Annotated in this window: 170 protein-coding genes, 1 tRNA gene, 3 pseudogenes and 2 CRISPR repeat arrays (1 of these 176 cut by a window edge); of the genes and pseudogenes, 73 read left to right on the forward strand and 101 right to left on the reverse strand. The window is 65.0% G+C overall.

What is annotated here, in order from left to right:
- Positions 1 to 437, reverse strand: partial view of an isochorismatase family protein gene (locus HNS03_RS04490; RefSeq protein ID WP_367193437.1) — the 5' portion only. 295 nt of this gene lie to the left of the window's left edge; only the first 437 of its 732 coding nucleotides appear in the window; it begins with the start codon at positions 435 to 437; the stop codon falls past the left edge of the window.
- A gap of 227 nt (positions 438 to 664) precedes the next feature.
- Positions 665 to 2800, reverse strand: a complete 2136-nt coding sequence (locus HNS03_RS04495) for a glycoside hydrolase family 3 N-terminal domain-containing protein (protein ID WP_367193439.1) — start codon at positions 2798 to 2800, stop codon at positions 665 to 667.
- 104 nt (positions 2801 to 2904) lie between these two features.
- On the opposite strand from HNS03_RS04495, the gene HNS03_RS04500 reads away from it, so the two are divergent.
- From HNS03_RS04500 to HNS03_RS04510, 3 genes are read left to right on the forward strand one after another with little or no spacing between them, the layout of a single operon-like run.
- Entirely contained in the window at positions 2905 to 4710 is a 1806-nt protein-coding gene (locus HNS03_RS04500) for an ABC transporter ATP-binding protein/permease (RefSeq protein WP_367193441.1), read from the forward strand.
- A complete protein-coding gene (locus HNS03_RS04505) occupies positions 4707 to 6005 on the forward strand; it encodes a glucoamylase family protein (protein ID WP_367193442.1) in 1299 nt (432 codons plus the stop codon). The genes HNS03_RS04500 and HNS03_RS04505 overlap by 4 nt, the downstream gene beginning before the upstream one ends.
- Positions 5993 to 7405, forward strand: a complete 1413-nt coding sequence (locus HNS03_RS04510) for a glycoside hydrolase family 15 protein (RefSeq protein ID WP_367193443.1) — start codon at positions 5993 to 5995, stop codon at positions 7403 to 7405. Before HNS03_RS04505 ends, HNS03_RS04510 begins: the two co-directional genes overlap by 13 nt.
- Positions 7406 to 7676: 271 nt before the next feature.
- Here HNS03_RS04510 and HNS03_RS04515 read toward each other — a convergent pair whose 3' ends face one another.
- From HNS03_RS04515 to katG, 13 genes are all read right to left on the reverse strand, one after another.
- Positions 7677 to 14342, reverse strand: a complete 6666-nt coding sequence (locus HNS03_RS04515) for a hypothetical protein (protein WP_367193444.1) — start codon at positions 14340 to 14342, stop codon at positions 7677 to 7679.
- 558 nt (positions 14343 to 14900) lie between these two features.
- Positions 14901 to 15230, reverse strand: coding sequence for a hypothetical protein (locus tag HNS03_RS04520; RefSeq protein ID WP_367193446.1), 330 nt, complete (start codon positions 15228 to 15230; stop codon positions 14901 to 14903).
- Between the two features lie 565 nt (positions 15231 to 15795).
- Positions 15796 to 17481, reverse strand: a complete 1686-nt coding sequence (locus HNS03_RS04525; RefSeq protein WP_367193447.1) for a DUF4214 domain-containing protein — start codon at positions 17479 to 17481, stop codon at positions 15796 to 15798.
- A 100-nt stretch (positions 17482 to 17581) separates the two neighbouring features.
- A CRISPR array of direct repeats spans positions 17582 to 18646; the repeat unit is 29 nt; unit sequence GGGTCTATCCCCGCGTGTGCGGGGGAGCC.
- 54 nt (positions 18647 to 18700) lie between these two features.
- On the reverse strand, positions 18701 to 19006 hold the full coding sequence (cas2e, locus tag HNS03_RS04530; RefSeq protein WP_367193449.1) for a type I-E CRISPR-associated endoribonuclease Cas2e: 306 nt from the start codon (positions 19004 to 19006) through the stop codon (positions 18701 to 18703).
- Between the two features lie 5 nt (positions 19007 to 19011).
- Entirely contained in the window at positions 19012 to 19908 is an 897-nt protein-coding gene (gene cas1e, locus HNS03_RS04535; protein WP_367193450.1) for a type I-E CRISPR-associated endonuclease Cas1e, read from the reverse strand.
- A 3-nt stretch (positions 19909 to 19911) separates the two neighbouring features.
- Positions 19912 to 20712 (reverse strand): type I-E CRISPR-associated protein Cas6/Cse3/CasE, encoded by an 801-nt coding sequence (locus tag HNS03_RS04540; RefSeq protein WP_367193452.1) that lies wholly within the window; start codon positions 20710 to 20712, stop codon positions 19912 to 19914.
- On the reverse strand, positions 20709 to 21449 hold the full coding sequence (gene cas5e / locus HNS03_RS04545) for a type I-E CRISPR-associated protein Cas5/CasD (RefSeq protein ID WP_367193453.1): 741 nt from the start codon (positions 21447 to 21449) through the stop codon (positions 20709 to 20711). The genes HNS03_RS04540 and cas5e overlap by 4 nt, the downstream gene beginning before the upstream one ends.
- Positions 21446 to 22579, reverse strand: coding sequence for a type I-E CRISPR-associated protein Cas7/Cse4/CasC (gene cas7e / locus HNS03_RS04550; RefSeq protein ID WP_367193455.1), 1134 nt, complete (start codon positions 22577 to 22579; stop codon positions 21446 to 21448). The genes cas5e and cas7e overlap by 4 nt, the downstream gene beginning before the upstream one ends.
- Positions 22579 to 23169: a hypothetical protein gene (locus tag HNS03_RS04555; protein ID WP_367193457.1), complete on the reverse strand. Its 591-nt coding sequence runs from the start codon at positions 23167 to 23169 to the stop codon at positions 22579 to 22581. The genes cas7e and HNS03_RS04555 overlap by 1 nt, the downstream gene beginning before the upstream one ends.
- Complete coding sequence (casA, locus tag HNS03_RS04560; RefSeq protein WP_367193458.1) at positions 23144 to 24772, reverse strand: type I-E CRISPR-associated protein Cse1/CasA; 1629 nt, start codon at positions 24770 to 24772, stop codon at positions 23144 to 23146. The genes HNS03_RS04555 and casA overlap by 26 nt, the downstream gene beginning before the upstream one ends.
- 181 nt (positions 24773 to 24953) lie before the next feature.
- Positions 24954 to 27584, reverse strand: coding sequence for a CRISPR-associated helicase Cas3' (cas3, locus tag HNS03_RS04565; protein WP_367193460.1), 2631 nt, complete (start codon positions 27582 to 27584; stop codon positions 24954 to 24956).
- 488 nt (positions 27585 to 28072) lie between these two features.
- A CRISPR array of direct repeats spans positions 28073 to 29078; the repeat unit is 27 nt; unit sequence GTCTATCCCCGCGTGTGCGGGGGAGCC.
- Between the two features lie 417 nt (positions 29079 to 29495).
- Positions 29496 to 29572, reverse strand: a tRNA-Arg gene (locus HNS03_RS04570).
- Positions 29573 to 30139: 567 nt separating this feature from the next.
- Complete coding sequence (gene katG / locus HNS03_RS04575) at positions 30140 to 32347, reverse strand: catalase/peroxidase HPI (protein WP_367193461.1); 2208 nt, start codon at positions 32345 to 32347, stop codon at positions 30140 to 30142.
- 221 nt (positions 32348 to 32568) lie between these two features.
- On the opposite strand from katG, the gene HNS03_RS04580 reads away from it, so the two are divergent.
- A complete protein-coding gene (locus tag HNS03_RS04580; protein ID WP_367193463.1) occupies positions 32569 to 33519 on the forward strand; it encodes a hydrogen peroxide-inducible genes activator in 951 nt (316 codons plus the stop codon).
- A gap of 86 nt (positions 33520 to 33605) precedes the next feature.
- Here the strand turns inward: HNS03_RS04580 and HNS03_RS04585 are convergent, their stop codons facing one another.
- Complete coding sequence (locus HNS03_RS04585; protein WP_367193465.1) at positions 33606 to 33815, reverse strand: CsbD family protein; 210 nt, start codon at positions 33813 to 33815, stop codon at positions 33606 to 33608.
- Positions 33816 to 34137: 322 nt separating this feature from the next.
- On the opposite strand from HNS03_RS04585, the gene HNS03_RS04590 reads away from it, so the two are divergent.
- A complete protein-coding gene (locus HNS03_RS04590; protein ID WP_367193467.1) occupies positions 34138 to 35250 on the forward strand; it encodes an AI-2E family transporter in 1113 nt (370 codons plus the stop codon).
- 10 nt (positions 35251 to 35260) lie between these two features.
- On the opposite strand, the gene bcsN is transcribed toward HNS03_RS04590, so the two are convergent.
- A complete protein-coding gene (gene bcsN, locus HNS03_RS04595) occupies positions 35261 to 36529 on the reverse strand; it encodes a cellulose biosynthesis protein BcsN (protein ID WP_367193468.1) in 1269 nt (422 codons plus the stop codon).
- Positions 36530 to 36930: 401 nt separating this feature from the next.
- Between bcsN and bcsA the strand changes: the two genes are divergently transcribed.
- The 5 genes from bcsA (at position 36931) to HNS03_RS04620 (ending at position 48043) form a co-directional block, all read left to right on the forward strand.
- On the forward strand, positions 36931 to 39249 hold the full coding sequence (gene bcsA / locus HNS03_RS04600; RefSeq protein WP_367193470.1) for a UDP-forming cellulose synthase catalytic subunit: 2319 nt from the start codon (positions 36931 to 36933) through the stop codon (positions 39247 to 39249).
- A gap of 10 nt (positions 39250 to 39259) precedes the next feature.
- Complete coding sequence (locus tag HNS03_RS04605) at positions 39260 to 42253, forward strand: cellulose biosynthesis cyclic di-GMP-binding regulatory protein BcsB (protein ID WP_367193472.1); 2994 nt, start codon at positions 39260 to 39262, stop codon at positions 42251 to 42253.
- Positions 42254 to 42285: 32 nt separating this feature from the next.
- On the forward strand, positions 42286 to 43377 hold the full coding sequence (locus HNS03_RS04610) for a glycosyl hydrolase family 8 (RefSeq protein ID WP_367193473.1): 1092 nt from the start codon (positions 42286 to 42288) through the stop codon (positions 43375 to 43377).
- A 315-nt stretch (positions 43378 to 43692) separates the two neighbouring features.
- Entirely contained in the window at positions 43693 to 46395 is a 2703-nt protein-coding gene (locus HNS03_RS04615; protein ID WP_367193475.1) for a hypothetical protein, read from the forward strand.
- Positions 46396 to 46825: 430 nt separating this feature from the next.
- Entirely contained in the window at positions 46826 to 48043 is a 1218-nt protein-coding gene (locus HNS03_RS04620; protein ID WP_367193476.1) for a diguanylate cyclase, read from the forward strand.
- A 38-nt stretch (positions 48044 to 48081) separates the two neighbouring features.
- On the opposite strand, the gene HNS03_RS04625 is transcribed toward HNS03_RS04620, so the two are convergent.
- From HNS03_RS04625 to HNS03_RS04640, 4 genes are all read right to left on the reverse strand, one after another.
- Complete coding sequence (locus HNS03_RS04625; protein WP_367193478.1) at positions 48082 to 48996, reverse strand: PhzF family phenazine biosynthesis protein; 915 nt, start codon at positions 48994 to 48996, stop codon at positions 48082 to 48084.
- 22 nt (positions 48997 to 49018) lie between these two features.
- Complete coding sequence (locus HNS03_RS04630) at positions 49019 to 49732, reverse strand: NUDIX hydrolase (protein ID WP_367193479.1); 714 nt, start codon at positions 49730 to 49732, stop codon at positions 49019 to 49021.
- 37 nt (positions 49733 to 49769) lie between these two features.
- Positions 49770 to 50789: a ketol-acid reductoisomerase gene (ilvC, locus tag HNS03_RS04635; RefSeq protein ID WP_367193481.1), complete on the reverse strand. Its 1020-nt coding sequence runs from the start codon at positions 50787 to 50789 to the stop codon at positions 49770 to 49772.
- Positions 50790 to 51055: 266 nt separating this feature from the next.
- Positions 51056 to 52171 (reverse strand): ATP-dependent RecD-like DNA helicase, encoded by a 1116-nt coding sequence (locus HNS03_RS04640; protein ID WP_367193483.1) that lies wholly within the window; start codon positions 52169 to 52171, stop codon positions 51056 to 51058.
- 258 nt (positions 52172 to 52429) lie between these two features.
- Here HNS03_RS04640 and folP point away from each other — a divergent pair, with 258 nt between their 5' ends.
- The 4 genes from folP (at position 52430) to HNS03_RS04660 (ending at position 54868) form a co-directional block, all read left to right on the forward strand.
- A complete protein-coding gene (gene folP, locus HNS03_RS04645; RefSeq protein ID WP_367193485.1) occupies positions 52430 to 53191 on the forward strand; it encodes a dihydropteroate synthase in 762 nt (253 codons plus the stop codon).
- Entirely contained in the window at positions 53184 to 53564 is a 381-nt protein-coding gene (gene folB, locus HNS03_RS04650) for a dihydroneopterin aldolase (protein WP_367193487.1), read from the forward strand. Before folP ends, folB begins: the two co-directional genes overlap by 8 nt.
- Positions 53561 to 54064: a 2-amino-4-hydroxy-6-hydroxymethyldihydropteridine diphosphokinase gene (folK, locus tag HNS03_RS04655; protein WP_367193488.1), complete on the forward strand. Its 504-nt coding sequence runs from the start codon at positions 53561 to 53563 to the stop codon at positions 54062 to 54064. The genes folB and folK overlap by 4 nt, the downstream gene beginning before the upstream one ends.
- Positions 54065 to 54169: 105 nt before the next feature.
- Complete coding sequence (locus HNS03_RS04660; protein WP_367193489.1) at positions 54170 to 54868, forward strand: transglycosylase domain-containing protein; 699 nt, start codon at positions 54170 to 54172, stop codon at positions 54866 to 54868.
- Positions 54869 to 55575: 707 nt separating this feature from the next.
- Here HNS03_RS04660 and ettA read toward each other — a convergent pair.
- From ettA to serB, 3 genes are all read right to left on the reverse strand, one after another.
- The gene (gene ettA, locus HNS03_RS04665) at positions 55576 to 57231 is read right to left on the reverse strand and encodes an energy-dependent translational throttle protein EttA (protein ID WP_367193491.1); all 1656 of its coding nucleotides are present in this window, start codon (positions 57229 to 57231) and stop codon (positions 55576 to 55578) included.
- A gap of 137 nt (positions 57232 to 57368) precedes the next feature.
- A complete protein-coding gene (locus HNS03_RS04670; protein WP_367193492.1) occupies positions 57369 to 59249 on the reverse strand; it encodes a KUP/HAK/KT family potassium transporter in 1881 nt (626 codons plus the stop codon).
- A gap of 162 nt (positions 59250 to 59411) precedes the next feature.
- Positions 59412 to 60305 (reverse strand): phosphoserine phosphatase SerB, encoded by an 894-nt coding sequence (gene serB, locus HNS03_RS04675; RefSeq protein WP_367193493.1) that lies wholly within the window; start codon positions 60303 to 60305, stop codon positions 59412 to 59414.
- Position 60306: 1 nt separating this feature from the next.
- Here serB and miaA point away from each other — a divergent pair, with 1 nt between their 5' ends.
- From miaA to ilvN, 3 genes are all read left to right on the forward strand, one after another.
- Positions 60307 to 61212 carry a tRNA (adenosine(37)-N6)-dimethylallyltransferase MiaA gene (gene miaA, locus HNS03_RS04680; RefSeq protein WP_367193494.1) on the forward strand — a complete coding sequence of 302 codons (906 nt, stop codon included), beginning with the start codon at positions 60307 to 60309 and terminating at the stop codon, positions 61210 to 61212.
- Between the two features lie 320 nt (positions 61213 to 61532).
- On the forward strand, positions 61533 to 63308 hold the full coding sequence (locus tag HNS03_RS04685; protein ID WP_367193496.1) for an acetolactate synthase 3 large subunit: 1776 nt from the start codon (positions 61533 to 61535) through the stop codon (positions 63306 to 63308).
- A gap of 35 nt (positions 63309 to 63343) precedes the next feature.
- Positions 63344 to 63880 carry an acetolactate synthase small subunit gene (ilvN, locus tag HNS03_RS04690; RefSeq protein ID WP_367193498.1) on the forward strand — a complete coding sequence of 179 codons (537 nt, stop codon included), beginning with the start codon at positions 63344 to 63346 and terminating at the stop codon, positions 63878 to 63880.
- Between the two features lie 122 nt (positions 63881 to 64002).
- On the opposite strand, the gene tsaA is transcribed toward ilvN, so the two are convergent.
- Positions 64003 to 64536, reverse strand: a complete 534-nt coding sequence (gene tsaA, locus HNS03_RS04695) for a tRNA (N6-threonylcarbamoyladenosine(37)-N6)-methyltransferase TrmO (RefSeq protein WP_367193499.1) — start codon at positions 64534 to 64536, stop codon at positions 64003 to 64005.
- 28 nt (positions 64537 to 64564) lie between these two features.
- Here tsaA and HNS03_RS04700 point away from each other — a divergent pair, with 28 nt between their 5' ends.
- Positions 64565 to 64711 carry a hypothetical protein gene (locus HNS03_RS04700; RefSeq protein ID WP_367193500.1) on the forward strand — a complete coding sequence of 49 codons (147 nt, stop codon included), beginning with the start codon at positions 64565 to 64567 and terminating at the stop codon, positions 64709 to 64711.
- A 179-nt stretch (positions 64712 to 64890) separates the two neighbouring features.
- On the opposite strand, the pseudogene HNS03_RS04705 reads toward HNS03_RS04700, so the two are convergent.
- Positions 64891 to 65118, reverse strand: a pseudogene (locus HNS03_RS04705) (BA14K family protein); the annotation flags it as partial.
- 350 nt (positions 65119 to 65468) lie between these two features.
- A complete protein-coding gene (locus HNS03_RS04710) occupies positions 65469 to 65681 on the reverse strand; it encodes a cold-shock protein (RefSeq protein WP_306886455.1) in 213 nt (70 codons plus the stop codon).
- 285 nt (positions 65682 to 65966) lie between these two features.
- On the opposite strand from HNS03_RS04710, the gene HNS03_RS04715 reads away from it, so the two are divergent.
- Positions 65967 to 66608, forward strand: coding sequence for an MBL fold metallo-hydrolase (locus HNS03_RS04715; protein ID WP_367193502.1), 642 nt, complete (start codon positions 65967 to 65969; stop codon positions 66606 to 66608).
- A 43-nt stretch (positions 66609 to 66651) separates the two neighbouring features.
- A complete protein-coding gene (locus HNS03_RS04720) occupies positions 66652 to 67119 on the forward strand; it encodes a GNAT family N-acetyltransferase (RefSeq protein ID WP_367193504.1) in 468 nt (155 codons plus the stop codon).
- Between the two features lie 34 nt (positions 67120 to 67153).
- Here the strand turns inward: HNS03_RS04720 and HNS03_RS04725 are convergent, their stop codons facing one another.
- From HNS03_RS04725 to HNS03_RS04760, 8 genes are all read right to left on the reverse strand, one after another.
- Positions 67154 to 67861 carry an ArsR/SmtB family transcription factor gene (locus HNS03_RS04725; RefSeq protein ID WP_367193506.1) on the reverse strand — a complete coding sequence of 236 codons (708 nt, stop codon included), beginning with the start codon at positions 67859 to 67861 and terminating at the stop codon, positions 67154 to 67156.
- Between the two features lie 208 nt (positions 67862 to 68069).
- Positions 68070 to 68969, reverse strand: coding sequence for an NAD(P)/FAD-dependent oxidoreductase (locus tag HNS03_RS04730; protein ID WP_367193507.1), 900 nt, complete (start codon positions 68967 to 68969; stop codon positions 68070 to 68072).
- Positions 68956 to 69411: an Rrf2 family transcriptional regulator gene (locus tag HNS03_RS04735; protein ID WP_367193509.1), complete on the reverse strand. Its 456-nt coding sequence runs from the start codon at positions 69409 to 69411 to the stop codon at positions 68956 to 68958. Before HNS03_RS04735 ends, HNS03_RS04730 begins: the two co-directional genes overlap by 14 nt.
- 152 nt (positions 69412 to 69563) lie before the next feature.
- Positions 69564 to 71996, reverse strand: coding sequence for a DNA topoisomerase (ATP-hydrolyzing) subunit B (gene gyrB / locus HNS03_RS04740; protein WP_367193511.1), 2433 nt, complete (start codon positions 71994 to 71996; stop codon positions 69564 to 69566).
- A gap of 154 nt (positions 71997 to 72150) precedes the next feature.
- Positions 72151 to 73470, reverse strand: coding sequence for a cation:proton antiporter (locus HNS03_RS04745; RefSeq protein WP_367193512.1), 1320 nt, complete (start codon positions 73468 to 73470; stop codon positions 72151 to 72153).
- On the reverse strand, positions 73467 to 75113 hold the full coding sequence (locus HNS03_RS04750) for an NTP transferase domain-containing protein (protein WP_367193514.1): 1647 nt from the start codon (positions 75111 to 75113) through the stop codon (positions 73467 to 73469). The genes HNS03_RS04745 and HNS03_RS04750 overlap by 4 nt, the downstream gene beginning before the upstream one ends.
- Positions 75110 to 75823, reverse strand: a complete 714-nt coding sequence (locus tag HNS03_RS04755; RefSeq protein WP_367193516.1) for an XdhC family protein — start codon at positions 75821 to 75823, stop codon at positions 75110 to 75112. The genes HNS03_RS04750 and HNS03_RS04755 overlap by 4 nt, the downstream gene beginning before the upstream one ends.
- 7 nt (positions 75824 to 75830) lie before the next feature.
- Positions 75831 to 76154: an XdhC family protein gene (locus tag HNS03_RS04760; protein ID WP_367193518.1), complete on the reverse strand. Its 324-nt coding sequence runs from the start codon at positions 76152 to 76154 to the stop codon at positions 75831 to 75833.
- A 324-nt stretch (positions 76155 to 76478) separates the two neighbouring features.
- On the opposite strand from HNS03_RS04760, the gene HNS03_RS04765 reads away from it, so the two are divergent.
- Positions 76479 to 77138 carry an exopolysaccharide biosynthesis protein gene (locus HNS03_RS04765; RefSeq protein ID WP_367193519.1) on the forward strand — a complete coding sequence of 220 codons (660 nt, stop codon included), beginning with the start codon at positions 76479 to 76481 and terminating at the stop codon, positions 77136 to 77138.
- Between the two features lie 3 nt (positions 77139 to 77141).
- Here HNS03_RS04765 and HNS03_RS04770 read toward each other — a convergent pair whose 3' ends face one another.
- The 3 genes from HNS03_RS04770 to HNS03_RS04780 all read right to left on the reverse strand — a co-directional run bounded on the left by HNS03_RS04770 (position 77142) and on the right by HNS03_RS04780 (position 80793).
- On the reverse strand, positions 77142 to 78680 hold the full coding sequence (locus HNS03_RS04770) for an ArnT family glycosyltransferase (protein WP_367193521.1): 1539 nt from the start codon (positions 78678 to 78680) through the stop codon (positions 77142 to 77144).
- Positions 78681 to 78757: 77 nt separating this feature from the next.
- Positions 78758 to 79903, reverse strand: a complete 1146-nt coding sequence (locus HNS03_RS04775) for a glycosyltransferase (RefSeq protein ID WP_367193522.1) — start codon at positions 79901 to 79903, stop codon at positions 78758 to 78760.
- A gap of 119 nt (positions 79904 to 80022) precedes the next feature.
- On the reverse strand, positions 80023 to 80793 hold the full coding sequence (locus tag HNS03_RS04780; RefSeq protein ID WP_367193523.1) for a gamma-glutamyl-gamma-aminobutyrate hydrolase family protein: 771 nt from the start codon (positions 80791 to 80793) through the stop codon (positions 80023 to 80025).
- A gap of 281 nt (positions 80794 to 81074) precedes the next feature.
- Here HNS03_RS04780 and HNS03_RS04785 point away from each other — a divergent pair, with 281 nt between their 5' ends.
- The 4 genes from HNS03_RS04785 (at position 81075) to HNS03_RS04800 (ending at position 88131) form a co-directional block, all read left to right on the forward strand.
- Positions 81075 to 82172: a TRAP transporter substrate-binding protein gene (locus HNS03_RS04785; RefSeq protein ID WP_367193524.1), complete on the forward strand. Its 1098-nt coding sequence runs from the start codon at positions 81075 to 81077 to the stop codon at positions 82170 to 82172.
- Positions 82173 to 82399: 227 nt separating this feature from the next.
- Positions 82400 to 82933, forward strand: a complete 534-nt coding sequence (locus HNS03_RS04790; protein WP_367193526.1) for a TRAP transporter small permease subunit — start codon at positions 82400 to 82402, stop codon at positions 82931 to 82933.
- An 8-nt stretch (positions 82934 to 82941) separates the two neighbouring features.
- Complete coding sequence (locus HNS03_RS04795) at positions 82942 to 84537, forward strand: TRAP transporter large permease subunit (RefSeq protein WP_367193527.1); 1596 nt, start codon at positions 82942 to 82944, stop codon at positions 84535 to 84537.
- Positions 84538 to 84657: 120 nt separating this feature from the next.
- A complete protein-coding gene (locus HNS03_RS04800) occupies positions 84658 to 88131 on the forward strand; it encodes an indolepyruvate ferredoxin oxidoreductase family protein (RefSeq protein WP_367193529.1) in 3474 nt (1157 codons plus the stop codon).
- 3 nt (positions 88132 to 88134) lie between these two features.
- On the opposite strand, the gene HNS03_RS04805 is transcribed toward HNS03_RS04800, so the two are convergent.
- The 3 genes from HNS03_RS04805 to HNS03_RS04815 form a co-directional block, all read right to left on the reverse strand.
- Entirely contained in the window at positions 88135 to 88416 is a 282-nt protein-coding gene (locus tag HNS03_RS04805) for a BrnA antitoxin family protein (protein ID WP_367193530.1), read from the reverse strand.
- 22 nt (positions 88417 to 88438) lie between these two features.
- Positions 88439 to 88717 carry a BrnT family toxin gene (locus tag HNS03_RS04810; RefSeq protein WP_367193531.1) on the reverse strand — a complete coding sequence of 93 codons (279 nt, stop codon included), beginning with the start codon at positions 88715 to 88717 and terminating at the stop codon, positions 88439 to 88441.
- Positions 88718 to 88778: 61 nt separating this feature from the next.
- Complete coding sequence (locus HNS03_RS04815; protein ID WP_367193533.1) at positions 88779 to 89693, reverse strand: LysR family transcriptional regulator; 915 nt, start codon at positions 89691 to 89693, stop codon at positions 88779 to 88781.
- Positions 89694 to 89915: 222 nt separating this feature from the next.
- Here HNS03_RS04815 and ilvD point away from each other — a divergent pair, with 222 nt between their 5' ends.
- Complete coding sequence (ilvD, locus tag HNS03_RS04820) at positions 89916 to 91589, forward strand: dihydroxy-acid dehydratase (RefSeq protein ID WP_367193535.1); 1674 nt, start codon at positions 89916 to 89918, stop codon at positions 91587 to 91589.
- A gap of 408 nt (positions 91590 to 91997) precedes the next feature.
- Here the strand turns inward: ilvD and HNS03_RS04825 are convergent, their stop codons facing one another.
- The 7 genes from HNS03_RS04825 to HNS03_RS04855 all read right to left on the reverse strand — a co-directional run bounded on the left by HNS03_RS04825 (position 91998) and on the right by HNS03_RS04855 (position 102027).
- The gene (locus tag HNS03_RS04825) at positions 91998 to 92672 is read right to left on the reverse strand and encodes a class I SAM-dependent methyltransferase (RefSeq protein WP_367193537.1); all 675 of its coding nucleotides are present in this window, start codon (positions 92670 to 92672) and stop codon (positions 91998 to 92000) included.
- Between the two features lie 326 nt (positions 92673 to 92998).
- A complete protein-coding gene (gene dmeF / locus HNS03_RS04830) occupies positions 92999 to 94009 on the reverse strand; it encodes a CDF family Co(II)/Ni(II) efflux transporter DmeF (protein ID WP_367193539.1) in 1011 nt (336 codons plus the stop codon).
- A 145-nt stretch (positions 94010 to 94154) separates the two neighbouring features.
- Complete coding sequence (locus HNS03_RS04835; RefSeq protein WP_367193541.1) at positions 94155 to 95891, reverse strand: ABC transporter ATP-binding protein; 1737 nt, start codon at positions 95889 to 95891, stop codon at positions 94155 to 94157.
- Positions 95888 to 97666, reverse strand: coding sequence for an ABC transporter ATP-binding protein (locus HNS03_RS04840; RefSeq protein ID WP_367193542.1), 1779 nt, complete (start codon positions 97664 to 97666; stop codon positions 95888 to 95890). Before HNS03_RS04840 ends, HNS03_RS04835 begins: the two co-directional genes overlap by 4 nt.
- A gap of 2 nt (positions 97667 to 97668) precedes the next feature.
- Positions 97669 to 98895 (reverse strand): MFS transporter, encoded by a 1227-nt coding sequence (locus tag HNS03_RS04845; protein ID WP_367193544.1) that lies wholly within the window; start codon positions 98893 to 98895, stop codon positions 97669 to 97671.
- 7 nt (positions 98896 to 98902) lie between these two features.
- Positions 98903 to 101014: a TonB-dependent receptor gene (locus HNS03_RS04850; RefSeq protein WP_367193545.1), complete on the reverse strand. Its 2112-nt coding sequence runs from the start codon at positions 101012 to 101014 to the stop codon at positions 98903 to 98905.
- Positions 101015 to 101133: 119 nt separating this feature from the next.
- A complete protein-coding gene (locus tag HNS03_RS04855) occupies positions 101134 to 102027 on the reverse strand; it encodes a helix-turn-helix domain-containing protein (protein WP_367193547.1) in 894 nt (297 codons plus the stop codon).
- 1044 nt (positions 102028 to 103071) lie between these two features.
- Here HNS03_RS04855 and HNS03_RS04860 point away from each other — a divergent pair.
- From HNS03_RS04860 to HNS03_RS04875, 4 genes are all read left to right on the forward strand, one after another.
- On the forward strand, positions 103072 to 104529 hold the full coding sequence (locus tag HNS03_RS04860) for a DUF1254 domain-containing protein (protein WP_367193548.1): 1458 nt from the start codon (positions 103072 to 103074) through the stop codon (positions 104527 to 104529).
- Between the two features lie 150 nt (positions 104530 to 104679).
- The gene (locus tag HNS03_RS04865) at positions 104680 to 105264 is read left to right on the forward strand and encodes a nuclear transport factor 2 family protein (RefSeq protein WP_367193549.1); all 585 of its coding nucleotides are present in this window, start codon (positions 104680 to 104682) and stop codon (positions 105262 to 105264) included.
- A 178-nt stretch (positions 105265 to 105442) separates the two neighbouring features.
- Positions 105443 to 106471: an AraC family transcriptional regulator ligand-binding domain-containing protein gene (locus HNS03_RS04870; RefSeq protein WP_367193551.1), complete on the forward strand. Its 1029-nt coding sequence runs from the start codon at positions 105443 to 105445 to the stop codon at positions 106469 to 106471.
- Between the two features lie 132 nt (positions 106472 to 106603).
- Complete coding sequence (locus HNS03_RS04875; RefSeq protein WP_367193552.1) at positions 106604 to 106927, forward strand: hypothetical protein; 324 nt, start codon at positions 106604 to 106606, stop codon at positions 106925 to 106927.
- A 398-nt stretch (positions 106928 to 107325) separates the two neighbouring features.
- On the opposite strand, the gene HNS03_RS04880 is transcribed toward HNS03_RS04875, so the two are convergent.
- From HNS03_RS04880 to HNS03_RS04920, 9 genes and pseudogenes are all read right to left on the reverse strand, one after another.
- Complete coding sequence (locus HNS03_RS04880) at positions 107326 to 107793, reverse strand: HIT family protein (protein ID WP_367193554.1); 468 nt, start codon at positions 107791 to 107793, stop codon at positions 107326 to 107328.
- A 288-nt stretch (positions 107794 to 108081) separates the two neighbouring features.
- A complete protein-coding gene (locus HNS03_RS04885) occupies positions 108082 to 108744 on the reverse strand; it encodes a DUF899 domain-containing protein (protein WP_367193556.1) in 663 nt (220 codons plus the stop codon).
- 45 nt (positions 108745 to 108789) lie between these two features.
- Positions 108790 to 109206: a GFA family protein gene (locus HNS03_RS04890; protein WP_367193558.1), complete on the reverse strand. Its 417-nt coding sequence runs from the start codon at positions 109204 to 109206 to the stop codon at positions 108790 to 108792.
- Positions 109207 to 109238: 32 nt separating this feature from the next.
- Positions 109239 to 110048: an ArsR/SmtB family transcription factor gene (locus tag HNS03_RS04895; protein WP_367193560.1), complete on the reverse strand. Its 810-nt coding sequence runs from the start codon at positions 110046 to 110048 to the stop codon at positions 109239 to 109241.
- Between the two features lie 367 nt (positions 110049 to 110415).
- Positions 110416 to 111888, reverse strand: a complete 1473-nt coding sequence (locus HNS03_RS04900) for a pyruvate kinase (RefSeq protein WP_367193561.1) — start codon at positions 111886 to 111888, stop codon at positions 110416 to 110418.
- 276 nt (positions 111889 to 112164) lie between these two features.
- A pseudogene (locus HNS03_RS04905) lies at positions 112165 to 112284 on the reverse strand (DUF1127 domain-containing protein); the annotation flags it as partial.
- Positions 112285 to 112302: 18 nt separating this feature from the next.
- Positions 112303 to 112431, reverse strand: a pseudogene (locus tag HNS03_RS04910) (RSP_7527 family protein); the annotation flags it as partial.
- Positions 112432 to 112959: 528 nt separating this feature from the next.
- Positions 112960 to 115260 carry an NADP-dependent malic enzyme gene (locus HNS03_RS04915; protein ID WP_367193563.1) on the reverse strand — a complete coding sequence of 767 codons (2301 nt, stop codon included), beginning with the start codon at positions 115258 to 115260 and terminating at the stop codon, positions 112960 to 112962.
- A 96-nt stretch (positions 115261 to 115356) separates the two neighbouring features.
- Complete coding sequence (locus HNS03_RS04920) at positions 115357 to 116022, reverse strand: hypothetical protein (RefSeq protein WP_367193565.1); 666 nt, start codon at positions 116020 to 116022, stop codon at positions 115357 to 115359.
- Between the two features lie 250 nt (positions 116023 to 116272).
- Between HNS03_RS04920 and moaB the strand changes: the two genes are divergently transcribed.
- Entirely contained in the window at positions 116273 to 116842 is a 570-nt protein-coding gene (moaB, locus tag HNS03_RS04925) for a molybdenum cofactor biosynthesis protein B (protein WP_367193566.1), read from the forward strand.
- 418 nt (positions 116843 to 117260) lie between these two features.
- On the opposite strand, the gene HNS03_RS04930 is transcribed toward moaB, so the two are convergent.
- Positions 117261 to 117848 (reverse strand): glycosyltransferase, encoded by a 588-nt coding sequence (locus HNS03_RS04930; protein ID WP_367193568.1) that lies wholly within the window; start codon positions 117846 to 117848, stop codon positions 117261 to 117263.
- A 519-nt stretch (positions 117849 to 118367) separates the two neighbouring features.
- On the opposite strand from HNS03_RS04930, the gene HNS03_RS04935 reads away from it, so the two are divergent.
- The 6 genes from HNS03_RS04935 to HNS03_RS04960 all read left to right on the forward strand — a co-directional run bounded on the left by HNS03_RS04935 (position 118368) and on the right by HNS03_RS04960 (position 124801).
- Positions 118368 to 119585, forward strand: coding sequence for a PA0069 family radical SAM protein (locus HNS03_RS04935; protein ID WP_367193569.1), 1218 nt, complete (start codon positions 118368 to 118370; stop codon positions 119583 to 119585).
- Positions 119586 to 119780: 195 nt separating this feature from the next.
- Positions 119781 to 120497, forward strand: a complete 717-nt coding sequence (locus HNS03_RS04940) for a ribonuclease HII (RefSeq protein ID WP_367193571.1) — start codon at positions 119781 to 119783, stop codon at positions 120495 to 120497.
- Positions 120498 to 120578: 81 nt separating this feature from the next.
- Entirely contained in the window at positions 120579 to 122363 is a 1785-nt protein-coding gene (locus HNS03_RS04945) for a hypothetical protein (RefSeq protein WP_367193573.1), read from the forward strand.
- A gap of 188 nt (positions 122364 to 122551) precedes the next feature.
- On the forward strand, positions 122552 to 123490 hold the full coding sequence (locus HNS03_RS04950) for a sulfite exporter TauE/SafE family protein (RefSeq protein WP_367193574.1): 939 nt from the start codon (positions 122552 to 122554) through the stop codon (positions 123488 to 123490).
- A 5-nt stretch (positions 123491 to 123495) separates the two neighbouring features.
- Positions 123496 to 124302 (forward strand): TIGR02186 family protein, encoded by an 807-nt coding sequence (locus HNS03_RS04955; RefSeq protein ID WP_367193576.1) that lies wholly within the window; start codon positions 123496 to 123498, stop codon positions 124300 to 124302.
- A gap of 25 nt (positions 124303 to 124327) precedes the next feature.
- Positions 124328 to 124801 carry a DUF3429 domain-containing protein gene (locus HNS03_RS04960; protein ID WP_367193578.1) on the forward strand — a complete coding sequence of 158 codons (474 nt, stop codon included), beginning with the start codon at positions 124328 to 124330 and terminating at the stop codon, positions 124799 to 124801.
- A 150-nt stretch (positions 124802 to 124951) separates the two neighbouring features.
- Here HNS03_RS04960 and phaZ read toward each other — a convergent pair whose 3' ends face one another.
- From phaZ to HNS03_RS04980, 4 genes are all read right to left on the reverse strand, one after another.
- Positions 124952 to 126658, reverse strand: coding sequence for a polyhydroxyalkanoate depolymerase (gene phaZ / locus HNS03_RS04965; RefSeq protein WP_367193580.1), 1707 nt, complete (start codon positions 126656 to 126658; stop codon positions 124952 to 124954).
- 219 nt (positions 126659 to 126877) lie between these two features.
- Positions 126878 to 127714: an ABC transporter permease gene (locus tag HNS03_RS04970; protein WP_367193581.1), complete on the reverse strand. Its 837-nt coding sequence runs from the start codon at positions 127712 to 127714 to the stop codon at positions 126878 to 126880.
- Positions 127715 to 127737: 23 nt separating this feature from the next.
- Positions 127738 to 128877 carry a GNAT family N-acetyltransferase gene (locus HNS03_RS04975; RefSeq protein ID WP_367193583.1) on the reverse strand — a complete coding sequence of 380 codons (1140 nt, stop codon included), beginning with the start codon at positions 128875 to 128877 and terminating at the stop codon, positions 127738 to 127740.
- A complete protein-coding gene (locus HNS03_RS04980) occupies positions 128874 to 129647 on the reverse strand; it encodes an ABC transporter ATP-binding protein (RefSeq protein ID WP_367193585.1) in 774 nt (257 codons plus the stop codon). Before HNS03_RS04980 ends, HNS03_RS04975 begins: the two co-directional genes overlap by 4 nt.
- Positions 129648 to 129981: 334 nt before the next feature.
- Between HNS03_RS04980 and HNS03_RS04985 the strand changes: the two genes are divergently transcribed.
- The 5 genes from HNS03_RS04985 to HNS03_RS05005 all read left to right on the forward strand — a co-directional run bounded on the left by HNS03_RS04985 (position 129982) and on the right by HNS03_RS05005 (position 137900).
- On the forward strand, positions 129982 to 131361 hold the full coding sequence (locus HNS03_RS04985) for an ActS/PrrB/RegB family redox-sensitive histidine kinase (protein WP_367193587.1): 1380 nt from the start codon (positions 129982 to 129984) through the stop codon (positions 131359 to 131361).
- Positions 131362 to 131436: 75 nt separating this feature from the next.
- The gene (locus HNS03_RS04990; protein WP_367193589.1) at positions 131437 to 131985 is read left to right on the forward strand and encodes an ActR/PrrA/RegA family redox response regulator transcription factor; all 549 of its coding nucleotides are present in this window, start codon (positions 131437 to 131439) and stop codon (positions 131983 to 131985) included.
- A 235-nt stretch (positions 131986 to 132220) separates the two neighbouring features.
- Positions 132221 to 135766, forward strand: a complete 3546-nt coding sequence (locus tag HNS03_RS04995; protein WP_367193591.1) for an AsmA family protein — start codon at positions 132221 to 132223, stop codon at positions 135764 to 135766.
- 230 nt (positions 135767 to 135996) lie between these two features.
- Entirely contained in the window at positions 135997 to 137208 is a 1212-nt protein-coding gene (gene chrA, locus HNS03_RS05000) for a chromate efflux transporter (RefSeq protein WP_367193592.1), read from the forward strand.
- 80 nt (positions 137209 to 137288) lie between these two features.
- Entirely contained in the window at positions 137289 to 137900 is a 612-nt protein-coding gene (locus HNS03_RS05005; RefSeq protein ID WP_367193593.1) for a LysE family translocator, read from the forward strand.
- Positions 137901 to 137905: 5 nt separating this feature from the next.
- On the opposite strand, the gene HNS03_RS05010 is transcribed toward HNS03_RS05005, so the two are convergent.
- Positions 137906 to 138499: a hypothetical protein gene (locus HNS03_RS05010; protein ID WP_367193595.1), complete on the reverse strand. Its 594-nt coding sequence runs from the start codon at positions 138497 to 138499 to the stop codon at positions 137906 to 137908.
- 59 nt (positions 138500 to 138558) lie between these two features.
- Here HNS03_RS05010 and HNS03_RS05015 point away from each other — a divergent pair, with 59 nt between their 5' ends.
- The gene (locus tag HNS03_RS05015; RefSeq protein ID WP_367193597.1) at positions 138559 to 138810 is read left to right on the forward strand and encodes a type II toxin-antitoxin system Phd/YefM family antitoxin; all 252 of its coding nucleotides are present in this window, start codon (positions 138559 to 138561) and stop codon (positions 138808 to 138810) included.
- A gap of 36 nt (positions 138811 to 138846) precedes the next feature.
- On the opposite strand, the gene HNS03_RS05020 is transcribed toward HNS03_RS05015, so the two are convergent.
- Together HNS03_RS05020 and HNS03_RS05025 are read right to left on the reverse strand one after the other, a co-directional pair.
- Positions 138847 to 139269 carry a type II toxin-antitoxin system VapC family toxin gene (locus HNS03_RS05020; RefSeq protein ID WP_367193598.1) on the reverse strand — a complete coding sequence of 141 codons (423 nt, stop codon included), beginning with the start codon at positions 139267 to 139269 and terminating at the stop codon, positions 138847 to 138849.
- Complete coding sequence (locus HNS03_RS05025; RefSeq protein ID WP_367193600.1) at positions 139266 to 139511, reverse strand: Arc family DNA-binding protein; 246 nt, start codon at positions 139509 to 139511, stop codon at positions 139266 to 139268. Before HNS03_RS05025 ends, HNS03_RS05020 begins: the two co-directional genes overlap by 4 nt.
- Positions 139512 to 139747: 236 nt before the next feature.
- Here HNS03_RS05025 and HNS03_RS05030 point away from each other — a divergent pair, with 236 nt between their 5' ends.
- Together HNS03_RS05030 and adiC are read left to right on the forward strand one after the other, a co-directional pair.
- Positions 139748 to 142054, forward strand: coding sequence for an Orn/Lys/Arg decarboxylase N-terminal domain-containing protein (locus HNS03_RS05030; RefSeq protein WP_367193601.1), 2307 nt, complete (start codon positions 139748 to 139750; stop codon positions 142052 to 142054).
- Positions 142055 to 142069: 15 nt separating this feature from the next.
- Positions 142070 to 143608, forward strand: a complete 1539-nt coding sequence (gene adiC / locus HNS03_RS05035; RefSeq protein ID WP_367193602.1) for an arginine/agmatine antiporter — start codon at positions 142070 to 142072, stop codon at positions 143606 to 143608.
- 25 nt (positions 143609 to 143633) lie between these two features.
- On the opposite strand, the gene HNS03_RS05040 is transcribed toward adiC, so the two are convergent.
- Positions 143634 to 144869 carry a lytic murein transglycosylase gene (locus HNS03_RS05040; protein WP_367193603.1) on the reverse strand — a complete coding sequence of 412 codons (1236 nt, stop codon included), beginning with the start codon at positions 144867 to 144869 and terminating at the stop codon, positions 143634 to 143636.
- Between the two features lie 299 nt (positions 144870 to 145168).
- Between HNS03_RS05040 and HNS03_RS05045 the strand changes: the two genes are divergently transcribed.
- Entirely contained in the window at positions 145169 to 146194 is a 1026-nt protein-coding gene (locus HNS03_RS05045; RefSeq protein WP_367193604.1) for an SIS domain-containing protein, read from the forward strand.
- Positions 146195 to 146206: 12 nt separating this feature from the next.
- On the opposite strand, the gene HNS03_RS05050 is transcribed toward HNS03_RS05045, so the two are convergent.
- Positions 146207 to 146434 (reverse strand): DUF1413 domain-containing protein, encoded by a 228-nt coding sequence (locus HNS03_RS05050; RefSeq protein ID WP_367193605.1) that lies wholly within the window; start codon positions 146432 to 146434, stop codon positions 146207 to 146209.
- A gap of 57 nt (positions 146435 to 146491) precedes the next feature.
- Positions 146492 to 147106 (reverse strand): MSMEG_1061 family FMN-dependent PPOX-type flavoprotein, encoded by a 615-nt coding sequence (locus tag HNS03_RS05055; RefSeq protein ID WP_367193606.1) that lies wholly within the window; start codon positions 147104 to 147106, stop codon positions 146492 to 146494.
- 210 nt (positions 147107 to 147316) lie between these two features.
- Here HNS03_RS05055 and HNS03_RS05060 point away from each other — a divergent pair, with 210 nt between their 5' ends.
- Complete coding sequence (locus HNS03_RS05060) at positions 147317 to 148093, forward strand: helix-turn-helix transcriptional regulator (RefSeq protein ID WP_367193607.1); 777 nt, start codon at positions 147317 to 147319, stop codon at positions 148091 to 148093.
- A 134-nt stretch (positions 148094 to 148227) separates the two neighbouring features.
- Here HNS03_RS05060 and HNS03_RS05065 read toward each other — a convergent pair whose 3' ends face one another.
- A complete protein-coding gene (locus tag HNS03_RS05065) occupies positions 148228 to 148695 on the reverse strand; it encodes an Hsp20 family protein (RefSeq protein ID WP_367193608.1) in 468 nt (155 codons plus the stop codon).
- 174 nt (positions 148696 to 148869) lie between these two features.
- On the opposite strand from HNS03_RS05065, the gene HNS03_RS05070 reads away from it, so the two are divergent.
- From HNS03_RS05070 to HNS03_RS05085, 4 genes are all read left to right on the forward strand, one after another.
- On the forward strand, positions 148870 to 151080 hold the full coding sequence (locus HNS03_RS05070; RefSeq protein WP_367193609.1) for an alpha/beta fold hydrolase: 2211 nt from the start codon (positions 148870 to 148872) through the stop codon (positions 151078 to 151080).
- Positions 151081 to 151088: 8 nt separating this feature from the next.
- Positions 151089 to 151784, forward strand: coding sequence for a TerB family tellurite resistance protein (locus HNS03_RS05075; RefSeq protein ID WP_367193610.1), 696 nt, complete (start codon positions 151089 to 151091; stop codon positions 151782 to 151784).
- Positions 151781 to 152560, forward strand: a complete 780-nt coding sequence (locus HNS03_RS05080) for an N-acetylmuramoyl-L-alanine amidase (protein ID WP_367193611.1) — start codon at positions 151781 to 151783, stop codon at positions 152558 to 152560. Before HNS03_RS05075 ends, HNS03_RS05080 begins: the two co-directional genes overlap by 4 nt.
- Positions 152561 to 152640: 80 nt before the next feature.
- Positions 152641 to 153453: an arylamine N-acetyltransferase gene (locus HNS03_RS05085; RefSeq protein WP_367193612.1), complete on the forward strand. Its 813-nt coding sequence runs from the start codon at positions 152641 to 152643 to the stop codon at positions 153451 to 153453.
- A gap of 162 nt (positions 153454 to 153615) precedes the next feature.
- On the opposite strand, the gene HNS03_RS05090 is transcribed toward HNS03_RS05085, so the two are convergent.
- Positions 153616 to 154071: a DUF1236 domain-containing protein gene (locus HNS03_RS05090; RefSeq protein ID WP_367193613.1), complete on the reverse strand. Its 456-nt coding sequence runs from the start codon at positions 154069 to 154071 to the stop codon at positions 153616 to 153618.
- Between the two features lie 359 nt (positions 154072 to 154430).
- On the opposite strand from HNS03_RS05090, the gene HNS03_RS05095 reads away from it, so the two are divergent.
- Complete coding sequence (locus tag HNS03_RS05095) at positions 154431 to 157670, forward strand: autotransporter domain-containing protein (protein WP_367193614.1); 3240 nt, start codon at positions 154431 to 154433, stop codon at positions 157668 to 157670.
- 168 nt (positions 157671 to 157838) lie between these two features.
- Here the strand turns inward: HNS03_RS05095 and HNS03_RS05100 are convergent, their stop codons facing one another.
- Both HNS03_RS05100 and HNS03_RS05105 read right to left on the reverse strand, forming a co-directional pair.
- Positions 157839 to 158939: an alkene reductase gene (locus tag HNS03_RS05100; protein ID WP_367193615.1), complete on the reverse strand. Its 1101-nt coding sequence runs from the start codon at positions 158937 to 158939 to the stop codon at positions 157839 to 157841.
- 103 nt (positions 158940 to 159042) lie between these two features.
- A complete protein-coding gene (locus tag HNS03_RS05105; protein WP_367193616.1) occupies positions 159043 to 159630 on the reverse strand; it encodes a TetR/AcrR family transcriptional regulator in 588 nt (195 codons plus the stop codon).
- A 237-nt stretch (positions 159631 to 159867) separates the two neighbouring features.
- On the opposite strand from HNS03_RS05105, the gene HNS03_RS05110 reads away from it, so the two are divergent.
- Together HNS03_RS05110 and HNS03_RS05115 are read left to right on the forward strand one after the other, a co-directional pair.
- A complete protein-coding gene (locus tag HNS03_RS05110) occupies positions 159868 to 160875 on the forward strand; it encodes an LLM class flavin-dependent oxidoreductase (RefSeq protein WP_367193617.1) in 1008 nt (335 codons plus the stop codon).
- Between the two features lie 267 nt (positions 160876 to 161142).
- Positions 161143 to 161643 carry an MmcB family DNA repair protein gene (locus HNS03_RS05115; RefSeq protein WP_367193618.1) on the forward strand — a complete coding sequence of 167 codons (501 nt, stop codon included), beginning with the start codon at positions 161143 to 161145 and terminating at the stop codon, positions 161641 to 161643.
- Between the two features lie 202 nt (positions 161644 to 161845).
- Here the strand turns inward: HNS03_RS05115 and HNS03_RS05120 are convergent, their stop codons facing one another.
- The 3 genes from HNS03_RS05120 to hemF form a co-directional block, all read right to left on the reverse strand.
- Complete coding sequence (locus HNS03_RS05120) at positions 161846 to 162862, reverse strand: zinc metalloprotease HtpX (protein WP_367193619.1); 1017 nt, start codon at positions 162860 to 162862, stop codon at positions 161846 to 161848.
- Between the two features lie 72 nt (positions 162863 to 162934).
- A complete protein-coding gene (locus tag HNS03_RS05125; protein ID WP_367193664.1) occupies positions 162935 to 163561 on the reverse strand; it encodes a trimeric intracellular cation channel family protein in 627 nt (208 codons plus the stop codon).
- A 329-nt stretch (positions 163562 to 163890) separates the two neighbouring features.
- Complete coding sequence (gene hemF, locus HNS03_RS05130; protein ID WP_367193620.1) at positions 163891 to 164811, reverse strand: oxygen-dependent coproporphyrinogen oxidase; 921 nt, start codon at positions 164809 to 164811, stop codon at positions 163891 to 163893.
- 191 nt (positions 164812 to 165002) lie between these two features.
- Between hemF and HNS03_RS05135 the strand changes: the two genes are divergently transcribed.
- Positions 165003 to 166601, forward strand: a complete 1599-nt coding sequence (locus HNS03_RS05135) for an RNA-directed DNA polymerase (protein WP_367193621.1) — start codon at positions 165003 to 165005, stop codon at positions 166599 to 166601.
- A gap of 4 nt (positions 166602 to 166605) precedes the next feature.
- Here HNS03_RS05135 and HNS03_RS05140 read toward each other — a convergent pair whose 3' ends face one another.
- The gene (locus tag HNS03_RS05140; protein WP_367193622.1) at positions 166606 to 166959 is read right to left on the reverse strand and encodes a VOC family protein; all 354 of its coding nucleotides are present in this window, start codon (positions 166957 to 166959) and stop codon (positions 166606 to 166608) included.
- A gap of 323 nt (positions 166960 to 167282) precedes the next feature.
- Here HNS03_RS05140 and HNS03_RS05145 point away from each other — a divergent pair, with 323 nt between their 5' ends.
- Positions 167283 to 169118: an ABC transporter ATP-binding protein gene (locus HNS03_RS05145; RefSeq protein ID WP_367193623.1), complete on the forward strand. Its 1836-nt coding sequence runs from the start codon at positions 167283 to 167285 to the stop codon at positions 169116 to 169118.
- Between the two features lie 170 nt (positions 169119 to 169288).
- Here the strand turns inward: HNS03_RS05145 and HNS03_RS05150 are convergent, their stop codons facing one another.
- Entirely contained in the window at positions 169289 to 169765 is a 477-nt protein-coding gene (locus HNS03_RS05150) for a tRNA (cytidine(34)-2'-O)-methyltransferase (RefSeq protein ID WP_367193624.1), read from the reverse strand.
- Between the two features lie 254 nt (positions 169766 to 170019).
- Here HNS03_RS05150 and petA point away from each other — a divergent pair, with 254 nt between their 5' ends.
- From petA to HNS03_RS05165, 3 genes are read left to right on the forward strand one after another with little or no spacing between them, the layout of a single operon-like run.
- Entirely contained in the window at positions 170020 to 170580 is a 561-nt protein-coding gene (gene petA / locus HNS03_RS05155; protein WP_367193625.1) for a ubiquinol-cytochrome c reductase iron-sulfur subunit, read from the forward strand.
- 22 nt (positions 170581 to 170602) lie between these two features.
- Entirely contained in the window at positions 170603 to 171880 is a 1278-nt protein-coding gene (locus HNS03_RS05160; RefSeq protein ID WP_367193626.1) for a cytochrome bc complex cytochrome b subunit, read from the forward strand.
- A 32-nt stretch (positions 171881 to 171912) separates the two neighbouring features.
- Complete coding sequence (locus HNS03_RS05165) at positions 171913 to 172752, forward strand: cytochrome c1 (protein ID WP_367193627.1); 840 nt, start codon at positions 171913 to 171915, stop codon at positions 172750 to 172752.
- 278 nt (positions 172753 to 173030) lie between these two features.
- On the opposite strand, the gene HNS03_RS05170 is transcribed toward HNS03_RS05165, so the two are convergent.
- The 12 genes from HNS03_RS05170 to hisB all read right to left on the reverse strand — a co-directional run bounded on the left by HNS03_RS05170 (position 173031) and on the right by hisB (position 181433).
- The gene (locus HNS03_RS05170; protein WP_367193628.1) at positions 173031 to 173621 is read right to left on the reverse strand and encodes a hypothetical protein; all 591 of its coding nucleotides are present in this window, start codon (positions 173619 to 173621) and stop codon (positions 173031 to 173033) included.
- Positions 173615 to 174826 (reverse strand): succinyl-diaminopimelate desuccinylase, encoded by a 1212-nt coding sequence (gene dapE / locus HNS03_RS05175; RefSeq protein ID WP_367193629.1) that lies wholly within the window; start codon positions 174824 to 174826, stop codon positions 173615 to 173617. Before dapE ends, HNS03_RS05170 begins: the two co-directional genes overlap by 7 nt.
- Positions 174827 to 174837: 11 nt before the next feature.
- The gene (locus tag HNS03_RS05180; RefSeq protein WP_367193630.1) at positions 174838 to 175224 is read right to left on the reverse strand and encodes a DUF805 domain-containing protein; all 387 of its coding nucleotides are present in this window, start codon (positions 175222 to 175224) and stop codon (positions 174838 to 174840) included.
- 60 nt (positions 175225 to 175284) lie between these two features.
- Positions 175285 to 175782 carry a DUF805 domain-containing protein gene (locus HNS03_RS05185; RefSeq protein WP_367193631.1) on the reverse strand — a complete coding sequence of 166 codons (498 nt, stop codon included), beginning with the start codon at positions 175780 to 175782 and terminating at the stop codon, positions 175285 to 175287.
- 30 nt (positions 175783 to 175812) lie between these two features.
- Positions 175813 to 176667 (reverse strand): 2,3,4,5-tetrahydropyridine-2,6-dicarboxylate N-succinyltransferase, encoded by an 855-nt coding sequence (gene dapD, locus HNS03_RS05190; RefSeq protein ID WP_367193632.1) that lies wholly within the window; start codon positions 176665 to 176667, stop codon positions 175813 to 175815.
- Positions 176668 to 176820: 153 nt separating this feature from the next.
- On the reverse strand, positions 176821 to 177558 hold the full coding sequence (locus HNS03_RS05195) for a pyrimidine 5'-nucleotidase (RefSeq protein ID WP_367193633.1): 738 nt from the start codon (positions 177556 to 177558) through the stop codon (positions 176821 to 176823).
- Between the two features lie 112 nt (positions 177559 to 177670).
- Positions 177671 to 178003, reverse strand: a complete 333-nt coding sequence (locus HNS03_RS05200) for a phosphoribosyl-ATP diphosphatase (protein WP_367193634.1) — start codon at positions 178001 to 178003, stop codon at positions 177671 to 177673.
- The gene (gene hisF / locus HNS03_RS05205; protein ID WP_367193635.1) at positions 178000 to 178773 is read right to left on the reverse strand and encodes an imidazole glycerol phosphate synthase subunit HisF; all 774 of its coding nucleotides are present in this window, start codon (positions 178771 to 178773) and stop codon (positions 178000 to 178002) included. Before hisF ends, HNS03_RS05200 begins: the two co-directional genes overlap by 4 nt.
- 40 nt (positions 178774 to 178813) lie before the next feature.
- Positions 178814 to 179575: a 1-(5-phosphoribosyl)-5-[(5-phosphoribosylamino)methylideneamino]imidazole-4-carboxamide isomerase gene (gene hisA / locus HNS03_RS05210; protein WP_367193665.1), complete on the reverse strand. Its 762-nt coding sequence runs from the start codon at positions 179573 to 179575 to the stop codon at positions 178814 to 178816.
- Positions 179572 to 180222, reverse strand: coding sequence for an imidazole glycerol phosphate synthase subunit HisH (gene hisH, locus HNS03_RS05215; protein ID WP_367193666.1), 651 nt, complete (start codon positions 180220 to 180222; stop codon positions 179572 to 179574). Before hisH ends, hisA begins: the two co-directional genes overlap by 4 nt.
- Positions 180222 to 180740, reverse strand: coding sequence for a DUF2628 domain-containing protein (locus HNS03_RS05220; RefSeq protein ID WP_367193636.1), 519 nt, complete (start codon positions 180738 to 180740; stop codon positions 180222 to 180224). Before HNS03_RS05220 ends, hisH begins: the two co-directional genes overlap by 1 nt.
- A gap of 96 nt (positions 180741 to 180836) precedes the next feature.
- On the reverse strand, positions 180837 to 181433 hold the full coding sequence (gene hisB, locus HNS03_RS05225; protein WP_367193637.1) for an imidazoleglycerol-phosphate dehydratase HisB: 597 nt from the start codon (positions 181431 to 181433) through the stop codon (positions 180837 to 180839).
- Between the two features lie 243 nt (positions 181434 to 181676).
- Here hisB and pyrF point away from each other — a divergent pair, with 243 nt between their 5' ends.
- On the forward strand, positions 181677 to 182384 hold the full coding sequence (gene pyrF / locus HNS03_RS05230; RefSeq protein WP_367193638.1) for an orotidine-5'-phosphate decarboxylase: 708 nt from the start codon (positions 181677 to 181679) through the stop codon (positions 182382 to 182384).
- A gap of 408 nt (positions 182385 to 182792) precedes the next feature.
- On the opposite strand, the gene HNS03_RS05235 is transcribed toward pyrF, so the two are convergent.
- Positions 182793 to 184694 (reverse strand): cytochrome c, encoded by a 1902-nt coding sequence (locus HNS03_RS05235; protein WP_367193639.1) that lies wholly within the window; start codon positions 184692 to 184694, stop codon positions 182793 to 182795.
- Positions 184695 to 185118: 424 nt separating this feature from the next.
- On the opposite strand from HNS03_RS05235, the gene HNS03_RS05240 reads away from it, so the two are divergent.
- Complete coding sequence (locus tag HNS03_RS05240; protein ID WP_367193640.1) at positions 185119 to 185472, forward strand: hypothetical protein; 354 nt, start codon at positions 185119 to 185121, stop codon at positions 185470 to 185472.
- Positions 185473 to 185663: 191 nt separating this feature from the next.
- On the opposite strand, the gene HNS03_RS05245 is transcribed toward HNS03_RS05240, so the two are convergent.
- Genes HNS03_RS05245 through HNS03_RS05255 form a run of 3 tightly spaced genes read right to left on the reverse strand, consistent with a single transcriptional unit; the run spans position 185664 to position 189000 of the window.
- Positions 185664 to 187199 carry an ArnT family glycosyltransferase gene (locus HNS03_RS05245; protein ID WP_367193641.1) on the reverse strand — a complete coding sequence of 512 codons (1536 nt, stop codon included), beginning with the start codon at positions 187197 to 187199 and terminating at the stop codon, positions 185664 to 185666.
- A complete protein-coding gene (locus HNS03_RS05250) occupies positions 187199 to 188512 on the reverse strand; it encodes an NCS2 family permease (RefSeq protein ID WP_367193642.1) in 1314 nt (437 codons plus the stop codon). The genes HNS03_RS05245 and HNS03_RS05250 overlap by 1 nt, the downstream gene beginning before the upstream one ends.
- A gap of 59 nt (positions 188513 to 188571) precedes the next feature.
- The gene (locus HNS03_RS05255; protein WP_367193643.1) at positions 188572 to 189000 is read right to left on the reverse strand and encodes a PaaI family thioesterase; all 429 of its coding nucleotides are present in this window, start codon (positions 188998 to 189000) and stop codon (positions 188572 to 188574) included.
- A gap of 82 nt (positions 189001 to 189082) precedes the next feature.
- Here HNS03_RS05255 and HNS03_RS05260 point away from each other — a divergent pair, with 82 nt between their 5' ends.
- The 4 genes from HNS03_RS05260 (at position 189083) to HNS03_RS05275 (ending at position 191837) form a co-directional block, all read left to right on the forward strand.
- On the forward strand, positions 189083 to 189928 hold the full coding sequence (locus HNS03_RS05260; RefSeq protein WP_367193644.1) for a 23S rRNA (adenine(2030)-N(6))-methyltransferase RlmJ: 846 nt from the start codon (positions 189083 to 189085) through the stop codon (positions 189926 to 189928).
- 82 nt (positions 189929 to 190010) lie between these two features.
- Positions 190011 to 190517 carry a hypothetical protein gene (locus tag HNS03_RS05265; protein ID WP_367193645.1) on the forward strand — a complete coding sequence of 169 codons (507 nt, stop codon included), beginning with the start codon at positions 190011 to 190013 and terminating at the stop codon, positions 190515 to 190517.
- Between the two features lie 80 nt (positions 190518 to 190597).
- Positions 190598 to 191218 (forward strand): ribonuclease T, encoded by a 621-nt coding sequence (locus HNS03_RS05270; RefSeq protein WP_367193646.1) that lies wholly within the window; start codon positions 190598 to 190600, stop codon positions 191216 to 191218.
- 64 nt (positions 191219 to 191282) lie between these two features.
- Complete coding sequence (locus HNS03_RS05275) at positions 191283 to 191837, forward strand: hypothetical protein (protein ID WP_367193647.1); 555 nt, start codon at positions 191283 to 191285, stop codon at positions 191835 to 191837.
- Between the two features lie 169 nt (positions 191838 to 192006).
- On the opposite strand, the gene HNS03_RS05280 is transcribed toward HNS03_RS05275, so the two are convergent.
- Both HNS03_RS05280 and ychF read right to left on the reverse strand, forming a co-directional pair.
- Positions 192007 to 192558, reverse strand: coding sequence for a hypothetical protein (locus HNS03_RS05280; protein ID WP_367193648.1), 552 nt, complete (start codon positions 192556 to 192558; stop codon positions 192007 to 192009).
- A gap of 17 nt (positions 192559 to 192575) precedes the next feature.
- Entirely contained in the window at positions 192576 to 193676 is a 1101-nt protein-coding gene (gene ychF / locus HNS03_RS05285; protein WP_367193649.1) for a redox-regulated ATPase YchF, read from the reverse strand.
- A gap of 270 nt (positions 193677 to 193946) precedes the next feature.
- On the opposite strand from ychF, the gene HNS03_RS05290 reads away from it, so the two are divergent.
- The gene (locus tag HNS03_RS05290) at positions 193947 to 194663 is read left to right on the forward strand and encodes a PRC-barrel domain-containing protein (RefSeq protein WP_367193650.1); all 717 of its coding nucleotides are present in this window, start codon (positions 193947 to 193949) and stop codon (positions 194661 to 194663) included.
- Between the two features lie 331 nt (positions 194664 to 194994).
- Here the strand turns inward: HNS03_RS05290 and pth are convergent, their stop codons facing one another.
- The 5 genes from pth to HNS03_RS05315 form a co-directional block, all read right to left on the reverse strand.
- A complete protein-coding gene (pth, locus tag HNS03_RS05295) occupies positions 194995 to 195699 on the reverse strand; it encodes an aminoacyl-tRNA hydrolase (RefSeq protein ID WP_367193651.1) in 705 nt (234 codons plus the stop codon).
- A gap of 123 nt (positions 195700 to 195822) precedes the next feature.
- Positions 195823 to 196458, reverse strand: coding sequence for a 50S ribosomal protein L25/general stress protein Ctc (locus HNS03_RS05300; protein WP_367193652.1), 636 nt, complete (start codon positions 196456 to 196458; stop codon positions 195823 to 195825).
- A 331-nt stretch (positions 196459 to 196789) separates the two neighbouring features.
- Positions 196790 to 198271, reverse strand: coding sequence for a nitrogen regulation protein NR(II) (locus tag HNS03_RS05305; RefSeq protein WP_367193653.1), 1482 nt, complete (start codon positions 198269 to 198271; stop codon positions 196790 to 196792).
- A gap of 127 nt (positions 198272 to 198398) precedes the next feature.
- A complete protein-coding gene (locus HNS03_RS05310; protein WP_367193654.1) occupies positions 198399 to 199835 on the reverse strand; it encodes an NAD(P)/FAD-dependent oxidoreductase in 1437 nt (478 codons plus the stop codon).
- On the reverse strand, positions 199832 to 200668 hold the full coding sequence (locus HNS03_RS05315; RefSeq protein ID WP_367193655.1) for a TVP38/TMEM64 family protein: 837 nt from the start codon (positions 200666 to 200668) through the stop codon (positions 199832 to 199834). The genes HNS03_RS05310 and HNS03_RS05315 overlap by 4 nt, the downstream gene beginning before the upstream one ends.
- A gap of 340 nt (positions 200669 to 201008) precedes the next feature.
- Between HNS03_RS05315 and rpmH the strand changes: the two genes are divergently transcribed.
- From rpmH to HNS03_RS05350, 7 genes are all read left to right on the forward strand, one after another.
- Positions 201009 to 201143 (forward strand): 50S ribosomal protein L34, encoded by a 135-nt coding sequence (gene rpmH, locus HNS03_RS05320; protein ID WP_367193656.1) that lies wholly within the window; start codon positions 201009 to 201011, stop codon positions 201141 to 201143.
- A 49-nt stretch (positions 201144 to 201192) separates the two neighbouring features.
- Entirely contained in the window at positions 201193 to 201558 is a 366-nt protein-coding gene (gene rnpA, locus HNS03_RS05325) for a ribonuclease P protein component (protein ID WP_367193657.1), read from the forward strand.
- Between the two features lie 12 nt (positions 201559 to 201570).
- Complete coding sequence (gene yidC, locus HNS03_RS05330) at positions 201571 to 203400, forward strand: membrane protein insertase YidC (RefSeq protein ID WP_367193658.1); 1830 nt, start codon at positions 201571 to 201573, stop codon at positions 203398 to 203400.
- A gap of 34 nt (positions 203401 to 203434) precedes the next feature.
- Positions 203435 to 204055, forward strand: a complete 621-nt coding sequence (yihA, locus tag HNS03_RS05335; protein WP_367193659.1) for a ribosome biogenesis GTP-binding protein YihA/YsxC — start codon at positions 203435 to 203437, stop codon at positions 204053 to 204055.
- 102 nt (positions 204056 to 204157) lie between these two features.
- Positions 204158 to 205063 (forward strand): acetylglutamate kinase, encoded by a 906-nt coding sequence (gene argB / locus HNS03_RS05340; RefSeq protein ID WP_367193660.1) that lies wholly within the window; start codon positions 204158 to 204160, stop codon positions 205061 to 205063.
- 170 nt (positions 205064 to 205233) lie between these two features.
- The gene (coaA, locus tag HNS03_RS05345) at positions 205234 to 206187 is read left to right on the forward strand and encodes a type I pantothenate kinase (protein ID WP_367193661.1); all 954 of its coding nucleotides are present in this window, start codon (positions 205234 to 205236) and stop codon (positions 206185 to 206187) included.
- Positions 206184 to 206333 (forward strand): hypothetical protein, encoded by a 150-nt coding sequence (locus HNS03_RS05350; RefSeq protein ID WP_367193662.1) that lies wholly within the window; start codon positions 206184 to 206186, stop codon positions 206331 to 206333. The genes coaA and HNS03_RS05350 overlap by 4 nt, the downstream gene beginning before the upstream one ends.
- A 270-nt stretch (positions 206334 to 206603) precedes the next feature.
- Here the strand turns inward: HNS03_RS05350 and HNS03_RS05355 are convergent.
- The coding region (locus HNS03_RS05355) for a transposase (protein ID WP_367193663.1) at positions 206604 to 207066 on the reverse strand (463 nt) is incomplete at its 5' end.

Below are 207066 nucleotides of genomic sequence, written 5' to 3' on the forward strand. Positions count from 1 at the left end.
CTCGGCTTCTGCTTGAGAACGACAATGTCCTGAGACTGGGGCGCCAGCTCGTCGACGATTTCGTTAGCACCGCGATCGCCGGCCGCGGGTGCCGAACTTTCGCTCACCCGGTTGTTCTTCCAGGCCCAACTCCCCGAATCCCAACTATCGGCACGACCAAAACCGGTCGAGTAGATCACCGGAAGGCGCTTGGCGCGAAACGCGTCGGTGAGCTTGCGCACCACCTCGATCGCCGCCCAGCTCTCTTCGCCGCAGGAGTTGCTCCACCTTTTGATCGATTGAAGGATCGGCTCCGGCCTGTCGCCCGTGAACCCGTAGCTGATGTCGACGACCAGCAAGGCGGGCCGCGCGCCGAAGCCGGCCGAAGTGCCGTAGCCGGCCGCTTCCAACACCTCTCGGTCCCGCTCCGTCAGAAACCGATCCCAAATCCGGGCCATGCCACCTCCTCCGCCGACAAGCCGCCATTAGCCCAAACGGTATTTCAATTTTAGCACTATTACCAGTTTTTAAACGAATCCCCAAAACTGAAAATGCCCTTCAATTTGAGAAGCGATGACCGCGCCAATTGGCTTGATCCGGTTCAGGCTCTGCCGTGCGGTCGACGGAAACCGGACGCGCCCTGCACATAGCCAAGGCGCGCGCTCCTCGGGGATGGCCCTCGGACCTAACGACGAAGCTGAACGGTGGTGCGCAGGAGGGTAGCGGCATCCGCGTTTCGTCCGACCGCGATCTCAAACGTGCCCGGTTCCAGGCACGGCGTGAGATCCGGCCCCAGGAAGCCGAGATCGGCAACCGGCAGGCGGAACTGCAGCACGTCCCGCTCGCCGGGGTCGAGCGCGACGCGGACGAAGTCCTTCAATTCGAGGAGCGGACGCGCGATGCTCGCGACCAAATCTCGGACGAACAGGAAGACGGTGTCCTCTCCGGCGCGATCGCCCTCGTTCACCACAGCGACCGACACCTCGATGGTGTCGACCGACCGGTACTCTTTCGGTGTGACCTGGAGCTGCTCGATCCGGAATCGGCCGTAGGACAGGCCGTGACCGAAGGGAAACTGCGGCGCTACGGGCGCATCGAGATACTTGCTGGTGTAGAAATCCACCGGGTTGGCGGGGCGGCCGGAGGGGCGCTGGGCATAGAAGATCGGGATCTGGCCCACCCCGCGCGGCCAGGTGACCGGCAGGCGGCCGCCCGGATCGACGCGGCCGACGAGCACGTCGGCGATCGCGTGCCCCGCCTCCGCACCCGGAAACCAGGCCGCCAACACGCACACGGCCCCCGCAAACAGCCACGGCGCGACCAGCGGCCGGCCGGAGAAGAGCACCACCACGACCGGCTTGCCGGTGGCGATCACGGCCTCCGCCAGTCGGCGTTGGGCCTCCGGCAGCGACGGATCGGCCCGACTTGCGGCCTCGCCGCTCATGGTCGCCGCCTCGCCAAGACAAAGCACGACAAGCTCCGCTTCGGCGGAAAGCGCAAGCGCCCGAGCGCGTGCATCCGCGTCCTCCGTCTCGATGCCGCATCCGGATGCCGTAAGAACCCGGCAGGCCGGCAACGCCGCCTCCAACCCTTCGACCACGGTGACCGGATCGTCCTCATCACCTGCCGCCGACCACGGCCCCCGCATCTCGGCCCGTGCCGCGGCCAGCGGGCCGAGAACCGCCACGCTTTTAAGATCGCCTGTCAGCGGCAGCAGATCGTCGTCATTTTTCAAAAGCACGAGCGAGCGGCACGCGGCCTCGCGCGCCAGGGCCCGCCGATCTGCGGCGACACTTGCCGCCCTCCGATCGATCCGACGGTAGGGATCCTGGAACAGCCCGAGCCGACGCTTGAGCTCCAGCACCCGGCGCACCGCCGTCTCGATCTCGGCAAGCTCGACGAGACCGCGCTCGAGGGCTGCCGGCAGTCCACGCTCGTATGCGAACCCCATCATGTCGATGTCGACGCCGGCCTTGAGCGCAAGCGCGGCGGCCTCCGCAAGGTCGCCCGCGACGCCGTGGGCCATCAGCTCGGCAATCGCGTGATAGTCGCTCACGACGATCCCGTCGAACTCCGCCTCGCCGCGCAGCCAGCCGGAAAGCAGGGGCGCATGCGCGGTCATCGGGACGCCCGCGATGTCGTTGAAGGCCGGCATGATGGCCGCGGCGCCCGCCTCGATCGCCGCTTCGAAGGGCGGCAAATAAACTTCCCGAAGCGTGCGCAGGGAGATATCGACCGAGGCATAATCGCGTCCGGCTGTCGCCGCCCCGTAGGCGCAGAAGTGTTTTGCCGTCGCCGCCACCCGCGTCGGATCGGCCAGCGAACCGCCCTGGAAGCCGCGAACCTTGGCAGCGGCGAAGCGCGACGCCACGAGCGGATCCTCGCCCGGGCCTTCCGCCATCCGGCCCCAGCGCGGATCGCGGGCGATGTCGAGCATCGGCGCGAAGGTGAGATGCAGTCCGTCTTCGGCGGCTTCCTCCGCCGCCACCCGCGCCGTTTCTTCCCAAAGCACGCGATCGAACGCCGCCGCTTCCCCGAGCGGGATCGGAAATATGGTTCGGTGGCCGTGCACCACATCGAACCCTAGAAGCAGCGGGATCTTCAGCCGGCTTTCCTTCGCCGCGATCCGCTGGATGGTCGCCGTTTCTTCCGCATGCCAGAGATTGAGCAGGCTGCCCGCGCGCCCCTCGCGCACCCGCGCCTTCGGATCCTCCACCACGCCGCCGGGACCCGTGACCGTCGCTCCCGCCGCGTCCATAGTGAGCTGGCCGAGCTTCTCCGAAAGCGTCATTGCGGAAATCAGCGCATCGATGTCAGTCACTGCCCGTCCTTTGCGATATCTCGGATCGGCCACGTTCTTTCCCTATTGGCATTTTCGACCAACGTCGTCGCAATGACCGCCCCTCGCCTGGGAGCCCGCGTACCATGACCGATGCGCCCGAAGCGCTTGCCGTGCCGCCCGCTGCTCCCCGCTGGAGTGAGTTTCGCCCGCAAGTCGTCTCGATGTTTCGCGCATTCCTCGTCTCGCCGGTGAAACGCCCGATATTATGGCTCGTTGCGGGACTGGTCGGCGTGATCCTGTTGACCGTCTACGGCCAAATCCGGCTGAACGCCTGGAACCAGCCTTTCTACGACGCCCTCTCGGACAAGAATTTCAGCCAGTTCACCCGACAGCTTGGGGTGTTCGCAATTATCGTTGGCTCGCTCCTGGTGCTGAACGTCTCGCAGCGCTGGCTCAATTTGATGCTGAAGCTGAAGCTGCGCAAAGGCCTCGTCCAGGAGCTGTTCAATCAATGGCTGATGCCCGGCCGCGCCTTCCGCATCGCCGGCGCCGGCGAGATCGGCACCAACCCGGATCAGCGCATCCATGAAGACGCCGAACACCTTACCGAGCTGACCACCGATCTCGGAGTGGGATTGTTTCAGGCAAGCGCGTTGCTGGTCAGCTTCATCGGCGTCTTGTGGATCCTTTCCGAAGACGTCGTGTTCCAGATCGGCGGCAACAGCTTCAAGATTCCCGGCTACATGGTCTGGTGCGCGCTCATCTATGCCGGCACCGCCTCCTATATCAGCTACCGCGTCGGCCGGCCGTTGTTCACGCTCAACGCCCAGCGCTACGCCCGGGAGGCGGAGTTGCGCTTCGCCCTGGTCCGCCTCAACGAGAATATCGACGACGTGACGCTCTCGCGTGGCGAAGCCGACGAAAAGCTCCGGCTGAACCGGGAGCTGTCCGACGTGCTCGCCATGATGCGCCGCATCGTGACCGCCCAGACGAACCTGACATGGGTGACGGCCGGCTATGGCTGGTTCACCCTGATCGCCCCGATCCTGGTTGCCGCACCCGGCTATTTCGGCGGCGACCTCTCGTTCGGCCAGCTCATGGTGGTCGTGGGCGCGTTCAATCAGGTCCAGCAGTCGCTGCGCTGGGCCGTCGACAACTTCTCCACCATTGCCGATTGGCGCGCGACCTTCGGCCGTGTCGCCAGCTTCCGCGAAGCGGTGATGACCATGGACCGTCTGGAGGAAGGAGAGGCCGACGCCATCAGCTATGTCGAAAATCCCGACAACCGGATGGTCATCGACGAGCTCCGGGTCACCACGCCGGCCGGCACCATCATGCTCGACCAGCCACACGTGGAGATCCATGCCGGCGACCATGTCCAGGTCATCGGCGAGTCGGGTTTCGGAGGCCATTTCCTGTTCCGGGCGATCGCGGGGTTGTGGCCGATGGGGTCCGGACGGATCGGCCTGCCCGCCGACGACGAGATCGCCTTCATGCCCCGCCGGCCCTATACGCCGCCGGCGATGCTCAGGGCGGTGCTCGCCTACCCGTCCGCACCGGACACGTTCAGCGATGCCGAACTTGCGGGCGCGTTGGAAAAGGTCGGGCTGACGCGCCTCCAAGGCTCGCTTGACCGCGACGCGCGCTGGGACAGGGAGCTTGCCCACGAGGAGCTGCAGTGCATCGCCTTCGCCCGCGTGCTTCTGCACCGGCCACGATGGATCGTGATCGACCAGGCCCTGCGCGGCCTGGAAGAGCGCGGCAGCAAGCACATCCTGGAGGCGTTGCGCAACGAGCTGCCGCAAACGGCGATCATCAATATTGGCCGCACCGATGCGGACGGCTTCTTCCAGCGCACCCTGCAACTTGTCCGCGACCCCGAAGGGCCGCGCTTTTCCGCCGCTGAGGCCGCGCTTGCCACGCAAGAGACCGAAGAGGAAGAGCCATGATGCATGCGGCCGCCCCCGATCCGACCGGTCCGGACGAGGACGCGCTGGAGTTCGTCCAGCGCGAAACGTTCCGCTTCTTCTGGGAAGGCGCTCACCCGACGAGCGGGCTGGCGCGGGACCGTTGCCTCAATTCCGCCGATCCGGCTCCCGACGACGACCTCGTCGCCATCGGAGGATCCGGGTTCGGCATCTTCGCAATCGTCGTCGCCACCGAGCGGGGATGGATCGACCGGTCCGCCGCGCTGGAACGGCTTTCGAGAATGGTGTTCGCCCTGGAGACGGCGCGCTCCCACCATGGCGTGTTTCCGCACTTCATGAACGGGCGAACCGGGGAGACCATCCCGTTCGGCCCCGAGGACGATGGCGGCGATCTCGTCGAGACCTCTTTTCTGATCCAGGGGCTTTTGACGGCGCAGCGCTATTTCGACAGGCCGGACGCGACCGAGACCGATCTTCGCACCCGCATCACGAAGCTCTGGCACGACGTGGAATGGTCGTGGCATACCCGAGGCGGCCAACCGGTGCTGACTTGGCACTGGAGCCCCAACCACGGCTTCCGCATCAATCACGAAATCCGCGGTTGGAACGAGTGCCTGATCACCTATGTTCTGGCGGCGGCCTCGCCGACCCATCCGATCGCGCCCGAGGTCTATCATCACGGGTTCGCGTCCAGCCCGACCTTCGCCAATGGCCGGACCTATTACGGCGTCGAGCTGCCACTCGGGCCTCCCCTCGGCGGACCTCTCTTTTTCGCGCACTATTCCTTTTGCGGCCTCGACCCGCGCGGGCTGAGCGACCGCTACGCCGACTATTTCGCCCAAAACATTGCCCACACGCGGATCAACCACGCCTATTGCCGCGAAAATCCCGGCGGCCACCGCGGTTACGGCGACGCGTGCTGGGGACTGACGGCAAGCGACGACCCGGACGGCTATGTCGCCCACGCACCGGACCGGGATACGGGCGCGATCTCGCCCACCGCGGCGCTTTCCAGCTTCCCCTATGCTCCCGATCTCGCGATGCGGACGCTCAGACACTTCCTCTATGAGCGGGGCAGCCAAATTTTTGGCCGATACGGCTTCGTCGATGCTTTCTCGGACGATCGCGACTGGGTCGCCGACACTTTTCTCGCCATCGACCAAGGCCCGATCATCGCGATGATCGAGAACCATCGAAGCGGGCTGCTCTGGCGTCTGTTCATGAGCGACCCGGATGTGCAGCGTGGACTTGCCCGGCTCGGGTTTGAGAGCCCACATCTTTCGGGGAAGGAGGCTGCGGCGCCGTGGACGAGCTGACGAGCTGGCTGGAACGTCAGCAAGAAGTGTCGCGCGCAGCGATAAGGGCGGCGATCTCGCGCACCGATCTCGTCCACGCCCGGCCCGGTTTCGGTTTCGAGGTCCGGCCCAAGCCGGGCTCCGTGCTCGCCTCGCCCGTTTCGGCCCACTACGACCCTGACCCGGACTATTTCTTCCATTGGTTCCGCGACGCGGCCGTCGTCATGGAGGCGCTGCGCTTCACCACCGAGCGCGGGACCGCTGCCGCCCACCGCGCCTTTCGCGACTATGTGCACTTCAACAGCGCGCTCCTGGAGATCGAGGGCGCCGAGGTCCGCCTTCCTGCCGCCGATCCCGCCCACCAGCGCTTTCTGCGCCCGGCCGCTGAACTCGCCGCGGTTCGTGGCGAGACCGTCGCAGCGGAGTCCCGGGTCAACCCGGACGGTACGCTCGACGTCACAAAATGGGGGCGTCCACAAATGGACGGTCCGGCGCTGCGCGCATTGTCGCTGCTCAGATGGTGGCCGGAAGCCGATGTCGCGTGTCACCCCGACCTGCTCCGCATCGTCGAGGCCGACCTGCGTCTCATCTGCGCGCGGCGCGATGAACCGAGCTTCGACATCTGGGAGGAAGAGGCCGGCCGACACTATTATGTCGATCTGATTCAGGCTCAGGCGCTTCGTGAGGGCGCGGCCCGGCTCGGCGCGCTGGGTGTGGGCGACACCGAGCTGTTCGCGAACGCGGCGACCACCCTCGAAACCCGGCTTGACCGCTTTCGCACGGACCATGGCACCTGGTATGCGAGCCGCCTTTCGGCTCCCGGAATCACCCCGGCCAAGCGGTTGGACATGTCCACGATCTTCGCCGTCCTCCATGCCGGTCGGACGCACGGCCCCCACAGCCCGCTCGATCCGATCGTGCAAGGCACCATGCTGCGGCTGCAAGACCACTTCGCGTCCGCCTACCAGATCAATCGCGAGGGTTCCGACGCTCGCGGACCGGCCATGGGCCGCTATCCCGGCGATCGCTATGTCAGCGGCGGGGCCTTCTATTTCTCAACGCTTGCCGCCGCCGAATTCCATTTCCGGCTCGCCGCCCGCGTCGCGGACGGAGCGCCCCTCGTCGCGGCCGCCGCCAATTTCGACTTCTTGCAGCGAAGCATCGGCAACACGGCGATATCGGTCGGCGACGATGTCGCCAACGGCAGCGGCCGAACGTCGGCGTGCGTCGTCCTCGTCCGACGCGGAGACGCCTTTCTTGAGACGGTGCGAGCGTTTACGCCGGCCTCTGGCGCGCTGTCGGAACAGTTCGACCAGACCGACGGACACCAGACCTCGGCGAAAGACCTCGCCTGGAGCCATGCCGCGCTCCTGACGGCGGCGGCTTGGCGTCGCCGGGCCTGCCAGCAGCTTCCGGACTGACTTTGGATGATTATCGCCCGTCCCCAATAGAGCGTTTCCAAGGCCAAGTGGAAACCGATCGGCCGTCCGGAAACGCGTTGAAACAAGAACTCAGGCCCGCTCCGCGCATCCGAGAAAAGCAGAACGGGTTGAGGTTATGACCCTAGAGCCTGTCAGCGTTTCACGGAAACACCGATCGGTTCTAACCCTTTGTTTTGACGCATGTCCGGATGGCCAACCGGTTTCCACTTGGCCTGGACATGCTCTAGCGATCTTTCGCGCCAACGATCGCTTAGAACTCGAAGCCGAAGCGCAGGGATCCGGTGCCGGACTGATATTCGTCGCCGAGCTTCAGGCCGAGTTCGAGCCGGGCTTGGAGACGATCGGCCCGTGTGAGTTGCACCCCGAGATCGAACTGGCCGAGCAAGTTGGGCACATCGCTCTCAATTTCGAACGTTCCCGCGCTTGCCGGTGCGCCCTTCAGGCTCGCTTCGGTGGTCCAGGTGTCATTGGTCATCGCGACCACACCGGCGCCGGCATAGGGCCGGACCACCCATTCCTGCCCGAGATCGAACCGTCCACCGACCTCCAGATAAGGCGCGAACGCGACGGTGGTCTCGTTCTGGGCACGCACATCCATGGTGACGCCCGTCGGGCCGCTCTCCCCGTAAGAGGGAACGTGGGCGTACAGCAGATCCACATCTGCGCGCGGGCGCAGATACCAGTTCGCGAACGGCACCTCGTACTGGACCCGGGCGCGGGCGCCCGCCGTCAGGACATTGCTGCTGCTCGTCACGAGTTGGCTCGGGCCGTAGATGCTCACCCGACGGTGGTTGTCGTACCAGCCATAGCCGAGGTTGCCGCCCAGGCCGAAATACCAGGCTTCCCGCACCCGCTTCACCGCCAGCGAGGCGTCGAAGCGCTGACCGTCGCTCCCGGCGCCGAGGCCGTCGGCATCCGCCGACGTGGTCGAGTAGGCCGCACTACCACCGACGAACCAGTCCGGCGCCACCTCCCCCTGACCGCCCGCCCGCAGGGTGAAGACGTCCTCCTTATAGCCTGGAGTGCCGGTGGAGGTGCCGTGGCGGGTCAGCCCGCCTTCGGCCTTGCCCCAGATGCAGGACGTTTCGCCGAGGAGCGTGTCGTCGCCCACGAACACCGGACAGGAGAACGCGCCGTCGAGACCGATCCGGGTGGCGAGCGCCTGATCGTTGGCGTGGACGGACAGCGTTTCTCCGGAGATGTCGTCGAGGGCGGCGGCGTAGTCCGTCCCCGTATAGAGGTCGGAGAGCGCGCCATAGAGCGGCGCCAAGCTGTCGGAGCCGCTGGCGTCCCAGGTCCGCTGCAGATAGGCCGCCAGCGAGGCCTCGTTGGTCGTCAGCGCGGCCCCAGATGGGGTGAAATCGGCATTCGGCGAGATCGTAAGGTTAGTCGCGCCAAACGTGGCCGACCAGTCGAACAGCAGCGAGGCGGCAACGCCCGTGAAGCCTTCGTCGATGAGAGACCCCGCCTCAAGCACGGTGTAACTGCCCGGCAGCAGGTTGGAGGACAACGTCTTGATGCCCCCGCCGACATCCGCTTCGCCGGCGACCTGAAGCAAGTCCGCAGTTTGAGGTCCGAGCGCATTGATGTCGACGGTGAGGATGCCGGCACCGGTCTGCTCGAAGTCGCCGCCGAACGCAGAGGTTGCGACGTTGCGATCGCCGCCGACGGACAGCGTGCCGGCGTTGATCACGGCGCCGACGTCGATCACGGGACCGCTGGCGAAGAAGCCGGTGTTGCTGAGTGTGTTGTTCGCGAAGCCGGTGTTGGGGCTCGAGCCTTCGTAGAGACCGATGCTGCCGATCAAGTCACCCTGGTTGGTGACCGCGACCCAGGAGGCCAGGGCCAGGATCGCCATTCCGGAAACTCCATCGGCGGTCGAGACCGAACCGCCTGCCTCGATGGTGATCTGGTTGGCCGGGGTTCCCGTGTCGACGTTGGCGGAGGTGAGGCCGCCCGAAACGAGAATGCCCGCGGCACTCGAGCCGACGCCGCCCTGGACAGTGCCGGAGACATCGATCGTGATCTGGCTCTGCTGCTCGATCGTACCGATGCTCTGCGCCAAGATGCCGACCGCGCCGCTTCCGCTCGCGGAAATCGTGCCGCCGGTCTGGGTGACGGTGATCGTCCCACCCACGCCGTACGCCGTGCTTTGGGTCGATCCGAGATCGCCGCCGAGCACCGTGAACCCGTTGACGCTGAGGCCGCCGCTGTTGCCCGCAGCACTGGTCTGAACGACCAGACCATGGGCATTGGTGCCCGAGGTGGCGATGTTGCCGGCAAGATTGACAGTGATGTCACCGCCAGAGGCATTCCAATCGTCGACCACCGGCAGGACGTTCACTCCTTCAAAGCTCAAGGACAAGGATGGGTCGCCGAAGAAGCCGCCGCCTGCCCCGATCGACTGGGCAAAAATGCCCCACGCCCCATCGCCGTAGGTTGTCACCGAAGCGCTCTCGCCGAGGGTCAGAGCGATCGCACCCCCGTTGCCGGTCTCCGATACGCTTTCGAACGACACGTCGGAGATATTGTCGTTCGAGCCGACGGCGAGCCCACCGCCCCCGCCTATCGACTGGGCGACGATACCCATCGCACGCGCGCCGCCGGTGACGATGCGACCGGCGCTTTTGTCGATCGTGACGGTATTGCCAGCCCCATAGATTCCCGAGCTGCCCTTGAACTCGATGCCGATATCGAGACTTACGGTCGCCGCTGAGAAGGATTCAGAGGTTCCAGAAAGACTGGTGTTCAGACACTGGCTGGCCTTGACGCCAAGGTTCGAATATTGCGGCGAGGAATTGGTGCACCCCGCACCGGCTACGCCGCCGCCACCGCCGATGGACTGGGCAAAAATGCCATACGCATCGTCGCCGACCGCGGTGATCTGGCCGGACTCGCTCACGGTGACCGCACCGCCGGAGTTGCCGTCGCCTCCGGCCGCCGAATAGCCGGCTCCGATACCCAGCGTGCCGGAAACACCTGGCGTCCCGTCACCGCCAACACCGCCGCCACCGCCAACCGACTGCGCCAGGATCGCATGCGCCCCGTAGCCGGCGGTGGTGATCGCCCCGGAGTTGGTGACCTGAACGGTCCCGCCAGTACTGCCGGCACCTGCGACGCCCCCGACGCTGACATTCGCACCCAACGACATGCTGAACGAGCCGCTCGTCGCGGCCGCGATATGGCTGCCGACGGCGTTAAAGTCGGAGTTGATCTTGGCCCACGTCGACGAGGTGTTCGAGGTCGCGGAGCCACCATTGCCGCCACCACCACCGATCGATTGCGCCTCGATGCCATAAGAGCGTTGCCCATAGGTGGTGATCGAGCCCGTGTTCGTGACGGTGACGTCGCCGCCCCCACCGCCCGCGCCGCCCTTACCGCCGACATCCACGGAGGCGGAATAGGAGATCGACAGTGACGGCGACTGGGTCAGCCCCTTCTGTGCGACTGATTTGACGGTGTTGATGAACTGGCCGTTGAAGCCGAACGTCGTGGCCGGGTCGGTCCCGCCGCCCGTTCCGCCTCCCCCTCCGACGGACTGGGCGAAAATGCCGATCGCATCGCCGCCGGTTGCGACCACGGTCCCGTCCTCCATGGTGTAGGAGCCGCCCGTGGTGATGGTGCCGTCATTGGTGACGGTGACGGCGCCACCATCGTTGCCACTGCCGCCATTGCCGCCAACACTGACGTCGAGCTTGATCTTTCCGGCACCGCTGCCAGCCGAACTGCTGCCGGCATTGCCGCCGCCGCCGCCGATCGACTGGGCATGGATGCCGTGGGAGGACGAGCCGGAGGTCAGGATCGTGCTTGCCGACAGGTTGCTGACGGTGACCGCGCCACCGAGGTTGCCGGTGCCCCCGCTGCCGCCCACGGAAGCCGACGCGGAAAACGAGACCCCGGTCCCATTGGTGAGGAGATTGCCCAGGCTTGCGGCGGATGTCGATGCGTTGCCGGTCCCGCCGGCGCCGCCGCCACCGCCGACCGACTGGGCCTGAATGCCGATCGCGTTGTCGCCGTAGGTTTCGATGGCTCCGTCGCAAGCGGTGCAATTCGTCGAAGCACCGTTGCTAACCGTCAGCTTGCCGCCGGACCCGCCGGTGGCGCCCGACCCGCCGAGGGCCACGGACAGGTTGATGTCCCCGATCCCGCCCTGCAGCGAATAGGCGGCGGCGGTGGAATCGCCGCCGGCACCGCCACCTCCGCCGACCGAGTGCGCCAACAGGCCCACGGCGCCGTCGCCGGCCGTCTTCACGGTGCCCGTGTTGGTGAGCGTGATTTCCCCGCCATCGCCGCCCGCGCCACCTTTCCCACCGTGCGCGAAATCGACGGTGATGGTCGGAATGTCGGTGCTCGGAAACCCTAAGGACCGGGCCGTGGCAGAGCCGCCGGCCCCGCCGCCGCCGCCGATCGATTGCGCCAGAACGCCGTGAGCGTCGGCGCCATTGGTCTCAGGGCCACCTCCGGAATAGGCATAGGCGGTGCTGCCGGCGTAGCCCGTCAGGATGGATCCGGTATTGGTTACCGTGATCGCACCGCCGTCGCCGCCGTTGCCGCCGGTTCCGCCCAGCGCCAGCGCGACGGTGATCACGCCGGCGGAGTAAGCAGACGCAGCGCCGCCGGAGCCTCCGCCGCCGCCGACGGAATGGGCCACCACACCCCAGGACTGGTCAGCGGCAGTCGTGATCAAGGTGCCGTTGCTGACGGTGATGGTACCGCCACTGCCACCACTGCCACCGCCGCCGCCAACCGCCATCGACAGCATCAAACCGAAGGACTCGGCGGAGCCGCCGTTGCCGCCGCCGCCACCGACCGATTGGGCGATCACGCCAGCGGCGGAGGTGCCCTCCGTCATAACGCCCCCGGTGTCGGCAAGCGTCACCGCGATGTCGCCGCCAGCGCCGCCGTTGCCGCCCTGGCCGCCGACAGCCGCAACCAGCCCCCACGAGTTCGCACCATTGCCACCGCCACCGCCGACGGATTGCGCCAGGATACCGATCGCCGTGTCGTCTTTGGTGGTGACCCGGCTCTCGCCGGAGGTCTTCACCGTCACCGTGCCGCCGGATCCTCCGCCAGAGCCGTCGGCATCGAGACCGCCGAGGAATGTCGCTGCGCCGGAGGTCCCACCGCCACCGCCGCCGATCGATTGGGCAACGATCCCGAAGGCCGCATAGCCGCCGCCGGATCCATCGCCGGTGGTGACGCTGCCAGAGTTTACCACCGAAACAGCGGCGCCGTTGCCGCCTCCGCTGCCTGTCGTCTGGCTGCCGAGTGAGATGGCGGCGGTGTTGCTCTCGATGTTGAGAAGACCACCACCACCCCCGACCGATTGGGCCAGGAGGCCGTGCGCGGCGAGGCCGAGCGTGGTCACGCTGCCGGTGTTGGTGATGGTCGAGCCGCTCCCATCGAAGCCGCCAAAGCCGTCGGCGACGTTGCCCAGAACGTTCGAAGCGGAGGTGTCGGCATTGGTGACGATGCTTGCGCCGCCGACACTGACCGCCGCGACACCGATCGCCATCGACCCGGAGGTCGTAACCGTTCCGTTGTTGGTGACGCTGACGGAGCCAGGTGACCCCGGAAAGGCCGAGTTGACCGCCTGGGTCTCGAACGGAGCGATATCGCCGATCGAGCCCGCGCTGATCGCCAGGACGCCGATCGACAGCCCGTTGTTCGCGTCCGTCGTGTCGATCGTCGCCCCCTCGTCGACGGTAACGGTCACCGGGCCGCCGCTTCCCTCCCAGGTGTTGTCCGCATCACCGCCGGCGCTGATCGCCATGACACCGATGCCGATGCCATCACTCACGCGCACGATGCCGCCGCTTTGGATGCCGACGGTGACCGGTCCACCGTTGCCGGCGCCGGACGCCTGCCCCCCGCCGTAGCGGTTGTCGAAATCCGAGGTGCCGCCGATCGAGAGCGCCTCGATCCCGACGGCCTGCGGCGCGCTCACGGAAATGCTGCCGCTGTTGGTCACCGAAACAGTGCCGCCATCACCGCCCGCGCTGGCCGCCCAGCCGTCCCGGTTGCTGCCGACACCGCCCTCAGAGATCGCGAAGATCCCGTGTGTCGAGATACTCCCAACGTTCGTCACCGAGATCGTGCCGGTGTTGGTGACCGTAATACTGCCGCCAGCGCCGCCGGTCCCGGCATGATCGACATTGTCGGTCTTGTCGGCATAGCCGGCACCGCCCAGCGAGAAGGCTCCGATGGCGTTGAGCGCAATGGGAATTGTGGTCGAGCCGTAGGGGACGTATGCGCCCGAGCCACCGACGGTGATCGTTCCGGAGTTGGTGATGGTGATGTCTCCGCCGGCACCTCCGTCGAAGTTGGGATCCTCCGAGTTCTTCGACTTTTCCGAAAACCCCTCCGCCCCGATCGACAGGCCGACGAGCGCGCCGCCGCCGTAGGCGATGTAGTCGGGCGCGTCATCGTATTGCCCTGCCGGAGGCGCGAAGTAGATGTCGCTGGCAATCGCGTTTTCCCAGGTGATGTCGGCGGAGCTGGTGATCGTCACGCTTCCCCCGCTGACATAGGCGGGCGGCGCCGTCGCATCGTCGCTGACGTTGAACCCCACGGCACCGGTTACGCCGAACGTGGAGAAGGCGTAGCCATAGGGCGTCCCGGCGATGGCCCCGGTCCCGGAAACCGTTATGTCCATGGTCGCGGGCGGCCACTCCGGGTTCACCCGGCCGTTGGTTACCGTGAGGTAGCCCGCGTCCGCCGATCCGGCGTCGACCGAGCAGTTGAACCCCCAACCGGGCTGGTCGTAGTTCCAGCTGTTCGGATCACAGCCTGATACTGCAACGAACGCGATCGGATCGAAGGCTTGCGGACTATCCGCTGTCGCCGACGAAACCGTCAGCCCGATCGACCAGACCGCGAGCCCTGCGCTGGCCGCAGACACCATCGATATCCGCACGCTTCCCCCTCCCCCACTTCCGCCAAAAGCCGAAAAAACACCACGTGCTCCTCGGCTCGCCCCTTCATGCGGATAAGTCTGCCGTCATGGGCAGTCATTTGTTTTGCAGCAAGTGTTTTGCAGCAAGCCAATAGGACGGATTGCCGAACTTGGAACCCGCACCCCCTGGCCACCGGCAATATCGGCCATCGGAGAAGATCCGAGATCCACCAGCCTGCACAGCAACCGGATTATTGCCTGTTAGTCTATTATTGCGAAAGATATTTGTCCGCAGGCCAACCCATGCAGCTCTGCCATTGCGCAATCGCCCTGCCGGCGGCCTTTCGCAACGGAACGGCCACCACGAGCGCACGCATCCGACGCTGACAAAGCCGGCCCCGGCAAAACCGGGCGACGCCTGGAAGGCAACGCGAGTCGGAGAAAAGCGGAACGGGTCTGGCAGTCTTGCCGCTCAAAATCCAAGCGAGCGCGCGATGTTGCCGCGCGCACTGTCCAAAGCAGCGCTCAACACTCACCCCCGAACAGAAGAATGAGCTTAGGCCAGCGCGGCACTAGGTTTCATGCCGGGCGTGGCCTCGCCAATGCTTCAGCAACGGCGGCCAACATATTCGCCGCGTCGTCATCATCTGCACCGATGGCGACTTCGGCGGCCCGCGTCGCGATTCTTATTAAGCCCGCGGCGAGCGTCGCATCCGGCCGTCCGGCCTCAAGACTGTCGCGCACGTCGCGAATGTCCAACGCCAGCGGCCGCAGCGCGCTGTCCCAGCGCCGAGCCTGCGCAAGAGCCAGATCCAGCCTGTCGAGGGCATGATCAACCGTCGCAGGCATGGCGGCGACGTAGGCGCACCAATCGTCGGGCCATGTCGAAGAATGGATAAGTGAAAGCACGGGGCCACCGATCTGTTTCGATGGCCACACCGTCGTCGTGATTTGGTTAGCAGAGACTAAACTCCGCAACGAACCGGAGGTCGTCTGCGTGGCATAGCCCGCGATCGATCGGCGATACGGCGCCGGCTATGACGAGACGGTCCACAGAAAATGCCCTCAAAGGCCTGCATGCGGAAAAGGCGCGTATTCGTGTCGCGGCGACGTCAGATGGTTTCGTCCTGCTGATCGTCTGGCCGGCCGAGCGGTTGGCCATACCGCCTGACCGGTGTTCTTGAAATCTCCAGCTTGAACGCCACGAGCTCAACGTCTCTCAGCAGCCTTTTGGGCTCGTTGAGCGAGTTCGCCGAGCTGATTAAGCCTGCACGCGAGAGCGCGATTGCTCCTATCCCTCTGAGGCCGCTCCCGCTCCACACCGAGAACCATCTGGAGGCCGGAGAAATCCGTCGGGCGCGCTCTTGCCTCCGAAACATGCCTGAACCGACGCAAACAGGGCAATTGAACGGCTACGCTTCAGCAAGCGACCAATACCATATCGTAGCCCCTTCACGTTGGCTCCTATGCACCCTCACACATACCAAATACCATCATCAATTGCTGCCGCAACATTCTCTTTATTTTCGGAACTTTCGGAAAAATACTTGAGAACCTCAGACCTACTAATACCTTCTCCAAATGCCTCGGACCAAAAATCAAAGCCAGCCTGATCCGGATCGCGATCCAAGACGTTATTGTAAAGTAGGCTTAGGAAGTCATCGTCAGATAGACTGTCTTCTGAGCCAAAATTTTGCGAGAACTCTTCAGACGACAGGAAATAACCCGCCGTTTCGTCGAGGCTAACGCGAGCATGATCCAACTGCTCCACCCAAAACCCAAGCCCGGCAGAGTCCGGCTTTCGATCAAATGCGGCTTTATAAAGGCGGTATGCCTGCCCTGCGACGCCGTCGATATCGAATGCGAGCACACCATCAGCAAACTCTATCCGCTCAACACCCGAAGCAGATACAAATGACGGATCCTCGCCAACAGACAAAATTGCATAATCATTTTCATAATCATAGGAAATAGCAGTATCCATGGCAGATATATCTATGTCTACAATATCAAAACCGCCCCGAGCGTCGATAAAATGAGCGCCTCCACCATCTATATTGAACAACTCAGGATCATTAGAACCGGTCCAGACATTCAAACCCTCAGTCAATTCCTCCTTGTAAACAGCCTTAACATCGCCCACGCCCCGATCTTCGCTTGAAATAATCCCCGCCTTAGGATAGGAAACTGCATATCCTTCAAATTCAACATCGTCACCATCATCAATCGCCGACAATATATTACTTATAGATTCATTATAAGAATCAATATTTTTATCCAATTCGGGTATTTTGTTTTCATTAAAATCCCTTATTATTTCTTCCATTTCGCTAATTTTAGAATTAATCTCAATAGAATCAAGGAAAACATTAGCCCCTTTCAAGGCACTATCCACAACATCGACGCCGAATATCGTCTTAGCTGCCTTCTTTACAAGAAGAAATTCAGTTACAGCATCCGTAAGGGAAATTAAAGATTGCATCGCGTTAATTGCATTCGGCTCATCAGCAAGATCGCTAAGCCTATCAGATGAATCCGCAAAATCAGCAACAATATCACTTAGATTAAGCATACTAGAAAGAAAATCCCCCTTCGGAAGCTTCCCAAAATTGGCCAACTTCATCGCAACATCTTCTGAAAAATCCAATATATTCATTGCACTCTGAAGATGGAGATCTTCTATTTCTTTCGAATTATTTTTTATAAATTCAAGCAATTCACTTTTCTGCTCTTGAGCAGATACAAGAGATTCTCCAATAACATTTAGGTATTTATTATAATTATAAAAATTAATCTCGATATCCTCGACCTGTCCGTCACCATTAATGTCTGCAAATACTATTTTGTTAGTTGTATCAATAATCTTATATTCGTATACGTTTTCATCAAATGGAGATCCATCTTGACGGTAGTCAGTATTCTGAACGTAGAAATACTCATCACCCTCAATAAGATCATCTGAGAATACATTTATTGTGTGTCTAGAAATTACAGCCGGATAGTTTCCAGATGGGATCCAGTCATCTAACGAACTATAATCCACTCCCGATCGCGCGGTGCCATCGGCGGTATTTACATGGACTCCATATGTATATCCTCGAGTCCCACTGTTAAATTTTGTTGAAAATGAATAAATTTGGCCTTCATACACCTCGATCATTACATGCCTCCACTACAATCGGCCGACAATATGAGAATTACACGCTTAGATATTATTTTCAACAATAAATTTTACCTTTGATTGTGGCTGGCCATTGGAAAGGTCTATGCCCGCGTGTGCGGGGGAGCCGCGCGCAAGAGTGCCGAGAAGTGCTGGAGCACGGGTCTATCCCCGCGTGTGCGGGGGAGCCAGCCCGGCTTCCGGATGTCGGATGAGCATCGGGGGTCTATCCCCGCGTGTGCGGGGGAGCCTCGTCGGCGCCCGCCGGATCGGACAAAAGCAGGGGTCTATCCCCGCGTGTGCGGGGGAGCCTCGTCGGCGCCCGCCGGATCGGACAAAAGCAGGGGTCTATCCCCGCGTGTGCGGGGGAGCCTCGTCGGCGCCCGCCGGATCGGACAAAAGCAGGGGTCTATCCCCGCGTGTGCGGGGGAGCCTCGTCGGCGCCCGCCGGATCGGACAAAAGCAGGGGTCTATCCCCGCGTGTGCGGGGGAGCCTGCTAATATTCCCGGTGTCGCGCGTTTTCTTAGGGTCTATCCCCGCGTGTGCGGGGGAGCCCGCGCCGCGCGGTGGGCCGCGCTATCCAATGGGGTCTATCCCCGCGTGTGCGGGGGAGCCTCGCTGGCCCACTACGATCACTACCGCGGGCAGGGTCTATCCCCGCGTGTGCGGGGGAGCCGCGAAGGAAGGTCACCGGATCCCGCTGGACCGGGGTCTATCCCCGCGTGTGCGGGGGAGCCCGTGGCCATGTTCGAAGACGAAGCGCTTGGGAGGGTCTATCCCCGCGTGTGCGGGGGAGCCGGTCGGTAAGGTTCAGAGACATGTAGTCGGCAGGGTCTATCCCCGCGTGTGCGGGGGAGCCCGTTAGGCCCAGCGTTTGCCGGGCCTGCTTCAGGGTCTATCCCCGCGTGTGCGGGGGAGCCATGGGGCTTACGCCGCTCACCAAGTTCCGCCAGGGTCTATCCCCGCGTGTGCGGGGGAGCCGGCTGAATCAGTGCTACAGGCGGCCGGATCTGGGGTCTATCCCCGCGTGTGCGGGGGAGCCTACGCCGACTGCATCGATCCGCACTGGGTCGCGGGTCTATCCCCGCGTGTGCGGGGGAGCCACCATGACCGTCATGCTGCGATCTCCTTTCTAGGGTCTATCCCCGCGTGTGCGGGGGAGCCTCTGGCAAGTAAGCCATTACGTTTCATACACTTTGTCAAAGAACGGGAAAAGCGTTAGCGCTCTTCCGCAGGGAGAGGCCGGCGCACCAGCAGCATGGCATCGTGGGCGACAATGTCCTTGGGCGGCTCGCCGAGGACTTCCAGCCCGAGCGCCCCGTTGGCACCGCTGTCGGCCCAGGTCATGACGATGCTGCCGCGGCCGAGGCGGGCATACCAATCCGACACCACCTCCCAGAGCCGTTTGCGAACGCCGGCGCTCATGCGGGGATGAGCATAGACGCCGGGCGACAGCTCCAGCATTGCCGAGCCCAGAAAGCCGCGATAGCGCGCCTCCACGTCGCGGGTTACGATCACCACCATCGGCATCAATCGTCCCCCTCGATCACGTCTTCCAGGTCCTTGTCGCCAACGCCGAGCAACATCTTGATGCGATCGATCATTGTCGGGATCACCGAGCGTTGGCGGAAGATCTTCGCCGCGCGCCGACGGACCAGTCGTTCGACGCCCTCTCCGCCCTTGGCCGCCTCCTTGGCAGCGCCGAAGGCGATCTCCAGCGTGACGTCGTGGCGGTAGAGGTCGGCGATATCGAGGACGAAGGACTGACCGGAGTCCTCGTGCACGAAGCCGAGCTGAGGGATCGCCCCGACGGAGGCAACGGCGACGGAGGCGGCGGCCGTCATCGCGGTCGCCGCATGGTTGATCGCCTGGTTGGGCAAGTCGCCGGCATCCGGACGGGCCCGGTCGTAGCGTCGGCCGTGCCATGGGACGGCAAAACGGTCGGCGGCGAGCTGGTAGCTGCGCTTGATGCGCGCGCCTTCCTGCCCGCGCAGAACTTCGATATCGCGGGTGCGGACGATCTCGCCGAAGCGGATGGCGTACATGGCGCGGGCCACCTCCATACGGCGCTTGGGATCCGCCCAAAGCGTGACCTGGGCGCGGGCGACGGCGGAACTGTCCGGCATCAGCGGAGGTGCCGTGTAGAAGCGGACGGCGCCTTCGCCGATTGCGGCAAGTGCGCAGCCATGGCGCGCAAGAATGCGCAGGGCGTCGTGGGTGACGCTGGAGCCCGGCCCGAGCAGGATGATCGACACGCCCTGATGCGGGATCTGGTAGTCGCCGGGGGCGAGGTCTCCGCCGCCGGCGGTGACGAAGCGCAGGCAGCCGTCCTCGACCTCGAGCCGGCCCCGGTCGAGCCAGACGAGGCCGTGCCGATCGGCGTGGGGAATGCGAGCCTTCTCAAGCCCAAGCCGACCGGTCAGCATCCTCTATCCCCTCCCCGGCGGACGCAGGAGCAGCATGCCGTAGCCATAGGCCGTATGCCGGCCGATCCCCTTTTGCAGGCGCTCTTGAAAGGCGCTCGGGTCGCCAACGATCAGGGTCCCCCGCAGAACGGCGTCGGGTCCTTCCGCAGACCGATCCTTTCGTGCCGCCTTCACACGGAGAAACTGCGCCAGTTCCGCCGTCTCGATCGCGGCCGCCGCCCCCAACCGCTCGCCGAGCCACTCCGTATAGACCGCTTCGCGCTTTCGGCCGGCGGCGGTCATGTTGCCATCCGGGTCACGCTCGTCCGGAAAGCGCCGAAGCGCCTCCACGAGAAAGGCATCGAGCTCGGCGCCGGCGGCAAACGCCTTCCCATCCGTGCGCGGCAAAGGCTTCATCAGGCGCCGGGTCGGGCGAACGCGGGCCTCGAAACCGAGCCGGCGCCCTTCGGCCCATGTCTCGGGCATCGGCTTGCCGGAAAGACCCTCAAGGTCAACAACGTCGAGCACCTCCGGCAGAGCGCAGGCGCGTGCCGTTTCGACGAGCGCTTTGGCGGACTCGGCGCTGTAGGCGTAAAGATGGCCGCGAACGCCGCCAGGGGCGGGCATCAATCGAAAGGGCTGTAGCTCCCCTTTGCCGAAAGTTTCCGACACCAGATGATGCAGCGCCCGACCCTCGTCGAACTGCGTGTCGCGTGGGCGCCCCTCCCGGCTGCGCTGGACGGTCCAGCCATAGTCGCGCTCCGCCGCCCATTTGCCGAGCGCACCGAGGTCGACGGTGACGCGGATCAGATGCAGCGGGCTCATGGGGCCGCCTCCGCCGGCATCAGGCTCCCCTCCGCAATCATCCGCGTGCCGCCGTGCAGCCCGGTCGTCCAGTTCCGGATGTCCGGGAGCGGGTAGATCCGCTCGATCTCCGCGCCGGTCACCGGCGCTTCGTCGACCGGCCATAACGCGCGCAATCGCTCCGATGCGCCAGCTCCAGGGGAGCCGGACGGAACAAGGCGCAGCGCCTCACCCGCGGTCTCGGCCATCACAAAGCCCCGGTAGAGCGGCGCGGACGGCAGGCACGGCTTGCGACCGAGGAACAACGGCCGCGCCGGCCGGTCGAGCGCCGCTTCAATCCGCTCAAGGGTCGGATCGGTCTCGGCGGGGTCGAGCCTGAGCGCGACCGTCATCAACACGTCGGCATGGTAATCGCGGCGGCGGCGATGGGGCGCGCCATAGCTGGCGCCGGCGCGGCCTTCGGGGGCGCCGAACGTGGTCCAGCCCTTGTCGTCGGCGGCAAGCTGTGCGTTCTGGGTGTCCGTCAAGCGGCCCAGCACCGGCTCATGCTCGCGACGGGCGGCGAAGACCAGCCGGTCCTGCAGCGCCTGGTGGGCTGCCGTCTCGGTACGCCGGTAGCCGAGCGCATTGGCGATCAGCCCGGTCAGCATGGAGGCGGCCGGAAAGTCGCGGGTGATGCCGACCTGATCGATCGCAACGCCACCGAACGCGGCGAGCGGTGCCTCGAGCCGCAGGATCAGATGTCGCGCGCCGCTCATGCCGAGCCGCGTACCTGGTCCGCTGCCCACGTGGCGATCTGGGCAAGATCGCCCCGCTCCGCACCCGACAGATCCGTATTCGCCAGCGAGAGAAACCGACGCGTCTCGCCGGTGGCATAGCATCGGTCGAGGTCGTGGAGGTGGTTGGAAAGCTTCGCGACCGCCTCGCCGAGATCTGGCCGTGCCGCGTCGCGGTAGGCGCCGGCGAGGCTGCGCGGCTGTCGGTCGCCGGCCTCCACCAACATCAAAGACGCCCGGCTGTAGGGCGCAGTCGAGCCGAGCTTGGCGCCGGGTGAGACCTCGGCGATCAGATAAAGGAGATTGTGGATGACCTCGGCCGCGAGCTGCCGGTCGTCGCCGAGATTTTCGACGAGTCCCGGCACGTCCACGACCACGTAGCCGTAGAACAGGCCGGAGGTCAGCTCGGTCTCCTGGATGGTATCGGCGCCGGCATCCTCGTCGTCGGTGTGGAGATCGTCGACGGCGGTCAGGTAGTCGCTCTCGCTCTCCTCGGCATGGACGGTGAAGGCGTGGGCGACGTGGATCGCCGCGTCGATGTTGGCGCTCGGGTCGGAGGTCACCATGCGGCCGAACAGAGCGGCGGTCAGCCCGCCCGGCAGCTTGGTCGCCTCGCGCATCACGCGGATGTTGGCGCGGAACGCCTTGCCCCACTCCGCTGCCGACGTCTCTGCCGCTTTCGGATCGTCCCCGGCCTCTCGGGCCAGCCGGTCGGCCTCGGCCGCGAGCCAGGTAATCTCCGGCGCACCGAACAGCAGCGTCTGCCGGCTCTGCTTGCCCTGATCGCCCTTGTCGCCATAGACGGCCTTCTGGAACGCCGGCTCCAGCGCCTCGACAACGGCGTCAGGATAGGTTCCGCGCAACGGCGCGATGACCTTCCGGGTCACCAACTCGCGCGAGCGGTGCGCGAGTTCCGCTCCATCGATCCGCCTGAGCGCATGCGGGTCGTCCTCGGCCATGCGCCAGTGGCGCTTGAGGCACTGGGAGGACACCCGGGTGCGCATCTCCCCGCCATAGGGCAGCCGCTTGGCAAGCCCGCTGTCGTCGCGGTTCAGGAGCGCGGCGGGATAGGAATGGAGCGTGTGGATCTGCAGAAAGCGGGTCTCGGACATCAGGCGGGCTCTTCTTCTGAGGTTTGGTTCGTCTCTGAGACACGGCGGTCGAGGCGGGCGTAGTAGTCCGCCGCAAGCCGGCGCTTGCGCTCAGGATTGGCCGGGTCCAGTAGGAGCCGGACGATCTCGGTGCAGTCGACACCATTCGACCGTGGCTTGGTGCGGGCGAGGACGCGGGTGAGCCGCTCCAGGCCGGGCGCGACCTGGTCGGCCGGCAGCGCCAGGAAGCGCGCGAGACGGACCTGACTGATGATCCCGTCCGGCTCCTCGACCTGGGGCGGCCGCCACTGGGGATCGCCACCGTCGCACAGCATCCGCCCGAGCGGACGCTTGCGCTCGTGCAGCCGATCGCTGGACAGGCGCCGGCCCTTCGGCGTCAGGATCGCCAGGATCTTGACGATCTGCATCCAGCGCGGGTCTGCCGCTTCGTTTCCGAGCTTCAGCTCGTGCGCCACATGCCAATAGGCCGGCGGGCCGACGCCGTTGACGTCCATGCGGCGCAGCTCGGCGAGCGGCCCGGTCCCCAGTTCCAGCAACGCACGGGAGAGGTGAAAGCCGATATCGTCAGGCTGCTGAGCTGTCGACGTCATCGTCGGCCTCCGGGCGGTGTTGGCGAGGGAACAGATCGGGGAACGTGCGGCGCACCGTTCGATCAAAGTCCGCACGGGCCCGTGCTTCGGCGCGCCAGCGAAACAGGCTCGCGCACGGGACGGCGCCGAGTTCGGCTTCGAACAGGGCGCTGGCACGCTCGAAAAGACGCCGGGCGAACGCGATTCCTACCGCATCCACCGCTGCCTCGCTGGCGTCCTGCGCCTCGAACCGATCCCACAGCGCCTCGAAGAAGACCGCGTCAACGACGTTGGCGAACCGCCGGCGGGCATCTGCGGCATGAGCGTAATCGTCCTTGGTCAATTCCCGCTCGCCGGCGGCCGACATGCGGGCCAGACCGTTGCGGATGGCCAGGTCGAATACCTCGATATCGGCCATTTGCGCCTGAGCCAGTTCGTAGAGGCGGGCGCGCTGATCGTCGCTCCCGAAGCCACGGAGAATGCGGTGGCGGATCGGCAGCACGCGCGACTTGAAGCCATCGGTTTTGCTGTTGCCGCGCGACAAGGCCTGGGCAACCAGAACGAGCGTGTCCTGGTCCTGCTCGGCTTCGGTCGGAGTGGCGAGCAGGGGGATCTCCCAGTTCGCCTCATGCCCCTTTTTGCCCTTCTCGCCGAAGAGCAAACGGGAGAGCGTGCGATAGTCGAAGTCGGCCTCGCCAAGCGTGAAGCTCTTGGCCTCGGTCTTGTGGGTCGGGGCCCAGGGATCGCCGACAGCACCGTTGAACGGTTTGGCCGCTATCCGCTGCGCCTTGGAGGTGCCGCGTCGGGCGGAAAGCGTTCCGTCACGGCTCACCAGGCGCACCCGCCGGCACACCTCGATGAACCAGATATCCAGCTCGGAGAGCTTGAGCTGGCTGCCTTCCGGCCAGGGCGCGAGCCAGCTCAGGCCGAGCCCGCCTTCCATAGGATAGTCGAGATGGCTCCAGCGATCGTCGAGCTGGTCGTCGCGGGTGGCGAGCAGAATCTCGACGTCGCGCCCGAAATGGGCGCCCAGGCGCGGCTCGACGGCCCGCCCGGCGAGATGCTGCGCCGGCGCGAGCCCCAGCATCGGTCGCGACGACGACCCGCCATTCATGCGGGCGATGCCGTGATTACCGGCGCCGCCGTAGCCTTCCATCGTCTGCAGCGAGACAAGCGCGAAGACCCAGTCCTCCGGCGCGCCGGCGCGGGCGATCGCCTGCTTGAGATCGTGGTTGCGCGACGTGATCAGCAAATCGAGGGCGTCCGCCGTCGCGACCTCTCCCGAAAGCTTGACCCCGTCCGGCACCGGCGGCTGCAGGAAGGCCGGCTTCGTCCAGTCGTCGACCACCAGCCGCCAGGGCTCATCCTCGGGGAAATCGGTCGTAAGGCCACGCAGCAGGCGAGCCCAATCGGCCTCGTCGGTGGGGATTTCGTCCGTATCCTCGGCCACGAGGGCAAGCGCCGCCAACTGAACCAGAAACATGTGCCAGGCCGGCGCCTGATGCGGCCGCATCGCGGGAAAGGACGCGATCTCGTCGCGGGCAAGAGCGGCCAGCACGCCGGGCAGGCTGAGCGCGCCGTGCGGGGCGGCCCGGATAAGCGGATCGGTGAGAAGGTCCGTCATGTCAGGCGGATCGTCCTGGCCGAACCGGCCCAAGCCGTTTGCGAATCGCCGTCGTCATCCATCACCCTCCCCAGACCGATCGAATTGAATCGCCACCAGCCAAGGTGGTCAAGACGAAGTGGTTTTCGCCCTTGAATTTTCCGAGGAGGAAAGGGCAGCTCGCGTTACGCCTGACCGCAGATCAGCTGGCCTTGCGCAATCCGCGCCTGTCGTAATGAAGCGATCGCCCTTCGATCTCGAAGCTCAACGCCCCCTCCCCGTCGCTCTCAGGCGTCACCGGCTCGGTTGTGTCGAGCCCGCGTGACCAGTGCGCCGGCAGGGTTACCCCTTCGATGGCGGCGCCGAAGGGTCCGACCACGGGCTCAGCGAATGTCACCCGCGCGCCCTCTTCGCCGAGCCGCGTGCGAATGCGCTCCTCGTCCCCGGGAAAGCGGACACGATCGTCCTGAAACCCGTGTTTCAATTGCAGCACGACGGCTTTCGCCGCGCCGACTTCGGCGATCTGTTTGCCGACGACGGTGTCTCGGTAGCCCGCCCATTCCGCTCCCAGCTCACCGTGAAGCCCGTCGATGCGGTCCGTATGGGTCGCGCTTTCGACCAGGAACCGATTGTCGGCGGGGATCGTCCAGACCGGCCGCTCGACCACCAACCGCCGGGTCAGCTCCAGGACTGCGAGATCCATGTAGATCCCTTGTGGCCCCGCCTTGGTCGCCCATGCGCCCAGCCCGTTCTCGAACGCGGGCGCGAGCAGCGGCGCAAGCCCCGCCTCCGGCTGCATCACCCGGCAGCGCGGCGTTGCGAAGCTGTCCGGTCGCGGAACCTCCCGACGCCGATGCAGGCGGCCGATCCGCTGCAAGAGCACATCCACCGGGCAAAGGTCAGTGAGAAGAAAATCTGAGCAGACGTCCAGGCTTTGCTCCAGCGTCTGGGTGCCGATGACGATCCGGCCCTCGATCGCTGTCCGCTCCGGCGAGAGGGCAGCTTCCACGGCTCCGTCGAGGAGCCGGCGATCTTCCGCTGAAAACCGCCCGTGATGCAGCGCCGGTCCGCCGGCGACCTGAAGCAAAAGTGCGCTGCCGCCGGCCTCCATCACCGCCTCGAAGGTGGCGACGGCCGCGTCGACGGTGTTGCGGATCAGCAGCACCCGCGCCCCGTGTTCGGCGGCCGCAATGGCGATCCCCGCCGCCTCCTCAGCGGCCATGGTGGGCACGAGGTCGACGGCAACGGACTTCTGATCGTCCTCGCGGCAGGTCTCGCCTAAGCTCGCCGGATTCGGCTGAGACCGGCTCCAAAGCGCCGGGTAAGGCGCGGCAATCGCCTCCTCGAAGCTCGGCGGCTTCGGTCGGCCCTTGAGGCCCGCACCCAGCCATTTGACCCGCGCCTTCGAGCCCAGCGTCGCCGACATCAGGAAGGCGTGCCCACCCCAGCCGAGATGCATCTTCAAGAGGTGGGTTTGCACTTCGACCTGGTAACCATCACTCGAATGGCATTCGTCGATGACCAGCAGGCTACGCGACAGCGAGGCGGCACGCAGATGGGCGTGCTTGACGGCAAGCGCAGCCAGCATCGCCTGATCGACCGTGCCGACCGCGATCGGCGCGGCGAGATAGCGCTTGGCGCTTTCCGCCGCCCAGCGCGCAAGCCATGTTCGCTCGTCCCCTTCGGAATCATCGTCCCAGCGCACCTCGAAGCCGGGCAGTGCCAGCCCCTCGTGCGTGCCCGCCCGCACATAGCCGGGCACGGCCAGAACGACCTCCGGCGCCAGATCGCCGAACACGCGCTCGGCCGCCTTTTGCACCCGGTGCTGCAATTGGGCGGCCGCCGCGCGGGTCGGCAGCGCAAAATAGAGACTGTCGACCAGCCCGGCTTCGAACAGCCGCACGAAGCGCCAAAGCGCGGCCTCGGTCTTGCCGGAGCCTGTTTCGGCTTCAAGGATCAGGAGCCGCTCGTCGAGCGGGTGAGCGCCGACCAAAGCTTGGTGCGCCTTTGGTTCGGTGAAACCGGTGAGACTTGTGAAATCAGCGTGCCCGGCGACACGCTCGACAAGGCTCCCGACATCGAGCCGAAGGGTGCGGACGGCCTCTTCGGCTTTTTCGCGCGCACGCGCCATGTAGCTCGGATCGAACGTGCCGACGAACTCGAAAATTCTTCGATCGGAGCCGATCCAGTCGGCAAGGGTCAGGAGACCGCAGAAGAGATGCTGAAATGCAGGCGTCGCCGGTAGCGGCTCGCCTCCCTCGACAAATGCGTCGGGAAACCAGTCCGGTAGGATCTGGCCGATTTCGCGAGCGGCCCCGACCGGATCGTAAAAGACGGTTGCGCAGCTAACGGCCGACCAGCCCACCCCAGCCGCGTCTTCAAGCTCGGTCGGGCGTCCGTGGTGCGAAAAGATACAGACGAGCAAGCCGAGTTGATCCGTCCAGGTCGAGAGCTCGGCCCACGGAAGAGCGTCCCGGATCGGTCGGACCCGAGGGTCACAGACGATCGCCAAGCCCTCCCGCTGATGGCCGTGGCGAGCGACCCCGCGCGGCCATTTCGGCCAGCCGATTGCCTGAAAGCCGGGATGGAGCTTGCCGATATCGTGCAGAAACGCCAAGACGGCGAGCCGGGCCAGGAGCGTCTCGGAGAGCGGTTGACCTGCGGCACTCTCAAGACGACGACGGATCACTGGCAAACGACACAACACCTCGACGCACGCCGCGACGTCGGCCATGTGATGGGCGAGGTGATGGAATTCGCCGCTACCGGCCCGGTCAAGTTTGCCCCAAGGGAACCGAACCATTCCACCGGCGGAACTGATCCCCGACGTCATACTGGAGCCCCCTTCAACTAACCGTTCGCGCGCCTCGACTGTCCACTTGGACCAATTTTTTCGCGCCAAAACAACGACGCGGCCCCTCAAAGCGCTGCGAGCGTAGCCGCTTCTTCCTTCTTTGCCTCAAGGGCTGGCCTGTCGCTCTTCGCCTCAGACCGGCCTCAGGCCCCTGTCGAGTGGACAAGAACTATGCGAGGGAGCCCCAAGCGCCCCGACGGCGGAAACCAGATCGTCGGACCTATCCCCGTATTGCCGGGAAGCCGAACCGGCGGACGCCGCGTCGATTCCGTCCGTGGCGATTGAGAACGATGCTCCGACCATCGCAGTTGCTCCCGTCCGTCGACGCGCCTATCTTTGAGGACGCGCGCCGAGCCATATTCGGATCGCCAATGTCGGGGTTTACTTCCGGCCCCGCGGCGCGCCCCTCACCTCTTCAGTTGTCGCCACGTTCAAAATGCGGCGTGCTGCTTCCTGATCGTTAAGGGCAGTCTATCCCCGCGTGTGCGGGGGAGCCGAAGGCCGCCGGGGGCTTCTGAGTGACCTTTTGGGGTCTATCCCCGCGTGTGCGGGGGAGCCTTCCTGGAGGCTTGCGGCGTTTCGCTGTGATCTGGTCTATCCCCGCGTGTGCGGGGGAGCCCCGGCGAAGTCTCGGAGGGCCTCCAGCTTGTCGGGTCTATCCCCGCGTGTGCGGGGGAGCCAGCGCATGAAGAGCGAGCTTCGCCCCCATCAGGGGTCTATCCCCGCGTGTGCGGGGGAGCCACCATGGTGGTGAAGATCATCGGGACGGCAGAGGGTCTATCCCCGCGTGTGCGGGGGAGCCGTCGACGATTTCGACGATGACGACGACGTCGGGGGTCTATCCCCGCGTGTGCGGGGGAGCCTTCGGCTTGCCCAGCCCCCGGGGCAGATCGAAGGGTCTATCCCCGCGTGTGCGGGGGAGCCTGCGGGATGCGACCGCGCAATTTATCCTCGAGGGGTCTATCCCCGCGTGTGCGGGGGAGCCGACACCACGCGGCCGATCATCTCGTCTCGATGGGGTCTATCCCCGCGTGTGCGGGGGAGCCCTCCAGAAGACCAACCCGGCACTTGCGGAGCAGGGTCTATCCCCGCGTGTGCGGGGGAGCCTCGACGACGACGAAAAGGCGACCCTCAGTAGTGGGTCTATCCCCGCGTGTGCGGGGGAGCCGCCGCAGCCGCAAATTCCTTGGCCAATCTCGCGGGTCTATCCCCGCGTGTGCGGGGGAGCCTGCGGGGCGTGATCTCTCCCGGTCACTTTCGGGGGTCTATCCCCGCGTGTGCGGGGGAGCCGACGACGGCCAGATGCTCCGAACACCAGGAAAGGGTCTATCCCCGCGTGTGCGGGGGAGCCTATTATCTGACAGCTCAGACTGGAGAAGATTGAGGTCTATCCCCGCGTGTGCGGGGGAGCCATGGCCTGCCGAAAGATCTGGGACGGAGTGCAGGGTCTATCCCCGCGTGTGCGGGGGAGCCTCTGGCAAGCAAGCCATTGCGTTTCATACACTTTGTCAAAGAACGGAACAGCCTTAGTGTTCTTTAGATGTAAAAAGCCAGCGGGCCAAGAGCATGGTATCTTGGGTGACGATACCCTGGACGCCCCGCCGAGGATTTCCAACCCCAACGCTGCGTTGCCGCCGGTTCGGCGCCGAAATGCGGACAAAACTCAGCACGGCCCCGATCACGGATCGCCGCGCACTCATCCGCGCCGTCGTCGACCGCATTAAGGTCAAACCCGACCTCATCCGCATTGTCTGAGCGAAAGATATGCTGGAGGCCACGCTCACAGGAAACCCGCCGAAAGGGGTTCGCGGGTTTGGTCGCGAGTGGCGCGCTCGTTCGAACGAAATTCGAACTCACTTTTAGACGAGGGCGACCATTCCCAAAAGGGAATGGCGCGCCGGGGAGGATTCGAACCCCCGACCCCCAGATTCGTAGTCTGGTGCTCTATCCAGCTGAGCTACCGGCGCCTGCCGAGCCGAACGGTCGATCGGAAGACCGTGGCTGTCGCGACGAAGCAGTGTCCGTCGAGAGCGGAATGCCTAGTCGGTTGGAGGAGTGAATGCAAGACCCTCGCAGGGCTTTTCGACGTTGTCCACGCCGGATTGATCCGGAGGAATTGCACTGCCCGATTTCCGCGCTCCCAAAGCGGGAAACCGGAAATGCGGAACCGGATGTCGGCCCATGTCAGGCTCCAAGGGCTGCCGCGATCGCGGAGCTTGCCCACGCGTTTTGACCGATGCGACCGTTCCGAAGCCTCCGCCCGCCCTCGCGCGCTCCGGTGTAATCCGCAACTTTGGTTGGCACGGACCGGCGATAGCCGGGACTTACCGGGACTTGGCGGATCTCGCGAAAATGCGCGTGATCTCAGGAAGCAAGCGGAGGCCGCGGCACGCGATCACGCGCCGATCGATTGGTCAGGACGAGCAACCAAGCTTGCGCGCGCCACGACGGCTCAACGAAAACGACCGGCGCCCGCTTCCGGACGCCGGTCGCAATTTGCGGCCGGCCGGTCAATCCGGCCGGCGTGAGGACAATCAGGCCAGGTCGAAGCGGTCCGCTGTCATGACCTTGGTCCAGGCCGCAACGAAATCCTTCACGAACTTCTGCTGATTGTCGCGCTGACCATAGACCTCGGCGAGCGCCCTGAGCTGGGAGTTCGACCCGAACACCAGGTCGACGCGCGTCGCGGTCCACTTGACGGCACCCGACTTGCGGTCGCGGCCCTCGAACACTTCCTCTGTGCCGTCCGTGGGCTCCCACTTCGTGCTCATGTCGAGCAGGTTCACGAAGAAGTCGTTGGTAAGCTGGCCCGGGCGATCGGTGAAGATGCCGTGCTTGGAGCCGCCATGGTTGGCCCCGAGCGCGCGCATGCCGCCGACCAGGACGGTCATCTCAGGCGCCGTAAGCGTCAGGAGCTGGGCCTTGTCGAGCATCAGCTCCTCGCCGGTGATGGCATAGCGATCCTTCTGGAAGTTCCGGAAGGCATCGGCCACCGGCTCCAGAACGGCATAGGCCTCCACGTCGGTCTGATCCTGGCTCGCATCCATGCGACCAGGCACGAACGGCACCTCGACCGGATGGCCGGCATCGATGGCCGCCTGCTCGATCGCAGCGGCACCGCCGAGCACGATCAGATCGGCGAGCGACACCTTCTTGTTGCCGGTCTGAGCGTCGTTGAAGGCCTTCTGGACGCCTTCCAGCGCGCTCAGAACCTTCGCAAGCTGCTCCGGCTCGTTGGCCGCCCAATTCCTGGCCGGCTCAAGACGGATGCGCGCACCGTTGGCGCCACCGCGCTTGTCGGACCCGCGGAACGTCGCGGCCGAACCCCAGGCGGTCTTGACCAGCTCGGGGATCGAAAGTCCCGTCGCCAGGATCTTCGCCTTCAGCTCGGTGATGTCCACGTCGTCGATCAGGACGTGATCGACCGCCGGAATCGGATCCTGCCAAACCAGATCTTCCGCCGGGACTTCCGGACCGATATAGCGCGCCTTCGGACCCATATCGCGGTGGGTCAGCTTGAACCAGGCGCGGGCGAAGGCGTCGGCGAACTGATCCGGGTTCTCGTAGAAGCGCCGGGAGATCTTCTCATATTCCGGGTCGAAGCGGAGCGAGAGATCGGTGGTCAACATCGTCGGCTTGCGGAACTTCGACGGATTGTGCGCATACGGGATGCTCTCCGGCGCGTTCTTGGCAACCCACTGCTGGGCACCGGCCGGGCTCTTCTCCAGCTCCCATTCGAAACCGAACAGGTTCTCGAAGAAGTTGTTGCTCCACTTGGTCGGGGTCTGCGTCCAGGTGACTTCCGGGCCGCCGCCGATGGTGTCGTCGCCCATGCCGCTGCCGAACGTGCTCGCCCAGCCGAGCCCCTGGGCGGCAATGCCGACGGCTTCCGGATCGGGACCGACCAGCGCAGCATCACCCGCACCATGGGTCTTGCCGAAGGTGTGGCCGCCGGCGATCAGCGCGACGGTCTCCTCGTCGTTCATCGCCATGCGGGCGAACGTCTCGCGGATGTCCTTGGCGGCTGCGACCGGATCGGGATTGCCGTCCGGGCCTTCCGGGTTGACGTAGATCAGGCCCATCTGCACTGCCGCCAGCGGGTTTTCCAGCTCGCGATCGCCGGAATAGCGGCTGTTGGGCCCACCGCTGAGCTCCAGCCACTCCTCCTCGGAGCCCCAATAGACGTCCTCTTCCGGCTCCCACACGTCCTCGCGGCCACCGGCAAAGCCGAACGTCTTGAAGCCCATGGACTCCAGCGCGACGTTGCCGGCCAGGATCATCAGGTCGGCCCAGGAGATCTTGTTGCCGTACTTCTGCTTGACCGGCCACAGCAGGCGGCGCGCCTTGTCGAGGTTGACGTTATCCGGCCAGGCGTTCAGCGGAGCGAAACGCTGCTGACCGCGCCCGCCGCCGCCGCGGCCGTCGCCCTGGCGATAGGTGCCGGCGGAGTGCCAGGCCATGCGGATCATGAACGGCCCGTAGTGGCCGAAGTCCGCCGGCCACCACTCCTGGCTGTCGGTCATCAGCTTCTCAAGGTCCTTCTTGAGACCCCAATAGTCGAGCTTCTGAAACTCCTCGGCATAGTCGAACCCCTTCGACATCGGGTCGGAGAGCGAGGAAAACTGATGCAGAATCTTGATGTTGAGCTGGTTCGGCCACCAGTCGCGGTTGGACCGCATGCTCATGTTGGTGACACCGTGAACCACCGGGCAACCGCCGGTTTTTTCGACTTTCGCGTCCATTCTTTCCTCCGATCGACCTTTGCGCTTAGTTCGAACCGTTCCAATGCTAACGGCTCTTGCCACCACGTCGAGACGTCCATGTGACGTCCCACGCCTCACCGTGGCCGCGTTGCGTCCCCGTGCGACCCATCCAGGGTCGGCGATGGTCGCATAGTGGCCCATAGATTCAATTAGTTCTAATTGGATTGAATGCGGCCATCGATTAGATTATCTAATCGAACATGGTTACGATGAAGCAGCTTCGTTATCTCGACGCGCTGGCGCGGCATCGCCATTTCGGCCGCGCAGCGGATGAGTGCGCGGTGACACAGCCGGCCTTGTCGCAACAGATCCGCCTTCTGGAGCATCAGCTCAAGCTGCAACTGGTGGAGCGGCTGCCGCGCGAGGTCCGCCTGACCGCCGACGGCGAAGAGATCGCGCGGCGTTCGTCCCGCATTCTGACGGAAGTGCGCGATCTGGTCGACCACGCCCATCATCGCTCGGCGGTTCTGTCGGGTACATTGCGGCTTGGCGTGATTCCGTCGATCGCGCCCTATGTGCTGCCGAAGGCGCTGCCACGGCTACAGGCCCGCTACCCCGAACTCGACCTCTCCATCCGGGAATCGCTCACCGCCACGCTTCTGAGCGAATTGTCCGCCGGAGCCCTCGACGTGATCCTGATCGCGCTTCCGATCGCGCCCGACGAGCGTGAGGTGGAGACGCTGCCCTTGTTCGAGGATCCGTTCGTGCTGGCGGTGAAGGCCGGCGCGTTCGATCATGCCGCCTGGTCGCCGGAGCAGATCGTCGCCAACGCCCCGCTCCTGCTGCTAGAGGAAGGGCACTGCCTTCGCGACCAAGCGCTTGCCTTTTGTCGCGGCGTGCGACCGGACATGCAGGCTCGGTTCGGAGCGTCCAGCCTCACGACGATCATGCAGATGGTGGCGAGCGGCTTCGGCGTCACGTTGTTGCCGGAGATGAGCATGGCGGCGGAGGCGCTGGACCCGCGCATCGACCTTCTGCAGTTCCACGCCCCGAGCCCGAAACGCGATGTCGGTCTTGCCTGGCGGCGCTCCTCCCCGCGCAAGGCGGACTTTGCGGCGCTGGGCGAGATCCTGCGCGGTTGCGCCGACGAGGCGCATGGCAATGCCCCGCTGATCCCACCGGATCAAGCGGGACGAAAGCTACCCCTTTAGAGCAAAAAACCCCGGCTCACGCCGGGGTTGATCGTCACGACCGTATTGGCCAGTCGCGGTTCGAGAAAGCTGGCTGAACGCGGATTTCAGGCCGCCGGCGCAAGCTCATCGAACCATCGGGTAATCTGCCGATAGGCTTCCTCAGTCGAGACGCCGTAACGCACCTCGATCCGTCGAACCAAGCGCTCGAGGCGACCGTCGATGTGCTCCAAATCGTCATCCGTCAGCCGGAACCACTGTTCCTGGACCGCCCCCTTCATTTGCCGCCAATTGCCTCGGATTTGCTCCAACATCATTGTCCACTCTCCACCTGCCGTGCCCACCGCGAGATGAGAACGCCGCGCGCATAGGGTTCGTTCCCCAAGCAAAGCGGGAACGTTTGCGGCCCTTCGCGCATTGGAACAGTCCAAAGGAAAAAAACCGGGAGCGGCCGCAGCCCTCCCGAATAAATCCGGGGCGTATTTTCGGATTTTCAAGCAAAGCGGGGCAGCAGATGCCGTCGGCACATAACCTTTTGCGCCGCCCGGACGGGTGCGAGCGCGATCTCGAACCTTTCCCGGCGAAGTGGGGCCTGGTCCGTTCCGCAGCGTTCTCCCGCGCAAGCCGAAAGCGCTAACGATGTCCGAGCGGGATCCCGGTCATTTAACCATCGCCGCCCTGGCCCATCACGACGAGGCGGAGACCGGAGGCGTACGCCGCCCCTGGGCGAATGCCGCCATGACGGCGCAGATCGGCCTGTTCGTGATCGCGCTTGCGGCCGTTCTCCATTTCGGCCGCGACGTGTTCGCACCGACCGTCGCCGGCCTGTTGGTGGGGCTGACCGTGGCGCCGTTCGTGGAGTGGCTGCGCAGGCGCGGGGTGCCCGCACCTCTCTCCAGTGCCGTGATCGTGATCGCTATGGTGGCCGCAATCGCTGCTGCGATCACCGCGCTCGCCGTCCCGCTGGAGACCTGGTCAAGCCGAATCCCGGAGATTGGCGCCAAGCTCGAAAATGAATGGAAGGACATTCGCGGGCCGCTGGAAACGCTCAAAGAGGTGGAGAAGCAGGTCCAGGACGCGACCAATCCCGGTCCGGATCAGGCCATGCAGGTATCGGTGCAGTCGCCGGGCATCATCACCGCGATGGTCTCCTCCGCGCCCGACGTCAGCGCACACGTTCTCGTTTTCCTTGCCACGCTCTACTTCTTCCTGGCGGGGCATGCGGAGTTTCGCCGGCAAGCGCTCGCGAGCTTCGTGCGGTTTCGCCGCCGGCGGGCTGCGGCCCGAATGTTCCGCGATATCGAGCGGTCGCTGTCGCAATACGTTCTGACGATCACCGCCATCAATGCCGGTTTCGGCGTTGTCGTGGGCCTGGCGATGTGGGCCCTCGGCCTGCCGTCGCCCCATCTCTGGGGCATGATGGCGGCAGTCTTGAATTTCGCGCTCTATATCGGACCGGCCGCAATGGCGGTGATCCTGTTCGGCGTGTCGGCACTCAGCTTCGACGGCCTGTCCGCCGCCATCGTGCCGCCGCTGGTTTATGTCGCGCTCAACCTGTTCGAGGGCCAGTTCGTGACCCCGACCGTGCTTGGCCGACGCTTCACCATGACACCGCTGGTGGTGTTCCTGGCCCTGGTGCTGTGGCTCTGGCTGTGGGGCATCATCGGTGCCTTCCTCGCCGTACCGCTGTTGATCGTCGGCCGGATCGTGTTCGTCCACCTCGCCTTCCCACCCGGCCGCAACACGGCATGACGGTACCCGCCTATCTGATGGTCTGCGGCGCCTTCGGGGCGGGGATGAGCGTGGTGGACGGCCCGACCTGACGCACGCCGTTGCTGCCGTTTCCGCTGGAGTCCTGACCGCTACCACCGCTTGAACCGCCGCTGGAGCCGCCGCTTGTCGCTGACGGCCTCGGGATGTCCGTCGAGGACGACGGGGCCGGCAGCGACGGAGCCCTGCTCACCGGCTGTTGGGCCGGGTTGGTCGCGCCAGGCGCCGGCGGCCGAGGAATGCTCTGCGAGGTGGTCGGCGCGGCGATCGAGGGTGCCCGTTGCACCTGCGGCTGGGACGGCGCTTGAGAGGATCGCGATTGCCCCGTCGAAGGCGGCGCCGGCACCGAGGACACGGCGGAGGACGTCGACGTGCTGCGCTGGCGTTGCGCGTTCGCCGGCGGCGGCACCACCGCGGCTCCCACCGCCGGCTCGTTCGTGAGATCGGCGTCCGTGGTGGTGCTCCGGGTGCGGGTGCTCGTACGGGAGGCCGAGGAGCGCGAGGACCGGGAGCGGGTCTTTCGGTATTCGCCCCAGCCGATCGGCGGCGCCGTCGACAGGTCTTCCACGACCTTGTCCGGGCCCAGCGGCTTGCCGAGCTTGCCGATATCCGGGTTCGGCTCGGGCAGATCGCCACCGAAGATGTTCCAATTGTTGGCCAGGAAGTAGACGTTGATGTTGAGGCCATAGGCCAGATAGAGCAGCTCGCGCGCCGTGGCATGGGCGCAGACCCGCAACCGCCAGGTCACCGCCCCGCGATAGCCGGGGAACAAGACGCTCTTCTTCGCGCGGATCTCTTGCCACGCATAGATGCAGTTCACACCACCGCCCATCTGACCGGTGGCGAAGCCGAACGGCCCGTAGCGGTTCTGCACATAGGTGTCGGACACTTGCATATAGACGCCGGGAAAGCGCTCGCGCATCTCGCGACGGATGTCGGCGACCGTCGGCTCGTCGAGCGACATCCGCTCCACGCCGCGATCGTCGCCCATCGGGCCGAACGCCCGCGCGACCAGCACGTTCTGGCCGGCCGAAGACGTCGGGTTGTCGAGAATGATCTCCTGGAGCACGCCGTTGGAGAAACGCTGTTCGATGACGGCGATCGGCTCAGGCCCACCCGGCGGCGGCGTAATGAACGCCTCCTCCACTGGCACCTTGTTGGCAAGGTTGGCCAAGCGCGGGCCTCGGGGCTGATAGGAGCAAGCCCCTACCGCCGCAGCAAGACCGAGGATCAACACCGCACGCACCACGAACTTCAACATCGGCTTCCCATCTCGCGCCGTCCGCCTCCGGGATCCGGAAAATGCAAAGCGGGAATCAAAACGGACTCCGCGCTTTGTGGAGGCAGCACCTTGCTAGCCGGAGAAGGTTTGAGAATTCGTTAACCATGTTCGCCGGCTTCGACAGCGCACCGAGCGGCCGGGGCGCTGGGGTTGCGAGATTGCGTCGACCCGCGCCTCGCAGCTCGTGTTAAGGGAATTTTCGTGAAATACTTGCCGGTTCATGAGATAGAAGTGCGCACGCCTTGCAAGTTTCGCGCGCCAACCGGTGAGGACGTGTTAACGCAAGGGTCCTACGATTCGCTTGGTGATGGTCACGCTGACGATCGAGAAACAAGCTCGATCGCGGCCGGCGAAGCACAAGAGCGCCCGACGAGCGGTGAATGGCTAGAATCTTAAACGTAGCGGGTTGGGCAGTGCTCGCGCTGCTGTTCGCGTTTCTCGTGACGCAGCCGATCGACCTCAACACGCATTTCATCACCGCGCTGGCGGCCGCGGCGATCATCGCCATCTTGAAGAATTTCAAGCGCGAGGGAATCGCGCGCCTGATCGTGCTCGGATTGGGCACGGCGATCGTGCTGCGCTACGTCTACTGGCGCACCACCAGCACGATTCCGCCGGTCGCCCAGCTGGAAGACTTTATCCCCGGGATCATCCTCTACGTCGCCGAGATGTACAGCGTGTTCATGCTGTGCCTCAGCGTGTTCGCCGTGGCCGATCCCTTGCGACGCCCGCCGGCGCCGGTGCTGCCGGACGAGGATCAGCCGACCGTCGACGTGTTCGTGCCGAGCTACAACGAGGATGCGGAGCTCTTGGCCACCACGCTGGCGGCCGCGCGCCAGATGGACTATCCGGCCGAGAAGTTCACCGTCTATCTGCTCGACGACGGCGGCACCGACCAGAAGTGCGAGGACGACGATCCGGAGAAGGCCGCCGAGGCACAGGCCCGCCGCCGCGAACTCCAGCAGCTCGCCCGCGACCTCGGGGTGCGCTACCTGACGCGCGCAAAGAACCTGCACGCCAAGGCCGGCAACCTGAACAACGGCCTCGCCCATTCCCACGGCGAGTTGGTGGTCGTGTTCGACGCCGACCACGCCCCCGCCCGCGACTTTCTCAAGCAGACGGTCGGTCTGTTCCGCGAGAACAAGCGGCTGTTCCTGGTTCAGACGCCCCACTTCTTCATCAACCCGGACCCGTTGGAGCGCAATCTGGAGACCTGGTCGCGCATGCCGTCGGAGAACGAGATGTTCTACGGCATGATCCAGCGCGGGTTCGACAAGTGGGACGCCTCCTTCTTCTGCGGTTCGGCCGCCGTGTTGCGCCGCGCCGCGCTGGAGACGGCCGGGGGCTTTTCCGGCGTTTCGATCACCGAGGACGCGGAGACCGCCCTGGAGCTGCATTCCCGCGGCTGGCAGAGCTCCTATGTGGACCGTCCGATGATCGCGGGCCTCCAGCCGGAAACGTTCGCGAGCTTCATCGGCCAGCGCTCGCGCTGGGCCCAGGGAATGCTGCAGATCATTCTCCTGAAGCGTCCGTTCCTGAAGCGCGGGCTGCGGTTGCCTCAGCGGCTGTGCTACATGGCCGCGTCGCTGTTCTGGATGTTCCCGTTCGCGCGGTTGACCTTCCTGTTCGCGCCGCTGGCCTACCTGTTCTTTTCGCTGCAGATCTTCAATGCATCGGGCGCGGAATTCGCCGCATATACGCTGACCTATATGCTCATCAATGTTCTACTTCAGAACTATCTGTATTCGAGCTTCCGCTGGCCCTACATCTCCGAATTATACGAGACGATCCAATCGATCTACCTGATCCGAGCGCTCGGCGGCGTGGTCATGAACCCGACCAAGCCAACCTTCAAGGTGACGGCCAAGGGGGAATCCACCGCTCAAAGCCGGATCTCGGAGCTCGGCTGGCCGTTCTACTTCATTTTCTTCCTGCTCGTGTTCGCGCTCCTGGTGACGATCTGGCGGGTGTGGACCCAGCCCTATATCGCGGACATCGCGCTGGTCGTGGGCGGTTGGAACGTGTTCAACCTCATCTTGATGGGGGCAGCGCTCGGCGTGGTCTCCGAGCGGCGGAACCTGCGCCAAAGCCAGCGGATCACAATCGACCGCAAGGCTGAGATCGTCTACGGCAGCGAGGTGGTCGCCGCCAAGATCGACGACGTATCCGTAAGCGGAACGCGCGTTCTGGTTCCCGCGTCCGCCCTCAAGGGCCTCAAGCGCGGCGAAGAAGTGATGATGCGCTTCGAACCGCGCTCACCGATGCTGACCACCAATTCCCTGCCTCTGAAAGTGATGTCGGTGGTGCGCGACCAGGGCGGCCAGGCGCTCGGCTGCCGGTTCTCCACCAAGGAGGCCGAGCATTTCCGGCTGGTCGCGGATCTCGTATTCGCCGATTCCAACGAATGGATCCGGTTCCAGCAGGGCCGCCGCAAGGACATCGGCGCCATTCGCGGCATTCTCGAATTCTTCGTGATGGCATTTTACCAGACCGTGCGCGGACTTTCCTATCTGTTCCCCCGCAAGGACGAGGAGGCCCAATCCCAAGGAATCGGGCCGGGCGACGCCAGCACCAAACACCATGGCCCGCCCGAGCGGCTGCCCCCTCCCGATCGCCCGGCGGATACCCATGGAGAGAACGGCGACGGCCCCTCGAACTCTCCGTCTCCGCAAGGTTCGACAGTGTACGCAGCAGAGTAGGAGCGCTGCGATGACCCCCAAACAGCGCCCCCATCGTTTTGCGCGCAGCCTCGTACTGGCCGTGACGATCGCTGCCGTCGCCGGCCTCGCCGCGCATGCGCAGGACGTATCTCCGTTCCAAATCAATCCGAGCGAGCGCACCGGCGCCTCCGGGCCGCCGCCGAGCACATCCGGCGGCGCGCCCTCCTCCAGCCGTTCCTCCGCGCCGAGCTCCACTGGCCAATCGTCGGGTCCCACGGGCCAATCGCAGAACTACGGTTCGCAGCCCGCGCCCTCGTTCGGCGCCGGCGGATCTCAATCCGCTCCCGCCTTCGGTTCGCCGAACCTCAGCGAAACCACCGACCAATATTTCAACGCCGCTCCGTCCTCCAACGACCGGATTCTGCAGGGCGGGCAGCCCGCCCCTTCCACGGGCGGCCAGCAAGGTTCCAGCCCGTTCAACATGGGTGGAACCCAATCCCCCCAAGGCCAGGCGCAAAGCGGCCAATCGGCCGCGCCCTCCCAAACGCCGAACCGCTCCCTTCCTCCGATCGAAACGCTGACCAACCCGCAAAGCGCGCCACGCTGGAGCGGGCCGGCTCCGGACCAGAGCACCGAGCAGTCGCCGCTGCCGATCGATAGCAGCGATCAGGTCGACGCGCTCAACCGCTTCTTCGAGACCGACACCTCCGGCCAGCGGACGATGTACATTTCGCTCGGAGACCAGGAGACCAGAATTCCGGCCGTCGATCGGCCGATCGTTCCCTACGCCCAACTCCGCCTGGAAGGCGAAATCGACTTCCAAAGCTGGACGATCTATCTGAGCGCGGCCGAAGCGGCGCGCGGCGCGACCTTGAGCGTCGCGTTCACCAATTCCGTGCTGGTGCTGCCGGAAGCGTCCGAGCTGCGGGTCTTCCTGAACACGCGGGAAATCCTCTCCACCCAAATCGATTCGCCCGACGCCACCAAAGTCGTCGCCGTGTCACTCGATCCCGAGATGGTGCGGCCAGGCGCCAACGCAATCCGGTTCGAGGTCGACCAGCGTCACCGGATCGACTGCTCGATCCAGGCAACCTACGAGCTTTGGACCCGGATCGAGCCGCGGCTGACGGGGCTGTCGTTCCGGGGCGGCGACGTGCCTCTGCAAAGCCTCGCCGAGCTGCCGGCCGTCGGCGTGGACACCACCGGCGCGACGCGCATCCGCGTGCTACAGCCGGCCGCCATGACGGCGGCGTCCCAGGACCGAATCCTCGATGCCGCCCAGATCATGTCGGTGCGCGGACGCTTCTCTCACCCGTTGGTGGAGATCCTGACACCGGGCATGCCGGCGCCTCCTCAGCCGGGCGTCGTCAATCTGGTGATGGGGACCTATCGAGAAGTCTCCAGTCTCGTGCGGGACGTCCCCTCCGAGGCACAGAACTCCACGGTGGTCACGCTACAGGACCGGCCTGACATCGGCCCGACGGTGTTCGTGACCGCGCCCAACGCCCATGAGCTGCCGGTGGCGCTGAGACGACTGGCCGCCGAAATCAATCCGATTTCGCGCGTCGCTCCGATTGCCGCGACCCCGCCCTGGAATTCCCCGGACGCGATCCGGATCGACGGCGCCTCCCGCGTCACGCTGCGCGAAGCCGGCGTCTTCACGGAGGAATTCTCCGGCCGACGGTTCCAGACCCATTTCCAAGTCAAGCTGCCACCGGATTTCTTCGCGGCCGCCTACGGTCAGGCGACTATCGAGCTGGACGCCGCCTATACGCCGATGGTGCTCCCCGGCAGCCGGCTCAACGTCTATGTCAACGACGTGCTGGCGACCGCTCTGTCGTTCACCACCGGCAACGGCCGTGTGTTCAACAAGTTCCCGGTCCGCATTCTCCTGAAGAATTTCCGGCCGGGCATCAACGACATCCGTATCCAGGTCAATCTGCGCACCGATGCCGACGAGCTGTGCCTGCCCGGCGGAACGGTCTCGACCCAGCAGCGCTTCGTGCTGTTCAACACCACCGAGTTCGTGTTCCCGCAGTTCGCCCGGATCGGCCGGATCCCCGATCTCGCCTCCTTCAGCGCCGATGGCTTCCCTTATAGCCGGGACGATCGGCCGATCGCCGTGCGCGTGTCCGGCGATTCCCGCGATACGCTGGGCGCCACCGCAAGCTTGCTCGCCCGCCTCGCCACCACTCGCGGCGCGCCGTTCAACACGGTCGCCGTGGACAGCGTGGCCAATCTCGTCGGCCGTCCGGCCATCGTCGTCGGCTCCTTCGGCGAGGTTACGCCGCTGGTGCTGCAACAAACCCGAGTGGACCGGGTCATTCCCGGAAGCTGGCTCGCCCCGCGGGGCAGCGTCTCGCGCAGTCAGCCCCAAGGCCTCGACCAATATGACGCGATCCTGCAGCGACTGCGCCAACAGACCCGCGAGCGCGACTCCTTGCGCAATCGCAACGTCTCCGTGGACGACTACGGCCGAACCGACGATATCGCCACCGACGAGCGGATCCAGACCCGCGATCTCTATGAGCAGTGGAGCACCCAGGTCGGCCAGAGCACCAACCTGTCGAGCCTGCTGGAAGATATCGGCGACTGGTTCGACCGCCAGTTCGATGTCTCCTTCGGCTTTCTCGCGAGCGACGAAGAGGCCGATGCCAGCAATGTCATCTCCGATCAGGCAACGCTGGTGATTGCGCAGGCCAGCGCGCCGCAGGCGGACGATCAGGCCTGGACACTCGTCACCGCGCCAACGCCGGCCCTGTTGTCGGCGGGTGTGGCATCGATGTCGAGCGAGCACCAATGGAACCGTCTCGCGGGACGGCTGACCGCCTTCTCCCTGGATACCGACTCCGTACAGAGCTTCCAGGCGGATAATCCGGTGTTCGTCGTCACGCAGCCGTTAAGCTTCCGGAATATGCGACTCATTGCGGCCAACTGGTTCTCGTTGAACAATGGCATCTATGCCATTGCGATGATTGGCGTGGCGGTCCTGCTTGGTATCTTCACGTACCGAGTGATCAAGCCGATGGGGAGACAGCCTTGACACTGCGACGGATGACGCCGAGCGCCCGAACCATGAGGTCACGCTTCGCCGCCTGTCTGTTGCCGTTGCTTCTCCCACTTCTCATCACCGCTCCGGCCGCAGCCCAGGACTACGGCGTCGGCATCAGCGCCACGGCGCCGTTGATCTCGTCCTCGGCCTGGGCGGCCTATCGCTCCGCCTTTCTCAAATCCGACGGGCGCATCGTCGACACCGGCAACAACGACATCAGCCATTCGGAAGGCCAGGGCTACGGCCTGCTCCTGTCGGTCGCGGCGGACGACCGCGCGAGCTTCGAACAGATCTGGACCTTCACGCTGACCCAGCTCCTGATCCGCGACGATGGTCTTGCGGCCTGGAAATGGGTTCCCGACGCCGATCCCCACATCACCGACATCAACACGGCGACGGATGGCGACATCCTGATCGTGCTGGCGCTCTACAAAGCCGCCGACCGATGGGGCATCGACCGCTATCGCAGCCACGCGCAAACGATGGTGAAGGCGATCGGGAACACGCTGATCACGCAGCAGGACAACCTGCAGCTCATCATGCCCGGCTCGCAGGGCTTCAGCGCCGAGGAGCGGCCGGACGGGCCGGTGGTCAACCTCTCCTACTGGGTTTTCGCCGCGCTGGACGTCTTCAAGCAGCTCGACCAGGCAACGGATTGGAGCACGGTCAAGGCCACCGGCTTGATCTTGATGAAGGAAGCGCGCTTCGGCGACGTCCAGCTTCCCACCGACTGGATCTCGGTCCAGCCCAATCAGCCGCCCCGCCCCGCCCAGGGTTTCGATCCCGACTTCGGCTACAATTCCGTTCGCATTCCGCTCTATCTGATCCAGGCCGGGATCACCGATCGATCGCTGTTGGAGCCCTACGACAAAGCCTGGAACCAGAACGGCAACGGCGAGCCCGCCGTCGTCAACGTCGAGACCAACGAGGTAAAGCAGCAACTCGACGCGCCCGGCTACAAGATTCAGGCCGCGCTGGTTGCCTGTGCGATGCGGGGGACCCCGATCCCCCCAGATCTGCAAAAGTTCGAAGCGACGGACTACTATTCGTCCTCGCTTCACCTGCTGGCCCTGTCCGTGTTGGCGGAGAACTATCCGCGCTGCCTTTCCAATTGATCGGAAGGCGCATCCCGCGCGCTCAGCGGACCGGTCACCGGGCGAAACCAGTCAGAACAATGGCTGTTTGGCCTGCGGCTCATCTCCGCCGGCCACGACCAAAACGTAAGCAACCCTTCAAGTCCTTGAAGAAAGGTTGCATCTTGGGTCCGCGTGGCAGCCTTTATAGGAAGTGTTAACCGGCACCCGTCATGGTTCCCCTGCTGCTATCCGCCGAGGTCCGTCACCACGGAAGCGGAAACGCGCGAGTACGTGATCGGATGAGGCCTCGCCCGCTCGGGCAAAGCCCCGGTTAGAACGAGTGGTAGAGCTTAGATGAGCGAGGGCAACGGATCCGACGCGGGGAAATGGCGGCCGCACGCCTTGCGCCGTCCGCCGTCTTCGCCGCTCGACCGCTTCCTCTGGAACATCCAGGCCGCAGCGACCGGAGATGGTTTCGGCCGGAGCGGTAAGGACTCCGGATCCGGTCTGACGCGCAAGCACCACATCCTCATTGGTGCGGCGTGCGCGCTGGCGGTTGGGTATGTCTTCAACATCGGCCCGTGGCCCGGCGGCGCCGACCGTTTCCTATTGCCTGCCGACGCTCAGGAAAATCTGCAGCCGGTCTACGGCGGCGGACAGAATGTGTCCGGCCCCTCGGCTGCGGACGAAAGTGCGCTGCGCTATTTCGCGCGCCAAGGCGACGTCGACCGGCTGGAAGCGGAACTGCGCCGGCTGAGAGCCCTCTACCCCGATTGGGAGCCGCCCACGAACCTGCTCGACCCGGTCCGCGAAGACCAGGAAGTCCAGCAGATGTGGAACCTTTTCGGAGAGGCCCGCTACAGCCAGGTGCGCGAAATGATCGCGCAGCGTCAGCAGCGCGAGCCGAATTGGCGCGCCCCCGAGGCGCTTCTGACCGCGCTCAACGAGGCGGAAGCCCGCGAACGCCTGGTCAACGCCTCCAAGCTCGAACAATGGCAGGCGGTGATCAACGTCGCGGCGGACAATCCCGGCTTGCTGGTCTGTTCCAATGTCGACGTCTTGTGGCGCGTCGCCGAGGCGTTCGCCAAGACCGATCGTCCCGAACGCGCCTACGATGCCTACGCCTACGTGCTGCAGAATTGCGACAACAGCCAGGAGCGGGTCGCCACGGTGGAGAAGGCGTCCGAACTGCTGCCCGATTCGCAGTTGCAGAAGCTGTTCCAGTTCGGCCGCACGGGGCCGGACGGCGAAAACGAATTCGCTGTGGTCCGGCTGAACGTAGTTCGCCGGGAAGTCGGCTCGGCGGCGGCCGATCCCTCCAAGACCGTCTCCGACGACAAGCTGCAATATCTCGCCCAAGTCGCCGCGACCGGCCGCGACACCAGCGATGCGACCCTGCTTGGCTGGTATCTCTACCGCCACGACAATGCCCACGACGCGCTGGAGTGGTTCCGGTTCGCGTTGGAGCGCGGACATGACGGGGTAGAGGCGGCGCAGGGCTTCATCTTGAGCCTGCGTGCGCTTGACGAGGAGGCGCGCGCCCGCGAAGCCTCCTATATCTGGCGCAACACCTCGCCGAAGATCATGGAGATCTACCTGGAGGCGGTGGCCACCTTCCTGACCGGCAAGGACATCTACGCCATCGACCAGGAGACCGTCACCCGGTTCGCGCCGGTGGTGGTCGAACAGAAGGATGCCAACGGCGCCCAGGCACTCGGCTGGTACGCTTACAACACCTGCCAATTCCAGACGGCCGAAGACTGGTTCATCACCGCCACCAACTGGAAACCCGCCGAAGCGTCGGTGTTCGGCCTCGCGCTCGCCCGGCTTCGGCTTGGCGACACCGAAGGGTTCGACGAGGTGGTGTCAGAATGGGGTCCAGTCTATCCGGCGGTGGAAAGCCTGGTCACCGGCCAGGGCGTGCAGCCGGAAGCGCCGAGCCAGGAAGAAAATCCGGACGAAAGCCTGCGCCAGACCGGTGTGCAGCAGATCGAATGCGGTCCGATCAAGGAGCGCCTGGCCGCCGCCGAGCGCCGTCGCCAGGGGCTACCGCCGGAAGAAACGACGACAGCGCGCCGCATCACGGGCATGCCGCAGCGCCTGACCCGCACGGTCACGCCGACCCGGGCCACCACTCCGACCCGCGCGACCACGACCTCGAGCACGGCAGTCTCGGCCACCGAAACCATGGCCGGCACCCAAACGGCGGCCGTCTCCGGCACGTCGGGTACGCTCGCCTACACGGAAACCGGCAGTGGAACGAGCTGGTCGGGCTACAGCCCGCGGGCCGGCCAGCAGTCCAGCAACGGCGCCATCCTCTACACCGGCGGCGTGCCGAACTGGGGCACCGACACCTCCACGGCCACCGTGCTCGCCACGGGCGGACCGGACGTGATCGCGATCAACACCGATCTCGCCTACGGCACCACCCGCAACGTCTCCTCGAACCGCTTGGTCGATCGCGCGCCGGGAACCTCGACGGCCGTGATGAACGCCTATTCCAGCGGCGACTACAAGGGCTGCGTCGGCGTCACCGACACCGCGATCCGCCGAGGCACCTTGACCGGCGGCGACGCTCTGGCCCGTGGCTGGTGCCTGTTGGAACTGGACCGTCCGGTCGAGGCCGCCATGGCTTTCGAGGCCGCCTACGCAACCTCGTTCGACCGCAACCGGATCGCCGACTCTGCCTATGGCGAGACCCTGGCGAAGGCCGAGACGAACCTGACCAACGAGGCGGCGATCGCGGCGACCAAGTCGCCCCAGCCTCGCACGCGGCGGGCGGAGATGTCGCGCGAACTTCTGACCCAGCGGGCCCTCGCCGCCTATCGTGACGGCAAGTATGCCGACGCGATCATGGCCCTCGACGAACGCTCGCGCGTGGCGCCCGAGCAGCGCGACCTGATGCTGATGCGTGGCTATGCCCACTACAATCTCGGCCAGTGGAAGGCCGCCGAGCGGATCTTCAAGGCCCTCGACGCGGCCGCCTCCACACCGGAGACCCGCGGCGCGCTTCAGGTCATCCGCTTTGCACGCGAACCGCAGCAGCGGCGGTTCTAAAGCGTTTCCAGGCTAAGTGGCAAAAGCTTGCGGCTCGCGCCAGCGCACTGGCTTGGCGGATCAAGTCTCTCGCGTGTGCCAGCCCGCCGCCCTCGACGCTCCGCGAGAGCACAATCTCCGGATAGGAACGGTGCTCTCAATCGCACGAAATGCGCCATATCTACCTATCCGAGCAATTTTTCGCCCCCACTCGCTTCAATCCAATCAAGATTTAAGCTACGCATTTCATAGGCTAATCGACGGTCTGGATTCGCCATGCTCGGGGGCGCGGCATGGCGAGGGACAACGAAGCCGTGGTCTCCAGGGTGCTCGAACAAGGCGATTGACGGAGGTCAGCCACGTTTCGGCGATCGTCGAAATCAAAGCGCGCACGAACGACCGAGGGGCGACTAAAAGCACTTCCGGTCAGAGAGTTTCCCGTTCAGATTGAATGAGCCTGAACGAAAAGGAAGTGCTCTCGGTCCGGGATGCGGGGCACACGCGCATGCTTTTGGAGTATGGGACGATCATGATGATGGCGGGCGTGTGCAGTGCCGCGCTCTGCATCTCCGCGATCGTTTCCTGGGCCGCCGACCGCCACCACACTTTCATGATCATCTGGTCCGGCGCGACATTGACGTACGTCGCCGCCACGATGGCGTTCGGCCAGTATGCGCAGAGCGCTGCCCCGACCACCGGCTGGATCGCCTCGATCACACTGATCCTGGGCTCCGTCTTGGCCTGGATGGCGGCGGCGGATTTCGAGAACGGACAGGCGCCGGCCGTTGGCGGCTTCGGACGGCTGATCCCGGCCGTCGTCTTGATCACCGCCCTCGCCCTTGTCGGACGCAACGGCCTGATGTTGGCGCTCACCAACCTGATCACCTGCGCCGTCCTTGCGGAAACGGCTACTATCTACTATTGCGCGCGCCGGGAAAGCCCCGCCTACCTCATCGGCCTCGCCGGCTTCTATGGTGTTGCCGCCGCCTCGTTCGCGATCTGCGGAATCTCGCTCCTCGTGTTCTATCCGGTGGATTTTCTGGGCGTGCCGGACTCTTGGGCGGAAACCGCGAACGGAATCCTCAGCGTGCTGTGCCTCACCGGTATCGGAGCCCTCTCCCTTGCGCTCGTGCACCAGCGGGCGGCCAACCGCCACCGCGTCGACGCGATGACCGATTCCCTGACCGGCCTCCTCAATCGACGCGCCCTGATCGAACTCGGCCGCACCAACGGACTGTCGCTCTGCGGCGCATCGGCCATCGTCTTCGACCTCGACAACTTCAAAGTCGTCAACGACACCCACGGCCACGCCATCGGCGACATGGTGCTCAAACGGTTCGCGATGGTGTGCCGCCAGGGGTTGAGGGCGACCGATCTCGCCGCCCGGATCGGCGGCGAAGAATTCGCCGTGGTGCTGCCGGGAACAGACGCGACCAGCGCCCACCTGGTGGCCGATCGCATCCGCGATCGGTTCGAACGCGAGCACATTGTGACGCCCCGGGCCATGGTCCACGGATGTACGGTCAGCGCGGGCGTCTTCGCCTCGCCTCCCGCCACCTGCTACCAGATCCAGGACCTCATCTCGCACGCCGACGCTGCGCTTTACGAGGCAAAGCAGTCCGGTCGCAATCGGGTCTGCATCCTCCCCATCCCGGCTGAAATCAATTAGAACGCGTTGAGGATCGGCCGACGAGGCTGGACGCCGTTTTAGACTTTCAGCATGCCTTCCGCCACAAGGACCGCAGATCCGCCGATCCGCGCGGCGTGCAGGGCCCCGTCTTCGGCCACATCGACCTCCAGTGCAATCAGCGACGGCCGCCCCATCTCAATTCCCTGCTCCAGCAGGAAGCGGTGGCTGCCGGACGTGAGCTGCCCGTAGCGATGCAAGATACCGGCGAACGCTGCGGCCGCCGATCCGGTCGCCGGATCTTCCACGATGCCGAAGGCGGGCGCGAACATGCGGGTGTGATAGGTCGCATCCGGCCGCTCGACCTCGGCCGTGTAGAGATAGGCCGACAGATATCCCCTTTCCTCGGAAAAGACGGTATCCCAACGGTCCATTCGCGGTGCCGCCCGGCGAATGGCGTCCAGCCCGTTGACCGGAATCGCCATGTACGGAAAGCCGACGCCGGAAACGGCAATCGGGAAATGGCCGAAACCGATTTCGTGCGGCGCCAGGCCGAGCACATCCGCGACCGCTTCGACACCCGGCGCGGAATCGGCCACTTGCGGCAGCCGCGGCAGGTCGAACTCGGCATAGGCCGCGCTTGTGGAGCGAAACGCGACCCCGCACCGCACCAGCCCGATCTTCTCCTCAAGCACCACGACAGCGTCGAGGTCGCTGCTCTGTCCGAGCCTGTCGCTGCCCAAAAGGACCGCCGTTCCCACTGTCGGATGCCCGGCGAACGGCAACTCCTTGGCCGGGGTGAAAATGCGCACGCGCGCGGTGTGCGCGGGATTTTCCGGCGGCAGAACGAACACCGTCTCCGACAGGTTGAACTCCTTGGCGATCGCCTGCATGGCGTCGTCGGAGAGCCCCGCCGCATCGCGCACCACGGCAAGCTGGTTGCCGCTGAGCGCTTGATCGGTGAAGACGTCGAGAACGGCGTAGCGTCGATCCATCGAATCCCTCGTCGAATATTGGTCAGGCCGCGAAAAGCTGCCGGGCGATCGCCAGACTGTAGGGTGGCAAGCCTAGCATGGAAGGGTCTGTTCGCGCGTCCAGCACGACAACATCCTGCAGCTCCGGATCATTGTCCTCGTGCAGGAAGTCGCGCACCCGCGCAGCCAGCGTCGCGCCATCTTGCGGGAAGCGCAGAACCTGGATCAACGCCCCGTAAGGCGGATCGCTCGCATACCAGAGCTTGGGCTCGCGCGCGGCTTCGTCGACACGAAGCCCCGTCTCTTCGGCGAGTTCACGCGCGATCGAGCCGAACATGTCGACCCGGCCGTCGATCACATCGTTCAGGTCCGGCGTTCCGCCGACCAGCTTGACGGTGCCGGGGTCGTCCGTGCGTCGCCCCATACGACCAAGCAACAGGCCACCATCGCGAGAGACGACCGCCGCCGCCCCGAACAGGTTCGTCAGGCGCGGCTCCGGTCCGCCCCACGCCATGAAGGCGGAGAAGGTGGCGTAGTCGACCGGCACGGCCACCGCGGAAAGCGCAGCGCCCTGGACGGCGACGTCCTGAAACAGGAGCACGGTGCCGTTGAACAGGGCGGGATTGGCGGCCACCGCCGCGTTCCAGCGCGCCTCGATATCGGCGCGCCGGATCGTCGCAAACGCCGGCACGACATCCCGGAAGCCGATGGCGAACGACGACACCGGCCGAAGCACAATGTCGCCGTCCGCTGCCATCTCGTTCGCCTCCCGGAGCGTACCGGATCGGACGAAGCTAGTTCTTCGCCTTGTCGACCAGCGCCTTTTCGCGGATCCACGGCATCATTTCGCGCAGTTTAGCACCGACCTCTTCGATCTGGTGAGCGTTGTTGCGCGCGCGCGTGGCCTTGAAGGAGGTCTGGTTGACCTTGTTCTCCAGCATCCAATTGCGGGTGAAGGTGCCCGACTGGATGTCGTCGAGCACGCGCTTCATCTCCGCCTTGGTCTCCGGCGTGATGATGCGCGGACCGGTGACGTACTCGCCATATTCCGCGGTGTTGGAGATGGAGTAGTTCATGTTGGCGATGCCGCCCTCGTAGATGAGGTCGACAATCAGCTTCACCTCGTGCAGGCATTCGAAATAGGCCATCTCCGGAGCATAGCCCGCCTCGACCAGCGTTTCGAAGCCGGCCCGGATCAGTTCCACCAGACCACCGCACAGCACGGCCTGCTCGCCGAACAGGTCCGTCTCGCATTCCTCGCGGAACGAGGTTTCGATGATGCCGGCGCGGCCGCCGCCGATGGCGCTGGCGTAAGACAGGCCGATATCGTGGGCGTTGCCGGAGGCATCCTGAGCGATCGCCACCAGGCAGGGCACGCCGCCGCCGCGCTGATATTCCGAGCGCACCGTGTGGCCGGGGCCCTTCGGCGCGACCATCAGCACATCCAGATCGATGCGGGGCTCGATCAGGTTGAAGTGCACGTTGAGCCCGTGGGCGAACAGGAGGGCGGCACCTTCCTTCATGTTGGCGTGCAGGTGGTCGTTGTAGATGTCGCCCTGGAGCTCGTCAGGGGTCAGCATCATCACCACGTCCGCCCAGCCGGCGGCATCGGCGACTGACATCACCTTGAAGCCCTCGGCCTGGGCCTTGCGCGCCGTCGCCGATCCTTCGCGCAGCGCGACGGCCACTTCCGCCACGCCGGAATCGCGCAGGTTCAAGGCGTGTGCATGGCCCTGGCTGCCGTAGCCGACGATGGCAACCTTCTTGCCCTTGATTAGGTTAAGGTCGGCATCCCGATCGTAATAGACGCGCATGACCGTGTTTTTCTCCTTGGATTGTCTTGCCGAGCCGGCCGGACACGGTGGTCCCGACGCTTGGAACACGACGAATTTGGATCTCAGTCGCCCAAACTCGTTCAACGTGATCGAACCGAGTTAAGTTAAAGCGGGATGCGGGCGGGAAACGATCTCCACTTCGCCTGGAAACGCTCTAGCAGCCGATCGTTGCCGAAAACCGCAGCGAGCCGCGTTGTAACGCTCCTGGAAGCGAATGCAAATGGTGCATGAAGAACTTTGGATGATTAGGATCGGACCAGGGTCAGGCGCTTCGCCGCGCGGGTGATGGCGGTGTAGAGCCAGCGGTCGCGATGCTCCTTGAAGGCGAAGCTTTCGTCGAACAGCACCACGTCGTCCCACTGGGAGCCCTGGGCCTTGTGAACGGTCAGCGCATAGCCGTAGTCGAACATGTCGGTGCCGCGTCGAAGCTGCCACGGAATCGAGTCCGGCCCATCCTGAAAAGCCTGCTTCAGGACCTTGATCTTGGCGACCGGCGGGCGCGGCCCGGCGTCTTCCGCCTTCACCAGCATCTGCAGCGACTGGCCCGGCTTGGTCGACACCGAAGAGACGGTCCAGAGCCCGCCGTTCAACAGCCCCTTCTCGGTGTTGTTGCGCAGGCAGACCAGCTTGTCGCCGGCCAATGGCAGCACACCGGCGAAGCCCTTCAGCTCCCTTAGCCGCCCATTATAGAGCCGACGGGTCCGGTTGGTGCCGACGAGCACCTGATCGGCGGCCAGCACGATGTCCTGGTTGACATCGGCGCGTCCGATGACGGCGCTCTCGCCATAGCGGCCATGGCTGATCGGCTCGCCCTCGCGCACCTTCATGGCGAGGTCGATGATCGGGTTGTCGCGCGCCTGGCGGTGAACCTCCGTCAGCATGAAGTCCGGCTCGGTCTCGGTGAAGAAGCCGCCGCCGGCGACCGGCGGGAGCTGGCCGGGATCGCCGAGCACGAGGATCGGCGCTCCGAACGACATCAGATCCTGGCCGAGCGCCTCGTCCACCATCGAACACTCGTCGATGACCACCAAGGCGGCCTTGGACACCGAGCTTTGCCGGTTGAGCGAGAAGGTCGGCGAGACCTGCCCCTCGTCGTCCTCCTTGGTCTCGCCGCGGGGGCGATAGATCATCGAATGGATGGTGCGCGCGTTGGCGCAGCCCTTGTCGCGCAACACCTGGGCGGCCTTGCCGGTGAAGGCGGCGAACAGCACGTCGCCGTCGACGCCCTCCGCGATCTCACGGGCAAGCGTCGTCTTGCCGGTGCCGGCATAGCCGAACAACCGAAACACCTGGCTGTCGCCGCGCTTCAGCCATTTCTGGACGGCGGTCAGCGCGGCTTCCTGCTGGGGCGACCACTGCATGCTGTCTTCGATTCGCACTCTCGTCGGATTCGGGGCGAGTTTGCACGATTGCGCCGCCACGACCACCCCGCGACGTGCCGCAGATGGCCCACCAAATCCGCCCGGAAAGCGCGCCATCGTGGTTTTCCGCAAATTTTGCCGCGGGTCCGGCTTGGAAAACTGCTATCCCACTCCCCCCAAACCGCTTGAGACGACCACATTCAGCCGAAGGCGAGTATGACAGAGCCCCTTTCATCCGGCGCCCGCCAGGCGCGTATCATGGGTATCTTGAACGTCACGCCGGATTCCTTTTCCGACGGCGGCCGTTTCGACCGGCTCGGCGAAGCGGTCGATCATGCCCTCACGATGGTCCAACAAGGGGCCGACATCATCGATATCGGCGGCGAATCGACCCGACCCGGCCACGATCCGGTGGACGCGGAAACCGAACTCGCCCGCGTGACCCCGGTGATCCGGGAACTCAAAAACCGGATCGACCGTCCGCTGTCGATCGATACCTCCAAGGCCGCTGTGGCCGAACGCGCGCTTGCCGCCGGCGTGTCGATTCTCAACGACGTCTGGGGCCTGCAGCGCGATCCGGAGATCGCCGCCGTCGCCGCCGCCTTCGATGTGGAGACGGTCATCATGCACAATCGCGAAAGCGTGGATGCGGAGATCGATATTTTCGAGGACGTCGTCCGCTTTTTCGAAAAAAGCCTGGAGAAGGCGCAGCAAGCCGGCCTTGCCAGCGAGCGCATCGTGCTCGATCCGGGCATCGGCTTCGGCAAGACGCTGGGCCAGAACCTGTCGCTGCTGAAAGACGTTCCTCGATTGAAAACGCTCGGCTTTCCGATCCTGATCGGGCTCTCCCGCAAATCGATGATCGGCAAGCTTCTCGGCACCGAAGTCGGCGACCGGCTGCTCGGCACGCTGGTGCTGGACACGCTGGTGCTAGCCTCCGGTGCCGACATCATCCGGGTCCACGACGTTGCCGAGCACGTCGCCGCCCGCACCTTAGTGGAGGCCGTGGCCAATGCCTGAACGATCCGATCGCCTGTTCATCCGCGGCCTGGCCGTATTCGCCCGTCACGGAGTGCATCCGGCCGAGGCGGAGCTGGGCCAGCGCTTCAACATCGACCTCACTCTGGAACTCGACACCAGCGAAGCCGGCGCGCACGACGACTATTCCCGCACGGTCTGCTACGGCGACGTCTATACGGCCGTGCGCGCCATCGCGGAGACGGAGCGTTTCAAGCTGATCGAGGCCCTTGCCGAGGCCATCGCTGCGCGGCTGCTTGCCGATTTTCCGCGACTGACCGCGGTCGAAATCGAGATCCGAAAGCCGTCCGCGCCGATCGCCGGCATCTTCGATACGGTCGGGCTCTCCATTCGGCGCGCGCGCCGGGCGACATGACCTCGGTCGACGTCACCATCGGGCTGGGCGCAAATGTCGGCGACGCTCAGGCGACGATCGCCCGCGCCCTGGATGCCCTGGCGCGCACGCCCGGGATCGAGCTGGCCGTCGCCTCGCCCTTCTTCGCAACGCCGCCTTGGGGCTACGAGGCCCAAGACTGGTTCGTAAACGCCTGCGCCGCCGGCACCACGACGTTAAGCCCCCGCGATTTGCTCGCCGCGTGCAAGAAGATCGAATCCGAACTCGGCCGCACGGAGACCTTCCGCTGGGGCCCTCGGGTGATCGACATCGACATTCTGACCTATGGCGACCGCGAGGTCGGCGAGCCCGACCTCATCATCCCGCACAAGGAGCTTTTGAACCGCGCCTTCGCGCTGATGCCGCTCGCCACCATCCGGCCGGAGCTGAGGGTGGCGGGAGAACGGGTCGCCGATGCCGCGGCCCGCTTTTCCGACGATCCGATCCGCGAAATCGCCCCGGCGTGGGAGCCGGGCGGCTGACCCTGCATGCCTCCCGTCCATTGATAGGCGGCGACGAACGGTCGAGTTGCGGCCTATCGCACCATTCCCGGAAATTGCCGTCGTTGGTAATCCCGCTCTGACGGCATGCCCGCGTTGTTTTCCCCACGTCCTCAAGAAGATTGCCGCATGGTTCGATTTGCGAAATTTGCCGTCCTTGCCGTCATCCTGCTGCTCGCAGCCGCGCTCCTCTATGGGCTCGGTGGCTATCTGGATGCGCGCGGTGACTCTGAGGCGCTCAGGGAGCGCGCCGATCATCTGATCGCAGAGGGACGAGGTCCGGAAGCACTCGGCCCGGGCAGAGCCGCGGACCTGCTTATGGTTCAGGATCCAGGGTTCCAAAAACACGGCGGCGTCGACTTCACGACGCCCGGGGCAGGATTGACCACAGTCACCCAATCGCTCTCGAAACGGCTGGCGTTCAAAGATTTCAAACCCGGTGTCCGCAAGATCCGTCAGACCGGCTACGCACTTGGACTGGAAGGTCAGCTCACCAAGAACCAGATCTATGCGCTCTGGCTGAATACCCTGGAAATGGGAAATGGTCCGGACGGATGGATGACCGGCTTCTTTCGGGCAAGCCAGTCGATCTACCAAAAGGAGCCCGCGGCGCTCTCCGACGGCGAATTTCGATCACTGGTGGCCGTACTGATTGCGCCTGTCCGCTATGACTTACGGAACCCGAGCGACGATCTTCACGAGCGTATCCGTCGCATCGAGCGCCTGACCAGCGGTGCCTGCACCCCCTCCGACCACGGGGACGTCTGGCTGGAAGGATGCGCCTGATACGGACAGGGGCAACTCATCGCTGCCCGTGATCTTTCGTGCTGGGCAGGCGGGCACGACCTTCTCATGTGCCATTCGCGCGTCGGCCCGCCACCACCACGATCCGATCCGATCCGCGAGATCGGAAGACGACCTGCCTGGAAGTCACCAACCAGCGCGCGACTGCGCAGCTGTCCTTAGACGGCCCTCCGCAGCGAAGCGGCGAAGCCGCGATAGCGTGAGGACAAAAGTGACTTACTGCTCTTCCTGGGAACGCACCAACCAGCGTGCGACCGCGCGCCGGTCTTTGGGTTCAACGCGTTTCCGGACGGAAAACCGGTTCCCACTTTTCCTGGAAACGCTCCGGGCCGCCCCCACGCAGCCGCGAGCAACGCGAGCTGGCGCGAGCGAAAAGAAATAAAAAATCGGTTCCCACTTCGCGGGAATGCGAAGCCAGCGCGCGACCGCGCGCCGGCCGGTCAGGCCGCCCCGTCCGGAGCGAAACGGCGAAGCCGTGACAGCGTGAGGACAAAAGCAACTTCCCACTTTTCCTGGGATTGCATTTTCCTCGTCGCAATCCCAAGCGGAAAACCGCTTCCCACTTTTCCTGGGATTGCATTTTCCTCGTCGCAATCCTGGGCGGAAAACCGCTTCCCACTTTTCCTGGGATTGCATTTTCCTCGTCGCAATCCCGGGCGGAAAACCGCTTCCCACTTTTCCTGGGATTGCTAGCGGGTCAGCCGCTTGTACTTCACCCGGCGCGGCACGATGGCGTCCGGACCGAGGCGGCGCTTCTTGTCCTCCTCGTAGTCGGCGAAGTTGCCCTCGAACCACTCCACGTGGCTGTCGCCCTCGAAGGAGAGGATGTGGGTCGCGAGCCGGTCCAGGAAGAAGCGATCGTGCGAGATCACCACGGCGCAGCCGGCGAAATCCTCCAGCGCGTCTTCCAGGGCCGCGAGCGTTTCCGTGTCCAGATCGTTGGTCGGCTCGTCGAGCAGGAGCACGTTGGCGCCCGACTTCAGCATCTTGGCCAAATGCACACGATTGCGCTGGCCGCCGGAGAGGTTGCCGACCTTCTGCTGCTGGTCGCCGCCCTTGAAGTTGAAGGCGCCGACATAGGCGCGCGACTGCATCTCGCGCTTGCCGAGCTGGATGACGTCGTTGCCGCCGGAGATCTCCTCCCAGACCGTCTTGTTGGCGTCGAGGGCGTCGCGCGACTGGTCGACATAGCCGAGCTTCACGGTCTCGCCGATCTCGATCTCGCCGGAGTCCGGCGTCTCCTGGCCCGTGATCATGCGGAACAGCGTGGTCTTACCTGCGCCGTTCGGACCGATGACGCCGACGATGCCGCCGGGCGGTAGCTTGAAGGAGAGATCGTCGATCAGCAGCCGGTCGCCGAAGCCCTTGGACAGGTGCTCGAAGGTGATGACGGTGTCGCCGAGGCGCGGGCCGGCGGGGATGATGATCTGGGCATCCGACGATTGGGTGCGGGCGTCGTTGCGCTTCACAAGCTCATCGTAAGCCTGGATACGCGCCTTGGACTTGGTCTGGCGGGCCTTCGGGCTCGACTGAATCCATTCGCGCTCGCGCTCCAGCGCGCGCTTCTCCGCCGCCGATTCCCGTTTCTCCTGCTCCAGCCGTTTGGCTTTCTTTTCCAGATAGGCGGTGTAGTTGCCCTCGTAGGGAATCCCGCGACCGCGGTCGAGCTCGAGGATCCAGCCGGTGACATTGTCCAGGAAGTAGCGATCGTGGGTGACGATCAGGATCGCACCGGGATATTCGCGCAGATGGTTTTCCAACCAGGCGACCGTCTCGGCGTCGAGATGGTTGGTCGGCTCGTCGAGGAGGAGCAGGTCGGGCTGATCGAGCAGCAACCGACACAGTGCCACGCGGCGCTTCTCGCCGCCCGACAGCTTGGAGACGTCGGCATCGTCGGGCGGGCAGCGCAAGGCGTCCATCGCCTGGTCGACCTGGCTGTCGAGATCCCAGAGATTCTGGCTGTCGATCTCGTCCTGGAGCGTGGCCATCTCCTCCGCGGTCTCGTCGGAGTAGTTCATGGCAAGCTCGTTATAGCGCTCCAGGATCGCCTGCTTGGCGGCAACCCCGTCCATGACGTTCTCGCGCACCGTCCGGCTCTCGTCGAGCTGCGGCTCCTGGGCCAGATAGCCCACGCGCGCGCCTTCGGCGACCCAGCCGTCGCCGGTGAACTCGGTGTCGATGCCCGCCATGATGCGCAGGAGGGTCGACTTACCCGAACCGTTCGGGCCCAGAACGCCGATCTTGGCGTCGGGATAGAAGGACAGGTGGATGCCGTCGAGGACCTTCTTGCCGCCGGCATACGACTTGGTGAGGCCCTGCATATGGTAGATGAACTGGCGTGCCATGGAGTTCCTGTCGGGAAATTGGAGCGGCCCGAGACGCGCCGGGCCGCATGATCTGGTGCCGTCTTCTACGCGAGCAACGGACCCGCTTCAATTGTGTCGGGTGACAAGACGCGGCAAGGGCGACTCCACCCTTGTTGTTACAGCCTAACCGGCACCCCGACTTCCAGCGTGCGGCGCTGAGGAAGCTGGAAATGATCGGCCGTGCGTTCCATGAAGCGGGCAAGCACCGCGAACAGCTTGGCCAGCAGGTCGCCCGGCCGTCGGATGCGCTCCGGGGCAACCGGCCGCTCGAACCCGACTACGTAGACGACGGTGTCGGAATCGATGCCTTCCGCCTTGAGCACCGGCCCGATGATCGCCGGCAGATTGACCGACTGCATATAGCCGACCGAAATGTCGAGGCGGAGGATGCCGCCTTTCATGGGGACCGTCTTCACCCGTTCGTCGCCGGTTACTCGTGGCCGTCCGGCAACCGTGACGGAGACGACGATCGCGGTGGAAAAGGTGGTACCCAACAGCCGGTCGAGCAGCACCAGCGTGGTCGGCGTGTTGGCGGAGGTGCGGGTCAGGAACACGGCCGGGTAGTCGATATTGACGGTCTCCTTCGCCTCTTTCTTGGCGAACTGGGGCAGCGGAATCGTGGTCGGTGCGAGCCAGGCCCGAGTGCGCGCCTGGCCGACCCGCCACGCCGCCATCACCAACAGCGCGAACGCGGCAAGCATCAGCGGCAGCCAGCCGCCGCTTTCGATCTTGCCGAGGTTGGCGACGAAGAACACCAGGTCGAACGCCAAAATGCCGACGACCACGGCGATCGCGACCCCGCGCGGCCAATCCCGCAGCCGGATCACGGCGGCGGCATATAGCACCGTCGTCGTCACCATAGCGGTCGCGACCGCAAGGCCGTAGGCGCCGGCCAGAGCGTTGGAAGAGCCGAACCCGATCACCACGACGATGGCCAGAATGCCGAGAAACGCGTTCACGGCCGGTAGATAGATGTGGCTTTCGTGCTCCTCCGCCGTGTGGATCGTGCGAAGCGGCACCAGATAGCCGATCTCCATCGCCTGCCGGGCGAGGCTCATAACGCCGGTGATGACGGCTTGCGAGGCAATCACCGTCGCCGCGGTCGCAAGCAGGAGCAGCGGGATGCGCAGAAGGTGCGGCGCGAGCGCGTAGAACGGATTTTGCAGCGCGCTCGGATCGGCGAGGATCAGCGCGCCTTGGCCATAGTAGTTCAGGAGTAGGCCGGGCATCGCGACCCCGTACCACGCCCAGGAGATGGCGCGCCGCCCGAACTGGCCGAGATCGGCATAAAGCGCCTCGCCGCCCGTGATCGCCAGGAACGCGGCCGACAGCACCGCAAGGCCGCGCACGGGATCGGCCGCCAGCAGGAGGACACCATGATGGGGCGACAGCGCCCGCAACACATGGAGATTGCCGGAAAGCCCGTAGAGACCCAGTAGGCCGAGCACGACGAACCAGATCAGCATGATCGGCCCGAACAGAACGCCGATACGATGCGTGCCGGCGCGCTGAGCCAGGAACAGAGCGGCCAGCACCATCACCGTCAGCGGCACCACCAGCGGATCGAGCGAGGGCGCGGCCAGCTTCAGCCCTTCCATGGCGGAGAGCACCGAGATCGCCGGCGTGATCACCCCGTCGCCGAACAGCATCGCCGCACCAAGAAGGGCGGCGCAAAGCAGCACGAGCTGCCATCGTCGCGCATCGGCATGCAGATTGAGCAGTGTCGCAAGCGCCAGAATGCCGCCCTCCCCGTCGTTGTCGACCCGCAGCACCATCCCGACATATTTCACCGCGATCGCCAGGATGATCGCCCAGGTGATCAGCGAGAGCACGCCCACCACCGCGACATCCGGCGCCATATGGCCGGCGGCCACCACGGTTTCGCGCAAGGAATAGAGCGGGCTGGTGCCGATGTCGCCGAACACGATGCCCAGCGCGCCGATGACGAGCATCCGCTGCTTGGGTGCGTCTCCAGTGGTGGCGCTGGCGGCGGTCATGTCAAAGACACGGGCGGACGATGCCTCATTGGGAATGCGACTGGCATGCGTTCTGGTGACCGAAGGCGCGTATTGGCGCCCGACCCGTCACAAGGTCCGTTGTCTCCGATACCATCTGCCCCCGCAATGCAAAATGACGGGCTTGGATGGTTTAAAAGTCGGTCAGTCCGCGAACTCGGCCCGGCTGTAGCCCTGAAGGTAGAGAAGCGCCGACAGGTCGCCATGGTCGATGCGCACGTCGGCGGCTTCCGCGACCTTGGGCTTGGCATGATAGGCGACGCCTAGGCCCGCGCCCTCCAGCATGGCGAGGTCGTTCGCTCCGTCTCCCACCGCCAGCGTGTCGGAGCGCGGCAGGTCGAGCTCTTCGATCAACGCCTCCAGACGCGCCCGCTTGGCGTCGCGGCCCAGGATCGGTTCGGCCACCGTCCCCAGAAGCGTGCCTCCCTCCACATGCAGCACGTTCGCCTGATGCTCGTGCATGCCCAGGCGATCGGCGACCGCGCTGGTGAAGACGGTGAAGCCGCCGGAAACGATCGCGGTATAGGCACCGTTCGCTCGCATGGTCTGGACCAGGGTGCGCGCGCCCGGCGTCAACGTGATGCGCGCGGCCAGCACCTCTTCGACGACGGAATCGGCAAGGCCTTTCAGAAGCGCGACCCGTTCGCGCAAGGCCGGCTCGAACTCCACCTCCCCGCGCATGGCGCGCTCGGTGATGCCGGCGATCTGCTCCTTTAGCCCGAGCGCGTCGGCAAGCTCGTCGATGCACTCCTGACCGATCAGGGTGGAATCCATGTCGGCGATCAGGAGCCGCTTGCGCCGGGCGAGCGGAGCCTGCACCACCACATCGATCGGCCGGTCGGCCAGCGCTTCGCGCAGCCGGTCCTGCCAGGTTCGTGCCTCGGTGGCAGACGGGTCGACAAAGGCGAGGTCAACCGCCACGTTGTCGGCCAAGACGGCGAGATCGGCCTCAGGCAGGAGCCGCATCGCCGCGGCAATCGCGGCGGTGTCCACCGCCGGATCGGCGGGATCGGCAATCAAAGTGGCGACGAGGTCCATCGTGAGGATCGCGGATCGGAACGAGGAAAGGGTGCGGGCGGTTTTGATAGCGGGGCCGACGGCCAGCGGCAAGTCGGCGCTCGCGCTCCGCTTTGCCGAAGAGTTCGGCGGACCCGTCGTCAACGCCGATTCCATGCAGGTTTATCGCGATCTCCGCGTGCTGACCGCGCGGCCGACCCCCGAGGACGAGGCCCGCGTTCCCCACAGGCTCTACGGCCACATTCCCGGCGAGGAAGCCTACTCGGTCGCCCGCTGGCTCGACGAACTCGACCCAATCCTGGCCGAGGCTTCGCAAACGGGGCAAACGCCGATCGTCGTCGGCGGCACCGGGCTCTATTTCACCGCGCTGCTATCGGGCCTGAGCGAGGTTCCCGAGATCCCGGAAGCGATCCGCAGCTACTGGCGGGCACGCGCACGCACGGACGGTGCCGCCGCCGTTTACGAAGCTCTTGCCGAGATCGATCCGACAATGGCGGAGCGGCTTCAGCCCTCCGATCCGCAGCGGGTGGTGCGCGCGTTGGAGGTGATGGAGACGACCGGCCGCTCGCTGGCCGACTGGCAGGCTCAGGCTTCGCCTCCCCGGCTGGAGGCCGCCCGCTGCCGCAAGATCGTGCTCGCACCGGACCGTGGCTGGCTCCGGGAGCGGATCGCCACCCGGTTCGAGGCGATGCTCGCTGCAGGCGCACTTGAAGAAGCCAAAGCCCTTGATGCAAAGGCGCTGGACCCTGCCCTACCGGTGATGAAGGCCATCGGGGTGCCGCCGCTGATTGCCCATCTGCGTGGGCTGCTCTCCCTCGATGGCGCCCGCCTGCGCACGGTTTCCGACAGCACCCGCTACGCCAAACGCCAAGAAACCTGGTTCCGCAATCGCTTTGCTGACTGGGAACGGATCGATCCGGCTGTGTGACAAGAGGCGAGGAGCGAAGCAAACGCGGCATGCAGGAAATGCTTGCGAAGCTTTCGAGACGCTTTCAGCCTCATCGCAATCCGTCAACTTTCCGCTTGACCGCATCGAGCGACCTTTCTACCGTGCGCCCAACGCAATTTCCGAGGTTTCCATGAAACACTCGCTTCTCGTAATTCGCACGCGCATCGCCAGGACGGGGTAGCCCCCGGCCGCGATTGGTGGTGCGCGTATCCAAGGGCCCTCGGGGCCCTTTTTTATTTCCTGGAACAGCCGTGGTCGGCGGCAGCGAACCGACCGGAAAGACAGGGTTGGAGGATGACATGCAGCGGGAGATGACGGGCGCCGAGATGGTCGTTCAAGCGCTGATCGACCATGGGGTCGATCGGATCTTCGGCTATCCGGGTGGCGCGGTGCTGCCGATCTACGACGAGATCTTTCAGCAGTCGGAGGTCGAGCACATCCTCGTGCGCCACGAGCAGGGCGCCGGCCACGCAGCTGAAGGCTTTGCCCGGTCGACCGGTAAGCCGGGCGTGTGTTTGGTGACCTCCGGGCCCGGCGCGACCAACGCGGTCACGCCGCTCGCCGACGCGCTGATGGATTCCATTCCGATGGTCTGCATCTCCGGCCAGGTCGCCTCCCATCTGATCGGCAACGACGCCTTCCAGGAGTGCGACACCGTCGGCATCACCCGGCCGTGCACCAAGCACAACTGGCTGGTGAAGCGGATCGAAGACCTGCCGCGCATCCTGCATGAGGCCTTCTATGTCGCCACCACCGGCCGGCCCGGCCCGGTCGTGGTCGACATTCCGAAGGATATCCAGCTTGCGCGCGGCGTCTACACCGGACCGCAGAACATCGCCCACAAGACCTACCAGCCGCGCATCAAGGGCGATCTGGACCGCATTCGCGAGGCGGTCGACCTGATGACGACGGCGAAGCGGCCGATCTTCTACACTGGCGGCGGCGTCATCAATTCCGGGCCGACGGCGGCCCAGCTCCTGCGCGAGCTGGTCAAGCTGACCGGCTTCCCCGTCACCTCGACGCTGATGGGCCTGGGCGCCTTCCCGGCGAGCCATCCCAACTGGCTCGGCATGCTGGGCATGCACGGCACCTATGAAGCGAACCTCGCCATGCACGGCTGCGACGTGATGGTCTGCGTCGGCGCGCGCTTCGACGACCGCATCACCGGCCGCGTCGACGCCTTCGCGCCGGGCGCCAAGATCATCCACATCGACATCGATCCGTCCTCCATCAACAAGACGATCCGGGCCGACATCCCGATCGTCGGCGACGTCGCCCACGTGCTGGAGGACATGATCCGGCTGTGGAAGGCCGCTGCCGTTGCCCCCGACAAGGCGGCCGAGAAGGCCTGGTGGGACCAGATCGCCACCTGGCGCGCGAAGGACTGTCTCGCCTACAAGAAGCGGCCCGACGTGATCATGCCGCAGGAGGCGATCGAGGCGCTCTACGCCGCGACCCACGACAAGGACGTCTACATCACGACGGAAGTCGGCCAGCACCAGATGTGGGCCGCTCAGCTCTTCAAGTTCGAGGAGCCGAACCGGTGGATGACGTCGGGCGGCCTCGGCACCATGGGCTACGGCGTGCCGGCGGCGATCGGCGTGCAGGTCGCGCATCCCGACAGCCTGGTCATAGACATCGCCGGCGATGCTTCGGTGCTGATGACCATCCAGGAGATCTCGACGGCGGTTCAGCACGACCTGCCGGTCAAGATCTTCATCCTGAACAACCAGTATATGGGCATGGTTCGGCAGTGGCAGCAGCTTCTGCACGGCAACCGGCTGTCGCACTCCTACACCGATGCGCTGCCCGACTTCGTGAAACTGGCAGAGGCCTATGGCGGCGTCGGGTTCCGGGTCGACAAGCCCGCCGATCTCGACGGCGCGATCGACGAGATGATCAAGGTGAAGCGGCCGGTGCTGTTCGACTGTCGGGTCGCCAACCTCGCCAACTGCTTCCCGATGATCCCGTCGGGGCGGGCCCACAACGAGATCCTGCTGTCGGCCGATGTCGACGACGTCGAGGCGGAAGTGCTCGAAGGCGCAATCGACGCGGAGGGCGCCGCGCTGGTTTGAGCGCGGCTCCTCTTTAAACGCAGACGGACCCCGATATGCTGATGAAACCGATCCAACCTGCCCGTACCCCCGACCCGGTCGAGCGCCATACCTTGTCGATCCTGGTCGACAACGAGCCCGGCGTTCTCGCCCGGGTGATCGGCCTTTTTTCCGGGCGCGGCTACAACATCGACACACTCACGGTCTCCGAGACCGAGCAGGAACGCCACGTCTCCCGCATCACCATCGTCACCACCGGCACGCCGATGGTAATCGACCAGATCAAGCATCAGTTGGAGCGGCTGGTGCCGGTGCATCGGGTCGCCGACCTCACCGTCGCCGGCGAAGCGATCGAGCGCGAGCTGGCGCTGGTGAAGGTGGCCGGCCATGGCGAGGCCCGGGTCGAAGCGCTGCGCCTCGCTCAGGCGTTCGGCGCCCGCACGGTGGATGCCACGCTGGAATCCTTCGTGTTCGAGCTGACCGGCTCGACCTCGGAAATCGACCGCTTCATCGGGCTGATGAGTTCGATCGGGCTGGTGGAGATTTCCCGCACCGGCGTCGCCGCCATCAGCCGAGGCGCGGAAGGGATGTAAGCCCCCTTGCCTTCCAATGTCTCCGCTCGTTGCAGCCTTTGGCGGAACGAGCGGAGCAAAATCGGACCATGACAGACGTCAGCGCGACGCCCGCGGCGCGGCGCCAACGATCTCAGGATCGCTCACCGATCCGTTCCCTCATCTGAGGATTGCTCGCGCGGCGGGAGCGGATGGGCCCGCGCCTGATGCCAGCCGACCACCGCCCCCGGATGGGCATCGACGGAGGCGAAATAGGGCTTGATGTCGAGAAGCGGCGTACGGTCCAGACAGTCGATGCCGGTCACCAACAACCCGTCCTCATGAACGTCCACCACTCGCGAGACCGCGAGACCGATCGGGTTGGGCCGATTGGGCGAGCGGGTCGCGAACACGCCATGGCTGCGATCGTCGGTGGGCGGCACGAGCGCGATCACGTCCCGGCTCGCCTGGTCGAGCCAATAGAGAAGCAGGACGTGACTGACCGTCTCCAGGGACGCAAGCCCCGGCCGGTAAGGCGGCGCCAACCGCACCTGAGCAACAGCATCGCTCTCGCCGGCGTTGCGCGGGCAAGCGCTGCGGTCGGTCCAGGGCGTGCGGATTTCGCCAATGAAAACCAGCCCGGCATCGCTTGGCGCGTGTGCCGGATCGACGTCGAGCCGCGTGCGTTTCTGCGCCATCGATCTCCCCTGCGTCCGGCACCGCGCCATGATCATCGGCCGCCCGGGTGCCGGCTTCAAGGCCGGAGAGGACAAATCCAAGATGATGCGGGGCAACGCGGCGAAAACGTCGACCGCTGCCGCCGGCCGGATCTCTCGGCGGGCGGACAGCGGCTGCGGGATCGGCATGACCTGAACTCTCGTTCCTCCCCGTCGCGCCGGTTCCGGCGAAAACCGGCGCCCCTTTTGCCTGACGCGCTCCGGGGCCTTTTCCGCTCAGATGGTTCTATCTGAGCGCCAAGAAATGGCTCCAGGTTCAATAGGTTGAGCAAGTCCTTTTTCGCTCAAGTTGAGTCAATTTGAACGGGACGTGCTCTACCGACAAAAATGGTGGCGTCCGTCATAGCCCAAATACATGCCGGTATCCGGATTGAACGACCGGTAGCGGGCATCGCAATAGGAATACCAGGCCGGCGACCACGGAGCGGGACGACCACCGCGATAGTAGGCCGGCTCCTCGTAAACGGTGACGGTCCGCGGCTGGGACAGGGCCCCGCCCACGATCGCCCCGGTGGCGAACCCGATGACCCCGGCCGCCGCAGCGCCGCCGCCGCCTCCGGCTTCGGCCTGTTGAACCGGCAGCGCGACCAGTCCTGTCGCGATCGCAACCGTCGCGACACCGGCGGCCAAAGTATTACGAATGAAATGAGACATAGCTCTTCTCCCTCTTTTCCCAAGTTCGGGTCGTCTCGACGATCGATAACGTGTCCCGATGATCATTAAGATGGGAGAGAAAGGGAGAAGGCGAAGTGACGACAGTCACAAGACGGTCGAAACCGGCAAGAAGAGCAAAATCACGGACGACAGCGACGGCAAAAGGCCCTGCTCCGCCCAACAAAAAACGCCGTCGGAAGCCCGACGGCGTTCACAGTCGACCACTCTTGCGAGGAAACTCAGGCGAGCTGGATGTTCACAGCCTGCGGGCCGCGGCCACGCCGGTCGTTTTCCACCTCGAACGACACCTTTGTGCCCTCGTCGAGAGCCGGCAGACCGGAACGCTCGAGCGCGGTGATATGGACAAACACGTCTTTCCCCCCAGCTTCCGGCGTAATAAACCCGAAGCCCCGCGTGGTGTTGAAGAATTTCATGGTGCCGTTCTGGCGCATGGGAAGTCCCTTTCCCGATGGTCAATTAGGATCGCGGTACACCGGACCGAGACCGGTCCGATCTCGGAAACCTCGGGAAAGCCAGGCCCATCCCCCACGGGTGACACGTCTTAACCAAATCTCCGAGGGCGCCCCTAATCCATCCCGAGACGCCTACCTTTCCACATATGCCGTGGATTGCCCTTCAACTCAAGCGAATTTCAGGCAACTCCATGGGCGTTGTGCTTCGCAAGACGACGGGTTAGCAAGGTATCGCATGACATTGGAAAGGTTCTTCGGCTCAAAATGACTCCTCCTCTCAAGTTCTTGATCGTTCCGGTGACGCCGTTTCAGCAAAACTGTTCGATCGCATGCTGTACCTCGACCAATCGAGCGGCAGTGGTAGATCCCGGCGGCGATATAGACCGGATCAAGGCGGCGATCGCGGAAGCGGAAGTCGTCCCGGAGAAGATCCTGCTGACGCACGGCCACATCGATCACGCCGGCGCGGCGACCGCGCTCGCCGAGGAGCTCGGCCTTCCGATCGAGGGACCGCAGATCTACGATAAGTTCCTGCTCGACGACATCGAAACCGACGGTGCCCGGCTCGGCATTCCGGCCCGACCGGTGTCGCCGGATCGATGGGTGGAAGAAGGCGACACCGTCACGATCGGCGAAGCGCGCTTCGACGTTCTACACATCCCCGGCCACACGCCCGGCCATGTCGTCTTCGTCTATGCCAGCAAAGAGATCGTGATCGGCGGTGACGTTCTGTTCGCCGGCTCCATCGGGCGAACCGATTTCCCCTATGGCGACCACGATGCGCTGATCTCCGGGATCAAGACCAAGCTGATGGCGCTTCCCGACGAGACCGTGATCCTGCCGGGTCACGGCGAGGCGACCACCATCGGCCAAGAGCGGCAGACTAACCCGTTCCTCCAGGGCTAACGCGCCCGCGCGCGTCGCGCTTTTGCGAGAGAGAAGAGTTCGGATGCCCGAGATATCGATCCGTCCGCTTGACGCGGAGGATGGCCCGCACCTTGCGCGCATCTTCTTCTGCGCCGTCTACGACGGTACGCGCGCACACTATAGCTTCCGCCAGCGCAGGGCCTGGGCCGGCGATGCAATCATGGCCGCGCGCTGGCAGGAAGCGGCCGAGATGACCGGCTTCGTTGCCCAGCTGGACGACGAGCCGGTCGGGTTCATGACCATCGACGCTGCGGGACACATCGAGTTCGCATTCGTATTGCCCTCGCTTGCCGGAACCGGGATCGGTTGGAGGCTCTACGAGGCGGTTGAAGCGAAGGCCCGCGATTTCGGCGCGACCGCCCTCACCGTAGAGGCAAGCGAAATCGCAAAACCGTTCTTCGAGCGCCAGGGCTGGACCGCTATCGCCCGTCAGTCGGTCACCCGGCGCGACGTCACCCTGACAAACTACAAGATGGAAAAGGTGCTCTGAACGTCTCCGACCACAGCGCGATACACATCGCACGTCATTCGGTGTCGAGCGCGAGGCCGAACCGATCGCGAAACGCAGCCTCTCCTTTACGCGTGACGCGGAGCGCCCGACTGCCATCCACCTTCCGGATCCAGCCGGACGCAAGCGACAGGTCACAGAGCGCCGCCCCGACCCGGCCCGCCAGATGCGGCCGGCGCTCGCTCCAATCCAGACACGGGCGGCAAAGCACCCGCGTCGTGCGCCTGCCGCTCGTCTCCGTTGCTAAGTCGATCCCAAGGTCGGAGAAGAAGGCAAGGCCCTGGTCCGTCACGAGGCCACCATCGGACGCGAGATCCACGTGCCCCGCCGTCACCAGCCCATCGGCAAGCGCCACGCCCAGCCGTCCGGCGATATGGTCGTAGCAGGTGCGCGCGGTTCTGAGGGCGGCGTCGCGCGGACCGGTCGCAACCCGACGCGTGGGGGCGAGCGCCGAGGCGACCTGCATCAGGCTCTCGACCATCTGCGCCACCATCGCCGAGGCGAGCCGATAGTAGCGGTGGCGACCCTGCTTCTCCACGGCAAGCAGCCCCGCCTCGGACAATCTGGCGAGATGGCCGCTTGCCGTTTGGGGCGTCACGCCGGCCACCCCAGCCAGTTCGCTGGCCGTCAACGCCCGTCCGTCCATCAGCGCATGTAGCATCGCCGCGCGGGCCGGATCGCCGGCAAGGGACGCAATCTCGGCAAACTGAGCCTGGGTCGCCATCGTCGACCTCCGCAGACGTGAACCATACGTCCCACCTTAGACCCATTCCACGTTTCTCGGATTCAGGGAAAGGATCTAAGTTATTGTTTCGGCGCGTTTCCGGACGGCCAACCGATTTGCACTTGGTCTGGAAACGCTAGCAGGCCAGAGCGCAAGATGCTTCGGCCGCCACCGAACTGTGAACGGATGCGCCCTTCGCCAGACAGTGCTAGCCCATCACGCGTCGATGGACGATCGACATCGCCGCGAGCGCACCGTCGGCGACCGCAAAGGTCACCGAGTGCGGCATCCGCGCCATATCGCCGACGGCGTAGACACCGTCGACGGTGGTCTGCTTGTCGGCACCGGTCTTCACGACCGGGCCGAGCGGAGTCTCGTCCATCGTACAGCCGAGATCGGCGGCAAGTGGACTGGTCATCACGAGTTTGGGCGCGAGATAAAGCCCGACCGTCTCCACCAGCCGCCCATCGGCAAGCCGCACGCCATCAAGGCCACGCCCCGTCGCCTCAACAGCCACCACCGGTGTCTCCTCGATCGTTACGCCCCGAGCGACGAGATCTCCGCGATCCTCGTCGCTCAATTCCACTTTGCCATCGACGAACAGCGTCGTCGGTCCCCATAGCGGGATCACGCGGGCCTGGATCAGCGAGGCTGGACCGGTCGCGAGCACTCCGAGCGGCCCGCCGCCGAACTCATAGCCGTGACAGAACGGACAATGGATGACGCTTTCGCCCCAGTGCGTTGCAAGGCCGGGAATATCGGGAAGCACATCGCTCACCCCGGTCGCCAGGATCAGGTAATCACCGCGCGCGGTCCGTCCGGTCTCCGTCTCCACCTGAAAGCCCGCCGCTTCCGGCCGGGCCACGATGACCCGATCGGAGATCAGCGTCGCGCCATCATAAGCGGCGATTTGGCTCCGCGCCCGGTCCAGGATTGTGGCCGGGTTGTCGCCGTCGCTGCCGAGAAAACCGTGCGAGGCGGAGGCGAACCGGTTGCGCGGGCTTCCGGCGTCGATCACCGCCACGCAGAAGCGGGCACGGACAAGCGACAGGGCAGCGGACAGGCCGGCGAACGAGCCGCCGACGACGATTGCATCATAGTGGTCCATGATCGCGATCTTTCGATTGAGCTGCCCAGCGCGCGCGAAAATCGCGGTCCAGGTCGGCCAACGTGATTTCCGAAAACCGGGTCAGAAGCAGGTCTTCCGCTTCGCGCATGGCGCCGGCGATTTCCCGGTTCACCGCCTGCTCGATAAGGCAGACGGGGGTCTCGTTTCGGTTGCCGAAGGCGAAAATCGTCGGAGCGCCGAGGGCGTCGTAGACGTCGCGCAAAGTGATGCGTTCGAGCGGGCGCGACAGGGTCCAGCCCCCGCCCTGGCCGCGTCCGGAGGTGACGATGCCGGCCTCACGCAAGCTCGCCATGGTGCGCCGGACGACGACCGGGTTGGTACCGAGATGCCGGGAAAGGACCTCGGAGGTGGCGCGCGCGTCCTTCTCGGCAAGGTGCAACAGGACGTGGAGGACGGAGGAAAGGCGGCTGTCGAGCTTCATGTAACTTCATATGTTACGATTTGTGCCGACATGCAAGAGGCCCCTCGCATCGTCGCGAGAGGCCTCTTTGGCCAATCGAACAGAAATCTCACACTTTCGCGAGGACGCTTCCCAACGAAGCGGAAGCCAGCCCTCGCTGTCGCTGTTTGGTTCTAAACGTCCAGATTTTCCACTTGCAGTGCGTGGTCCTGGATGAACTCGCGGCGCGGATCCACGGCGTCACCCATCAGACGGGTGAAGACGTCGTCGGCGTCGTCGGCCTCGGAAATGCGGACCTGCAGCAGCGAGCGGGCGTCGGGATCGAGCGTCGTCTCCCAGAGCTGGTCGGCGTTCATCTCGCCCAGGCCCTTGTAGCGCTGCATGGAGATGCCCTTGCGGCCGACATCGTAGACCGCATCGACCAGCGCGCGCGGACCGCGGATCTCCGTGGTCTTGTCCTTGCGCGAGAGCACCGCCGCCTTGCCGAACACCTCCTGGAGGTAGGTCGCCTGGTTATCGAGCTTGCGGGCATCCGACGAGCCGATCAGGGCGGCGTCGATGACGGCCACTTCGCGCACGCCACGCACCGTGCGCTCAAAGCGCAGGCTGCCGTCTTCTTCCGCGACACCTTCCCAGCCGCGCTCCCACTCGTCGGCAAGGATATCGAGCCGACGCGCGATGTAGGCCGCGGCCGTGGCCGCCTTTTCGGCGTCGTGCAGGATCTCCTCGTTGAGGGCGCCGGCGATCGCCGCCTGCTCTACCACGTCGCGCGGATAGCGCGCATGCAGCCCGTTGAGCACGTTACGCACCGAGCGCGCACGCTCCACCACGGTGCGCAGATCCGGCCCCGCGCGCACCTCGCCGGAGGCGAGCGTCAGCGTCGCATCCTCCAGCCCGGTGTCCGTCAGATAGTCCTCAAGCGCCTGTTCGTTCTTCAGATACTGCTCGGACGAGCCGCGCCGCACCTTGTAGAGCGGCGGCTGGGCAATAAAGAGGTGGCCGCGCTCGATCAGTTCCGGCATCTGGCGATAGAAGAAGGTCAACAGCAGGGTCCGGATGTGGGCGCCGTCGACGTCCGCATCCGTCATGATGATGATCTTGTGATAGCGCAACTTGTCGGGATCGAACTCTTCCCGACCGATACCGGTGCCAAGTGCGGTGATCAGCGTCCCGATCTCGTTCGACGACAGCATCTTGTCGAAGCGGGCCCGCTCGACGTTCAGGATCTTACCGCGCAGCGGCAGCACCGCCTGATTGTTACGATGGCGACCCTGCTTCGCCGACCCGCCTGCCGAGTCACCCTCGACCAGGAACAGCTCCGACTTCGACGGGTCCCGCTCCTGACAGTCGGCGAGCTTGCCCGGCAGCGACGCGATATCCAGCGCGCCCTTGCGCCGGGTCAGATCGCGCGCCTTGCGCGCCGCCTCGCGCGCCGTGGCCGCCTCGACCACCTTGGTAACGATCTGCCGAGCGTCGTTGGGATTTTCCTCCAGCCAGGTCGAGAGCGCCTCGTTGAGCACATTTTCGACCACCGGACGCACCTCCGACGAGACCAGCTTGTCCTTGGTCTGGGAGGAGAATTTCGGATCCGGCACCTTGACGGAGAGGACACAGCTCAGCCCTTCGCGACAGTCGTCACCCGTCAGCGAGACCTTCTCGCGCTTCCCGATGCCGTGGGAGTCGGCGTAGGAGGTGATCTGCCGGGTCAGCGCCGCCCGAAAGCCGGCCAGATGGGTGCCGCCGTCGCGCTGAGGGATGTTGTTGGTGAAGCAGAGCACGTTCTCGTGGAAGGAGTCGTTCCACCACATCGCGACTTCGACCACTACGCCGTCGCGCTCGCCGCGCGCCGAGACCGGTGCGGAAAGAAGCGGCTGCTTGGTGCGGTCGAGCCAGCGCACGAACGCCTCCAGCCCGCCGTCATAGAGCATCACCTCTTCCTTGCGCTCCACGCCCCGATCGTCGATCAAGGTGATTTTTACGCCGGAATTGAGGAAGGCGAGCTCGCGCAGGCGCCGCTCCAGGATGGAGAAGTCGAATTCGACCTGGGAGAAGGTGTCGGTCGACGGCAGGAAACGCACCTCGGTGCCGCTCTTGCCTTCGGCGTCACCGACAACCGCGAGCGGCTCCTCGGCGACCCCGTGGCGAAAGCGCATGAAGTGCTCTTTGCCGTTGCGCCAGATCCGAAGGTCGAGCTCACTGGAGAGCGCATTCACCACCGACACGCCCACGCCGTGCAGACCGCCGGACACCTTGTAGGAGTTCTGGTCGAACTTACCGCCCGCATGCAGCTGGGTCATAATGACCTCGGCGGCCGAGACCCCTTCCTCGGAGTGGAGGTCGGTCGGGATGCCGCGGCCGTTGTCCGACACGGTGACCGAGCCGTCGGCGTTCAGCCGGGCAACGACCGTGTCGGCATAGCCCGCCAGCGCCTCGTCGATGGCATTGTCGACGACCTCGTAGACCATGTGATGCAGGCCCGAGCCGTCGTCGGTGTCGCCGATATACATGCCCGGCCGCTTGCGCACGGCATCCAGGCCCCTGAGGACCTTGATGGAATCGGCGCCATAAGCGTTCGAAGAATCGGCGGGCGTGGGTTCCGTCACCAAGAGCGTATCGTCCGAATCAGGGGTTCAAGAGCCCCTTTTATAAGGGGTCGGAAGGGCACATCAAAGGACGCCGCAACCACATGATATATGGGGGTTTTTAGCGGCTTCGCGAGGGCAATCCGGAAACGAGTGGCCGCAATTCGTGCTCCGTACGTCAATTGGAGCGGGCGGAAGATGTCTCGGCAGGCTTGCGAACGGGGTTCCGCCGCCCATGGCGCATGCGCATTTCCGGCACCGGTTTGGTCTCCGCGGCGTCGCCGATGCGTGCCGCCCAGGCGCCATAGCGGGCGGCGAGCCCCGGCGCCGAGACACCATGCAGAAAGGCACTCGCCACCACGGTAACGACGGTCGCGGCCATGATCAGGCCGCCGTGCTGGATGTCCTCGCGCTCCACGATCAACAGCGCGAACAGGATCGATGCGATGCCCCGCGGCCCGAACCAGCCAAGGAACAGCCGCGTCGGCCATCGCACGTCCGTACCGATCAGCGACAGCGCGATCGGGACCATGCGGATCACGGTCAGGCTCGCGAGCGCATAGACCAGCATCAGCGGATGGAAACGCTCGATCGCATGGGGAAGCAGCGCCACGCCGACCACCATGAAGGTGAGCAGCATCAAGATCCGGCCTTCCGTCTCCATGAACTCGTAGAGAAAGCGCGCCGGCCGGCCAAGCGTGTTGCCGAAGGCGAGCCCGGCCACGAAGGCGGCGATGAAACCGTTGCCGCCGACCACATCCGAAAGACCGTAAGCCAGGATCGCGGTCGCGAGCGCACCGATGCCGTCATAGCTTTCCGCCGCCTTGCCACGAGAGGCGAGCCGACGCATGGCCAAGGCCGCGCCGCATCCGACCCCGACGCCGACCACGCCGCCGAAGCCGATCTGGCCGGCGGCAAACAGCATCCAGCCGGAGACGCTGATATCAGGCGCATTCATGATGTCGCCCTGAGCGCCCACGCAAGCGATGAAGAACAACACCGCCGGCAGGGCCAGCCCGTCATTCAACCCGCTTTCCACGTTGATCGCTTGCTGCACCCGCGACGGCACAGACTCATCCGTCATCACCGGCTGGCTCAGCGCCGCATCGGTCGGCGCCAGCACGGCCGCCAGAAGCGCCGCCTCGAACAAGGTCACGGACGGGAACAGCCAGATCGCCGCAAGCGTGCCGGCCGCGATCGTCAGCGGCATGCCGATCGCCAGCGTGCGGAGCGGCAGATCGTGAAAGCGCAGGAGTTCCAACAGCCGAATCCGGGAGGCATCGGAGAAGAGCACCAGGATCAGCGTCAATTCCGCGACCAGCCGGACCGCACCGTTGGCGGCGTCGATCTCCGCCGCCCCTAGAACCAGCGGGCCAATCACCGCGCCGAACAGGATGAACAACATCGGCGAGCTGAGCGGCGAACGCGCCAACCGATCGCCCACGATCGCGAACAGGAGAACGCCGAAGGCGGCAAGCGCTACCGCCTCGACGGTCATCGCGCCGTCTCCGTCCCGCTTTGGGCTGGCTCTCCGCCGATTTCGGCCAGCGTTTCCGGCGTGTCGACATCGAGCGCGGCCGCCTGGCCGAGTTCAACCTCGACGATCGCGTCGGGATAGCCCTCTAAAACCTCCCGGCCGCCCTTGTCGCCGGTCACCGCCATCAGCTCCGGAAAGAAGCGCCTCGACCACAGCACCGGATTGCCGCGCCGCCCGTCATGGGTGGGAACCACAATCAGCGCACCGGTCTCCGGGTCGAAGGCGTCGATCAGCCGATCGATCATCGCCGGCTCGATCATCGGCATATCGCCGAGGAGCACGATAGCGGCTTCGATCTCGTCGGGAAGCGCGGCGAGCCCCGCCTTCAAAGAGGTGGAGAGCCCATCGGCAAAGTCTCGATTGTGCACGCGCGCCACATCGAGACCATCGAGAGTAGCGGCAACCTCTTCGCCCGCATTGCCGGTGACCACCACCACGCGGTCCGCCCGGCTCGCCTGCGCCGCCTCCGCCACCCGGCGGACCAGCGGAATGCCTTCAAGGGTGGCGAGCATTTTCGGGCTGCCCATCCGCGACGAACGGCCAGCGGCGAGGACAACGGCCGCCACCGGCCGCTTCGCCGCTTCGCGTTCCGCGGTCGGCTCAGAGCGCGGTTGCGGCCGCGACACGATCTCCATCAACAGCCCGCCGACGCCGAGAGCGACGATATCGTCCCGCGTCACGGTCAAGCCCGCAAGGGTACGGTGAAGCACCCAATCGAAGCCGTTCTCCTTCGGGCTGCGCGCGCAGCCCGGCGCCCCGATCACCGGCCGGCCGTCGAGCGCACCGACCAGGAGCAGGTTGCCGGGATCGACCGGCATACCGAAATGATCGACCTTGCCGCCGGCCGCCTCGATCGCTGCCGGGATCACATCCTGACGGTCGACCACTGCGGACGCGCCGAACACGATCAGAAGCTCCGCCCCTGCCTCGTCCACCAGCCGGCGCAGCGCATCGGCAAGCGCCGGCGCCTCGTGAGGGACCCGCTCCTCCGCCACGATCGGCGCCTGCGCTGGCGCAAGCCGCTCGCGCAGGATCCGGAGCGTCTTATCCACCACCGAGGGCTTCAGCCCCGGCAGCAAGGTCGATACCACGCCCACCCGCATCGGCCGGAACGGCGCAACGCGGACCACCGGCGGGCCCGACGACACGGCCGCCTCGGCCCGGGCCATCACCTCGGCGCCGACGGCGAATGGGATGATCTTGACGGTCGCCAGCATGCGGCCGGCTTCGACCGCGTCGAACGGATGGAGGGTCGCGAGCGTGACCGACGGATCGACCCGATTGAGCCGGTTTACCTGATCGGCATCGATTTGCAGAACGCCAGCCACCTCAGAAAACAGGTTCGCACGCCCGGTGAAGGCGGGATCGACCCGAACCCGATCGCCCGCGATCGTCGCGGCAAGGCGCGCGGCGGCTTCATCCTCGGTCACGTCGCCGTCGTCCAAAACGGCGGCCACCACTTGGCCGATACCATCCGCCTCCAGCGCGGCGCGGGCCTCGCCGTCAAGGCGGGTGCCCTTCTTCAGGACACGGGACGATAGGCGAACGGTATGGGCCAGGATCGCCCCGTCGGCGTCGGCGAGATCGACTGGGCCGAACCTCACGCCGCCGACCTCTCCCGCTCCGCCGCTGGGCGCTTGCGCAAGGCTTCGACGATCTGCGCCAGCACGGCAACCGCGATCTCCGCCGGGCTTGCCGCCCCGATATCGAGACCGATCGGTGCCGCGATCCGATCGAGCGCCTCCGGCGAAGCACCCAGCCCAAGAAGCCGCTCGCGCCGCTTGGCGTGGGTCTTGCGGCTTCCGAGCGCGCCGACATAGAAGCAGCGGGCCTCCAGTGCGGCCATCAGCGCCGGATCGTCGATCTTCGGGTCGTGGGTGAGCGCGGCAAGGGCGGTGTAGCGATCGAGCGCGAGATCCGGCAGCACATCCTGCGGCCATTTGGCGATCAGGTTGACGCCGGAAAACCGCTCCGGCGTGGCAAACGCGGTGCGCGGGTCGATAATCGTTACGTCGAAATCTGCAAGCGCGGCCATCGGCGCCAGAGCCTGGGAGATGTGGACCGCGCCGATCACGACGATGCGCGCCGGAGGGACATGCACGGTGAGGAACAGGGCACGCCCGTCCTCCGTTTCGACCCGACCCGACTTGCCGGAGCGAAAGCGCGCGGCAAGCGTTTCGGCGAGCGGATCGGCGGACGTGTCCTCCGCCTCCTTCACCAGACGCTCCTCGCCGCTTTCCAAATCCGTGATCAGGATCGCGGCACGCCGCGCGGCGCGCTCGGCGTTGAGCTCTTTCAGGACAGAGAGATCCATCGTCGCCTCAATTGACCCGTTCGACGTAGACGCGAATAGTGCCGCCGCAGGATAGCCCCACCTCCCAGGCTGTCTCGTCGGCCACCCCGAACTCCAGCATCTGCGAGGTGCCGGTATCGATGACGTCGACCGCCTCGGCGACCACCGCGCCCTCCACGCAACCGCCCGAAACGGACCCTTCGAAACGGCCTTCCTCGTCGATAACCAGATGGCTGCCTACCGGGCGGGGCGCCGAACCCCATGTCTCCACCACGGTCGCCAGCGCGACTTTGCGGCCTTCGGATCGCCAGTCTTCGGCGATAATCAACGGATCCTGCATAGCTACCTCCATGCGCCGTCGGATTGGCGCAGCTCCCGTACCTGAGCCTTTTCCGCTCAGACGCGCACATCTGAGCGACGAGAAACGGCTTCAGAGTCAGTAACTTGAGCAAGTCTTCGCCGTTCAAATCGACTCAATTCGAACGGGGCATGCTCAAGGCGCGTACGGCTATATACCACCGAATATGGCGCTTCGCGCAGGGCGAGACAAACCCCGCCACGCAAGATCGGCAGGTGCGACAATCGCCCCCGCCTATCATTTGCTGTTGCATGGGGAGCCTGCACGGGCGACCTCTCCGGCGAGACGCACGCCACCCCGTCTGCAAAAGTGGAGCCGATGCCCTCTCGCCCCGAGCCCTCCGCCGGATCGCCACCGGACCACGACAAACTGCCGCGTCACGGCCACCAGCGCGGCCGGGCGATGGGGCTTGCCACCCTCCTGGACCATCTCGCCGAAAACCACGGCGACAGCGACAACGGCGGCAATACGCTTGGGGCATTGATCGCACGGCTGGGCGCGCGCTCGGTCGGCCCCATCCTGGTGGTGATGGCCCTGCTCGCAATCCTGCCGACCGGCGCCGTCCCGGGGATCAGCGCGCTCCCGGGCATCATCGTGCTGCTGGTTTCCGCCGAGCTTCTGTTGGGCCTGACCCATCTGGCCTTACCGGGACGACTGGCCCGGATCGAAGTGCCGCGAGAGGGTCTGGAGAACGTCATCGCGCGGCTGCGTCCGGTGGCCCGCCTTGTCGACCGGACGCTGACGGCGCGTCTCACCTGGCTCACAGAAAAACCTTGGCTGAGGCTGGTGGCGGCCGTTGCCGCGGCGATGGCGATTTCGATGATCGTCTTGGCGTTCGTGCCGTTCGCCGCCCTGCCGCCGGCCGGCTCGTTGCTCCTGATCGGGCTCGGCCTGGTCAGCCGCGACGGCATCGCGGTGCTGGCGGGCTGCCTCGTCGCTGCCGGCTGGCTCGCCGTGCTCAGCTACCTCATTCTTTAGCGCCTATTGCGCCGCCACAACTTCGGTGCGGCCGGTCGGATCGCCCTTCGGATCGCGAACCAGCCAGACGTCATAGTGCGCGATCGCAACACCATTCTCCGAGCGGGTGAGCGTGCCGATCTTGTCGTAGCGGCCGAAGCGTGCCTCCAGAATATCCGTGCCCAGACGGCGATGCTCGTCGAGCACCAGGCCTGGCTTCTGAAACAGCGCCTGGTCGGGGACGGGCAGGTTGGCGTAGCGTACCGGCTCCACGATGCCGAACACCGGCGTGCCCTTCGGCAGATAGAAGGCAAGCTCGCCGGTGACGGTGTAGTGGACCGCCCCGATCCAGGCCGCCCCCTCCTGCGCGCGCAAGAGGTCGACCTGGTGCGCGAAAGTTTCCCAGCCGCGCAGTTGCTTGGTCGGATCCTTGGTGGTCACGAAACCGCCGGGCAGGCTCACATGCACGATCGCCAACAGCACCACGCCGATCCCGACGGGCGCCACCCAAGGCCGCAAGCGCTCCCATGGCCGCCGACGGGCGATCGGAACCCAGATCAGGGCCGCCGCCTCCGCAGACACCAGCGCAATCGCCGGATAGAGCGGCGCCGGCCAGTTGCCTTGCACCCGGTCATGCAAGCCATGCACCAGAAGATAGGCCAGGAACGGCAGGCTGGAGAGCAGCAGAAGCCAATGGCCCGCATCGCCGCCGCGCCGTCCGTACCTGAAGATGTTGCGGGTCCCGAGCGCCAGGAAGGGCAGCATCAAAGGCCCGATCAGCCCGACTTCGGCGAGCAGAAATTCCGGAATGAAGCGGATCTCGACGTGGTCGCCCGCCACCCGGCCGAACTGCTTGGCAAACGAGACCCAGTCGTGCTGGGCGTTCCACCACACCACGGGGACCGCCAGCGCCAGCGCCAGCACGCCGCCCAGCCACAGCCACGGGCTCAACAGCCACTTGCGCGCGCCTGGGATCAACACCAGCCAGAGCACGATGCCGCCGCCCAGGAACAGGCCGGAATATTTCGCAAGCAGGCCGCAGCCGGCGAACAGGCCCACGGCGAGCCACCAGCGCCCGTCCGACGAGCGGTCAAGCTCCACCAGAGCCCAAAGCGCCAGCCCCCAGAAGAAGGCGGACGGCACGTCGGGCGTCGCGATCATCGCACCGATGCCGACCAGCAGCGTCGCGTTGAACCAGATCACCGCCCGCCCGGCCGTGCGCGGCTCTCCATAGAGCAGAATCGCGGTACGCCAGATCGCAAGCGAGCCCAACGAGACGGCAACGACCGTAAAGAAGCGAACGCCAAGGGTGGTATCGCCGAAAATCGCCTGACCGGCCGCGATCCACCACGCCACCATCGGCGGATGATCATAATAGCTCAGCGCCGGCGAAAGCGCCCAAAGCCGGTAGTAGGATTCATCCTCCGTGAGGCCAACCGTCGCCGCCGCCACCAGCCGGATGGCTGTGAGGACGAGCATGATCGTCACCACCGTGACCGGGGAGCCCAGGTCGATCAGCGGTTTGTCGGCCGGAGCCTCGCGGAGGGGGGACGTGGCGCGCACCGGAATCAGGCGTCCTTGGTGTCAGATGAAGGCGGCAGGGATAGACGTCCGCCCGGTTCGGTTCAACCAGTCGGGATTTATCTCACTCGCCAGGTCAGGGCCGCGCTGGCGGCGTAATTCCAAACGGCACCGACAACCGCGCCGGCGGTGCCGGCAACCCACCAGACCTGGTCGGCCCCGTGGACGACGCTCGCCACGCCGACATTGGCCACCACGCCAACCGAGCAGACCAGATAGAACGACAACAGGCCCCTGATCATTGCGAGCCCGTGCAGCCGGCGATCGCGATAGGTCAGCCAGTTATTCAAGAAGAAGTTCCAGGTCATGGCCACCACGGTTGCCGCGGTCTGGGCGACCTCGAAGGTGATGCCGGGCAGCGCGATCCCCGTCCTGAGCGTGGCGAGATGGACCACCACGCCGCTCGCGCCCACGGCCATGAACAGGATGAAGCGGACCGACACGGCATTGAACAGCAGCTTCGAGACGATCAGGGCCAGGAACTCGATGGTGACCAGCTCGTCGAGCTTGCTCTCGCCGGCGGTGCGCTCGCGGAAGGTATAAGGCAGTTCGACCACCTTGGTGGAGCGTGGCGCGGAGGCCACCAGATCGAGTAGGATCTTGAAGCCCTGGTGCGACAGCTTCGGCTCCAGCCGCTCCACCATGGAGCGTTCCAGCATGAAGAAGCCGCTCATGGGATCGGTCAGCTTCACGCCGAGGAGAACGCGTGCGAGCCCGTTGGCCACCATGCTGCCGGCATGGCGCACCCGCGACAGGCCGCCGCCGGCGTCACCGCCTTCCACGTAGCGGCTTCCGACCACGATCTCCGCGTCGCCCGTGCGCACCCGCTCGAACATCTTCGGCAGCAGCGTCTCGTCGTGCTGAAGGTCGGAATCCATCACCGCCACGATCGGCGCGGCCGCGGCCATCATCCCTTCCACGCAGGCGCCCGACAGCCCGCGCCGGCCAATGCGCCGGATGCAGCGCACGCGCCCGTCCCTGGCCGCAATCGTCTCGACCAGATCGGCGGTGCCGTCGGGGGAATTGTCGTCGACCACGACGATTTCCCAGTGCAGCCCGTGCAGCGCCTTGGCCACCCGATCGATCGCGACGGGGATGTTGTCGCGCTCGTTGTAGGTCGGCAGCACGACAGTCACGTCCGGCGGACGATAGGGGCCATATTCCCCTTGAGCTGCCGAGCTCGGGACGGAATCGAGAGAGGTCATTGTGAATTCACGCATACGAAAGACGGGCGCCGGCCGCGCGACCGGCGGACCATAGCCATGAAGGCGGCAAATGCAACGGTGGGTGCCAAGTCCGGCAACGGGCCGCGCCCGCATAGGCGTCAGGCGGCGCTTCCGATCCGGGTGCGCCCGGCAAGATAGCCCCGCGCGGCCGCGCCGAACGCCTCGAACAAGCGACGCGACGGCGGATCGGTGCGGGCCCAGAACTCCGGATGCCACTGCACCCCGTAGGCGAAGCTCTTCGCGCCTTCGACCCGAACCGCCTCGATGGTGCCGTCTTCGGCGCGGGCCTCCACCTTGAGAGGCGCAGCGAGGGTCAAGATCCCCTGGCGATGCAGCGAGTTCACATGCACCGTCGTCTCGCCGACGATCCCTGCGAGATCCCCCTCCGGGTCCAGCCTCACGTCGTGGCGCAACTGGAAGCGCACGGCATTGTCGTCGCTTTCGGGGGCGCGATGGTCCATGCGCTCCGGCAGGTTGTGGATCGCCGGATGCAGCGTGCCGCCCAAGGCGACGTTGAGCTCCTGCAGGCCGCGACAGACCGCCAGCAGCGGAACGCCCCTGTCCAGGGCCCGCCGGATCAGCCGAATCGAGACGGCATCGCGGGCCGGATCGAACGGCTCGGCCTCTTCCGTGACCTCCTCGCCATAGTGCGTGGGATGCACGTTGGAGCGCGAGCCCGTCAGGAGCACGCCGTCGGCGCGGTCGAGCAGCACGTCGACATCGACCGGCTCATCCAGCGCCGGCACCTGGACCGGCACGCCGCCGGCCACCGCCGCCACGGCATCGAGATATTGGATCGGGGTCGCCGACCAGAGATAGCCGTCGAACGACTTCTGGTCCGACGTCACGAGGATCAACGGCTGCGCCATCGAACGCCCTCACACTTCTTCGTTGATGATGGGGCCGGATCCAGACCACGCCTTTCGGTCAATTTCGCGTCAGGCCCGGATAGCCGCATAGATTGTGGGCACATTGCAACCAAAACGTCCACAAGAACGAAAATCGCGCCGGATCGGTCGAACCTGCCCTTGTCCACCCCTGGAACATCGGCTTTATATCGAAACTCGGCAAGCAATGAGATCCGCCGATCACGACCAGAGCGTGTTAGTGCGGACGGAAGCTGCCTTACCAAGCCCTTGGGAGGACTTTGATGGATCGCCGTAAATTTATGAAATCCGCCGGCCTTGCAGCCGGCGCAACCGCTGCCACGGCCTCGCTCGCCGCTCCGGCGATTTCGCAGGGTCGCCAGGAGTGGAAGATCGTCACCACCTGGCCGAAAAACTTCCCCGGCCTCGGCACCGGCGCGCAGCGCTTCGCCGACTCCATCACCGCGGCGACCGACGGCCGCATCACGGTGAAGCTGTTCGCCGCCGGCGAGCTGGTGCCGCCGTTCGAATCGTTCGACGCGGTGCAGAACGGCACCGCCGAAATGTATCATGGCGTCGACTATTACTGGCAGGGCAAGCATCCAGCATTCGCCTTCTTCGGCGCGGTTCCGCTGGGCCTCACCGCCGGTGAGCAAGACGCCTGGATCCAGTGGGGCGGCGGTCAGGAGCTGTGGGACGAGTTGTCCGGCCAGTTCAACGTGAAGCCGTTCCAGTGCGGCAACACCGGCGTCCAGATGGGCGGCTGGTTCCGCAACGAGATCAACACGATCGAGGACCTGCGCGGCTTGAAGTTCCGCATGCCCGGCCTCGGCGGCGAGGCACTGCGCCAGCTCGGCGTTTCGGTGATCAACCTGCCGGGCGGCGAAATCTTCCAGGCGCTGCAGTCGGGCGCCATCGACGGCACCGAATGGGTCGGTCCCTGGAACGACCTTGCCTTCGGCTTCTACAAGATCACCAAGTTCTACTACTATCCGGGCTTCCACGAGCCGGGCCCGACGCTCTCCGTCGGCCTCAACAAGGACATATGGGACAAGCTCTCCGACAGCGACAAGGCGATCGTATCCGGATGCGCCCGTGCGGAGAACAACCATTCCTACGCCGAGTTCATGGCCAAGAACGGCCAGGCCCTGGCCACCCTGGTCAACGAGCATGGCGTTCAGCTCAAGAAGTTCTCCAACGAGATCTTCGATGCCTTCGGATCGGCCTCGGACGAAGTGGTCGCCAATGTCGCCCAGCACGACGACCTGTCGAAGAAGATCTACGACAGCTATATCGCGGCGCGTAAATCCGGCGCCGGCTGGACCGACATTTCCGAGCAGGCCTACTCGCTCGGACGCGATCGAATTATCGGCAAGGAATAGGCCGAACGTACACCTCGACGGAGCGGCTCTTGCCGCTCCGTCTGCGTTTCGGCTCTCGATTCAAAAAACAAAACCTCCAATAACTTTAGAACACATGGAGAGGCTTTGCCTTTCCAAACGCTGAACAGCCTTATAACGGGATCGGCGCGGGCTGGGTTGGCTCGGCTGGCGTCAGGTTTCGAAAAAACACACCAACAAACATCTTCCAGAATGTACGAGGCCGCCGCATGCGTGCCCTAGCTGCCGCGATTGACTCGGTAAATTTGTGGACCGGCAAAATTCTTGCCTGGCTCGCTCTAGCCGTCGTGGTCGTCCAGTTCGTTGTCGTGGTGATGCGCTACGTCTTCGGCCTGGGCTCGATCCAGATGCAGGAGCTGGTCATCTATATGCACGCCTTCCTGTTCATGCTCGCTGCCGGCTACACGCTGCGCTTGGAAGGCCACGTGCGCATCGACGTGTTCTACCGCGACGCCTCTCCCCGGGCCAAAGCCTGGGTGAACCTGCTGGGCTGCGTGTTCATGCTGCTGCCGGTCTGTGGCCTGATCTTCTGGATCAGTTGGCCCTACGTTTCCAACTCCTGGGCGATCCTGGAAGGTTCGCGGGAATCCTCCGGCATCCAGGGCGTCTTTCTGCTGAAGACGGCGATCCTGGTGTTTGCCGTGCAGGTCGGTCTGCAGGGCGTGTCGATGATCATCCATTCCCTTCTCGCGCTCCAGGGCGATGAGCGTGAGCTCGATGCCCTGCGCACCCCGATCGCTTGAGCGCCGCCATGAACCTTTCAGATCTCGCGCATTCGCTCGACCTCCTGATGTTCGTGGCAGCCTGCTTCGTGCTGCTGTCCGGCTTCCCGGTCGCCTTCACGCTCTCCGGCGTCGCCCTCGTCTTCGGCCTGATCGGCATGGCCTTCGGCGTGTTCGACATCGCCTTCTTCGCCGCCCTGCCCCAACGCATCTACGGCACCATGACCAACGAGGTGCTGGTCGCGGTGCCCTTGTTCATCTTCATGGGAGTGATGCTGGAGCGCTCGCGCGTTGCCGAAGAGCTGCTCGACACCATGGGCAAGATGTTCGGCCCCATGCGCGGCGGGCTCGGCCTGGCGGTCACCATCGTGGGCGCGCTGTTGGCCGCCTCGACCGGCATCGTCGGCGCGACCGTGGTCACAATGGGCCTCCTGTCGCTGCCGACCATGCTGAAGCGCGGCTACGATACCCGGCTTGCCTGCGGGTCGATTTCGGCCGCCGGCACGCTCGGTCAGATCATCCCGCCGTCGATCGTGCTGGTGGTGCTCGGCGACCAGCTCATGAACGCCTACCAGAAGGCCCAGCTCGACATGGGCATCTTCTCTCCCGAGACGGTCTCGGTGGGCGATCTCTTCGCCGGCGCACTGATCCCCGGGCTGATGCTGGTGGGCATGTATATCGCCTATCAGCTTTTCATCGCACTGATCCGGCCGGCCTCGAGCCCCGCGATCCCACCCGAGCCCGGCGAGCACATCACGTTCGGCCGGGTCCTGAACGCGCTGGTGCCGCCGGTGGTGTTGATCGTCTCCGTGCTGGGCTCCATCCTCGCCGGTGTCGCGACCCCGACGGAGGCCGCCGCCGTGGGCGCGGTTGGCTCGCTGCTTCTGGCCGGCCATCGGCTCAATCCCAAGCGGCCGATCCCGATCTACCTCGCCGGCCTTTCCGTCGTCGGCCTGCTCATCCTGGTGGCGACCGTCGACATGCGGGTGAGCCGGGAGGTAATTTCCGGCGGCGATCAGATCGGCATCTACGCAGCCTATGTGCTGTGCGCTCTCGTCGCCTACGGCTTTCTCGTGGCCTTGGTGCGGGTGTTGCGCGCCGGCGTGCTGCAGCCGGTCCTGGAAGGTACCACTCAAATCACCTCGATGGTGTTCGTGATCCTGATCGGTGCGGCGCTGTTCTCGCTGGTGTTCCGCGGCCTCGGCGGCGAGGAGATGGTGCAGGAGTTCCTGTCGAACCTGCCCGGCGGCACGATCGGCGCGATCCTCGCCGTCATGCTGCTCATGTTCTTCCTGGGCTTCTTCCTGGACTTCCTGGAGATCGTGTTCGTGGTGGTGCCGCTGGTCGCTCCGGTGCTGTTGCAGATGGAGATGCCGAACGGCGAGCCCATGAGCCCGGTCTGGCTCGGCGTCATGATGGCGATGAACCTGCAGACCTCCTTCCTGACGCCGCCATTCGGCTTCGCGCTGTTCTATCTGCGCGGCGTGGCTCCGCCGGAGGTCAAGACCATGTCGATCTATATCGGCGTGATCCCGTTCGTGCTGATCCAGATCGTCGCGCTGATGGTGCTGTGGTACCTGCCGGAAATTGCGACCTGGCTACCGAAGGTGATCTACGGAACGTGATCGCCCGGATCACCTTTCGCGACATAATTTGGAGCCTTTCCAGTTGACCGGGCGTGGCATCGGCCAGACTCTGTGTCCGCGCACCGCCTCGTTCGCGACCGCTGGAAAGGACATGCCGATATGACGTCACGCCCGGTCACGCTGGACCAGAAGTACGACCTCGACGCGACGCGGATCTTCACCTCCGGCACGCAAGCCGTGGTCCGGCTGACCCTGATGCAGCAGGCGCGAGACGCCGCCCTCGGCAAGCACACGGCTGGCTATGTCACCGGCTATCGCGGCTCGCCGCTTGGCGGCCTCGACCAGCAGTTCGCCCGCGCCAAGCGCCGGCTCGACGACGCGGGCGTGCTGTTCCAACCCGCCCTCAACGAGGATTTGGCGGCGACCGCACTCTGGGGTACCCAGCAGGCGGAGCTGCGCGGCACCGGCCGGTTCGACGGCGTCTTTGGCGTTTGGTACGGCAAGGGCCCCGGCGCGGACCGTTCGGGCGATGTCTTTCGCCACGCCAACCTCGCTGGTACGTCGCCCTGGGGCGGCGTGCTCGCCCTGATGGGCGACGACCACACCTGCGAGTCCTCCACCACCGCGCACCAGTCAGAATTCGCGTTCGTAGACGCCATGATCCCGATCCTGAGCCCCGCCGGCGTCCAGGAAGTGATCGACTACGGTCTCTACGGATTCGCCCTGTCGCGCTTCGCCGGCACCTGGACCGGGCTGAAGTGCGTCAAGGACACCATCGAATCGACCGCCTCGATCGACGGCAGCCTCGACCGGATCCAGATCGAGCGGCCGGACCTGTCCGAACCGCCGGTCGGGCGCAACATCCGGCTCGGCTTCGATGCGCTCGGCCAGGAAGAACGACTGCACCTCTACAAGATCCCCGCCGCGATCGCGTTCGTGCGCGCCAACCGGCTCGACAAGATCGTTACCCATGGCGGGCGCCATCCCAAGCTCGGCATCGTCTCCACCGGCAAGAGCTGGCTCGACGTTCTGGAGGCTCTCGACCTGCTCGGCCTCGACGAGGTGGACTGCGCCCATTTCGGCATCCGGCTCTATAAGGTCGCCTGCCCCTGGCCGCTGGAGCCCGAAGGAGCGTCGGAGTTCGCCGCCGGCTTGTCGGAGATCCTGGTCGTCGAGGAAAAGCGCGGCCTGATCGAGCCGCAGCTCAAGGAAGCGCTTTACGGCCGCGCCAACGCCCCGCTGATCGAAGGCAAGCGCGATCGCGCCGGCGCTCGTCTGCTCCGCGCCCATGGCGCCCTCGATGCAGCGATGGTCGCCGAGGCGATCGGCGAGCGGATCGTGGCGGCCACCGGCGACGAGCGCATCCGCGCACGACTGGAGCAGGTGCGCACGGCCCGCCGCCGTCTCGCGGAAGCCGAGGACATCTCCGGCCGCCGCCCCTATTTCTGTGCCGGCTGCCCGCACAACACGTCCACCGTCGTGCCGGAAGGCAGCCACGCCTTCGCCGGCATCGGCTGCCACTTCATGGCTCAGTGGATGGACCGCTCCACCGAGGGCTTCACTCAGATGGGGGGCGAGGGCGCCAACTGGATCGGCGAGGCGCCGTTCTCCGAAACCGCCCATGTGTTTCAGAATATCGGCGACGGCACCTACAACCATTCCGGACTGATGGCGATCCGCGCGGCCAAGGCCGCCGGCGTCACCATGACCTACAAGATCCTCTACAACGACGCCGTCGCCATGACCGGCGGCCAGACCAACGACGGCGGCTTGACCCCGCAGCGCATCGCCGCCGAGGTCGCGGCGATCGGCGTGGAGAAGATCGTGATCGTCAGCGACGAGCCGGAGCGCCATCCCGGCCCCTGGCCGTCCGGCGCGAGCGTCCACGACCGCGACGATCTCGACGAGGTGCAGCGCGACCTGCGCCAGATTCCCGGCCTGACCGTGCTGATCTACGACCAGACCTGCGCGGCGGAAAAGCGCCGCCGACGCAAGCGCGGCAGCTTTCCTGATCCCGATCAGCGCGTGATCATCAACGAAGAGGTCTGCGAAGGCTGCGGCGACTGCTCGACCCAGTCGAACTGCGTCGCCGTGCAGCCGGTGGAGACGGAGTTCGGCCGCAAACGCCAGATCGACCAGTCGAGCTGCAACAAGGACTTCTCCTGCCTGAAAGGCTTCTGCCCTTCTTTCGTCACGGTGCACGGCGCCAAGCCGCACGAGCGCACCCGCGCGGAAACCGCGAGCGCCGACACCGGCGCCGACCTGCCGGAACCCGCCCTCCCCGGCCTGCACCAGCCCTATGGCATCCTGATCACTGGCGTCGGCGGCACCGGCGTCGTCACCATCGGCGCGCTCCTGGGCATGGCGGCGCATCTGGAAGGCAAGGGCTGCGGTATCATCGACATGGCGGGTCTGGCCCAGAAGGGCGGCGCGGTAACCAGCCACGTCAAACTCGCGCCCAGCCCGGAAGATCTCCACACCATCCGCGTCGGCGCAGGCGGTGCGGACCTGCTCTTAGCCTGCGATCTGCCCGTCGCAGGCATGGCCAAACAGCGCGGCACGATCGAGCCGGGCCGCACCCGGGTCGTCGCCAACACCCATGAGCAGCTCCCCGGCGACTTCGTGCAGAACCCCGACTTCTCGCTTCCGACCCGGCGGATCGTGAAGGCGCTCAGCGACGATGCCGGCGCGGATCGTGCCACCTTCATGGCGGCGACCGAAATCGCGACCGCCATGTTCGGCGATGCGATCGCGGCGAACATGGTCATGCTCGGCGCCGCCTATCAGCTCGGCGCGATCCCGCTGTCGTCGCTCACGATCGAGCAGGCGATCAAGCTGAACGGCGTGTCGGTGGAGATGAACCTCGCCGCGTTCCGCTGCGGCCGACGCGCCATCGTCGACCCCGCCTCCGTGGCTACCTCGGAGGCCAACACGGGCGCAGCGACCCTGCCCCATCGCCGACTGTCGGCAACTCTCGACGAGAAAATCGAACGCCGCGTCGCCACTCTGACCGACTATCAGAACGCCGCCTACGGCGCGCGTTACCGCAAGCGAGTGGACCAGATCCGCCGTCACGAGGAGCGGATCGCCCCCGGCGAGACAGCGCTTACAGAGGCCGTCGCGACCAATCTCTTCAAGCTGATGGCGATCAAGGACGAGTACGAGGTCGCAAGGCTCTATGCGAACCCGGCCTTCAAGGCCCAGCTCAAGGAGCAATTCGCCTCGTTCGAGCGGATCGAGCTCAACATGGCGCCGCCGATCATCGCGCGGGAGGATCCGCGCACCGGCCGGCCGGAAAAGCGGGCCTTCGGACCGTGGGTGCTGAAGCTGATGCCTGTGCTCGCCTGGGCCCGGCGCTTCCGTGGCACCCGCCTGGACCTGTTCGGCCGCACGGAGGAACGGCGCATGGAGCGTCGTCTTCTTGACGACTACGAGGCGGCACTGGACGAGATCTTGTCCGGGCTGTCGGCCGCCAACCACCCGGTCGCGGTTGCCCTTGCCGGCTACCCGGACAAGATCCGCGGTTTCGGACCGGTCAAGACCGCCGCCGTTGCCAAGGCCGAAGCCCATCGTGCCGAGCATCTGGAGGCCTTCCGAGCCCCGACGCCGACACAAGCGCTCGCGGCGGAGTAGACGCTACTTCAGCCCGACCGCTTTGCGCAGCGCCGCATTGGCCCGGGTCTGCCAGCCGGGACCATCGGCCTTCAGCCGCTCCACCACGTCCGGATCGAGCCGGAGCGTCACCTGCTGCTTGGGATTTTCCGCGCGCGGACGGCCGCCCCTGGCCCGGCGAAACAACTCGTCGGCCGGCGGATTGTCCGGATCGGCCTCGGCAGCGGCCGTCAGCGCCGCATCCTCTTCCGGCGTCATCTCCTTCAAGCTCTCTCGAGCGATCCGGCGCGCGTCATCGGCAGACATTTTGGGCCTATCAGGGTTGGGCTTAATACGAACCATAGGTTCTGACCTCTCGGCCGTTGGCCTTTCGGAGCGAAATCGCCCGCAACGTCGTGCCGCGTATCGTGAACACAAGCACAAAGAGCCGCAGGCCGATCAGCCCGAAGGCGACCTGGCGATGTTCTCCGTAGTCGAACCGATCATCGGGTTCGACCATCGCCGTCTCGAAATCGAAATCCGCCAAAGCAGTAAACGAGACGCCGTGTTTGGCGATGTTCTCCGCCTCTTTCGCAGGATCGAATTCGATGTCGAGCGGCGCGTCCATCTATTCATGTAGTGACGAAAACCTGCCTTCCGCAAGCGGTTTCTGACACGACAAAAACCGGTCATCCCACCCCGCCGGGTTCCGCCATTTCTCCCGCCAAACCGACCAGATGGGTAACCGCCGGCAGGAGCTCGTCCCGGCGCCAGACCAGGCCGGTCTCCAATACCGGCGCGTTATCGCCGAACGGGAGGTAGCGTACCCCGTCGCGGCGCAGGGCCGTCAAGGATTGCGGCACCAGCGCCATGCCCAGCCCGACGGCCACCAGCGCGATGATGGTCTGCATCTGGATCGCCTGCTGCACGATGCGCGGGCGCGCCCCATTCACCGCGTAGTGGCCGGTGACGATATCGTGGAAGGCTGGTGCGCTGCGGCGCGGAAACAGGATCAGCGGCTCCTCCACCACGTCTGCGAAGGCAAGCTGTTCTCCCTGAAGCCGGATGCGGCCGCTGGCGATCCAGTCGTCCGGCACCGCCGCCACCAGCGGTTCGCACACGAGCGGATGATAGGCGAGGCTGGCATGGAGCCCGCTCTGGGGCACGATCAGTCCGGCGTCTATCTCGCCAGCCAGCAGCGCCTCGATCTGCAGGTCGCTGGTGGCCTCGCGCAGCAGAACCTCCACCTCCGGATAGGCTGCCTTGAAGGCGCTGATCAGCGCGGGAAGGATGGAATAGTCGGCGATGGAGACGAAGGCCAGCCGCAGCGAGCCGAGCTGGCCGCGGGCAAGCCGGCGGGCGGTATCCGGCAGCGCGGCCGCATCTTCCAACAGCCGGCGCGCATGGGGCAGCCACTCAGCTCCCACCGCTGTCAGCGCCACCGACCGCTTGGTGCGCGTGAACAGCCGCACGCCCAGCTCCTCTTCCAGCGCCTGGATCGACTGGCTGAGCGGCGGCTGGGTCATCCCGAGCCGCTCGGCCGCACGCCCGAAATGGAGTTCGTCGGCGACGGCGAGAAACTGGCGGAGCTGCTTCAGGTTCATTCACAACTCATATCAAAATCGACCTAGTTAAAAAGGAATAATATATTTCCTATTGGCTTTGGAAAGCGTCTAAGGTCCGTTCTGATGCTGGCCTTTTCGCGCCGGCCGGGCTGCGCACTCGTCATTGCGCCGAGCCGCGCCCGATCTTCCGTTCACGATCGCCTCCCCAGCCCAATTGGGCTTGCGGAGGCCACGGCCGAACCCGTCGGGGAAGGAAACGACATGGCTGCCAACGACCGCTCCAAACACGTCACCCAAGGCCTCGAGCGCTCGGCCAACCGGGCGATGTTCTATGCGCTCGGCTACGAGAAGCGCGATTTCGACAAGCCGATCGTCGGCATCGCCAACGGCCACTCCACCATCACGCCCTGCAACGCCGGTCTGCAGCGCCTCGCCGACGCCGCCAACCAGGCGCTGATCGACGCCGGCGCGCTACCGCAGATGTTCGGCACGCCGACGATCTCCGACGGCATGTCGATGGGCACGGAGGGCATGAAATACTCCCTCATCTCCCGCGAGGTGATCGCCGACTGCATCGAGACCTGCGTCCAGGGCCAGTGGATGGACGGCGTCGTCGTCATCGGTGGCTGCGACAAGAACATGCCTGGCGGCATGATCGGCATGTGCCGCTCCAACGTGCCGGCGATCTACGTCTATGGCGGGACGATTAAGCCGGGCCACTGGAAGGGCAAGGACCTCTCCATCGTCTCCGCCTTCGAGGCGGTCGGCGCCTATCGTGCCGGCAAGATGAGCGACGAGGACTTCGAGGGCATCGAGCGCAACGCCTGCCCGTCGCTCGGTTCCTGCGGCGGCATGTACACCGCGAATACCATGAGCTCCTCGTTCGAGGCGCTGGGCATGTCGCTGATGTACTCCTCCGACATGGCCAACCCGGACCAGGAGAAGGTGGACTCCGCCGCCGAATCCGCCCGCGTCCTGGTCGAGGCGGTGAAGAAAGGCATCAAGACCCGCGACATCGTCACCCGCCAGTCGGTCGAGAACGCCGTCGCACTCATCATGGCGACCGGCGGCTCCACCAACGCCGTGCTGCACTATCTCGCGATCGCCGACGCAGCCGACGTGGAGTGGACGCTGGATGACTTCGAACGGGTCCGGCGGACCGTGCCGGTGCTCTGCGATCTGAAGCCGTCGGGCCGGTTCATGGCGGTCGACCTGCACAAGGCCGGCGGCGTTCCCCAGGTGCTCAAGATCCTTCTCAATGCCGGCCACTTGAACGGCGACTGCCTGACCATCACCGGCAAGACGCTGGCGGAGGAACTCGAGCACGTGCCGAACGAGCCGCGCGCCGACCAGGAGGTGATCCGCCCGATCGAGCGACCGATGTACAAGCAGGGCCATCTGGCGATCCTGAAGGGTAACCTCGCCGAGGACGGCGCCGTCGCCAAGATCACCGGCCTGAAGAGCCCGGTCATCACCGGCCCGGCCCGCGTGTTCGACGACGAGCAGTCGGCCATGGACGCGATCCTGAACGACAAGATCCAGGCCGGCGACGTGCTGGTGCTGCGCTATCTCGGCCCGCGCGGCGCGCCGGGCATGCCGGAGATGCTGGCGCCGACCTCGGCGATCATCGGCCGCGGGCTCGGCGACTCGGTCGGCTTCATCACCGATGGCCGCTTCTCCGGTGGCACATGGGGCATGGTGGTCGGCCACGTCACCCCGGAGGCGTTCGTGGGCGGCACCATCGCGCTGGTCCAGGAGGGCGACTCCATCACCATCGACGCGCATCAGCAGCTTCTGCAGCTCAATGTCGACGAAGCGGAGATCGAAAAGCGCCGCGCCGCCTGGAAGCAGCCGGAGCCGCGCTACAAGAAGGGCGTGCTCGCCAAGTTCGCCAAGCTCGCCAAGCCGGCCAGCGAGGGGGCGGCAACGAACTAATACCTCACGCCGAGTTCGCTTCGCTCACCGTCTCCGGGTGGGCGGCCTGATCGGCCGGCGCGCAGTCGCGCGCTGGCTTCGCAGGAAACAATTCCAGCAAAAGTGCTTCTGCGGTTTTGCGCCCGGAATTGCGCAGAAAAAGAGCGACGCCAGAAAAAGTAGGGACCGATTTCCATCCAGCTTTGCGACACCGGAAATCAACGGCAACAGCCTGACGGATCGGGCCCCAGTCGAAAAGCAGAAAGGCGGCCCATCGGCCGCCTTTTTAAGTCAATCCTCCGTCATAAAAAGCGTCGGAGTTTGACGGAAAGCATTCTATGGATAAAAATTCTTTAATGACAGCCTTGTGTGACGAAGACGACATCTTGAGTACAGTTTCAACCGACAGAGAGACTGATCCCCACGCCCTCATTTCCGTACCGCAACCCACCCCTTGAAGGTGAGTGCTGCGAAAAAGAGTTGGACGTCTTCAAAATCGGCTTCACGCAGGACGGCCTCGTCCTCTTCCGGTGTCAGGACGGGAAGTCGTGCCTTCATCGTCTGGATGCCTTGCTCCGCTTGGGACGAAGGAACACCACGTGAGATCAGGTAGTCCGCATTGCGGCGCAGCCAGAGGTCTCTGTGGGTGCCGCCTGTCGGAAAGCTGTGATGCGCCACCACCAAAGGGGCGCCGGGGCGCAGGCGCTTTGCGAGCTGCCGTAAAGTCCGCAACCGCTCATCACGGGGCAGAAAATGCAACGTGAGAAGGCAAACCGCACCGTCAAACGGTCCGTCCGGCGCATCGTTGACATAACCCTCGTGAAGGCTCGCCCTTTCCACCAAGTCGCCCATGGTTTCACGGGCCTGGTCAAGCATCGCGGCCGACGGATCCACACCGTCGAACCGCCAGCCGGGATAACGCTCGACTAAGGAGCGAAGCTCCATGCCACCACCGGCGCCGAGGACAAGAACTCGCCCGGTATCGGAGATGCGCTCGGCTAGAAGAAGGCCGGTCATCCGATGGAGATCATGCAGGGCTGGAACATGCCATGCGACGCGATCGGCGTAGGTCGCAGTATCGCCGGGGTCTTGTGGAATGGTCATCACGGGTATCTCAACAGGCTTGCGTCCGGCTCAACAAGCGAGCGATGCACCTGTACCCCTATCATTGGGATAGCTGCTCGGAGGTCATCGGCCTCGTGTTCGGCCAAGTGCAAGAGCGCATGGAGGACGGAGGAAAGGCGGCTGCCACGTTTAATGTAACATTATATGTTACGATTTGTCCGCCTGTTCAAGAATGGGACGAAAAATGTCATGAAAGGGCTTGGAGTAAGCAATGGCAGCGCTGCTGTCGAACAACCGCGATGGGCACGAAACTAACAGGCCTTGGCTGGAAGGGGACCGGGAGTTTCTAGGCCCTGCGCTTGGTCCTACGCTGCCTCATGCTGATGCGCCTCGCATCGCTGAACTTCAACCGTTACGTGCGACAATCCGGAGATCCAATTCAGCTTGTCCTTGTAGCGCTCCGGCTCTTGCGGCTTATCGGTGACAATGGAGATGATTGCAGCCACATGGCCCGGGCCGATCCGCCACACGTGAAGGTCCGCAATGCAATCGCCATTTTGCTCCAGCGCCATGCGGACGTCTCTCGAGATAGCTTGGTGCGGCGTCATGTCGAGCAGCACCGCTGCCGCTCCCTTCAATAGCCCCCATGACCATCGGGCGATGACGATGGATCCAACGATTCCCATGAGCGGATCCATCCATATCCAGCCATAGAAACGCCCTGCCAGCAGGGCCACGATCGCGAGAACGGAGGTCAATGCGTCGGTCAACACGTGCAAATAGGCCGCTCGGAGATTGTGGTCGTGATGCATGTGACCATCGGCGTGGGACTCAGACGCTCGCTGCCCGTCGCGGTGATCGCCATGATCGTGGCTGACGGCATGGGCATGGCCGTGATGATGGTCGTGACCATGGCCTCCCCCGGCGTGAAGAATCCACGCACTCACCAGATTTACGACAAGGCCGACCACCGCGACCGCGATCGCCTCGCCGAAGCGGATCGGAACGGGCTCAGCGAACCGCAGCAGGGACTCGAAACCGATCAACAAGGCGACGAGGGCAAGCACGATGGCGCTCGAAAATCCGGCCAGCTCCCCAAGCTTTCCCGTGCCGAAGCTGAAGCGATCGTCGCGCGCATGCCGTCGCGCATACCAATACGCCAAGCCGGCGATCGACAGGGCCGCGGCATGAGTGGCCATATGAAAGCCGTCGGCAAGGAGCGCCATCGACCCGAAGGCCAGCCCGGCGACGATCTCACCCACCATCGTTGCGGCCGTCAGCGCGACGACGATCCAGGTCCGCCATTCGTTGCGGGCGTGGTCGTTGCCCAGAAAGACGTGATGATGGCTCCAGGGTTCGACCGACTCTGTATGCATGAGCTCTCCTCGCTGGCCCTCTAGGAATGAAGGGCCGCCAAACCGCACCCTTCGACAACATCGCCACCGATCGGCGCCGCTCCGCGTCCAAAGGCTGACCGGCCGCGAGCCCTCGATACGCCTTGGCGCAGCGAGATAGGCGCCTCTAAGACCTTCCGATCTGCCATCCGCGCGCCTCCTCCTGGCGCTGCCACATGGTCCGGAACACACCCCGCTTGCGGACCAGCAGCTCCTCGACGGTCCCGTATTCGACCAGCCGCCCCTTTTCCAAAACGGCGATCTGGTCGGCCCGAGCGATTGTGTGCAGACGGTGAGCAATAACAATCGTGGTACGGTTTCTGGTCAAGTTGGACAGCGCTTCCTGGATCAGCCGCTCGTTCTCCAGGTCGATGCTGGCCGTCGCCTCGTCGAGAACGAGCACCGGGGCATCCTTCAGGATCGCGCGGGCGATGGCGACGCGCTGGCGTTCGCCGCCGGACAGCTCGGCGCCGGAGCCCACAAGAACGCTGTCATAGCCCTTCGGCAATCTCTCGATGCGTTCATGGATCCGCGCCGCGCGGGCGGCCGCCATCACCTCGTCGCGTGATGCCGTCGGACGGCCGAGGCGAATGTTGTCCTCCACGCTCATCTCGAACAGGGCGACGTCCTGAAGGACCATACTGACCGTCCGATTGAGTGTCTCCGCCGACATGGCGCGCACATCCACCCCGCCGATCCGAACCGCGCCCTCCTCCACGTCCCAAAGCCGCGCGACAAGCGAGGCCACGGTCGACTTTCCTGCCCCTGACGGTCCAACCAACGCGGTCATGGTGCCGGCGGGAATGGCGAGGTTGAAGCCGGTAAGAGCCGGGCCATCGCCGTAGGAGAAGTCGACGTCCTTGAGTTCGACGGAGGCATCCGCGGGTGGCGTGTCGCGCTCCGTCTGCGTCTGCAGCGGCTCGTCGGCAAGCTCGCGGATGGTCTCGAGGACGCGTCGCGCCACTCGAAATTCGACGAGAAAGGTGCCGATCTCGGCGAGTTCCGCGCACAGCCGCACGGACACGACGAGGCCGGCGAGCATCGTCGCGCCAGAAATGCCGCCGGACGACCAGATCAGCGCCGCGACAACGATGACGGCGGCCGAGGCTAGCGACCAGACGAGACCAAAGGCGAGGATCGCAGGGGCGGGCGCCAGTTCCGCCTTAATCGAGCGCCGCTCGAGCGCCGCGACCGCCTCCTGCGCCGCCCGAGTGCGGCCACGGCCCGGATCGAGGACCCGCACTTCCTTTGCGCCCTCCACCAGATCGACGAAGGCACGTCCAGCCTGTTCGCGGGCTTCGATTGCGCGGCTAGCACCCTTGTCGAGAAGCCGGAAACTCCAGGGCACCACAAGCGCAGCGAGCGGAACGAATGCGGCGACCGTCAGCGCAAGGCGCCAGTCGAGCACCACCAGCAAGCCCCATAGCAGAAGCGGCAGGACCAGCGTCGTCGACAGGTGCCACCACATGTGAGTGGCGACGTCCTGATAGAAAGCGAAACGATCGGCAAAGAGATCCGTCAGCATGCCACCGTGCCGCTGGAGGACACGGCCGAGCGGCATGCGGCCGAGCCGATCGGCCAGCCTCAGGCGCATGTCGGTCACGAGCCCGTAAGTACCACCGAAGCTCCTCTCCAACCCTTGCGCCGATAGAAACAGGTCAGCGGCGAAAGCGACGAGAAGGACGGCAAACAGCACGGACGAAGAAAGCGGTGCCTCGCCCTCCATCAGGTCGAGAAGAACGACGACAAGGAGGACGTAAGGCACGAACCGGAACACGGCCGCGCCGGCGGCAAGCGCGATGCTGTGCCGAAGGGCCGGCTCGTCGCGACCTGCCAGATCGAAGCCGAAGGTGCGGGCGATCATGTTGCGGCCTCCAGGCTCCCGTTCCGGTCCAGCGTCCAGTCAGCAGCCGTGGCCTGCGCCGCCCATAGCCGCACATAGGTTGGCGAACGATCGAGAAGCTCCGCATGATCGCCGCAAGCCTCGATCCGTCCATCGGCGAGAACGACGATCCGGTCGGCGTGCGCGACCGAGGCCAGCCGGTGGGCGATGACGACGAGCGTCCGATCACGGCTCGCCGAGGCAATCGCCCGCTGCACCTCCGCTTCGTTCTCGGCATCGACGAAGGCGGTCGCTTCGTCGAGGATGAGGATCGGCGCATCCTTCAGGATCGCCCGGGCAATCCCGACGCGCTGCTTCTCGCCGCCGGAGAGCCGAGAGCCTCGATCTCCGACCGATGCCTGCAGGTCGAACCCGCTGAGGCGCGCCGCGACGGCTGCTTCCTCCACGGCGCTTGCGTTCGCCTCAGGCCGTGCCAAGGCGATGGCCTCGGCGATCGAGCCTTCGGCCAGGACCGTCTCCTGGAAAACGACGGCAATCCGGCTGCGGAGATCGGCCAAAGTGAGATCGCGCACATTGACACCGCCGAGGCTGACGTGCCCGCTCGTACTGTCCTCAAGCCGTGGGATCAGACGCGCAAGCGTCGACTTGCCGGCGCCGGACGGCCCGACGATGGCCGTGACCTTCCCCTCCGGGATCTCCAAGTCGATGTCGCGGAGCATCTCCCGCCCGTTCGGATAGGCGAACGAGACGCCATGGAACCGGATCGTGTTACCGGCGGGGAGGGGTGCGGTCCCGCCATCCGCGATGACCGGCATGGAAAGCAGGGACTGGATGCGCTCCACGGACGCGCCGGCGCGGCTCAACACGTTCGCGGCGATGACCGTCTTGGCCAACGGTGCCGTGAGACGCGCCCCGAGTGCGGTTGCCAGCACGAACTCCGGAACGCCAATGCCTCCCGTCGCCGCGAGGAAAGTGGCCACGGGCAGCACAACCAGCAGATTGGTGCCGAGCGCGGCGTTGAACAGCGAATAGGGATAACGTGAGCGGCGGGCCACAGAGACGGACAGGTCGCGCAGACGGTACATCGAGCGGGTGACGGTCGTGAGCGTGCTGGCCAGCCGATTGAAGGCTTTCAGCGTTCCGATGCCCCGCACATAAGATAGCATGGCCTGATTGGCCTCGGCTTCCACGCCGCTCCATTCCGCAAACAGCTCCGCTCCCCCGCGATAGGTCAGACGCTGGGCGACCCAGGCCAGCGGCAGGAGCGCGAGACCGGCGAGGGCCAGGCGCCAATCCACAACGGCCAAGAGCGTCGTGCCCGCGAGAAAGGCCGCGACACCTCCGGCCATATCCGGCAGCACATGCGCCAGCAGCCCTTCCAGCTTGCCCGTATCGGACAGCGCCGTCTTGCGGATTTCCCCGGCGCGCCCCTCCACCGCGCTGACGGGCATCCGGCCGAGCCTGTCGACCAGAGCCAGCCGAAGGTCCTTCTGGATCGCGAACGCGAGCTTGTGACCGGCAACATTGGCGCCGGCACTGAAGGTCAATTGCAGGGCGGCCGCCACAAGTCCGGCCACGGCCGGCCAGAGCGCCGCGTGACCCGCGCCGGTGGCGGCGCCGTCGACCACGATCCGGGCGATCGCATAGACGACCAGCACCGGACCGAGCGAACAGACCGCGGCGAGCGAAGCGGCACCCAGCGACGCTGCGAAGAGCCCCCGCCGTCCCTTCGTGGCATCGAGAAGAAAGCGGAGCGGCCCCTGCCCCTTCGCCGTCCTTACCGCATCCTCGCCCACGATCAGACCCCGCTGCGCGCGATCCGGGCGGCCGAAGACGCGTCCACAAGAACGAGCGCCACCGCCGCGGCAGCCACCACGGTTGCCGATGCGGGCAATACGAGAAGCCCGGTTTGCGCGAGGACCGTCCCGCTGAGAGCGCTCCCCGCCACAATGGCCAGGAGCCAGCCGTTCTGGACCATCGCATAGTCGGTCGCCGACTGGTTTGTGGCGACCCAGCCCATCGCGAGGCTGCAGACGACACAGTAGATCCCGGCATAGGCGAAGGATGCCAGCGCTATAGCGGCCGCCGGGAAAAGCGCCGCCCCTCCGCCGCCAGCGAAGTGCCACGCCAGGGAGGACGCCGACAGGACGAAGAGCAAGACGGAGGCACCGAAGGCCCGCGGCAGGCCGATCCGGTCGCCCAGCACCAGCCCGCCAACGGCTCCCAGCGCACCGGCAAGCGGCGCGGCTGTCCCGAAAATCCAGCCGATGGCCGTCAGCGCGTAGCCCTGCTCGATCATGACTAGGCGGGGCGCGCTCAGCCCGATCCCGAGCGCCAGACCAACGACGACGACAAGGACGAGGCGCAGCCCGTTCCCGGAGCGCCGTATGAACGAAAGGACCGAAGGAACCCGTCGCGCCTCGGCAGCCTCCCCGTCGATCCGGGCGAAGACGAGCGGCAACGCCGCGAGGGCGGAAAACAGGGCGGCAACCGCGAAACCCGAGACCCAGCCGGCAGCCTCGATCAGATGGATCATGACCAGCGAGCCGAGAACGGTACCGGTCAGCATTCCGGTCACCTTGATCCCGCCCCGGATCGCCTGGGTCTTGCCGGCGGCGGTTTCCGCCAGCGTTCCGTCGAGGATGACGTCCATCGTGGCGGCGCCGACAGAAAGGCACAGCATGGCCGCGAGCAGAACGGAGAGGCGGTCCGGACCGGAGAAAGCGAGAACCAAGAGCGACGCGACGACCATGGTTTGAGCCAGCGCGAACCAGCTCTTACGCCGACCCCAGCGGGTCAGCGCGAAGCGGTCGACCGCCGGGGCCCAGAACACCGACAGGCAGAGGGGCAACAGCAGAAGAGCGACGAGGCTGACGCTTTCGACCGGCAGGCCCTGCCGCTGCAAGATCGAGGGGATGGCGACCTGGAGCAGCCCGAGACTGCATCCAAAGGCCAGATAGGGTGGCAGGGCGAGGATCAGCGGTCCCCGCCACCCGTCGAAAATGATCGTGCCTGCATCCGACATGGCGGCGTCAGAACGAAACGCTGCCGACGACGCCGAACGTCTGCGGCGTTCCGGGGATCGCCAGCACGCCCTGGGTGTAGGTCTGCGCGGCGATCCGATATTCCTGATCGAACATGTTCTGGGCGAAGGCGCTCAGCGACCAGTGATCGCCCTCGACACCGAGCCTGGCATTGACGATGCCGTAGCCCGGCTCCTCAATCGTGTTGGCGCTGTCCCAGTAGAAGGACGAGCGATAGTTGTAGTCGACCCGCCCGAACCCGACGAGATCGTCGGTGATTGCGCGCCGATATTCCGCGCTGAGGTTGGCTGAATAGCGCGACGCGAAGGGCTGCCAGTTGCCGCTCTCGTCCATGCCGGACATCGCGTTCGGATAGTCGACGAACTTGGCGTCGAGAATGCCGACACCCGCATAGAGCATAAGGCCGTCGACGAGTTCGACATTCACCTCAGCTTCGCCGCCGAAGGAGCGGGATTTCGGCGCGTTGTTGATGACGAGCTGGTTGTTCACGAAGGAGTAGACCTGCTGGTCGCGCCAGTCGAAATAGAAGGCGGAGACGGCGTAGCCGACCTGGCCGTCGAGCGCCTCGCCCTTCAGTCCGACTTCGTAGTTGATGGCGCTCTCCGCGTCGTAGCCGATATCCGCCGTCGGCGCGAAGGCGATGTTGAAGCCGGCCGGCTTGTAGGCCCGCGAGATCGTCGCATAGACGTTCGTGTCCTCGGTCAGTTCGTAGATCAGCCCGACCCGCGGTGAGATGTCGAAACCGTCCGTCGACTGCGAGGTCGTAATCGGCGGCGCGAGGAAGGCGAAGGCACCCATCGTCGAACCGTGCACGTAGTCGATCTTCTTACGGTCATAGCTACCGCGCGCGCCGGCAACCAAATTCAACTGTTCCGTCATGCGCCAAGTGACATCCCCAAAGAGCGCGAGGCTCGTGGTGTCGACGTCCGTCCTGGTGCCCTCCTCGTACATGGCCGGCAGGGCCGGCTGTCCGGGAAAGAAGGTGTTGGCGGGAAGCGCGGGATAGAAGCCACTCGCCTCGTAGCGATTGTCCTGGGAGTAAAGACCGAAAGCGCCAACCGTCCAGTCCAGCCTGTCGGTTTCGCCGGAGACGCGGACCTCCTCCGTCACCTGATCGTAGTCCCGGGAATAGGCGGCGTTTTGCATCGGCGCGGGATCGTAGGAGCCTCCCTCCCCTTTGGCATCGGCACCGCGATAGGCGGTCACGCTGATCACCTCGCCGAAGCCGGTGCGGGTGGTCGACTTCAGGGACGCCCCGAAACTATCCATATGATCCTGGAACGGCTCACCGAGATTGACCCCGTCCTCCCAAATCGTCTCGAACGGGCCGTAGCCCGACCGACGGCCCTTGTCTCGGCTGTAGTCGGCAGTCAGTTCGACGTCCCAATCCGGCGTCACGGCGGCAAGCAGTTTCGCCCGGCCTCCATAGTCGTCCAGGTTCATGAAATCAGGGCCGCCGGCTTCGTTGTTCACCCAGCCGTCGCTGCGGTCTCCAAAGACGGAAATGCGCGCCGCCACAGTGTCGGCCAGCGCAAAGTTCACCGTGCCTTGGCCGAACAGCAAACCGTCGGTGCCGACACCCGATTCCGCATAGACCGAGTTGACCCCCAACTCCGGCGAGCCCGTGCGCACATTGACGGCACCTCCGATCGCATTGCGACCGTAAAGGGTTCCCTGCGGGCCGCGGAGGATCTCGATCTGCTCGAGATCCGCCATCCGCGCGTTAAAGCCATTGTCGTTGCCGACATAGACGTCGTCCACATAGACGGCGATGCTCGGATCCGCGCCGAAGGCCGTGGTCGCGACGCCGCGGATCGTCATGGTCGACGCATCGTTACCACCCCGCTGACTTGTCACGGTCGCGTTGGGGGTCGCCTCGAAAGCCTGGTCGAGCCGCCGGACGATCCGCTCTTGAAGCTCCTCGCGAGACAGAACCCGCAAGCTGATCGGAACATCTTTCGCCACCTGTTCCCGGCGCTGGGCGGATACCATGATCTGGTCCAGCACGACCGTTTCGGCATCTAGCTCGACCTGGGCTTTCGCCTCGCCGACCATCGCCACCGACGCCGTAAACACCGCGAAACAGATCTGCGTCCTCATCATCACTTTCCAGCTTCCGTACCCGATTCCAATTGGCGCGGATCGTGGCAAAGCGCGTGCGGCATTGCACCGACAGTGGCGTATGGGTTCGGCTCAAAAACGTTTGCGACGGAAACGGCTCAGGTTCGGATCTCGCGCGGCGAGACACCGAAGTGCCGTTTGAAGGCGGTGGAGAAGTTGCCGGGATGGGCATAGCCGAGCGCATAGGCGGTCTGGGACACGCTCATCCCCTGTTCCAGCAGGCGATGGCCGTGCAGCAATTTCTGCTCGTTGATGAAACCGCCCACGCAGGTGGAAAAGGCGAGGAAGAAGTCGCGCTTCAGCTTGCTGGGGCTGACGCCGAACTCGGCGGACAGCGCGGCGAGAGAGGCGATCTCCGCAGGGCGGGTCTCGATCGCCTCTCGCACCGCACGGATCCGATACCGGTCCCGGCGGGGAAGTGGATCGATTTGTTCCGGCTCGAACGCGGACTCCGCAAGGGTCGCCAGGAGATCGAGAGCCATCGCCTCCAACCGCATCGCCGCAACGCCCCCGGTTCCGATCGGCGTCAATGCATTCGACGCAAGCTCGCGAAACCGGGTCGGCAACGGCCTGGAGGAATGGAAGGCCGGCCTGTTCATGCTATCGTGGAGCGCCTCGAAGGCAGGGTCTCCCGATAGCGTGCCGACGGATCCCTCGAACCAGTCCGGCGTAACGAAGACCTCGACGTTGCGCAGGCGCGTTGCGCCATAGAGGTGGGAGGAGAATTCTCCAACCCCGTTGTGGGATGTCAGAAGCATTGAATCGGGGCGCAGTTCCTCCATTCCCGGCACGTTCGTGCCGACATGGCCTTGCAGAAGAATACTGATGGCCGCGAAGGCCGACGGTTCGCCGAAGCGAGACTGTTCCTCGTCGATGGGGATATCCGTCAGCGCGAGATAGAAGTTCGGCTGGATCTCGATCAGCCGCTCCTCGCCAGCCACCGCCGCCGAGCCGACTGCCACGTCCTCCAGAGAGAATAGGTTCGTCTGCATTGCACCCACCCGTCGCCCGCGAGAGCCGCTAAGCACGAAGCACAGTGGATTGCGCAGTTTCCAGCAATTGGCAATGCATTATCTATTATATTTACTTATAATAATTTTAATAATTGTAATTATTATTTACATAAGATCAGCCAATCAAAAGAAAATGAATAAAAGTCCGAACAAAATCATCAGCCGACTCGCCAAGCAAACGGACGCGCGCGCCCTCTGCATCTGCCTGTCGCCCGAGACCTGTCCGCCAAGGTGCCCCTCAAGTAGCTCTGGCGTCTTTCGGTCGTCTCCGGCGGCGCCGCGAATCATAAGGACGGCGTCGCAAGAGCTGGTCCCTCGAAGAGGCCGGAACGGCAAAACCGCCCGGGTTTCCGGCGCTCTTGCTCATCGAGCATCCTGAACGCCGACGGCGCGCTGATAAGATGCTCGACGCAGAAAGCTCCGATCGGCTCGTCCGCATTCGGTACCTGCCGAACGCGGGCCGATCGGTGGATTTGACCAAATCGCCTCCACCCATAACCTCCGGATTTAGGGGGCCTGAGCCTATGCTTTCGCTGTCACATCAAGTCGCTCCGTGAAGGTCGAAACCGATAGAGCGTTTCCAGGCCAAGTAAAAACCGGATAGCGCCCGGAAACGCGCCGAGAATGGACGGTTTTCTGAGCGTTTGGAGAGATAACGGTCATAGGCGCTACCCGAGACGAAGCGCGGCCCCTTCCTATCGCCAACAATTTCGGAAGAGTCTGATCCGTCCACCGGAAGAGGCTCTCGGCTTCCACGTTCTCCGTGTTGGATAGCCCGCCTCAATTTTCCGACCGTCCGGCCCCCCTGGCGGAAAATGCAAAGCCGGTCGATTCGGATTGGCCTCATTGTCGCGCCGCACCTGCGCGAGGAAATTGAGAGTGGGACATTGCGCCCGTCGGGCCGCGTGCAAGGCGACAATGGATAGATGTATCGTCAGCAAGCGCGAGAAACGGTACCGGCGCGGCGCCCCAGGCAGGCACCGGTTTGTTCGGCGAAGCGACGATGGAAGTCGAGGATAAGCAATGAAGCTGCAAACTGCACTGGCGGGAGCCATACTATCCGCCTCCGTTCTGCTCGCTGCCGGGCCCGGCCATGCCCAGGACCTTACGCAGAAAGAAGCGAACACGATCGCGGTCGAGGCCTACCTTTACTTCTATCCACTCATCACCATGGACCTGACGCGGCGGCAGACGAGCAGCCTGGATCCGGCCAAGTACTCGTTCGGCGGCGTGCAGAACTGGTTCACGAATGTGCGAGCCTATCCGACCGCGGACGAAAAGTCGGTTGTGCGGCCGAACTTCGACACGCTCTATTCCTCCACCTTTCTCGACATGACCGACGAGCCGATGGTCGTCTCGGCTCCCGATACCGACGGGCGCTACTATCTGCTGCCGATGCTCGACATGTGGACGGACGTGTTCGCCTCGCCCGGGTGGCGGACCACAGGCACCGAGGCGGCGACCTTCCTGGTGACCCCGCCGGGATGGCGACCCGATCTGGGCAAGGATTTCGCCAAGACGCTCGGCCTCCCGGAGGCGACCCAGCGGATCGATGCGCCGACGCCTTATGTGTGGATCATCGGCCGCACCAAGACCGACGGACCGTCCGACTACGCGGCCGTTCACAAGATCCAGGACGGCTATAAGGTCACGCCACTGTCCAAATGGGGACAGGAGGTCACGGAGCCGAAATTCTCCCCGGATCCGACCGTCGATGTTAAGACGCCGCCGAAGGTCCAGGTCGACACCATGGCGGGCAAGGACTACTTCGCCTACGCGGCCGAGCTTCTGAAGATCAACCCGCCGCACATCACCGACCAGCCGATCGTCGCCCGCCTGGAACGTCTCGGCATCGAACCCGGCGAGAGCTTCGATGTCGATAAGGCCGATCCGGTCGTGAAAGCGGCCATCGAAGCCGCGCCGAAGACCGCTCAACAGCTGATGGCCTGGAAGACGCCCACGATCGCGCAGTCCGTCAACGGCTGGTCGATGGATGTCGATACCGTCGGCGTCTACGGCAACTACTACCTGAAACGCGCGATCATGGCGCAGATCGGCCTTGGCGCCAACGTGCCGCAAGACGCGATCTACCCGATCGCGCTCACCGACGGCAAAGGACAGCCGCTCGTCGGCGCCAACAACTACGTCCTGCACTTCGAAGCGTCCGATATTCCCCCGGTGGATGCCTTCTGGTCGGTCACCATCTACGACAACGACGGCTTTCAGATCGCCAACAGCCTGAACCGGTTCGCGCTGTCGAGCTGGATGCCGCTCAAGAAGAACCCCGACGGATCAATCGATCTTTATTTCCAGCACGAAAGCCCCGGCCAGGACAAGGAAGCGAACTGGCTGCCGGCGCCCAACGGACCGTTCAACGTGACCATGCGGCTCTATGCGCCGCGTCCAGAAGCCTTGATCGGCAAATGGGCGCCGCCGGCGATCGCCAAGGCCGAAAAACCGACGGCGGACACGGCGCAGTAGCGAGCCCTTCGCGCAGATCTTACCGACCACGCGCATGAAAGAACCTGCGTTCTCCCCTCGGAGTTGGCTTTTTCATGCGCGTTGCTCCTCCAATGGAGCAATCACCGCTCGGCAGGCGCGTCTGTCCGGGCTCAGTCCTCCGTGAGACACATGAAACAGCTCGTGTTCTGGACCTTGGCGACTCTGCTTTTCGCCTCTTCTTCGTTGCTCGCATCGGCCCAAACGGACGTTCCGGACGGTGGGACTTCAGCGAGCGACATCATGGCGTTGCGGTCCTACGCGCCCACCGTCAATCCCGGATCAACCGACTTCGACGTCGCCGACCGCATGGCAATCGTCAACCTGATCTCCGCCTATGCGTTCGCCTACGACAACACGGAGGCCGAGGCCTGGCTGGACCTGTTTACGCCCGACGCCGTTTTTGTGGCCGGCGTGCCGGGCCAAACGCCAGTCTCATTCAGCGGCGACAATTTCCGCACATTCTGGACGAAGCGGATGGCCGCATTCCGGTCTTCCGGCAACCTGCGGCGGCATCTGATGCCGAATATCCTGTTTCTCGACCAGACCGCCGATACCGCGCATATCAGTGTTGTCGGACTTTTGACCAATGCCGCCGATGGCAAAACATTCAGCGCAGTCTCCAGTCTCAACTACGAGGGCTGGCTGGTGAAAGGTCCGAACGGCTGGAAAATTCAGCGCTGGCATGATTTTCCGGACGCGGCCTTCCAAGAATAGAAGCGTTTGAAACAAACCTGCTGACTGGGCGGCGAAAATGACAGTGCAATCGGCCAATTCGGGCGAAATACTATGAAAATCTAGGGGTGTAAGGCTCGCCTTTTGCTTGCGCGTCACGCCAACACGCGGCATCACAGGTGCTGGTGTCGGCGCATATTGCGACAGTGAGGTGGACCGAATGGCGTTTAACGGATCGGTGCCTCTCGTGCGGGCGAGCGGCCTCGGTCCCCTGCCGACGCTCTTTGAGCGCCGGGCGGGCGAGCGCGAACTTTGGAGGGCCTTCGAACAAGAAGGACTCCCGCTCTCGGTCATCGACTCCCTGCAGACACCCGTGCCGTACGCCAGCATGATCGGGATCTTCGAACGGTGTGCCCGCCTGTTGGACGACAGAACCTTCGGGCTCGACGTCGGCTTTGAAATGGCGAAAGCCTGGGGCTTTGGTCTGTGGGGCGCCTATGGCGCGACCGCGCCGACCTTGGGCGAGGCAATCAACCGGTACAATCGGACTTACCATACCCATGCTACCAATGGTGGGTTGGAGCTCTTATGGCGCGACGGCCATTGGCTTTGGCGCTGTGCGGCACGCCCCCTCGGCCAGATGGCGATTCAGCATGTCGACCATATGATCGGGCCGATGATCATCATCGCCCGAGAATATCTCGGCCAACGATGGGCGCCCAAATGGATCGAAGTCTCCTATTTCCGCGATCCAAACGCTCATTTGCTGGAACAACGGCTGCAGGTCCCGATCCGATATGGCCAGGGTGGGACCGGAATTGCCTTTGGTGTCCAAGATCTGCTCGCAAGGCGCGCTGCGGGCCCCGCAAACGGGGCGAAGATCGTGACCCTGCGGGAGGTGGTCGCCGATCTGGTGCTGTCGAGCGCGGCCGAACCCGCCCGCTCAATTTCCGCCATCGTGGCGCTTCGGCTTCTCGACGGGCAGACGGATATCGACGGCACGGCACGCATGGCGGGCACCAGCGTCCGAAACCTGCAGCGCATGCTGGGCCAACGGGGTTACACTTATCGGGAGGTTGTCCGCGCAGCGCGTAAGGCGCGCGCGATCAGCCTCTTGCGGGAGACCGACCGGCCAATTCTCGAAATTGCGGTTTTGCTCGGTTACGAGGATCATGCAAGCTTCAGCAGAGCGTTCCAGAGCTGGCTGGGCTGCACGCCGTCGGAGTTCAGAGCTCGTTACCACCCATAACCTGCCCCGCACCCATCTCACTATGGCGCAAAATGCCAAGCGGGATGTCCATCTGCCTTCTAGATTGCTTTGATTCGGATGCGACAATGGGGTCGAAACGTTGCAAGCCGAAGCGCAACGGAGGTACGGGGCATGACGGTCTACGCGGTCTACTACGCGTCGGACGAGACGCAAGCGGATGTCTTCGACCTGGCACTCGACGAGCAGTTTGGCGACACCTACCGGGTGAGCGACGATTTCTGGCTGATCGATACCGCGCACGAATCCGACACCATCTACGGTGCCTTGCGTGATGCGATCCGAAAGAGGGACCGGTTGTTCATCGCCGAGATAACCCGAGACTTCTTTCCCGGCCTCTCCCACAGTGCACTCAGTTGGCTGCTTTCACCCCGACGTTCCTGGAAAGGCCGTTACGTGGCCCGCGAGGTCGCGGACCGGATCCGCGCAGCGGCCTGACCGGGAATTGCGTTTCCCCGCCTGAGCCTTTTCCGGCCAGGCGGAAAGATGGGTCCGGGCACAACATGTCCGGGCGCGAGCGGTCGCAAAATCCAGGGAAATCCGCAGTATTCCGGAGGCGTTAGAGTATTTCCCGTTCAGACTGAATCAGTCTGAACGAAAAGGAATTGCTCAAAATATTGCATATAGAGCCATTTCTAATCGATCAGGTGTTGCCACCTGATCGGGAAAGGCCCTGGAGAGCGCTTTCCAGGCCAAGTGGAAACCAGTTTTCTGTTCGGAAACGCATCGAAACAATGACTTAGACCCACTCCGCAAGTCCGAGAAAAGCGGGACGGATCCAGGGGCTTTTCACAAGAAACAGGCTCCACAGGGCGACATTTGGATTTGCCAGCCCATCACGCGCTCTCATCGTCCGCTAAGCCGCGGGCCAACGCAGCCGCCGTTTCACGTTGAGCATCACGGTCGGGCGACGGCAGGGTCCTCCAAGTCAGCTCGGATTCGACGATGTATCTACGCGAGGTGACGTCGGTCTTCTCGACAAGCGGGACGATATGGGCGTGGGCGTGAGAGACATCCCCCCCGGTAAACATGAAGGCAACGCGTTCGACCGCATAAATACGCTTCTGCACCCGGGCCAATCGTTGGCCAAGATTAAGTATTTCGGCCCCCAATTCGTCCGGGAGAGTCTCAAAGGTTTCGTAGTGCTTGATCGGGATTATCTGAACGTGTCCTTCCCGAATCGGACCTATATCCAGGAAGGCAACGATCCGATCGTCGCGATAGACTTCATCGCTCGGAACCTCACCTGAGGCGATGCGACAAAACAGGCATTGACTGGGCGAGTGGCGATACCTGGGTGTCATGTAAACTCGGGCACATTTGGTAGATAGCGCAATTTTATCGGACACCGCGACGACACCAAGAGATGTCGTGCGAGCTTTTTGCGGCGGACGTCCAAGGACAATAACGACCGCTAGCTGTGTTCTGAACGCCGAACCGCCGCACAACCGGGTTGGATCTTATCGACGCCGCGCCAGCCATACGACCTAGACCTGCTCGAAGCCGGCCTGAACGAAAAGGAATTTGCTCAAACACTTGAATCTGAGCCCATTTCTTGTCGATCAGGTGAGCCCACCCGATCGGAAAAGGCTCTAGTATGCGTCGTTGTAGTTCCACCACCGGTAGGGCGCGTCCTGAGGGTAGCCGTCCGGGGAGCTTTCCCAGATCTCCTGTCGCCCGAACGCCGTCATGTCGAGCCACGACCATGTCGGGACGAACTGCTCGTCGCCACGTTCGTTGATAAAATACGTGCGGAAAATGCGATCTCCGTCCCGAACAAAAGCGTTGTGGCCATGCCACTCCGCAACGTCGAAATCGGCATCAAAATCGTCGGTCAACGTATACCACGGGATGTGACTCCAGCCCATTTTCGCCTTGATGCGGGTGAGATCCGCCTGCGGCCCGCGCGAGACATAGACGAAACTCGTTCCTCGCGCGCGGAGATGGGCAAGGTTGGGAATGTGATCGGCCATCAGCGAGCAGCCAACGCAGCCCTGGTCTGGCCATCTGCTGACACCCGGATCCATGAAGGCTCGATAGACGATGAGCTGGCGCCGGCCTTCGAAGAGGTCCCAAAGTGACACGTCCCCTTCCGGTCCCAGAAATCGATAGGATTTCCTGACTTCCATCCAAGGCATGCGTCGTCGCTCTGCGGCCAGAGCGTCTTTGGCGCGGGTCAACGCCTTTTCTTTTGCCAGCAAGGCAGCCCGGGCCGCATCCCATTCAGCGCGCGAAACGACGGGTGGAGTTTGCATGGCACTTCATCCTTTCTCCGTATCGGGTCCGCAAGCGCAAACGCGTCAGCCCTTCGGCATCTGATCAAACCGGGCCAGCACCGGATCGAGACTGTCCCAAGGCAAGGCGCGGCCTGCGTAGGTCACGAATTTCGGAGCGAACTGATCGGGGCTGTCCAGCAGCGCCGCGCTGATCGCCGTAACGTCGGGATTGGCAGGGAACGTCATGTGGGTCGGCGTGCCGCAATCCGGGCAGAACGCTTGATATTTCTCGTTTCCGCTGTCGGCGGTGACGGACCAGCTCCTAGTTTCACCATTGAGCTCCACTGCCTCGGGACCGGCGAACACCAAGAAAGAACTATGGCCCGTGCCAGAGCGAAGCTGGCAGTGCCTGCACTGGCAGTGCAGCTCGGCGACGGGGTCCCCCCTCGCCTCGATGCGGACGGCGCCGCAGGCGCAGCGGCCGGTACGGATCGTGCTCATGTCGATCTCCATGACCCGTTGGAGGTCCGGTTTCAGAGGCCCATACCGGTCCCGGTTTCGAGGAAAGATTTCATGCTGGACAGGACCAGCGGCCAGCCCTTGCCGATGCCCTTTGCCATGGGGCTACCGGGTTGGAGCTGATCGTGCGTGACGGTAAGCCGGACCATCCCGCCCTCCTGTTCTTCGATGTCGAAGATGACACGGCTTTCCTCGTCCGGATCGTCGGCCTTGGACACGGCCGACCAGGTGATAATCAGCTTGTGGGGCGGTTCGGCCTGAACGACCTTGCCGACGATTTCGACCGGCCGTTCGACGTTTGCGCGCACGTGCTCCCAGGTGGACCCCGGCCTCCAGTCGGAGACATTCTCATGCCCCCAGTAACGCCGCGCAATTTCGGGAGTGGTGATCGCCTCGTAGACCTTTTCCGGTGTCGTGCGGATGTAAGTCACGTAGACGAAGCTTGCGGACTTGTCGGCCATGTCTTCTTTCCTTTCGAGGCTGCGTTTGAGGTCGTAGAGCAGCTCGAGACGACCCGTTTCGAATTTATGGACCCACCGCTCGTAGACATCGTGCAACGGGACCGGGTTGATAAAGTGAAGCTTCTCCCGACCTCGGCGCGCGGTGCTGATCAGATTGGCCTCTTCGAGCAGGCCCAGATGCTGCGTCACGGACTGACGCGTCATCTCCATCGACTCGCACAGCTCGGTCAGCGTCCTGCCGTTCTTCAAGTGGAGTCGGTCCAAAAGCCGCCTGCGCGCGGGGTCACCCAGAGCCTTGAACACCTTGTCGGCGTCGGTTCGATCGTCTGTCATGGCCGATAATATGCAGGTAAATACCTGCATGTCAAGAGCAGGTGTTTACCTGCATAATGTGAGTCCACTTGGCGTGTGCCTGGCGCCTTTGCCCAAGCGAATACCTACTAACCCACTATCAATATTGATTTTTTGACTAATTCACGAACCGGAAGGCAGGGTATCGAGGCAACCGTCACAGCCGGGGATGCATTTTGTTGCTGCTATGTCTGCTCTCGGGCGTCTGCCCTGACGGCATGCGGACGAAAATTCGAAAATGACCGCACGCGATCGTTGCACCGTAATCCATGACCTACGGGCAACGCTGGCAAGCCTGTTCAGGCCGCTTTCCGGTAGTGCCACGCGGCGGCGAGCGCAGTGAGCCGGCGTAAGTGGGCGAAACGCCCGCCGCCCTTCGCTACCAGCTCGCCAACCGCCTGAGCTGCGGGGTCTTCTTCTGAGTGTGCTCGCTCATGCGGGCAAGCAGGCCTTGGAGCTCGTCCAGCGCGTCGAGCAGGAAGGGCCCCTTGTTCAGCATCACGCATTCCGCCCTGACCGACATGGCCGCATCGGTCAATTCCGCGCGGTTAGGCATGCCCTTTTTGACGAAATGCTCCATCACCTGGGTCGCCCAGATCACCGGCACCTGGGCTGCCTCTCCGATCCACAGGATCTCCTCCTGCATCTCGGCAAGCCGGGCAAACCCGATCTCGATCGCCAGATCGCCGCGCGCGATCATGACGGCAACCGGCTGGCGCGCGCCGGCGGCCACGACAATACCGGGCAGATTGCGCACGGCGCGTGCCGTCTCGATTTTCAAGACCAGCGCCAGGTCGGTCCACTCATCCGGGCGCGCCTCGGCGAGCGCGGCCTGAAGGGCGGCGACATCCGCCGTGCTTTGCACGAAGGAATATTCCACCGCGTCGGCGTGGGTGGCAACGAAGGCAAGATCGCGCCTGTCCTTTTCCGTCAACGCCGGGATGGTCAAATCGCTGTCGGGAAAGTTGAGACCCTTTTCCGGCTTCAGCTTGGCGCCGGCTGCGTCTGCGCGAATCACCCGCGCCGTCAACGCGCCGCCGCCGGTTTCCTCAACGATCGCGCCGATCTTGCCGTCGTCGATGAAGACGCGGTCGCCCGCCTTGGCCATGCCGAGCACGTCCGCATAGGAGCATTCCACCGCAGCCCCGCATTCGGAGGCTTTCGGGGCACTCAGGTCCCCCGGCGCGACGATCGCGATCCGCTGATCGGTGAAGATGCGCTTGCCGCCATCGCGAATCCGCACACCGCCGGTGCGGATCTTCGGGCCGGCGAGATCCATGAACACCCGCATCCGGTGGCCCGTCGCAGCCTCCGCCGAGCGGGCATGGTCGATCATCGCCTTCCAGGCGTCGGCGTCGTCGTGGGCGCAGTTGATACGAATGGCATCGACCCGCCGGTCGGCGAGCGCGCGCATGAACGAGGGATCGGAGGCCGCTTCGCTCGGGCAGGTGATCAAAAGTGCGGTGGGGCAGCGGCTGCTGCGCGGACCGAACAGGTGCGCCGCGCGGGCGCGCAGCCGCGTTTCGCCGGCAAAAAAGGTCGCCTCGTCGGCGTGAAGCGGTCCACCTTCTCCCGCGACCGCAGCCAGCGCGGCACGCACGGCGGAAAGAGTGGCGCGCACCCGGCTTTCCAGCCGTCCGAGCGAGGACAGCCCCATGCTCATGAGGGCGCGTTGCAGCGCGCGCAGGTCGTGGTGGCGCAGCGCCAGATAGGCTGCGAGGTTGTCCGCGCTCGGCGCGAAATCCGGCCGTATGTCGAACCGCTGCCAGCCGTCGGTCAACGCGCCGGCGTCCGCCGTCACCTGCGCGATCAGGCTGTCGATTTCGCGAAGAAGGTCGCCTGCGTCCGTCATGGCGCGATGTCCGTCCCGATTTTGGGGTCCGGATTCGGACATAAATGCCGCGCACGTCCGTTTTATGAAGCCGGACGAAGACGGGAAACCAGGAACGCAGAATGCCGGTCCCCCGAGCGCCACCTTGGGTAAGCGGCGCTCGGGTGGATCAAACCCGCGGGCAATCGTTTGCCCGTCGGACAGTCGTTACGCAGCGAGACGGACGTCGTCGTTCGCCGCGGCCGGGGCTTCGGCGTCGGTCGTGACGTCAAGCGGCTCGATTTCCGGCGTCCGCTCGAAGGTGCCGGCGGCAACCGCCATGATGTCGCTGCGGTGCAAACCGATGTCGCGCAGCTCGTGATCGGACAGCGCGGAAAGCTCGGTGTAGGTCACGTGCATGCGATGCATGTCGGCAATGGTGCCGGCGACGGAGCGGACGAAACCGACGACGCCATGGGCGGCATTGCGCACGAGACGGACGAATTCAGCGGACCGAAGATCGCGGGCGTTGGCTTCAATGGCCGCCAGATCGGTCGACGACACTTGGGTGTAGTTGGTCTTCATAGGATCGAATCTCTCTCACTCCGCGGCAGCGGATTGGTTGATGTTCGTTCCCCTCTGCGTCGTGAGATAATCGGTTCCGGCTCGAAGAAGTAGCGGGCAATGCTGCAACGCAGCAATGCGTCTAACGCGACCCTCGGGACCGCAATGGCGTCACAAAGCCAAGCCGCCCAATGCGGGCCCGCCCGCAAAGCGAACCGATAAGACCTTAATTCAAAAAACCGAGCCGACTTTCCCTGATACACCCGCCCACCAGCGCGCGACTGCGCGTCGGTCCTTAGACCGCCGTGTCCGGAGCGGAGCGGCGAAGCCGCGACAGCGTGGGGACAAAAGTGACGTCCCACTTTTCCTGGGAGGCGAAGCCAGCGCGCGACCGCGCGACGGCCGGAAAGGCCGCGTCCGCGCAGCCGCGAGCAACGCGAGCTGGCGCGAGCGAAAAGAACGCAAAACCGGTGCCCACTTTTCCTGGAACGGCTTTATCTTCACGCGTTTCCGGACGGAAAACCGGTGCCCACTTTTCCTGGAAACGCTTTACCCCGTGGTCTTTTCCCGGCTTGCCGCTTCCACCGACGCGACGGCCGTCATGTTCACGACGCCGCGGGCGGTGGTGGAGCGCGACACGATATAGGCCGGCTGGGCCGCGCCCAGCAGGATCGGCCCGACATGCAGCGCCTGGGTCGTCTCCTTCAGCAGCGTCATGGCGATGTTGGCCGCGTCAAGGTTCGGGAACACTAGCAGATTCGCCTCGCCGGTAAGCCTGCTCGACGGCATGGAGCGCCCGCGCACCAGCTCCGAGAGCGCGTCTTCGCCGGTCATCTCTCCGTCGACCTCGAGATCCGGCGCGGTGCGCCACAAGATCTCCGCCGCCTTGCGCATCTTCACCGCCGAGGCGGACGAGCGCGAGCCGAAGGTCGAGTGCGACAAAAGCGCGGCTTTCGGCGTGGTGCCGAAGCGGCGGACCTGGCGTGCGGCAAGCCGCGTCATGGCGGCAATTTCTTCCGCGGTGGGATCGTCGGTGACGGCGGTGTCCACCAGGAAGTAGGTGCCGGACTGGCCGGTGAGGATGGAGAGCGCGGCGTAACGGGCGGAGCCGTCCGCACAGCCGATGATTGCTTCCACGTCGCTCAGATAGTCGTCGAAGCGCCCCTCCAGGCCGCAGATCAGCGCATCCGCCTCGCCGCGCCTCAAGGCCAGCGCCCCGATCACCGTGGTGTTGGAACGCACCTCCGTGCGCGCCGCGTCCGGGGTGACTCCACTGCGCCCGACCAGGCTGAAATAAAGGTCGGAATAGTCACGGAAGCGCGGATCGTCTTCCGGATTGATGACTTCGATGGTCTCGTTCGGCTTCAGTCTCAGCCCATAGCGTTCCGCACGGGTCTCGATCACCTTGGGCCGGCCGATCAGGATCGGCTCGGCGAGCCCCTCCTCCTGCACGATCTGGACGGCCCGCAGTACGCGCTCGTCTTCGCCTTCCGCATAGACGATGCGCTGCTTGGCCGATTTCGCCTCCGCAAACAGCGGCTTCATCAACACGCCGGTCTTGAAGACGAACCGGTTGAGCCGATCGGCATAGGTGTCGAAATCGGTGATGGGCCGCACCGCGACACCGGAGTCCATGGCGGCCTTGGCCACCGCCGGCGCGATTCTCAAGATCAACCGCGGATCGAACGGCGACGGGATCAGATAGTCCGGCCCGAACGACCGGGTGACGCCGCCATAGGCCTTGGCGACCACCTCCGACGGCTCCTCCTTGGCAAGGTCGGCGATCGCCCGCACGGCCGCGCGCTTCATCTCTTCGTTGATCGCGGTCGCGCCGACATCGAGCGCGCCACGGAAGAGATAGGGAAAGCACAGGACGTTGTTGACCTGGTTCGGGAAGTCCGACCGGCCGGTGCAGATCATCGCGTCCGGACGCGCCGCGCGGGCGAGATCGGGCATGATTTCCGGCGTCGGATTCGCGAGCGCCATCACCAGCGGATGGTCCGCCATCCGCTTCACCATCTCCGGCTTCAAAAGCCCGCCGACCGACAGGCCGAGGAACATGTCGGCGCCGTCGATCACCTCGTCGAGGGTGCGCTTGTCGGTCTCCTGGGCGTAGACCTCCTTCCAGCGGTCCATGCTGGCCTCGCGGCCCTTGTAGACCACCCCGTCGATATCGCAGACCCAGATGTTTTCGCGTTTCGCCCCCAGCGAAACCAGGAGATTGAGGCAGGCGAGCGCCGCCGCGCCCGCCCCGGAGCAGACGATCTTGATGTCCTCGATCTTCTTGCCGGCGATCGCGAGGCCGTTGGTGGCGGCCGCCGAGACAATGATGGCGGTGCCGTGCTGGTCGTCGTGGAAGACCGGAATGTTCATCCGGGCCTTCAGCTTGTCCTCGATCTCGAAGCAGTCCGGGCCCTTGATGTCTTCCAGGTTGATGCCGCCGAAGGTCGGCTCCAGCGCGGCGACGACATCGCAGAACTTATCGATGTCGCGCTCTTCCACCTCGATATCGAAGACGTCGATGTTGGCGAATTTCTTGAAGAGAACCGCCTTGCCTTCCATCACCGGCTTACCGGCCAGCGCGCCGATGGTGCCAAGCCCCAGCACCGCCGTGCCGTTGGAGATGACCGCCACGAGATTGCCGCGGGCGGTGTAGTCGAGTGCTTTGGTGGGGTTTTCGGCGATTTCCAAGCAGGGGGCGGCCACGCCGGGGGAATAGGCAAGCGACAGATCGCGCTGGGTGGCGAGCGGCTTGATCGCCTGGATTTCCAGCTTACCGGGCCGCGGAAACTCGTGATAGCGCAGGGCTGCGTCGTCCAGTGTCTCCGTCGACGGTTTCATTTGCGACATGTGCGTTCTCCCCGACAACACCAGCTTCCGTTTCGCTCTTCGTAGCCGCCGCCGAGCAGGTTGAAAAGCGAAAGATCGGAGCGGTTTTGCGGCCGATCAGTCGCTTTCGCGCGGCCGCGGGTGGCGGATGTCGGGATCGGAAACAAGGGCGGCCCGCAGCAAGACCGCAAGCACGGCGGCGTTCAAAAGGTGCCATAGGAAATGGGTGCCGAGCGGGAAGCTCGCGCACACGGATGCGTCCAACACGCGGAAGGCCAGGGAGGCCGCGAAGATGCCGCCGGCGGCGACCATTGCCGCCCCCCGCGGATCGCCCTCTCCCACCAGAAGGGCCCCGAACCCTAGGAGCGCGATCAGCGGCGGCAGATAGCCGGCGGACCCGCCGAACAGGACCTCCAAGAGCGGAATGACAACGGCGGAGGCTGCCGCGAACAGGGCCAGACCAACAAGGACGAGGACCATCGACCAGCCCAGGAAGCGGCGCAGCGCAAGGAAGAAATAGAGGAACACGAACAAGCCGATCGGGATCGAGTCGGCGAGCATCGCCCAGCGCGTGGCTGCCGTGTGGAACAGGAAGGAGCCGACCGAGATCGCCGCCGTGAGCAGAATCAGGACCCCGACCAGCGCATCCGGAGGCCGCTTGCGCCACTCCAGTGCGGCCAGGATCGCAACCAGCAAGAATGCGCCGTTGGTGACGGCATTCAGCGGCTCCGTCCACAGACCTGGGCCCGTGCGTTCACAGTAGATATTGAAAGTCTGGCTCATCTGCGGCTCCAGAGGCCCACCGGTTCGGCCGCACCATGGCCGGATCGGTGGGCGATCGAAAACCCTGCATACACGATCGGATCCACCTACGATTCCGTGAAGCCCGCCACCATGGCCCGAAACGCGCTCTCAAATGGATGGATGCTTGAGCCCGCTCGCTGGCGGCGTCATGGTGCGCTCGACTTCCTTCCCACGCGCGGGACGACGGCCGACATCGCCGCGACGCCGCCGTTCGCCTGGAGAGCCTGTGATGTCGAAGCTCGACGAAACCCGCGCCTTCATTCCCGTCTCGATTGCCATTCTGACCGTGTCGGACACCCGCACGCTTGCGGAGGACCGTTCCGGCGACCTGCTCGCCGAGCGGATCGCGGCGGCGGGCCACTGGGTTGCCGACCGGGCCATCTGCCCCGACGAGATCGTGGAGATACGCTCCAAGGTGCGGGCCTGGACCACTGATCCTCAGATCGACGTGGTAATCACCACCGGCGGCACCGGCTTCACCGGCCGCGACGTCACGCCGGAGGCCGTCACCCCGCTGTTCGACAAAACCATGGACGGGTTTTCCGCGGTCTTCCACCAGATCTCGATGCAGTCGATCGGTGTCTCGACGGTACAATCGCGCGCGACCGCCGGGGTCGCCCATGCCACCTTCGTGTTCGTCCTACCGGGATCGACAGGCGCCTGCCGCGACGCCTGGGACGGCATCCTGAAGGCGCAGCTCGACTACCGCCACATGCCGTGCAATTTCGTGGAGATCATGCCGCGGCTGTCGGAAAGCCTACGCCGCGGCGCATCGAAGGGCGAAGGCCGCACGGCATAAATCCCGCGCCAGAGCTCCCGGCACACGCGGCGCCACGAGTTGGCGCGAGCTAACCTGAACGCTATTTTTCATCGCAATCCCGAACGGAAAACCGGTTCCCACTTTTCCTGGGGTTGGCTCTCTTCCCCGCTAAGCTAGGCGCGAAGCCAGTTTCCACTTTCGCCGGCTTAGCTTGAGCCAGCGCGCGCCGCCCACCTGGAACCGGTGAGAAAAGCGAACTCGATGCGAGGGGAAACAACTAGCGAAGCCAGCGGAACCGCGTGCCGGCCATTGTTTCTGACGCGTTTCCGAACTGCGAACCGGTTTCCCTTTCGCCTGGAAACGCTCAGGGCCGCGCCCGCGCAGCCGCGAGCTGACGTGAACGCTATTTTTTCGCAATCCCGAAGGAAAACCGGTTCCCACTTTTCCTGGGATTGCTTCAGCTATGCTGCGGCTGGACCAGCGCGCGAGAGCGCAGCACCGAGAGCTTACGCCAGCCGAGCAGCGCTCCGATCAAGGCCATGCCGCCGCCCTCGCGAGCAAGCAACCGATGTGCGGCTGTTCGATGCGCCAGAAGCCCCTGCTCGGGCACCGGCATGCCCAGGAGATGGCCGCGCACGGCCACGACCGCCTGGGAGATCCGCTTCGGACGCGCGAACTCGTCGAAGGCGAACCGGAAGACGGCCCGCTGCTCTTCGCTGCGGCCGGCGCGTTCTGTCCCGTCGATGAAAGAGCCGACCTCGCGCTGCCAGCCCGGTTCCAGCGCCACGGTGGGCTCCAGCACCAGCACCCAGGTGCCGCGTTCCACGACCGCGAGTGCGGCTTCCACCCGTGCCTGGCGCGGTGTGTCTTGGCTGACGATCCGGCAGCCCGCCGCGTCGGCGACCTGTGCTGTGCCGTCGCTGGAGCAGCGGTCGGCGACGATCACTTCGGCAACGACCCCGTCGACGGCGCCCGGAACCAGTGCGGCCAGGCAGCGCGCCAGCGCCAGTTCATTGTTCTGTGTCGGAATAATGACGCTCAGCATAATCGGGTTTTATCATGGTGCGGCGCACAAGGCGAGCGTCTTACGTCTAGAAATTGCGCACGCCCGATGGAACGCCATGCAGGCTGACCATTCGCAAGGCGCAGGATCGCACGCCCAAGACAAACCACCCTGCCGCCGAAGCGCGATACCCGCCGCGTGCGTTCCGCAGCGCATTTTCGCTCGCTTGCACCCCGCCGCTCGAAAGGAAATGGCCGGTTTTTAAAAGGTTGCGCCACACCTCTTCGGTCGGATCGGCCTAACCCGAACAGGAAGGCTCTAGGAATGATGTCTCTTGCGGAACGCCAATGTTCCTGTATTGTTCTCTTATCGACTCCGGCCCGATCGCCCGTGTGAACGACCTAGAGCCGAGTGATGACAGACCATGGCGATCGGCCGCTCAGATGGAAACATCTGGCGACAAAAATGGCTACCGGTTCAGTAGCTTGAGCGATTTCTTTTCGTTCGGATGGAGTCGATCTGAACGGGAGACGCTCTCGTGCAAGCCCATGAGGTGGCGGAATGAATGCCCCTTTGCGACAGCCTCTCGATCCCGGCGCGGATGCCTTCGCCCTCGTATCCCACGATGGCTCGGCTGCCACCGTCGACAAACACCGGAAGACGCGGACAGAGCGAGTGGACGTGCCGGCCGGCGAGACGCCGTTCGGCGCCCGGCTCGACAGCCAGCGCCGGCGAGGGCGCGGTGCGGCCGTCAATCCGGCCGGGCGCTATGAGCCGACCGCGACGGAAGCCGTGGACGACGGCTGGGAAAGCCTCGGCGAACTGCCGGCTCTCAAGACTGAAGTGCGGCTGGAAAGCCCGCGCTCTGTGCTCACGCGCAACGAGTCGCCCGATATCGGCTTCGACCGGTCCATCAATCCCTATCGCGGCTGTGAGCATGGCTGCGTCTACTGTTTCGCGCGGCCGAGCCATGCCTATCTCGGTCTCTCGCCCGGGCTGGACTTCGAAACGCGCCTGACGGCCAAGCCGGGGGCAGCGGCCGTTCTGGAGCGCGAACTCGCCAAGCCCCGCTATCAGCCGAAAACAATTGCGATCGGCACCAACACCGATCCCTATCAGCCGATCGAACGGGAATATAAGATCACCCGCGAGATCCTGGAGGTGCTGGATCGGACCAACCATCCGGTCGGGATCGTGACCAAGTCAGCGCTCGTTTTGCGCGATATCGACATTCTGGAGCGCATGGCCAAGCGCGGGCTGGTCAAGGTCGCGATCTCCGTGACCACCCTCGACCGCAAGCTGGCCCGGGCGATGGAGCCGCGCGCCGCCACGCCGGAAAAGCGGATCGCCACGCTTGAAGCGCTGTCGGCCGCCGGTATCCCGACCAGCGTCATGGTCGCGCCGATCGTCCCGGCGCTCAACGATGCCGAGATCGACACCATCCTGGAGCGAGCCGCCGCGGCCGGCGTCAAGGAAGCCGGCTACATCCTGCTGCGTCTGCCGCTCGAAGTGACCGACGTCTTCAAGGACTGGCTGTTGCGCAACTATCCCGACCGCTATCGCCGGGTGCTCTCGATCATCCGGGCCATGCGCGGCGGCAAGGATTATGATGCGACGTTCGGCAAGCGGATGAAAGGCGAAGGCCCCTATGCCTGGACCCTCGGCCGCCGGTTCGAACTCGCCGCCAAGCGCAACCGGCTGAACTTGGAGCGGAGCCGGCTTCGGACCGACCTGTTCGTGCCGCCGCTCGGCGACGGCTGCCAGCTCAGCTTGTTCTAGGCGGTAGCGGGAACCGGTTCGTCGCCCGGAAACATTTTCGAAACAATAATTTAGACCCGCTCCGTTATTATGAGTAAAGCGGAGCGGGTCTTGCCGGCACTCCTCGCCGATCATCCGTCGCCCATGAAATTCTCAGGGGACGGATCGTCGCGCGCACGACCCCACGGGTTTGCGCCGGCTCTCGGAGCGGGCACCATGGCGGCGCTGATTCGAGACCGTTCGCCGACCGAGATGCCCGCCGAAGCACCGCACGCCCCCTCCCCCGATCCGGGTTTCGACCGCAAGGCTCGCCGCCGCTGCGGCGGACCGGTGTGCGGCGTCGACGAGGCGGGTCGCGGCCCTTGGGCCGGCCCCGTGGTGGCCGCCGCCGTGACGCTGCCCGACCGCCTTCGGGTCAAGGGAATCGCCGATTCCAAGGTGCTCACTGCGGACCGCCGGCTCGCCCTCTACGGCGAGATCGTCGCCTGCGCCGACGTCTCCGTCACCATCGCCTCGTCGAATCGCATCGACGCCATGAACATCCGCGAAGCGACGCTGTGGGCGATGACGCGGGCCGTCGCCGGCCTGGCGGAGCGGCCTCAGCTCGCGCTGGTGGATGGGCGCGACGTGCCGACCGGTCTTGGCTGTGCCGGTGAGGCGATCATCGACGGCGACGCTCTTTCAACCGCCATCGCGGCGGCCTCCATCGTCGCCAAGGTCACCCGCGACCGGCTGATGACCCAACTTGCTCTGTCCTTTCCCGACTACGGGTTCGAGCGCCACAAGGGCTACGGCACCAAGGACCATCAGACCGCGCTCGCCCGGCTCGGACCCACCATCCACCACCGCCGCTCCTTCCGCCCGATCCGCCTGATCCTGGAGCAGGCGAACGGCGACGCGGTCGCTGACGGCGCCGACTTCACCGGCTGTTAACCTTAACGGCGCGACAGTGCCGCCATGCGACGCGGGACGTGCCCCCTTTGCCCGCGCCGGACACTGCCGGAGTCCGTTTCCATGCCCGCACTGAGCCGTCGTTCAGGTCCGCTCCGCACCAAGCCCGAGCCGCGGCCCCACCGCGAAGCGGCGAGCTGGCACGCCGCAGACGAGCGCTTGACCGAATCGGAAGGCCGGCACAACAACAGCCGCACGGAAAACATGCGCCGATGGCTCGCTGCCGGATCGCTCGACAACGAAGTCGGCGATATCAGCACAACCGTCGACCGCCTGATTTCGGCCCTGGACACGCGGGACTCGATGTCACAGTCGAACCAGCCATCGAACGCGGAAACCGCCTCCGGTCCTGCCCGGTCGCGCGACGACGACCTGAACGACGATCTCTCCTTCCGCGAGGACGCCGATTTCGGCGAGGTCGCCCGCCGCATCGCCAACTTCCGCCGCTCCCGTCCCGATCCGCTCACCAACGAGCCGGACGAGCGCTATCGCCGACCTCAGGACGAGCCGCTCCGGCGCGCAACCCGGCGCAGCTTCACCGACGCGCCCGAGCGCCCAACTCCTGCGGCGCGGGTCGCCACGCCGTCCGAACCCTCTCGCACCGGCGACTGGAACCTGAACTGGCGCGATTATCTGGAAGAAGAGCGAGGCCGCCCCGCCCCAGCCGAACCAGAGGCGCCTGAATTCGTCGATGCCGAGCCGCCGGCCGACTGTCCCACGATCGAATCCGTGCTCCAGGACCGTCTCGCCGCCTTGCGGGCCCACGCCTCGGCGACGGCGCCTTCGCCTCCCGCCGCGCCCCGCACCAGCGACGCCGACCTTGCCCCCGCAGTCGCCTTCGCCCGAGCGCTACTGGGCGATGAAGCGGACGACCTCGACTTTCTGTCCGAAGAGCCAGAAACGCCCGAAGCCTACTCGGAGGCGCCGGACACGGAGCCGGAAGACGCCGGATCGGCGGAGTGGGACGTTTCCGACGAAGATCTCGACCCGGCCGCAGCCGATACGGACACCGATGCCATGCCGTCGCACGATTTCGCCGCTTGGGCCGCGCTCGCCGTCCTCCAGAAGGAGCAGGAGCGCGCCCGCGAGGAACGCGCCGCCGCCACCGACAGCGCCGCCCGCGCCGAGGAACGCGCCCAGGCGACCGCCGATCGGATCGAAGGTCTGGCCGAGCGGCTGGACCGAATCCAAGCGGTGGATTTCGAAGCCCGCTTCGACCGGATCGAAGCCATCGACTTCGAAACGCGCTTCAATCAGATCGAACAGCGGCTGGCGGAGCCCGCCCCCATGCCCGAAACCGTCGATCTCGCCCCGCTGTCGGAAAGGCTCCGCGCGCTGGAAGACCGGATCACGGACATCGAACGCGTGGCCACGGAGCGCCACGAGTCGATTTGCGCGATGCTGGCCGATCTCGCCGACAAGGTGGCGAAGCAGCCCGATCCGAGCGAACGCCTCGACGCGATCGAACTCGACCTCGACGCGCTCGCCCGCCATGCCGAGGCGCACGCCACCAATCTGCATTCGCTGGAGGTTCTGGCGGATGCGGTGGAACGGCTTGAGGCCCGACTAGCCGCCCAAGAGCGCGCGCCGGTGCCGCGCGACCCCGATCCGCGCGCCTATCCATCCCGGCCAATGGGGCCAGCCTATCCGCTCGAGGACTATATCGTCTCCGGCTACGTCACGCCCGGGAACGACGCCTACTCCGGCCGACCTGCGCGCAGCGACCGGTTCGGAAATCCGAACAGCGATCCGCATTCGAGCAATCCTGGCGTGACGTCCGGTCGCGCCATGAACGAGCGGGAGGCGATCCTTGAGCGCTATCGGCGCCAGACCCGCCGCAGCGCTTAGGGTCCTGACCCTGGCGCATGGGACGACGGAGGTGTTTCAATACGCCCCGTCATGCGCCTTCGGTGACGCCTTCCCCAGCAGCAATTGCCGGCGCGGGCATTGACAATCGGCGCCCAGAAAGCGCTTAACTGCGGGCACATCAGCCTACATTAGCCTTACCTCATATACCGCCAGCGACACCGAAGCTCATGGAAATCTATCTCCCTATCGCGGAACTTCCCGTGAGTGTGTTCACGGTGTTCGCGATGGGTGGTGCGGTCGGCTTCATTTCCGGCCTGTTCGGTGTTGGCGGCGGGTTCCTGCTCACGCCGCTGTTGATCTTCTCCGGCATTCCTCATCCGGTCGCGGTCGCGACCGTAACGCCGCAGATCGTCGCCTCTTCGGCCTCTGGCGCGCTGTCTTACTGGCGCCGAAGATTGATCGACGTGAAGCTGGCGCTGTTTCTGTTCACGGCCGGCGCGATCGGGGCCGCCTTTGGCGCGTGGCTGTTTGCCATTCTGGAGCGCGCGGGCCAGCTCAACCTGGTCATCAGCCTGGCCTACACGGTGTTTCTTGGCTCCATCGGCACCTTGATGCTGACAGAAGCCGTGGGCGCCATCTTGAAGGCGCGGCGCGCCCGCAAGTCCGGCCGCAAGCCGCAGCCGGCGCGCCGGTCGGGGCAGCACAACTGGATCCACCGGCTCCCGATCAAGGTCCGCTTCCGCCAGTCCCGGCTCTATATCAGCATCATTCCCGTGCTGGTGATCGGTGGCTCGATCGGCTTTCTCGGCACGCTATTGGGCATCGGCGGCGGCTTCATCATGGTGCCGGCGCTGATCTATCTCTTGCGGGTGCCCACCAACGTGGTGATCGGTACCTCGCTGTTGCAGATCCTGGGGACGATGGCGGTGGCCACCGTGCTCCATTCCGTCAACACCAAGACCGTCGACGTAGTGCTTGCGCTGATCCTGATGGTCGGGGGCGTGATCGGAGCGCAGTTCGGCGCGTCTTTCGGGCTCAAGCTGCGCGGCGAGCATCTGCGCGCCCTCTTGGGCTTGCTCGTTCTCGGGGTCGGGGTCCGCTTCCTGGTCAACCTGATGCTGACGCCGGATCACCTTTATTCGATGACGATTCTGGGCGGAGGCTAAACGCTGTGGCGGTCGCCCCGGCACAACTGGCCCGCATGATCGGCGCCGCCTGCGCGCCGGTCCTGGCGCTTGCCGCCGGCGCGCTCGGGCTTGCCGCCCCGGCGTCGGCGGAAAGCATCGTCGCCAGTCTGTCCGCTCCGCGCGTGGAGATCACGTCGAATTTCGCGGGTGCGGAAATCAGCGTTTTCGGGGTCGTCCAGCGCGACGCGCAGACGATCGCCCGTCGGGGCGGCTATCAGGTCGCCATCACCATCGCCGGCCCCACCGAGGATGTTGTGCTCAGGCGCAAGGACCGCGTCGCCGGCATCTGGGTGTCGGGCGAAGCCCAGTCCTTTCCCGACGTCCCGTCGTTCTATTCGATCCAGTCCACGGCGCCGATCGACGACATCGCCTCCCCGCTGGTGGCACGCGAGCTGAAACTCGGGCTGCTCTATGTCGGCCATGGCGGCCAGCCGCGCGGTGGCATCGCGGCCCGTGAACCCTACCGCAATGCGCTCGTGGACCTGAAACGCGAACAGGGCCTCTATGTGGAAGAGGCCGGCTCGGTGCAGTTTCTGACGGACACCTTCTTTCGCGCCACGGCCAGCTTTCCGGCCGCGGTGCCAGACGGCCTTTACACCGTGACGGTGCATCTGTTTGCCGACCAGGCTCATCTGGCCGACGAGTCGCTGGATCTCGTGGTGGCCAAAAGCGGCTTTGAACAGCGCATGTATGTCTTTGCCCAGGACGACAGCCTGCTCTACGGCCTGTTCGTCGTCGCCGTCGCACTCTTGACGGGATGGCTCGGGGGCGTTCTGTTCCGTCGAGACTAATTTTCGTTCTTGGCGGAGACCAGCGATGGCAAACGGATCGGCACGCAACCTCGCCTCCGCGGGAGGTGTCCCGCCGCTCGCCCGCACGATTTCGCTGGTCGGAGCGATTCCGATCGCCGCCGGGGCGGTGTTGTTGTGGATCGGAGCGATCGGCGGACTGACCGGCGAGTTCGTGTCGGTTGCACTCAAAGGCTATTCGGCGGTGATCCTGTCGTTCCTGGGCGGCGTCCACTGGGGCCTTGCCCTCGCCGCCTCCGATCCGGGATCGCGCAACCGGGAGCTCCTGGTCTCTATCGTGCCGGCCCTGGTGGGCTGGGTCGCGATCCTGTTCGTGCCGAAGGTCGCGCTGATGGTGCTGACCATCGCCTTCGTCGCCCAGGGCCTGTTCGACATCTGGATCGCGCTCAAGGACCACGCGCCGAACTGGTATGCGCGGCTGCGTGCCGAAATGACCGCGATCGTCTGCGTGATCCTGCTCATCGCCTGGCTGGCGCTTTAGATCATAGGCCCGTTCCGCTTTTCTCGGACTCGCGGAGTGGGTCTACGCTCTTGTTTCGGCGCGTTTCCACACGGCCAACCGGTTTCCACTTGGCCTGGAAGGCTCCGGAACCGTTTCCGCTCAGTTGGAACCGTCTGAGCGGAAAAGGCTCTAGCTGAGATCCTTGGCCTGGCCGATCCAGTTATCGCGCAGGATACGGCCGGGGAATCCGATCTCGCGATGGATTTCCTCGATCGCCTCGGCGTCGAGCGCGGCGAGCTGATCGAAATGATAGATGCCGAGACCGTTGAGGCGTTCGGCGATGCGCGGACCAATGCCCTGGATCCGGGTCAGGTCGTCCGCCGTTCCGCGCGGAGCGTCAAGGCGCACGGCGGCCAGGCCCGTCCTCGGAGCCGGCTCGCTCGCCTTCTTCCGCTTCTTCTTCTCCGGCTTTGCGGCCTTTTCCGGCTTGGCTTCCGCTTTGACCCTCGGTTCCGGGGCAGGCGCACTGACCGCCTCCGCCGGCTCCACCGCCTGGACCGGAGCGGCGACTTCGGCACTCACCGCGGCCTCCGGTGTCACCGCCGGGGTCGCCCCCCCCCCCTGGCCGACCATCTTCGACCAGTACGCGCTTTCGTTGCGCCGGCGCGAACCGTCATGGCTCAAAATGAAGTCGGCGATGCGCGGGCAGATTTCGGAGCGGAAACGCGAGCCGTTGAAGACGCCATAATGGCCGACGTTGGGCTGCACATAGTGGGCCCGCCGGTCCTCCGGCAGGTTGACCGCCAGCCGATGCGCGGCCTCTGTCTGGCCCACCCCGGAGATGTCGTCCTTTTCGCCTTCGACGGTAAAGAGCGCGGTCGATTGGATCGCCTCCGGGCGTACCGGCCGTCCGCGATGAGTGAAGGTTCCGTTGGGCAGATCGTGGCCAACGAACACCCGCTCCAGGGTCTGAAGGTAGAACTCCGCCGTCAGGTCCATCACGGCGAGATACTCGTCGTAGAAATCGCGGTGCTTTTCGGCGGAATCGCCGTCGCCCTGAACCAGATGGTGGAAATAGTCGTGGTGCGCCGTCATGTGGCGGTCCAGGTTCATGCTCATGAACCCGGTGAGCTGCAGAAAGCCCGGATAGACCTCCCGCATGAAGCCCGGATGCGGGAACGGCACCCGCATGATCACGTTGCGCCGGAACCAGCCCAGATCGTGCTGCTTGGCAAGATCGTTGACCGCGGTCGGGTTGACCTGGGTGTCGATCGGCCCGCCCATCAGCGTCATCGAGGACGGCACGAAGGCGTCCTTGTCCTCTTCCATCAGCGCGACCGCCGCGAACACCGGCACCGCCGGCTGGCACACCGCAATCACGTGGGTGTCGCCGCCCAGGACGTGGAGGATGGAAATCACGTAGTCGATATAGTCGTCGAGATCGAACTGGCCGTCGGTCAAAGGCACCATGCGGGCGTCGACCCAGTCGGTAATATAGACGTCGTGTCCCGGCAGCAGCGCCTCGACCGTCCCTCGCAGAAGCGTGGCATAGTGGCCGGACATCGGCGCCACCACGAGCACCTTCGGATCCGCCGGGCGTCCTTTCGGCACGTCGCGAACGAAGTGCAGCAGCCGGCAGAACGGCCGCTCCCAGACGATCTCCTCGTGCACCGGCACCTTGACGCCGCTGACCGTGGTCTCCTCCAAGCCGAACGCCGGCTTGCCGTAGCGCCGCGTCACGCGCTCGAACAGCTCGCCCGCCGCCGCCACGCTCTTGCCGAACACGGTGTGGGCCAGCGGGTTGAGCGGATTGCGGAAATAGAGACGGGTCGCATCCGCAGCCGCACGCCAGGGGCTCAACGCCGCATGGTTCAACTCGTAAAGTTCATAGTACACGGAAAGTCTTCCCAGTTGGGTGCACGCACGGACGGCGCCACTGCGTTTGCATTGCAAAAAGAATAGCGGCCCAGAAACCCGGTCTCAAGGCGGTTAACACGGGCTTTTGCGAACGCGAAGGAAGTTGAGCGCGATCAAGACGATGCGGCGGAAGACCATTGCCGCTGAAACAGCGCGGCCTCATGCCGCGCGATCGCAACCTGGCGAATCAGATGGGTCTCACTCGCCCAAAGACAAGAGCGAACCGGCGTCCCGGGCGCGGTTGAACAGCGTCACGAATACCCCGATCGCCGCCGCCATCAAGACCGCGTTGAGCCCCAGCGACCACAGCATCAGATCGAGCCGGAACACGCCGTCGATCAACACCGCCCGCATGCCCTCGAACACATAGGTCGGCGGCAATGACCAGGCGACCACCTGCAGCCAGTCCGGCAGCACCGACACCGGATAGTAGACGCAGGAGAGCGGCAACAAGAGAAACATGACCGTCCAAGCGAGGCTTTCCGCGCCGAGCCCGTTGCGCAGAACCAAGCCTGAAACCGCGATCCCGATCGCCCAGCTCGTCAGGATCAGGTTGGCGAAGAAGGCCGCCAGCACGAAGCCGAGCGACCAGATGTTGAAGGCGAAGAAGGCGTAAGCCATCAGCGTGACCGGCACCATGCCGACCGCCAACCTGATCACGCTCATGACCATCAACGCGGCCAGGAATTCGCCCGGACGCAGCGGCGTCATCATCAGGTTGCCGATATTGCGCGCCCACATCTCCTCCAGGAAGGAGATGGAAAAGCCGAGCTGACCGCGAAACAGAATATCCCAGAGCAGGACGGAGCCGATGAACACGCCGCCCGCGCCGGCGATGAAGCTGGAATGCTGATCCAGATAGAGCTGCAGGAAGCCCCACATCAGCATCTGCACCGTCGGCCAGTAGACAAGCTCCAGGGTGCGCGGCCAGGACGAGCGCAGGAGATACCAGTAGCGGCGGACCATCGCGAAGGTGCGTTTGGGCGAGATCGCGCGATAGCTCGGCTCGCCGGCGCCGGTTCTGGAGTTCAGCATGCTTCGCCCTCCTGCCGGTCCGCTCACTTGCGTAAGTCCCGCACGCGGCGTCTGAGGTCGTTCGCGATCGCATATGCGATCCGGCTCCTGAGCGCCGGGGCGCGCTGGAAACCACCGAGATAGGTGATTTCGTCCGGGCGCCAGCGGGTCTTGGAGACGTCGGTGCCGGTGGAGAGATTGACCACGGCAAAGCCGGTGTCGATCGCCCATTTGATCGCCTCGGCCAGGACGGTGGTCATGACCGAATAGCGCCCCCAAGCCACGTCGTAGCCGGAGAAATAGAGATAGAGCTCGTCGCCGAGCACGAACCCCACCCGGGTCGCCACCACCTCGTCGGCGATGACGAGCTGAAACACCAGGATCTCGCCGGTCTCGGCGAGCTGGGCGCCGAGGTCGAGCAGAAAGCGGCGGGTGATCTCCGGCTCGAAGACGTTCAAATGGTCGATCGTATCGGTCTTGTCGGCCCGCATTCGGTGCAGTGCAAAAAAGCGCTCCAGGGCGGGGCCGATATCCTCCGGCGCCGCAACGGCGCGGAACGTGAACTCATGGCCGTTGCGCGCAAGCGAGTTGTAGCACTTGCGCAGGGACTCCTTGATGTTGCGCGGCAGTTGCGCGCGCAGCGCGTCCCAGCTTGCCGGCAGCTTGAGCACATAGTCGATGAGCGGCACGGGTTCGGTGATGCCGAGCCGGGCGGCGAGCGCATCCGCGTCACGTTCCGCCTCAAGCCGAACGCCGTGCCACTGCACCCAATCCCAGGCACCGGCTTCGCACGCGAACTGCGCAGCGAGTGCGTCGACGACACGTGCGCAATCCTCCGCCCGGCAGATCGGGCCGCGCAGCTCCGTCATGTACGGGTCGGCCCCGAAGAACTGCAGCTCGCGGGTGCAAAGCGGGCCGACGGCGGGACGATGGGTCATCATCATCGGCGCGACCGCAACCAGCCGGCCCTCGTCGTCGCGCAGGACGTAGACCCGAAGCGTATCGCGGATCATCGCCGAGTCGCGCTGGAAATGCCGCCACCAGGTCAGATGCCATTCCGGCAGCGCGAACGGCGTGCGCGGATGAACCGTGGTGGCGAGCTCACGCCATTCCGGTTGGAGCGCGGCGAGATTGGCCGCGTCGGTCAGGATCTCAATCGTCAGCACGCCCTGTCCTTCGATCATGATGCGGCCGCGCTGCGGCGCCCGCGCGCAACATCCAGGAAGACGTCTTCCATGGTGGTCCGTCCATACCGGCCGATCAGCGCCTGCGGCGCCCCGCGATCGACCACCTGGCCGCCCTTCATCATAATGACGTCGTCGCACAGGCGCTCGACCTCGCCCATGTTGTGAGAGGCCAGCAGGATCGTCGCGCCACGCTCGCGGCGATACTCCTCCAGCCTCGAGCGGATCCAGTCGGCCGTGTCGGGATCGAGCGACGCGGTCGGCTCGTCGAGCAGCAGAACGTCCGGCACGTTGACCAACGCCTTGGCCAGACTCACCCGGGTCTTCTGCCCGGCCGACAGCCGGCCCGACGGCCGGTCGAGCACCGCTGTGAGGTCCAGCGCCTCGGCAAGCTCCGCGACCCGCGTGCGGGTATCGGCCACGCCGTAGAGTTCGGCGAATACGGTGAGATTCTGCCGCACGGTCAGGCGCATCGGCATTTCCACATAAGGGCTTTCGAAGTTGATGCGGTGCAGCACTTTGTGGCGCTCCCGCCGCATGTCGCGACCGAGCACCCGGATGGAACCCTCGGAGGGCGCGACCAGGCCCATGATCATGGCAATCGTCGTGGTCTTGCCCGCGCCGTTGCCGCCGAGAAGCCCGGTTACGGAGCCGCGCGGGATCGCGAAGGAAATGTCGTTTACGGCCGTCACGCTGCCATATCGCTTGAGGATGTGCGCGACCTCGATGGCTGCCTCCTCCGATGCGGGCTGTTGGGCTGACTGCTTCATTTTCCGCCTTCGTGTGCCCGCCGTCGTCGGGAACGTGCCCCTTTTCACGCGAATACCGACCGAGTGTCTTTGGACCTACTATGGGAGCGCCGTTTTCGGAACAGGGGAAGCGGTTCACGATCGAAATTGCGGTCGAAATCACGAGGTGGTGCCGCTGCGATCGATCCTGGTACGTTAGCGCGGGATGAATTGCGGCCGGATCGAGCCTATCTCTTTTGAGCGTCCCGGCGGACGAGACGGCGCCACGCCGACCTCAGAGGCCGCTATGGAGGCGCAATTCCTGTCCGGCTTCCCCTCGCCTAGTCGATCTCCTGCCCTGATTGAGACCTTCGCCATGACCGCACCAATCCACCTGGACGAAGCCCCGGCGTTCGGTCAGCGCAATGTCCGTATCGACACGCTGATCCGGCTCAGATGGCTTGCCGTGGCCGGCCAGACCGTGACCGTGCTGGTGGTCGGCGAGGTGTTCGACTTCTCGCTTCCGGTGCTGCCGTGCTTTGCGCTGATCATGGCCTCCGTCGCGCTCAACGTGGTGCTCCGGCTCCGCTTCTCCGCCAGCCGCCGACTGTCGGAGCCGAACACCGCCATGCTTCTGGGCTTCGACGTGATCCAGCTCGCCGCCCTGCTCTACTATACTGGCGGGCTAGTAAACCCGTTCGCCTTCTTGATGATCGCGCCCGTGGTGATTTCCGCCACCGCCCTGCCGCCCCAGAAGACCATGCTGTTGGCCAGCCTGGTCGTGGTGGCGGCCACGCTGCTGGCGATCCACCACTTCCCGCTGCCCTGGTATGACGGCGAAGTGCTGGCCATGCCGCTGCTCTATGTCGGCGGGGTCTGGCTCGCGCTGATTTCGAGCCTGGCGTTGATGGGCGTCTTCACCTTCCGGGTTGCGGAGGAAGCGCGCCAGCTTTCCGACGCGCTGGCCGCGACCGAGCTGGTGCTTGCCCGCGAGCAGCATCTGAGCGCCCTCGACGGACTAGCCGCTGCGGCCGCCCACGAACTCGGGACGCCGCTGGCCACCATCGCGCTCGTGACCAAGGAGCTGGAGCGGGAAATCGAGCCCGACTGGACCCATGCCGACGACATTCACCTGCTTCGCGACCAGAGCGAGCGCTGCCGCGACATCCTGCGCAAGCTGACCACGCTCGCCGACCAGCCCGACGGCCATTTCGACCGGATGAGCCTCGCCCAGCTCATCGAGGAGGTGGTCGCCCCCACCCGCGACTTCGGCATCGACGTGGTGGTCCGCCGCTCCGGCTCCACCCCGAACGAGCCGGTGGTCGCCCGCAGTCCGGCGATCCTCTACGGCCTCGGAAATCTTCTGGAAAATGCCGTGGACTTTGCCGAGCGCGAAGTGACCGTCGACGCCGAGTGGACCGACGCGGAGGTCACGATCTCCATCGCCGACGACGGCCAGGGCTTTTCCGAAGCGGTGCTGGACCGGCTCGGCGACCCCTATGTGACCAGCCGTGTCACGCGCTCGGCCGGTGGCGGCCTGGGGCTCGGCGTCTTCATCGCCAAGACGCTGCTGGAACGCTCCGGCGCGCGGCTTGCCTTCGCCAACCGGAAATATCCCGATCGTGGCGCCCGTGTGATCGCTCGCTGGGATCGTCCGACAATCGATCTCGGGCGCCCCGCGGGGCCCGGAGAATCCGGATTGGATGCAGAATCCGCATCGGGTGCGGCTTTGCCGAACCGCGACGCATCCCTATAACTAAGCTCAAGCGAATATGACATCGGCCCGCGCGGCTTCCGGCCGCAGGAGCCGCAACAAAAAGTGTGTGGCGTTATGACAGATGAGACCGAAATCGAAGGCAATCCCAGGCTCCTGATCGTCGACGACGATCATGCATTCGTGCAGCGCCTGGCGCGCGCGATGGAAAAGCGGGGATTTCAGCCCGAGACGGCCGAAACCATCGAGGATGCGCTTGCCATGATCGACCGCAACCCACCGGCCTATGCGGTGGTGGATATGCGGCTCGGCGACGGCAACGGGCTCGATGTGGTGGACCGGCTACGCCAATCGGCACCGGAGACGCGCACGGTGGTCCTGACCGGCTACGGCAACATCGCGACCGCTGTGACGGCCGTGAAACTCGGCGCAATCGACTATCTGTCGAAACCGGCCGACGCCGACGAGGTGTTCGCCGCTCTCACCCGCGATCCCGGCGACCGCGCCGTGCCGCCCGACAACCCGATGTCGGCCGATCGGGTCCGCTGGGAGCACATCCAGCGCATCTACGAGCTCTGCGACCGCAACGTCTCCGAGACCGCCCGTCGCCTGAACATGCACCGGCGAACCTTGCAGCGCATTTTGGCGAAGCGGGCACCGCGCTAAGCGATATGCCAAAGCGGCAAAATCTCCGCTGACCGGCCCGCCGATCCAAATCGCACCACAGTCTGCCCGCAAAATTCAAAAGACGCGGGTCGCAGGCAAGAGGTTGTTATGGCAGTTGGAATAGAGGCTGCGTTCGAAGTCCATACCAGCCTCTAGCCTTCGCTATGCCCGTGCGCGCACGCGATTCGGTAGAATGGCGAACCGAATCGATTGTCCCTCCGCGCCGGAGCCCGCGATGAAACGCGCCCTGATCGTCCTAGCCGCGCTCTGCCTCATCGTCATCGGGGCGCTCGCCGCCCTGCCGCTATTCGTCTCCACCCAATGGGTGAAGCAGACAGTGGTCGACGAACTCAACCGCGCCACCGGGCTCACCATCGCCATCGACGGCCCCGTCGGGCTCAGCGCGTTCCCAACCCTCGGGCTGTCGCTCGATTCCGTGCGTGTGCGTGCGCCCGACGGCGCCGAGGTCATGGCGCTGGAACGGCTTCGGGCGGATCTCGGGCTGATCGCGCTTTTGTCCGGCAATGTGCGCGTCAACGAGCTGGTGCTCGACGGACTGCACGTCGCGCTTCTACGCCAGCGTGACGGCGCGATCACCCTACCCGGGCTCGTGGGTGGCGGCGCGGACGCCGAGCAACAGCCCGAAGCGGAGGGCGACGGTCTCGCCGATCTTGTCGCCATGCTGGAGCGGCTTTCCGTCGGCAGCTTCGAGGTGCGCGACGGCGTGGCCGTGATCGAGGATGCCGCCTCGGGCGTGCGCGAAACGGCCGATCAGGTCGCGCTCAATTTCCGCCTGCCGAGCATCGACGCGCGGGCCCATGCCGACGGCAACCTACGCTTCCGGGGCCAGACCATCGGCTTCGAGGCCGAGATCGAAACGCCTCGCGCGCTGGCATCGTCCGAGCCGGCGGCCGTGATGCTGGACCTCAACGACGGCCTCGTCACCGGTGCTGTCGACGGGACCGTCATCCTCGCCGACAGCGTCAGCTTCGACGGCACGGTCCGGCTTGAGAGCGACGACCTCTCCGAGGCGATCGTCTGGGCGAGCGGCAGCCCGCCCGGCGTGGAACTCGGCGCGCTGTCCTTCGAGGCGAAGGCGGTGATGAACCCGATCGCGATCGCGCTGAGCGACATACGCGGCGAGATCGCCGGCACCGACTTTTCCGGCGAACTCACCATGCCGACCGCGTCGCAGGTTCCGACGATCAACGGCCGAATCGCCGCCGGCGAGATCAATCTTGCCACGTTGCTTCCCGAAGCGGACGAGACCCCGGCCGCGCCATCCGACGGCGGCGGCGACGCGGCGCTCGACCTTTCCGCCCTGTCGGACTTCGCCGCCGATCTGACCCTCACCGTGAAGGCGGTGCGGGGGCATGGGCTCCTGCTACGCGATTTGACGGCGCGTGCCGTCCTGGGCGGAGGGGTGCTGTCGCTCGACATTCCCGAGGTCGGCTACGACGGCGGCGCGATCGCGCTCTCCGCCAATGCGCGCGACGACGGCGGGACGGCGGCCGTCGGCGGCACGGTCACTGCCTCGGGGATTCCGCTTGCGAGCGTTCTCGCCATGGCGCCGATCGACTACGAGGCAAGCGGCCGGCTAAATGCCGATGTCGCCTTTTCCGCCCGTGGCGCGACCGCCGACACCCTGATCGCAAACGCCAGCGCGGAAGGACATGTCGGCCTGACCGACGGGCGGATCTCCGGCCTGCCGCTGTCGGAGGTGGTGGCGAACGACCGCACCGCCGGCACGCTTGACGACGTCGACGTGCGGGTTGGCTTCGCCGGAACGAACCAGCCGGTCACCCTCGGCGGCGGCGCCACCTGGCGCGGCGAACGCTTTTCCATCGATGGCACCGCTGGCGCCCCTGGCACGCTGCTGTCCGGCGCGCCGACCAAGGCCGTCGTCGAACTATCGTCCGGACGCGTGTCGCTTGGCTATGACGGCACCGTGACGCTCGCCGGCACCGCCGACGGAATGGTCGGGCTATCGACCCCCTCGCTGCGCGGCCTGCTTGCCTGGCTCGACACCCCGATCGGCGAGGGCGACGGCCTGCAGGCGGTCTCCTTCAGCGGGCGGCTCAACGCCGGAACCGACTCGGTCGCCGTCTCCGATATCCGCCTGAAGGTGGATGAGAGCACCGGCGGCGGCAGCGCTTCGGTCACCCTGTCCGGCGCGCGGCCGTCGGTGAAAGCCGATCTCGCCTTCGAGCGCCTGGACCTGACGCCTTATCTATCCGGCGGGACGAGCGATGCGGCGCCGGCGCAGACGCCTTCCGGCGACACCGGCTGGAGCCGCGAACCGCTCGACCTGACCGCGCTAAGGGCCGTCGACGCCTCGGTCTCGCTCACAACTCAGACGATCGTGATCGACCAGATCGCAACCGGCCCGGCCACCCTCGGCGTGACGCTGGAAGACGGCGCGCTGGACGCGCTTTTGTCGCGCTTCGAACTCTATTCCGGCTCCGGCACCGGCCGCGTCAACCTAGCCGACCGCAACGGCGCCACCATGAAGGCGAATTTCGCACTCGACGGTCTCGACATCCACCGGCTGTTGAAGGACGCGGCCGGCTTCGGCGCGCTTGCCGGAAACGGCGCGATCGAGCTTGCGATCGAAGGCGCCGGCAACACCACCTACGCCCTGGTGGATTCGCTGGACGGCACCGCCTCGTTCAAGATCGCAAACGGCGCGATCCTCGGCATCAACATTCCAAAGATGGTGCGCAACCTAACCGGCTCGATCCTGAGCGGCTGGCAGTCCGACCCGAACGAAAAGACCGACTTCACCGCCTTCGGCGCGTCCTTTGCCATTTCCGATGGCGTCGCCACCACCAGCGATCTTTCGCTGGTCGGTCCGCTGGTGCGCATGACGGGTGCGGGCAATGCCGACCTTGCCGACAAGACGCTGGACTTCAAGGTGGAGCCGGGGGTGGTGGCAAGTCTGGAAGGCCAGGGCAGCGACACCGAGCTGAAAGGGCTCGGCGTTCCGGTGATCATCAAAGGGGCCTGGTCGGATCCGAAGATCTATCCCGACATTCAAGGCATCCTGAGCAATCCTCAGGCCGCGCTGGAACAACTGAAATCGGTCAGCGGCGATTTCGCCGACCTGGCAAGCCTGGATCAGCTCGGCAACACCGGCGCCCTGATTGGTCAGATCGCGGGCGGCGACACCAAGGGCGCGATCGGCAGCCTGATCGACCAGCAGATCGGTCAGATTTCGGGCAATTCCTCCGGCGTCGGTGGCGGCAACCTGCAACAGGCGCTGACCTCCGCGATCCAGCAGCAGGTCACCGGAAATCGCGGGAATGCGTCCGGCGGCGGCTCCGGCTCGGCCCAGGATCAGATCGGATCGGCGATCGGCCAGCTTGTCGGCGGGCTAAGCGGCCAGGCCGCCCCGCCCCAGCCGGTGGAGACGGAACCGGTGGCGCCCGCCGAAGCGCCGCCTCAGAGCGAACCGCTGCCCCAACCGCAACAGACCACCGCCCCCGACACCAACCAGATGGTCTCCGGCGTCGTCGGCGGGCTGATCGGCCAGGCAACGGGGCAGGCGCCCGACCCGGCCACCCAGCAGGCGGTCGGCAACCTGGTCGGCGGCCTTCTGGGCGGCGCGGCGCAACGCCAGGGAAACCAGGGCGGCAACGCCGCCGCCATGCTGGGCGGCCTGTTTGGCGGACGACCGGTGCAACAGCAACAGCCGATGCCCCAGGCGGCGGCACCGCAACCGGCATCCCCTCAACCAGTCGCGACGACCACCGTCGTGCCCCGCCCGAACCCAAGGCGCTAAAAAACATTTCCAGGCCAAGTGGCAACCGGTTGGCCGTCCGGAAAGGCGTCGAAACGAAGGGCTCGAACCGTTCGGAGAGGCCATGAAAGGCTGAACGGATCCAAGTTTGCGCACGGGCTGCGCGTCATCGAAATGTCATCGGCGGATCGGCCGGTTTGGCCTGTACATTCGACCGGCTCCAAGCCATGGAAAGGGACCCTTCCCGCCTCCCCGCACCGAGGAGCCCCCGGATGCAGGATCGTCCCGACACCGCTTCCGCGACGACCGGCAGTGCCGCCGAGGTCTTCCGCGCCTTTCTGGTGCTGGGGCTGACCTCGTTCGGCGGGCCGATCGCCCATTTGGGCTATTTCCGAACCGCCTTCGTGGAGCGGCGCGGTTGGCTCTCCGAGGCCGCCTACGCCGACCTGATCGCGCTCTGTCAGTTTCTGCCGGGCCCCGCCTCCAGCCAAGTCGGCATGGGGATCGGGCTGAAGCGCGCCGGCTATCTCGGCATGGCCGCCGCCTGGACCGCCTTCACCCTACCCTCTGCGATCGCGCTGGCGGCGTTTGCCTATGGGCTGGCGGCCGTTGGCGACACCGAGGGGGCCGGCTGGATCGCCGGGCTGAAGGCGGCAGCCGTCGCCGTCGTCGCCCAGGCGCTGCTCGGCATGGCGCGCTCGCTGGCGCCGGACGCCAAGCGCGCCACCATCGTAGGGGCCGCGATGATCGGCCTGCTGCTCGCCCCCACGGCCTGGGCGCAGGTGCTGGTGATCCTTGTCGGCGCGGCGATTGGGCTTGTCTGGTTGCCGAAACCGGAAGCCGGCGCCGGCGAAGGCGGGCTCGACGTCAAGGTCTCGCGCCCTGTCGCGCTGACGGCGCTCGCCCTATTCTTCCTGCTCCTGGTCGGCCTGCCGCTCGCCGCCAGCGTCTTCCCCGATGCCGCCCTTTCCATCGTCGACCGTTTCTACCGCGCCGGCAGCTTGGTGTTCGGCGGCGGCCACGTGGTGCTGCCGCTGCTGGAGCAGTCGGTGGTGGGTCCGGGCCTCGTCAGCGAGACCGACTTCCTGGCCGGCTACGGCGCGGCCCAGGCCGTGCCCGGCCCGCTTTTCACCTTCGCCGCCTTCCTGGGCGCCGTGCTGACCGGGCCGGTGACGGGTGTTGCAGGGGCCTTGCTGGCGCTCGTCGCAATCTTCCTGCCGTCCGCCCTCTTGGTGATCGGCACGCTGCCATTCTGGGCAGCACTGCGCCACCGGCCGAACGCGCGGCGCGCGCTGATGGGCGTCAACGCCGCCGTGGTCGGCCTGCTCGCGGCCGCGCTTTACGATCCGGTGTTCACGCGCGGCATCACCTCGCACCTGGCGCTGGCGATCGCGGTCGCCGCCTTCGTCGCGCTGAGCCAATGGAAGGCGCCGCCCTGGGCCGTCGTTGTCGCCTCCGGCGTCGTCGGCGGGCTTGTCCTGTAGTCCGGGCACATCGCAGGCTTGCCGCCCGGCGCAGGCGGACGCACACTCGGCGCGTCCCCGTTTCAACCGAGCATGGGTCCATGAGCCTGGATTTCCTGATCACCTCCCTGATCGTCGTCCTCTCGCCGGGCGCCGGCGTGCTGTTCACGCTGGCCGCCGGGCTGTCGCGCGGCGCCAAGGCGAGCGTCGTCGCCGCGTTCGCCTGCACGCTCGGGATCATCCCGCACATGGCGGCCGCCATCACCGGCCTCGCCGCGCTGCTGCACGCCAGCGCGCTCGCCTTCCAGACGCTGAAGATTCTGGGCGTCGCCTACCTGCTCTACATGGCCTGGCAGACGCTGAAGGAGACCGGCGCGCTCCGTGTCGACGCCGACGTGGCGCCCCGCTCGGTCCACCGGACCATCGTCGAAGCGCTGATGGTCAACCTCCTGAACCCGAAGCTGTCGATCTTCTTCTTCGCCTTCCTGCCCCAGTTCGTGACGCCCGGCGAACCGCAGGCGCTCGCCCGCATGCTGGAGATGAGTGGCGTGTTCATGGCGATGACGTTCGCGGTGTTCGCGGCCTACGGCGTGTTCGCCGCCGCCGTGCGCGCCCACGTGCTCGCCCGTCCGCGCGTCATGGCCTGGATGCGCCGCACCTTCGCCGCCGCCTTTGTCGGGCTGGGCGTCAAGCTGGCGCTCGCGGAGCGGTAACTCCCTTACAACCGAACCCGATCAGGCCAAACTTGGTACGCATGGTCCTCCCACAATACCCATACTGACGAAAACTTATCCCTTACAGATTCTGTACTCGAAATCATACTTTGCTGTATCTCACTTCGCCAGGTTCCATAAGTACCTACATTAAGATAGATTGCTAAATTCGTTCCCGTATAATAATTTTTTGACGCTTTCTTCTGACAAACGACACGGAGCCATTGAGATAGGCCATTAGCTCGCTCGACCCAGTCTTCGTAGGGATCATCTACCACGCCTCGGTCAGGCGTTTTATATTCATCGCCACGTCTACGATTGGGATCATCGACTTCTGTCGCCTCGAAATCCTCAATGATGTTGCCAAACCTGATTTGAAAATCTGGGAATGTTTCAAGAGGGACCCGGACTTGGTCGGCTCCTCGTAAGCGGCCCAACTCGGCGGCGATCCAACCTTCTCGCAAAAAGGCGGTCCCCGCTTGAGTGAAGAGAATTTCGCCTGAGACCTCGCCAACTTTTTCGTTCATTTTTTCTGGAGTTTGCCACTCGGATAACTCAAGCTGCTTTTGCTTAATTTCGCTTTTTGAAAATCGAGTCATCCATCTGCCTCCTCGGTGGCATTCGTTTCGTCGCGATACTCAAATTCCACAACGGAAAGATGCTGGCAAAGACAGAGAACGACCTTCGACAGAATTTTGCTGACGTACTTGAGCGGCTCGCGGACGGCGGTGAGCCGATCCTGATCACACGTGACAACGGCAAGCCGGCCGCTATCCTGATGTCGCTTGAGGATTTCGCCTCCTACGAGGAGACGCGGCATCTTCTGCAAAGCCCGCGCAATGCCGACCGGCTGTTGAAAGCGGTCTCTGATCTGGACGCCGGCGAGGCAAGCGGCCCGTCAGCGACCTGATCGCCCAGTGCCGCTATCACTATTGACGGCCAGGGCTCACCCGCCGTCCCACGGATTGACGAGCGCCAGGCCCAACCCCTCGAAATCGGCGAGGTTGCGGGTCGCAAGCCCGGCCCCGGCGGCACGTGTGATCGCTGCAATCAGGGCGTCGAAGCTTGTAATCGGGCGCCCGGCGCGGCGTCGCTCGGCGGCGATGCGGGCGAAATGCCCTGTCGCGGCCTGATCGAACGGGAGAACACGCCCGGCGAACTCTTCAGCGAAGATCGCCGTGGCGGCACCGGCCAACGCATCGCGGCGGCGCCCGTCCGCAAGCAGCTCGATGCCGTACAGGATCTCCGCTTGCGTGATAGTCGTGGTGAAAAGCGTCCGCCGGGGGCGGGCAGCCACCCATTCGATGACCGACGGATCCGGCGCCGGCCGCATCAGTTCGGACACCACGTTGGTGTCGAGAACGATCACGTGAAGTCAGGCGGATCGCGCAGCGGCGCGCGCTCAGGCTCCGGCAGGTCCACCCCGCCGAGGGGCGCCATCCGCCGCCGGATCGCCGTCGCAAGATCCACCTCCCCGCCGGTCTCGGCAACGAGCGCTTCGCGCAACATCGCCCGCACCTCCGCCTCCATCGACCGGCCGTTGTGCGCGGCGCGGATGCGAAGCCGCTCCTTCAGCTTCGGATCGACATTACGGATGGTCAACGTGCTCATGACACCCACCTGATAGCATTGCTAGCAATGTAGTCACTTCGATCTGAACGCGCAAAGGGATGCTTGCAAGACGCACAACCGAGGTTTGTCGGCCCCCTCCTGCCCAGGCAATTTGCATCTGCCTGATTTTGCGCCGGATCAACGCCGCCTCGCCCAACCGCTCCCATAGTGCCGTCGGAAAGCATGCGGTCCGGAATCGGACCCGCCGGCATGCGGCGACAATGAAGGAATGCGGTATGGGACCGACGGTGGAAGAACGGCTCGGCAAGCGCGCCTTGTTCGCGCATGGGGATCTGGAAATCGCCAGCGCGGCGGGGCGGGCCGCCCGGGCGCTTGCGGAAGACCTCGTCCAGCGCGATGTCGACATCGTCGAGGCGACGTCCGCTGAGGACGCCAATGCGCTGATCGTATCGGATGCCGCGATCCAGTGCGTGCTGCTGGACTGGGATATCGCCAGCGAAGACGGCACGCCCCAGGCCGAAGCGCTTCTGACCGCGGTCCGCGCCCGCCATGCCGATCTGCCGATTTTCCTGATTACTTCACGCGAGGCGGCGTCCGACCTGCCGGTCGCCGTTCTCGGCAAGGCCGACGACTTCATCTGGCTTCTGGAAGACACACCCGACTTCATCGGCGGGCGCGTTGTGGCCGCGATCGAGCGCTACCGGCAGACGGTGCTACCGCCGATGTTCGCCGCGCTCGCCAAATTCGCGCGGGTCTACGAATATTCCTGGCACACGCCGGGCCATACCGGCGGCACCGCCTTTTTGAAGCACATCGCCGGGCGGGCCTTCTTCCAGTTCTTCGGCGAGGAGCTATTCCGCTCCGATCTCTCCATCTCGGTGGGCGAGCTCGGCTCCCTGCTCGACCATTCCGGCCCTATCGGCGAAGGCGAACGCTATGCCGCCCGCGTGTTCGGCGCCCATCGTTCCTATACGGTGACCAACGGCTCCTCCACGTCGAACCGCGTCATCCTGATGGCGAGCGTGACGCGCGGGCAGATCGCGCTGTGCGACCGCAACTGCCACAAGTCGGTCGAGCACGCCATGACGCTCGCCGGCGCGGTCCCGACCTATCTGGTGCCCTCGCGCAACGGTCTGGGCCTGATCGGCCCGATCCATCCCGAGAGCCTGACGGCCGCGGCCGTCGAAGCCTCGATCGCCGATAATCCGCTGTCGGCCAAGGCGGTCGATCGGACGCCGGTGCACGCCATCATCACCAACTCCACCTATGACGGGCTCTGCTACAACGTCACCCGGGTGGAGGAGCTTCTGGGCGACACCGTCGATCGGCTGCACTTCGACGAGGCCTGGTACGGCTACGCCCGCTTCAACCCGATCTACCGCGACCGCTTCGCCATGCACGGCGAGCCCGGCGCCCATGACGCCTCCAAGCCGACGGTGTTTGCCACCCAGTCGACCCACAAGCTTCTGGCCGCTCTGTCGCAGGCCTCCTTCATCCACGTGCGCGACGGGCGTCGGCCGATCCCCCACAACCGGTTCAACGAGGCGTTCATGATGCACGCCTCGACCTCGCCCCAATACGCCATCATCGCCTCCAACGACGTGAGCGCGGCGATGATGGACGGCACCGGCGGGCCGACGCTGACAACGGAGTCGATCCGCGAGGCGATCGCCTTCCGCCAGACCATCGCGCGCATCCGCGCCGAGTTCGGCGAGCGCGGCGACTGGTTCTTCAACGCCTGGCAGCCGGAGACGGCGGTGTTTTCAGATGGCGGCCGGGTGGCCTTCGAGAAGGCCGATCCGGAGCGTCTCGCCACCGACCCGGCGGCATGGGTGCTGCATCCGGGCGCGGACTGGCACGGCTTCGACAAGCTCGAAGACGACTACTGCATGCTCGATCCGATCAAGGTCTCGATCGTCACGCCCGGCATGTCGGCGACCGGCGAGACGGCGGCCACCGGCATCCCGGCATCGATCGTCACCGCCTATCTGGATACCAAGGGCATCGTGGTCGAAAAGACCACCGACTTTACGATCCTGTTCCTGTTCTCCCTGGGCATCACCAAGGGCAAATGGGGCACGCTCGTGAACGCGCTGATGGACTTCAAGGCCGACTACGACGCCAACCGCCCGCTCGCCCAGGCCCTGCCGGGGCTGGTCGCCGATCATCCCGAACGCTACGGCACGATGGGGCTGAAGGATCTGGCCGACGAGATGTTCGCCGCCATGGGCGAGCTGAAGACCACCGAAACCCTCTCCAAGGGCTTCTCGATCCTGCCGGTGCCGGAGCTTACCCCGGTCGAAGCCTACGAGCAGCTTGTGCTCGGCCATGTGGAACACCTGAGCCTGGACGAGATGGCGAACCGGGTGGTGGCCACCGGCGTGGTGCCTTATCCGCCCGGCATTCCGCTGTTGATGCCGGGCGAGAATGCCGGTGCCGCCGACGGACCGCTGATCGCCTATCTGAAGGCGCTGGAAGCCTTCGATGCGCGCTTCCCGGGCTTTGCCCATGACACTCACGGCGTCGAGGTGGAAGAGGGTCGCTACAAGATCCTCTGCATCGCCCCTCAGGCCGCGGCGTGATCGGGAGCAAGTGAGATGGCCGATACCACCGCTGCCGCATCGCCCGCCGCCTCCGTCGCCAAGATCGGGCTCATTCCCGCCACCTTGATGGTTGCCGGCAACATGATGGGCTCCGGCGTCTTCATGCTGCCGGCAAACCTCGCCGCCATCGGCGGCATCGCGCTGGTCGGCTGGATCATCACCATGGTCGGCGCGCTGGCGCTGGCGCTGGTGTTCGCCAAGCTTGCCACCATCGATCCCGCCGCCGGCGGCCCCTACGCCTACGCCCGCAAGGCATTCGGCGACTATATGGGCTTCCAGACCAACCTGATCTATTGGCTCGCCAACGTGGTCGGCAATGTCGGGCTCGCGGTCGCGGGGCTCGGCTATCTCACCTACTTCTTCCCGGACCTCAAGATCCCGCTGATTGCCGCGCTGGGCCAGATCGCGATCGTCTGGTTCTTCACCTACGCCAACATGCTGGGGCCGCGCTTCGTCGGCCGGATGCAGTCGATGACCACCATCTTCGCGCTGGTGCCGATCATCGGCATGGCAATCTTCGGCTGGTTTTGGTTCTCCGCCGACACCTATGCGGCCGGCTGGAACGTCTCCGGCGAAAGCTCGTTCGGCGCCATCGGCGCGACCTTGAACTTCACGCTGTGGGCCTTCATCGGCGTGGAGACGGCGTCGGTGTCGGCCGGCGTGGTGGAAAACCCGCGCCGCAACGTGCCGATCGCAACGCTCGGCGGCGTGATCCTGGCCGGCGTCTGCTACATCCTGTCGTCGACGGCGATCATGGGCATGATCCCGAACAAGGAGTTGGTGTCCTCCGCCGCCCCGTTCGCCGATGCCGTGCGCAGGGCGCTCGGCTCCAAGGCTGCCGACATCGTGGCGATCTGCGCGGCGATCGGCTGTCTCGGCTCACTCGCGGGCTGGACCCTGCTGGTCGGCCAGAGCGCCAAGGCGGCCGCCGACGACGGCTTGTTCCCCAACGTCTTCGCCCGCATCAACGCCAAGGGCGTGCCGTCCGCCGGTCTCGCCATCGTCGCGGTGATCATGAGCGTCCAGATCCTGGCGACCATGTCGCCCACGGCGACGGAGCAGTTCGGCAAGGTCGCCTCGATCGCGGTGATCATGACGCTGTTGCCGTATATCTACTCCGCGATCGCCATCAAGGTGCTCGGCTTCAAGACCCTGAAGCAGCACGAATATGCGCTCTACACGCTGATCGGTCTGGTGGCCGCCGTCTACTGCCTTTGGGCGATCGTCGGCTCCAACGGCGAGCAGACCCGCTGGTCGCTGATCTTCGTGGTGACGACGATCGTGTTCTACGCGCTCGCCCTCAACCACAAACGCCACGTGGAGGCCCACGAGGTGGAGACCGGCGGCGGCGTGCCGAAGTTCGTGCGCTACGTGACGCTGGCGCTCACGATCGCGGCGCTGGTGGCGATGTTCTGGACCTCGGTCGGCCGGCACCGGTTCGAGGATCTGAAGACGCGCTCGCCGAACCCGGCGGCGATCAGCCAGACCACGACCCCGCCGGCGGCGACGGGGTCGGGCTCGACAGGGGGTTAACAGGGAGGCCCGGAGAAAGCCGGACTTACTGGAGCTGCTGCAGCAGCCGCACCGAGGCATAGCCGTCGGCGATCTGGCCGGTGCGTTTCTGGTAATTCCGGATCGCGGAGCGGGTCATCGGGCCTACCCGGCCATCGACGCCGCCGGTGTCGAAGCCCTTTCGGGTCAGCAGCGTCTGCATCTGGCGGACCTGATCGCGCGACAGCGGCGGATCGTTGCGCGGCCAGGACTTCTCGAACGGCCCGCCGCCGATGATCCGGTCGGAGAGATGGCCGACCGCGAGCGCGTACGAGGTCGCGTTGTTGTAGCGCTTGATAACCTCGAAATTCTTCAGCATCAAAAAGGCGGGGCCGTTGGCGCCGGCCGGCAGAAGCAGGAAAGCCTTGTCGGAGGGGCGCGGGAACTCGCGTCCGCGGGTCCGCGTGATGCCGAGACGACGCCATTGGCCGAGTGTGCGCCAGGTCTCCTCGTCGGCGAGCGAATAGTCGAAATTCGCCGGCAGATCGACCTCGTAGCCCCAGGTTTTGCCGGCCTCCCAGCCGAAATTCTTCAGGTAGTTCGCGGTGGAGGCGAGCGCATCGGGCACGTCGGTCCAGATGTCGTTCTTGCCGTCGCGGTCATAGTCGGCGGAGTGTTTCTTCCAGCTCGACGGCATGAACTGAGTATGCCCCATGGCGCCGGCCCAGGAGCTCTCCATCCGGTTCGGCGCGATGTGACCGGCCTGGACGATCTGCAGCGCGGTGACGAACTCGTCGCGCCAATAGTCGCGCCGATCCGGCGCCTCGCAGGCCAGCGTCGCGAGCGCCCTCAGCGCGTTGTGCTGCCCCATAAAGCCGCCATAGCTAGTCTCCACGCCCCAGATCGCGAGCACAACCTGGCTGTCGACGCCGTAGCGGCGCTCGATCTCGGCGAGCTGGGTGGCGTATTTCTGGCGCATCTGCCGACCGGTCGTGATCCGCGAGGAAGAGACGGCGGAATCCAGATAGTCCCAGATAGGTTTCACGAACTCCGACTGCTTGCCCATCAGCCGGACCGTGTCCGGGTCGGGCGTCATTCCGGACGTGACCTGGTTGAAAGTGCCAGCCGAAACGCCGGCGCGCCGGGCCGCCGGCCACAGGCCCTTGAGGCAGGCCTGGAACGATTGCGCGGCCGCCGGAACCGGGCGCACGACCCCGCCCAGCGCCACGAACGCCACGGCAAGCAGCGCCAGCAGCGGCACGATCTGGAAGAAACGGACGAGACGGTCGGCACGGTCAGCCATCGGGGGCACCTGTCGAAGCGACGATGAAACAGATCTTAGGTCATGGCCCTGCCGTGACCACCCGCCCCGCGGGCGGGGCGAGCGAGAAATCGGTAACCAATTTGTGGTTAAGAAAGCGTGGCGAACGGTTGCGCGCCCAATGGCACCGGCGGTCGCTTGAGAGCCTCGCAACGCGTCACCCGACACGGTGTTGCCGGGATTGAGGCCTACGAGATTTCATATCAACTCTGGTCGTGCCCGCCCGGCAGGACTAAGACGGAGCGGCATCGGCCGCATTGCAAGAGACACCACGACCCGACATGACTTCCTCGGCCCAAACGGCATCCGCCTCCGTTTCCTCAGCGCCCGCAAATCCCGACGCACCCCAGTGGATCGCGTCCGCCACGCGCACCCTCGATACCGAGATCGCAGGCCTGGCCGCGATGAAGGCGGCGATCGGCAACGGGCTCGGCGACTGCTTCGTGCGCGCGGTGGAAACGATCCGCGCCGGCAAGGGACGCGTGATCGTCACCGGTGTGGGCAAGAGCGGCCATATCGGCTCCAAGATCTCCGCCACGCTGGCCTCCACCGGCACCCCGGCGCACTTCGTCCACGCCGCGGAGGCAAGCCACGGCGACCTCGGCATGATCACCGAGGAAGACGTCATCATCGCGCTGTCGTGGTCCGGCGAGAGCAAGGAATTCGCCACCATCGTCGCCTATGCGCGCCGCTTTCGGGTGCCAATCATCGCCATCACATCCAGCCGCAAATCGGCGCTCGGCCGGGCGGCGAGCGTGGCGCTGGAGCTGCCCAAGGTGGCGGAGGCCTGCCCGCACGGGCTGGCCCCGACGACCTCCACGATGATGATGCTGGCGCTCGGAGATGCGCTTGCCGTCGCGCTTTTGGAGGCGCGCGGCTTCACCGCCCAGGACTTCAAGGTGTTCCACCCCGGCGGCAAACTCGGCGCCAAGCTGCAGCATGTGCGCGACGTGATGCATGCAGGCGAGGCGCTGCCGCTGGCGACCTCCAGCACGCCCATGAGCGAGGCGATCGTGCTGATGACCGGCAAGGGTTTCGGAACCCTCGGCATCGTCGACGAGATTGGCCACCTGGTCGGGATCATCACCGACGGCGACCTGCGCCGTCACCTGGGTCCAGACCTGTTGGAAAAGCGCGTCGACGACGTCATGAGCCGCAATCCCAAGACCGCCGCGCCCGACGAGCTGGCCGGCACCGTTCTGGAGCGGCTGAACGCGTCGGCGATTACAGCCCTGTTCGTGGTCGACAATGCCCGCCCGGTCGGCATTCTCCACCTGCACGATCTCTTGCGCTCCGGCGTGGCCTGATAACGGAAACGCTCACTCCCCGCGCCAGCGATAGAGCCGGCCGCCCTTTTTCGTTCCGGTGTCCTCGACCCCGGGGAACAGGCCGCGGCGGACCGCCTCCAGGAATTCCCGCCCGGTCTTGACCTTGTCGCCGATATAGAGGCGATCCCAGCCGGAGCCGTAGACCTCGGGAAAGTGGAACTCGCCAGCCGGCCGCTTGGCGAGTTCCGTCTTCAGCCGGGCGATCTCGCGCTCGTTCATGTTCGCCTCATCTCCCGAAGGGTCGACCGCTCTCCCCGTACGCCGGACCCAAAGTCGTCAATAGAGGTTGGTGCGCACGATCTTTTCGTAGGTCGCGTCAACCTCCTCCGCGGTCACGTCCTTCAACTCGCCGGACCGTGCCGCCATCCTACCGATCGACGGAACCGTGCGCTTGTCGATGCGGGACTCCTCGCGCCACAACTTGGCGCGATTGACAGCCTTGCCGCAATGAAACAGCACCTCGTTCACGGACACGACCGTCGCCGTCTTGGGCGTGCGATCCTTTTCCCGGAGACTCGCCAGCAGGTCCGGAGCGACGGAAATCCGCGCACGACCGTTGATGCGCAGGAATACCTCCAGCCCCGGAAAGATGAACAGCATCGCCACACGATCGTCCTCGCTGACATTGCGCAAGGATTCGATCCGGTTGTTGCCGGGCCAATCGGCAAACGCGACCGTCTTGTCGTCCAGCACCTTCACGAAGCCGGGCGGGCCGCCGCGCGGCGAAGCGTCGAGCCCGTTTGCGCGCCCCGTCGCAAAGCAGAAGAAGGTCGCGACGTCCAGGTACTCTCGATGAAAGTCGATGAGGTGATCCAGGACTCCCTTTTGTATCCGCTCGGACGGCGGATCATAGAGTTGATCGAGATCGGGGGCGGCTTCCTGATCGTTCATGAATGATCTCCTCGGGGCCAGCTCGACAGAATTGGCATTTCAGGGTCAGGAGTTGCGGAGGGCCCGCGCTCAAATATTTGGAATCGTTCGAATTTAAGCCGAGCGCGACCATTCGCCTGGCGAAGGGCGCCGGTGCTTTCTCCTTCTCCATAGACCTCGAAGCCCTGTCCGTCATAGTGCATTGAAGCCAACTTATGTCGGAATGGCGCCATGGCCCGCTTCACCGTCGATTCCTCTCTTCTCAACCTGGCCGGAGAGCCGTTTTTGTTCACCGTCGTCGGCAAGACCGACGACGAGCTGACGCCGCATCCGCATTCCCATCCGAGGGGCCAGCTCTTCGGCTCCAATCTCGGTGTTCTGACGGTGGGCGTGGAAGAGGCGGTTTGGATCGTTCCGGCGATTCACGCGGTTTGGCTGCCCCCTCGCCATGTGCACTGGGGGCGCTCGCATGGCAACTTCGACGGCTGGAGCGTCTACATCGCGGAAGCGCACTGCGCGGATCTGCCCGCCTCGCCCCGCACGATCCGGACCACCGGGCTTCTGCGAGAGGCAGTGCGAAGGTCCTCCACATGGCCGATCGCGACATTGACGGCCGCTCAGAGACGGATAGCGATGGTCATTTGCGACGAAATCCGCAGCCTGCCAAGCGACGCGTTCGGGCTTCCGATGCCGGTCAGCGAAGGCCTTGCCCGGATCGCCCGAAGCCTGATCGCCGATCCGTCCGACGACCGCGGGCTGGAGGCCTGGGCCCGGTGGAACGGCATGGGCGCTCGCACCCTCAGCCGGCGCTTCGTGGCCGAAACGGGCTTTACCTTTACCGCCTGGCGTCAGCGCGCCCGCCTGTTGCGCGCGCTGGAAATGCTCGCGGCCGGATTGCCCGTCACCACCATCGCGCTCGACCTCGGCTTCTCCACATCGAGCGCCTTCATTGCCCTGTTTCGACAAACCTTTGGCGAAACGCCGGCTGTCTATCGCCGTAGGCTGTAAAGCCACCCTCCGTCCGGAAAAGCAAAACGGATCTATGAGCGGAGGCAACCGTTTCCACGAAAAAGGGCGTTCCGGTTGCCCGGAACGCCCCCATCAGGACGGTTCGTCCGACGATTTATCGAGGCACGCCCGCGTTAGGCGGTCTCGACTTCGCCTTCGATCTGCTTGGCAGTCTCGGCCGCGGCCTGAATCTCGATCTGCCGGGGCTTCTTGGCCTCCGGAATCTCGCGCTTCAGGTCGACGTGCAGGAGACCGTTCTCCATGCTCGCGCCATTGACCACCACGTGGTCGGCGAGCTGGAACCGACGCTCGAACGCGCGCGACGCAATGCCGCGATAGAGAACTTCCTTGTTCTCTTCGGTCTCGACTTTCTTCTCGCCCTTCACGGTGAGCGTGTTCTCGCGGACCTCGATGGTGAGGTCGTCATCGGAGAAGCCGGCCACGGCCATCGTGATACGATAGTCGTTTTCGGCGGTCCGCTCGATATTATAGGGCGGATAGGTCGAGCCAGCGTCCGGGGTTCCGAGCGAATCAAGCATCGAGAACATACGGTCGAAGCCGACGGTCGAACGATAAAGGGGGCTCAAGTCAAAATGGCGCATGGTTGTCCTCCATTGAAGCGACAGGTTTCCCTTCGGCGCCGGAAAGTCTCCGGCAAGCTTCGCCCGCCATTGTTGGCCGGGCAGTGACCCGAAGGCGCGGACCCTCTACGGGCGTCCGCGTTTCGTGATATGGGAGTCCCCTTTTCGGGGTTCAAGTTCTTGAAGGCGCCGCGAATGGCCGAAGCGCACCACACACCGGACCTGATCGACGTTGCCGAAAATCCGGTGCCGCCGGGCGGAACGAGCGAATGGCTTTCGCTCGAAAAGGGCAAGGTGCTCTTGCGCTTCGCAAGCTGGCCCGCGCCCGAGGCGCCGGCGAACGGAACCGTCATTCTGGCCACCGGCCGGGCGGAATTCATCGAGAAATATTTCGAAGTCGTGCGCGAACTCCGCGAGCGCGGCTTCGCCGTCGCCGCCTTCGATTGGCGCGGACAGGGAGGCTCCAGCCGACTGGTCTCCGACCCGATCAAGGGCCACGTCGCCAACTTCGATCTCTATGTCGACGATCTCCAGGCCGCCGTCGCCGCCGCCGCGATCAAGGGCCTGCCGCGACCGTTCTACCTGCTCGCCCATTCCATGGGCGGCGCCGTCGCGCTGATGGCGGCAAGCCATCTCGCCGACCAGATCGAGCGCATGGTGCTGACCGCGCCGATGCTGGCGCTCGCCAACAAGCGCGCGTCGAGCCGATGGGCCAAGGGCCTGACCGGGATCGCCGGCGCCATGGGGCTCGCCAACCGCCAATTGGAACCGCACGGGGCCCGACCGCCCCAAGACATCCCGTTCGACGACAACGTGGTGACCTCCGATCCCCGCCGCTATACGCGCACCATGGCGGTGCTGAACGCCGCGCCGGAGCTCTCCATCGGCGGGCCGACGGTCAAGTGGTTCAACGCGGCCAACCGCGCCATGCGCAAGTTCGAAGAGCCGGGTGCGGGCGCGGAAGTGGCGATCCCGACGCTGATGGTGGTGTGCGGGACCGATAAGGTCGTCTCGGCGAGCGCGATCGAGCGGTTCGCCAAGACGCTACATTGCGGCGGCCGCGTGCTCATTTCCGGCGCGCGCCACGAGATCCTGATGGAGCGCACTGCCTTCCGCACCCTGTTCTGGGCCGCCTTCGACTGCTTCATTCCCGGCGCCGATCTCAGACTGCCGACCGATATCGCCCCACCCAAGACCGCCCCTGCGTTGGTCTCCGGGGACCTCACCCAACCGAGCGACGCCGCGGCTCCGGCGGCGAGCGAAACGGCCGAGCGCGCACCCGATGCCGAGGGCGACGTTGCGGTTTCCGAAGAGCCCGCGCCCGTGCCGGAGCCGGTCGCTACGGCCGACGCCACGCCGAGCGCCGAGACGCCGACGCCGGAGGAACCCCCGGTCGCCGAACCGGCCACCGCAAAGACGGAAGCAGCCGCCACAACCGAGCGCCGAACCCGGTTCGGCTTTTTCCGGCGGCGCGGCGAGCCCGCGGCCCCATCCGCCGGGCCGGCCACCGAGGCGACGCCAATCGCGTCGGACCAGCCCGCTAGCGAGAGCGAGGCTGCGCCGGAAAGCGAGACCACCGCCACGAATCGCAGCGACGCGGCCTCCGAGACGACCCAGCCAACCTCCGCCGAGGCCGCCCTCGCCGCCGCTGCAAGCCTGGTTGCCGAGGCGACCCGAGGAGAAACACCCCGCACGCCCCTCGCTGGCGAAACGGACCCGGCCAAGCCCGAGGCCGAGACGACACCGCAAGCCTCGTCGAACGCCACGGCGCCGGAGCCCTCTGAAACACCTGCCGCATCCGGCAACGGCCACGCCAGGATCGGACGCCTGTTCCGTCGACGCACCTCAGACGTCGGGGAAGACACCTCCGCGACCGATGAAGCCGCAAGCGGCGAAGCCGATACCGCCGAACAGAAGAACGAGGCCGCCGAGCCGACGTCCGAAACGGATGCGGCAACGCCCGCGTCGGCCGAAGCTCCGTCTTTGGACGCTGTGGCTTCCGCCGGCGTGAGCGACGAAACGTCACCCGTTGCCGAAACGGCCGAGGCGAAGGCCGTCGAAGCGCCTGTAGCCTCGGATGCCTCGGAAGTTTCGGCGGAGGAGACGACCGAGACCGAACAGGAGGCCCTCTCCGACATCGCGCAAACGGAGCGCGACGACCCGGAGGACGCGAAGGCCGCCGGCGAACCGGATCTCGAGGCCGCTCGCCCGCTTGTTGTCGACACGACGGCCGCAGAGCCCGCCCCGTCGGACGCGACCGATGCGCCGGAGAGCGAGAAAGCGGCCATCGAATCGGACGAAACGGCCGAGCCGGACGCCCCTGCGGAACCCGTTCTCCGCTCCGTCGGCGGCGGACGCAAGGCCCCGCCGCGCCCGGTCAAGCGCGGCCGCGGCCGCCGACGCTGAAGTTGCCCATGTCGGTTTGGTCGCGCCTGACGGGAGCCGTCCACGAGATCTCTGCCGCGGGGGTCGATTTCGTCGAGCATCTGGTAGAGCGGGTCGCCGGCACCGAGGACGACCGCCGAGCGGTCGCCTTTACCGCCGCGATCGTCGCGTTGTCGGCCAAGATGGCCAAGGCCGACGGCGTGGTCACCTCCGATGAGATCGCCGCTTTCAAGCGCAACATCTTCGTGCCGCCGACGGAAGAGAAGAACATCACTCGTCTGTTCCGGCTCGCCCAGCAGGACGTGGCCGGCTTCGAAGCCTACGCCCATCGCATCAAGTCGCTGTTTCCTCACGACCACATGCTACGGGCCGACATCGTCGACGTTCTGTTCAAGATCGCCACCGCCGACGGGGTCGTGCACCATCACGAGCTGGTGTTTCTGGAGCGCGTCGCCGAGATCTTCGGAATCGAGGAGATAGAGTTCCGCCGCATCCGGGCCCGACATGTGCGCGAGGACGGCGTCGACCCCTACATGGTGCTCGGCGTCGAGCCGGGTGTCGACGACGCCACGCTGAAGCGCCATTATCGCCGCCTCGTCGTCGAGCATCATCCCGACCGGCTGATCGCGCGCGGCGTGCCGCACGAGTTCATCGACATCGCCAACGACCGGCTCGCGGCGATCAACGCCGCCTATGAGCAAATCCAGCGGGAGCGGAGCACGTGAGTGACCCAAGCCCCGGACGCGCAGACGCCTCCGAGGCGACCAGTCCCGGGCGCGACCCGGAGGCGGAGTGGCGTCCGTCCCCCAATGTCGATAGCCGGCGCGGCGCGGAGCCGTCGCTGATCGTCCTGCACTATACCGGCATGGCCTCGGCGGACGAAGCGCTTGCCTGGCTGCGCGACCCGCGCTCCAAGGTATCCGCCCATTATTTCGTGTTCGAAGACGGCCGCCTGGTGCAGTCGGTCGACGAGACCGAACGGGCCTGGCACGCGGGGCTTTCGGGCTGGCATCAGATCCGCGACGTCAACGCCGCCTCGATCGGTGTCGAGATCGCCAATCCTGGCCACGACCACGGCTATCAGGAGTTCCCCGAGCCGCAAATCGCAGCCACGATCGGCCTCGTGAAGCGCATCATGGCGCGTTGGCAGATCGCGCCGGAGGGCGTGGTCGCTCACTCCGACGTCGCACCCGGCCGCAAGATCGATCCGGGCGAGAAATTCCCTTGGGAGCGCTTCGCCGCCGCCGAAATCGGACGCTACGTTTCGCCGTCCCCAATCATGGACGGGTCGGCCCTTGTGGTGGGAGATGTCGGCCAACCGGTGGCCCGCCTTCAGCGCAGCCTGGCGTCGCTCGGCTACCCGATCGAGGAAACGGCGAGCTACGACACCTATACCGAGACCGTGGTCGCGGCGTTCCAACGCCACTACCGGCCCGAACGCATAGACGGCCGTGCCGACCGCTCCACCCTCGCGACCTTGGAGCGGCTTGCCTCGGAATAAGGACTGGTGGAATACAGGCCCCATAACAACAGTGCCTGTTTCTATATTGGGGTCAGGATCCGCCAACGGTCGAGGGTCGCATGGTTTTTCAAGTGTCCGCTTATCTCAAGCGGATCGGGGTAAGCAATCTGGCGCCCGATCTGGACGGACTTACGCGCCTGCAGCTCGCGCAGATGCGCGCCATGCCCTTCGAATCCATCGATCCGTTCCTTGGCGTCATTCCGGACCTTTCGCCGGAGGGGCTGTGGCGCAAGCTCGTCGTGTCGGGACGCGGTGGCTATTGTTTCGAACTCAACACCCTTTTCGGCCACGCGCTGGCGAATCTCGGCTTTCAGGCCCGCCCTATCCTCGGCCGTGTGCGCATGCGCAGCCCGACCGGCGGTCCGCGCGCCCATCTCGCCCACCTCGTCACCATCGACGGGGTCGACTATCTGGCCGATGCCGGCTTCGGCGGCCCCGCCGCGATCGCTCCCTTGCGCCTGGAGACCGACCGGGACCAGAGCGCGCCCAACGGCCGCTACCGCTTTCGCGCCGAGGATGCGAGCGGCGACCTGCTGCTGGAACGCTGGACCGACACCGGCTGGTTCCCGCTTCACGTCATCACAGAACAACCGTTCAGCGCCATCGATATCGAAGCCGCCAACTTTCTGTGCGCCCGCTGGTCGGAAATGCCGTTTCCCAGCAACCTCATGGTCTCGCGACAGCTTTCCGACGGTCAGGCCACGCTCATGAACCGCGCGGCCACCGTCACGACTTCCGAGGGCACCCGAACCTGGACGGTCGCCGATGAAGCCGAACTGGACCGCCTGCTGAACCAGACATTCGGGATTTCGGCCGACCGGCCGATGGTCGCGGCGATTTGGCGGCGGATATCTTCGATGGACGCATCCTAGGCCAAGTGGAAACCGGTAGGCCTGGAAATACCTCAAAAACAATAACTTAGACCTGCTCCGTGAGTCCGGGACAGGCGGGTCTAAAAATCACGAAATGAACGGGCCGGCGTGTGCCGACCCGTTCCTGAAACGCGGGCAGTTTCCGTAATCCAGGTCCGCAATCTACTGCTGAACCACCCCGATCACCTCGCCGGTGTCGGCGTCGACGACCACGGCCTGGCCGTTGACGTTGGCGTAGGCGTATTCAGGATAGTCCGGCACCTGACGGACGGTCGCGCTGCGCGGCAGCGGTTCGCCGATCTTCACCGGCTCGCTGACCTGGACCTTCGGCGCCGGGCGCTGGATCGCGTACGTTCCAACCTCGTTCGGGACCGACTTCACCACATGAGGCCGCGCCGCCTGGTTTTGCTCGGCCGCCTGTTCGGTCTTGTCCATCGTGGCGCCGATCGTTCCGCCGGCGATCGCTCCGATCACCGCGCCTGGCGGCCCGCCGACAACGGCTCCGGTCGCAGCACCGCCGGCCACGCCGGTCACGGTGGAATCCTGCGCCATCGCGGGTGCACCCGCCGTCGCAATGGCCAGCGCCGCAGCGGACGTGATGGTGAAGAATTTATTCATGAGTCGCTCCTCAACTTGCTAACCGCTTCGCAATACAGAAACTCATCTGCAAAAGCGGAAACTTGCTTCGGAAGCCCGAGGCATTACAGCGCCTCTCGCGCTGACATTACCTCATCGTCACGGCGCTAACGGCGAACGGCCGGGATCTGTTCCAACCGACAGTCAAGATCGACCCTGAAAAATTTGGCAACGGCCCGACGATGTCACCGGCGGGAGAAGAACAACACCGTTGTGCCAACCGAAAGACCGCCCGCAAGCGGGCTTTGTCGCGCCCTCAGCGGCGCTCCGCCCACCTCCCGCTTGCGTCCCACGCTGCAACGGGGAATATGGTCCAAACGGGGATAAAGCGAGGCCAATTCGTGTCCGACCGTCGCCAAGCTGCGCACGCGCGCATTGTTGCCTTCTCCTTCGCCCTTTTGCTTTCGGGCATCGCATTTTCACAGACCGCGTCAGCGCAATCGTGGTCGCTCTACGATGGCGGCAGCGCCTCGTACGGCCTCAAGCCGGCGACCAACAGCACGGCCGAGCAGTTCTTCTTCGAGATGGAGATCACGACCGGCAGCGGTACGTCGAGTCACACCAGCGGCCGATTGAACCTGCTGATGGACACCGGCTCGACCGGCATCGTGATCAACGCCAGCAAGCTCACCGACGATTACGACAAGCTGACCGGCGATCCCGGCTGGGCTTTCTACAATTCCTCCGGCCTGTTGGTGACAGGCAAACTGACCCAAACCACCGTCACTTATGTCGATACGGTCTCCGGCAAGCCGGTCACCGCTCAGGTGCAGGTGCTTGCGGTTCCCAAAGACGGCCGCCACTGCCTCCACTACGGGGACAATCCGTGCAGCGAGACGGGCGAGATCGCGATGATGGGGGTCGGTTTCGGCCGCAACACCCTCGGCACCGGGTCGCCCGACCCGAATGCGTCGAACGTTGTCGACACGCTCCTGAATGCGCCGACCACCGCGCAAAGCTTCAACCCGCTTGTGAACATCGTGCCGGGCGACGGCAGCGCCATCAACCAGGGCTACATCATCAAGTGGGCGGGCAGTTCCGGCAAGATCCGCAACGACGTCCAGGTCGAGGTTGGCCTGACGTCGTCGAACACCCAGAATTTTGCCTATGGCAAGCTCGCCAGCGAGACCGACCCGAATACCGGCGCCACAAACTGGGGCCAGGCGCCGATGGCGGTCACGGTCGCCAGCGGGTCCGACACGGTGGGCCCGCAATCCGGCATCCTGCTTGCCGATACCGGCGTTACGGACTCCTTCATCCACGTGCCCGGCCAGCCGTCCGGCACGATCGCGAACGGCAGCACCGTCACGGTTCAGGTGCTCGATGCCGGCGACTATGTCAGCTACAGCTACGCGGTCGGAACGGATTGCTCGTCCATTTCGAGCGGCTGCAACCCCCTCGCACCGGCCGGGGTGTCCTGGGTCGGCGCCTCGGCGACGGACCGCGGCGAGGGCTACGTCAACACTGGCATCAATTTCTATAACGGCTTTTACTATCTCTTCGACGCCGAGAACGGCTATGTCGGAGTTGCCAACTCCGGCCGCGGCGGCTCCAACGTCGTGGTCACGCCGGTGATCTCCGCGATCGGCCAGATCGATTTCGACGAGGACTTCACCACCACGTTGCCGGTGTTCCTGCGCGCCGATTCCGCGATTGCCGCCGCGACCACCGCGACCTTCAACAATGCCATCACCGGTCCGGGCGGGCTGACGCTGAACGGCACCGGTCTCGTCACCTTGAGCGGAACCAACACCTATTCCGGCCCGACCACCGTTCAATCGGGCTCGTTCGCCGTCACCCAGTCACTTGCCAGCGCCGTCACGGTCCAGTCCGGAGCAAGCTTCGATCTGTCCGGCGCCCTGTCCGTCTCCGGCGCCACCGCGCCGCTCGTGACCGTCGATACCGGCGCCACCTTTACCCTGTCGGGCACGGTCGACGGCGCCGTTTCAAGCGCGGGCAGCACGACCATCAGCACCGCCGGTACCATCACCGGCGACGTGTCCAACGCCGGCACCATGGTCAACAACGGCACCGTGGATGGCACGCTGACCACCAGCGGCCGGCTTTCCGGCTCCGGCAGCTCCGGTCATCTGGTGGTGTCGGAGGGCGGCACGCTCGCCACCGGCAACTCCATCGGCACGATGACGGTCGGCGGCACATACACTTTCGGTCCCGGCGCTGTACGGGAAGTCGAAGTCGCAAGCAGCGGCGCGATCGACCTTCTCGACGTGAAGGGCACGGCGACGCTGAACGGCGGCACGATCGAGGTCCTGGCCGAAGACGGCCTGGTGCCCGTTCTCGGCGACAGCTACGTCTTCCTAACGGCGGCCGGCGGTATTGCCGGCACCCATGCGACCCTGAATGGCGGGCTGTTTCCCGATGCGCTCTATCCGTTTCTGACGACGGCTCTTGCCTACTCGAACACCGACGCCGCTCTGGTGGTCGCCCGCAGCGGCCTCAGCTTTGCCGATGCCGCCTCGACACCCAACCAGGCCGCCGTCGGCGCGGCCCTCGACCAGTTTGCGCCGGGCAGCGCCCTCGACCTGTCGCTGACCCACCTCACCCAGAACCAGTACGATCTCGCCGCGGACCAGCTTTCCGGCCAGATTTATGCCTCGACCCTGACGGCGCTGCAGAACGATGCCGGTGTCATTCGAGACACCATCCGAACCCGGCTGAACGCTGCCTTCGACGAGATGGACAACGCGCCGATGATCGCCAGCAACGGCACCTCGTCGGCGCGGCTGCCGGGGCTAACGGCCAGCGCCTGGATCTCCGCCTACGGCAACTGGGGCACCACGGACGCGACCGGGAACACAGCCAAGCTGTCCACCTCGCTCGCCGGCACCCTTGCCGGCGTAGATGCCTCCATCGGCCAGGTGGGCCGGGTCGGCCTTGCGGCCGGCTACGGTTGGAGCCGCTTCAAGACGCCGGATCTCGCCGCATCGGGTGACGCCGGCTCCACTACGATCGCGGCCTATGGCGGCGCCGACTTCGGGCTTTTGAGAACCAGCCTCGGCGCGACCTGGGCTTGGCACGATCTCTCCACCGATCGGATCGTCAGCTTCCCCGGCTATTCGGCGAGCGAGTCCACGGACTATTCCGCCACTACCGGCCAGGTGTTTGCAGAAGGGGCGGCGGATCTCGGCTTCGCGCCGGTGGACATGGAGGCCTTCGCCGGCCTCGCCTTCGTGCAAACCTCGACCGACGATTTCTCGGAGGGAAGCGACCTGACCGCGCTGTCCGGCTCGGGCGATACCCAGTCGAACACGCTCACCACCCTCGGCGTCCGGCTCGCCAAGACGTTCCCGCTCGCCGGCGGCTTCGTCCGTCCCCATGCGACCATCGGCTGGCAGCACGCCTTCGGCGACGTAGACCTGGAGGCCACCATGAACTTCACCCAGAGCGGACCGAGCTTCACCGTTGCCGGCGCGCCGATCGCGCGCGATGCCGCGGTCCTGGGCGCCGGGGTCGATTTCAAGGTCGCCGACCGGGCCACGCTCTCGCTCGTCTACAACGGCCGGATCGGCAGCGACGTCTCGGAAAATTCCGCAAGCGGCGCGTTCTCGTTCACGTTTTAGGCCCGTTCCGCTTTTCTCGAAATCGCGGAGCGGGTCAAACTTATCGTTTCGACGCGTTTCCGAACGGCCAAAACCGGTTTCCACTTGGCCTGAAAACGCTCTTGAGCGCATTGGTGCCGGGCTCACAGGCCCGGCACCAAGTTCGTCTCCGCGTCGATCGGACCCGCGTCAGGCTACGGCCGCCGCATCGAGGGTCGGGTAGTCTGTGTAGCCCTGCACGCCGCCGCCATAGAAGGTCGCCCGGTCCGGCTCGGCGAGCGGCGCATTCCTCTCCAGCCGCTCCACCAGGTCCGGATTGGAGATGAACGGGCGTCCGAATGCGACGATATCGGCCTTGCCGGTTTCAACCGCCTCGATCGCCATCTCGCGGGTGTAGCCGTTGTTGGCCATGTAGACGCCGTCGAAGTGGGCGCGCAGGGCGTCGATCGACAGCCCCTCGTCGAGTTCGCGTGAGCCGCCGGTCTGGCCTTCCACCATGTGGAGATAGGCCAGGCCGAATCCATTCAGGATGTCCACGGCCCGCTCGAACAAGGGCATCGGATCGGAATCGGTCAGCCCATTGGCGTGGGAGAATGGGCTGAGCCGAATACCGACACGGTCCGCGCCCCAAACGCCGACGACCGCTTCCACGACCTCACGCATGAACCGGGTCCGGTTCTCGATCGACCCGCCATATTCGTCGGTGCGCTTGTTGGCGCCGTCGCGCAGAAACTGGTCGATGAGATAGCCGTTGGCGCCGTGGATCTCGACGCCGTCGAACCCGGCATCGACCGCGTTCTTCGCCGCCTTGCGGTAGTCCTCGACGACGCGCGGAATTTCGGAAAGCTCCAGCGCGCGCGGTGCCGAGGTGGCGAGAAACTCCTGACCGTTGAAGGTCTTGGCCTCTGCCGCGATCGCAGACGGGGCCACCGGCGGCTGTCCGCCCGGCTGCAGCGACGTGTGGGAAATCCGGCCCACATGCCACATCTGCAGCACGATCCGTCCGCCATCCTCATGGACCGCGTCGGTCACTTTCTTCCAGCCCTCCACCTGCGCGGGGGAATAGATCCCAGGGGTCCAGGCATAGCCCTTGCCCTCCGGGCTGATCTGGCTCGCTTCGGTGATGATCAGGCCGGCACCGGCGCGCTGGCGGTAATACTCCACATGGATGTCAATCGGCGCGTCATCTTCCGGGCGCGCGCGGTTGCGGGTGAGCGGAGCCATGGCGATCCGATTCTTCAGATCGATCGCGCCGGCACGAACAGGCGTGAAAAGCTTCGGGGTGGTCATCGTTCGCTCCAGTCTTGGGAGGCACCAGGTTGGGAGGATAATTCAGGACCGATCAGTCCAAAATTAGGCGGTCGCGGACTCCGTTTGAAGTCCCAAGCGCATTTTAGCCGGGCGGCACCAGCAGCGCGTGGCCTTGTTTCAGAACGGCATCGATCGCCTCGGCCGAAAGACCGGACTTTCTGAGTGTCAGCGTCCCGATGGCAAGCGCGGCAAGCGCACGGGCTCGGTCGGTCGCGGCTTCCGGATCCGCCGGGGACAGCGCCTCGGCGATCAACCGCTCGATGCGGGCAAGATGCGCCCGCCCGACGGCCGCCACCTCCGGATGATGCGGCGCAAGCTCGGTGATGCAATTGACCAGGAGACAGCCGCGCGGACCCCCGTCCGGGCTGGCCAACGCCGACAGCATCGCCGGCACCGGATCGCCGGCCGGCTGCTGCGACATGTCCTGAAGCGCGCCGAGCGCGCGCGCCGAATAAGCTTTGAGCGCAGCGAGAAACACCTGCTCCTTGGAGCCGAACGCGGAGTAGAAGCTGGACCGGCTGATGCCCATCGCGCTCGTCAGGTCGTCGATCGACGTGGCCTCGAAGCCCTGGCTCCAGAACACTTGGAGCGCGGCATCGAGCGCCGCCGCCTCGTCATAGCAGCGCGGACGCCCCGGCCCGGATCTGGATTTGGTTTCGGTCGCACTCATGACTTGACAATATGGACTGTTCAGTCCGGAAATCAACGCCAACCCATAGGCCGGGGCTCGCGGAGGCTTCCCATCGACCCCATGTTGGCCGAAATGGCCCTGAGCACCCGATAGAGCGAGGTGAGGCAAAGTGGATACCGGTCTTCCGCCCGCATCCCGCTCTGGAAATGAAAGCCGATCAACTCATCCCTTCCCCTTCGAATGGGTTGATCTCGCACACCGATCGAGAAGCGCACCATGATCCCCTATTCCCTGCTCGACCTGTCGCCGATTCCCGAAGGCGGAACCGCGGCGGATTCGCTGAAGAACAGCCGCGACCTGGCCCGCCATGCCGAGGCGCTGGGCTATAGGCGCTTCTGGCTGGCCGAGCACCACAACATGGCGGGCATCGCGAGCGCCGCCACCGCCGTCCTGATCGGCCACATCGCCGATGCCACCTCCACGATCCGCGTCGGCTCCGGTGGCATCATGCTGCCCAACCATGCGCCGCTGATGGTGGCGGAAGCGTTCGGCACCCTCGCCACCCTGCACCCCGGCCGTATCGATCTCGGCCTGGGCCGGGCGCCCGGCACCGACATGGCGACGGCGCGGGCGCTGAGGCGCAATCTCGCCGGTACCGACAGCTTCCCCCAGGACGTCATGGAGCTGATGGCCTATCTCGGCGACCTCGGGCCGGAGGCGAAGGTTCGCGCGATCCCCGGCGTCGGCACCCACGTGCCGATATGGATGCTCGGCTCCTCCACCTTCGGAGCGGAACTCGCCGCCCATGTCGGCCTGCCCTACGCGTTCGCCTCCCATTTCGCGCCGGCCGCCCTCAACCAGGCCGTTGCCGTCTACCGCCAGACCTTCCGCGCCTCCGAACAGCTCGAGCGGCCTCATTTCATGCTGGCGATCAACGTCTTCGCCGGCGAGGACGACGCGGAGGGGCGTTATCTGATGACCTCCATGCAGCAGGCGTTCGCCAACCTCAGAACCGGCCGGCCGGGGCCGCTGCCGCGCCCGGTCAACGACCTCGGGAGCGCGATCGACCCGCGTGTCATGCCGATGGTGAACGAGGCGCTTGCCTGCACCGCCGTCGGCGGGCCGGAGACCGTGCGCGCCCGTTTGGCCGAGCTGATCGGGACCTACCGTCCGGACGAGGTGATCCTCACCGGCCAGATCCACGACCACGACAAGCGCAAGCGTTCGTTCGAAATCGCTGCCGAGGCCATGCGCGCCATCCCGGTGGCCAACGCCGCCGAATAGGGGAACCGGGAGAAAGAAGCTCGCCGGTCTTTCCGCACGACCGATGAGACGCGGAGCATCGGGCGGCACGCTGTTTTCGCCCGATGCTTCAAAACGTCGTTGCGGCCCATCCTTCAGCGATCTCGCCGACATTCGACGATGTCAGCTGAGCTGGTAGGCCATTGCTTGTGACGCAACGCAATTCCTTCCGAACATGCGCGGGCGGGGTTGCGTAAGCAGAACAAACTATGAACAATAGGGGCGATCCATCCGCAGCCGCCCATTGCAATGTCGCTCGATCCCGCCCCCGTCCCCCAGCCGAACCTGCCCGTCGACGGGCGCCAGTCCGAACGCGCGCTGACGGTGCGGCGCGGCACTGGCCGGCTCCTGCGCCGGCTCGGCTTTTCGATTCTACCCGAAGTGGGACTTGCCTCCGGACGCCGGGCCGATCTCGTCGCCCTCGACCGCAAGGGCGAGATCTGGATTGTCGAGATCAAATCCTCGCCGGAGGATCTGCGCGCCGATACCAAGTGGCCGGCCTACCGGCTCCACTGCGACCGGCTGTTCTTCGCCACCCTGCCGGAGGTTGCGTCCGCACCGTTTCCGCAAGAGGCGGGGCTGATCCTGACGGATGGGTTCGAAGCGGAAATCGTGCGCGAGGCGCCCACCCATAAGCTCGCCGGCGCGACCCGCAAGGCCATGACGCTGGCCTTCGCCCAGCTCGCCGCCGGCCGTCTTCACCTGCTTGAGGACCCGGAAGCCGGAAAGATGGAACTGCCGGCGTGGTGACGGCGGAGCGAATAGCGAGGCCAGGCCGCCCGATCGGAGCTATACGCGAAGCGCATTGGCGTGAGCGGAACAATCGAATCCGATGCTTTTTGGCTGAGTTTCAGACCCGTTCCGCTTTTCCCGGAATCACGGAGCAGATCTAAGTTATTGTTTTGACGCGTTTCCGGACGGCCAACCGGTTTCCACTCGGCCTGGAAGCGCTCTAATACCAGTGCCCAAGCCCGCGGGCGCGGTAGCGGGGAGCGCCTGTCACTGGAATGATCGAGCGACCGACGGTGGGCGGACGATCGTCGCCGTCGAACCGAGTGTGCCGCGTCGAACCGGCGAGCGCCAGGATGCGGCGCACCCGCTCGTTGGTGTCCGGATGAGTGCGCAGCAAGGACGGATTCGGAATGCGCCCGTGCGGCAGCGCCAACGCCTCCCAAAGCCGGCCCTGTATCCGCTCCAGCTTCAAGAGCGCTGCGGCAAGACCTTCCGGATCGCCGGTGAGCTGTACCGCGGAGAGGTCGGCGTCATATTCCCGCGTCCGTGACAGAGCGAGCTGCATCAGCCCGCCCAGTGTGGGCGCGACCAGCAGAAGCAGGATCCCGAACACCGGCACCTGGCCCAGATCGCCCGCCAGGATCGCCGGCAAATTCAGAAACAGAAACACCAGCCCCAGCATCGACAGGATACCCGTCATCCGATTGGTGACATCGGCGAGCGCCATGACCTTCAGATCGTCGGCGGCGACGTGGGCGAGTTCGTGCGCGATCACGGCGGTAAATTCACGCAGCGTCAGCCCCCGGATCAGACCGTCGGTGACGCAGATCACCGCCTCCTCGTTCCGGCCGACCGCAAAGGCGTTCATCATCCGGCTCGGCACGTACCAAAGCGTCGGCGGACGGGCGAGCCCGGCTCGCGCAGCCAGTTCCGCGACGATCCGATGCCCCTCGGGAAAGGCATGAGCCGGCAAGGGACGAGCCGCATAAAGCCGCAGCACCATCTTCGGCGATACGTTCCACGCAACGACCAGGCTGAACACGCCGCCGAACCCCGCCCACACGACGCCGATCGGCCCGGCGATCAGAAAGGCGCAGGCCAGAAGCAGAGCGACGCTCCCGGCCGCAAGCAGCCAGGTGTGCGCCAGATTGCGTCGGCGCATGGCAGTCCTGAGATCGGGATCCAGCATGGTCATGATCACGATATGGGCCCCCTTGCCGAGCGCGCAATCGCGCACCGCCGCCAGCGGCCGAGCGTCGCGGGCGAGAGTGTCGGCAACGAAGGTGTCGCCGGTGCGCGGCCCCGCCCCTCAGTGCCAATCCTTGGTGTAGACGAACTGCGGCATATGGAGATTGTAGCGCAAGGCGATCAGCCGCATGGCCAGCCCCACCGCCATCGCCCCCAGCATCACCGGCTGATGCGGCAGCCCGGCGGCAAGACCGCCGACATAAATCGCCGCGGCCACGATCGCCACGCTGGCATAGAGTTCCCGCCGGAACAGAAGCGGCACCTCGTTGCACAACACATCGCGCAGAACCCCGCCCGCCGTCCCGGTGATCATGCCAACCACCACCACGACCGCAAGCGGCTGCTTCATGCCGAGCGCGATGTTGCAGCCGATCACGGTGAACACGACGAGCCCGATCGCATCGAGCACCAGGAAGGCGGTGCGAAGCTTCTCCATGAAGCGGGCGAAGACGATCGCCGTACAGGCCGCCACCACCGCGATCAGCAGGAGATAGGGATTGGCGACCCAGGACAACGGATAGTGGCCGAGCAGGATGTCCCGGATGGACCCGCCGCCGAGCGCGGTGATGCAGCCGAGCATCGCCACGCCGAACCAGTCCATGCTGCGCCGGCCCGCGGCCAGGGCGGCCGTCATTGCCTCGGCGCTGACGGCGATCAGATAAAGAATATGCAGAACGCCGTCGCTCATGTCCGTCGGCCCGTCGAATCGCTGCCGGAAAGCTTCGCCGATTTCGACCGCCGGTGCGAGGCCGCCCCTGCGGAGGCGCAAGACCCGCTCCGCTTTCCTCGAAATCGCGGAGCGGGTCTAAGTTATTGTTTCGACGCGTTTCCGGACGGAAAACCGATCCCCACTTTTCCTCGAAATGCTCGCCTCCTTGAATCCGGAGCCATTTCTTATCGCTCAGATGTTCTCATCTGAGCGATAAGGTTCTGGCGCAGCAAGTTGGCGTGAGCGAAAAACCAATCTTTCTGCAAATCCCGGACGGAAAACCGGTTCCCACTTTTCCTGGGATTGCTCTATGGCCACTTCGCCAGCGGCGGCATCGACGACAGGATCGAGGAGACGTTGCCTCCGGTCTTGAGGCCGAAGATCGTGCCGCGGTCGTAGAGCAGGTTGAACTCCACATAGCGCCCGCGCCGCACCAGCTGCTCGTCCCGGTCCGCCTCGCTGTAGGTCGAGGCCAGGTTGAGCCGCACGAGCTCCGGATAGATCGTGTCGAACGCCTCGCCCACGGCGCGCGTGAAGGCAAAGTCGGCGTCCCAGTCGCCGGAGTTCAGATAGTCGTAGAAGATGCCGCCGATGCCGCGCATCTCGCCGCGGTGCTTCAGAAAGAAATACTCGTCGCACCAGTCCTTGTAGCGGCCATAATCCGCCACCGGATGCGGCGTGCAGGCGGCCTCCATGGCGGCGTGGAAGGCGACCGTGTCGGGATCGTCCTGGGTCCGGCGCCGGTCAAGCACCGGGGTCAGGTCCGCCCCGCCGCCGAACCACTGGCGGGTGGTGACCACCATGCGCGTGTTCATGTGGACGGCGGGCACGTTCGGGTTCAGCGGATGGGCGATCAGCGAGATGCCGGACGCCCAGAAACGGGGATCCTCCGCCGCGCCCGGGATCTGGTTGCGAAACTCTTCCGAAAACTCGCCGAACACGGTGGAGACGTGCACGCCGGCCTTCTCGAAGACCCGGCCGCCGATCATGCTCATCACCCCGCCGCCGCCGGCGGAGCCGTCGGTGTTGGTGCGCGCCCAGGGCCGGCGCTCGAACCGGCCGGCCGGCAGATCCTCGGTGCCGGGCGCGCCGTCGGCCTCGTCTTCCAGGGCCTCGAACGAGGCGCAGATCCGGTCGCGCAGGCTCTCGAACCAGGCCTTGGCCTGCTCCTTCTTGCCGTCCAGATCGTCGGGAAGCGGCCGGGCCGGCATGGTCTTCGGATCGTTCATGGTCTGACGCTCTCCCACCTGTCGGCCGCCGGTGTGGCGGAAAGGACCGGGGAGCGCAAGGGGAAGGGGTCTATAGTTGAATAAACAAAAATTGCCATCTTCGGTGAATCAGCATACTTTATACCTCTAAAAATAAGGCCATCAGCTTTCAATGTGAGCCACTTCCGAAAACATTAACACCGCCTCACCCAATGCACAAAACTGACGAGCACTTTGTCGATAGAGCGATTGAGCTACTCAAAACAAATGGCGAAGGCGATGTATTTCGTCCGCCATTTTTTTGCCATTCGCCGGACCTTGTGTACCTAAGCACTAATGCGAATCAACTAAAAATTAGAAAAGACGCAATTACCTTTCTTCATAGAAAGAAAATAAAAAATTTCAGCAACATAATTAAATTCCCCGTCCCAAAAAATGCGTACGCCTACCGCAAGGCATCAATGATTGATATTGATGATCATGTTAAATTTTTGTCTTTAGTCCTTATGGCAGCAGGATACATCGAAAAAAACAGAATACCAAAAAATAAAAATATAATTTTTTCATATAGATTTCTTGAAAAGGGCCCGATATTTTCTGAAAAATACAACTTCAAAAAATTTAAAAGGGAGTCCTCTCGCCTTTCAAAAATGAAAAAGCATAAAGTAAAAATTGCCACAGATATATCCAATTTTTATGATCGTTTAAATTTGCACCGCCTCGAATCGGCACTCGCCTCCGCCGCGGTCCCTCCAGATATAGTGAAATCGTTAAACAATTTACTTTTATTTTGGGCAGACAGGAACTCATACGGCCTCCCGGTAGGCTGCGATGCCAGTCGAATTTTAGCGGAAGCGGCGTTAATTTCAGTAGACAGAGCCCTGATCTCTAAGGGTGTGCGCTTTATTCGCTTCGTCGATGACTACCGCATTTTCGCGTCGAATTTCGCGCAAGCGCACTCTTATCTTCACACACTAATTGAAGAACTTGATAAGGAGGGACTTTTTTTAAACACCTCAAAAACCGTCTTCTTCGATATATCGGAGTCCGACCGAGAGGACGATCAAAAAGATAATATCGAAAAATTCGAAAAAATAGATCAGGACGAACGAATAGAGGAGAGCAAAAGAGTAAAAGTTGGATACGTTTCAAAAATTGTTAAACATTATAGATACCCAGGACAGGAAAAAATCAAAGAATTTCAAAAAGCAGATATCGAAATTATTGCCAAAAAAGCAGAAAAATCTACATTTGAACATGCAGAAGAACACATTACATATTTTGTAAAGTGCTTTATATATCAAGGTGGCAAAAGACACGATCTTCTAAATAAAATAATATCCCGATACATCCACTCTTTGTCATACATAGTAGATGCACTTATCGAAGAGCATGACAAAATAGACCCCCAAGAAAAAATTTTAATAGCCGAAATGTTCAAGGATTTTTACAGGAAGCACCAGATTTCCCCGTATTACAGATTAATGATTTTGAGATTATTTTCATGTGAAAGCTACCTTTCTATTCAATTTTTAAATGAATTTTTAGACAACATCAAAATTCATGACAACGAGATTATACTTCGAGAATTTTGCTTGCGAATCCAAAATATTGATGACCGCTCATTGATACATAGAGTTAGGGACATTTATCAAAAGTCCCCAACGACAGTTAGGCGCGCCTTCTTTCATACGTACGAGCGGTCTACAGCAATCTTAGAAGGCGAGAAGCGAGCCTGGATGAGAAATGTCCAGATGTCCGATGTCGACCCCCATCTGAAGTCCCTCTCAGGTCAATACCTCGAGCCCTAGTTGTCTACCTTATATGGGCCAGGATGTTGACGAGCCGCCCGAACGGGTCGCGCACGAAGAAGCGGCGCACGCCCCACGGCTCTTCGACGGGCCCGTAGTCCAGCGCGATCCCCGCCGCCCGCGCCCGCGCAAGTGCTTCATCAAGATCGTCGACCTCGATGGAGAGATCCGGCACCGGCGTGCCCGAGCCGCCTTCGCTGGCAAAGCTCACCTGCACGGCCATCGTCTCGCGCGAGCCGTAGGTGGCGATGAAGCCGAGGTCCATCAGGCAATCGAGGCCCAGGACGTCGCGATAGAAGGCCTCCGCCCGGCCGGGCTCGGGGGTTTCGATGTTGGCGACGATCCGCTTGACCTTCATGGCTGGCGTTGTCCTCCCGGCGGTTGCATCCGTCTCGATCGCGATCCGTGGCGCTCCGGCCACAGTCGGCCGAAAGCGGTCACGTCCATCGTGCTTTCAAAGCACGGCCGGCGTAAACAGCTCCCGGTGTCATCGTTGTGCCGTCTTTGGCGGCCAACAACCGACCCGTCACCCACTCTTGGAGACCAGCCGATGACCCGCCGCACGCCACTGCGCTGACGGGCCGAATGCGAAGATAACGCCGAGCCGCCCCACCTTTGGCGGCTCCCAGGCTCCGCATCCGGCGCGTCACTCTCCCTGCCCGCCGCCCCCCGGAGCCTGCCATGCTGTCCTACTTCGAATCCCTCGTCGATCCTTTGTCTGCCGGTTCCAGCGCGCGTCCGCCCGATCGGCTCGCCGCGTTCGTCTGGCACTTCGTGCGCCAGGCCTGGAAGACCGTGGCCGCCCTCCTTGTGGTCGCCGGCGTCGTCGCACTGATCGAGGTCAGCCTGTTCGACTTCATCGGCCGGATCGTCGACATCCTGGCCGACACGCCTCCTGCGGAGCTGTTCTCCCAGCACGGCACGACGCTGTTCTGGATGGCGTTCGTGGCGGTGATCCTGCGCCCGCTCGCGACCACGCTGCACCTGCTCCTGGTGCATCAGGCGATCGAACCGGGGCTCACCAACCTGGTGCGCTGGCAGACCCACCGCTATGTGCTGCGCCAGAGTCTGTCCTTCTTTCAGAACGACTTTGCCGGCCGGCTCGCCAACAAGATCATCCAGACCGGCCCGTCGCTGCGCGAGGCGGTCGTCAGCCTGATCGACGCGATCTGGTATGTGACGATCTACACCGGCAGCGCGCTGGTGCTGTTCGCCCAGGCCGACATCCGGCTCACGATCCCGCTCGTCCTGTGGATCGCCGCCTATGTGGCGGTACTTGCCCATTTCGTGCCGAAGGTGAAGGACCAGGCGACGGTCATGTCGGAGGCGCGCTCGATGCTGACCGGGCGGATCGTCGACAGCTACACCAACATCATGACCGTGAAGCTGTTCGCCCATGCCGAGCGCGAGGACGACTATGCCCGCGAGGCGATCGAGGACCATACGGCCAAATTCCAAGTGATGATGCGGCGCATCACCGGCATGAACCTGGCGCTGGTCATCATCAACGGGCTTCTGATCGCCGGCACGCTCGGCACCGCGCTGTGGCTGTGGTCCGCCGGCGCGGTCACCATCGGCGCGATCGCGCTTGCCGCCGGCCTGGTCATGCGGCTAAACGCCATGTCCGGCTGGATCATGTGGGTGGTCACCGGGATCTTCGAAAATCTCGGCACGGTCGCGGAAGGCATGGAGGCGATCGCGCGTCCCTACTCCGTCGTCGATCGTGCGGAAGCCCGCCGGCTCGTCGTCTCCGAGGGAGAGATCCGGTTTCAGGACGTGGCCTTCCACTACGGCCGCGACAAGGGCGTGATCGACCGGTTGAGCCTGACCGTGCCGCCCGGCGAGCGGGTCGGCCTGGTCGGCCGCTCGGGAGCCGGCAAGTCGACGCTGGTGAACCTGCTCCTGCGCTTTCACGACGTGGAGGCCGGCCGGATCCTGATCGACGACCAGGACATTTCCGAGGTCTCCCAGGAGAGCCTGAGGGCGGCGATCGGGATGGTCACCCAGGATACTTCGCTGCTGCACCGCTCGGTGCGCGACAACGTCCGCTATGGTCGCCCGAATGCCGACGACGCCCAGATCTGGACCGCGTTGACGCGCGCCCATGCAGCCGCCTTCGTGCCGGAGCTGGTCGACTTCCACGGCCGCCAAGGCCTGGATGCGCATGTCGGCGAACGTGGGGTGAAGCTTTCCGGCGGTCAGCGCCAGCGGATCGCGATCGCGCGGGTTCTTCTGAAGGACGCACCGATCCTAATCCTCGACGAGGCGACGTCCGCGCTCGATTCGGAGATCGAAGCGGCGATCCAGGAGGACCTGGAGGTGCTGATGGAGGGCAAGACGGTGATCGCGATCGCCCACAGGTTGTCCACCATCGCACAAATGGACCGGCTCGTGGTGATGGAGGCCGGCCGCGTCGTGGAAACCGGCAGTCATGCCGAACTAATCGCCCGGGACGGCATCTATGCCCGGCTGTGGGCGCGCCAGTCCGGCGGATTCCTGGGCGAGATGGCGTCCTAGATCATAAACTCATAATTCCGGACGTTCCGCTTTTCTCCGCTTCACGGAGCCGATCTAAGTTGTTGTTTCGACGCGTTTGCGACCGTCCAGCCGGGTTCCGGCCTGTCTTGGAAACGCGTCGAAACAGCTCATGCCTGCCCTCGCCGGAACGGGCAGCGCGCGAACTCAACTCAAAATCGCACCCCGACCGGAAGTCCGCCGAGCTGACGCAGCGCGTCCGCCGCCACGATCCCGACGGAGATCGCCAGATTCAGCGAGCGCGCGCCGTCGACCATCGCGATTTTGATCCGCTCATCGGCCGCCGCGTGAACCGTGTCGGGCACCCCGGCGCTCTCGCGCCCGAACAAAAGCGTGTCCCCGGCTGCGAACTGGAAGCGGTCAAGTGTCGCGCTCGCGCGCGTTGTAAACAGCACCAACCGGCCCCCGCTTGACGCTCTTGCCGCCTGAAACGCCTCCCAGGAGGCATGCCGCACCAGCGCGGCCCGCTCCAGATAGTCGAGGCCGGCCCGCCTGAGCGCCTTGTCCGACAGCGTGAAGCCCGCGGGCTCGATCAGATCGACCGCCAACCCGAAACAGGCGGCGGTGCGCAGGATCGTCCCGGTATTCTGCGGAATGTCAGGTTGATAGAGCGCAAGGCGAATCGTCATTTACGGGAAAGCTCGCAAGCGGCAGGCGGACGCGCCAACCACACTCGATTGGCAGTTTTGCGACAATCCGTCCATCGCAACGGCTCGCCACTGGACAACCGCATGAAGGGGTGCAAAAACGCAAGCGGTTCTAAAAGAGCCGATTGTGGCGGCTTCCATCGGGTGCCTGGATCGTCCAATCTTCGGGTAACCAAAGCGTCCGCACGAGCCGCTATCACAACAAAGATCCTCATCGGCATCAAAGGGAGCCGACCTTGGCGAGCATGGATTCGTCGGAACCGACCCGCCGCGACTTTATGTACCTGGCAACAGGCGCTTTTGGCGCCGTCGGCGTTGCGGCCGTGGCTTGGCCTTTCATCGACCAAATGAACCCGGACGCCGCTGCCCTGGCACTGGCCACCACCGAGGTGGACGTGTCGGCGATGGCTCCGGGTCAATCGATCACCGTGAGTTGGCGCGGCAAGCCGGTCTTCATCCGCTATCGGACCGAAGACGAGATCAACTCGGCAAAGGACGTGCCGCTGTCCGATCTCAAGGACCCGATCGCCCGCAACGAGAATCTCCAGGCCGATGCGCCGGCGACGGACCAGAACCGCGCGGCTCCCGAAAAGGAGCCCTGGCTGATCATGGTAGGCATCTGCACCCATCTCGGCTGCGTGCCGATTGGCGAAGCCGGTGCGTTCAACGGCTGGTTCTGCCCCTGCCACGGCTCCGTCTACGATACGGCCGGCCGCATCCGCAGTGGTCCGGCGCCGGAGAACCTGCTTATCCCGACCTACGAATTCACCGCCGATACCGTCATTCGGATCGGCTGACGGGCGAGAAGGTAATCCATAGATGTCCGGACACTCGACCTATCAGCCGCAGGGCAAATTCGCGAAGTGGCTCGATTCGCGGCTTCCAATTCTGACCCTGATGAACGCGCAGGCGATCGACTTCCCGACGCCGCGCAACCTCAACTATTTTTGGACCTTCGGCGCCATCTTGATGATGATGCTGGTGGTGCAGATCGTCACCGGCATCGTGCTGGCGATGCACTACACCGCCAACGTCGATTTGGCGTTCGAGTCGGTCGAGAAGATCATGCGCGACGTGAACTTCGGCTGGCTTCTACGCTACATGCACGCCAACGGCGCGTCGATGTTCTTCATCGCCGTCTACATCCACATCTTCCGCGGCCTCTACTACGGCTCCTACAAGGCGCCCCGCGAGATCCTGTGGATCCTCGGCGTGGTGATCTTCCTGCTCATGATGGCCACCGGCTTCATGGGCTACGTGCTGCCCTGGGGCCAGATGTCCTTCTGGGGCGCCACCGTGATCACCAACCTGTTCTCGGCGATCCCGCTCATCGGCGAATCGATCGTGCAGTGGCTGTGGGGCGGTTTCTCGGTCGCGAACCCGACGCTGAACCGCTTCTTCGCGCTTCACTATCTGCTGCCGTTCATGATCCTCGGCGTCGTGATCCTGCACATCTGGGCGCTGCACGTTCCCGGCAACAACAACCCGACCGGCGTGTCGGTGAAGTCGAACCAGGATACGGTTCCGTTCCACCCTTACATCACCATCAAAGATACGTTCGCGATGGTGTTGTTCTGCCTGTTCTTCGGCTGGTTCCTGTTCTACATCCCGAACTATCTCGGCCACCCGGACAACTACATCCCGGCCGACCCGCTGGTGACGCCGGCGCACATCGTCCCGGAATGGTACTTCCTGCCCTTCTACGCGATCCTGCGCGCCGTGCCCTCTAAGCTCGGCGGCGTGATCGCCATGTTCGGCGCGATCGCGGTGCTGTTCATTCTGCCGTGGCTCGACACCTCCAAGGTCCGCTCCGGTGCGTTCCGGCCGATGTTCCGCCCCTTCTTCTGGGTGTTCGTGCTGGTCTGCATCATCCTCGGCTGGCTCGGGTCGCAGCCGGCGGAAGGGGTCTACGTGATCCTCGCGCGGATCGGGATGGTCTACTACTTCGCCTTCTTCCTGATCATCCTGCCGGTCCTCGGCCTGATCGAGCGGACCACGCCGCTGCCGGCTTCGATCGCGGAATCGGTGCTTGGCAAGTCGGGTGGCGGTAGCGCGCAACCGGCCGGCTCCACGGCCGCACCTGCGGACAAAGGGTGAGCGGGGATATGCCAGTGACACGGAAAAAACCGATGACCATTCGGCTCAGCCTGGCGCTTGTCCTCGGCCTCGCCGGCGCCGCACTCACCGGCCCGTCGGCATCCGCAGCAGAGGGAGCGCCGCATATCCCGAAGGAGAGCTGGTCGTTCTCCGGCCCGTTCGGCCACTACGATCCGGCCCAGCTCCAGCGCGGCTTCAAAATCTATCAGGAGGTCTGCTCAGCCTGTCACTCCATGGAGTATGTGGCGATCCGGACCCTGGGCAGCGACAGCGGCCCTTACTTCTCCGAGGCCGCGGTCAAAGAGATCGCGTCGGGCTACCAGATCGAAGACGGGCCGAACGACCAGGGCGAGATGTACGAGCGGCCGGGCCGGCCCTCCGATCACTTCCCGCCGCCGTTCCCGAACGAGGAGTCCGCCCGCCTGGCCAATGGCGGCGCCTATCCGCCGGACCTGTCGCTGATCGCGAAGGCCCGCGCGGCACACGCCGGCTTCCCGTGGTTCGTGTTCGACGCCCTGACCCAGTACCAGGAGGCTGGGCCGGACTATATCTATGCGCTCCTCACCCACTATGAGGAAGCGCCGGAAGGCGTCGAGCTCTCGCCCGGCATGTACTACAACACCGCCTTTTTGAGCGGTAACCAGATCGCGATGCCGCCGCCACTGTCCGATGGTCAGGTAGAATATACCGACGGCACCCCGGAAACCGTCGATCAGTATGCGCGCGACATTTCCGCCTTCCTGATGTGGGCCGCCGAGCCCAAGCTGGAAGAGCGCAAGCAGGTCGGCTTCAAGGTGATGGTGTTTCTGGTGGTGTTCGCCGGGCTCCTGTACTTCACCAAGCGGAAGATCTGGAGCGACGTGGCGCACTGATCCGCCCCGCACCAATTGCGAATGCGAAAACGCCCGAGCTTCGGCTCGGGCGTTTTTTTGTTTTCGACGGTCACAAAGGCCCCTGATGGAAATCCCGACACATCTCATCCGCTATCGTTGACGTTGGACATGTCCTGAGGAGGAGCCGCAAAGAGAGCCCACGCGGCGGGCGAGCAAAAAACCTGCGGCAGCGAGAGGATCGCCCGCTCGCTATCTCGTGCTGATGTGGCAGCTACGGGCGGCGAAGGACGTGGACGCCAGGGCGCGTTCTCTGCCGCTCAGAACCCTGCCAACCGGTTGATGGTCTCTCCGATCACCAGGCTCAAAAGCAGGTCGAGAACGACGATCCCGATGGTGGTGGCGATCGCCGTCTGGAGCGCGATCCGGGTGATCAGATACTGATAGCGGATGATCAGGATCACGGTCGCCAGGAACAGAATCGCGGCGAATTCCTGCCCGATCAGACCGGCGGCGAACAGCACCGACGGCAGCACCGAGATCGACATAGCGAGCGGGCCGGCCCAGTTGCGGGCGACCACGAATGCGCCGTAGCGCTTGGCGATGCCCAGCGGTCGGGCCAGCACGACCAGCACCAGCGGCAGCGCGACCCAATCGATCCCGAGCCCGACGATCTTCCAGGCGAAAAACCAGAACATTGGGAAGCCGTCGGCCGGTACGCCGGAGAGCTCCAGCAGGCGAACCTCCGCCAGCACCGAGATCAGATAGGGCGGCAACACCAAAATGATCACCGCGAACGAGCGGAAGAAGCCGTCGGCGGAGACGTCGAAGGCTTGCATGCCCTCGCGGCGATTGAGGAACAAGGCCCACGCACCGGAGAGCGAGCGGGCGATCTCCCCGCGGGTTAGCATCCCGCGGCCCTCTCCCCCTCGCCGCCGGTCAGAACCGCCGACACGAACCGGCGATAGATTTCGGTGAGGGTTTCCACATCCGCGACCGGCACGCGCTCATCGACCTGATGCATGGTGTCGCCGACCAGCCCGAACTCGATCACCGGGCAGTATTTCTGCACGAATCGGGCATCGGAGGACCCTCCCGCGGTGGAAAGCTCCGGCCGCTGCCCGGTCACCCCGGCCACGGCGTCGCAGAGCGTCTGGGCAAGCCGCTCGTCACGGGTGAAGAACGCCTCGGCCGGCCGCTCCCAGCCGATTTCCGTCCGGATGCCTTCCGGCGTGGCGGCATGAATCCGGCGCAGAAGCTCATCCTTCAAGCTGTCGGAGGTCCAGGTGTCGTTGAAGCGCACATTGAAGCGCAGCTCGACCCGCCCGGGGATGACGTTGAATGCCCGGTTGCCGGTGTCGACCGAAACGATCTCCAGATTGGACGGCTGGAATCCCTTCGATCCCTGATCGAGCGGTGAACCCGTCAACGCCTGGGCAATGGCAAGCATGGCCGGCATCGGATTTTGGGCCCGGTGCGGATAGGCTGCATGTCCCTGCCGACCGAAGATCCCGAGCGTTCCCGACAACGAGCCGCGCCGGCCGACCTTGGCCATATCGCCGAGCCGATCGACATTGGTCGGCTCGCCAACCAGCGCCGCATCGAACGCCATGCCACGGGATTCGCACCAACCCAGCACCTTGTCGGTGCCGTTGATGCCCGGCCCCTCCTCATCGCCCGTGATCAGGAGCGTGACACGGCCGGCATCCGGCCAGCCCGTCTCCCGCAGCCGAGCGATCGCCGACACGAACGCCGCCACTCCGCCTTTCATATCCACGGCGCCGCGACCATAAAGTAGGCCGTCGTCGATCACGCCGGAAAAGGGCGGATGGCGCCACGTGTCCGCATCGCCGGGCGGCACCACGTCGGTGTGACCGGCGAACATGAGATGCGGGCCCCCCTCGCCGATCGTGGCCACCAGATTCTCCACGTCCGGGGTGCCCTGCTCGCTGAAACGGATCCGCTCCACTGCAAAGCCCAACCGACGAAGGGCGGCCTCCAGCAGGTCGAGCGCTCCGCCCTCCTCCGGCGTCACACTCGGACAGGCGATGAGCGCTTGCAGCAGCGCAACCGGATCGGAGAGGTTCTCGGGGACCTCGGGCGACGACGACACCATCGGCGACAATCTCATGGCTTGCGGGTATTGGGCGCCGGGCCGAAGGCGTTCGGCCCCTTCTCTCCGGGGATCAGCCCCAGGACGACGAAGACGGCGAGATTCAAAAGCGGAACGAACAGGAGCGCAGCGAACCAGCCGGAGAGCCCGCGATCATGCAGCCGCTTGACCGCAAGCGCGACCTCGCTCCACAGCGCGACCAGAAGGATCACCAGAAAGCCGGCATCGACCATCACGGTTTCCTCGCCCGCCGGGCGATAGGGTGTCAGCGCCACACTCACCAGAAGCGACACGAACAGAAAGCCGAGCCAGAACGGTTCGCGCGAGATCCGTCCATCGAAGCCGAACGTCACCCACAGCACGGTGGGCAGTTTCCGTCGCGGCTGGGAACCCTGATTCATTACCACCTCATCGACCCGACCCGAGTCCCGCGCGCAAGCGCGCGCGGCGACTTCCGGATCTCAGGTCCGAAACGTTCCATCCTCCCCGGCATCGTCACGACGTGCCTCGCCACCGTCGTGCGGATCCCGCCGAGGCGGCCACAAACCGCCCAGAAGCACGGCGAGGGCGAGCAGTCCCAACGCACCGCCGAGGACGGCCAACCGCGGCTCCGTCAGCGCGCCGCAGGGCCCGAGCCGATCCAGCCGAAGCGCCACGACGGCGACCGGGACCGCAATCACCGGCAGAAAGGCGACCGATTCCGGCCATCCCATGTCCGACAGCCGCTTTGCGCAAATCGCGAGCAGCATCACCATCCCCAACAGCACCATGACGGCGAGCGCAGCGAAATAGACCCGGCCAAGCACGGCCTGCGGGTTCATGTCGCAGAAGCTGCCCTCGGGCACCCGGAAAACCGCCGCAGCGGCCGCCGAATAGAACGCAAGCAGGATCACGCCGAGCCAGAAGACCCCGCGTCCGATGCGGCCGGACCCCGACAGAAGCAACTGCTCGAGTGTCACCGCAAGGGTCCCCGTCTGGCGCCATTGCGCTTACGAACGCAACAGCTCGTTGATCGATGTCTTCGCCCGGGTGCGCTCGTCGACACGCTTCACGATCACCGCGCAGGCAAGCGACGGCCCCGGCGTGCCGTCGGGCAGCGGCTTACCGGGCAGCGCGCCCGGCACGACCACGGAATAAGGCGGCACTTCGCCGACGAAGATCTCTCCGGTCTCGCGATCGACGATCTTGGTGGACGCACCGATGAAGACGCCCATGGACAACACCGCGCCCTCGCCGACGAAGACGCCTTCGGCGAGCTCCGAGCGCGCGCCGATGAAGCAATTGTCCTCGATGATGACCGGGCCCGCCTGCAACGGCTCCAGCACGCCGCCGATGCCGACGCCGCCGGAGATGTGGCAATTCTCGCCGATCTGGGCGCAGCTACCGACGGTCGCCCAGGTGTCGATCATGGTGCCGGCACCGACAAAGGCGCCGAGATTGACGAAGGAGGGCATCAGCACGACGCCGGGCGCCACATGGGCGGAGCGGCGCACGATGGCGCCAGGAACCGCGCGGAAGCCCGCCGCCTCGAAGTCGCTGGAGCCCCAGCCCGCGAACTTGGACGGCACCTTGTCCCACCAGGCGCCGCCACCCGGTCCGCCGGGAATCACCGTCATCGGATTCAGCCGGAAGGAGAGCAGAACAGCCTTCTTCAGCCATTCGTTCACGACCCACTCGCCGTCACGCTTTTCCGCGACGCGCGCCTCTCCCCGATCCAGAAGGCCGAGAGCCGCCTCGACGGATTCGCGCACTTCGCCACCCGTCTCCGCGCCAATCGAGGATCGGCTCTCGAAAGCCTCGTCGATGATGGAGGCAAGGGCTTCGGGCGTGGCAGCAGCGGTCATCGACATTCTCCAAAGAAGGGCGTCCGGTCGGCGCACCATCCGCTCTCCCGATTCGGTGGCGCCGGCAGCGGACCTGGACGGTCGCGGCGGACGATAGCGGCGGCGGCGGTCGAGTCAACGTCTGCGCAGGCGCACCCGCGCAGGCAGCGCCACTCAGGCGGACGCCGGTGCGATCCGCTCCAGGAAGGTGGCAAGATGGTCGGTCACGAATTCGATGTGCGGGGCGGTGCGCCCCTCCAGCTCCCAGCTTTCGCGAAACACCTCCCGGGTGCCTTCCGGAACCACCAGGACGGTGCGCATTCCGAGCTCGCTCGGCACTGAGAGATTGCGCGCCAGATCCTCGAACATCGCCGCAGACGCCGGCCGGATGCCGTGCTTTTCGAAGAAGCGCTCGTAGGTCTCCTGGTGCGGTTTCGGCAACAGGTCGGCGGCGACGATATCGAAGATATCCTCGAAATGCTCGGTGATGCCGAGCCGTCCGGCCACCTTTTCGGCATGGCTGCGCGCGCCATTGGTCATGATGAAGCGGCGTCCCGGCAAGGCGGCGATCGCCGCGCCCAGGCGCGGGTCCGGATCGAGATGGGAATGGTCGATGTCGTGGACATATTCCAGGAAATCGTCGCTCGAGATCTCGTGTTCCATCATCAACCCGCGCAGGGTCGTACCATAGCGACGATAATAGTCCTTCTGGATCTCCTGCGCGGCGTCCGCCTCCAACCCCAACAGCCGCTGCACATAGTCGCGGATGCGGACGTTCACCTGATCGAACAGGTTGGAGTGCGCCGGGTAGAGCGTGTTGTCGAGATCGAACACCCAGGTGTCGACATGGCGAAACGCCGCCGCCAACGGCTCGTCCGTCCCCACGCCCGGCGTGTCATTTTCGGTCCGCACGTCCGACCGTCCTTTCGTTTCCCCAATTGAATCCGGAGGCTGTCAGAAACAGAAAGCGGCGCTGTGGCACAGCGCCATGCGCCGATCCCCGACAGGGTCCGTCCGGCCCTGCTCAGGACGGTGTCCTGGCGGCCTTCTCCTCAAGCCCGGTCTGGCCGGTGCGGTTTGCAAGCTCCGCGACCACATCCTGGTAGGAAACACCGGCGACCTCTAGCAGCACCAGCAGATGGTAGAGCACGTCGGCGGCTTCCGCACGCAGGCCCTCGGCATCTCCCTCCACCGCGGCGACGATCGCCTCCACGGCCTCCTCGCCGAACTTTCGCGCGCAATGGGCCTGGCCCTTGTGCGCCAGCTTTGCGGTGTAGGACCTGGACGGGTCGGCCTTGGCCCGTTCCGCGATGGTGGCCGCCAGAGTGGCGAGATCGAAGGCGCTTGCCGTACTCATGTCAGGCGCACCGGGATGCCGGCGGCGGCCATGGCCTCCTTGGCCTCGCGGATGGAATAGGTCCCGAAGTGGAAGATCGAGGCGGCAAGGACCGCAGACGCATGGCCGTCGCGCACGCCCTCGACCAGATGCTCCAGGGTGCCGACGCCGCCGGAGGCGATCACCGGAATGGTCACCGTGTCGGTGACGGCACGGGTCAGCTCGATGTCGTAGCCGTCCTTGGTGCCGTCCCGGTCCATGGAGGTGAGCAGCAGTTCGCCTGCGCCGAGCATTTCCACCTCGCGCGCATATTCCAGAACGTCGATCTTCGCCGAGCGCCGTCCACCATGGGTGAAGACCTCCCAGCGCGGCGGTTCGCCGGAGGCGCTCACGCGCTTGCCGTCGATCGCGACCACGATGCACTGGCTGCCGAATTTCTCCGCCGCGCGGCGCACGAATTCCCGGTCGTTCACCGCCGCGGTGTTGATGGAGACCTTGTCGGCGCCGGCAAGCAGGAGCTGGCGAATGTCGTCGTTGGAGCGCACTCCGCCGCCGACGGTCACCGGCATGAAGCAGACCTCGGCGGTGCGCCGCACCACGTCGAGAATGATCGACCGTTCCTCGTGGCTGGCGGTGATGTCGAGAAAGCAAAGCTCGTCGGCACCGGCGGAATCGTAGGCGATCGCGGCCTCCACCGGGTCGCCGGCATCGATCAGATCGACGAACTGGACGCCCTTGACCACACGGCCTTCGTGCACGTCGAGACAGGGGATGACACGGGTCTTCAGCACGGGATCGACGCCTTGGCTAGCTCAACCATGTCTACTCCACTCACCGGCCGGCCACAATCGAAGGCGAAGGCGCGGCAGCCTGCCGCAACCGGGCGAGCGCCGCCTTCGGATCCAACCGACCGTCATAAAGCGCACGCCCGGCGATGGCGCCGGCAAGGCGCGCCGCATCGGGCTGGGCCAGCCGTTCGATGTCGTCCATGCCCTTAAGGCCGCCGGACGCGATCACCGGAATGTCGACGACGTCGGCGAGTGCCAGCGTCTCGTCCATGTTGAGCCCGGCGAGCATCCCGTCGCGGGCGATGTCGGTGTAGATGATCGCCGCCACGCCGGCGTCCTCGAACCGGCGCGCGAGGTCGACGGCCTTGGTCTCGGCGGTTTCCGCCCAGCCCTCGACGGCGACCAGCCCGGCGCGGGCGTCGATACCGACGGCGATCCGGCCCGGATGGGCCCGGCAGGCTTCGATCACAAGCTCCGGATTGCGCAAGGCGGCGGTGCCCAGGATCACGCGGGTGACGCCGCGGGCGAGCCAGGCGTCGATGCCGGCCATGTCGCGAATGCCGCCGCCGAGCTGCACCGGAATGTCGACGGCAGCCAGGATCGCCTCGACCGGTTTGGTGTTTTCACTGCGGCCGGCGAACGCTCCGTTCAGATCGACGATGTGCAGCCACTCGAAGCCGGCGGCCGCAAACGCGGCGGCTTGGGCGGCCGGATCGTCGTTGAAGACGGTGGCACGCGCCATATCGCCCTGCAGCAGGCGAACACAGGCGCCGTCCTTGAGATCGATGGCGGGAAAGAGGATCACGGGTCCCACTTCAAAAAGTTCGTCAAGAGCGCGATGCCGAGCTTCTCGCTCTTCTCCGGATGGAATTGAGTGCCGACCACGTTGTCGCGCGCCACGATCGCGGTCACCGGACCGGCATAGTCGGTGGTGGCGACGACGTCGGCGCGGTCGGCGGCGGCAAGGTGATAGGAGTGCACGAAATAAGCGTGCCAGCCCTCCGGACCGGTCGGAATCCCTTCAAGCACCGGGTGGGTCTTCACGACGTCGAGGGTGTTCCAGCCCATGTGGGGGATCTTCAGCGACGGGTCGGATGGCGTGATCCGGACGACGTCGCCGCGGATCCAGCCGAACCCAGGCGTGACTTCGTATTCCAGGCCGCGCTCGGCCATGAGCTGCATGCCCACGCAGATGCCCAGGAACGGCGCGCCTCGGTGTTCGACCGCGCCCTTGATCGATTCGATCATGTCGGGCTCGGTCTCCAGCCCGCGCCGGCAGTCGGCGAACGCACCGACACCGGGCAGGATCAGCCGATCGGCGTTGACGACGCGGTCGGTGTCGGCAGTCACCTTAAGATTGATCTCGACGCCGCCCTCCGAAGCCGCCCGTTCGACCGCCTTGGCGGCCGAGCGCAGGTTGCCGGACCCGTAGTCGACGATGACGACGTTCATCATGACGTCGCTCCCTTGTTGGGGAAAAGGCCGAGGATGCCCGGTTCGCCCGGCGCACGCGGCGCGGCCGGCCGCCAGGTGACCTCGGCGGAACGCGCCTGGGCGGTGGGGGTATGGGTTCTTCCGGCCGAGGTCTCGGTTTCGAGCCACTTAGCGAAGAAGCGGCGTTCGCAGTCGGTGCGCTTGCTGCCGCTCACGATGCCGGCAAAGCGATAGCCGCGCTTCAAGAGCGCCCAGCGCTTCAGCCCGTTCGCCTCGAAGCCGACCACCACGGACAGCGCAACGGCCGCGATCCCCGGAAACGGTCCGCCGACCTCGGAGAGCACGAATTCGAGCCCGATCGAAACGATCAGGAACAGGACCAAAAGCAACCACAGACGATTGAACAGGAACCAGAGCACCGGAAACAGCAGCGCGAGCCAGGAGAAGCCATCGCGCACGAACACGGCCCGCTCCAGGGTCTGGTCGAGATCCGGCGACTTGCCGGGCGGGGGAAGCAAGACCGTGTAGACGGCCATGGCAATGTCCTTAGAGGCTGTTGTCTGCGGGGAGCGCGGAAACCGAACCATCCGACCTATGAGCCGAACCGGTTCCCGTGTTCTCCGGAACGCGTCCTAATCTCCAAGCCGGCCTTTGGTCGACGGCACCTCGTCGGCCCGGCGCGGATCGATCGCGACGGCCGCGCCGAGACAGCGCGCCACCGCCTTGAAGCAGCTTTCGGCGATGTGATGGTTGTTGTCGCCGTAAAGCGTCTCCACGTGAAGCGTAATGTGCGCGTTGGTGGCGAAGGCGCGCATGAATTCCGCCACCAGCTCGGTGTCGAAACTGCCGATCTTCGGCGCGGAAAAGGGAGCGCGGAACTCCAGATAGGGCCGGCCGGAAATATCGATCGCCGCGCGCGTCAGGGTCTCGTCCATCGGCAGATAGGCATCGGCGTAACGCGTGATGCCCTTGCGATCGCCAAGGGCTTCGCGCACCGCCTGGCCGAGCGCGATGCCGGTGTCCTCCACGCTGTGGTGATCGTCGATGTGCAGGTCGCCCTCGCAGCGCACCGTCAGGTCGATCAGCGAATGTCGGCCGAGCTGGTCCAGCATATGGTCGAAGAATCCGACGCCGGTCGAGATGGACGTGCGCCCGCGCCCGTCGAGGTCGACCTCGACGGAGATGGACGTTTCCTTGGTCTGACGGACGATGGTCGCGGTCCGCGGCACCGGTGCTTTCCTCTATAGCGTTTCCGGGCGAAGTGGAGAGCTGTCGCCATCCGGAAACGCGTTGAAACAATGAGTTAGAGCCGTTTGGCGATTTTTCGAATTGCAGAACGGCTCAAAAGGTGGAGACGAACGGAAGGCGCCTTGTAACAATCTGCTTCGCGATTGAAAAGAATCACGCATCGAGGGTACGCCCTCCCGGCCGCTTGTCGGCATGGAGCGGCAAGGTCAGATGAAGGAGATCCGATGCGCTTGAAGCCCAACCGGCCGGTGGACCGGCTCATCCTCGGCCTCGACGTGCCGACCGTCTCGGAAGCGGAGGCGATCGTCTCAGAGACGATCGGCACCGTGGGTGCCTACAAGATCGGCCTGGAACTGATCTATGCCGGCGGTCTCGATCTCGCCCGCCGGCTCACGGCCCAGGGCGAGACCGTGTTCCTGGACACCAAACTGCTCGACATCGACAACACGGTCGCGAACGCGGTGCGCTCGATCCTGAAGACCGGCGCGGTGATGGTGACCGTGCACGCCTATCCTAAGGCGATCGCGGCAGCGGCGAATGCCGCCCTCGGCCACGACATGATGATCCTCGGCGTGACGGTGCTGACCTCCATGGACGACGACGACCTGGCGGAGGCCGGACTGAAAGGGCCGGTCGCAAACTTGGTCGCGGATCGGGCGCAGAAGGCGGTGGCGAACGGGGCCGACGGGCTGGTGTGCTCGGCGTTGGAAGTCGGCGAACTTCGCCAGAAGCTCGGCAGCCAGGTGGTGCTGATCACCCCCGGCATCCGTCCTGCGGGCGCAAAAGCTGACGACCAGAAGCGGGTGGTGACCCCGGCCGAAGCCATCCAGGCCGGGGCCGACTATCTGGTGGTCGCGCGCCCGATCCTGAACGCCGACAATAGGCGGGCGGCCGCCGAGGCGATCGTCCAGGAGATCTCCGGAGCGCTTTGAGCAAATCTCAGGAAAAGTGGGAACCGGTTTTCCTTCGGTTCTTTTCGCTCACGACAGTCGCGCGTTGCGCGACGTCTCCGCGGGGGCGGCCTGTCCGGCCGGCGCGCGGTCGCGCGCCGGCGGACGGACACCGGGAACTTGGGAGCCGGTTTTCCGTCCGAGATTTGCGGGAAGAAAGAGCAAATCTCGGGAAAAGTGGGCACCGGGGTTGCTCCAAACGCCGCTCATTCCCGCTTGCGCGGGAATGAGCGGCGTTTGAGGTGAGCGCGGCGGCCAAATGTCGTCCGCTCGTGCTGGTGGAAGCTGGTCCTCCCAAGACCGCTCGCTCCTGGAACCGACCTTTAATACGGAAAACGGCGGCGATCCGGAGATCGCCGCCGTCTGCATTTCGTCGACCTGATCGGGGAGTTACTTGGAGCCGCCCGACTGGCTCTTGAGGCTGTCCTCGACCAGCTTGCCGAGATAGGCGCCGGGCTGCTCCTTGGCCTGCCGGGCGGCCTCGTTGACCTGGTTCGCGACATTTTCCGGCAGCGGCACCTGGATCAGGATCTGGCTGCCGGTCGGCATCGCGCTGGTCTCGCCGAGGGCGGAGTTGACCTCGGTGAGGAAAGTGTCGACGCGGGCCTTCTTCTCCGAAATCGTCAGGTCGTCGTCGGACGCGACCGTCGGACAGTAGGCGGCCACCAGCGTGTCGGCGAGGTCGGCGTCGGAGGCCCCCTGGTTGGCGCCCTTCACCAGGCGGACGAGTTCGCCGACCCGGTTGGCCATCTCGTCGTCCGTAATGCCCTGGAAGCCGTCCATGATCGCCTTCGCCGGCGCGGGAATGGCATTCTGCGAGCCGGATTCGGTGACGGCCGGGCACCCGAAGCTGCGGGCAGCTTCCGAGCCGGCCCCCACGGGCGTGACCTCGCTGCGCAGGTTCGCGACCATGTCCGTCGTGGCGTTGGCGGAGCCGTCGTTGCCCCAATTGGTGCGCACGAAGTTGACGACGTCGGCGACCTGCTGATCGGAGAACTGACCGCCGAACGCGGGCATCTGGATGTAGGAGCCCTGGCCCGGAAGACCGCCGAGCACGGCGGTGATCACGTCCTGCGGACCGGCGGCCATGACGGCGTCGTTGCCGGCGAGCGGCGGGATCGAGCCCGTGATGCCGAGCCCGGTCGACTGATGGCACTGGGCGCAGTTGTTGAGATAGATCTCGGACCCCGCCTTGGTGGTGGTGTCGGCGACCTTGGTCTCCTTCGGGCCTTCCGCCTTGCTGTGCTTCAGGTAGGTCGCGATCGCAGTGATGTCGTCGTCGGTCAGCTTCGACAGCGAATGGGTGACCACGTCCGCCATAGGACCGAACACGGTGCCCTTCTTCGCGTCGGCGCCCTTATGCAGATAGTCGACGATTTCATCCACCGACCAGTCGCCGATGCCCTCCTGCAGCGAGCCGGAGATATCGGGCGCATAGTAGGGTTGGCCGAGCAGCTTGCCGCCGCCCAGGAAGTCATTGCCTTCCATCGCACCGGCGATGTTGCGCGGGGTGTGGCATTCCGCGCAGTGCCCCGGTCCCTCGACGAGATAGGCGCCGCGATTGATCTGGTCGGAGACGTTCGGATCTGGCTTGAACGTACCCGGCGTGAAGTACATCAGATCCCAGGCGGCCAGACCGTCTCGCACGTTGAACGGGAACGTCAGCGTGTTCGGCTTGCGCGGATTGTTCACCGGCTCCAGCGACTGGAGATAGGTATAGACGGCCTTCACATCGGCCTCGGTCATCTTGGTGAACGAGGTGTAGGGCATGGCCGGATAGAGATATTCGCCGCCCTTGCCGATGCCGTGATGCAGGGCGCGGTAGAAATCCTTCTCCGACCAGCTTCCGATGCCGGTCTTCTCGTCGGGAGTGATGTTGGGCGAGGAAATGCCGCCGAACGGCGTGTCGAGCATGAGCCCGCCGGAGAACGGCTTGGCGTTCGGCCCCGTGTGGCAGGGCATGCAGTCGGCCGCGGTGGTGAGATATTTGCCCTTCGCGATCAGGTCGTCGAGAGAAGCCGTCGTGGTGCTCTTGGAGGCTGTCGCCCCCGAGCCGGTGGTGCCGGCATCGGTCGATTGCGTAGCCGTCTTGGGAGCGCTGTCGTTGGAGGCGTCCTGGGCGGCGGCCGGAACGGCCCCGGCGGCGATCAGGAGAACCGGCGCGGCGGCGACGCTCGCCGCGAGCGCAAGCGCGCTGCGGCGTCGGCGCGGCGGCATGCCGCGTCCCCGCGCTGCGCCGGCTGCTGCCGCGCTCTCCGAAGGAAGGGTCGCCGTGTCCGTATGATCGTTCATTCCTAGCCCCTTGTTTATCCGAACCTGCTCTCGGCGTTGGCGTGTTCGGTTTCGTCCCTTGGCGGGTGCGGTCGGTGGAAACGCCGACAGCCCCACATGGAGTGACGGTGCATCGAGTGACGGGTCGTCGTCCCCATCTCCGCCGGTGAGCTGACTCGCAGCCCTATTCGGATGATGAGCGAACATGGACCGGAATTAAATCATTAAAATTACAACAGATCATCCGGGAGCCCGCCCCCGCGTTAACGACCGCTTAAGACGTGGGGCACAGGCTCCTTATTCGTCTGCGGAATTGCCACAGATTTGCCCGCGCTTGGTCGCGCCGCGCCCCCATCCTCGTCCCATTGAACCGCAGACTTGTTGGGGTCGGTCGACGTCGCGAAGGAAGGTCGACCGCAACCGCGAAGGAACGAGGAGACATCCGATGCAAGCCCGCGAGACCCATGCCGGTTCGCCGCGCGCCGATCGCGCCCGTCGCTCGTTGCGACGCGCCGGTCTCATCGCGCTTCTGTCGGTCTGCGCCCTCGGAGTGGGCCTTGTGCTCGCCACCGGGGCGGCCGATGCGGGAACGCTGGGCGCGCCCCCCGCCGACCTCGCCGCCCAGGCCGTTCAGCCCGACCGTTTGGCCGAACCGTCCGCTCCGGAGCCGATGATGCACCGTGTGGTCGCCGGTGGCGTCGCGACGCTCCTGTTCGGCACCATGATTTCGGTGGTGGTGGTATCTTGGCGATCGTTCCGGGAGGCCGTGGAGGCGGAGCGCAAGCGCACGAAGGAATAAGTTCCCGCAAACGCGGAGCCAGCGCGCGACTGCGCTCCGGGGCCTTGTTTTGCCGCGTTTCCGGACGGCGAACCGGTTCCCACTTCGCCTGGAAGCGCGCGTGTCCGCGCCCGCGCAGCCGCGAGCAAAGCGAGTTGGCGTGAGCGAGAAAATTTAGAGAAAATCGGTGTCCGCCCTGCCCGGAAGCCGCTCTACTTGCAGGACGGCGCCACATAGCCGAGCCAGGCCTTGCCATTTTGCGACGAGGCCCCGCGCACCAGCGGCCGATCGACCTGCTCGATCTGGCTGATCGGAAGCTCCGGCCCCAACGTGTCGGGCGAAAGCGGCACCGTGGACGCGACCAGCGCGCCGGTGCAGCGCACCTCTTCCGCACTGGTCCAAGGCGAGAGATGCTCGCTCGCCTCTTCGAACACGTTCACCGGGTGGCCAAGATCGAAGGCGAGCGAACCGCCAAGCTGTCGACCCTTCTGAACCCCCTGGGTGACGATCGCCTCCAGCGGCCGGTCGGAGACCCGTTGCCAGTAGGCGTTCACGATCGCTGCCATCTCCGGACCATCGAAGTCGGCATAGTGCGGCTTGGCCTGCACCATCGGCGACAGGATCCGAATGGTGGCGTAACCGACCACGAAGGCTGCGGCCAGGAGCGCCAGGCAGAGGCGCAGGCGCGGACGCGCCGGATCTCCGCCGGCCCGCACCGCCGCCACGGCCCACCACACCGCGAAGGAAAGCGCCACTGGCGTCAGCCAATGCGACTTGGCATCGACCCCGAAGAAGAGCGCCGCAAGCGCGATCACCAGGAACGGGCCGATCGCCGCCCAAGTCACGTACACGCCGACGGGATCGGACGGCGGGGCCAGCAACAGCCGCCGCACCACGCCGGCAAGCGCCTGCGGGCGCGGACACGCAACGATCGCGATCAGCACCATCGGCGCGATGGCGCCGAGGGCGGCGCCGGTGAAGGCGAGCGTGTGGGTCACGTGATCGAGCAGGCCGGTGACCTCGGTGCGCACGGCCCAGGTCAGCGGGTCGGAATCGTGGGTGGCGAGCGCCCAGACTTGCGGTGCGATCACGACCGCTCCGGCAACAACGGCCAGCCATGGGCCCGGCCTCAAAAGCTGCCGGCGCCAGTCCGGCACGATCAGGAAAGCGATGCCAAGCCCGGCCACCAGATGCAGGATGGCATATTTCGCCCACAGCCCCCCGCCGACGGAAAGCCCGAACAGGATCCAGGCGCGCGCCTTGCCGGAGGAGAAGGCGAACCATCCCGTGGCGAGCGTGAGGCCCCAGAACAGCATCACCCCGATATTGTGATTGAGCTCGATCGGCGAGATCGTGAGGTAGGGTGACAACAGCCCCATTGCCGCGGCCAGGATCGCCCCGCGCGCGCCGCTGACGACGTAGGCCAGCCAGACCGCGCCGGCCAGACCGCCGACGGCGAGTGCCTGGCCGATCGCATAGACGAACTGGTAGCGCAGCGGATCGTACAGCCGCGCCATCTCCGTCAGCCAGAGCGTGAACGGCGGGTGGCGGGCATAAACGATCCGCCAGTGCTGGCCCCCGATCGCGCCTTCCGCCACGTCGAGCCGGATCGAGCCTTCCAGCAGGGAGGGAAGCGCGATCCAGAGCAAAACGTGGACGAGAAAGGCAAGGCCGACGAGCACAAGTGCGGTGCGCACGTCGTCGCGTCCGCCGGCGCGCTGGGCCGGGCTGGCAAGCGATGTCATCATCAACCGATCACAAAGAAGGCGCCGAACACGATGGCGACGGCGACAGCCCCGATGGACAGGTCACCGGGGCGCCCGGCAAACAGCTTCACCAGCACATAGGTGACGAACCCGAGGCCGATGCCCTCCGAAATCGAATAGGTGAACGGCATGCCGATCGCGCACATGGCAGCCGGGGCGACCTCCGTCGGGTCCTTCCAGTCGATGTCGGCGAGCCCCTGCAGCATGATCGTCGCCACGAACAGGAGCGCGCTGGCCGTCGCGTAGCTCGGGATGGTGGCGGCGAGCGGCGAAAACAGCAGCGCGAGCACGAACAGGACGGCGACGGTCACGCTGGTGAGCCCGGTGCGGCCCCCGGCGGCGACACCGGTGGCGCTTTCCACGTAGCTGGTGGTGTTGGATGTGCCGAGCAGCGAGCCGATGACGGTTGCCGAGGAATCGGCGAACAGCGCCTGCTTCATGCGCGGCAGCTTGCCTTCCTTGTCCAGCAGACCGGCGCGGGAGGACACGCCGATCAACGTCCCTGCCGTATCGAACAGATCCACCAGCAGCAGCGAGAACACCACGATCCAGAAAGTGCCGCTGGCGATCTTGGAGAAATCGAGGGCGAACAGGGTCGGCGTCGGGTCCGGCGGCAGCGAGACGACGCCCTGAAAATCCACCAGGCCGAAGGGCAGCCCAAGCACGGTGACCACCAAAATGCCTATAATCGTGCCGCCGACGATGCCGACGGCGTTGAGAGCCGCGATCAGCGCGAACCCGACGAGGGCGAGGATCACCGGTGCCGTCGCGAAATCGCCGGCGGTGACCAGGGTGGCGGAGCTGTCCACCACGATGCCGGCATTTTCCATGGCGATGATGCCGAGAAACAGGCCGATGCCTGCGGAAATCGCGCGTTTGAGATTGTCGGGGATCGCCTCGATGATCGCCTTGCGCAGGCCGATCGAGGAAATCACCACGAAGATCACGCCGGAGCAGAAGACCGCGGCCAGCGCCTCCTGCCAGGTGAAGCCATCGGCCAGCACGACGGTGAAGGCGAAGAAGGCGTTGAGCCCCATCCCGGGCGCCAGCGCAATCGGATAGTTGGCGGCGAACGCCATGATCAGCGTGCCCGCCATGGCGGCAAGCGCGGTGGCCACGAACACCGGCCCTTGCGGCATGCCCGCCGCGCCCAGGATCTGCGGATTCACGAACAGGATGTAGGCCATTGTCAGAAAGGTCGTGAAGCCGGCGAGGATTTCGGTGCGAACCGAGGTGCCGTGGGCCTTGAGGTCGAAGAGACGCTCGAGCGGTCCGGCGGATGGGGAGGCGGGCATGGCGGATCTCCAGGCGGACGGGGCTTCGAAGAGGCAAGGAAGGTGGCGCGAGTGTAACCCTATTTTCCCGGTTCGCCGAGGATGGCGTAGGCGGTTTGAGCGGTCATGGCCGGACGCGGATCGCCGGCGGCGGCAAGAGTGACGCGTCCGAACGCCATGGTGCGCCCAAGGCGGACCACTTCGGCGGTCGCGAGCATATCCGCGCCGGCGACCGGGCGCAGAAAATGGCTGGTCTGATCGACCGTGGTCATCGGGCGATAGCCGCCGGAAGCGGCGGAAATCGCGAACACCATCGCGGTGTCGGCCAGCGCCATCAGCGCCTGACCGCACACCACGCCGTTGTCGCGGGTCAGCGTGTCGGAAAACGGCATGCGCAACACCGCCTCGGTGTCTCCAATGCGCTCGATGGCAATGTTGAGGTCCTGAATCCAGGGCGCGAACACGGCGGACAGAAGATCGCTTGCGGTGGCGGCATCGAATGTGGTCATGAAGTTCCTCCCCATCCTTCGACGTTGCGAATGACGTCCGTGTCCCTCTCTGCCACGCACACCTGACCCTGCCAATCGCGCGATGAACTACCGCCACGCCTTTCATGCCGGCAATGTCGGAGATGTGCTGAAGCACATCGTGGTCGCGCACATCCTGCGCTATCTCCAGAAGAAGCCGGGTGCGGTGCGGGTGATCGACACCCATGCCGGCGTCGGGCTTTACGATCTGTCGGCGGACGAGGCTCTTAGAACCGGCGAAGCCGAGCGCGGCGTCATGCCGGTGATGGCCGCCACGCCACCGCCGGAGGTGGCCGAGACGATCGCCCCCTGGCTCGAAGCGGTGCGGGCGGAAAATCCGGACGGTGTGTTGCTCGCCTATCCGGGCTCGCCGCGCCTGGTGCGCAACCTGATGCGCGAGCAGGACCGGCTGACGGCGGTCGAGCTGCATCCCGCCGACGCGGCCGCCTTGAAGGCGCTGTTTGCCGGCGATCATCAGGTGCGGGTGGTGAGCCTCGACGGATGGCTGGCGCTCGGGGCGTTCGTGCCGCCGAAGGAGCGGCGCGGTCTCGTGCTCGTCGACCCGGCCTATGAGGTCGGCGGCGAATTGGAACGGCTTGCCTCAGGCATCGCGGGTGCCTGGCGCAAGTGGCCGACCGGGGTCTATTGCGGCTGGTATCCGATCAAGGCAGGCGACGAAGGCGCACGGATCGACACCATTCTGGAGGCAGCCGGCGTGGACAGGCGCCTGCGGGCGGAGCTGACGGTGCGCGCGCCGGATCCCGACGGTCCGATGGCCGGGTCGGGGCTTGTTGTGGTCAATCCGCCCTATACGCTTGCCGGCGACCTGATGCCGGTTCTGTCCTGGCTGTCGTCCATCCTGATGGAGGCGCCGGGCGGTGGCTTTCGCGTCACACCAAACGCCAAGTAAACCCTTTGCTAACCACTCCGCCTTGATTCTGCGCCGGCGATCGCGCATCGTCCCGCCAGTATTCCTGGGACCGGGGGTCGTCATGTACATGCGTCAAGTCGCTGCCGCCCTGCTCGCCGCTGCCATCGCTACACCGGCAGTCGCGGCAGATCCTTATCAGGTGGCACCCGCCGCTCCGCAGCAGTCCGGCTGGCAGCAATTCAACGGATCGCTGGACAACTGGTTCGGCTTCAACGCCGACGAGGCTCCGGTGAACCTTCCCGCCTGCAGCGACCAGAAGGTGGTTAGCGCGGCGCTGAAGTTCACCAACGCCGCTCAGCCGGCCTACCGGGTCGTGCGCGTCGCCGCGATCGACAACGTGTTCGAGCAGGCGCTCGAAGCCGACAATCCCAGCCCGCTCGCCCGCCGCTATTGCCGCGGCCAGGCCCATATGGCCGACGGCCGGATCACCACCGCCCACATCCGCATCGAGGAAGCCGACGGCTTCGTCGGCGCCGGCTGGGCCGTGAATGTCTGCCTCGACGGCTACGACAAGTGGCGGGTCTATGACGGCACCTGCCGCACGGCACGTCCCGCTCCCGATAGCTGATCGGCATGGCGAGCATGCGCCGTCGCGGACGGTCTTGCGGGTTGGCGTCGCATCTCGTGGCGCTCCTGGCCGGGGCAGCAATGACGATGTTCGCCGCGACAGCGGCTGCCCGCGCCGACGGCACGCCGGGCGATTTCGATTTCTACGTGCTCTCGCTCTCCTGGTCGCCGAGCTATTGCGCGGCGGCCGGCGACCGCGCCGATCCGACCCAGTGCGACAGCGGCCGGCCGTATGCCTTCGTGGCGCATGGGCTCTGGCCGCAATATGACCGGGGCTATCCGGAAAGCTGTGCCAAGGCCCGTCGGCTCGACCGATCGCTGGTCAATTCCATGCTCGACATCATGCCCAGCCGCAGCCTGATCCGGCACGAATGGGAAAAGCACGGCACCTGTTCGGGAATGTCGGCGGACGACTATTTTGCCGCGACCCGCTCCGCCTATGAGGCGATCGAGATCCCGCAGGCCTTTCAACAGCCGCAAAAGCAAGTGGTGATCGATCCGGATGATCTGGAGGCGGCCTTCCGGAAAACCAATGCCGGTCTTGAAGCGGATGAGATCGCGGTCGTTTGCCGCGGCAATCGCATTCGCGAGGTCCGCATCTGCCTGGAGAAGGACCTGAGCGGCTACACGTCCTGCCCACATGTCGACCGTCAGGCCTGCACCAAGCCGGATCAGCGCATGCCGCCAGTGCGGGCGCGCTAGAAGCGTTTCCTGGCGAAGTGAACCCCGGTTCGCCGTCCGGCAGGTGTGAAAGGAGCTGACTGGCATGGGCCCCGCCCCTCTTCTTGCCCTTCTTCTCGTTTTCTCCCTGCCGGCCTACGCTCAAGAGGCGGCGGACGACGCGCCGCCGCCGACGAACGCGGCCAATCTCGACCAGTGGCTTGCCGTTCCCGAGCCGGTGATGGTCGAGCACATGACCATTTCCAAATGCGAGGAGCCGTTCGGTCCCGCGCTTGAGGATCTCGTGCCGGTCACGGCCGAGCTGTCGGGGACGGCAACGCTCTATGCGATCCCCTGCTCCGCCGGTCAGACCCGCCCCACCTACCGGCTCTACGTCCACGAGACCGGCGAGATCGAGGGCGTACATCCGACCTTTCCCGCGGTTTTCACCCGCGCCTATGGCTGGCAGGGAACGGCGCGCGTCTATGATGTCGACTGGGATGCCGGCACCAGCCGGCTCACGGCGGAGGGCCCACGCGACGAAGACGGCCGCATCGGGGTTGGAGTCTGGTCGTGGGGAAGCTTCGGCCTGAAGCTGGAGCGCTACAGCCTGATCGACGCGAACGGCAACGCCGAGCGGGTCTATCCGCCGGCGGAGTGAGGGGTTCTATAGATTTTGCCGCTCACGCCAGCTCGCTTTGCTCGCGGCTGCGCGGGCGCGGCCACGAGCGTTTCCAGGCGAAGTGGGTACCGGTTCGCCGTCCGGAAACGCGGCAAGACAAGGCTCCGGCGCGGTCGCGCGCCAGCTTCGCATTTGCTGAGGAAACGGTCTATGGCCGAATGAATTCCGTCAAAACGACGGAATTGGCCTCGTCCAGCACATGCGGATCGCCGGCAGCCATCCCGCTCGCGGCGAGCACGTCCTCCGCCGTCTGTCCGTGATCGCACGCGGAAAACACCGCGACACCGCCAGGCAACGTCACGCCATGGGCACGGGTCAGATGAAAGCGTGTGTAGCCGTGTGCGAGAAACAGGTCGAAGACATCGCGCCCGCCGGGTACGCCCACGGCGCCGCCCTCCGGGAGAATGCGAGCAAGCATTTCCGACGTCTCAACGGTCGCCGGGTTCCACCACCAACCGTCGGTGCGGCGCTCCAGCCCATCCGCAGTTGAGGAGACCACGATCCGCAAACGGCCGGTACGGTTCGCCGTCACCGCGTGCGAGCGGCGCCCGAGCGCGATCGCATCCATGCGGTCGAGGCCGGCCTGGAAGGCGCGCGAATCGGCCTCGTTGCGCAGGGTCTTCGGCATGGCGCCGCTGGCATCGGCGATGCGGTCGTCGTCGGAGACGATCGCGAACCCCTCGATGGTCCAGGCTGCCACGTTGTCGCCCCGGCGCGTCAGGTGGCGAACTTGAACAGGATCACGTCGCCGTCGTGGACAACGTATTCCTTGCCTTCGTCGCGGGCCTTGCCGGCTTCCTTCGCGCCCTGCTCGCCGCCACAGGCGATGTAGTCGTCGTAAGCGATGGTCTGGGCGCGGATGAAACCGCGTTCGAAGTCGGAATGAATCACACCGGCCGCCTGGGGCGCCTTGGTGCCCTTGTTGATGGTCCAGGCGCGGGTCTCCTTTGGACCAGCGGTGAAGTAGGTGATCAGGCCGAGGAGCTCGTAGCCGGTGCGGATCAGTCGATCGAGACCGGGCTCTTCGAGACCGAGGGTCTCCAGATATTCGCGCTCGTCCTCGTCGGAGAGCTGGGCGATCTCCGCCTCGATCGCGGCCGAGATCACCACCGTCGCGGCTCCCTCGGCCGCGGCCTTCTCTGCCACTTTTTCCGAGAGGCTATTGCCCGTTCCCGCTGCCGCTTCGTCCACATTGCAGACATAGAGCACCGGCTTGGCCGTCAGCAGGTTGAGGCCTTTGATGTCGTCCGCCATCTCCGGGTTCTGTGCCACCAGCAGCCGGACCGGCTTTCCGTCGCGCAAAAGCTCCAGAGCGGCATCCATGATCGGGACGATGTGCTTGGCTTCCTTGTCGCCGCCGGTCGCCTTCTTGCGCAGCGGTGTCACCCGGCGCTCCAGGCTTTCCATGTCGGCAAGCATCAGTTCCGTTTCGACGGTGTCCGCGTCGGCGATCGGGTCGATCTGGCCCTCGACGTGGGCGATGTCGTCGTCCTCGAAGCAGCGCAGCACGTGAGCGATCGCATCGACCTCGCGGATGTTGGCGAGGAACTGGTTGCCAAGGCCCTCGCCCTTGGAGGCGCCGCGCACCAGGCCCGCAATGTCAACGAAGGTCAGCCGGGTCGGAATGATCTGCGCGGAGCCGGCGGTGTCGCGGATCTTCTTGAGTCGCGGGTCGGGAACGGCGACGTCGCCGGTGTTCGGCTCGATCGTGCAGAAGGGATAGTTCGCGGCCTGCGCCGCGGCGGTGCGGGTGAGCGCGTTGAACAGCGTCGACTTGCCGACATTCGGCAAGCCGACGATACCGCATTTGAAGCCCATGGGCCGTCCTCGGTAAATGTCAGTGAGCGGGTGGCAGAAGCACCGCGTTGAGTTAGCGCGGGTGATAGGACGATTCAGCCGCCAACCACAATCCGAAATCCGCGCTTCAGTTGGTTCGCCCATCCCTGGCCAGCCCCGAGCGATCTCGGCAGGATTGCGAATATTTTGAGAAATTGTTGTGGCTGGCGAAATCGACAGGAACTCGATCCTCTCTTGGGGCGTTATCGATCACGAATTGCTTGTCCATCGGACGAATAAGAGGAGGATGAAATGCGTAAGAGCTTGCTTGCAGCGGTTTCGGCTGCGTCTTTGTTTGCGGCTGGTGCGATTTCTCCGGTGATTGCGCAGTCCAATACTGACGATACGATGCAGTCCCAGACGGAATCCGGGGCCTCGTCGACCACGGCACCCGATGCATCGGAAATGGATGCCAACACGCCGACGGAGACGGAATCCTCAGACTCCGCCCAGAAGTCGGACCAGATGGCCGACCCCACAACGGCTGAGGACTCCACCGGCTCCTCGATGAGCACGACCGCCGACACCGGCGGCAACGGCACCGGGGAAATGACGGCGCAGCAGCCGGCCGACACCCATCTCGCCAGCGACCTGACCGGCCAGCCGGTACAGAATTCCGAGGGCGACGATCTCGCCGATATCGACGACTTCGTGATCGGGCCGGACGGCAAGATCAGCCATGTCATCGTTTCGTTCGGCGGCTTCCTGGGTCTTGGCGACAAAGAAGTGATGCTGCCGTGGGAGCAGATGGACATCTCCATGGATGAGGACGGCGACGAGGTCGTCACCCTGGCGATGACCCAGGAGCAGATCGAGAGCCTGCCGCAGTTCGTCTCCCAGGAGGAGGCCAACGAGGCGACCGAGGCTGACGCCAAGCCGGCCGACGGCGGCTCCACCGGAATGGGGACGGGTACCGGCACCGGCATGACCGGATCCGGCTCTGGCTCCGGAACCAGCATGGGCCAGTAAGCCCGTTCCGACGATCGCACCTGCGAGGAGAGCCGCCCTGGGCGGCTCTTTTCGTATTGTGTCGATGCGAAGATAAGTGAGTGAGGTGCGGGCAGGTTCGCCCCGACGTCCCCTCGTTCCCGCGCGAGCGGGAGCCGATCAGGCGGCAGTAGGGTGCGCGCATCTAACCCGTTCGTCGGCCAGCCGCCTTTCCTCCGCTCATCGCACAGGCCCTATCGCTTCCCGTTTGCGCGGGAATGAGCGGTGTCTGAGGAAGCGCTAAGAAATTCAACTCGCTTCCGCCCTCCGTGCGCGGACTTGCACATGGAAGCGGCGAAGGGCCCGGAAATCCTTATCGCTTGCGGCCGACCAGCTTTCCCAGCGCGGCGAACGGTCCCTCGCTCGCAGGTTCCGCAGCCGGCGGTACATCGGCCGGCTTTCGCGGCGCAGGCTCGGATTTGGTCTTGGCCGGCTTGCGCTCCTCTTTTGCGCCACCGATCGCAAGGTGCACCTTATTGGCGAACGAGGAATCCTTGCCATCCGCCAACAGCGGCAGGTGATCGGCGATCGCATCCAACAGCGGATCGAGCCAATCGGCATCGGCCTTGGCGAAGTCGTGCAGAACGTAAGGCACGACGGCGTCCTTGTGGCCCGGGTGCCCGATGCCGATGCGCAGCCGCCGATAGCCATCGCCGATATGGGCGTTGACGGAACGCAGCCCGTTGTGCCCGCCGTGGCCTCCGCCCGCCTTCATCCGGAACTTGCCGGGCTGCAGGTCGAGATCGTCGTAGACGACCACAACGTCCGAAGGCGTGAGCTTGTAAAAACGCATCGCCTCGCCGACCGCTTGGCCGGATTCGTTCATATAGGTCTGCGGCTTCAGGAGCAGGACCTTGTCATCGCCGACCGTGGCTTCGGCGATCTCTGCATTGCGCCGCGTGCGCCACGCCGGCAACCGCAGCCGGTCGTGGATCCGGTCGAGCGCCATGAAGCCCACATTGTGCCGGTTGCCGGCATAGCGGGGTCCGGGATTTCCAAGGCCGACTAGAAGCATCATGGCGTGCGACTCCGTTCGGCGTCACCCGATCGGCGGACAAGCCGTCGAGGATACGAGAACGTCCGCACCGGAAGACCGGCGCGGACGTGAACGGGATAGACAGACAAGACGGCGGAAAGAGGATTACTCCTCCTCGCCCTTTTCCTCTGCCTCTTCCGCTTCTTCGCCTTCCTCGGCCATCTCGCTCTCCAGCCCAGCCGGCGTGGCGATGGTGGCGATGGTGAAGTCGCGGTCGGTGATCGTCGGGACCACGTTGCCCGGCAGCGTCACCGCGGAGATGTGGATGGAATCGCCGAGATCGTAGCCGGCGAGGTCAATCGTGATCGCCTCGGGGATCGAATCCGCCGGGCACTCCAGCTCCACGGTGTGGCGCACGATGTTGAGCACACCGCCGCGCTTCAGGCCGGGCGAGGTCTCTTCGTTCTCGAAGTGCACCGGCACTTCGACGGCGACCCGGCTCGACTTGCCGACGCGCAGGAAATCGACATGGGACAGGAAGTCGCGCACCGGCTCTAGCTGGTAGTCGCGCGGCAGCACGCGGATCGACTTGCCGTCGACCTTGATGGTCCAGACATGGGTCAGGAAGCCACCGGCGTGAAGCTTTTGGAACACTTCCTTATAGGGCAGCGCAATCGGCAGTGGGGGCTGCTTATCGCCGTAGATAACGGCGGGAATCTTGTTCTCGCGGCGCAGCGCACGAGCGGCCCCCTTGCCCACCCGATCGCGCACCGTGGCCTCGAGTACGAACTCTTGTGCCATCGGTCTCTCCTTCATGGCATGAAACGAAAGAAGGCCGCGACGGCGGCCTCTTTCCGACGACCCGCCTCCAGGGGTGCGGGCAGGGCGCCTATATACGGCCAACCTTAGCGATATTCAACTGTCTTTCGCCGGCACTGGGTGCGGTCTATCGAGGCCGAGCGCGCGCCTTCTCTACCTTTGCGAAGCCAGAACGACAGGAGGCCGGTGGAAGAACGGGTGGCATGATCGGCGCAGACGACCAACACCCTATGGACTCCCTCTTGCGCGGGAGCGAGCGGTGTGTGGGGCAACGGCCTGTTCGAAAATCCCACCCACTTTTACTGGATTTGCTTTATTTCCCGACCGCCCGACGGATGGCGGCAAGATCGACCGGGCGATCCGGCAGCGTGATCTCGAAGGTCGCACCGGGCGTGGTTTCCGCAAGAGCGATCGAGCCGCCATGGGCGCGCACGATCTCGGCGGAGATGGCCAGGCCGAGCCCGGTTCCCCCTTTCCGGGTCGACCCCTGGAACGGCTGGAACAGATGTTCGCGAACCTTGGGCGGGATGCCAGGCCCGGTGTCGGCCACCCGGATCGTCACGACCCCGCCGGCGCGCTCCGCCGAAACCTCCACCCGCCGCACCAGCGCGGTGTCGCCGTCGGTCTCCAGGATGTGCACGGCGTTGCGGGCGAGATTGATGAGAACGCGCGAAAGCTGATCGGTGTCGGCGTCCACTTCCAGGTCGGCGGGAACGCGGTTTTCGAAGACAATGTCCGGATGCTGGGCCAGACCGACGAGATCCGCCACGTCCTCCACCACCTGCCTCAGCCGGATCAGCCGCCGCGAAGGCGGCGCCTCGCCGGTGCGGCCATAGGAGAGCACGGCGCGAGTATAGCCGACCGCGCGATCCAGGGTGCCGACGATCTTCGGCAACACCCGCTGCACGGTCGGATCCGGGCTGGAGGAGAGCCGGTCGGAAAAGAGCTGGGCGGCGGCCAGCAGGTTGCGCAGGTCGTGGTTGATCTTGGAGACCGCTAAGCCGAGATCGGCCAACCGACGGCGCTGATGGATCGTTTCCAGAAGCTGGCGCTGCATGGTGGCGAGCCGGCGCTCCGCGTCGCCGATCTCGTCGGCCCGATCGGAGGGCTCGATGATGCGGCTGGCGTCTTCCGGATTATCGGCGAAGTCCTCGATCGCCGCCGAAAGCCGCTGCATCGGCCGCACCAGGAGCCAGCGCAGGCTCATATAGACCAGGACCGCCGTGATCACCGAAATCAGAAGCGACAACATCAGGATGTTGCGCGAATAGGCCAGCATGGCCGTGCGCATCCGGCGGTCGGAAATAACGATTTCGACGCGCTCGTCGCGCCCCGGTGCAGCCCCGGACACGCGGATCGTGTGCGGCTCGGTCTCCAAAAGCACGGCGAAGGCATCCACGATGGCCGAGAGCGGCTCCATCTCCGCAAGGTCGACATGGAGATCGACGGATTCCGGCGGCATGTCGACGGCCAGAAGCCGTCGTCGATCGCCGGCCAACAGCGCGATGGCGATGGTGTCGGTCGACGACAACAGCCGCGCCTGCAGCGCCTTGGGAACCTCCGAGCCCTCCGCCAGCACCATGGCGGCGACACTTGCGGTGGCATGGGAATCGCGCAGCCAGGACAGCCGGAAATTCGCGATCGAAGGCACGTAGATCAGAATTTCGCTGACCATCACGAACAACAGCGTGAGAACCAGAAGCTTGCCGGAGAGGCCAGCCCGCCAGGAGCGCCGGGTCCCCTGCCCGCGCTTGGGCGCGGCGCCGTCGTTCGCAACAGGCGTGTCCTCAGCCATGGCCGTTCGCCTGCGTCAGGGCGCACGTCGACAGGGTCCACGCACCGGACAGGTCCGGCTGGACGGTTTTTTCCGGCGCGGCACGTGCGATCGAAAGCGGGTGCGGAGAGGTCCGCATGTCAGGCCACTACCCCAAACGGCTAAGCCACCGCAGAATGCGCCGGAGCCAGGGATTGGTCAAACTGCCGGAATAGGCGGTGATGGCGGCGGTTTTCCCGCTTTCGAAAAATGTCGGATAGGGCGCGACATGTCCCACGACGGTGCGAAGATTCGCCCCGGCGGCAAGCGCGAGCGACCAGCCGGCGATCAATTCGCCGGCGCCGGGCCCCACGATGCCCACGCCCAGGATGCGCCCGCGCGGGCCGGCGACGATCCGAACGCCACCCTCCGTTCGCCGTTCGGCACGAGCGCGGTCGTTCTCGGCGAACGGCGCGTCCAGCACGCGCACCCTGTCTCCGAAGCGCTCGCGCGCCTCCGCCTCGCTCAACCCAACCTGGCCGAGCTCCGGATCGCAGTAGGTCACGCGCGGCAAATGGGAATAATCGACCCGCACAGGCAGGCGAAACAGGATCGAACGGACGACCAGGCCGGCATGGTAGCCAGCCACATGGGTGAACTGCGGACCGCCGACACAATCGCCGATCGCATAGACGCGCCGGTTGCTGGTGCGCAGGCCCCGGTCGGTCTCGATACCGGCCGGGGAATGGGCGATGCCGGCCTTCTCCAGATCGAGCCCGTCCACCACCGGAGCCCGCCCGGCGGCGACGAGAAGATGCGTTCCCCTGATCGTCTCGCGTCCGGCCAGGCCGGTGACGGTCGCGGCAATTGCGCCGGCGTTTCCCTCCACCCGTTCAATCCCGGTCTGCTCCAGAAGCCGCACACCATCGGCCACGAGGGCCTCGCGCACGGGGGCGACCAGGAACGGATCGTCCCGGGCAAGCAGCGTGCTCCGCTCGATCAACGTCACCTCGGCGCCAAGCCGGCGATAGGCCTGGGCGAGCTCCACCCCGATCGGTCCCCCGCCAACGACCAGAAGATGGCCGGGGCACGTAGCGAGATCGAAAACGGTCTCGTTGGTGAGGAACGGAACGCCGTCGAGACCAGGAATTGGCGGAACCGCCGGGCGCGAGCCAGTTGCCAGCACGAACCGACGCGGCCGGATGAGGGTATCGCCGGCTTTGAGGGTGCGGTCATCGAGAAAGCGGGCATGGTCCCGAAGCACGGTAACGCCCAGCCCTTCGAAGCGCTCGACGGAATCGTGCGGCGCAATCGCGGCGATTACCTCGTGAATGTGCCGATGAACCCCGGCGAAATCGACCGCGGGCTCGCTCTGCGCCACGCCGAACGAGGGCCCCCGCCGGCCGGCTTCGCGAATGGCAGCCGCGGCAATCAGCGATTTCGACGGCACGCAGCCGGTGTTCAGGCAATCGCCCCCCATCGTGCCCTTCTCCACCAGCACGACCGGCGTACCAAACTGGGCGGCCGCAGCGGCCACGCTGAGCCCGGCGGAGCCGGCGCCGACGACGCAGATATCGGGGGTGAGAGGGGGGCCGGCGCCGATCACGCTGCGGTGTCCTTGCGCCGACGAACTTTCCTGTAGATCGGAGGAATCAGCGCGACCAGGCCGAGCGCCACCAGCGCACCGACGAAGGTCGGCGTGATCAGCGCGCTCGGGTCGATGGAGCAGCTTCCGGCGGCTGCACAGCCCGGATTCGCCGCCTCCTGTGCCGCAATCAGGCTGTCCAGGCCGGCGCCGAGAAAGGCATAGGCGACCGTGCCCGGCAGGATGCCGACGAAGGTTGCGCCGACATAGGTGCGCAAGGGGACGCTGAACAGCGCCGGCGCGAGATTGACCAGCCAGAACGGAAACACCGGCACCAACCGCAAAAAGAGAAGATAGCTCCAGGCATCGGCGCGAAAGCCATCCGCCAGGCGCGTCATGAAGGGCCCCGCCCGCGCCCGCAACGCCGCCCCGAGCGAGGTGCGCGCGGCCAGGAACACGACCGTCGCGCCGATGGTCGCCGCGATCGCGGTCACCGCGGAGGACATCCACACCCCGAACAGGAAGCCGCCCGCGATCGTGAGGAGGCTGGCGCCGGGAAAGGAGAGTGCCACCAGCACGATATAAAGGCCGGCATAGGCGAGAAGCGCCAGCGCCACATCGTCGGTGACGAAGGCGGCGAGCGCGCTGCGCTTGCGGATCAGGTTGGCCAGCGTGAACTGGTCGAACCAGCCGGCCCCGTAGGCGATGGCCATGAGCACCAGAAGCCCGATCAGCGGCAGCCAGCGCACGAACCGCTCGCGCGGGCCCTTGCGCACGCAGGCGGCGGTGTCGCCGTCGCTGCCCGGTTGCCGACCCGCCACCCGGTGTTCCGCTGTCGTCCGCTGCTCGCTCATGCGTTCCGTATCGGCGTTCCCCCGCACCTCATCGGCGCGCCCTCTTTCAACAGATGCCCGTCCGCGACGTCTTGTGCATCCTTTGAGTGATGGTTCTCACCCGAAATTGAGATCGCCGGAGCAGACGGTGCCGCCGTGGACGGCCCCTTGCACATGCAACACGACACCCCACGTTGACTTGGCCGCGGCTGCTTTCTATAAGCCGGGGCTCATCTCCACGTCGTATGCCGGGCTATCGAGCGCCGTTCTGGCTGGCAGGCGGGGAATGATCCGATTTTTTCGATCGATCCGACGGGCGTCGACGCGCCAGCCGCGAGCCCGTGAGAGCAGGTTTTGTCCGATGAAGCGTACCTATCAGCCGAGCCGACTCGTTCGTAAGCGCCGCCACGGCTTCCGTGCCCGCATGGCGACCAAGGGTGGTCGTCTCGTGATCGCGCGCCGCCGTGCCCGCGGCCGGAAGAAGCTGTCCGCGTAAGGGCTCGCGCTCGGAAGGCGCGGTCTCGCCGCCCGTCCGGCTCGCCGCCATGGACCGGCTCAAGAAACGAACCGAATTCAAGTCGGTCGCCCGCGGCGTGCGCGCGGAGCGGCCCGCTTTCGTGCTTCAGGCGCGTTGCGAGCGCCGCTGCGACGGCGCGCCGCGCTTCGGCTTCACGGTGACCAAGCGCACCGGCAATTCCGTCGAGCGCAATCGCATCCGCCGCCGCCTGAAGGCGGTGGTGTCCGAACGCCTTGCAAGGGCGCGGGAAGGCTGCGCCTATGTCCTCGTCGGACGCCGCGCGGCCCTATCACGATCCTACCCGGATCTTCTGGTCGACCTTGAAGTCGCCTTCGAGCGAGTCCACAACGCCGTCGACCGCCGGTCCGCGAACCGGCACGCCCCCGAACGCTGAACCGGTGCGATCATGGACAACAAGAATTTCATCATCGCGATCGCGCTGTCTCTCGCGGTGCTGATCGGCTGGCAGTATTTCTTCATCGAGCCCCGGCAGGACGCCCAGCGGGAGGCGGCCGTCGAACAGCAGGTCGACAACGCCGCAACGCCGGAGACCACCGATCACGCCGGCCTGCCCCAGCCCGACGGCAACGGAAATGCCCAGACGGCGCCGGGCCAGGGCACGGGCCCCAGCGCCACGGCCAAGGATCGTCCGACGGCGCTGGCCGCCACCAACCGGGTGCCGATCGCGACCCCTCGCCTGTCCGGCTCCATCAACCTGACCGGTGGCCGGCTCGACGATCTCCGGCTCAAGGATTACCACGAGACCGTCAATCCCGAGAGCCCGACCATCGTCCTGTTCTCGCCGTCCGGCGCACCGCAACCCTATTATGCCGAGGTCGGCTGGGTGGCGGGCGGCGACAACGCCCAGAAGATCCAGGTGCCGAACGCCGACACCGTCTGGACGGTGGAAGGCGAGGCGACGCTGACGCCCACAACCCCTGTGACTCTGGAGTGGACGAACCCGTCCGGAATTACGTTCACGCGCACCTTCGCCGTGGACGACAACTATATGTTCACGGTGACCCAGGGCATCGAGAACAAGTCCGCCGATGCCATCACGCTGTTTCCCTACGGCCTGATTTCCCGCCACGGCACGCCGGAAACCTCGCGCTTCTTCGTGCTGCACGAGGGGCCGATCGGCGTCTACGGCGATTCCGGCGTCAAGGAATACGACTATGACGACCTGGTCGACGACGGCCCGATCACCCCGGACAAGGTGAACGACGGCTGGCTCGGCTTCACCGACAAATATTGGGCCTCGACGCTGGTTCCGAATCCCGGTTCCGCATTCCAGCCGCGCCTGTCGGCCGTCGAGCGCAACGGCCGCGAGATCTACCAGGCCGACTATCTGGAAGACGCCATCACCATCGCGCCCGGCCAGTCCGGCGAGAGCCGCAACCTCCTGTTCGCCGGCGCCAAGGAAGTCGGCGTCATCAACGGCTACGAAAACTCCCTCGGGATCGAGAAATTCGACCTGCTGATCGACTGGGGCTGGTTCTACTTCCTGACCCGGCCGATGTTTTACGCCCTCGACTTCTTCTACAAGCTGGTGGGCAACTTCGGCGTAGCGATCCTGATCGTGACGGTGCTGATCAAGGCCGCCTTCTTCCCGCTTGCCAACAAGGCCTACGTGTCGATGAGCAAGATGAAGAAGCTGCAGCCGGAGATGGTCAAGCTGCGCGAGCGCTATAAGGACGATCGCGTCAAGCAGCAACAAGCGATGATGGAGATCTACAAGAAGGAGAAGATCAATCCGGTCTCCGGCTGTATTCCAATCGTGATCCAGATTCCGGTGTTCTTCTCTCTCTATAAGGTGATCTTCACCACCATCGAAATGCGGCATGCGCCGTTCTTCGGCTGGATTCAGGACCTGTCGGCGCCCGATCCGACCACGGTGTTCAATCTGTTCGGTCTGATTCCGTGGGATCCGCCTTCGTTCTTGATGATCGGTATCTGGCCGTTGATCATGGGCTTCACCATGTGGATGCAGATGAAGATGAACCCGACGCCGCCGGATGCGACGCAGGCGATGATCTTCAATTGGATGCCGGTGATCTTTACCTTCATGCTGGCAAGCTTCCCGGCCGGATTGGTGATCTACTGGGCCTGGAACAACTCGCTGTCGGTCGCGCAGCAATACATCATCATGCGCCGCCAGGGCGTGAAGGTGGAGCTGTGGGACAACATTACCGGCTTGTTCAAACGCAAGAAGGCGAGCAACGAAAGCTCGTCCTGACGCCGGCGTAAGGCTGGAGACCGGGAAACCCGTGGTGGACGACTCTTCCGTGCACACCCTGTTCGCGCGTCCGTGGACCTTTCTGCGCGGCGCGCGATCGATGGGCGACCTGCCAGAGACCGGTCCGGTCGAGGTCGCCTTTGCCGGCCGCTCCAATGTCGGCAAGTCGAGCCTCTTGAACACGCTGGTCGGCCAGAAGACGCTGGCGCGCACCTCCAACACGCCCGGCCGCACCCAGGAATTGAACTTCTTCGTCACCGACGTCGCGCCGATCGTGCTGGTGGACATGCCGGGATACGGTTATGCCGCCGCGCCCAAGAAGGCGGTGGAGGCCTGGACCGAGCTGGTGTTCGACTTCCTGCGCGGACGGCCGACACTGCGACGCGTCTATCTCCTGATCGATGCCCGCCACGGACTGAAGGCGATCGACGAGGAGGTGATGAATTCGCTCGACCAGGCGGCAGTCTCCTACCAAGTGGTGCTGACCAAGGCCGACAAGATCGGGCCGTCCCAGCTTGCCGAGCGCATCGCGGAGACGGCGCAGAAGATCATCAAGCGGCCGGCGGCGCATCCGACCGTGATCGCCACCTCCTCCGTCACCCGTGAAGGGCTGGACGATCTGCGCGCGGAAGTGGCCGAACTGGCGTTTGCTTAATCTTTGGCCGCGCTTAATCACCCCCTTGCCGATTGAGCCGCGCCTTTGCGACCGCTATAGCAGGCCGAGATGAACCCGCGACGAGGGCCGGAAACGCAAGCCATGACCATGACGGACACGGACACCGACGAAGCCGATCTCTCGCGTGCCCGCATCATCTCCGAAGCGCTGCCGTTCATGCTGCGCTACGACGAGCGCACCATCGTGGTGAAATATGGCGGTCACGCCATGGGCGATCCGGCGCTGGCCAAGGCGTTCGCCGAGGATGTCACGCTGATGAAGCTCGCCGGCATCAATCCGGTGGTGGTACACGGCGGCGGCCCCCAGATCGGCTCAATGCTCGATCGCCTTGGCATCCGCTCGGAATTCCGCGGCGGCCTGCGCGTGACCGACCGGGCGACCGTGGAGGTCGTCGAGATGGTGCTGGCCGGCTCCATCAACAAGGAAATCGTCCGCGCGATCAACGGCGCCGGCGGACGCGCGGTTGGGCTGTGCGGCAAGGACGGGCAGATGGTCACCGCCCAGCGCGTGACCCGGACCGTGGTCGATCCGGATTCCAACATCGAGAAGGTGGTGGACCTCGGCTTCGTCGGCGAGCCGAAGGAAGTGCGCCGGGAAGTGCTCGACATGCTGGCCCAGAGCGAAATTATTCCGGTGGTTGCGCCGGTCGCGCCCGGCGACGACGGCGAGACTTACAACGTCAACGCCGACACGTTTGCGGGTGCCATTGCCGGCGCGCTCAACGCCTCCCGGCTCCTGTTCCTGACCGACGTGTCCGGCGTCCTGGACAAGAACGGACGCCTGATCAAGGAGCTGACGGTCTCCGACGCCCGGCGCATGATCATCGACGGCACCATCACCGGCGGCATGATCCCGAAGGTCGAAACCTGCATCGAGGCCCTGGAAAAGGGCGTGAAGGGCGTTGTCATCCTGAACGGAAAGCTGCCCCACGCCGTTCTTCTGGAGCTGTTCACCGAGCGCGGCGCCGGCACCTTGATGACGCCGTGACCCCTGTCGAGGATCCCTACATGAGGCTTTGCCGAAAGGCGAAACGGTTCGCAGACAGGAGAGACGCACAGGCGCGTGCACGTCGCGTCGGCGCGGTCCCTTCCCATGTGCGGACGGTTTCCGGCTGCGGTGCGGCCCATGCGGCGATGCTCAACAGGCCCTGACCTCTTATGGATACGATCAACCCCATGGAGCTGTCGCCCTACCGCGTTTTTTCGCGCACCGACTGGGCCAAGCTGCGCGCCGATACTCCGATGACGCTGTCGGCGGAAGAAGTGCAGGAGCTCCAGGCCTACAACGACCGCATCGACCTGGCGGAGGTGGAGGAGATCTACCTGCCGCTCGCCCGGCTCGTCTCCATGTATGTGGAGGCCGCCCAGGCCCTGCACGCCACCACCAACCGCTTTCTCGGGCGCGACGACGGACAGATCCCGTTCGTGATCGGCATCGCCGGCTCGGTCGCCGTCGGCAAGTCCACCACCGCACGCCTTCTGCAGGCGCTGCTTGCGCGTTGGCCGACCAGCCCGACCGTCGATCTGGTGCCGACCGACGGCTTCCTGTTTCCCAACGCGGTGCTGGAAGCCGAAGGGCTGATGGAGCGCAAGGGCTTCCCGGAAAGCTACGATCTGAAGTCGCTGCTGGCCTTCCTGCACGACGTGAAGGCCGGAGTGCGCAATGTCGAGGCGCCGGTCTACTCGCACCTGACCTACGACGTGGTGCAGGGCGAGACCATCACCGTCGACCGGCCGGACATCCTGATCCTAGAAGGCCTCAACGTCCTGCAGACCAGCAAGCTCTCGCGCGAAAGCGTCGGAATCCCATTCGTCTCCGACTTCTTCGATTTCGCGATCTATATCGAGGCCGACGAGGCGGTACTCCACCGCTGGTATCTGGAGCGGTTCATGCGCCTGAAGGGCACCCGCTTCCACGATCCGCGCTCCTACTTCCACAAATATGCAGAGATCTCCGAGGATGAGGCGTTGGCCTTCGCCAACCGGCTGTGGAACCGGATCAACCTAGTCAACCTTCGCGAAAATATCCGCCCCACCCGGCCGCGCGCGGACCTGATCCTCTCCAAGAACGCCGACCACCACATCGAGACGGTAGCGCTGAGGAAGATTTGAGCGTTACCCAAGCGGTACTGCGCGAGGCCGACGCGGCGACCCGGGCTGAGGTCGTCGACACCCTCCACGCCGCCTCCGCCCCATTCATCGAGGGCGACACGGTGCGCTACACGGCTGCCTGCTGGCTGGTGGAGGCGGAGGCTTAGGCAACACTGACGCGACCCTTTGCGACTCCCCGCATTCCGGCAGAGGCGCCGGGGTGGGCGGAGGAGAACAGGCCCAGGCGAACCATTTTGACTCCGCTCATTCCCGCGAAAGCGGGAATCTATAGGGAGCGGGTATTAAGGCACGTGGACCGAGACGAACTCGGCAGCTGCGCAAGCCTATACCGAGAAAGTTCCGGCAATCAAAAGCGCCGTTTTCCGTCGAGAAGCCCTATGGCTTCCCGCTTTCGCGGGAATGAGCAACCGTGTCTGCTATGTGGTCGGTGCGCAGGCCGTCTCGGCGTCGCGGATGATGGCGTTGAGATGGGTGATGAGCTTGCGCATCACGGCGGTGATGGCAACTTTGAACGGTTTTCCCGCCGTCCGTAGCCTGTCGTAGAAGGGCCGCAGGACGGGATCCTTTCCGCTGACAGCGCTGAGGGCGGCCATGTAGAGTACGTCGCGCACCGACTTACGTCCCCCGGCACAGCGCCCGCCCCGGTCCCTGGCGCCGGACTGGCGAGCGTGCGGCGCCACCCCGACCAGGGAGGCGATGCGCTTGGCGCCGATCCTGCCGAGCTCCGGCAGCTCGGCGATGAGGGTCGCAGCCAGAACCGGGCCAACGCCCCTGACGGCCCGCAGCAGCCGGGCGTGCTTCGCCAGCGTGACGCTGTCGGCAATGCGCCGGGCGATCTCCTTGTCGAGAAGAAGGACGCTTTGGGCGAGGCTGCGCAGT

Origin of the sequence: Amorphus sp. 3PC139-8 (assembly GCF_040750475.1) — a bacterium.
Classification (GTDB): domain Bacteria; phylum Pseudomonadota; class Alphaproteobacteria; order Rhizobiales; family Amorphaceae; genus Amorphus.

Excerpts from the sequence above, each read along its gene's own strand:
- HNS03_RS04930 (WP_367193568.1), bottom strand. The coding sequence starts at position 117,848 with ATGCTGAGCGTCATTATTCCGACACAGAACAATGAACTGGCGCTGGCG.
- HNS03_RS05055 (WP_367193606.1), bottom strand. The coding sequence starts at position 147,106 with ATGAACGATCAGGAAGCCGCCCCCGATCTCGATCAACTCTATGATCCG.
- moaB (WP_367193566.1), top strand. The coding sequence starts at position 116,273 with ATGTCGAAGCTCGACGAAACCCGCGCCTTCATTCCCGTCTCGATTGCC.
- HNS03_RS04970 (WP_367193581.1), bottom strand. The coding sequence starts at position 127,714 with ATGCTGAACTCCAGAACCGGCGCCGGCGAGCCGAGCTATCGCGCGATC.
- rnpA (WP_367193657.1), top strand. The coding sequence starts at position 201,193 with ATGGACCGGCTCAAGAAACGAACCGAATTCAAGTCGGTCGCCCGCGGC.
- folB (WP_367193487.1), top strand. The coding sequence starts at position 53,184 with ATGCCTGAACGATCCGATCGCCTGTTCATCCGCGGCCTGGCCGTATTC.
- HNS03_RS05040 (WP_367193603.1), bottom strand. The coding sequence starts at position 144,869 with ATGGCTGACCGTGCCGACCGTCTCGTCCGTTTCTTCCAGATCGTGCCG.
- HNS03_RS04815 (WP_367193533.1), bottom strand. The coding sequence starts at position 89,693 with ATGAACCTGAAGCAGCTCCGCCAGTTTCTCGCCGTCGCCGACGAACTC.
- HNS03_RS05160 (WP_367193626.1), top strand. The coding sequence starts at position 170,603 with ATGTCCGGACACTCGACCTATCAGCCGCAGGGCAAATTCGCGAAGTGG.
- serB (WP_367193493.1), bottom strand. The coding sequence starts at position 60,305 with ATGGACCTCGTCGCCACTTTGATTGCCGATCCCGCCGATCCGGCGGTG.
- HNS03_RS04940 (WP_367193571.1), top strand. The coding sequence starts at position 119,781 with ATGGCGGCGCTGATTCGAGACCGTTCGCCGACCGAGATGCCCGCCGAA.
- HNS03_RS04870 (WP_367193551.1), top strand. The coding sequence starts at position 105,443 with ATGGCGTTTAACGGATCGGTGCCTCTCGTGCGGGCGAGCGGCCTCGGT.
- HNS03_RS05070 (WP_367193609.1), top strand. The coding sequence starts at position 148,870 with ATGGCCGAAGCGCACCACACACCGGACCTGATCGACGTTGCCGAAAAT.
- HNS03_RS04610 (WP_367193473.1), top strand. The coding sequence starts at position 42,286 with ATGAGGTCACGCTTCGCCGCCTGTCTGTTGCCGTTGCTTCTCCCACTT.
- HNS03_RS04715 (WP_367193502.1), top strand. The coding sequence starts at position 65,967 with ATGACTCCTCCTCTCAAGTTCTTGATCGTTCCGGTGACGCCGTTTCAG.
- katG (WP_367193461.1), bottom strand. The coding sequence starts at position 32,347 with ATGGACGCGAAAGTCGAAAAAACCGGCGGTTGCCCGGTGGTTCACGGT.
- HNS03_RS05140 (WP_367193622.1), bottom strand. The coding sequence starts at position 166,959 with ATGAAGGTCAAGCGGATCGTCGCCAACATCGAAACCCCCGAGCCCGGC.
- HNS03_RS04945 (WP_367193573.1), top strand. The coding sequence starts at position 120,579 with ATGCCCGCACTGAGCCGTCGTTCAGGTCCGCTCCGCACCAAGCCCGAG.
- HNS03_RS04995 (WP_367193591.1), top strand. The coding sequence starts at position 132,221 with ATGAAACGCGCCCTGATCGTCCTAGCCGCGCTCTGCCTCATCGTCATC.
- adiC (WP_367193602.1), top strand. The coding sequence starts at position 142,070 with ATGGCCGATACCACCGCTGCCGCATCGCCCGCCGCCTCCGTCGCCAAG.
- HNS03_RS04700 (WP_367193500.1), top strand. The coding sequence starts at position 64,565 with ATGATCATCGGCCGCCCGGGTGCCGGCTTCAAGGCCGGAGAGGACAAA.
- HNS03_RS05110 (WP_367193617.1), top strand. The coding sequence starts at position 159,868 with ATGATCCCCTATTCCCTGCTCGACCTGTCGCCGATTCCCGAAGGCGGA.
- HNS03_RS04990 (WP_367193589.1), top strand. The coding sequence starts at position 131,437 with ATGACAGATGAGACCGAAATCGAAGGCAATCCCAGGCTCCTGATCGTC.
- HNS03_RS05255 (WP_367193643.1), bottom strand. The coding sequence starts at position 189,000 with ATGACCACATTCGATGCCGCCACCGCAAGCGATCTTCTGTCCGCCGTG.
- HNS03_RS05165 (WP_367193627.1), top strand. The coding sequence starts at position 171,913 with ATGACCATTCGGCTCAGCCTGGCGCTTGTCCTCGGCCTCGCCGGCGCC.
- HNS03_RS05100 (WP_367193615.1), bottom strand. The coding sequence starts at position 158,939 with ATGACCACCCCGAAGCTTTTCACGCCTGTTCGTGCCGGCGCGATCGAT.
- HNS03_RS04900 (WP_367193561.1), bottom strand. The coding sequence starts at position 111,888 with ATGACGGACGCAGGCGACCTTCTTCGCGAAATCGACAGCCTGATCGCG.
- HNS03_RS05260 (WP_367193644.1), top strand. The coding sequence starts at position 189,083 with ATGAACTACCGCCACGCCTTTCATGCCGGCAATGTCGGAGATGTGCTG.
- HNS03_RS04730 (WP_367193507.1), bottom strand. The coding sequence starts at position 68,969 with ATGGACCACTATGATGCAATCGTCGTCGGCGGCTCGTTCGCCGGCCTG.
- HNS03_RS04780 (WP_367193523.1), bottom strand. The coding sequence starts at position 80,793 with ATGGCGCAGCCGTTGATCCTCGTGACGTCGGACCAGAAGTCGTTCGAC.
- HNS03_RS05030 (WP_367193601.1), top strand. The coding sequence starts at position 139,748 with ATGGGACCGACGGTGGAAGAACGGCTCGGCAAGCGCGCCTTGTTCGCG.
- HNS03_RS05010 (WP_367193595.1), bottom strand. The coding sequence starts at position 138,499 with ATGACTCGATTTTCAAAAAGCGAAATTAAGCAAAAGCAGCTTGAGTTA.
- HNS03_RS04670 (WP_367193492.1), bottom strand. The coding sequence starts at position 59,249 with ATGACCGCCGCCAGCGCCACCACTGGAGACGCACCCAAGCAGCGGATG.
- HNS03_RS05125 (WP_367193664.1), bottom strand. The coding sequence starts at position 163,561 with ATGAGCGACGGCGTTCTGCATATTCTTTATCTGATCGCCGTCAGCGCC.
- ettA (WP_367193491.1), bottom strand. The coding sequence starts at position 57,231 with ATGGCACGCCAGTTCATCTACCATATGCAGGGCCTCACCAAGTCGTAT.
- HNS03_RS04845 (WP_367193544.1), bottom strand. The coding sequence starts at position 98,895 with ATGTCGGATGCAGGCACGATCATTTTCGACGGGTGGCGGGGACCGCTG.
- HNS03_RS04720 (WP_367193504.1), top strand. The coding sequence starts at position 66,652 with ATGCCCGAGATATCGATCCGTCCGCTTGACGCGGAGGATGGCCCGCAC.
- folK (WP_367193488.1), top strand. The coding sequence starts at position 53,561 with ATGACCTCGGTCGACGTCACCATCGGGCTGGGCGCAAATGTCGGCGAC.
- HNS03_RS04500 (WP_367193441.1), top strand. The coding sequence starts at position 2,905 with ATGACCGATGCGCCCGAAGCGCTTGCCGTGCCGCCCGCTGCTCCCCGC.
- HNS03_RS05005 (WP_367193593.1), top strand. The coding sequence starts at position 137,289 with ATGAGCCTGGATTTCCTGATCACCTCCCTGATCGTCGTCCTCTCGCCG.
- HNS03_RS04860 (WP_367193548.1), top strand. The coding sequence starts at position 103,072 with ATGAAGCTGCAAACTGCACTGGCGGGAGCCATACTATCCGCCTCCGTT.
- HNS03_RS05200 (WP_367193634.1), bottom strand. The coding sequence starts at position 178,003 with ATGAGTACGGCAAGCGCCTTCGATCTCGCCACTCTGGCGGCCACCATC.
- pyrF (WP_367193638.1), top strand. The coding sequence starts at position 181,677 with ATGCGCTTGAAGCCCAACCGGCCGGTGGACCGGCTCATCCTCGGCCTC.
- HNS03_RS05235 (WP_367193639.1), bottom strand. The coding sequence starts at position 184,694 with ATGAACGATCATACGGACACGGCGACCCTTCCTTCGGAGAGCGCGGCA.
- cas7e (WP_367193455.1), bottom strand. The coding sequence starts at position 22,579 with ATGTCCGAGACCCGCTTTCTGCAGATCCACACGCTCCATTCCTATCCC.
- HNS03_RS04810 (WP_367193531.1), bottom strand. The coding sequence starts at position 88,717 with ATGGACGCGCCGCTCGACATCGAATTCGATCCTGCGAAAGAGGCGGAG.
- HNS03_RS04800 (WP_367193529.1), top strand. The coding sequence starts at position 84,658 with ATGACGTCACGCCCGGTCACGCTGGACCAGAAGTACGACCTCGACGCG.
- HNS03_RS04915 (WP_367193563.1), bottom strand. The coding sequence starts at position 115,260 with ATGTCGCAAATGAAACCGTCGACGGAGACACTGGACGACGCAGCCCTG.
- HNS03_RS04895 (WP_367193560.1), bottom strand. The coding sequence starts at position 110,048 with ATGCAGGTATTTACCTGCATATTATCGGCCATGACAGACGATCGAACC.
- ilvC (WP_367193481.1), bottom strand. The coding sequence starts at position 50,789 with ATGCGCGTCTATTACGATCGGGATGCCGACCTTAACCTAATCAAGGGC.
- HNS03_RS04785 (WP_367193524.1), top strand. The coding sequence starts at position 81,075 with ATGGATCGCCGTAAATTTATGAAATCCGCCGGCCTTGCAGCCGGCGCA.
- HNS03_RS05265 (WP_367193645.1), top strand. The coding sequence starts at position 190,011 with ATGTACATGCGTCAAGTCGCTGCCGCCCTGCTCGCCGCTGCCATCGCT.
- HNS03_RS04630 (WP_367193479.1), bottom strand. The coding sequence starts at position 49,732 with ATGGCAGCGGACGGCGACATTGTGCTTCGGCCGGTGTCGTCGTTCGCC.
- HNS03_RS05115 (WP_367193618.1), top strand. The coding sequence starts at position 161,143 with ATGTCGCTCGATCCCGCCCCCGTCCCCCAGCCGAACCTGCCCGTCGAC.
- HNS03_RS05015 (WP_367193597.1), top strand. The coding sequence starts at position 138,559 with ATGCTGGCAAAGACAGAGAACGACCTTCGACAGAATTTTGCTGACGTA.
- HNS03_RS05045 (WP_367193604.1), top strand. The coding sequence starts at position 145,169 with ATGACTTCCTCGGCCCAAACGGCATCCGCCTCCGTTTCCTCAGCGCCC.
- bcsA (WP_367193470.1), top strand. The coding sequence starts at position 36,931 with ATGGCTAGAATCTTAAACGTAGCGGGTTGGGCAGTGCTCGCGCTGCTG.
- HNS03_RS05060 (WP_367193607.1), top strand. The coding sequence starts at position 147,317 with ATGGCCCGCTTCACCGTCGATTCCTCTCTTCTCAACCTGGCCGGAGAG.
- rpmH (WP_367193656.1), top strand. The coding sequence starts at position 201,009 with ATGAAGCGTACCTATCAGCCGAGCCGACTCGTTCGTAAGCGCCGCCAC.
- bcsN (WP_367193468.1), bottom strand. The coding sequence starts at position 36,529 with ATGTTGAAGTTCGTGGTGCGTGCGGTGTTGATCCTCGGTCTTGCTGCG.
- HNS03_RS05220 (WP_367193636.1), bottom strand. The coding sequence starts at position 180,740 with ATGGCCGTCTACACGGTCTTGCTTCCCCCGCCCGGCAAGTCGCCGGAT.
- HNS03_RS05305 (WP_367193653.1), bottom strand. The coding sequence starts at position 198,271 with ATGGCTGAGGACACGCCTGTTGCGAACGACGGCGCCGCGCCCAAGCGC.
- HNS03_RS04640 (WP_367193483.1), bottom strand. The coding sequence starts at position 52,171 with ATGCAGTGGTCGCCCCAGCAGGAAGCCGCGCTGACCGCCGTCCAGAAA.
- folP (WP_367193485.1), top strand. The coding sequence starts at position 52,430 with ATGGGTATCTTGAACGTCACGCCGGATTCCTTTTCCGACGGCGGCCGT.
- HNS03_RS04620 (WP_367193476.1), top strand. The coding sequence starts at position 46,826 with ATGAGCCTGAACGAAAAGGAAGTGCTCTCGGTCCGGGATGCGGGGCAC.
- HNS03_RS04660 (WP_367193489.1), top strand. The coding sequence starts at position 54,170 with ATGCCCGCGTTGTTTTCCCCACGTCCTCAAGAAGATTGCCGCATGGTT.
- HNS03_RS05085 (WP_367193612.1), top strand. The coding sequence starts at position 152,641 with ATGGTTTTTCAAGTGTCCGCTTATCTCAAGCGGATCGGGGTAAGCAAT.
- HNS03_RS04850 (WP_367193545.1), bottom strand. The coding sequence starts at position 101,014 with ATGAGGACGCAGATCTGTTTCGCGGTGTTTACGGCGTCGGTGGCGATG.
- HNS03_RS04875 (WP_367193552.1), top strand. The coding sequence starts at position 106,604 with ATGACGGTCTACGCGGTCTACTACGCGTCGGACGAGACGCAAGCGGAT.
- HNS03_RS04975 (WP_367193583.1), bottom strand. The coding sequence starts at position 128,877 with ATGATCGAAGGACAGGGCGTGCTGACGATTGAGATCCTGACCGACGCG.
- HNS03_RS04855 (WP_367193547.1), bottom strand. The coding sequence starts at position 102,027 with ATGCAGACGAACCTATTCTCTCTGGAGGACGTGGCAGTCGGCTCGGCG.
- HNS03_RS05065 (WP_367193608.1), bottom strand. The coding sequence starts at position 148,695 with ATGCGCCATTTTGACTTGAGCCCCCTTTATCGTTCGACCGTCGGCTTC.
- HNS03_RS04585 (WP_367193465.1), bottom strand. The coding sequence starts at position 33,815 with ATGATGTTGGAGCAAATCCGAGGCAATTGGCGGCAAATGAAGGGGGCG.
- dapE (WP_367193629.1), bottom strand. The coding sequence starts at position 174,826 with ATGGTGTCGTCGTCGCCCGAGGTCCCCGAGAACCTCTCCGATCCGGTT.
- cas3 (WP_367193460.1), bottom strand. The coding sequence starts at position 27,584 with ATGACGTCGGGGATCAGTTCCGCCGGTGGAATGGTTCGGTTCCCTTGG.
- hisH (WP_367193666.1), bottom strand. The coding sequence starts at position 180,222 with ATGAACGTCGTCATCGTCGACTACGGGTCCGGCAACCTGCGCTCGGCC.
- ilvD (WP_367193535.1), top strand. The coding sequence starts at position 89,916 with ATGGCTGCCAACGACCGCTCCAAACACGTCACCCAAGGCCTCGAGCGC.
- HNS03_RS05170 (WP_367193628.1), bottom strand. The coding sequence starts at position 173,621 with ATGCTAACCCGCGGGGAGATCGCCCGCTCGCTCTCCGGTGCGTGGGCC.
- dmeF (WP_367193539.1), bottom strand. The coding sequence starts at position 94,009 with ATGCATACAGAGTCGGTCGAACCCTGGAGCCATCATCACGTCTTTCTG.
- HNS03_RS05240 (WP_367193640.1), top strand. The coding sequence starts at position 185,119 with ATGCAAGCCCGCGAGACCCATGCCGGTTCGCCGCGCGCCGATCGCGCC.
- HNS03_RS04605 (WP_367193472.1), top strand. The coding sequence starts at position 39,260 with ATGACCCCCAAACAGCGCCCCCATCGTTTTGCGCGCAGCCTCGTACTG.
- HNS03_RS05250 (WP_367193642.1), bottom strand. The coding sequence starts at position 188,512 with ATGCCCGCCTCCCCATCCGCCGGACCGCTCGAGCGTCTCTTCGACCTC.
- HNS03_RS04555 (WP_367193457.1), bottom strand. The coding sequence starts at position 23,169 with ATGACGTCGACAGCTCAGCAGCCTGACGATATCGGCTTTCACCTCTCC.
- HNS03_RS04960 (WP_367193578.1), top strand. The coding sequence starts at position 124,328 with ATGGCAAACGGATCGGCACGCAACCTCGCCTCCGCGGGAGGTGTCCCG.
- HNS03_RS04985 (WP_367193587.1), top strand. The coding sequence starts at position 129,982 with ATGACCGCACCAATCCACCTGGACGAAGCCCCGGCGTTCGGTCAGCGC.
- HNS03_RS04755 (WP_367193516.1), bottom strand. The coding sequence starts at position 75,823 with ATGGATCTCTCTGTCCTGAAAGAGCTCAACGCCGAGCGCGCCGCGCGG.
- HNS03_RS05050 (WP_367193605.1), bottom strand. The coding sequence starts at position 146,434 with ATGAACGAGCGCGAGATCGCCCGGCTGAAGACGGAACTCGCCAAGCGG.
- HNS03_RS05145 (WP_367193623.1), top strand. The coding sequence starts at position 167,283 with ATGCTGTCCTACTTCGAATCCCTCGTCGATCCTTTGTCTGCCGGTTCC.
- casA (WP_367193458.1), bottom strand. The coding sequence starts at position 24,772 with ATGACGGACCTTCTCACCGATCCGCTTATCCGGGCCGCCCCGCACGGC.
- HNS03_RS04625 (WP_367193478.1), bottom strand. The coding sequence starts at position 48,996 with ATGGATCGACGCTACGCCGTTCTCGACGTCTTCACCGATCAAGCGCTC.
- HNS03_RS04980 (WP_367193585.1), bottom strand. The coding sequence starts at position 129,647 with ATGAAGCAGTCAGCCCAACAGCCCGCATCGGAGGAGGCAGCCATCGAG.
- HNS03_RS04865 (WP_367193549.1), top strand. The coding sequence starts at position 104,680 with ATGAAACAGCTCGTGTTCTGGACCTTGGCGACTCTGCTTTTCGCCTCT.
- pth (WP_367193651.1), bottom strand. The coding sequence starts at position 195,699 with ATGATGCTTCTAGTCGGCCTTGGAAATCCCGGACCCCGCTATGCCGGC.
- tsaA (WP_367193499.1), bottom strand. The coding sequence starts at position 64,536 with ATGGCGCAGAAACGCACGCGGCTCGACGTCGATCCGGCACACGCGCCA.
- HNS03_RS05300 (WP_367193652.1), bottom strand. The coding sequence starts at position 196,458 with ATGGCACAAGAGTTCGTACTCGAGGCCACGGTGCGCGATCGGGTGGGC.
- cas5e (WP_367193453.1), bottom strand. The coding sequence starts at position 21,449 with ATGAGCGGCGCGCGACATCTGATCCTGCGGCTCGAGGCACCGCTCGCC.
- yidC (WP_367193658.1), top strand. The coding sequence starts at position 201,571 with ATGGACAACAAGAATTTCATCATCGCGATCGCGCTGTCTCTCGCGGTG.
- HNS03_RS04580 (WP_367193463.1), top strand. The coding sequence starts at position 32,569 with ATGGTTACGATGAAGCAGCTTCGTTATCTCGACGCGCTGGCGCGGCAT.
- HNS03_RS04685 (WP_367193496.1), top strand. The coding sequence starts at position 61,533 with ATGCAGCGGGAGATGACGGGCGCCGAGATGGTCGTTCAAGCGCTGATC.
- HNS03_RS04775 (WP_367193522.1), bottom strand. The coding sequence starts at position 79,903 with ATGACCTCTCTCGATTCCGTCCCGAGCTCGGCAGCTCAAGGGGAATAT.
- HNS03_RS05105 (WP_367193616.1), bottom strand. The coding sequence starts at position 159,630 with ATGAGTGCGACCGAAACCAAATCCAGATCCGGGCCGGGGCGTCCGCGC.
- HNS03_RS04735 (WP_367193509.1), bottom strand. The coding sequence starts at position 69,411 with ATGAAGCTCGACAGCCGCCTTTCCTCCGTCCTCCACGTCCTGTTGCAC.
- HNS03_RS04805 (WP_367193530.1), bottom strand. The coding sequence starts at position 88,416 with ATGTCTGCCGATGACGCGCGCCGGATCGCTCGAGAGAGCTTGAAGGAG.
- HNS03_RS05025 (WP_367193600.1), bottom strand. The coding sequence starts at position 139,511 with ATGAGCACGTTGACCATCCGTAATGTCGATCCGAAGCTGAAGGAGCGG.
- HNS03_RS04790 (WP_367193526.1), top strand. The coding sequence starts at position 82,400 with ATGCGTGCCCTAGCTGCCGCGATTGACTCGGTAAATTTGTGGACCGGC.
- HNS03_RS04505 (WP_367193442.1), top strand. The coding sequence starts at position 4,707 with ATGATGCATGCGGCCGCCCCCGATCCGACCGGTCCGGACGAGGACGCG.
- HNS03_RS05275 (WP_367193647.1), top strand. The coding sequence starts at position 191,283 with ATGGGCCCCGCCCCTCTTCTTGCCCTTCTTCTCGTTTTCTCCCTGCCG.
- HNS03_RS04880 (WP_367193554.1), bottom strand. The coding sequence starts at position 107,793 with ATGACACCCAGGTATCGCCACTCGCCCAGTCAATGCCTGTTTTGTCGC.
- HNS03_RS04590 (WP_367193467.1), top strand. The coding sequence starts at position 34,138 with ATGTCCGAGCGGGATCCCGGTCATTTAACCATCGCCGCCCTGGCCCAT.
- ychF (WP_367193649.1), bottom strand. The coding sequence starts at position 193,676 with ATGGGCTTCAAATGCGGTATCGTCGGCTTGCCGAATGTCGGCAAGTCG.
- HNS03_RS04890 (WP_367193558.1), bottom strand. The coding sequence starts at position 109,206 with ATGAGCACGATCCGTACCGGCCGCTGCGCCTGCGGCGCCGTCCGCATC.
- HNS03_RS04935 (WP_367193569.1), top strand. The coding sequence starts at position 118,368 with ATGAATGCCCCTTTGCGACAGCCTCTCGATCCCGGCGCGGATGCCTTC.
- cas1e (WP_367193450.1), bottom strand. The coding sequence starts at position 19,908 with ATGCTGACCGGTCGGCTTGGGCTTGAGAAGGCTCGCATTCCCCACGCC.
- HNS03_RS04540 (WP_367193452.1), bottom strand. The coding sequence starts at position 20,712 with ATGAGCCCGCTGCATCTGATCCGCGTCACCGTCGACCTCGGTGCGCTC.
- ilvN (WP_367193498.1), top strand. The coding sequence starts at position 63,344 with ATGCTGATGAAACCGATCCAACCTGCCCGTACCCCCGACCCGGTCGAG.
- HNS03_RS05180 (WP_367193630.1), bottom strand. The coding sequence starts at position 175,224 with ATGAATCAGGGTTCCCAGCCGCGACGGAAACTGCCCACCGTGCTGTGG.
- argB (WP_367193660.1), top strand. The coding sequence starts at position 204,158 with ATGACCATGACGGACACGGACACCGACGAAGCCGATCTCTCGCGTGCC.
- HNS03_RS05290 (WP_367193650.1), top strand. The coding sequence starts at position 193,947 with ATGCGTAAGAGCTTGCTTGCAGCGGTTTCGGCTGCGTCTTTGTTTGCG.
- HNS03_RS05150 (WP_367193624.1), bottom strand. The coding sequence starts at position 169,765 with ATGACGATTCGCCTTGCGCTCTATCAACCTGACATTCCGCAGAATACC.
- HNS03_RS04950 (WP_367193574.1), top strand. The coding sequence starts at position 122,552 with ATGGAAATCTATCTCCCTATCGCGGAACTTCCCGTGAGTGTGTTCACG.
- HNS03_RS05090 (WP_367193613.1), bottom strand. The coding sequence starts at position 154,071 with ATGAATAAATTCTTCACCATCACGTCCGCTGCGGCGCTGGCCATTGCG.
- HNS03_RS04825 (WP_367193537.1), bottom strand. The coding sequence starts at position 92,672 with ATGACCATTCCACAAGACCCCGGCGATACTGCGACCTACGCCGATCGC.
- HNS03_RS04760 (WP_367193518.1), bottom strand. The coding sequence starts at position 76,154 with ATGGAGGTAGCTATGCAGGATCCGTTGATTATCGCCGAAGACTGGCGA.
- HNS03_RS05315 (WP_367193655.1), bottom strand. The coding sequence starts at position 200,668 with ATGAGCGAGCAGCGGACGACAGCGGAACACCGGGTGGCGGGTCGGCAA.
- HNS03_RS04725 (WP_367193506.1), bottom strand. The coding sequence starts at position 67,861 with ATGGCGACCCAGGCTCAGTTTGCCGAGATTGCGTCCCTTGCCGGCGAT.
- HNS03_RS04615 (WP_367193475.1), top strand. The coding sequence starts at position 43,693 with ATGAGCGAGGGCAACGGATCCGACGCGGGGAAATGGCGGCCGCACGCC.
- cas2e (WP_367193449.1), bottom strand. The coding sequence starts at position 19,006 with ATGGTGGTGATCGTAACCCGCGACGTGGAGGCGCGCTATCGCGGCTTT.
- HNS03_RS04795 (WP_367193527.1), top strand. The coding sequence starts at position 82,942 with ATGAACCTTTCAGATCTCGCGCATTCGCTCGACCTCCTGATGTTCGTG.
- HNS03_RS04920 (WP_367193565.1), bottom strand. The coding sequence starts at position 116,022 with ATGAGCCAGACTTTCAATATCTACTGTGAACGCACGGGCCCAGGTCTG.
- dapD (WP_367193632.1), bottom strand. The coding sequence starts at position 176,667 with ATGACCGCTGCTGCCACGCCCGAAGCCCTTGCCTCCATCATCGACGAG.
- HNS03_RS04525 (WP_367193447.1), bottom strand. The coding sequence starts at position 17,481 with ATGATCGAGGTGTATGAAGGCCAAATTTATTCATTTTCAACAAAATTT.
- HNS03_RS04745 (WP_367193512.1), bottom strand. The coding sequence starts at position 73,470 with ATGACCGTCGAGGCGGTAGCGCTTGCCGCCTTCGGCGTTCTCCTGTTC.
- HNS03_RS04835 (WP_367193541.1), bottom strand. The coding sequence starts at position 95,891 with ATGATCGCCCGCACCTTCGGCTTCGATCTGGCAGGTCGCGACGAGCCG.
- HNS03_RS05075 (WP_367193610.1), top strand. The coding sequence starts at position 151,089 with ATGTCGGTTTGGTCGCGCCTGACGGGAGCCGTCCACGAGATCTCTGCC.
- HNS03_RS05245 (WP_367193641.1), bottom strand. The coding sequence starts at position 187,199 with ATGATGACATCGCTTGCCAGCCCGGCCCAGCGCGCCGGCGGACGCGAC.
- HNS03_RS05270 (WP_367193646.1), top strand. The coding sequence starts at position 190,598 with ATGACGATGTTCGCCGCGACAGCGGCTGCCCGCGCCGACGGCACGCCG.
- hemF (WP_367193620.1), bottom strand. The coding sequence starts at position 164,811 with ATGAACGATCCGAAGACCATGCCGGCCCGGCCGCTTCCCGACGATCTG.
- coaA (WP_367193661.1), top strand. The coding sequence starts at position 205,234 with ATGGATACGATCAACCCCATGGAGCTGTCGCCCTACCGCGTTTTTTCG.
- HNS03_RS04765 (WP_367193519.1), top strand. The coding sequence starts at position 76,479 with ATGCCCTCTCGCCCCGAGCCCTCCGCCGGATCGCCACCGGACCACGAC.
- HNS03_RS04710 (WP_306886455.1), bottom strand. The coding sequence starts at position 65,681 with ATGCGCCAGAACGGCACCATGAAATTCTTCAACACCACGCGGGGCTTC.
- HNS03_RS05135 (WP_367193621.1), top strand. The coding sequence starts at position 165,003 with ATGCACAAAACTGACGAGCACTTTGTCGATAGAGCGATTGAGCTACTC.
- HNS03_RS04885 (WP_367193556.1), bottom strand. The coding sequence starts at position 108,744 with ATGCAAACTCCACCCGTCGTTTCGCGCGCTGAATGGGATGCGGCCCGG.
- chrA (WP_367193592.1), top strand. The coding sequence starts at position 135,997 with ATGCAGGATCGTCCCGACACCGCTTCCGCGACGACCGGCAGTGCCGCC.